We start from the raw sequence: 228,546 nt of genomic DNA on the forward strand, positions 1-228,546 counted from the left end.
ACGAGAAGTCCTCGAACCTACCCACACCGAAGGTGTCATTATCCGGATCCGCGGTCTCCATCTCGATCGGCTTACCACCCGACATCATCGGCTTGGCCGCACCCAGCGCCACACCGCCGTCGGCCTCACGCTTGAAATAGATATTGAAGAACGCGGCGAACCGGTGCCACGCCACACCCCAGTCGATATTGCGGCTGACCACCACGACCCACACCAGCGCCGTCATCAGCTTGCAGAACGCGAAGACCGAGACCGCCGCGGCGCTCGCGGGCAGCAGCTTGGCGATATTCATGCTGACGAAGTCGCTGACGGCATGGTGCTCACCGGTGTAGGCCTGCACCAAGGCCTTCACACCGACCATGCTGATGCCCTCGGCGAGCACGATGAGCTCGACGAAGTAGGCCGCCAGGAAGTTGGAGCCGGAGAAGCGCGAGAGCCGCGCGGGTCGCCGCGGGTGGTTGGCCTGCCGAATGATGATGAGCGCCAACGCACCGACGATGGTGCCCAGGCCCAACAGCTCGTCGAGCAGGTGATAGACGAGGGTGTCACCGATCCACGGCCACGTGAAGGTGGGGCTGAAGATCTGCCCCTGCGCCTGGAAGACGGTGACGAACCCGAGCAGGAAGCCGACCATGACCAGCCAGTGCGCCCAGCCGACGGTCCGGAACTTCACCATGCGGGTGTGCGCCGCGAATTCCTTGACCAGGGTGGCGATTCGGGGCAGGAACGGCCCGAACCGGTCCGGTGCCGGCTGCCCCAGCCGGATGGTGCGCACGATATTGCGCACCGCCAAGACGAACCCGGCCCACGCGGGCACACCGACCAGTATGGAGATGATGCCCAGCGTTATTTGCAGGGGGCTCATGCAGTGGCCTTTCATTCACGAAGCGACGCTGTGTCGCTCGGCGCTCGTCGCATCATAACTTGCACTAAGTTACCCATAGGTAACTTAGTGCAATCCATGTTACCCGCGGGTAGGGTATCAGCATTCTCGGCGAATCGAGGCGCTCCACACGCACCGGATGTGGTGTGCCGCAAATTCATTCGATATGACCGCGCTGATCTCAGCGGAGGCGGCTCGTTGGCACGATGGGCCGCAGCGGATTCCGGGAGCGCCGGGCGTAGGCGCCCGGGTCGATGCCGCGCAGTCGGCAGATCTCGGCGAGCCCGCCGGTCAGCAGCACGTCGGCATCCGCCAGCGCGCGCACGGTTTCCGCGCCGAGCACCACCATGAGCTGCCGGATCTGCGTGATCCACGCGGTGATCGCCGCGATCAGCGCATCGACGCCCTCGGATTCGAGGATCGTCAGGAAGTACCCGGATACCCCCACCGCGCGGGCGCCGAGCGCCAGGGCGCGAACGACATCGAGCGGAGTGCGTACCCCGCCGGAGGCGAGCAGCGCGACCCCGTTCGTCAGGGCCGCCTCGGCTCCATCGACCAGGCAGGCCGGGGTGGACAGGCCCCAGTCGGCGAGCAGGCCGAAGTCGGCTCCTCGCCGCCGGGCATTCTCGATCAGCGCGAAATTCGTTCCGCCATTGCCGGATACGTCGACGATCCGCACGCCGAGCTCGGCCAGCCGCGTGACCGTGTCGGCGCTGATCCCGAACCCGACCTCCTTCACGATCACCGGTATGCCCAGCGTCTCGGTGAGGCGAGCGATATGGCGCGGCCAGCCCGAGAAGTCCCGATCGCCCTCCGGCATCACGATCTCCTGGATCGCATTGACGTGCACCTGCAGTGCGTCGGCATCCAACAGCTCCACCGCGCGCATCGCCATCTCCGGTGTGGCATTGGCGTTGACGTTGGCGATGACGTAGCCGTCCGGATTCTCGCCGCGCAGCACGCGGTAGGTCTCGGCCACCGAACCGTCTGCCAGGTACGCGCTCATCGAACCCGACGCGATCGCCAAGCCGGTCTCCCGGGCGGCGATGGCCAGTCCACGATTCACCTCGCCGGTGCGGGCGCTGCCGCCGGTCATCGCGTTGATGTACAGCGGCACCGGCCACGTCGTGCCGCCCACCTCGGTGGCGAGCGAGACGGCGTGCTCCGCGGTACCCCGCAGGGCGTGGTGGACGAAAGCGACCTCGTCGAACGGAGACGGGCGTTGCCCGGCCATCGATTCGCGATGCTGCGCGACGGCCAGGCGGACATGATCGTCCTTGCGGCTGGCATAGCTCATCTGATGCTCTCTTTCCTCTCGGATACCCGGAGATTCAGCGGTTCGATGCCGGCGGCTCGCCAGCGCTGCCGCAGGGCCGGCGCGCGGGCGGGATCGATCAGGGCGATTCCGCAGTCGCCGCCGCCCGCGCCGGAGCTCTTCGCCGCGGCTCCGAGTTCCTCTGCCAGAGAGCGCAATCGAGACAGTTCGGGGCTCTCGATGGCGGCACCGGACACCGCGGCCAGCTCACGGAGCAAGCGACCGGCGGTGCTCAGCGCGAGCTCGGCCGCTCGATCGTCGCCGGAACGGCACGCCGCCGCGAACTGCTCGACGCACTGACCGCTGGCGGTGACGAACTGCCGATAGGCCGAACCATGGTGTCGGACGGCCTGTTTCATGGCCGCTACCAGTACGCTCGAATCCGCCGGTCGCCCGACCCATCCCACTTCCAGGGACAGCTCGCGAGGGGGCGGCAGCGACCGTACCGTCAGGTGTTTCCACGGCTGCCGGATCAGCGCCCCGAGTTCGGTGCCCGGCCGCGCCAGCGCCGCGGTCAGGGCCGCGCGATCCGGGGTCCGGTAGTACACCCAACCGCCGTGCGCCGAGGCCGCGACATCACCTCCGGAGCAGTGCGGATCCACCGAGAACACCGACAGCAGAGCCAGTTTCGTCTCGGTGTCCGGATCCAGCGGCAACCCGTAGACCCGGGCGACAGCCCGCACCACCGCGACGGTCACCGCTCCGGAAGATCCCAGCCCGTATTTGCGTCCAGTGGCGGAATCATCCAGTTGGGAGTCGATTTCGAGGGTGAAGCCCACCGGCTGCCGACCTGATCCGGCCGCGTAACGGTCGACGATGGCCAGGGCCGCCAGCACGTGGGACAGCCCGGCCGCGTCGGCCGAGTTCGCCGGGACTCGGTCGAAACCCGTTTCCCGGCAGACGAATTCGGCGCGGCGCCCGGGGGTGCGGCTGGTCGTGATCGTTCGGAGACCAGGACCGACCGAGCTCACCGGGGTAACGCGGACGCGTACGTAGCGATCGATGCCGACCAGCACCGCCGCGCTGCCCGGCTCCAGGACCGCGTATTCGCCGACGATGTACAGCTTGCCCGGAACGGCAACGGTGATCATCGTTCTCCGCTGTCGGAGACGGCGGCACCGGGCCCGGCGGTGGTGACCACGATCCGATCCACTCCCCCGGTCACCTCGGCGACGGCCGCCGCGACGACGGCGCGGTCGCGGGAATCGCACAGCACCTTCACATTCGGACCGGCGTCCATCGTGGCCCAGGCGCCGATGCCCGCGGCACGCAACTCCAGCACCAGGTCCAGCACGCGCAGGGTGCCGGGTGCGAAATACCGTACGGCCGGTCGAGCGCCGAGCATGGTGGCATGCATCCCGAGGGCGTTGGCCTCGGCGATCTCCCCGACGGTCGTCAGATCGCCCTCGCGCAGCGCCGCCCGCATGCGGTCCAGGTCCCGGGCGGACTCCGCCACCCACGGCGGATAGAACGGCGACGTGGCCATGGTCCGCCGCATGGCTTCCCTACTGGGAACCGCCTTTTCGCGGGTATCGACCAGGGCCACCACCAGCGCCGGGTCCAGCAGCGGCGCGTCGATCGGCTCGGCGAAGCTGCTCAGGTCGCCGGCCGCGCCGGCACCCACGCCACGCCACCACACCGCGAAGCCTCCGAAGACCGAGCGTGCCGCACTGCCGGACCCGCGGCGCGCCAGCCGGGACAGCGCGGCTCGATCCAGGTCCAGTCCGTAGGCGGTCGCGGCGGCCAGCGCCAGTGCGGCGAAACCCGCTGCCGAGGAGGCCAGTCCGGCTCCGGTCGGCACCGTGTTCACGGTGTCCACCACCGCGTACCGCCGATCGCCGGACCGCTCGCGCACCAGCTCGAGAAACCGCGAGACCGGCGCGGCGAATGCCTCGGGCGCCGGGGCTCCGGCGAAGGTTACCCGGTCGGCGGTCGGGTCCGGCCCCACCGTGACCCTGGTCGTGGTCGGGAATTCCCGCAGGGTCAGCGACAGGCTGGTGGTCATGGGCAGGTGCAGGACCTCGTCCCGCTTGCCCCAGTACTTGATCAGGGCGATATTCGGATGCGCGATCGCCGCAACGGAATTCATACGTCCACCGGATTCAAAGGAACCTCGAGACAGCGCTGGGCGCCCGCCGCGAGCAGTGCCGTGCGGACGGCGGGGGCGTCGGTGGTCAGTGCGATGACGCAGCCGCCGAGTCCGCCGCCGGAGAGTTTGGCGCCCAGCGCTCCCCCGGCCAGCGCGGCGGCCACCAGCTCGTCGACGGCCGGGCAGCTGACGCCCAATCGCACCAGAATCCGCTGTGCGCCGGTCATGGCATCGCCCAGCTCGGCGAACCGCCCGAGCCGCAGATCCACGGCGGCACCGTGGGCGAGCTGCCCGGCCCGCTCGAGCAGATCCTCACCTGCCGCGCCGAGGGCGTGCAATCGCCGGCGCACGATCGCCACCGCCTCGCGGGTGCTGCCCGCCACACCGGTGTCGCCCACCACCAGGACCGCTCGATCCGCGCTGTCCGCCACCGGAAGTGGCCGGGCCGCCCCGTCCTGGAACCAGAGCGGCCCGGCCGAGCCGACCACCGTCCGCGCGTCGACGCCGCTCGCGTTCCCGTGCGCCAGCGCCTCCGATTCCTGAATCAGCGTGAAAAGTGTTTCGCCGGAAAGCTTTCGATCCCACAGATCGGCGACCGCCCTGATGACGGCCGCCGCGATCGCCGCGCTCGAACCCAGACCACGCTCGCTCGGGATGTCGCTGTCGATGGTGATGGCCAGGCCCTCGTCGGGAACCCGGAGATGGTGGCAGACCGCCGCTACCGCCAGCCGCGACACCGCAGTATCGCCCGGCCCCGCAGCCGGTCCCCGGCCTGCCGCGTTCGTCGACGCCACAGTGACCGGGCCCCTGGATCGGCGCGCGGTGGCGGTCACCCCCACGAGCGGCACCGGCAGCGAGATCGCCGGGCGACCGTAGAGCACCACATGCTCACCGAGCAGGATCAGTTTGGCGACGGCGCGGCCATGACCGAGGGTGGGGTCCGCCGACCGTTCAGCACCCACCCTCATGCCTGAATCAGGTGACGTGCCTCGTACATTCGCGAATGCTCGGCGACGGCCCGCAAGCGGAACGGTCCGGCCCCGTCGACCGCCAATGTCTTCGACGAACCGTCCTCGGGTAACTCGAAATCCCTTATCTCACGATATCTTTCGTAGGAGATCCGCTCCCGTCGCGCGATGGCGGACTGGTTGGCCGAGGTCCGCAGTCGCCGCCGATATCCCGGCACCATCGACAATCCGAAAAACTCCGCGACACAACCCGATCCGTAGCTCAGCATTCCGACGGAGCGCCCGCTGAGGTCCTCGGCATGGTCGAGCAACGACATGAGACCCACGTACAGCGAGGCTGTATAGCTGTTGCCGACAAGGCGATTGTAGATAGTGGTATGTGCGAGGTCCGCGTCCAGCCGAGCGTTATCGGTGTCGATGCCGTGGATTTCCAGCAACCGCGCGTGCGCCTTGTAGGCCATTCTGGTGAACGGCTGGTGATAGCAGAACGCCGCGAAATCCTGGATGGCCCGGCCGCCGCGGGCTTCGTAGTCCTTCCAAACCTGTTCCACCGCTTCGAGATACAACGAGACCGACAGCTTGCCGTCCACCATCGGTGTCGAGCGGTAGTTGGGTCGCCAGAAGTCCTGCACATTGGCGGTGTACAGACCCGACACGGGCTCGAGGACCGCGACAGCCGGGTCCGCCGACACCAGCATGGCGACGGCGGCCGCGCCCTGCGTGGCCTCACCGGCGGAACCGAGATCGTATTTCGCGATATCGCTGGCGAGCACCAATACCTTGTGGTCGGGGTCGCGGTGCACGAGTCCGGCCGCGAAGTGCAGCGCCGACGTGCCCCCGTAACACGCTTGCTTCAATTCCACCGCCCGCGTCGAGGACGGTAATCCCAGCAGGTCCTGCACATAGATCGCGGCCGCTTTGGACTGGTCGATCCCGGTCTCGGTGGCGAGCAGGACGGTGCGGATATCCCCGGCATCGTGCTCGGCCAGGATCTGCTTCGCCGCGGCGGCGGCCATGGTGACGATGTCCTCGTCCGTCGCCGGAACGGTCTGCGTGCTCTGCCCCAGGCCGATGGCGTACTTGCCGGGGTCGACGCCGTGCCGCTCCGCCAACTCCTCGAGGTCCAGCGCGTAATGCCCGGTCGCCAACGCGATATCGTGAATTCCAATAGGAAACACCACGTCAATTCTCTCTATCCGATGGTGGGCGTTCGAAATTCAGATGCGTCCGCATCAGTTCGCCGGCGTTCGTCTGGGACGCCAGCAGCGACAGCTCCCCGCACAGCACCGCCGCCGCTGTCACCACGGCGAGCCGGCGGGCATTCTCCCCCGTCGCCCGGTCCGCACCGCAGCCCAGCCTGGCGAGATTCGCCGCGGCGAAATCCAATCCCTTTCCGTTTCCGACCGTTCCGACAATGATGTTCGGCAGCGTGCACGAGAAATAAAGATCACCATCGCGGTCCTCGGCATGCGTGATGCCCTGCGAGCCTTCGACGATATTGGCCGCATCCTGGCCGGTGGCCAGGTAGACCGCCAGCAACATGTTCGCGTAATGCGCGTTCGCGGAACGGATTCCGCCCGCCAGACTCGTTCCGATCAGGTTCTTGCGGACATTGAGAGCCGCTACCCGCCGTGCGGTCGTGTGCAGATCGTTCACCACCACGGCACGCGGGATCAGCAGTTCGGTCACCACATTCTTGCCGCGGCCGAGAATGCCGTTCACCGCGGACGCCTTCTTGTCCGTGCAGAAGTTCCCCGACACGGATTCGTAACGCAGACCGGGGAATACGCGCACCAGGTACGCGAGGAGGGCATCGGCGGCCAGGGTCGCCATATTGTGGCCGGAGGCATCGCCGGTAGCGAATTCGAATCGCACGAACAGCAGATTTCCGGCGATCTGGTGCCGGACATCCAGGAGTTCGGCATAGCGGCTGCAGTCGGCGACGATCCGGCGCATCTCCCCCATGACATCCCCGAGCCGGCGAACCGCCGCCAGTGCCGCACCGGCGTCGTCGGCCTCGAGCAGGACCGACCGGGTCATCCGTTCGTCGACGAGCGTGCACACGACGCCGCGGTCGCAACGCCTGGTGATCTTGGCGCCGCGCGCCACCGACGGCCACAGCGGTGACTCGTAGGTGGCCAGCGGCACCTCGATCGGTTCGTCCACCACATTGCCAGTGATCTTGATCGGGCCCACCCAGCGCAACGGGACGACCGCCGCGTCCTTTTCCCGCTCGGTACCGGTCATGGACATCGAATCTCCCCGAGCACATTTGTGTTATTGCGATTTACATATACGGAAACCGAAGTCGGCCACGGTATTACCGCACATGTCGATCTTCGGGACAAGGGCCGAGCGCACGTCGCCGATCCCACCGAGTGATGTATCCGACTGTGAGCGGGCACAGTGCACCCAACCACACCCCGTCGGCCGTCTGTCCTGCGGCGATGGCTCGAATCATGCTGTGCAACTGCGGCTTTCACACGGTTGCACACCCCGTGAGCGGCGCACGACCTGTGGATCGACACACTCTCACGGCACATCCGACGGTGGGCGATCACAACGACCATGCCGACCGGTCGAGTCCTCTTGCCGGAAGGATGAGCCTGCGGTAATTTTCGAATTCTGACCCTGTAAGACCAAGGGGCACTACATATTTGGAGCACTCCTCGAAATTGAACCGCGTCAGAACAACCTTAGAGATTGCATCGCTGGTTACTATCGGCTCCCCGAGATCCGAGGGTGAGGATCATTCGCACATCGAAAGGTTGGTCGAGGCCGAGTGGCCTTTGCCGCCCATCCTCGTTCATCGGCCCACAATGCGGGTCATCGATGGATTTCACCGCACATTCGCCGCGCGACTGAAGGGATTCACACATATTGATGCATATCTGGTGGACGGTTCCGAGGAACTCGCATTCATCGTCGGGGTACGCGAAAACACGACCCACGGCCTGCCGCTGTCCCTGAGCGATCGGCGCGCTGCCGCGGAACGCATCATGCGGACGCATCCACACTGGTCGGATCGTTCGATAGCGACCACCGCGGGCCTGTCCGCGAAGACCGTGGCAGCGATCCGCGGCCGGATCGACGACGATTCGCGATCGAGCCATCGCCTGGGAAGCGATGGCCGCCTACGACCCGTCGACACCAAATCGGCCCGGCGCACCGCCGCCGAGCTGATCCTGGCCCGCCCGGACGCGTCCCTGCGCAGCATCGCTCAAGAAGTCGGCTTGTCCCCGTCCACCGTCCGCGATGTCCGCGCCCGGCTCGAACGCGGGGAGGATCCGCTCGTTCATTCGAACGAAAACAGAACTCCCCGTACCTCACCGGAGTCGGAGAGCAAACTCCCGGACGCCCCCGATCGGCCGACACCCCCTTCGCCGCCCGAGAAGCCGGCGGATCTCGGCGCCCTACTGGCCCTGCTGGCCCGGGACCCGGCGCTGCGCATGAGTGCCAGCGGCCGCGACCTCCTGCGCTGGATGCATCAGCACGCGGTGAAGACCACCGATATCGAGAAAATAACCGACGCCATGCTCCCGCATACCCGGGACCACATCATCGAATTCGCGTATCAATGCGCGGTCAATTGGTCGAATATCGCCCAGGATCTGCAAAATCGCTCGGGCGCGGCGCAGAACAACTAATTACTGGAGTAGTCGACATGTCAAAGATTGCAGTCCTCACGAGCGGCTTGCAGTACGATATCGTCGGAAAGAATCCGGAACGTCGGGCGGCGATCGCCGCGGCGACCGCACATGTGGCGGGATTCTTGTCCGATCTGCGGAAACGCGGCTATCCCGTCTTTCACCTGCAGCTCATCAACGAACCCGACGATCCCCTCGCCGAGCGGTACGACGGCCGCGTCCCCGCGCTGCGCGGCACGGCGGGCGCCGAGGTGATCCGGGACTTCCTCGAGCCGGAGGATATCGTTCAGGAGCGGAGCAAGGACAGCGGATTCTACGAGACCGATCTGCACGAGCGGCTCCAGGCAATCGGGGTCGAGACCCTGATTCTCATCGGTCTGCAAACCCAGATCTGCATTCAGACGACGGCGGCCGACGCATTCTTCCGCGGATACATTGTCGGCGTGCCGAGCGACTGCGTATTCTCCGCCGTCGAAGCCGACCGGCAGCGCGCACTCGAATGGCTCGAGGGCTACTGCGCCACGGTCGCCGATTCCGCGGAGATGCTGCGGACGATCGATGAGAACGGCGGTCTCCCCCGGAAGGAGACCAAGACACCGTGACTCTCGCAACCCAGCAGATCCAACTCGACCACGGCACCGGCGCGACACTGTCGGGCGAACTCGTGGCATTCATCGCGGAGACCTTGGGCGACGTCTATGTGGGCGAGATGGAGGACAGTGCCGTCCTCGCGGTGGAGGGCAGCCGGATCGCGATGACCACGGACAGCTTCGTGGTCGACCCGCCGTTCTTCGGCAATGGCGACATCGGAAAGATCGCGGTGTGCGGGACCGTCAACGATCTCGCGGTGTCGGGAGCGGCTCCGCGGTATCTCACGCTCGGAATGATCCTCGAGACGGGACTGCCGTTCGACCGCCTGTCCCGTGTGCTGACCTCGATCAGGGACACTGCTCACGAAGCCGGCGTGCAGATCGTGTGCGGCGACACCAAGGTCGTGCGCGCCGGGGAAGCGGATCAGTTGTACCTCAACACAAGTGGGGTCGGTTTCTTCGCCCGGGAGCCGCTGCGGATGGACGCCGTGCGCCCCGGGGATGCGGTCATCCTGTCCGGTCCCCTCGGTAATCACACCGTGCATCTGCTGTCGATCCGCGAGGGTCTCGGCTTCGAAAGCCGGGTCCTCAGCGATTGCGCACCCCTCAACACCATGATCGACGGCGTGTTCGCCGCGGTGCCGACCGGATCGATTCGCTCGATGCGCGATGTCACCCGCGGCGGACTCGCGGCGGTGCTGCACGAGTACGCGGGCAAGCTGGACAAGACAATCCGGATCGAGGCTCCGGCATTGCCCATCCAGCACGAGACCGCGATGGCGGCGGACATGCTGGGGATCAATCCACTGCACTGTGCCAACGAGGGCTGCGTGGCGATCTTCATCGATCCGGAGGCGACCGATCGGGTGCTCGCCGCGCTCCACGCGCACGAGTACGGCCGGCACGCCGTGGCGATCGGCGAGGTGACCGCCCTCGATGGCGCGGCGGTCGTTCTCCGGGATTCCGACGGCCGCGAATCCACGCTGCAACCTCTCCGCGGCGCCGAGCTGCCCCGGCTGTGTTGAACCGATGTCATGACCGAGTATGCGACCTGGAAAATCAGGGTTACCGGCGTTGTTCAGGGCGTGGGCTATCGCCCGTTCGTCTACAAGCTCGCCCGTGAGCTGGACTTGGCCGGATGGGTTCGCAACGATCCCGAGGGCGTGCTCATCGAAGCGAGCGGCCACGAGTCCGTGCTGCGGCGCTTCAGCGAGGAATTGGCGAGCAAGGCTCCGGAGTTGGCCCGCGTCGATGGGGTGGTAGCTCTCAGCCGATCGTCGGGGCGGTCGGCGGCCACCGATTTCGAGATCGTGCACAGTGTGCACAGCGGAGCGAAAGTCGCTCTGGTGCCCGCGGATACGCATGTGTGTGCCGACTGTCTGGCCGAGTTGCGCGATCCGGCCGATCGCCGTTACCGGTACCCGTTCATCAACTGCACGAACTGCGGTCCACGGTATTCGATCATTCGCGCACTTCCGTACGACCGGTCGCAGACCACGATGCGCTCGTTCACCATGTGCGAGAGGTGCGACCGGGAGTATCGGGATCCGATGAGCCGGCGCTTTCACGCACAGCCCAATGCCTGTGCCGACTGCGGACCTCGTCTGTTCCTCGCCGACCGGCAGGGAGCGGTTCTCGAAGGCGAGGACGCATTGCGCCGGTGCGCACGGGAATTGACAGCGGGGCGGGTCGCGGCCGTCAAGAGTGTCGGGGGCTTCCATCTTGCCGTGGATGCGCGCCGCGCCGAGTCGGTGGCCTTGCTCCGCGAGCGCAAACGCCGGGATTCGAAACCCTTCGCCGTCATGGTTCGGGATCTGGCCGCCGCCCATCGGATCGTGGAACTGTCCGCGGCGGAGGAAGCACTGCTGCGGTCGCCCGCGCGGCCGATCCTCTTGGCGCGCAAGCGTTCCGGTGCGCTCCCGGAGAACGTCGCCCCGAGGAATCCGAATCTGGGCCTGATGCTGCCCTCGGCACCGCATCATCACCTGCTACTGGACGAATCCGGCCTGGACACGGTGATCATGACGAGTGGAAACATCTCCGGCTATCCGATAGTCCATCGCAACGAGGATGCGCTCCAGCAGCTTTTCGAGATCGCCGACGTGATCCTCTACCACGACCGCGAAATCGAGATCAGGGTCGACGATTCCGTGGTCCGGTTGTCCGCCCACCCCGAGTTGGACGGGCCCCTGATGACGTTCCTGCGCAGAGCGCGCGGGTATGCGCCGTACCCGGTGGACGTCGGCCGTCCGCTGGCTCCGCTCGTCGCCTATGGCGCCGAACTCAAGACGACGGTGGCCCTCTCCGCCGGATCCCGGGTCTTCCTCAGCCAGCACGTCGGCGACCTGAAGAACGACGAAACCTTTGCCGCTCATCGCAAGACGGCGGCACACCTGGCGTCGCTCTATGATCTGGAGCCCGCTGCGGGTGTCTACGATATGCACCCGCAGTTCCGCTCCAGCAGTGTGCACGAGGGCATCGGCGAACCGGGCGATCCCGTGTTCGTCCAGCATCATCACGCTCATATGGCCGCGTGCCTGGCGGAGAATCGGCTCAGCGGACCAGCCATCGGTGTGGTGTTCGACGGAGCCGGCTACGGCACCGACGGCACCATCTGGGGCGGGGAATTCCTGGTGGGTGACTTCGAAAGATTCGAGCGGGCAACGCATTTGCGGCGCTTGGCACTGATCGGCGGTGACCGAGCGGTGCACGAACCGATTCGAACCGGGGTATCGGTCGCCCTGGACGCATTCGGCGATATCGACACGGCCGTCAAGGCGTTCCCGGCGATCGGCCGGCTCGAGCCGGATCGCCGGCACGTGTATTCGACGATGCGAGCGCAAGGAATCAATTCGCCCGAGGTATCGAGCATGGGCCGGCTCTTCGACGGAGTCGCCGCCCTCCTGGGTATCTGCTGCTACGCCGAGTACGAGGCGCAGGGACCGATCGAGCTGGAGGGCCTGCTCGAGCGCGACCTCGCCATGGTTGACGGATACGAGTTCGACTACACCACAACCGAAGTCGACTTCGGACCGGTGATCCGCTCGATCGCCGGGGACCTCGCCGCCGGCCTACCGCTCCCGCAGATCAGCCGGCGGTTCCATTCCGGCGTGGTCACCATGGTCCGACGGCAATGCCGCGAGATCTCCCGTGCCACCGGCATCCGGCAGGTCGTCCTCTCCGGCGGCGTATTCCTCAACGAATTCCTCCTGGTCAACTCCCTCACGATCCTCGAGCGCGACGGATTCGACGTCTACAGCCACCGCCACGTCCCCCCGAACGACGGAGGCATAGCCCTCGGCCAGCTGCTTGTCGCGGACCACCGGCGCACCCTGGGGAACGGACGGGTCGGGTGAGGCTCGGGAACGGACGGGTCGGGTGAGGGCCGATGCGTCGGTGGCGGACTCGCGCCCGCGCTGATCGCCGCCCTGCACCGACCGCGCTGCCCTACGCTGACCCGCATGGAAGCAGCCGACGTCCTCGACCTGCACCGGGCCTGCGCCCGGGCCGGCATCACCATCTGGATCGACGGCGGCTGGTGCGTGGACGCGCTACTGGGCGAGCAGACCCGCCCGCACAGCGACCTGGATATCGCGGTGCGCCGCTGCCAGGCCGATCGGGTGCGCGAAATCCTCACGGGGATGGGCTATCTCGCCGACCCCGGGCCGGACCACACGGCGTGGAACTACGTCATGGCCAAGGGCCCGCACACCCCGGTCGACATTCACGTGTTCGACCACGACGCCGATGGTCGTGTCACCTACGGCATCGATTATCCCGCCGATTCCCTGACCGGCACCGGCACCATCGACGGTGAAAAGGTCGACTGCATCGCCGCCCCATGGATGTTCACCTTCAAAACCGCCTACCCGCCCGCCCCCAAGGACCGCGCCGATGTCCAGGCCCTCGCCGCCAAATTCGGCTTCGCCATCCCCGACTCGCACCGATAGCCGGAACTACCAGCGAACCATGGGCATGGGGCGCGTCGGATGGGTCAGCGCATAGCGAGCGGCTTGCCGGGCCAGGAATGCGTGGAAGCCGACATAGGGTAACTGTGCGACAACAGCTTTCACTTCGGCCCGAGCCACTGGTCGATGAAGCAGCCCGTGCGTCACATCGATCCGATCAGCGACGCGGAAGGTCTCGGCCAACCGATCGTCGACGCCGCGAAGCCGATGATGCTCGAGCACCATCCGACGTGCAGCCTCGACATCGTCGATCCCGAATTCAGCAGCGTGACAGCCCACCAGATCCGCCGACGCATCCACATAGTCCCAGCTTCCCGCCGTCCAGATCCCCAGATCGTGCACCGCCCACGCCAGCGCCGCGACATCCGGCACCGCCTCCCCCAGCAGCAACCGCTGATAGTTCAAACAGCGCAACACATGATTCCGATACACCGGCAACGAATCACCGATCTCCCGCCGATGCCGATCGAGCACGGCATCCACAACCGGATGAGAACCCAGGATCTGCATCCGATCATCATGTCGCATCGACCCACGATGCCGTCGGCATGCTCGTCATCACAGCGGTCGGCCAGGCGATGTCGTCGACGGCGAGCCAAGAGGTTACGGCGACGGCGGTGGGGGTGATGCCGGAGAAGGCGACTATGTCGCGGTGGAGGTGGGATTGGTCGGCGTAGCCGGATTCTGCGGCGACGCGGGCCGGGTCGGTGCCGGCGGCGAGGCGGTGGACGGCGTGGTCGAAGCGGATCAGGGTGGCGGCTCGTTTGGGGGGCAGGCCGAGTTGGGTCTGGAATCGGGACCACAGGCGTTTGCGGGTCCAGCCGAGTTCGTCGGCGAGAGCGTCGACCCGGACCAGGCCGTGACCGGAGCGGATCCGGCGCCAGGCCCAGACCACCTCCGGGTCGGCCGATGGCGCGTCCGCGTAGCGGCGGGCGAGCAGGGCCTCGATCAGTGCGAAACGTTGGTCCCACGACGGGGTTTCGGCCAGTTGTTCGCGGATCAGCGCGGACTCGCGACCCCACAGGGCGTCCAAAGGCACCAGGGCGTCGGACAATTCGGCGAGGGAGACGCCCAGCAGCGGACCCGCGATCAGGGGTGATAGGCGCACCTGCACGCATTCGATCTGGGCGCCGCGCACGCGCCGGGTGGCGGTCCCGAGCCCGCCGACCAGGCTGCCCCCGCAGCGGCCCGCGGCGTCCTCGACGGTGACCGCGCCGGGGCCGAACTCCAGCAGCAGGGTGATGTCGGGATGCGGCAGCGCCAGCTGATCAACAGGATTCACCCCGTGATCGCGGAAGCCGGCCATGCGGATACCGGGGAGCCGGCCGGGCCGCGAGGGGCAGACGACATCCCAGACAGGTTCGGCTGCGGTGACGCGCACGCCTTCATGGTGGAGGCCGCGGAACATTTGTTCAAGCCGGAGGGGTACGGCGACGGCGACAGTTGGTGCGTGAATTCCTCAGCCTCATGCCCCGACCATTCGCAAGAAACTCCGACCCGACTCCCCGGCCACGAGCAAAGAAAGCAGCCCCGCCACCGGCGGGAACAACGTGGCCGCAGGTACGGCCCGCGACGCCCGGTGGCCGCGGCCGTCGTCAGCGTGCTTCTGGTGCTGGGCTGCGCCGCGGTGACGACACCGCAGAGCGCCGCTGCCACAGGCGATTCGACGCTGACCGTCGACGGCCAGGACATCCACATCAGCCAGGACGGCCCGGCCGATGATCCCGCTCTGGTGCTGATCCACGGCCTCGGCGCGTCCGCGCACTGGTGGGACCAGGTGGTGCCGCTGCTGCCCGGCTATCACGTCATTCGCGTCGACCTGCTCGGCCACGGCGGATCCGCGAAACCCGCCGGTGACGAGTATTCGATTCCGCAGCAAGGACATCGGGTCGCCGGCGTGCTGGACCAGCTCGGCATCCGGCACGCGCTCGTCGTCGGCCACTCCACCGGCGGCGCGGTCGCCACCTCGGTCGCCGAACAACGCCCCGACCTGGTGACCGGCCTGGCCCTGATCGACGCCGGCCCCGCCATGAGCGACGACACCTCCGAAGGCCCGGCCTCCCAGCTGCTCACCACCCCCGGCGTCGGCGACCTGCTCTGGCAGGTTCGCACCGACGACCTCCTGCGTCAGGCCCTGCACAGCGCCTTCGCCACCGACACCTACCCGATACCCCAGCAGTTCATCGACGACCTGCGCGGCATGACCTACCACGCTCTCATCGCGACCGACGCCGCCAGCACCGACTACATCACCCGGCGCACCCTCCCGGACCGCCTCACCGACCTCGGCAAACCCCTCTTGGTGATCTTCGGTGACCAGGACCGCCGCTGGCGCCCCGACACCGCCACGGACGAATACCGCAGCGTCCCCGGTGCGACAGTGTCGACCATCCCCGACGCAGGACACTCCCCCTTCGTCGAAAACCCCTCATGCACCGCCGAAATCCTGTTGCCCTTCACCAGGATTCACACCTCGTGACCGGCCCCGAACCCGGCACGGGAGGAGCACGCGACGCCGGGATCGAGCGCGGTCCTATGGTGGTCACAGGGGAACGCAGGTAGCTGAGCCGACGGAGGCGGTCGTGGCAACCGAGGACAGGAAACGAGCAGCACACCGCGCACTGGTGGACCGGGTGCTGAGCGGGACGGGCACGGCGCCGGAAGACCTCCGCGCCCGCGCCTTTCACAACGCCGATCTTCCGCCCCCGTTACGCGAGCTCATCGACAAGGTCGCCACCAGGCCGACACAGACCGCCGACGCGGACTTCGCCGCCGCCGAGGCCGCGGGCTACAGCCAGGATCAGCTCTTCGAGCTGGTTGTCTGCGCGGCGGTCGGCCAGTCGGCCCGGCTGTACGAGGCCGGTCTCGCCGCCCTGGCAGCCGCAGCGGAGGACGCCTGATGCGCCCGGATGTTCTCAACGGCGGCTACCGCCCGGCGACCAAGCTCCTGTTCGGCCTCATCAGACTGTTCTCCCGCCAACCCGTGCCGGATGCCGCCAAGCTGGTCTTCTACCGCCCCGACTTCTATGGCGCGCAGGCGAAAACCTTCACGCACGAGGCCATGCGTGGCCCCTCGGCCTGGTCGATCGCCGACCGGGAACTGATGGCCGCGTATGTCTCCAAGGTCAATGAATGCGACTTCTGCATCGGCGCGCACACCGCCACCGCCGCCCAGGCCTACGCGGATGACGAGCGTGTCCGATCGGTGCTGACCGATGTGGATTCGGCGCCCATCGAGGACGGTCTGCGGGCAACCCTCCGGATGCTCGGCACACTCACTCGCAAGGGCACGGTGACCAGCGCGGACATGCGCAACGTGCTGTCGGCCGGCGTCACACCGCAACAGATCGAGGACGCCCTGGCGGTCTGCGTGGCATTCAATACGACCAACCGTCTCGCCGATGCCTTCGACTTCGCACTCCTCACCCCGGCTGCATTCCAAGCGGGTGCCGAGTACCTGCTCAAACGTGGATACCGCTAGGCGATCACCGGTCCCGGGAACGATCGCGGTGTTTTTCGGTGCGCTTGTAGCGGCGGCCGCTCGGGATCGGTTGGGACGCATTGGATCTGCGGAGTTCGTGGCGCTGACGCCACGCGGTGAGGTCGGGGCGTTCCGCCGGTGCCGAGCCGGCATGATCGGCAGGTGCGGGCTTCATGGGGTCCCCCTGGGTGATTCGGATCCGTGGACGCGAACACGGTAGGGGGTACAACGCCCGGGCTCCAGCGAATATTGCCGGAGCCGGGTCAGCGGGTAGCGCCGGAATCCGGCAGCGAACCGGGAGCGTCGAAGGGCACCACGGGTTCTCGCACGCCCATGGCCTGTTGCGCGTTGCCGGGGTACGGACCGTAGCTGATGGCGGAACCGTACTGGGGCCCGGCGAGCACGGCCGGATCGGGGCGGCTGCCGCCGAACGGGAGGAATTGGCCGCTACCGAGATCGTCGGAGGTGCTGAGGGCGGTCAGCAGGAGCGCCACCACGGCCGCGGCCAGCGGCTGGGCGATCAGCGCGGCCCAACCCTCCACGGCGGGAGCGAAATCCACGATGGAGTGGAGGGCAGGATGCTGGGGGCGGGTGTGCAACTGCTCGGCGACGACCTCCCCCACCACCTTCATCAGGAAGGCGCCGCCCAGCGAGCCGAGCAGAATGCCCGACAGCAGCACGGGGCCCCGCGCCCGGCGCCAGCGCCAGGCCGCGGCCGTGCCGAGGACACCGAGCACGATGCCGATCAGCACGAAAATGGCGAGGGCGTCGAAACGATGCATGCTCTCGCCGGTGAGGGCGGTGCCGCGGTCGGGTTCGACCACCAGCAGCTGCTCGGCAGGAGCGAGCAACGCCCACACCACCCCGGCCAGGGCGCTCACCGCGACGAGGACGGTGCACACCACCGCCGCCGCGCGCACTTCCCGCATCAGTACGTCGACGCGAAGTCCGCCCGGCCCGGCGGTGAGTGTGGTTGCCACTAGCGGTGTTCCAGGCTCGTGGAGTCGAGAACACCGTGGCGGGAGCATTTCGCCCACCAGCCGTCGGGGCTGACCTGCACGATCATGCGGCGGCCGCACTGTTCGCAGAAGCGCGGGGGCTCGAGGCCCAGAGCGGCGGCCGCGGGAACCGGATCATCCAGACCCGGCACGATCCGCTTACCCGTGAAAGGGTTGTAGCGCTCCTCGATGTCCACGATCACCTCGATGGATCCTTCGTGTCTCAATAGCAGTGCACGGTAAAGCGGGCCGGAGAGACCGTACCGCCACGGTACCGGTTTTCCATAGCCCGCTTCCGTCTCAGAGGGTTTCGTTGAGCGCCTTGATCGGCATCTTGAGCTCACCGAGCAGATCGATGTCGGCCTCGGCGGGACGGCCCAGGGTGGTCAGGTAGTTGCCGACGATGACGGCGTTGATGCCACCGAGGATGCCCTGCTTGGCGCCCAGGTCGCCGAGGGTGATCTCACGGCCGCCCGCGAAACGCAGGATGGTGCGCGGGAGGGCCAGGCGGAAGGCGGCGACGGCGCGCAGGGCGTCGGCGGCGGGCAGCACCTCGAGGTCACCGAAGGGAGTGCCCGGGCGCGGGTTGAGGAAGTTCAGCGGCACCTCGTCGGGCTCCAATTCGGCCAGCTGCGCGGCGAATTCGGCGCGCTGCTCCAGAGATTCACCCATGCCGAGGATGCCGCCGGAGCAGACCTCCATGCCCGCCTCGCGCACCATGCGCAGGGTGTCCCAGCGCTCGTCGTAGGTGTGGGTGGTGACCACGTTCGGGAAGTGCGAGCGCGCGGTCTCGAGGTTGTGGTTGTAGCGGTGCACGCCCATGGCGGCCAGCTGATCCACCTGCTCCTGGTTGAGCATGCCGAGCGAGCAGGCGACCTGGATGTCGACCTCGTTGCGAATGGCCTCGACGCCCGCGGCGACCTGCGCCATCAGCCGCTCGTCCGGACCGCGCACCGCGGCCACGATGCAGAACTCGGTGGCGCCGGTCTTGGCGGTCTGCTTGGCCGCCTCCACCAGCGACGGGATGTCCAGCCACGCCGCGCGCACCGGGGACTGGAAAAGTCCTGACTGCGAACAGAAGTGGCAGTCCTCCGGGCAGCCGCCGGTCTTGAGCGAGATGATGCCCTCGACCTCGACCTCGGGCCCGCACCACTTCATGCGCACGTCGTGCGCCAGGCCGAGCAGCTCCTCGAGCCGGTCGTCGCCGAGGCGCAGCACCTCGAGGGTCTGGTCCTGGGTCAGGCCGACGCCGCGCTCGAGCACCTGCTCGCGGGCGATGGCGAGAATGTCATCGCCTGCTGTGGTCACAGCATCGGTGGTGACGGCTGCCTGAGTCATGTCCGCGCGAATCCCTTCGTCCGACCGGTGTGGCCGAGCAACTTGAACGGTGTTCAGGGTAGGCTAGCAGTCCGGTACGTGAGCCGGAACACGAGAGGGTCGGGTTTTTCAGTGCAACTCCATCGCACGGACGTGGTCGACGGGGCCATCGCCATTCTCGACCAGTACGGTCTGGCGGATCTGACCATGCGCCGGCTGGCAAGCTCGCTGCACGTCCAGCCCGGTGCGCTGTACTGGCACTTCCCCAACAAGCAGGCGCTGCTCGGTGCGATCGCCGACCGGATTCTCGCGCCCATGGACGAACCGGTCCGCGCCGACGAATGGTCCAAGCAGATGACCGAATTGGCGCACCGGCTGCGCGAATGCCTGCTGGCCTATCGCGACGGCGCCGAATTGGTCTCGGCCACATACGCTTCCCGCCTCACCACCAGCAAGGGCCGGGAACGCCTGGCCAGCGCCGCGATTCGCGCGGGGATGACGCGCGAGGAAGCCGAGCTCGCCGCCTACACGCTGCTGTACTACGTGCTCGGCCAGACGGTGGACGAGCAGTCGCGCATCCAGATGGATTCCGCGGGCGCGCTGACCGAGGAGAACTCGCCGCTCTACGACATGCCCGACGCCACCGCCCGTTTCGACTTCGGGCTGCAGCTGTTCGTCAGCGGCGTCCGCCACCTGCTGGGCAGCCGCATCCGCTGATCCGCCCGGCCGCTGACGACGCGGTGCGCTGACTCGCCGATCGGATCAGCGCCCGAGCGAGACCACCGCCGCCTCGTCGGCCTGCACCTGCCGCACGAACGGCACCACCTGCTGCTCGATGACCATGTTGTACTCCTGCGGCCGCTCGATCGGGTTGGCGTGCCCGGTGGTTCGCGTGGTCACCACCAGCAGCGTCCCGTTCACGCCGCCGACCTGGTCGATCAGCACCTTGTGCGAGTACTCCACATCCACGATCGGATCGTCGTACGGGTTGTGCGGCCGGATGAACACGATGGCCGGACGGGGTTTGCCCGCAACGGGTTTGGACAGCGCCCGCAGATCGTCGACCGCGCCGCCGGCCACGATGGCCTTGAACTGGGCCTCGATCAGGCCGTTGCTGGCGGCATCGGTGTTCAGGATCTTGTCGCGCAGCACGTTCCGCACCGCTTCGCGGAACTCGTCGCCACGGATCACATAGCGTCCGCCGACGAAACTCTCATGGCGCGCATACGTTTCCACGATCAGCCGCAGCAGCCGGCTTTCCCGCGCGCCGGGCACCCAGCCCATCCAGCGCAGCATTTCCTCGCCCTGGTCGCGGCTCTCGGGGCGGACCGCGTTCAGATCCACCGGAGTGCAGTCCAGGATCACCGCCCGCACCCGCTTCCTGCTGTCCTGGTGCAGGTGCTTGGCGATCTCCAGCGCGATGACCCCGCCCATGCTGTGCCCGGTCAGCACCACATTCGGCACCTTGGCCGCGTCGGTGACCTTCACGATCAGATCCGAGATGACCTTGGTGTCGATACCGGCATTGTCGTAGCGCACCGCCCACACCGATCCCAGCCGCCGCAGCGACGGCAACGCCCGGGCGGTGTCACTGGCGTCGAGGACACCCAGCCCGACCAGATCGAAGACGGCGGTGTCGCCGGCCTGCGCATCCGACGGGCCCGCGATGGGCAGCACCGCGGGTTCGGTGCGCGCCAGCCGCGCCTGCTCCGGCAGCACGTCCAGACCCATGTATTCGGCGAAGGCGCCCAGCGCCACCAGCGGCACCAGGCTCAGCCGCAGGACCAGCAGCCGGGTCCGCCGCCAGCGGACCCAGCCGACGCCCGAACGGGTCGCGCGCAGGCGCGCGCGACGCCGCCGGTCGTCGTAGTCGGCGACGCCGGACGGATTCGGAAAACCCGGCAGCGCCATACCAATCAACTGTACGAATTTCCGGCTGGTCATCCAGGCTTGTTCTGCCGGTCATCTCCTGGTAGCGCACAGGTCATCTCGGTGGGCAGCGGTCGTCGCCGCGCAATGCCGAGGGATCGACGGCGATCTCGCGGGCGGTGCCAGTGGATTTCGCGGGCGATGTCAGTCCTCGGCGGCCTGCTCGGCGTGCTCGGCGAGTTTGGCCAGGGCAGCGCGGAAGCCGATCTCGTTCTCGTCGGGCGAGAGTCCAGGCGGCAGGTTCTCGTGGCACGCGGTCACGCGGGTCCCGCCCGGGACGTCGTCGAGGGTGTAGGTCACCGTCATCTCGCCACGCAGATCCGGGTCGTCCGTTTCGAATTCGAGGGTCTGCACCACCTCGCGATCGGGCACGACCCGGGCGAACACACCGTGGAAGGTGTCGGTGTGCGGGGCCGTCTTCCCCGCCCGGGTGTGCAGGTCATAGGTCAGCGAGATTCGGATCCGCCCGCCGACGCGGGGATCGAACTCATGGATGCGACTGGTCATGCCGTCGGGAACCATCCACGTGCGCACCGAATGCGCATCCAGGAGCGCCCGGAAGACATTCGGACGCGGGGCACCGACGAACTTCTCGACTCGAGTGGAAGGCACCGCGCCACCCTACGCCCGATGTGATGAAGATCACGACAACTCCGCCGAGCTGCCCGGCACATCCTCGGGCGCGACCGGCAGCGCGAGCGTGGCGAGGGTGCCGCCGCCCGACGCGGGAGCGAGGGTCACCGAACCGGAATGGACGGTCGCCACCCATCGCACCAGTGACAGGCCGATGCCGTGGTGTCCGCGCGCTCCGACCGCGCCATGCCGGAAGGGATCGGTGAGCGCGGGATCCAGGCCGGGCCCGTGATCGCGCACCAGCACCTGCCCCGCCGCCACCCGCACCTCCACGGGCGTGCCGCCGTGCACCAGGGCATTGTCGATGAGATTGCGGACCGCCAGCGCCAGCAGATCCGGATCCGCCCGCACCGCAGTGGGTTCCGCGGTCAGGGTGACGTCGCCGCCGCATTCCGCGACCACGCCCTCCACCAGCTGGTCCAGGTGCAGGCGCTGCCGATCCAGTTCGCCCACACCGGTTTCGGCGCGGGTACGGGCCAGCAGCCCGGCCACCATGCGGCCCATGCGGTCGGTGAGCGCGCGGGCGTCGGTGACCGCGCGCCGGGTGTCGGCCGGATCACGCAGCGCGGCATCCAGATAGAGCCGCAAAGTGGCCAGGGGCGTGCGTAATTCGTGCGAGGCCTCGGACAGGAAGCGCTCCTGCTGGTCGAGCATGCGCACCGCCGGGCGCATGCTCACCCCGGACAGCAGGTGCCCGGCCAGGGCGGCCAGCGCCACCAGGGTCAGCCCGCCGCCCCACAGGGCCACGACCAGGCTGCGGTGGTCGCCCTCCCCCGGCGCCGGGTCGCCGCCCGCGAAAACGACGGCGCCGACGGTGGAGTCGTTGTCCCAGGCCGGGGCCGCCGCCAGCCGTACCGGATTGCCGTCGCGGTCGGTGCGGCTGTGCCACTGGGTGTCCTCGGCATCGGCGGCCTGCTGCGCGAGCCCGGTCAGGTCCGCGGGCAGCCCGGATCGCCTGTGCACGAACAGTTCCTGCCAGTGGCCGTTCTGGTCGCGGACCAGAATCGCGACGGCGCTGGGGCCGCTCGCCAGATCGTCGTCACCGCGCACGGTCTCCAGGTCGATGCCGCCGTCCTCGTTCCAGTACACCTCGCGCGCCAGCCCGGTCACCACCCGGTCGACGCCCGCGTCCAGGGCCTTCTCCCGCGAATGCGCATCGATGGAGGCCGCGAGGGACGCGAGCACGATCAGGCAGACGGCGGTCAGCGCGGTGAACAGCCCGGTCAGCAGCCACCGCGTGCGCCGCAGCCGGCCCGGAGTGGTGGGTTGCGACGTAGGCCTGCTTCGCCGCCAGCGCGCGAGCCGGCCGCGCGAATCATGGTCGGCCGCACCAGGATCGGCGTTCGCCGGTCGCGCGCCCGCATCACCGGGGCGACCGTGGGATGTCGTGCGCCGCCGGAACTTCACGGCGTGATGGTGAAACCGGCGCCGCGGACGGTTTCGATGAGGGGCGGGGCGCCGAGCTTGCGGCGCAGCTGGGCTACTACAACGTCGACCACGTTCGACGCGGGTTCGGCCATTTCGTCCCAGCAGCATTCGATGAGTTCGGCGCGGGTCACGACGGTTCCGGCGCGGACCGCGAGGAGCTCCAGGACACCGAACTCCTTGGGGGTCAAGGTGAGCAGCGTGCCCGCGCGGTGGACGCGGCGACGCGGCCGGTCCACCACGAGGGTGCCGACGACCGTGCGGGTGGGTGCGGGCAGCTCCCGGCGGCGGCACAGCGCGCCCACACGGGCGGCGAGCTCGTCCATCGCGAACGGTTTCACGAGGTAGTCGTCGGCGCCGTGGGCGAAGCCGTCGAGCCGGTCGGCGAGGGCGTCGCGGGCGGTGAGCATGACGACCGGGGTGCGCTGCCCGGAGTCCCGATGGGCGCGCACCAGGTCGAGGCCGTCGCCGTCGGGCAGGCCGCGGTCGACGACCAGGCAGTCGTAGGTGTTGACGGTGATCTTCAGGTCGGCGTCGGCGCAGTCGCGGGCCAGGTCCACCGCGAAACCGGCCGCGCGCAGCCCGGCCGCGACCTCGTCGCCCAGATTCCTGTCGTCCTCACACACGAGTACCCGCACCTGCGCAATTACAGCATCCGTACCGGTCACGCGGCCACGACCCCGGGCAGCGGGCGCGGGGAGCCGGGCAGGACGTCCCCGGCCGGGACGCCGAACCAGCTCTCGGCGAGGGTGGCGTAGAACTCGGTCATATCGACCGTCGCGCGCAGATTGCCGTCCGCGTCGAGGTCGCGCAGTGACGGCGTTTCCCCGAAGACGCCGGGATTCGTCGGCCCGAGCAGCAGGGCCGTCCCGGCCGCGCCGTGGTCGAGACCGTCCGAGTCGTTCACCGGGACGCGGCGGCCGAATTCGCTGTACGCGGCCACGAGCACGCGATCGGCGATGCCGCGGGCGGCCAGGTCCCGGCGGAAGGCGGCCAGCGCCGTGTCGAGCTCCCGCATCAGGGTCTCGTAGCGGCGCGGGTGCTTCGCATGGGTGTCGAAGTCCGCGCCCATGGGGACGTGCACGATGCGCAAGCCATGGTTGTCGTCGGCGAGCAGCCGTGCGGCCAAACGCAATTGGACACCCAGGTCACTGCCCGGATAGCCGTCCGCGGCCGCCGGGAGGGTGGCCGCCACATCCGAGAATCGCAGTGCGGCCGCGCTGCCCGCCCGGGCGGTGGCGAAGAGCGGTGCGTCGGAGCGGTCGGGGTGCGCCATGGCCCGCTGGGCTGCCAGCCAGGCGGCGCGGACGTTCTCGTCCTCGAAAACCGGGAACAGGCCGTCGTCTCCGGCATCCACGGACAGTGTGGTGACCCGTTCGCAGGCGAGCGCGAGTGTGGCGCCGACGCCCAGCGACACGCCCACCGCGGGTGCGGCCGGGTCGCCGAGGTGGTCGCAGAGCCGCCCGAGGAATCCGGTGTCCGGGCGGGCAGTGCCCTCGGGATCGCCGGTCTGCCAGCGGTGCAGCATCTCGAAGTGCGACAGATCGGGCTTGGCGGTGCCCACGCCCGGAATCACCGAGACGCCTGTGGCTGCCAGTTCTCTCAGCTGCGGATGCAAGCCGAGCGCGCCGTCGATGGCGTGCACGTGCTCGGCGGCGATGGCGGCGCCGCGCCGCAGGTCGCGGTAGCGGGAGTCGGCGTAGGGTACGGCCATCGACAATCCGTCACTGCCCCCGGCCATTTCGATCACCACCAGCCGCCGCTGGCCGAGCGCCGCCGCCCGTACCGGCGCGGGCGGATGCCAGACCTCCGGCGCACCCGACGAGCCGAGCAGCCGATGGCTCGCCACCCCGCCGACCGCGGCCACCGCCCCGGCGCCGATACCCGCTCGCAGCACGGTGCGCCGATTCAACGAGACCATGGGAAGTCCTTCCGGTTCATGCCAGCGTGAATTCCGGCGAGGTGATGACCAGGGCCAGCAGAGCCGTCGCGGCCTGTTCCGGGTACCGGCGCAGTTCGAACGCCAGATCGCGGGCGGCGGTGCGGGTTCCGGGGCTCGGGTCGAAGATCGAGGCGCGGGTGAACGCCGCCGCGACCTGGTCGCCGGCCCCCGCGATCTCGGTCAGTGCGGGCGCGTTCACCGCCAGCGCCGCTCGCGCGACGGCCGTACCCGGCGCGACCCACCGATTCCCCGGCGGCCAGCCCGCCACATTCGGCGGATAGAACGGCGATTGACCGAGCGCGGTCATCGTCTCGAAAGCGGTTGCCGCATTGTCGATCCCGCACACGGCGAGGGCGGCGGTGACCCATTCGACCGGATAGCGCGGGCGCGTGTACCTCGCCTCCGCGAACGACGGATCGTGCAGGATCGCCGCCACCAGGGGCCGAATCTCCAAGCGCGCCTGCGTGAATACCGCGGCCAGCTCGGCCACCCGCTGCTCCGAGGCGACCCGGCCGACCAGGAATTGGTGCAGTTTCGCGGCGATGAACCGCGCGCTCTCGGGCCGATCGCACAGCACGTCGACGGCATCGCGGACGGTGGTCACCTGGCGTCCCAGCAGCTCCACGGCCCGCTGATTCCCGGATTCCGGATCGAATGCCACCGACCCGTGGTCGTCGACACTCCAGCCGGACAACGCGACCGCCGCCGCCTCCACATCACGCTGCGCGTAATTCCCCCGCCCGAGGGTGAACAACTCCATGAGCTCTCGCCCATGATTCTCATTGGGCGCCTGCGCCACCGACCCGGCACCGTCCAGCCACTGCAGCATGGCCCCGTCCACCGTCACCGCCTGCGCCAGCTCCCGGAAGTTCCCCAGCGCGAATTTCCGGAACAACAGGTGCTGCCGCCACATCAGATCCCAGGTGTCGACCTTGTCATGACTCGACGTGAAATGCCCGTGCCAGAACCACACCATCTTCTCGTGCACCCCGGCCGCCGGATCCGCCATGGCCCGCAGCCACGAACCAACCGGCCCATTCGAAGCGGCATCGGCCTCCTCGTCGAACACCGGCGTCGCCGGCACCACCGGAGCTGCGGCCAGCACACTGTCGATGACACCCCCGGCACCACCGCGGTCCACGAGGGCCGCCACCTGCCCCGGAAACGGCCCGAAGGTGGTGCGCCGCAACACATGCGCGACCGCCGCCAACTCATCCATGCCCCCAGCATGGGGAACCACCCGTTAGAAATTCATGAGGCAACTCACCCGCCAGTCGTCATCAGCAACGGGCCTGCGGTACTTCGAGTCGCCGGCGCGGCTAGCAGACGGCGAGGATTGCCGCTCTGCGAGGCACCGGCCCACCCCACCGATCGCTAGGCACGGGTGAGGAGGTGGCCCGCGGTCCAGGTCGGGTCGAACCAGGTGGGGGCGGCGGTGGTGAAATCAGGGGCGGGCCAGGAGCCGGCGCCGGAGGGGATGGAGCCGATGAGGTCGACGCCGGTTACGGCGGGGAGGTCGGTGCGGTTGCACTCGGAGGCGAGATCGGGGGTGGCGGGCCAGGATCCGATGACGAGTCCTGCGCAGGGGACGCCGGCGGCGGTCAGGGCTCTGGTGGTCAGTTCGCTGTGGTTGAGGGTGCCGAGGCCGGGGGCCGCTACCAGTAGCACCGGGGCGCCGAGTTTTTGGGCCAGGTCGAGGAGGGTGAAGTCGCCGATGCGGACGAGCAGGCCGCCGGCGCCCTCGACCAGGACGAGATCCGCGTCCGCGCAGGACTCGATGCCGGCGATGGTCTCGGACAGGGTCAGCAACGGTTGGCCGCAGCGCCGGGCCGCGGTGTCGGGAGCCAGGGGCTCCGGGTAGCGGGCCAGTTCCACGATGCGGGTGACCCCGCTCAACCGGGTGATTTCGGCGAGGTCGCCGGGTTCGCCTGGGGCTACGCCGGTTTGGGCGGGTTTGCAGACGGCGACGTCCAGACCCGCGGCGCGGGCGGTCGCCGCCAGGGCCGCGGTGACGATGGTCTTGCCGACATCGGTGGAGGTGCCGGTGATGAACAGGAGGCGGCTCATGCCGGGACCACCTGCCGCCCACGGGCTTCGGCGAGGACCTCGCCGAGAACGGTTGCGATGGTGGCCAACTCGGCCTCGGTGAGGTCGGCGCGGGCGGTCAGGCGCAGGCGGGAGGTGCCCTCGGGGACCGACGGCGGGCGGAAGCAGCCCACGCTGAGACCGCGGGCGCGGCAGGCCTGGGCGGCGTCGTAGGCGACCTGGGCATCGCCGAGGATGACCGGGACGACGGCCGAATCCGGTTGGCCGACACCGGCGATGCGGGCCAGATCGGCGGCGCGGTCGAGCACCCGCTGGGCCATCTCGGGATCGCGGCGCAGCAACCGCAGGGCCGCGCGGGCCGCGCCGACGGCGGCGGGCGCCAGGCCGGTGTCGAAGATGAAGGTGCGGGCAGCGTCGATGAGGTGGGCGCGCACCCGTTCGCTGGCCAGCACCGCGCCGCCCTGGGCGGCAAAGGCTTTCGAGAGAGTGGCGGTGATCACCAGGTCGGGCTCGCCGGCCAGCCCGCACTCCTGCACCAGGCCGCGGCCGCCGTCGCCGCGCACCCCCAGGCCGTGCGCCTCGTCCACGATGAGCACCGCGCCATTGGCCCGGGTCACCCGGTGCAGTTCGGTCAGCGGCGCGAGATCCCCGTCGGCGCTGAACACCGAGTCCGTCAAGACCAGTGCACGTTCCTCGGTGCGCTCGGACAGCAGACGGTCCACGGCCGCCGGGTCGCAGTGCGGTGCGATCTCCACCCGCGCCCGCGACAGCCGGCAGGCGTCGACCAGCGAGGCGTGGCTGCCGGCGTCCGAAACCACCAGTGCGCCACGGCCGGCCAGCGCGGTGACCGCGCCCAGGTTCGCGGCGTAGCCGGAGGCGAACACCAATCCGGCCTCCGCGCCGACGAATTCGGCGAGTTCGGTCTCGAGCTGTTCGTGCTCGGCGGTGGTCCCGGTGACCAGGCGCGAGCCGGTCGCGCCGGCGCCCCAGTACCGCACCGAGGCGACGGCGCCCTCGATCACCTCGGGGTGGCGGACCAGCCCGAGGTAGTCGTTGGAGGCCAGGTCGATGCTCACCGTGTCGGAGGTGCGGGGGCGCAGTTCACGGCGCAGCCCGGCGTCCACGCGCTCGGCGGCGCGCGTGTCGAGCCAGCTCAGGGGATCGGCAGTCACAGCTCGGAAGCATACTTGAACACCGTTCAGGGGGCCATGGGTGTCGGTACACGGCGCTATGCTGGGAAGTCGTAAGGAGGCTGCGCGATGCCACGATGGGCAATAGTGGTCGAGCAGACGACCGGCTTCGGCGACAGCAAAACCTGGAGTCCGAAGATCCTCACAGAGGTGGTGGGAACCCGCGAACAAGCCCTCGCGAAAGTCCCGGACCTCGTCTCGAAATTCCAACCCGATCATCCGAAGTTGATCAGCCGCCGCACCATCCTGCGCGACGGCGACACCTTCATGTTGATCGCCCGTGGCTGGTCCGACGACTATCACTGCGTATTCAAGGTCTGGGAAGTCCTGTCAGACAGTGACAATTCAGACAAGGTGCGCGAAAGACGGGCCAACCGTTGACGGCTCGCACCGCGCGAGCCGGCACGGCACCACACCGGTAGCCGAGACCGCGTCGGCCTACCGGACCAACCGGCCCAGCAGGGCCGAGGCGGTGGCGACGCCGAGGGTGGCGGCCCCGGCCAGTACACCGAAGTCCAGCCAGAGGTCGGCCTGTGTGCCGATCAGCAGGCCGCGCAGTGCGTCCACCTCGTAACTGAGCGGGTTGACGTGGCTGACGACCCGCAGCCACGTCGGCATGAGGTCCACGGGGTAGAGCGCGTTGGAGGCGAAGAACAGCGGCATGGTGATGGCCTGGCCGATGCCCATCAGCCGATCCCGGGCGCGCACCAGCCCGGCGATGGTCATGGACAGGCAGGCGAAGAAGGCCGTGCCGAGGAAGACCACGGGAACGGTGGCGAGCACGCGCAGCGGGTTGCCGGTGAGGGCCACACCCATGAGCAGCGCCACGATCACGATCACCAGAATCTGGGCGATGGCGCGAACGCCTGCGGCGAAGCACTTTCCGGCGATCAGCGCGGCCCGCGGGGTCGGGGTGACGAGCAATTTGGTGAGAATGCCCGCATCCCGGTCCCAGATGATCTGGATGCCATAGAAAATCGCGATGAACAGCGCCGACTGGGCGATCACGCCGGGGGCGAGGAAGTCCAGGTACGGCACCGAACCGGTGGGCAGGGCGTGCAGGCGGGAGAAGGTGGTCCCGAAGATCACCATCCACAGCACGGGCTGGATTGCGCGGGTGAGGACTTCGCTCTGGTCGTGGCGCAGCTTCTGGATCTCCACCAGCGCGAAGGTGCCCATGCGGGAGGCCAGCCGGGGCAGGCGCGCCCAGCCGCGCGGGGCCAGGACCGGCGTGAACGCCGTATCAGCCCGCGCGCCGGGCGGTCCGGCGAGTGCTTCGGACATTGCGCATGTTCCCTTCGGTCACATCGTCGAGGCCCTCCCCCGCGTGATGCCGGAAGACATCCTCGAGGGTCGCCCCGGGGCCGATCCCGGCCTTCAGGTCGGCGGGCGAACCGGTCGCGCGCAGCACGCCCTTGTGCAGCAGTGCGATTCGATCGCAGAGCGCGTCGGCCTCGGCCATGTAGTGGGTGGTGAGCAGCACGGTGGTGCCGTAGCCGGCGCGCATCTCGGCGACCCGCTCCCAGACGCTGTCGCGCGCAATGGGATCCAGCCCCACCGTCGGCTCGTCCAGCACCAGCAGAGCGGGGCGGTTCACCAGGGCCTGGGCCAGTTCGAGGCGGCGGATCATGCCGCCCGAGTAGCCGCCGGCCAGCCGGTCGGCCACGTCCAGCAGGTTCATGGCGTCGAGCACCTCGTCCACCCGCTCGGCCCGCTTGGCACGCGGCACGTCGAACAGCCGGGCGAACCAGGCCACATTCTGCCGCCCGGTCAGCCCGGCCTCGATCGAGAGTTGTTGCGGCACATAGCCGAGGTTGTAGCGGACATCGGCGGCGCGGGTCGTGACATCGAGCCCGAACACCCGGACTGTGCCGGACTGGATGGGCATGAGCGTGGTGAGCAGCTGAATTGTGGTGGACTTGCCCGCGCCATTGGGGCCGAGCAGGCCGAACACCTCACCGCGCTCGATGGTGAGGGCGAGATCGTCGACCACGGTGCTGGTTCCGTAGCGGTGGGTCAGGCCGACGCATTCGACGGCGGGCATGCTGGTCATCGGTCGCCTCCGCGGGAGTGCTCGCGTTCGTGCAGCAGATCGGTGAGGCGCGTCATGGCCGCCAGACCGTTGCGCAGTTGCGCGCGTTCGGTTTCGGTGAGCTGGTCGAGCGCCTCGGCAACCACGGCGTGCCGCTGCCGCCGTGTCTCGTCGGCGATCCGCTGCGCGTCCGGGGTCAGCGACAGTCGCATCGTCCGCCGGTCCCGCGGATCCGGCTCACGCACCACGAGCCCCGCCTTGACCAACTCGGTCACCAGCGTCGACACACTGTTCGCCGCCGAACCCAGTTCTCCGGCAGCCTCTTTCACCGAGATCCCCGGCCGCCGCCCCACCAGCCGTAGAAACTCCGACTGCGCCCCGGACAGCCCCGGCTCATCGAACGACCGCCCGGCCAGCCGACCGACCTGCCGCCGCAGCCGACCCATAGAGCCGAACAGCAGCGTCATCAGCTCGGCATAGCCGTCGCTGTCGGTGTTCTCCCGGGGAGTCTCGGACACGCTCCCACAATAGCTCTGTTTCAGAGGTATTTCGACCGGAGCGCGAATCCGGTGGTCAGACGGCTGCGGCGGCGCACATGGCGGCGGCTATGCGTCGGACGTCGCCGGGGGTGCTGATGAAGGGCGGCATGCAGTAGATGAGGTTGCGGAAGGGGCGTAGCCAGACGCCGGATTCGACTGCGGCGTGGGTGGTTTTGCGCATGTCCACTGGGCGGTTCAGTTCGATGACGCCGATCGCGCCGAGGGTGCGGACATCGGTGACGGCGGGGAGGTCACGGGCGGGGGCCAGGCCCTCGGCGAGGCCGGCGTGGATGTCGCGGACCTCGCGCTGCCAGTCGCGCGAGAGCAGCAGTTCGATCGAGGCCACCGCGACCGCGCAGGCGAGGGGGTTGCCCATGAAGGTCGGGCCGTGCATGAGGCCGCCGTGCGAGCGGCTGATGGTTTCGGCGATCTCGGTGGTGCACAGCGCGGCGGCCAGGCTCATGTAGCCGCCGGTGATGGCCTTGCCCACACACATGACGTCGGGCCGGACACCCGCATGCTCGGCGGCGAAAAGTGTTCCGGTGCGGCCGAATCCGGTGGCGATCTCGTCGAACACCAGCAGGACGTCGTGCTCGTCGCACAGCCGGCGCAGATCGGCCAGGTAGCGCGGATCGTGGAAGCGCATGCCGCCCGCGCCCTGCACCACGGGTTCCACGATGACCGCGGCCAATTCGTGCGCGTGCGCGGCGAGGGTCCACTCCAGGTCCGAGACATATTGCGGCTCATAGGCTTCCGGCGGCGGGCCCGCGAAGATCTGCGGGACCAGGACATCGGTCCACAGCGAGTGCATGCCGCCCTCGGGATCGCAGACGCTCATGGGGGTGAAGGTGTCGCCGTGGTAGCCGCCGCGCCAGGTCATCAGCCGGTGCTTCTCCGGCCGCCCCAGCGCCCGCTGGTACTGCAGGCACATCTTCACCGCGACCTCCACCGACACCGAGCCGGAGTCGCAGAGGAAGACCTTGTCCAGGCCCTCGGGCGTGAGCTCGACCAGCAGCTGCGACAGCCGCACCGCCGGCTCGTGGGTCAGCCCGCCGAACATGACGTGGCTCATCTTCCGCGACTGGGCGAGCAGGGCGGCGTCCAGCACCGGGTGCTGATACCCGTGCACGGCGGCCCACCAGGAGCTCATGCCGTCCACCAGTTCCCGGCCGTCGGCCAGGGTGAGCCGGGTGCCGGACGCGGAGGCGACCACCAGCGGCGCGGTGGTGGCCGGGAAACCACCGTAGGGATGCCACACGTGGGCGGCGTCGATCGCGGCGATCTCGCCGGAGGGCTGCGCCCCGACAGGCTCGGTCGGTGCCGCAACAGTTTCGGCGAGTGCCGCAACAGGCTCGGTCGATGCCACGAGAAGTCCTTCGAGGAGCGGGCTTGAACGGCGTTCAAGTTACCACGAACCCGGACACCCACCGGCACCCCCGGCGTATTCTTTGACTCGGTCAAAGGATTGGAGCCGGCATGGCCGTCGAGACGACCGATCGCCCGGTCGAGGCACAGCACATCGCCGCCGTCCGCGCCTTCAACCGGCGCTACACCCGCATCATCGGAGTCCTGCAGGGCGAGATGCTCGGCACCGAGTACTCGCTCACCGAGGGCAGAATCCTGTTCGAGCTGGCCCATTTCGGGGCCACCGAGGTGGTGGACCTGCGGCTGGCCCTGGATCTGGACCCGGGATACCTGAGCCGCATCCTGGCCCGGTTCGAAGAACGCGGCCTGGTCGCCCGCCGCCGATCCGACGCCGACGGCCGGCGGCAGGTGGTGGAGCTGACCGAGGCGGGCCGGGCGGCCTTCACGGTGCTGGACCAGCGCACCCAGGACCAGATCGGGGATCTGCTGGTCCCGCACTCCCCGGTGGTGCGCACCCGGTTGGTCGGGGCCATGCGGACCATCGAGCAGATCCTCGACACCGACTCCGAGCCGGACCCCGCCGGCGTGATCCTGCGCGAACCCCGGCCCGGCGACCACGGCTGGGTGATCGCCCGCAATGCCGTGCTCTACGCCGAGGAGTACGGCTGGAACGCCGAATACGAGGCGCTGGCCGCCTCCATCGTCGCGAACTGGCTGAGTTCCCATGACCCGCAACGGGAGCGGGCCTGGATCGCCGAATACGAGGGCAGTCCGGTCGGCTGCGTCTACTGCATGCGCGAGGACGACACCACCGCCCGGCTGCGACTGCTGCTGGTGGAACCGTCCGCCCGCGGGCTCGGCGTGGGCAGCGCACTGGTCGGCGAATGCCTGCGCTTCGCCACCGCGGCGGGATACACCGAGATGGTGCTCTGGACCAACAGCGTGCTGGACTCCGCGCGCCACATCTACCAGCGCGCCGGATTCGAACTGGTGGAATCGAATCCGCACCACAGCTTCGGCGTCGATCTGGTCGGGCAGACCTGGCGACGGGGACTCGGCGGGGAGGACGATCCGGCCCGCTAGGGTCTGGATCATGCCTCCCGCGACTCCCGGCACCACCGCGCTCGGTGTCTGGCCGGGGACCGCCTATCCGCTGGGCGCGACCTACGACGGCGCCGGAACGAACTTCTCGGTGTTCTCCGAGGTGGCCCGGCGGGTGGAACTGTGCCTGATCGACGCGGACCACCGCGAGACCCGGGTGCCGCTCGACGAGGTGGACGGCTATGTCTGGCATGCCTATCTGCCCGGCGTCGGGCCCGGGCAGCGATACGGTTTCCGGGTGCACGGCGGCTTCGATCCGGAGCGGGGGCTGCGCTGCGATCCCAGCAAGCTGCTGCTGGACCCGTACGGCAAGGCGTTCGAGGGCGATTTCGGGACCGCCACCGCGCCCTACAACTTCGGGCAGAACTCGCTCGGGCACACCATGACCGGGGTGGTCATCAACCCGTACTTCGACTGGGCCCACGATCGCGCGCCGAGACGGCCGTACCACGAGACCGTCATCTACGAGGCGCACGTGAAGGGCATGACCGTCACGCATCCGGACGTGCCGCCGGAACTGCGCGGCACCTTCGCGGGCATGGCGCATCCGGCGATTCTCGAACACCTGCGGGGGCTGGGCGTGACGGCCGTGGAACTCATGCCGGTACACCAGTACCTCGACGACCGCATTCTGCTGGACCGGGGACTGCGGAATTACTGGGGCTACAACAGCTTCGGCTATTTCGCGCCGCATCGCGGCTATGCCGCGGGCTCCTCCCCCGCCGCCGCGGTCACCGAATTCAAGACCATGGTGCGCGCCTTCCACGCCGCCGGTATCGAGGTGATCCTCGACGTGGTCTACAACCACACCGCCGAGGGCAATGAATTCGGGCCGACCATCAGCTTCCGCGGCATCGACAATGCCGCGTATTACCGCCTGGTGGACGATGATCCGCAGCATTACATGGATTACACGGGCACCGGCAACAGCTTCAACATGCGCCACCCGCACGCCCTGCAACTGATCATGGATTCGCTGCGCTACTGGATCCTCGACATGCGCGTGGACGGATTCCGCTTCGACCTGGCGGCCACCCTGGCCCGCGAATTGCACGATGTGGACCGGCTTTCCACCTTCTTCGACCTGGTGCACCAGGATCCGGTGGTGAGCCAGGTGAAGCTCATCGCCGAACCCTGGGATGTCGGCGAGGGCGGCTATCAGGTCGGCAATTTCCCGGTGGCCTGGACCGAATGGAACGGCAAATACCGTGACACCGTGCGGGATTACTGGCGCGGGCAGCCGGCGACACTGGGCGAGTTCGCCTCCCGGCTCACCGGGTCCTCGGATCTGTACGAGGCAACCGGCCGCCGGCCCAGCGCCAGCATCAATTTCGTGACCGCGCACGACGGATTCACGCTGGCGGATCTGGTGTCCTACAACGAGAAACACAACGACGCCAATGGCGAGGGCAATCACGACGGCGAGAACTACAACCGCTCCTGGAACTGCGGCGTCGAGGGCCCGACCGAGGATCCGGAGATCCTGGCCCTGCGCGCGCGGCAATCCCGTAATCTGCTCGCCACCCTGATGCTCTCCCAGGGCACCCCGATGCTGTTGCACGGCGACGAATTCGGCCGCACCCAGCGCGGCAACAACAATGTCTACTGTCAGGATTCACCGCTGTCGTGGATGGACTGGACGTTCATGGACACCAATGCCGATCTGCTCGAATTCACCAGGCGCGTGGTCGCGCTGCGCGCCGCGCACCCGGTGTTCCGGCGGCGCCGCTTCTTCGATCCGGCGCCCGATCCCGATGATCTCGGCGATATCGCCTGGTTCACCCCCGGCGGCGCGGCCATGACCGACACCGACTGGGAGACCGGCTTCGCCCGCTCGCTGGCGGTGTTCCTCAATGGCGACGGCATCAACGAGCCGGGCCCGCGCGGGCAACGCATCGCCGACGACTCGTTCCTGCTGTGCTTCAACGCGCACGACCAAGCCCTGGATTTCGCCCTCCCCGACGCCCGGCACGGTAATGCCTGGTCGGTCGCCCTGGACTGCGCCACGCCCACCGGCCGCCCCGCCGCCGACACCGTCCTCCCCGCTGCGGCAACGGTGCAAGTGCCCGCACGCTGTCTACTCGTGCTGCGCCGTACGGCATGATCGATACCGCCATGACCAGCTCGCCCGAACACCTCACCGGACCCATCGCCCGGCAGACGCCCGTGCGCAGCACCTACCGCCTGCAGCTGCGGCCCGACGCGCTCACCTTCACCGACGCGCGCGCCATCGCCGAATACCTGCAGCAACTGGGCATTTCACATCTGTACCTGTCGCCCGTCATGACCGCGACCCGCGGCTCCACCCACGGCTACGATGTCACCGACCCGACCACGGTGTCGGCCGCGCTGGGCGGGCCGACCGGGCTCAAGGCCCTGGCCGACGAGGTGCGCAGCCGCGGCATGGGACTCATCGTCGATCTGGTGCCCAACCATGTGGCGGTGGCCGATCCGCGGCAGAACCAGTGGTGGTGGGATGTGCTGCGGCAGGGCAAGAAGTCCAAGTACGCCACCTGGTTTGATATCGACTGGACGCCGGGCAATGGCGCGGGCGGGCGCATCGCGCTGCCGGTGCTGGCCGGGGAGAACGATCCGGCGGCGCTGACCGTCGACCGCTCCGGGCCCGAACCGATGCTGGCACTGCACGATCTGCGCTTCCCCATCGCGCCCGGCACCGACGGCGAGAACGCGCTGCGCATTCACGACAAGCAGCACTACCGCCTGGTCAACTGGAAGTCGGGGCTGTGCGGATACCGCCGCTACTTCACCGTGGGCGGGCTGGCCGCCATCCGGCAGGAGGAGCCGGCGGTCTTCGAGGCCACCCATCGGGAGCTGGCCGCCTGGTGCGAGCACGACCTCATCGACGGTGTGCGCGTGGATCATCCCGACGGACTGGCCCAGCCCGCCGAGTACCTGCGGCGGCTGCGCCAGCTCATCGGTCCGCAGCGGCTGCTGCTGGTGGAGAAGGTGCTCTCCAATCGTGAACCGCTCGACGCCACCCTGCCCATCGACGGCACCACCGGCTACGACTCCCTCGCCGACATCGGCGGCGTGCTCATCGACCCGGACGGCGAGAAACAGCTCACCGACCTGTCGCGGCAGTTCACCGGGCACGGCAGCGACCGGGCCTGGTTCACCGAGCAGGAACACCGGATTCGCCGCGCCGTCGCCGAGACCATGCTGGTGCCCGAGGTGCGGCGGCTGGTGGCCGCGGTCAAGCGGGACGCCCGCGCCGACGCCTTCGACACCATGGCGCTCACCAATGCCGCCATCGAGGTGCTGTCGTTCATGCCGGTCTACCGCACCGACTACGCGCCGCTGGCGGGCATGGTCGGGGCCGTCGTCGCCGAGGTGGCACGGCGCAACGCCGAGCTGACCGCGCCGCTGCAGGTGCTGGTGACCGCGCTGGCCACCGGCGGCGAGGCCGCCACCCGCTTCCACCAGGTGGGCGGGGCGATGAGCGCGAAAGCCGTGGAGGACACCATGTTCTACCGCGCCGCGCGGCTGGTGTCGCTGCAGGAGATGGGCGCGGACCCGGCCCGCTTCGGCTGCTCGCCCATCGAGTTCCACCTCGCCAATGCCGAACGCGCGCAACGCTGGCCGGCCGGCATGACCGCGCTGTCCACCCACGACACCAAGCGCGGCGAGGACGTGCGCGCCCGCATCGGCATGCTCTCGCAAGTGCCCGACATCTGGGCGCGCTCGGTCAGCACCTGGGAGGAGATCGCACCCGGACCCGACGGCGCGACCACACTGTTCCTGCTGCAGAACATGTTCGGGGTGTGGCCCGCCGACGGCCGCCCCGCCGCGACCGTGCCCGGGCTGCGCGAGCGGCTACATCAGTTCGCGGAGAAGGCGGTTCGCGAGGCCGGCACCCAATCCTCCTGGGAGGAACCGGATGTCGAGTTCGAGACGGCGGTGCACCGCTGGATCGACACCGTCATCGACGGACCGGTCGGCGCCGAACTGGGTGAGTTCGTGGCCGATCTGGCCGGCCACGCCTGGACCGACGCGCTGGCGCAGAAGCTGCTGCAACTGTGCGGCCCCGGCATCCCGGACATCTACCAGGGCTGCGAGCTGTGGGAGGACTCGCTCGTCGATCCCGACAACCGCCGCCCGGTGGACTTCACCCACCGTTCCCTGCTGCTGCAATCCCTCACCGGCACACCGGATCTCGACCCGACCGGTGCGGTCAAGATGTGGATCGTGGCGTACGCGCTGTGGCTGCGCCGCGAACGCCCCGACTGCTTCGTCGGCGGCGCCTACATCCCGCTGTTCGCGGCGGGCGACCGCGCCCAGCACCTGCTCTCCTACGCCCGCGGCCGCACCGGGGAGACCCCCGAGGTGATCGTGGCCGTCACCCGGCACAGCATCCGGCTGGACGAGGCGGGCGGCTGGGCCGACACGGTGCTGGATCTGCCGCAGGGACACTGGACCGACCGGCTCACCGGCCACACCTTCTCCGGGCGCGCGCGGCTGGAGAAGCTGTTCGCCCGGCTGCCGGTGGCCCTGCTGGTGCGCTGAGCGGCCGGCCGATCAGGCGGCGGATGCTTCCGGACCGCCGCCCGCGCCGTCACCGGCGGCGCGCGGCACCTGGTCGACGGGCTCGATGAGATCCGGCGGCACCGGACCGCCCCGATGCTCGCACCAGCGGTGAATATTGGCCGGGCGGTAGCCCTTCCGGTCCGGGACGCTGGCGGCCAGGAAACTGTCCTGGTCCTCGGGCTGCAGCAGCTTGCGCCAGGAATCCCAGTAGAAGCGCGGGCTGCGCCAGCCGGTCGCCAGGCGGGCGTAGTTCAGCACCCGAAAACCCAGGCTCAGCGAATCGTGCAGATGCGTGGCGTCGAACGGGCAGCTGCTGAGCAGGGTGTCGAGGCGGTCGTGATCGAAGGCCAGTCCCTCGGCCTCGGCCTCGGCGATCATCCAGCGCAGGGTGATGTCGGACAGCCCGCAGTCGGCGTAGCCGCCGCCGATGTCGCTGTGCACGCCCTCGAACCAAACCTGCTTCACCCGGTCGGGACGGTTGTAGAGCTCGCGCTGATCGGCGGGAATCTCCCACAGGCAGGGCGCGAAGGCGCGCCGCCGCTCGTCGATGGCCAGGGCCTGACGCGCGCACAGCACGATGCGCGAGAGCCGCACATCGTGGAAGCTGTGCAGCCACGAGGTGATACCCGGGACGCCCATCGCGCCCACGGTGTCGAAGACGCCGAGGAAGTTGATGACCGGCCTCTCGGGGTGGCAGTTCGCGGCGCGGAAGGCCGCCCACTCCGGCGGATCCGGATCGTCGGGGTTCTTCTTGCGGGTCTTGTAGATCTCCAGCGCCTTCGGGTACTTACCCCCGATGATGGCCTCGTAGGTCAGGATTCCGAGCCGGTTGATCATCCCCGCGAGGCTGCGGGCGGTGTACGCGCCGCGGCTGAAGCCGAAGATGTAGATCTCGTCCCCGGGCTCCCAGTTCAGGGCCAGCTGCCAGTAGGCGGCCGACAGATTGGCCTCCAGGCCCAGACCGAACGCGCCGCCCAGCACCTTGTCGGACATGAAGCCGCGCGAGCCCGGACCCGAGACATAGTTGATGCGCTGACCGACGGACTTCCCCTCCTTGTCCGTCCCGGTCAGCTTGACCGCTTCCGCGATCTTCACGATGTTCGACACCGTCGAGCTCGACTCGGCCTTCCAGGTGCCGTCACAACACACGACCAGCCTTTTCATGAACGTCAGCCTCCCTCCCCGACCGTTCGGTTTCACGCGTAGTGAACTACCCGATCATCGCGCCCGGGCCACGCGGTCGTTAACCCCGGCGCGTGCCCCACAAGTACCCCGCCCCGCGGCGTTAACGTCCCGCGCTCGCCCGGCGATCGCTCACGATTCGTTCACGATCCCTGTGGCACGGTGGCGGCATGTCCGACGATGGAGTGAGCGCCCGCAGCGTATGTGTCCTGGTGTGCGAGGACGACGAGCGGCTGGGCGAGCGGGTCGCGGACGGACTGCGGGCGGCCGGATTCATCGTCGATCTGACCCGCAATCTCACCGACGCCGCCGAGCAGTGCGGGGTGCGGATCTACGACTGCCTCATCGTGGACCGCGGGCTACCCGACGGCGACGGACTGGAACTGGTACGGCGGCAACGGGAATCGGGTGATCGCACCCCCGCATTGCTGATCACCGCGCGCGACAGCCCGGCCGATCGCCGCGAGGGCTACGCGGGCGGCGCGGACGACTATCTGGCCAAACCGTTCTCGCTGGGCGAGCTCGCAGCGCGGGTGCGGGCGCTGTGCTCGCCCCGGCGCTCGCCGCACTCGCCCGTGCTCACCATCGGGGATCTGGTGGTGGACCGAATACGCCGGCGGGTGCGCCGCAGCGGAATCCTGCTGACCATGACCACCCGCGAATTCTGCGCGCTGGAACTGCTGGCCGCGCGCGCCGGAACCCTCGTCACCCCGGCCGAGATCGCCGCCTTCTGCAGCGATTCCACCTCGACCGCGGGCGTGGACGAGGTGATCACCCGGCTGGACCGCAAGCTCGGCCGGCCGCGGATCATTCACAGCTCGGCGGCGGGATACCTCCTGCACGCCTGAAAGCCCCACCGGGGCAACCGGACCCGTGTGACCCGAGCGAGGGGTCGGATCACACGGGTCACCGGTCAGGTCAGGTACCGGTAGGCGGGCGAGTTCGGATCCAGCCGCTCACACTGGATCGGCGACTTGTCCATCCGCTCGAGCAACGGTTCCAGGCCCGCCGGGGTGCCCAGTTCGATACCGACCAGGGCGGCGCCGGTTTCGCGGTTGTTGCGCTTGACGTACTCGAACACGGTGATGTCGTCATCGGGGCCCAGGACTTCGTCCAGGAAGCGGCGCAGCGCGCCGGGCTCCTGCGGGAAGTCCACCAGGAAATAGTGCTTCAGGCCCTGATGCACCAGCGAACGCTCGATGACCTCGCCGTACCGGGAGACATCGTTGTTGCCGCCCGAGAGCAGCACCACCACCGTCGCACCCGGCTCGATCTCGACCTCGCGCAGCACCGCCGTCGCGAGCGCGCCCGCCGGCTCGGCGACGATGCCCTCGTTCTGGTACAGCTCCAGCATGGCGGTGCAGATGGCACCCTCGTCCACGTGCATCATGCGGAAAGATCCTGCGCCCGAACCGGTTTCGGTGCTCGTCAGCAGGGGCAGCGAGGCATGCGAGCGGACCTGGCCGCCGAAGCGCACCACCGCCTGGTAGCCGACCCCGCCGACCCGGCGCACGGCGGCGCCGTCCACGAACGGGTCGATCTCGGGCAGCGTCACCGGGCCGCCGGCCACCAGCGCGGCCGTCATGGACGCCGCGCCCGTCGGCTCCACCGCGAGAATCGCGGAGTGCGGCGACCGCTCCCGCAGATAGGTGGCGATACCCGCCAGGCAGCCACCGCCACCCACCGGAACCACCACCAGATCGGGCTCGCGGCCGAGCTGTTCGAGGAATTCGGCGGCGATGGTGCCCTGACCGGCCGCGGTGCGCGGATCGTCGAAGGGCGGGACCATGGTCGCCCCGGTGCGCTTCACATCGTCGGCGGCGGCCGCGGCGGCCGCGTCGAAGGTGTCGCCGACCGCGATGAGTTCCACGAATTCGCCGCCGTGGACGCGGATTCGGTCGCGCTTCTGCTTCGGGGTGGTGGTGGGCACGTAGATGCGGCCCGTGACGCCCATGGCCTTACACGCGAAAGCCACGCCCTGCGCGTGGTTCCCGGCGCTGGCGGTGACCACGCCGGCGGCCTTCTCGGCGTCGGTCAGCTGCACCATGAGGTTGTAGGCGCCGCGCAGCTTGTAGGAGCGAACGGCGGTGAGGTCCTCCCGCTTGAGGTAGACCTCGGCCCCGGTCAGCGCCGACAGCCGCGGAATCCGTTGCAGCGGCGTCGGCTCGATAATGTCCGAAATTCGCTTCGCGGCCGCATCGATCTCGTCCGCTGTCAACTCGGGCAGCGAACCGGACACTCTCTCGGCGATAACAAGCGGATCAGACACCCGAACATGCTAGCTGGGAGCATGCGGCGGGCCTGCGGCAGCGCCACGAAAAGGTCCCGGTCACCTCGGACCGGGACCTTCTCTCACCGACCGCCGCGCTTCCCGGTGATACGGCGGGCGGCGCTCAGGGGCGCGGGGTGAGGACGAACAGCGGGATCTGACGGTCGGTCTTCTTCTGGTATTCGGCGTAGTCGGGCCACACCTCGACGGCCCGCTTCCACCAGAGGGCCTTCTCGTCGCCGGTGACCTCGCGGGCGTCGTAGTCCTTGACCGCGTCCCGGTCGCGCAGTTCCACATGCGGATCGGCCTTGACGTTCCAGTACCAGACCGGATGCTTGGGCGCGCCGCCCAGAGAGGCGACCACCGCGTACTCGCCATCGTGCTCGACCCGCATGAGCGGGGTCTTGCGGAGCTTGCCGGACTTGTTGCCGCGGGTGGTCAGCAGGATGATCGGCACACCTTGCAGGAGGTTGGCCTCCGCGCCCCCGGAGTTCTCGTACTGCTCGGCCTGTTCTCGCGACCAGTCGGACGGGCTGGGTTCGTACTCTCCGATAAGTGGCATGAACTGGGTAACCATCCACAATCATGTGTTGTTCCCGACAGAGGTTTCGGTTGCCCGAACTTTGGATCACCGTCTACCCTTACCGTATGGCAGTGGTTCACCCTACGGACACCGAGCAGCCCGGCTCGCACGCTTCCGTGGACATCGCCGGGACGGCATGGCCGGTCTACAAGCTGGAAGCCTTGTTCGCCGGTGTGGTGGTCTGCCTGACACTCGCCCTGATCACCGGATCGGTGCAGGCCGCGGTGCTCGGCGCGACAGTGATCGCCGCGTTGCGCTGGATCATCGGCGGGGCGCGCAGCCTCCGCTGATCCGGACCTTCCGGTTCCCGGACCCAGCAGTCCACGTTCGGCAGCTTCACCCTCGGTAATCGCGACGAGTCCGTCAGTCGCATCGTCAGCGATCCCACCCGGCTGTGACAACACGTGTGCCCCCTCGGTGAGACGAGGGGGCACACGGTGCGACGGGGGTACCGGGATCAGGCCGCGCCCAGGCAGCCCGGGCCGAGCAGGGCCTTCAGGTCGCCCATGAGGGCCGAGGAAGGTGAGACCCGCAGGTTGTCGGCCACCTTCAGCATGGTGGTGCGATCCCGGGAGCCGACGTGCTTGATGTGCACGTTCGCGGTGCCCGGATGCCGGGACAGCACCCGCTTGAGCTCACCGATCTTGTCGGGGGTGCACAGGCGGGTGGGGATGACCACCGACAGCGGCTTGTCCACGCCGATGGACGAAAGGTCCGGCACCACAAGGTCGTTGGCGATCAGGGAGACGCGATCGTCGCGGGCGCTGACACGGGCCTTGACCAGGACGATGGCGTCCTCGGTGACGTCCATGCCGTAGACGGAGTAGGACTGCGGGAAGAACAGCACCTCGATGCCACCGGTGAGGTCCTCGAGCTGGGCCGAGGCCCAGGGCAGGCCGTTCTTGTTCACGCGGCGGGTGACATTGGCGAAGATGCCGCCGATGGTGACCTGCGCGCCGTCCTTGATATCGCCCTCGAGAATGGCGGGGATCTGGGTGTCGGACTGGGCCGCGAGGACGTGCTCGACGCCGTTGAGCGGGTGCCCGGACACGTAGAGGCCCAGCATCTCCCGCTCCAGGGCGAGCTTGTGCTTGGTCTCCCACTCCTCGTCGGGGACCTTCACATTGAAGACGCTGGCAATGGACTCGTCGGCGTCGTCGAGGCCGCCGAAGAGGTCGAACTGGCCGATGGCCTCGGCCTTCTTGGTCGACATGACCGCGTCGATGGCATCGGAGTGCACCAGCAGCAGGCCCTTGCGCGGATGCCCGAGCGAGTCGAAAGCGCCTGCCTTGATGAGGGATTCGGTGACCTTCTTGGTACAGGCGATGGCGTCGATCTTGTTCAGGTAGTCGGAGAAGTCGGTGAACTTCGACTTCTCCTTGCGCGCGGCGATGATCGAGGCCACCACGTTCGCGCCGACATTGCGCACCGCGCCCATGCCGAAGCGAATGTCGTTGCCCACGGAGGCGAATTCGAGCTCGGACTCGTTGACGTCGGGCGGCAGCACCTGGATGCCCAGGCGGCGGCAGTCGGCCAGATAGACGGCGGCCTTGTCCTTGTCGTCACCGACGGAGGTGAGCAGACCGGCCATGTACTCGGCGGGATAGTTGGCCTTCAGGTACGCGGTCCAGAACGACACCAGGCCGTAGCCGGCGGCGTGCGACTTGTTGAACGCGTAACCGGCGAACGGGAGAATCGTGTCCCACAGCGCCTTGATGGCCGGCTTGGTGAAACCGTTCTCCAGCATGCCCTTTTCGAAACCCTCGAATTCGGCCTCGAGGACTTCGGCCTTCTTCTTACCCATGGCGCGGCGCAGAATGTCGGCTCGGCCGAGGGAGTACCCGGCCACCTTCTGCGCGATCTGCATGATCTGCTCCTGATACACGATCAGGCCGTAGGTATCGCGCAGGATCTCCTTCAGGGGCTCTTCGAGCTCCGGATGGATGGGCTTGACTTCTTGCCGCCCGTTCTTGCGGTCGGCGTAGTCGTTGTGCGCGTTCATGCCCATGGGGCCGGGGCGGTACAGCGCGAGCACGGCGACGATGTCCTCGAAGCCGGTGGGGATCATGCGGCGCAGCAGATCTCGCATGGCGCCACCGTCGAGCTGGAACACGCCGAGGGTGTCGCCGCGCGCGAGCAGTTCGTAGGTGGCCGGGTCTTCCAGGGGCAGGGTGTCGAGGTCGAGTTCGATGCCGCGGTTGGCCTTGATATTGACCAGCGCGTCACCGATGACGGTGAGGTTGCGCAGACCCAGGAAGTCCATCTTCAGCAGGCCGATGGCCTCACACGACGGGTAGTCCCAGCCGGTGATGATGGCGCCGTCCTGCGCGCGCTTCCACACCGGGATCGCGTCGGTCAGCGGTTCACTGGACATGATCACGGCGCAGGCGTGCACGCCGGCGTTGCGGATCAGGCCCTCGAGACCACGTGCGGTCTCGTAGATCTTGTTGACGTCCGGGTTGGTGTTGATGAGCTCGCGGACCTCGGCGGCCTCTTTGTACCGCTCGTGCTCGGGATCCATGATGCCCGAGAGCGGAATGTCCTTGGCCATGATCGGCGGCGGCAGCGCCTTGGAGATCTGGTCGGCGATGGCGAAGCCCGGCTGGCCGAACTGCACGCGGGCCGAGTCCTTCAGCGCCGCTTTGGTTTTAATCGTACCGAAGGTGATCACCTGGGCGACCCGGTCGCTGCCCCACTTGTCGGTGGCGTAGCGGACCATTTCACCGCGGCGGCGATCGTCGAAGTCGATATCGATATCGGGCATCGAGACGCGCTCGGGGTTGAGGAAGCGCTCGAACAGCAGACCGTGCGGAATCGGGTCGATGTTCGTGATGCCCATGGCGTAGGCGACCAGCGAGCCGGCCGCCGAACCACGGCCCGGGCCGACATTGATGCCGACCGAGCGGGCGTAGGTGATGAGGTCACCGACGACGAGGAAGTAAGCGGGGAAGCCCATTTCGTTGATGACGCCGAGCTCGTACTTGGCGCGCGAGATGTACTCCTCCGGCGGCCCGCTCGGGAAGCGCCGGTCCAGGCCGACCATGACCTCGTGCTCGAGCCAGGTGGCCTGGGTGTGGCCCTCGGGCACCGGGAAGATCGGCATCCGGTCGCGGTGGGCCCAGACGTCGTCGTAGGACTGGACGCGCTCGCCGATCAGCACCGTGTTGTCGCACGCGCCGGGGACTTCCGCGTCCCAGATGGCGCGCATCTCCGCGGCGGACTTCAGGTAGTAGCCGGAACCATCGAACTTGAAGCGGGTCGGGTCCGAGAGCGTCTTGCCGGTCTGAATACACAGCAGCGCTTCGTGATTGGACGCGTCGTGCTCGTGCACGTAATGGCAGTCGTTGGTGGCCAGCGGCGGAATGCCCAGCTTCTTACCGACCTCGAGCAGGCCCTCGCGCACCCGGCGTTCGATGGACAACCCGTGGTCCATGATCTCCAGGAAGAAGTTCTCCGGCCCGAAGATCTCCTGCCACTTGGCGGCGGCTTCGAGGGCCTCGCGTTCGTGGCCCAGGCGCAACCGGGTCTGCACCTCGCCCGAGGGGCAGCCGGTGGTGGCGATGATGCCCTCGGCGTGCTCGGCGATGATGTCGGCGTCCATGCGCGCCCACTTGCCGAGCTGACCTTCGATGGAGGCCAGACTCGACAGCTTGAACAGGTTGCGCAGACCCGTCGCGTTCTCGGCGACCATGGTCATGTGGGTGTAGGAACCCGAACCCGAGACGTCATCGCTCTTCTGCGACGGGTCGCCCCACAGCACACGCTTGGTGTTGAACCGGGACTCCGGCGCGATGTACGCCTCGATGCCGATGATCGGCTTGATGCCCTGCTTCTTGGCGGAGTTGTAGAACTCCGACGCGCCGTACATATTGCCGTGGTCGGACATGCCGACGGCGGTCATCCCGAGCCGTGTCGCCTCTTTGAACAAGGGCGTGATCTTCGCCGCGCCGTCGAGCATCGAGTACTCGGTGTGGTTGTGGAGATGGACGAATGATCCCGACGAGGCTGACACCCGGACATCCTATGCGGCCCCACCGACGAGTTCCGAAGGCACGCGGTGGCGCTCACTCGAATCGGCGTGGCGGACTCCGCGTGTCGTGTGCGACGTCACGCGGCGCGGCCCGCGGCTATGCGACCGAAGCGGCAGCGGGCAGGGCGGGGGTTGTGGTGCGGTGCGCCGCATTGGCGCCCCGCACCACCAGCGGCAGCACCCATGCCGACGCGATTTGGTCCAGGCTCATCGACCCGATGCCGAGCCGATTGTGGACGAAGCCGACCGACAGTCCCAGGCGGGGTTCGGCCCAGCCGAACGATCCGCCCAGACCGATGTGCCCGAAGCCCGCGTGGGCTCCCGGAACGGGCAGCGAGTGATAGCCCATGTGCCACATCATCGGGATGTAGAACAGCGCACGGTCGAGCCGGTAGCTCTGCACCTGCCGCATGGCCCTGATGGTTTCGGGCGAGAGGAAGCGGCGACCCTGGTGCATGCCCTTGTTGGCGAGCGGGTCGTACACGGTGGCCAGGCCGGTCGCCGTGCAGACGCCGTTGCCCGCACCCAGTTCGGTGCGCAGGATGGGCGGATCGTCGCCTTCCAGCAGCTGGTCCAGGCCGGGCAGGAACAGCGCGCGGGCGACCGCGCCGAGTGGACCGGGCAGCGAGTAGGCCCGGCCCAGCACCAGCGAGGCATAGTTGGTGCCGACCGCCGACAGCTTGTTGCCGTGCAGCAGGGCGGCGCTGGTGCGCGACCCGGCCGGCGGGTTGCCCAGGTGGATGCCCTCGGTGCCCAGCGGTTCGGCGACCTCGGTACGGAACAGCTCGGCCATGCCGCGGCCGGTGACCGCGCGGGCCAGGCCCGCCAGCAGCCAGCCGAAGGTGAGGGCGTGATAGGTCGGGATGCCCAGCAGATGATCGGGTTTGGCGGCGGCCAGATGGTCTTCCATCATGCGGTGGTCGAGCACGTCGTCCAGGCCGCGGGCGATCTCGGGCAGCCCGTACAGCCCGGCCCGGTGGGACAGCACCTGCCGTACCGTGATCCGCCCCTTGCCGTTGGCGGCGAATTCCGGCCAGTAGTGGGCGACCGGGGCGTCGTAGTCGATGAGGCCGCGATCGGCGAGCCGGTGGATGACCGTGGCCGCAATGCCTTTGGTGGCGGAGAAGACGATGGCGCCGGTGTCGGCATCCCAGGGCCGGCGCGGCCCGGCCTCCCCGATCCAGATCTCGACCAGCGGTTCCCCGCGCAGGTGCACCGTGAGCGCGCCCCCGGCGCCCGGGCGACCGCCGACCATCCGCGCGAAAGTGCGCACCAACGGACCGAATTCAGCGGCCGCGTAGCCGCCAACCGTGGCCGGCAGGTCCATGAGACCCTGCGGGGAAGCGTCATTGCTCACGAATTCCACGGTACGAGCGCCGGGTGACACCGGCAATGAAGAAACGGAGAGAGTTACTCCCGTTGGCCCAGTGGTTATTCCGGGTGCCCGGGTAGTGACACCGGCGTTATCGGAGCGAGCCTTTCCGAGATCAGGGCGAGTTCCCGGGAGTGCCGGCGAGGGCTGCGTAGGCTGTCGCCATGCGAAGGGCGTGGTCGTTGGTTCCTGCGGTACTGCTCGTGATCGTCCTGGCGCTGACCGGGTGTTCGTCGTCCAAGCAGGAGGCCGCGCCCGCCGGCCTGACCGGGGACTGGCACGGGAGCATCGAGATTCCCGGCCATCCGCTGGCCGTCGGGGTCAGCTTCACCGGCGGGGACCAGGCCACCATCGACATTCCCGCCCAGGGTGTCGTTGCCGCGCCGCTGAGCGGGGTGAAGAACGATGCCGACGGCGTGGCCTGGACCATCACCAAGATTCCGGGTAATCCGTCGTACCAGGGCAAGTACGACAAGGGCTCCGACAGCATCCAGGGGCAGTTCAGCCAATCCGGCCAGACGTTTCCGCTGAACCTGACGCGCGGCAAGGTCGAGGGCCCGCCGCGCCCGCAGGAGCCGAAGCCGCCGTTCCCGTACAAGTCCGAGGATGTCAGCTTCCCCAGCGGGGACATCACCATCGCCGGGACGCTGACCGAGCCGAGCACCGGCGGGCCGTTCCCGACGGTCGTGCTGATCAATGGCAGCGGCGCCAACGATCGCAATGAGGAGCTGCTGGGTCACAAGCCGTTCCTGCTGCTGGCCGACACCCTGACCCGCGCGGGTTACGCGGTCCTGCGCACCGACAAGCGCGGCGTCGGCAAGACCGGCGGGCACCTGGACACCTCGAGCTATCAGGATCTGACCGACGACATCGGCGCCGGAATGGCCTTCCTGCACGGGCGGCCGGAGATCGACGCCAAGCGGATCGGCCTGCTCGGGCACAGCGAGGGCGGGTATCTCGCGCCGCTGTACACCATGCGGCCGGACAGCGGAGTGGCGTTCGTGATCATGATGGCGGGGCCGGCGGTGCCGGGCTCGGATGTGCTGGTGGAACAGAATCGGCTGATCCTCACCGCGCAGGGGGCCACCGCGGAGCAGATCGATCAGCAGGTGGCGTTCAACTCCACCCTGTCGACCCTGCTGCGCTCCGGGGATCTGGAGGCCGCCAAAACCTATGTGCGACAGCACAATGACAGCCTGCCCGCCGACAAGAAGCTGTCCGACGCGCAGATCGGCGAACTGGTGACGCCGTACATGGCGGCGCTGGTCGGCTACGACCCGGCCCCGGCGCTGTCGGCGCTGCGGGTGCCGGTGCTGGCCTTCTACGGCAGCAAGGATCTCCAGGTGCCCGCGGCCCAGAACGCGGGCCCGGCGCGCACGCTGCTGGCCGCCGATCCGGATGCGACCGTACACGTCTTCGACGGGCTCGATCACCTGATGCAGCCCGCCGACAAGGGCACACCCGACGAGTACGCCAAGATCGAGACGACCATCGATCCGCAGGTGCTGACCTTCGTCACGGATTGGCTGACGCAGCGATTCCCCACTGCGCACTGACCGACTCGCGCACATTGCCGGAAGTAGTGGCGTGCATGCGATCCGGTTGCCAGAGTGGTGTCGTGGGAATCTACGAAGACCGGGTACTGCCCAGGCTGGTCGACATGTGCTGTGGCTCGAAGCAGATGAACTCCGAGCGGCAGCGGGTCTGCGCCGGGCTGCACGGGCGCGTGGTCGAGATCGGGTTCGGGTCCGGGCGCAATGTGCCGTTCTATCCCGATTCGGTGCAGTCGGTGAGCGCGGTCGAACCCGCCGACCTCGGATGGCGAATGGCCGCCGGGCGGCTGGCCGCGGCGACGGTTCCGGTGGAACGGGCCGGCCTGGACGGGCAGGCCCTGCCGTTCGAGGACGACAGCTTCGATTCCGCGCTGTCGACGTGGACGCTGTGCACCATCCCGGATGTCGAGGCCGCGCTCGCCGAGGTGCGCCGGGTGCTGGCCCCCGGCGGCACTTTTCATTTCGTCGAGCACGGTCTCGCACCGGATGCCGGTGTCCAGAAGTGGCAGCACCGGTTCAACCCGGTGCAGAAGGCATTGGCCGGTGGCTGCCACCTCGACCGCGATATTCGCGGGTTGATCGAGGCCGCGGGATTCGAGATCCGCGATATCGATCGGTATTACCAGCAGGGGCCGAAGCCCTGGGTTGCCTTCTCGTTGGGCACCGCGGTAGCCGTGTGAGGAGTTACCGCGGTGACCCGCGTGAGAACTATTGCGGCCAGCCGCCGTACGGGACGGTGATCAACTCCATGTAGTGACCGACGGGATCGAGGAAATAGATCCCCCGGCCGCCGTCATTGTGGTTGATCTCGTTGACGCCCTGCTGACGCGGATCGGCCCAGTAGGTCATGCCATACCGCTTGATCTTGTCGTAGGCGGCGTCGAATTCTTCTTCGGAGACCAGGAAGGCGTAATGCTGCGGTTGCGGCTCGCCCTCGAAACCCGGCGGCAGATTGGCGAAGTCGAAGGTGACGCCATTACCGACGGTAATCGGAATGAACGGACCGTACGGCTTGCCCACCTCCACCCCGAGGATGTCCGCCCAGAATTCGGCGGAGACCCGATTGTCCGTGCACGCGACAATGGTGTGGTTGAACTGGATAGTGATAGGAATTCTCCTGTGTTCGTGACGATCCCGACCCTGGACCGGTACAAGTCGGCCGACAGGAGCATCGCCACGCCCACGACGGTAACCACCCGCCGCCGATTCCGCCAAGCGCCCTGTGCGAACCGTCACAGCCCGCAGCGGCCCTGGAAAATGGGGGCGGCTCAGGGCCGGCGGGGGGCGGAGTACTCCTGCTCCGGGCGGCCGGTGCTGCCGTAGCGGAGTTGCATGCGCAGGTCGCCGACGCCGACCAGGCTCGCGAGGTAGCGCTGGGCGGTGGCACGGGAGATGCCGATGGCGGCCGAGACCTGGGCTGCCGACATCGGAGCGTCCGCATTGCGGACCGCTTGCAGGACAAGGTCTTTCGTAGGTGAGGCGACGGCCGGCGCGCCGACCGCGACACCGGCCGGGACGGCGACCGGGCGCAGCGCCGCCAGGGCGGCGTCCACGTCGCCCGCGGTGACCTCCGGGGCGGCGAGCAGCCGCCGATATCGCGCGTACCCCGCCAGCCGGGCCGCGAGCACGGCGTGGTCGAACGGCTTCACCAGGTAGCCGAGCGCCCCGGCCGACAGCGCGGCGCGCACGGTCTCCGATTCCGTTGCAGCGGTGAGCATCATGGCGTCGGACGGCATCTCGCGGACCAGGTCGATGCCGGAACCGTCGGGCAGGTAGACGTCCACCAGGGCCAGATCGACGGGAGTCTCGGCCATGGCGGTGCGTGCGGCGGCGAGCGTGTTCACGGTAGCCGCCACCGTGAATCCCGGTAGCGCCGAGACGATTCCGGCATGCAGATTGGCCACCCGGAAGTCGTCGTCGACCACCAGCACGGTCAGTTCTCCTCGGCCCACGCCGGCTCCTCGTCCGTCAGCACGCCCGGCATCCGGGCAATGAACTCCGCTCCGCCCAACGGACTCCCACCGGCGTCCGAACGGCCCCCGGTTACACCCACGCCGCCCGGGTCGGCCAATCGCACCTCCCCGCCCTGAGCCCGTGCCACCTGTCGCGACAGCGCCAAGCCCAGCCCCCGCCCACCCGGGCCACCGCCCGATTTCGTCGAAACCCCCTCGGCAAAGAGCGAATCCATCAATCCGGGCGCGATGCCCGCACCATTGTCGGCGACCGCGATATGCAGTGTCCCGCCCTCCTGCACCAACTCCACCTCGACCACCGGCCCCTCCCCCTCGCCGACCACGCTGTCTCGAAACTCCACAGCATCATCCGGATTCACGTCACCATCGACCCGAGCGCCGGCGGCGTTGATCGAGCCGGAATTCGCCGCACGACGAAGGCCGCCGCCCACGCTGCCACCACCGGAATCCAGGTAAGCAGCCGAGGCCACGGCCCCAGCAGAATCCGCCGACATGCCGCCGGCAGGGCGATCGGTACGCCATCCGTCCGGATTCCGCTCGGACACAGCCGAACCCGTACCACCGGCTGCGGCGTCGATGGCGTTGTCGACAAGATTTCCGAGGACGGTGGTGACATCGACGGGGGCGGCGAGGTTCGCGTCGACCCAGGTGTTGGGGCCGAGGCGGAGGTGGACGCCCTGTTCGCGGGCGTGAGCGGCCTTGGCGGAGAGGAAGGCCTGCAGGTAGGGGTCGCGGATGGTGTCGATGCCGGGGAGGGCCGCGCCGAGGGGGCCGGAGCCGAGGAGTTCTTCGATGTAGTGGGTGGCCTCGTCGGGGCGGCCGGTGTGGAGCAGGCCGCTGAGCAGGTGGAGGCGGTTGGCGAATTCGTGGCGTTGGGCGCGCAGGACGGTACTCATGGTGGAGACGGCATCCAGTTGGCGGGTCAGGGATTCCACGTCGGTGCGGTCGCGGACGGAGAGGACCGCGCCGAGGGGGCGGGAGTCGCGGGTGACGGCGCGGGCGGTGACGACCACGATGCGGTCGCCGACCGCGGCCTGGACGGGTTGGCCGTCGGCGGCGCGGAAGGCTTGCAGGACACGGGGTGTCAGGCCGATGGCGCCGATATCGCTGCCCGGTTCGGGGTCGATGCCGAGCAGGCGGCGGGCCTCGTCGTTGACGACGGTGATCCGCCAGCCGGCGTCGGCGGCGACCACGCCCTCGCCGATGCCGTGCAGGACCGCGTCCTGCTCACGCACCAGCTCCGCCAGATCAGAAGGTTCCAGCCCCAGAGTCAGACCGTGCCAGCGACGGGCCAGCAACACCGACCCCGCAATGCCCGCCAGCAGCGCGCCGCCGATCAGCAGCCCGGCTCGGCGCAAGTCCCGGAGCAGCTGATCGTGGACTGCGGCCGTGGAGATCCCGACGCTGACCTCCCCCACCACCCGGCCGCCTGCCGGGCTCGATGGTGGTGCGGTATCCGGCTGCAGGACGGGAACTTTCGCGCGCACGGATTCACCGAGCGTTCCGTGTTCGCGGATCACGACCTCCCCGCCGGCCAGCGCGCGCGAGGGGTCGGTGCTGACCATTTCGCCGAGCCGGTCGTGGTCGGGGTGGGCCAGGCGGATGCCCGCGTCATCGGTGATCACCACGAAGAGCGCGCCGGTGCGCAGGCGGGCGTTGTCGGAGATCTGCTCGAGCTCGCCACCCGCGAGCTCCGATCTCAGGGCGGGACCGGCCTGCAGCGGGCTGTCGGCGTACCGCGCTACGGCGGCACGGACCTGCGGGTCGGAGGCAACGGTGCGGGCGATGGCCAGGGCGCGCTGGCCGTACTCGCCGGAGAGGCGGTCGCCGCTGACGTAGGCGAAGACGCCGAAGGCCAGCCCGACGGTCAGGCCCACCACGGCGATCTGCAACAGCAGGATCTGGGTCCGGAGCCGGACGGAACGGGGGCCGAGCGAGAGCACGGGCGACAGTGTAGACAACCCCTCGCAACCGTCTGAGCAGAATGCACAAAACGACCGAATCGCCGCTTGTGTGACTTGCGCGCACAACCGGGTGGAGTGTGACCCGGCCCACGTAGCTTCTGTCCAATGCCGCAGCGGCGGCATCGGAAACAGGAGCACTGATGAGCACAACGACCACTGAGCCCGGGCCGGGACCCGCGCCTTTGATCGAATTGCGGGGCGCGACCAAGCGGTTCCCCGGCAACAACGGCGGCATCCACACCGCGGTGCGCGACCTGAACTTCACCGTCGCGGCCGGCGAATTCGTCGCCGTCGTCGGCCCCACCGGCTGCGGCAAGTCCACCACGCTGTCGCTGGTGTCCGGCCTGGAACCGGCCTCGGCGGGCCGGACCCTGGTGCGCGGCAAGGATGTTCGCGGCATCCCGGACGGCGTCGGCTACATGTTCCAGCAGGACGCCGTGCTGCCGTGGAAGTCGGTCATCGACAATGTGGCGCTGGGCCCGAAGCTCCGGGGCGTGTCCAAGGCCGAAGCCCGTGAGCGCGCCGCCCGCTGGGTGCGCACGGTCGGACTGGCCGGGTTCGAGAACTACTACCCGCATCAGCTCTCCGGCGGCATGCGCAAGCGGGTGGCGCTGGCGCAGACGCTGGTCAACGATCCCGAGATCATCCTCATGGACGAGCCCTTCAGCGCGCTCGACGTGCAGACCCGCCAGCTCATGCAGGACGAACTACTGCGCGTATGGTCCGGCACCGACTCGGATGGCCGGGAAAAGGGCCGGGCGGCGGTCATCTTCGTGACCCACGATCTGGAAGAGGCCATCGCCCTGGCGGATCGGGTCGTCGTCATGACCGCGAGCCCCGCCACCGTGTGCGGCGACTTCAAGGTCACTCTGGACCGGCCGCGCAATGTCGAGGAGGTGCGCCTCACCGAGGAATTCCGCGACCTCTACAAGGAAATCTGGGAAACGCTGCGCGATCAGGTCGAGGCGGCCCGCACGAAGGGAGCGGCCCGTGTCGCTTGATGTCATGCCGCAGACGGCTGTCACCCCAACGGAATTCGAGGTGGAGACCGAGGAGCAGATCCTGGCGCGGGTGCGGTCGCAGGCGCGCCGGAACAAGATCCGGACGTGGGGGCTGCGCGCGCTCATCGTGGCCCTGTGGCTGGGCGCGTGGGAGCTCACCGCCACCTATTGGATCGACCCGTTCTTCTACTCCAAGCCCTCGCTGATCTGGGACCGGCTGGTCGAATGGTTCACCGAGGGCACGCAATTCGGCTCCATCTGGCTGCAGCTGTACACGACGGTGCAGGAGGCGGTGCTGGGCTTCGCCATCGGCACCATCGCGGGCATCGTGCTGGGTGTGCTGCTGGGCCGCTCCCGCTACTGGGCGGACGTGCTGGCCCCGTTCATCAAAGCGCTCAACGCGGTGCCGCGCATCGTGCTGGCATCGCTGTTCATCATCTGGTTCGGCCTGGGCCTGCAGTCCAAGGTGGCGACGGTCGTGGTGCTGGTGTTCTTCGCGGTGTTCTTCAACGCCTTCACCGGTGCGCGTGAGGTGGACGGCAATGTCATCAACAATGCCCGCATCCTGGGCGCGAGCCGCCGTCAGGTGCTGAGCTCCATCGTGCTGCCCAGCGCGACCACCTGGATCCTGTCCTCGCTGCACACCGCCTTCGGTTTCGCGCTGATCGGCGCGGTGGTCGGTGAGTACGCCGGCGCCAGCAAGGGTCTGGGCCTGCTGATCAGCAATGCGCAGGGCACCTTCGACGCGGCGGGCATCTACGCGGGCATGATCATCATCACCGTCGTCGCGCTGGTCGCGGAGTGGCTGATCGGGCTGGCGGAGAACCGGCTGCTGAAATGGCGTCCCTCGCAGGCCGCCTCGGGCTACGGGATCTGAGCCATGAAGTACCGCAAGCACATTGCCGTGGTCCTGGTGGCGATCAGTGCGCTGCTGCTGGTGACCGGCTGCCGCGATTCGCGCCGCATTCCGACCGAGAACGGGCGGCCGCAGATCACCATCATGGTGGGCGGGCTGGAGAAGGTCATCTACCTGCCGGCCATGCTCACCGAGAAGCTGGGCTTCTTCGAGGCCAATGACATCGACGTGCACCTGCTGGGCGAGCAGTCCGGCGCGACCGCCGAGACCGCGCTGCTCACCGGCGACGTCCAGGCCGTGGTCGGTTTCTACGACCACACCATCGATCTGCAGGCCAAGGACCAGTGCCTGAAGACGGTCGTGCAGTTCGCCGACGTACCCGGCGAGGTCGAGCTGGTATCGAAGCAGGACGCCGAGGCCATCAAGTCCCCGGCGGACTTCAAGGGCCGCAATCTGGGCGTGACGTCGCTGGGCTCGTCCACCGACTTCCTCACCCAGGCGCTGGCCGGGCAGGCCGGTCTGCGGACCTCCGACTACACCCGGGTGAAAGTCGGTGCGGGACAGACCTTCATCGCGGGAATGAACCACAACGGCATCGACGCGGGCATGACCACCGACCCGACCGTCGCCAAGATGGTCACCTCCGGTGACGCCAGGGTGCTGATCGACATGCGCAACGAGCAGGGCACCCGCGCGGCGCTCGGCGGCCTCTACCCCGCCGCCTCGCTCTACATGCGCTGCGAGACCGTGGCCGGCCACCCGGACATCGTGCAGAAGCTGGCGAACTCGTTCGTCCAGACCCTGCAGTGGATCAAGACCCACTCCCCCGAGGAGATCGCCGCCAAGATGCCCGGCCAGTACGCGGGCGGCGATCCGAAACTCTACGTCAAGTCCATCGCCGATTCGATCAGTATGTTCAACGGCGACGGCCTGATGAAACCCGAAGGCGCGCAGAACGTCCTGCGCATTCTCGGCCAGTACTCGCGCAATGTCGCACCGGTGCAGGAGCGTATCGACCTCGACGCGACCTACACCAACGAGTTCGTGGCGAAGGCCCAGGGCGCTCGCAAACCCTGACCGGCCCACGTGGAACCGCACATCGAATGAGGGGTGTGCGGTTTCGCGCTATTCCGGGACGGCGACCACGGGGCGGCGGGAGCGGCGCAGGGCGTCGACGGTGAAGATGGCCAGCGCCAGCCAGATCAGCGCGAACCCCGCCCAGCGGGACGCGGGCATGGGCTCGTGCCCCACCGCCACACCCCAGGCCAGCTGCAGTCCGGGCGTGAGGTACTGCAGAATTCCCATGGTGGACAACGGCACTCGCGGGGCCGCCAGCGCGAACAACACCAGTGGCACGAGGGTGACCGGGCCGGTCAGCATGAGCAATCCCGTATGCGGAAGTGAGGAACCGAAGGTCGCGTTGCCGGTCGCCGCGATCACGATCACCGCGATCAGCGCGAACGGCGCGGCCGCCAATCCCTCTGCCGCCAAGCCGGGTAGCGCGTCGAGCCGAATCACCTTCTTGACCAGCCCATAGGTGGCGAAGGAACAGGCCAGGATCAACGCGATCCACGGCGGCCGGCCGTAATCGATGGTCAGCACGATCACCGCCGTGGCCCCCAGCCCCAGCGCGACCCACTGCGGAGCCCGCAGCCGCTCCCGGAAGATGATGACCCCGAATGCCACCGTCACCAGCGGATTGATGAAGTACCCCAGCGCACACTCCACCACGTGATGCGAGATCACGCCGTAGACGTACACGCCCCAGTTCATCGAGATCGCCGCCGACGCCACGGCCGCCAACCGCCAGGTCCGCGCGTCGATCCGCCGCAGCTCCCCCAGCCGCCCGGCGAGCGTCATCACCAGCAGTGAGACCACCAGCGTCCAGAGAATCCGCTCGACCAGGACCTCCCCCGCGCTCGCGAAGGACAGCAGTCCGAAGAAGGCCGGGAACAGTCCCCAGATGAAATACGCCCCGACGCCGAAGGTGATACCCGCGTCCCGGGTGCCCTCGTGTCCCGTCGGCTGATTCCGCCGCGTCGTATCGACCGCTGCGTCCGAGTTCCCAGGTCCTTCCGCCACCCAAATACGTTAGCCCGTGCAACGAACGTCACGACAGCGAATACATAGGATGATCCTCACACGCCTGTCCCGCGCGTGACGGGCAGCTACGGGCCAGTTTCTTTGGTCGCCCTTTACTGTGGAGGGCATGTCGATTACTGCGCAGGCAGCTAGTCCACCCAGCCCACCCACGCTGGGGCTCACCTCCGCCGAGGTGGAGCAGCGGCGGCGGGACGGGCTGACCAACGACGTGCCGGAGCGGGCCAGCCGGTCCGGCAAGGACATCGTCAAGGCGAACGTGTTCACCCGGATCAATGCGATCCTCGGTGTGCTGTTCATCCTGGTGCTGGCCACCGGTTCACTCATCGACGGCATGTTCGGCCTGCTGATCATCGCCAACAGCGCGGTCGGCATCATCCAGGAGCTCCGGGCCAAGAACACCCTCGACAAGCTGGCCATCGTCGGGCAGGCCAAGCCCGTGGTGCGCCGCGAGGGCATCGCCGGCGCCGTCGTGCCGCAGGAGATCGTGCTCGACGACATCATCGAGCTCGGGCCCGGCGACCAGATCGTCGTCGACGGCGAGGTGATCGAGACCGAACTGCTCGAGGTCGACGAGTCACTGCTCACCGGTGAGGCCGACCCCATCGACAAAACCCTTGGCGCGCAGATCATGTCGGGCAGCTTCGTGGTATCGGGCAGCGGCGCCTACCGGGCCACCAAGGTCGGCAAGGACGCCTACGCCGCCAAGCTCGCCGACGAGGCCAGCAAGTTCACGCTGGTCAAGTCGGAGCTGCGCAGCGGCATCGACACCATCCTGAAAGTCATTACCTACCTGCTGATTCCGGCGGGCCTGCTGTCCATCTACAACCAGCTGTTCTCCTCCAAGGAATCCTGGCGGCCCGCCGTCAACGGCATGGTGGCCGCGCTGGTGCCCATGGTGCCCGAGGGCCTGGTGCTGATGACCTCCATCGCCTTCGCGGTCGGCGTGGTCCGGCTCGGTGCGCGCAAGTGCCTGGTGCAGGAGCTGCCCGCCATCGAGGGGCTGGCCCGGGTGGATGTGGTGTGCGCGGACAAGACCGGCACCCTCACCGAGAACGGCATGCGGCTCGCGGAAGTCCGTCCGGTGAACGACATTCCGGAGGCGACACTGCGCGAGGTACTCGCCGCGCTGGCCGCCGACGACCCGCGGCCCAATGCCAGCGTGCTGGCCATCAAGGAGGCACTGCCGGGCGCGCCCGGCTGGGACTCCACCGGGGTCGCGCCGTTCTCCTCCGCCAAGAAGTGGAGCGGCATGTCCTACGGCGAGCACGGCAACTGGCTGATGGGTGCGCCGGACGTGCTGCTGGACCCGGCTTCCGAGATCGCCGACACCGCACAGGACATCGGGGCCAAGGGGCTGCGCGTCCTGCTGCTGGCCCGCAGCGACCGGCCGGTGGACGCGCCCGACGCGCCCGGCCGGGTCACCCCGGCGGCGCTGGTGGTGCTCGAGCAGAAGGTGCGCCCCGACGCCAAGGGGACGCTGGAATACTTCGCCTCCCAGCATGTTTCGACCAAGGTCATCTCCGGCGACAATGCGGTGTCGGTCGGCGCGGTGGCGTCCTCGCTGGGGTTGCCCGGAGGCAACGACCCGGTCGATGCCCGCAAACTGCCGACCGATCAGAACGAGCTGGCGGACGTGCTGGAGCACAAGACCGTGTTCGGCCGCGTCCGACCGGATCAGAAGCGCGCCATGGTCGGTGCGCTGCAGTCGCGCGGCCACACCGTCGCCATGACCGGCGACGGCGTCAACGACGTCCTCGCCCTGAAGGACGCCGATATCGGCGTCGCCATGGGCTCGGGCAGCCCGGCCACCCGCGCGGTGGCGCAGATCGTGCTGCTGGACAACAAGTTCGCGACCCTGCCCTATGTCGTGGGCGAGGGCCGCCGGGTGATCGGCAATATCGAGCGGGTCTCCAACCTGTTTCTCACCAAGACCGTCTACTCGGTGGTGCTGGCGTTCCTGGTCGGCATCGCGGGCATCGGGTCGCAGATCTTCAGCTACAAGGCCATCGGCTACCCGTTCCTGCCCCGCCACGTGACGATCGCCGCCTGGTTCACCATTGGCATCCCCGCCTTCATCCTCTCGCTGGCCCCCAACAACGAGCGCGCCCGCGCCGGATTCGTCGGCCGCGTCATGCGATTGGCGATCCCGTCGGGTGTCGTGATCGGCGTGATGACCTTCATCTCGTACCTGATCGCCTACAAGGGGCCCGACGTCAGCGAGACCGCGAAGATCCAGGCCGGCACCACCGCCCTGATCACGCTGCTGATCATCGCGGTGTGGGTGCTGGCCATCGTCGCCCGCCCGTGGAACTGGTGGAAGATCCTGCTGGTGGCGGGTTCCATCGCCGGATACCTGATCCTGTTCGCGGTGCCCTTCACCCGCCACTTCTTCAAACTGGACCCGTCCAACATCGCGCTGACGACATTGGCCATCGTGTGCGGCGGAATCGGCATCGTCCTGGTCGAGGTTGCCTGGTGGCTCAGCGCCAAGTACCTCGGCGAATCGCCCCACACGCCGGCACCGGCGGACGAAGACGCCTGATCCAGAAGCCGTTTCGAGCCGGGGCCGTGCCGCGACCCCGGCTCGAAACATGTTCAGTGCGAGAGCATGTGGAGCGTCTCAGTGGCCTGGACCTGCGGTGACGGTCGAATTGGTCGCATGGTTTGGCTCGCCGGGGGTGGTGCCGTCCTGGGCAGTAATTGAATTCGCAGGTATTTTGAGCGCCATGGAGGTCTTGCTGCATCAGCTCGACGCATTCGCCGACGCGCCGTTCTCGGGCAATCCCGCCGCGGTCATGCCGCTGCTGTCCTGGCTGCCGGACGAACTGCTGCAGCGGCTGGCCGAGGAGAACAATCTCGCCGAGACGGCCTTCTACACCTCGGCGCTGCCGGCGGAAGCGGGTGCGCCGCCGGACAACTCGCCCGCCTTCCATCTGCGGTGGTTCACGCCGACGGTGGAGGTGGACCTGTGCGGGCACGCCACCATGGCCGCGGCCGCGCAGATCCTGGACGACATGCATCCGGGGGCGGATCGGGTCCACTTCTATACGCGCAGCGGGTGGTTGCGGGTGGATCGGGACCGGGACGACCTGGTGCTCGACCTGCCGTCGGTGTCATCGGTGGAAATCGATGTGCACGACGGACTTCCGCATCAGCTGGCGCAGGCGCTGGGGGTGCGGCCGCTGCGCGCGTTCGAGGGGACCGATGTGGTGCTGGTCGTCACCGCCGAACACGAAGTGCGCGAATCCCGTCCGAACTTCTCGGCCTTTCCCGAATTGAACCGCGCCGCCATTCTCACCGCGACCGGCGACGAGGTCGACTTCGTGTCCCGGGTCTTCGCACCCGGCCAGGGCATTCCCGAGGACCCGGTCACCGGGTCGGCGCACGCCCAGCTCACCCCGCTGTGGAGTCGCGAACTCGGGCGCACCAGCCTCACCGCCCGCCAGCTGTCCCGGCGCGGCGGGGCCCTGCGCTGCGCCCTCACCGGCGACCGGGTGCGGCTCACCGGCCGCTGCCGCCGCTACCTCGACGGCGTAGTCCGCCTGCCGGACTGAGCAATTCAGCGCTCGGTGACCTGCCGGGTGAGGGCGTTCAGATCCGTGGTGCCGTAGCCCGGGTAGCCGTGCAGCAGCTCCAGCCATTCGGCGGGGACGGCCGAGGCGCCCCAGCGAGCGCCGAGCAGGCCGCCCGCGATGGCCGCCGTGGTGTCGGTGTCGCCGCCCGCGCGCACCGCGAGTTCCAGTGCGGCGGGCAGGGTTTCGGCGTGGGTGATGGCCCACCAGGCCGTCTGCAGGGCGTGCACCACCCAGCCGTTCTTGGGGAAGTCGACGGGGCTGCCGGTTTCGGCCTTGTCCAGCAACGGTTCCCAGAAGCCGGTGTCCACCTGGGACAGCGCCTCACGCAGGCCGTCATAGGTGCCGAACAGGATGGCGTGGCGGATGGCCAGGGTCCAGAGCTTGCACGCCTGCATGGCCTGCATGTCGTAGTGGGTCAGTGAACTGATGAGTTTGGCTGCCTTGCCGCACTTCTCGGCATCGTCGAGATAGGCGAGCGCGACCGGGGCGGTGCGCATGAGCGAACCATTGCCCGCCGTCAGGCCGGTCAGACCGTGGGCGCGCATCTGCATGGCACGCCCGGTCTGGTCACGCCACTGCAGCACCTCACGGGTCTGGTTGCCGATGTCCTTGGGTCCGGAATCCCACCACGCCACGAATTCGGCCGCGACCGCGTCCAGCCCCTCCGGGCTGCAGAGGTCCCCCGCCCGCGCGGCCGCCCGCGCCACCGCGACCGCCATGGCCGTGTCGTCGGTCCACTCACCCGGCTCCCACCCGAACGCGCCACCGCCCAGCATTCGGATCTCGGCGTCCGGACCGGGCACGGTGAACTCGTAGTTCGCCCCCAGCGCGTCTCCGGCCGCGGTCCCCAGCAGTACCCCGGCGGCCCGGTCGGCCTGCTCCGGCGTCAATTCCATATGCGCTCGCCTCTTCCGCTCCGATGCGTCCACATCGATCTATCACGACGTTACCCACCGTGCGGGCACGCCGAACCCCGCAGCCGCCGTCTTTACGGGTTCTGCACTACCCTCGAAGACACTCCCGTGCAGCGTCGCCACCGCAGTTGTTCCGTGCACTCCCGCTCCGTCACTCGGATGGAAGATCCGGAGGTTCTGCCGATGAACCAGGTCGCCGATCCCACCCTGACCGCGGCACACCCGTCGGCCACGCCACTCACCCCCGTTCCCGACTCCGGCCACATCTTCGACGTCACCCGCCGCCTGGGCACCGTCGACATGGACGAGAACCAGTACTTGCGCATCGACGGCACCGCCCGCCACCTGCAGGACGCCGGTGTCGACCACCTCGCGCACATCGGCGCCCTCGAATCGCATCCGCACTGGATCGTGCGCCGCACCGTCATCGACGTACTGCGCCCCATCACCTGGCCCACCCAGCTGCGCATCCGCCGCTGGTGCTCGGGCATCTCCCCACGCTGGTGTTCCATGCGGGTCCGCATCGACTCCGACATCGGCGGCCTGATCGAGACCGAGGGCTTCTGGATCCACATGAACAAGGAGACGATGAGCCCGTCCCGGGTGGCCGACGAATTCTTCGAGCTCATGAGCACCACCACCGGCGAGCACCGGCTGCGCTGGCGGCAATGGCTCGACGAACCCCAGCCATCCACGCCCGCCACCCGTTTCCCCCTGCGCCGCACCGACACCGATCACTTCCAGCACATCACCAACACGGCCTACTGGCACGCGGTCCACGAATTCACTGCCGACGCAACGGATCTCGTCCAGGGACCGCACCGTTTCATCCTCGAGTACAACAAGCCCATCCGCTACGGCGAAACCTTGGACATCCATACCGCCCGCACGCCGGACGCCCTCACCCTCTGGTTCTCCGTCGACCACGGCACCCGGGCCATCGCCCAACTCCGCCCCGTCGCAACCTGATCGCCCCGGGCCGATGATTGCGACGGTCTCGGCCCGTCTCGACTCGTATCAGCCCACCGAGGAGGAACGATGCTCGCAGATCCGGTATCGGCAGAGGACCTGAACATCTACGGCAAGGCCGAACTGCCCTGGGGCCGCGTCCAGAAGGCGATCGACGCATGGATCGGGCTGCCCGAGACCCCCCAATTCCTCGGCACCGTCAGCCCATCCGGCAAGCCGAGCTCAGCAGGGATCGGCGGCATCGAAGCCGACGGCCACATCTACTTCACCAGCGGGCCCGCCAGCAAGAAGTCACGCAACCTGTCCACCAACCCGTTCTGCACACTGTCCATCCGATTCCCGGACGTCGACCTCGTACTGTCCGGGGCAGCGCACCGGATCATCGACCCCGCCGAACTCGATCGCGTCACCGCCGTCTACCGCGCCGGCGGTTGGCCCGCAGAACGATCCGGCGACGCGATCACCGCACCCTACAGCGCCCAGAGCGCCGGACCCGCCCCCTGGCACCTCTACCGCCTCACCATCCACACCGCAGTAGGCGTGGCCCTGACCGACCCCCACGGCGCCACCCGCTGGCACTTCGCCCACTGACCTCCATCAACAATTGCGTCCGGCTCCTCCGGACGTGACCGCACACGCAAACCCGAAAGATAAAGAGCCAAAAGATGCCTGGAGAAGGGAGGGGCCGGGCTTGGGGACGCGCCTTCGCCTTTCAGCCCCCTCACCTTTGAAGCCGCCTGTGGGGTTGCTGCAGGAGGTATTCCTTCAGATCACGGGGGTTGGGGTCAGATCACCGGGGTTGGGGTCGCCACGTGATGGCTTGCGCCCGTTGGGGATACTGCGGATCAGTAGTGAAGCCGGGGATCGACCTTCCGGCGGGCGGCCGTGTGGTGAGGACAGGGAACCGGCGGGCTGGATTGGTGCTCGAAACTCCGGCCCTGATATCCGATCGTCCGGATAGGCCAGAGCTACCGGTACCACGCGCACCGGTACCTGCGCGGTCATGCGCCGCGCCACCAGGCCGGCGCGTTCGAGGGTGCGCAGGGATGTGCTGCCCGGGATAGGGCACCAGCCTGATGGGCTCGACCGTCGGCGACGGGCGCCGACCAGTTGTCAGGGCTCCGAGCTCTTGGGCGGTGAAGATGTGGTTGGTCGATGCACGCCAACAGCATTGAGCGCGCATCCACCTGGCCCTGCATGAGCGCGATGAGTGTTGAGATGCCCACGCCCACGCCCGGGCGCACGAGCGCCGGAATCTGATGGCACAGCGATTTGCCGCCACCGGTGGGCAAGAGCACCAGGGCGTCGCCGCCGCCGATCACCTGGTCTTCGGTCGCGATCCCGGGCGGCGGTCGCCTGAAAAGCGGTGGAGGTGGCGGCGACTGTTGCAGTGGTGGCCGTCGCCGGTGCCGATCAGCCCGCCACATCCCCTGCACCGAGGCCGAGATCCACGACCACCTGGTCCATCGCCTGCGGGGCGGGCACACCGGAGCGAGAGCGCCGAACCTCGGTCCCGATCCGTCGTTCACCCGCACCCCCGTGCCCTGCGGACGCCAGCCTGACACGAGCAGCCGGGAATCACGCCACCCGTGAACCCCACCTCAAGCAACTGGAATCGATCACAGCAGCGACCCACTGCCCCACGTGATATCGATCGTTCACCCGAGGAATGCCGCTCGGGTCAAGACGTTTCGGGGCAATCCATCCGGTGCGCCCCCGATACGGGGAATCCTTGCCCATGACAACGGTTTTCCAGCCGTCGGGACCGTCGTTGACCAGCGCGTGGCAGTGATCGCACACCAATGTCAGGTTGTTGAGATCGGTGGGGCCGCCCTTGGCCCAGTCGGTGATGTGGTGCACCGCGCACATCGACGCGGGTGCGTCGCATCCCGGTCGGGTGCAGCCCTTGTCGCGGGCGATCAACGCCAAACGCTGAGCCGGGGTGGCCAGTCGCTGGCAGCGACCCAGGTACAGCGGCAGCCCGTCCGCGTCGAGGACCACCAGCACCGGCTTGGTCCCCTCGGCCAGCTTCAACGCCTCATTGATCGACACGTGGCCACCGGAGGCGGTGGTCGCGACCCCGGCCCCACGCTCCAGATCGTTGAGCGACATAGTGACGATGGCCTGCACCGGCAGACCCCGGTGGGAGCCCAGCTTGGCAGGGTCGACGCCGGGCTGCAGCAACGCGAACAGGGCATCGTGGGTGCGCTGACCGGCATCACGACGGTCCCGACGCGCAGCAGCCTCGAGCACTTTCGAATCGACGACCTTGATTGTGGCGGTAACGCTGTCGGCGTCGTCGATGTTGCACATACCCGGGCGCGCCAGCTTGGCGAACACCGCATCGAGCAGGGCCCGCAGTTCGGGGGTGATCCAGCCTTCGATCCAACTCATCCCGTCCACCCCGGGGCGGCCGAGGATGAGGCCGCGGCGGCGACGGCGGTCGGCGTCGGAGACGACCTTGCCGTCGGGGTCGATACGGGCGAGGATGTCGCGACCGATCTTGGGCAGGTCATCGGGCCACCCGACCCGGGAATGGCCGACCAGGATGTCCTCTGCTTCCGTGCGAGTCTCGGCGGGGATGTCGGTGGGCAGGTGGTTCATCACGTCGATGATGTTGCGGACATGATCGCGCGAGATGTCGCCTGCCTCGAAGGCTTCGGCAGTCGCAGCCAAGGTGGCCGGACGCAGGTGACCGGTGGGTTCGAAGAATTCCCCGCACTGGTGGGTGATCTTCACCCGCACCGACGCGTCGTACCTCGACAACCCCAAGGTCTGGCGCAGGAACGGCACTACGCCCTTCGCCCCACTGCCTTCGGGCAGCGAACGATTGCACGCCTCGATGATCAGGCGTGAATCCAGCGCCGACAGTTGGCGTTTGCAGGTTTCGAGCCGCTGCATCAACTCCACGACATCACCGTCGGAGAACGGGTTCAGGTTGCCGTGGAGGACGGAATTCGACAGGGTTTCGACGGCGGCTGCCAGGTCGGCGATGCCGCACGTGTCGAGCGTTACCCCCTTCGATTCCATGCGCTAATTCTACCTCTCATACGATCGCGATGTGAGCTTAATTCCAGTGTGATACAACAGTTTTCAGATATTGAATCATTTCAAATTCGATCCCGGCAGGGTACGGGACATGGAGGAATTCGATGTCGCCCTTGCCGTTCGAGCTGCGGAAGCCGCGACCGGAGTAATCCGGGATCAGTTCCGTGGCCCTGTCATCCGCTATGGCAAAGAGGATGACTTCGTACCCGGGCTGATTTCGCCGCCGAGCGGACCATTCTCGATTCTTCGGGCCGCCCGTCCCGGCGACCGTTTCCTCGCCGGGGAGTCAGGGACCACCGGGGATCCCTCGGACCGCACCTGGTTGATCATCCGCTGTGCGGCACAAGGAATTTCGCTAAGGGAGCACCGCTTGCCGGGGTGAATATCGCGCTCCGCGCTGCTCCCCAATCCGCGAGCCGCATGGCCGAAATCGACGCCGACAACCTGTCGCCCTACACGGCCCGGTTCTCACTGACCGGCTCATGGCCGACGAAACCTTCACGGCCGCCTGCTATCCCCGCGTTCCGTCCACCGCATCGGCCCTGGTCCGGGTGGCAGCGGAAGCGGATCAACGACCGCGGCCCGGTCACCCTGGCCGAGCCGCCCGGCGGAGTTCAGGTCTGGTCGGTCACCAGCCAGGAGGTAGTACGCATACTGCCGCTCGATCCATGCGCATCCAAGGAAGCCCGCCACCACTGGCCTGCTTTCATCAAGGCGGGCGATGTTCGGCAAAGGGAGTGTCGATTCGTGCTGATACATCACAACTTTGCCGAAAACGGTTGATACCCAACGGTATTGAAAGCTACGTTTGTCAGGGCATCAGAGGTCGAGGGGGGCTCGGCACAAGCCCCCGTCTGCCGGTCTACGGTCAGAATGGAGTTCGCCATGGACAACCACACCGACCCCATCGTCATCGATCCCGAAGGTCCCGATATTCAGGGTGAGATCGCCCGCATCCGCGAGCGAGGACCAGTCACGAAAGTCGTGCTCCCGGGCGGAGTGCCCGCATGGTCGGTCACCGACACGGCCATGCTCAAGGAGATCCTCTCCAGCCCCAAGGTTTCCAAGGACCCACGCCAGCACTGGCCGGCGTTCCGGAACGGCGAGATCGGCAACGACTTCCCGCTCCTCAACTGGGTAAACACGCGTTCGATGTTCACCGCCTACGGACCAGAACACCGTCGGCTCCGCAACCCACTGGCATCGGCGTTCACCGACAGGCGCACCTCAATGCTGGAGCCCCGCATCCAGGCGATCGCCGATGAACTGGTGACGGGCCTGGATGCCGCGCCGCAGAGCGACCCTGTCGACATCCGCGAGCATTTCGCTTACCCGCTGCCTCTGCGTGTGATCAACGAGCTGGTGGGAGTTCCCGAGCGCTTGATCGGGCCACTGCGGAAATGCGTGGACGGCATCTTCGACATCGCTTTGAGCGAAGAGGAAGCCGTAGCCAACTACATGGCAATGATCGGGCTCCTGCAGGAACTCGTCGCGTATCGTCGCGAGAACCCCGCTGAGGACATGACCAGCACCCTCATCGCCCATGCGGACGATCCCGCAAAGGATTTCAGCGTCGAGGAACTCGTCGGGACGCTCTATCTGACGATCAACGCCGGGCACGAGACGACGGTGGACCTGATCGACCAGTCGATATACCTGTTGCTCACCAACCCGGATCACCTGGCTGCTGCGCTCGCCGGCAGTCTGCCCTGGGCGGATGTGATCGAGGAAGCGCTGCGGTTCGAGCCATCGATCGCGCACGCCCCGCTGCGCTACGCGGTGTCTGATTTCGTCCTCGGCGGCGTGACGATCACCGCAGGCGATCCGATACTCTCGTGCCCCGCCGGCGCCAACCGGGACCCCAAGATCTACGGCGACAGCGCGAGCAAATTCGACCCGCACCGGACGAACAAGGACCACATGGCGTTCGGATACGGCGCCCACCGCTGCCCGGGCGCACCGCTGGCACGGCTCGAGGCACAGGTGGCCCTTCCCGCGCTCTTCCAGCGGTTCCCGCACATGAAACTCGCCGTCTCCCCCGACGAACTCGGCACGGTACCCGGTTTCATCGCCAACGGGCACAACCACTTGCCGGTATTCCTGAAATAGGCAACGGTATTCGGGGAGGAATCAAGCTGGCACAGGCCGCGGCGTGGGGCGGGTGCAGACGCTCCGGGTAACTCTCGAGGTCTCCGGTCGCAGTACCGGCCCTCGCCGCGACGAACTGCTGCCGATCGACGGCGGATAACCCTGGACGCATCGCCTGGACTCGAGTTTCTCTCGCAGAGGCGCCTCGCGAAACCTTGTGGGCCGCGCGCCGGCCGCGTTCCACAACCAATCAGTAGCCCTCGACCGCGCTCCTCTGCAAGTCGGCCCCGGCTCCGCTGGTTTCGGGCAAGGAGCGATTCGCAGTATCGACGATCAGGCGTGAATCCCGCTCCGACAGTTGGTGTTTGCAAGTTTCCAGGCGCTACATCAACTCGACGACATCAGCGTCGGAGAACGGGGTGAGGTTGCCGTGGAGGACAGAATTCGACAGGGTCTCGACGGCGGTCGCCAGGTGGGCGATGCCGCTCGTGTCGAGTGTTCCCCTTTCGAATCCATGTGCTGATTCCACCGCTACCGAGACCGCAATAGAGATCGAATTGGGTTGTGATACATCAGTTTTCAAACACTGAACCATTTCCAACTCAGCCCCAGTAGGGTGCCAGTTATGGAGGAATCCGATGTCGCCCTTGCCATTCGAACTGCGGAAGCCGCGTCCGGTGTAATCCGGGATCAGTTCCGTGGCCCTGTCACCCGCTATGACAAGGAGGATGACGACTTCGCTACCCAGGCTGATCTTGCCGCCGAGCGGACCATTCTCGATATCCTCCGGGCCGCCTGTCCCGGCGATCGTTTCCTTGCCGAGGAGTCCGGTACCACCGGGGACCGATCGGACCGCACCTGGTTGATCGATCCGCTGTGCGGCACAAGGAATTTCGCTGCGGGGACACCGCTTGTCGCGGTGAATATCGCGCTGCGCGCCGGGGAGGCCGTTACGGCGGCCGCGGTGGCGGATCCCTTCTCCGGGGAGATCTTCTGGACCGACGGGACCACTGCCGCCGTTCGCCGCGACGGCAACGACCACCCGCTGCTCCCCCAATCCGCGAGCCGGCTGGTCGAAATCGACGCCGACAACCCGTCGCCCTACACGGACTGGTTCTCCGCTGGCCGGCTCATGGCCGACGAGGCCTTCACGGCCGCCTTCTATCCCCGCGTTCTGTCCACCTCACTGGCTCTGGTCTGGGTGGCAGCGGGCCGTCGCGCCGGCTACCTCGTGGACCGCGATCTCCGCGACGACGTCCATTTCACCGCCGGCATCGCTGTGTGCCGGGCAGCCGGTTGCACGGTCACCGGCCTTACCGGGCAACCCCTCCACACTCCACCGCACGGCCTGCTGGCCGCCGCCGACCCCGTCACCCACGGCCGGTTGCTCGACATCATCGCCGGGACCCGCTAGAGCGAGGCATGGTGCACGAGAGCGTCGGCGACCAGCGCCGCACCGGCCAGGAGCAGCAGAATGCGAACCGACAGGGGGCCGAAGCGCTTCAGCCCGCGGACCAATCCACGATAGAAGCGCCGGGCCCGCCTCGATTCGAGAGTCGAGGTGACCAGAACCAGCAGCGGCGGCAGGAGCGCGATCAGGCAGTATCCGATGATGATCAGCGGCCACATCGGCGGATGCGGATCCCGCGCCGAGATCATGGCCAGTGCCGCCAGGTACGGAACCGCCGTGGGCGCCTGCCCCAGTCCGATGGCGACGCCCACGAAACCCAGCAGCAAGGGCCTGCGCCGCGCCTCCAACGCCCACGCGGGCACTGCCGCCCCACCCTGCTCGGACATGCGCAGGCTGCCGAGTACCAGCAGCACCAGGCCGACACCCAACTCGGCCCAGTAGCGAACCGTCGGGGTGATGTCGAAACTGACCAGGTCGGTGAGGAATCGAAGGCCGAGCACGAAGGTGATGCCGAAAGCAGTTGTGACGGCGAACACTCCGGCGAGGAAGCTCAGCGCACCGGGCAGCGGCGAGCGACGGCTCAACCGGCTGTCATAGACCACCGCGGTCGTGACGCCGACCAGCAGGACATCGAGCGAGTCCAGGAAGGCGAAGCCCGCGAGCGCCAGCAGAAAGATCACCATGACCCCACCGAACATACGGGACTCATTCCCTGGCACCCCGTGACGAGCGGCGGGATGTCACCGCCCTTCGCCACAATTCGCCGCGCGCCGATCATGGCGGCGGATGGCCCCGCGGCCGCCACAGGAAGATCCAAGCGGAGCTCGTCGGCCTGGCGTCGGTCGTCGAGAACCGGACGCTGACGTAGGTCAGTTGTCGGGGACCGGCCCATCGTCCAGAGGCGGACTGGCGGATTCGAGTTGTTCGGGCAGGAGCGGGGATACCGCGAAGACGGCGGCGGATGCGTCGGCGGGGAGTGCCTCGACGGCGCGAACTCCCGGGTGCGCGGCCAGCGTGCGGAGTTGCGCCAGCGTGCCGTGCAGAACGATGGCGACGACGCACGGGCAGTCGGCACCCAAGCGGCTCGCCACGAGGTTCTTCACCCGGGTGGAGCGGTCGTCGTAGGTGGGCGTCGACTCCATCTGGGCGGCAGCGGATTTCACCGACGCCACGGCCACGGCATCGCCCGCGGGGACACCGATGGAGATGATCGGCGTCGCCACCCGGTCGACGGCCACGTGATATTCGATCTCCGAGATCCGCAGGCCGCCACTGAATTCCGGGATGCGGCCGGAGGTGATGCCCTCGGTGAACGACAGCAGCGCCCAGTGCCCGTCGGAGTCGCTGCCCTGCAACGACTTCTGGGCCCGCTCCAGGTAGTGCGTCACCGGCTCACCGCTCTCCGGCCCCAGCCGGTCGGTGGAGATGATCGCCGACCGGGGCGGGATCGCCCAGCCCAGCACCACGATCAGGATCGCGAAAAGCACTGCGACCACACCGATCCCGGCGCGGCGCGGCGTCAGCGCATCCACTCGAGACCCCGGATCAGTGCGCGCGCAGGACGTCGAGGGCGTGTTCCAGATCGGCGGGGTACTCGCTGGTGATCTCGATCCAGCGGCCGTCGGCGGGATGGTTGAAGCCCAGCTGGCGGGCGTGCAGCCACTGCCGCTCCAGCCCCAGCCGCTCGGCCAGACGCGGGTCCGCGCCGTAGGTGAGGTCGCCGCAGCAGGGATGCCGCACCGCCGAGAAGTGCACGCGAATCTGGTGGGTGCGACCGGTTTCCAGGTGGATGTCGAGCAGGCTCGCCGACTGGAAGGCCTCGACGGTGTCGTAATGGGTGATCGACGGGCGGCCGTCCGCGGTGACCGCGAACTTCCAGTCGTTGCCACGCGCGCGTCCGATGGGCGCGTCGATGGTGCCGCTGCTCGGATCCGGATGACCCTGCACCAGCGCGTGATACCGCTTCTCCACGGTCCGGTACTTGAACGCCCGCTTGAGCTGGGTATAGGCGTGCTCGGACTGTGCGACCACCATCACACCCGAGGTGCCGACATCCAGCCGGTGCACGATGCCCTGCCGCTCATGGGCTCCCGAGGTCGAGATGCGGTAGCCCATGGCCGCCAGGCCGCCCACCACGGTCGGGCCGGTCCAGCCGACACCCGTGTGCGCCGCCACCCCAACGGGCTTGTCGACGGCCACGATGTCGTCATCGGCGTAGAGGATCTTCATCCCCTCCACCGGGGTCGCCTCCACCGTGAGTTCCCGCTTGGGCTCCGGGAATTCGACCTCCAGCCAGGCCCCGGCGGTCAGCCGGTCCGACTTGCCGGCCGCGATGCCGTCCAGCTGGACGGCGCCGTCCTCGGCCATCGAGGCCACGGCGGTGCGCGACAGCCCGAGCAGGCGCGACAGCCCGGCATCGACTCTCATCCCGTCCAGCCCGTCGGGCACCGGCATGCTGCGGGTCTCCCTCATGCTGCCTTCCCCTCCGCGCTCGACGAAGCCTGCTGCCGATGCATGCGGGTGCCGTCGGGTTCGAACCCGAACACCGTCAGCGCCACCAGCAGAATGGCCCCGCACACGATCGACGAATCGGCCACATTGAACACCGGCCACCAGCCGACCGCCACGAAATCCACCACATGACCCTGCAGCGGGCCGGGCGCGCGGAACAGACGGTCGATGAGATTGCCGAGCGCGCCGCCCAGCACCATGCCCAGGCCGATGGCCCACGGCAGCGAGCGCAGGGTCCGGCCGATGCGTATGACACCGATCACCACGGCCGCGGCGACCAGGGTCAGCAGCCAGGTCATGCCGGTGGCCATGGAGAACGCGGCGCCCGGATTGCGGACCAGGGTCAGGCGCACGCTGTCGCCGATGAGATAGATCGGCTTACCGGGCGTCATGGTCGCGACCACGATGGTCTTGGTCAGCAGATCCAGGCCCAGCAGCACCACCGCGATGAGCAGGAGCACCGGCAGACGCAACGGCTGCGCGGGGGAAGTCCCGGCATCGGCCGCGGGGCTGATCTCCCCTGGCGATGTGTCTGGTTCCTCTGCGCCGGATTCGCGCGGCCGATCGGTACTCACCCTGACATCATTCCTTATTCATGTCGGGCGCCTCTGAACACCCCGAAACCACGGCCCCACAGGATCCCAGCTGTTTTTCAGGAACGCGCCGTAACCTGTTCGACGTGACGGTGTTGTCTTCCTCCCCCAGCTCGGCGAAAGCCACCGCACCCTGTTCCGGCACCCCGCGCCCGCCGCGGCGAGGCGCGGGCACGCGCACCGCGCGCTCGGGGGTCCTGCTCCTGGTGCTCGCGGTGACCCTGACCGCCTTCGGCGTCGGCTGCAGCGATCGGACGGAGACCACGGCCGAGGCCGACGGCACCGAACCGGTCGGCATCAACAAAGAGGTCACCATGCCCATCGAGGCCGTGACCGCCACCGTCGTCGAGCCGGGCGCCGAGCCCCGCTCGCCGCTGCGCCGCATCCTCGAGGCGGGCGCCACCCAGCAGGTCACGCTGAGTACCGAACATCACATCGAGCAGCAGATCAATCAGCAGGCGCTGCGCGACATCTCCCCGCCCGCGATGACCATTCCGCTCACCGCGGAGTCCGGCGCCGATGGGGTGGAACTGACCGTCGGCAATGCCACCTCCCCGGACCCGACCCTGGCCAAGGCGCTGCTGCCCGCGGACGGTTCCCACGTCGGCTTCGACGTCAGTGAACTGGGAGCGATCACCGCGCTCAAACTGGCGCCCAAGCCCGCCACCTCCGACTCCGCGCGGGCCGCGCTGGAGCAGGCGTTCTATCAGGCCGTGTACCAGTCCATCGCGTTCCCGCCCGACGCCGTCGGCGTGGGCGCGGTGTGGACGGTGCGGCAACAGGTTTCCGGCAGCGTGCCGCTGGAGCAGGTGACCACCTGCACCCTCACCTCCCGGAACGGCAACCAGCTCACCATCGAACTGAATGTGGTGCAGACGCCGAAATCCACTGTGTGGCATCTGCCCAACGAGGCGGGCCAGCTGGAGATCGTCGACTACCTCATGCACGGCACCGGCACCATCGCGGTGGATCTCGGTCTGCCGCTACCGGTTTCCGGTTCGGTCGAGGTGGGCGGCAACCAGACCTACCGCGACCCGCGCAGTTCGGTGACGCTGCGGCAGACCCTGCGCACGGAGGTGCAGTGGGGCGCCTGACGCGGCTCGCGCTGCTGGCGGGGGTCCTGGCGCTGGCCGCCACCGCCTGCGGCAGCCACAAGGATTCCGCGCCCGCGCTGCCGAGTCTGGGGCCGGCCGTACAACCGTCCGGAACGCCCGGGGGCGCACCGGTTCTCGATCAGTTCACGCTGCGTTCGGAGCTGCTGGATGTGTCGGTGATGCCCGCGGGGTTCACCGCGCTCGACGATCCGCCGCCCGGGAGTTCCGGCGGGGCGGGTGCCAAGACCGATCCGGCGCCGTGCGCGAATGTGCTGGCGGCCATGGCCGTTCAGGCTCCGGGGTCGGCGGCGCAGGCCGCGGCCCAGTTCGGCGGGCCGAATTTCGCCAGTGTGGATATCGATGCGGCGTCGTATGCGAATGGCGGCGCGGCGCAGGCTTTCTCCACCGTCCAGTCCATTCTGCCGGGCTGCACCAAGTATTCCGGCAAGGATGCCGACAATACGAAAGTGGAATTCCGGCTGGGCGGTTTGAATCAGCCGCAGGCCGGTGACGGCTCGACCGCATTCCAGGTGCGCACCACCAGCGACGGGCTCACGCTGTACACCGATGTGAGCATCACGCTGGTCGGTTCGACGGTGGTGCAGATCGCCTACTCGGATGCGAAGGAACCCGATCCACAGCAGCTCAGCGCCATGACCGCAGCGCAGGTGCGCAAGCTGCAGGGGGCTGCGGGTCCGTAGTCACGGAACTTTTCCCGCATATGCGGCAATTCGGGTGATCATTCGGAAATTCGAGTAATTCTTGTCGGCACCGGGGCATAAGCTCGACGCGTCCGGCAACAACCTCGAACGGAGGTTTTCGATGTCCGATGTCAAACCCATTCCCGAGGGCTACCCGACCGTCTGCCCCTCGCTCGCCTGCAATGGCGCCGCGCAGGCGATCGACTTCTACAAACGTGTTTTCGGCGCCGACGAACGTTTCCGCATGCCCGGGCCCGACGGCACGGTCGCACACTGTGAAATGCAGTTCGGCTCTTCGGTGATCATGCTCAGCGACCCGGCGCCGTCCATGGGGTTCCTGGATCCCAAGGCGGTCGGCGGCACACCGGTCAATCTGTACGTCTATGTCGACGATGTCGACGCCGCCCACGCCGCGGCCCTGTCGGGCGGGGCACAGGAGCTACAGCCGCCCGCCGACCAGTTCTACGGTGACCGCACCTCGGGCATCGAGGATCCGTGGGGTCACCGCTGGACCCTCGCCCTGCACGTCGAGGATGTCGAGCCGGAGGAGATGGCCAAGCGTATGGCCGAGATGCAGGGCTGAAGCCCGGTACCACGGTCTGAAAACGCCTCCGCACCCGTTTCGACGAGGAAACGGGTGCGGATCGCGGTCGCGACCCGGGCGGCTATCGCCGCCCGGTCACGGTGACTACTGCCAGCCGGTCACGTTGATCGGGCCGGGATTCCAGAGACCGCTGTGCGGGTCCGTGGTCACCACGGGCTTGGCGGTCTGTGCGGAACCATCGATCCGCTCGAGCCGTTGCAGCTCACCCCAATCCATGCGCGGGTCGTGGTCGAGATAGGTCGCCAGGGTGACCGGGCGCAGCAGCATCGAACTCCAGCCCAGGGCGCCGCCGCCGTCATGGCTCTGCCACAGCGTGGTCATGGCCGCGCCGCCGCGGTCGGGCATGATGCGGTAGTCGGGCACCTCGGCGATCCCGTCGAGGTGATCGAACGGCCGCTGGCACGGGAACTGCAGGCCCACTTCCCAATCCAGCAGCACCGGCTTGTCCCGGCCGACGTAGTCCTCCAGCGTCACCGTCTGCGGGATGCGCGGCGGGGTGAGCGCCACCCACTGCTTGGGATCGCTGTCACGGTCCTCGGCCACCACGCGAATCGCGGTGGCCTGCGCCGGAATATCGCTCAGCGGCACCCGCAGATTGCGCCAGGTCGGCGCGGGGCCGATGTCGATGGGCATGATCCGGCCCTGGGGATCGACCGCACCGTCGGAACCCGGCACCCCGTACTCGATCTCGACCTGCTGGCCGGGGGTGACGACACCGTCCTTGTCGACCGAACGGATACGCCCGGCCGCGGTGAGGGCGATGATGCCGGACCGGTCCTGCTGACCGGGCAGCGCGTACCAGCCCGTCGTCAGGGTCGAGACCGCATCGGTGCTGCCGTAGCTGCCCAGCACCGGGGTGTTCGCGTCCAGGCCGAAAGGCAGTGGCGCGGTGGTCGTTCCGTCGACCGTGCCGTCGCTGCGGTTGCTGACCGCGCTGGCGACGCTACCGCCGGTATCGACATCGTCGTCGGGGCGCAGGTCGGTGGACACGCCCTTGGGCGAGAAGCCGACCGCATCCGCGGTGAAGGTGCCGAGCGCATCACCGTTGAGCGGCTTCAGCATGCCCTGGTTCGGGTTCGTCTCGACCAGCACGTCGCGGGCCATGCCGCACGGCTTGCCCAGCACCGCATCCACATTCGAGCGCGCCAGCGAGTAGGCGGGGTACTGCGCGACCGCGCCCTTGGCGAGCGAGCCCACCTCGAACAGCACCATGAAAGCGGCCGCCACGGTCAGCGGCGGAATCGCCACGAAGCGCCAGCCCAGCTTCGAGATCCGGTGCGGGCCGGGCTGTTCCGGCGCGCGCACATGGAACCAGCCGGCCAGGGCGAGCAGCGCCACCGTGAGCGCCAGGAAGATCTTGTCGACCTCGATCCCGGCCAGCACCACCGGCTTGTCGTGCCAGGGCACATTCCAGTTCGAGACGTACCACCAGCCATTGATGCTGGAGAACGCGACCGCGAGCGCGAACGCGATCACCGCAGCGAACAACGCACGGTTACGCGGGGAGCGCATCACCCGCGGGCCGACCGCCACCGCGGTCAAAACCGCGATGACTCCGGCCAATCCGGCGTAGATGCCGTTGTGGTGGGTCCACTTGGTGGGGGTGAACATCATCAGCGCGATGACACCCACACCGGTGCCGAGCACCCGGCGCACCGGGCCGGGCGCGGTGAACGGGATCCGGCCGCCCTTGCGCAGCAACACGAATGCGCACACCAGCAGGCCGATCCAGAACGCGAACATGCCGAAGCGCCGCGCCAGCGAACCATCGATGGTGGGCATGAAAAGGTATTGGTAGCGAATGTATTCGCCGTCCCAGTGCACATCCGGGCCGACCGCGGTGTGCACCCGGCTCATCTCGAACATCGACGACAGCGGCTGATCGCAGAACATGATCGCCAGCACCACCGCACCGGCCGCCGCCAGCGGGGCGGCGAGGGTCAGGTAGGCGCCGAAGCGGGCCTTCAGGATGGTGAAGGCGCTCGCGCCGGGGGCGGTCGGCTTGCCGAGCACGGTCGCATGCTTGTTGAGGATCCGCCAGGCCGGCCGGATACCGGCCAGCAGCGGCGCGAAACAGATGATGCCGGACGGGCCGACGGTGCAGGTGAACGCGCCGATCATGATGGCCACGCCGTAGGGCAGCAGCCGGCCCGTCGCGATCGCCCGCTCCACCGAGACCCAGGTGAGCAGGACACCCAGCGCCACCAGCGGTTCCGGGCGCAGGCCGTTGTTGTACGGCAGCCAGACGGCGAGGAAACCCAGCGCACCGGTCCACACCGCGACGCGGTCGCGGCGGATCCGCGCGCCCAGGCGGGGAATCACCTCGCGGCTGAGCACCAGCCAGATCACGATGCCGGCCAGCAGGGCGGGCAGGCGCATCCACACGCTGGCCGGGCTGACCTGCGCCATGTGGCCGATGAGGTCGTAATACGGAGTGCCGACCGGGGTTTCGGGGACACCGAAGTAGCCGAAGTAGTTGGCCATGTACCCGGCGTGGATCGAGGCCCGGCCCATGCCGTACTGGTAGCCGTCGTCGGAGGTGGTCGCGCCGATGAAATGCCAGAGGATCAGGGTGCCCAGCACCACGGCGTCGACGGGTTTGAAGGTCCACCAGTGCTGCGGCAGGAAACGGCGCGCGCGGCGGCCGTCGAGGCGGTCCAGGCGGAACAGCGCGAACAGGGCGACGAGGGTGCCGAGGATGGCGGTCCAGATGGCGATCCGCTTGATCGTGCTCGGCGTCGAGGTGAAGCGGCTGTCCACCTGCGCGCTGACCTTGGCGCCGTCGGAGACGGTCAGGTCGCTGAAGATGCCGACCAGCTGCGGCCGGTAGTCACCGTTCAGGGTGACCGCGGCGGCCGTGGATCCGCTCAGGGTCGCGGTGGAGGAGGTGAAGTCCGAGTGCACGGTGAGCGCGCAACCCGCGCCGAGCTGGTCGACGGGCACGCTCACCAGCGTCTTGTGATGCAGGATCGCTTCCAGTTTGCCCGGCGTGGTCACACCATCGGTGGTGGATGCCGCTGTGACCCGGGCCACGAAGCCGTACTTCTCGAGGTCCGGCGCACCATTGGGCGCGGTGGCGGCGAGCGTGCCGCCCTTCGAACCCAGCTGCGTCACAGCCGAACAGGGAATGGTGGCGTCGAAGTTCAACGGCGCGTAGGTCACCAGCGGAGCCTCGATGCTCTGCGCCGAATTCCCCTGCGGCCAAGTCAAAGTCGTGTGGTCCACCCGGACCGGCAGGAACGGCACCGCCAGCGCCGCCAGCACCGCGATCACACCGGCGATCAGAGCGGTCGGCCGCGCCCAGCCCCCTCGAATCCTTCTCTCGGGTTCAGCACCAGCACTCCCGGCGGCATCCTGCCCCGCCTTCTCCAACACGTCGGTCACGACCGCCGATCCTAAGCGGAACTCATCTTCCCCCGCTCCCCCCTCTCCACGATCGACCCCCCAAACCCCCGGGACACCACCCCACCCGGTCGAATATCCATGCTCCCGCACCACTTACTGTGTGCCACCTCACATTTCCGAGCCCGATCCAGACCGGGCTACCGCTCCGCCCACAGTCCCGGCACGACCACCTACCCAGGATCCACACCGAGCCGCTGCCGTCCACCAGAACAGAGCTGGGGCCCCGTCCGGGCCGGAGCCGAGGCATAGCCCGTATCCGAGGCACAGTCCGGCCCCCGGAGCCGAGACACAGTCCGGTGCCCGGGGCCCAAGTCGAGGCCCGAGGGCGGGATCGTGACCTTGCGCTCGGCTCCCGGGCCTATTGACCATGACCACAACCGGCCCATGACTCCCCCCTGGCCCCGCCGTGGCTTACGACTGTGTCCTGGGCCACCACCGTGACCGGGCCCTTGCCTTGGCGAGATCGTGTCCGTGTCCTTGCCCACGCCCGGGGTTGTGTCCATGCCCGCTGCTCTCGGCCTATGGGCATCCAGGTCCGTGGCGATGCCCTTACCCCTGCTCATGGCTGTCTCCCTGTCTCGGCCTACGTAGCGGGTGCGGCGGGGCCGGGGTTGGCGGGTGGGGATGCACTGGCTTCGGATCGGGCCCGAGGTGCGGCGACGGGGCCGGCTTCGGCGGCTGCTCGGGTTCCCACACGCTCTCGGGCGGAGGTGCGGGCGCTGTGTACTCCGGAATCGGCGGGATCGAGAAGTACCGAGGCGTATAAGGAATCAGCGACGTCGTATCCGGCACATCGTCGTCGAGAGGCGGCCGCTGCAGCTCAACCGTCGGATCCTCACTTCCCGGCGGCACCCGCCACGTCAACCGCGGATCCTGCCCCGGGGCATGAGCACCCGACTCCGGCGTCGAACTCTCTCCTTCCTCAGGCAACCTCCATGCCAGTCTCGGATCCTGACCCCGCACAGGACCGCCCGATTCAGGAGCCGAACCCTCACCCTCCACCGGCAAACGCCAAGTCAACCTGGGGTCCTCAACCCCCCTTTGCCGCTGCGGCTCCGGCGTCGAACCCTCACCTTCCTCAGGCAACCTCCATGCCAGTCTCGGATCCTGACCCCGCACAGGACCGCCCGATTCGGGAGCCGAACCCTCACCCTCCACCGGCAAACGCCAAGTCAACCTGGGGTCCTCAACCGCCCTTTGCCGCTGCGGCTCCGGCGTCGAACCCTCACCTTCCTCAGGCAACCTCCATGCCAGTCTCGGATCCTGACCCCGCACAAGACTGCCGGACTCCGGAGCCGGGCCCGCATCTTCGGCCGGTAAGCGCCATGCCAAGCGCGGGTCCCGGGCTTCGCCAGGTCGCGGGGATTCGGAGTTTCCGTCTTCGGCGGGCTGTTTCGCAGGGGCGGATTCCCCGCCGTGCGGGGGTTGGGCCGGGCCCGGCTCGGTGTCGCCGGACGGCTTCGACTCGGGTGCCGCATGCGTTGGGCCGTCGCCGACCTCACCTCCGAATTTCTCGGCGAACTGGCCGAAGTCGTCGATGAGCCGCCCGTAATCGCCATCCAACTCCGACAGCCGGCGCACAACGGCCTCCAGCCCGGCCCGCCGCAGCTGCTCCGGGCTCAACCCGCGGGGGTCCACGCCGAGCGAACGCACCTGCTCCTGAAGCGATTCCAGCGCCGGCTCGGATGTGGTCTTCGGCTCAGGCCCGGCCGACCCGTCGGACTCGGGCTTCACGCCAGATTCGGGTTCCGGCTTCATGCCAGACCTCGGCTCGGGTTGCTGTCCCGACTCGGCTTCGGGCGTGGGCTTGGTCCCTGTCTCGGGCGTGGGCCCGGCCTCCGGTGCGCGAGTCTGCCGAGCCTCGGTGGCCGAGCGGGAATCCGGAGCGGGACGGGCTGGGGTGGCAGGGTTTTCGGCCTGGCCGGCTCGACGGTAGTCGTCGAGGTCGGCGCGTAGTTGCCTGCGGATGTCTCCCAGATCGCGCATGCGCTGCTGGATGCCTTCGCGCTCCTCGAAGTACTTGTCCGGGCGCAGGTTCGCCTCGTCGAGGCGGGCCTGCGCATCCGACAGCTCGGCCGTGCGGCGCATGACCGCGTCCATACCGGCCCGGCCCATGTGCTCCGGGCTCATTCCTTCCGGATCGATGCCCAGCGAACGCAGCAGTGCGCGAGCCGAATCCAGCGCTTCGGCGGCCGTGCGCGGCCGCCCGGGCTGCGGCTCCGGGCCTGCGTTCTCCCCAGACTCCGGCGTCGATTCCGGTCCACGACTGGATTGCGGCTGCGGCTTGGGCTCGCCGCCCGAGACCGGATCCCGTTCGTGCGGGCGCGGTTCCGGCCCACCCGTGCCGCCGGACCCGGGCCGGGTTTCCGTTGCGAACCCGCCCTTCGGCTCGGTCCCGGACTCGTGCACGGCCACCGGTTCGGACCGAGTCGCGACCGGTGCGGAGCCATCGCCACGGGCCGGCGCGCCCGTGCGCAACTCGGCGGCAGGCCCGCCGGTTGCCGGGCGCGACGGGTTGGCGGGATCGGTACCCGCCCGGGTTCCGGGTTCGGTCGCCGAGGGAGAGCCCGCGCGCGAACCAGGTTCGCTGGTAGCGGGATTCGCGCCACGCCCGGTCGTATCGCCGCCCGAAGGGCTTCCGGCACGCGGGTTCGGCTCCGAGGCGGCCGAATTCCCGGCACGCGGGTTGGGCTCCGACGCGGCCGGATTCCCGGCACGCGAGTTGGGCTCGGGCGCAGTCGAACCGCCAGGACGCGGATTGGGCTCGGCCGCGGGTGAAGTGCTAGTGCGCGGGCCGGACTCGCCGGTGGGGGTTGTCCCGCGAGTGCTGGCCTCCGAGGCGGGCGAGGTGCCGCCGCGCGAACCCGGCTCGGCGGCACGCGAACTGGTTCCGTGCGTACCCGAGTCCGGAGCGGACGAGGGTTCGGTGCGGGTGCCGGGGCCGCCGAACAGGTTGGTGAGGGGTCGGGGCGATTCCGTGGTGGAACTGGTTGCGGACGTGTGGGTTTGCGCGCCGGGGTCGCCGGTGAACAGGCCCGTGGCCGTGGATTGGGGGTGCGGGGTCCCCGCGGGCGCGCCCGACGGATCCGGCGTGGCCGTCGGGTGGGAGGTCGTCGCCGGTTCCGGGTGGGCTGCCGGGGCGCTGCCGTCGCCCCCGGTAGGCATGTTCATGCGCGCGCCGGCGGGTGCCTCGAAGGAACCCGGGTGGACGCCGCCACCGGTGGGCAGGCGGAAGCCCTTGGTGCCGCCGGTCAGGACGCCGTAGGAGGTGGCGCTGGTGAGCAGCCGGGGGTCCCAGGTCCAGCCGTCCGTGGTGCCCTCGGTGATGAGGGTGGGGAGGCCGCCCACGCCCCACGAGGCGAAGGCTCCGGCGATGCCCGCGCCGGTGCCGACGAGAGCGCCACGAACCGCATCGCCGAAGGGATTGCCCGCGAACGGGAGCCGAGTGGCGGCCTTGCCGAAGATCTCACCGGCGGGTCCGCCGGCCGCGCCCGCGGCGGCCGCCGTGAGGGCGGTCATGCCGACCCGTTCCCAGTCCATCCCCTTGCGGTGGCCCTCGGCGATCTGGAGACCCTGGATGGCGACGTCCTGACCAGCGCCCAGAGCGGTGCTGATGACGACATGTTTCGCGAGGAAGCGGGCCAGTGCGGCGACGCCCAGTTTCTCCGCGTAGCGGGCGATGGCGGAGACCGCGCGCTCGCCCAGCAGCCGCACGGCGGTGCGCGTGATCAGGGTGGCCGCGGCCTCCTCCGCGGGCGCGGTGGGCGGGAAGCACCACGCCAGTGCGATCTCCACGGCGAGCATGCCGAGAGAGGAGAGGATCATGATCTTCGTGTACTCGATCTCGGTGCCGAGGCCGTGGGCCGCCTCGGACACCTGATCGAGGATGTCGGCCAGCGCCTGGAAGGACTGCGGGCCCGAATCGAGGTTGTTCAGAGCCGTGACCATGGCCTCGACACCGTCGCCCCACGGGTAGGCCGCGATGGTGGCCTTCTTGGCGGCCTCCAGTTCGGGTATCAGGTCACGCAATTGGCGCGCGGCGGTACTCCAGTCGGAGGCGATGTCCCACATCGCGTCTTCGTCGCCCTGCGGCCAGGCCGAACCGGCGACCCAGCCCAGCCACTGCAGTTCGCCCGGAATATCGATGGACAATGGCGGCCGGTCTACCGGTAGCGGACAGCATTGCCGTGGTCCATCCGCTCGAGAGTGTCCGCGGCCTCGTTCTGCCCGGACGCGTACGACCCCAGGGTCGTTGCCATATCGCGGAGTCCGTCCCGCAGATTGGCGTGGGCCGCGGCGTACCCCTGTCCGCCGTCGGCGAAGGTGCTGCCGTAGCTGTCGTCGCCCCACGCCGCGCCCTTGGCGGACAGCGCCTGTTCCAGGGTGGCGAGAATGCCGTTGACGCGGCTTTCGAGATCCTGCATCTGCCCTGCGGCACCACGCAACTGACCAGGAGTAACGCCGACTTTCGTTGCCACTGTTGCCCTTTCGCCGATGGACGGAAGATCAACGATGGCAACGGGTGCGGGTCGCGCAACAGGCCGGCGACCCCGAATTAACGCCGCCCTGACAGGTTTCGCGGTCTTCTTGACGAAACTCCGTGCGGGACAGGCAAAACCCGGTCCGGCATCCGCCGTCCGATGCCGGACCGGTCACACGGGACTAGCTGCAGGCCGGAGAGGTCTGGTTGGCCAGCGAGAGTGCGTTGCAGATCCATTCCTTCTGGACCTTCCACTTACCGTCCTCGGCCACGAAGGGCACGACGGCCTGCTGCGGCGCGCCGCCGTTGATCGCGACCTGGGCGTCGGCGGTGATGGTGCCGTTGCCGAGATCGGTCACATTGGTGACGGTGATGGTGGCGTTGTTCTGCTTGTAGGCCTCCGCCAGCCGGGTGGGCAGGCTCGGGTCGGCCGAGACGCCCTGCAACATGTCGAGCTTCTCCGAGTCGGGGATGCTCGGGTCCAGTGCCTTCTGCAGTTCGGTGTTCAGGTCCGCCGCGGTCGGGGCCGGCGGGTAGTTCGTCTGTGCCGCGGTGGTCTTGGAGGTGGTGACCTTGGCGGGCTTGCTCTCCTTCTTGTCACCGCTCCCACACGCCGACAGCCCGAGTACGGTCACGACAGCCAGTGCGGCGACCGCGATGCGTCCAGTCTTCTGAAGCTTCAACTGCTCGTCCTTTGCGTTCGAGTAGGTCCGTTCGACAACGTGCCAGCTACACCCGACCGGCGGCGCTGCACGACACGCGACACTACCAACGCGGCGTCTCAGAAGCCGCCTTCGCGCCGGACGGCGCGGCATTTTCAGGCTGAATCCTCATAATTCACGCATTCGGGCCTTAGCGGTGGGACAAGCCCCGAAAGGTAAGGAAGACGGGCCGGCTCCCGTACCCCGGATGGCGCCGGAACCGGCTCAGCGCAGGCTGCCCAGTGGGTCGGCACGGGTGAGGTCGGGGTCCTCGGCGGGGAACGTGCGGGCAGGACCCGGCCCCGTGGACCGGGTTTCGAACCGGATGGTCACGACCCCGTGGCCCGCGCCCTGTACCCAGCCGTGCCCGAATTCGGGGTGTTCGACATCGAGTCCCGGGTACCAGGTTCCGACGGCGAAGGAGCGAGTCGCGGGCGGCACCACCGGATCCGGGCCCTCGGGCACCGCGAAGGTGGGTTCCTCGGAGACCGCGCCATCGGTGTCGACCGTCTGATCCAACTCGGGGAACAGCGATTCCTGCCGGATCTCCGAGAGTCCGGCGAAACCCACTCCCACCAGGCGAATCGGCCCGATCTCGGCCGGGTCCAGGGCGGACCGCTGTGCGGCGGCGGTGAGGGTGGCGAGATCCTCGGTGGCGTAGGGCAGCGTGGAGGAGCGGGTCACGATGCTCATGTCGGTCTTCTTGAGCTTGAGCACCACGGTGCGCGCCGCGCGGCCGTCGGTGGTGAGTCGCCGATGGGCGGAGGCGGCCATGGCGTCGATGGCCGGGCGCAGCTGGGCGAGGGTGAGAATATCGGTCTCATAGGTGGTTTCGGCGCTGATCTGCTTGGCCTCCGCGCGCTCGGCCACCGGCCGGTCGTCGATACCGCGGGCCAGCCGGTGCAGCGCCACCCCGATGCTGCCGCCGAGAATCGAGGACGCCTCCGATTCCGGCAGCGCCGCCAGCGCCCCCACGGTCTCGATTCCCAGTGAGCGCAACCGGCTTTCGGCCACCGGCCCGATCCCCCACAGTTTGCGCACCGGCAGCGCGGACAGGAACCCGTCCTGCTCGGCCGCCGGAATCACCCGCACCCCATCGGGTTTGGCCAGCCCGGAGGCGATCTTGGCGAGCTGCTTGCCGCTGCCCGCCCCGACCGAGGCCACCAGCCCGGTGCGTTCCCGCACCGCCGACCGCAGCTCCTCGCAGAATTCGAGCACCCGCGCCGGAGTGGCTCCGGACAGTTCCGCGGGTTCCCCGAACGCCTCGTCGAACGACAGCGTCTCCAGCACCGGGATCCGGGTCCGCAGGGTGTCGAAGACCTGCCCGCTGAGTTCGCCGTACACCGCCCCGCGCGGCGGGATCACCACCGCGGCCCCGCCGACCAGCCGCCGCGCCTGATGCATGGGCATGGCCGAGCGCGCTCCGAACACCCGCGCCTCGTAGCTGGCGCCCGCCACCACGCCGCGCCCGCCCATGCCGCCCACGAGCACCGGCCGCCCGCGCAGGGTCGGGCGGGTCAGTTGCTCGACCGAGGCGAAGAACGCGTCCATATCTATATGGAGCACCCACCGCCGCTGTCCCGCACCTCGGGACCCGCTGTCGATTTGCTGTGTGTCCGCGCCCGGCCCGGCGGGCCCGCCGCCCCTGCCCTCCGGCCCTGCGCAACCGACTTCACCAGGCATGATGTCCCGGTTCGCGGGGTCGGCAGACGTGTTCACACCGGGAAATCTACAAGCGACTACCGACAGGTACGACCCGCCGGATGTGTGATGATTCGTCCATGACGATTCGCAAGGCCGTGATTCCCGCAGCGGGTATCGGCTCGCGCCTGCTGCCGCTGACCAAGGCGATCCCGAAGGAAATGCTCGCGGTGGGTGACAAGCCCGTCATCGAACACACCGTCCGCGAGCTCGTGGCCTCCGGCATCACCGACATCACCATCGTGGTCAGCGGCGGAAAGTCGTTGATCCAGGATCACTTCCGCCCCAACCCCGCCCTGGTCGCCCAGCTGCGCGCCGACGGCAAGACCGCCTTCGCCGACGCGGTCGAGGAGGTCGGTGAGCTGAGCCGGCAGGGCCACATCACCTACCTGGACCAGCACGGCCCCTACGGCAACGGCACCCCGGTGCTGAACGCGGCCCGCCACCTGGGCAACGAGCCCATGCTGGTGCTGTGGCCCGACGACGTCTTCGTCGCCGAGGTGCCGCGCGCCCAGCAGCTCATCGACGCCTACGAGAAGACCAACGCGCCGGTGCTGGCGCTCATGCCGATGGATCCGTCCGAGTCGCAGCGCTACGGCGTCCCGGTGGTCGAGGAGACGGTCGGCGAGGGTCTGATGCGGATCAGCGGCCTGAAGGAGAAGCCCAAGCCGGAAGACGCCCCGTCCTCCTTCGCCGCCATCGGCGGCTACGTGGTCACCCCGGGCATCATCGACGAACTGCGCAAGCAGGTCGACAACTGGTACACCCACCGCACCGGCGAGGTGTATCTGACCGATGCCATCAATATCTTCGCCGCCGAGAATCCGGTGTACGGCCAGGTGATCCGCGGGCGCTGGTACGACACCGGCAACCCGGCCGACTATCTGACCGCGCAATTCGCTTCGGCGCTGGCGCATCCGGAGTACGGTCCGCTGTTGCGGCAGCTCGTCGGCGAGTAGTCCGCCGCCGCCCCACAGGCCGCCAGGTTCGGCGCACAGGTGCCGTGCGCCCGACCACGCCAGACCGAATTTGTCGAAACCCGAAACATGGGGGCATGTTTCGACGATCATGCCGATGGGTCGGGATACCCCTCTGGATCGAAGGTCGGTTTTGCTAGGCGGATTGGGCACCCGGGCGGCACTGCTCGCGGCGGCAAGTTGTTCTCTTGTCACTACGTTCACCATGGTCGTACCCGCTGGTCCGGCCTTCGGCGCCCCACCCGACCCGATAACCAGCACGGCGAGCCTGGCGGGCACCGCGGTGTCCGACGACGGCTCCGCCATCACCTCCTTCGAGGTGCACGACTCCCGCAACCTGACGCTGCACGTGCACTCGGCGGCCATGAACTCCGATATCACGGTCGAGGTACAGCGTCCCGCCGACACCTCCGAGCCGCGCCCGGTGCTGTATCTGCTCAATGGTGCGGGCGGCGGCCAGGACACGGCGACCTGGAAGCGCAATACCGATTCCACCCAGTTCTTCATGGACAAGAACGTGAACGTGGTGATGCCGATCGGCGGCGCGTTCACCTACTACACCGATTGGCGCAGCCCCGATCCCCGGCTGGGCCAGCCCATGTGGAAGACCTTCCTCACCGAGGAGCTACCCCCGCTGGTCGACGCGGCCCTGGCCACCAATGGGATTCACGCCATCGCGGGCATGTCCATGTCGGGCACCTCGGTACTGCAGCTTCCGATCGCCGCGCCCGGCCTGTACCGGGCCGTCGCCGCCTACAGCGGGTGCGCCCAGATCAGTGATCCGGTCGGCCAGAAGTTCACCGACCTGGTGGTCTCCATCGGCGGCGGCAATCCGGTGAACATGTACGGGCCGATGGACGATCCGGAGTGGGCCGCCAACGACCCCTACGTGCACGCCGAGGCGCTGCGCGGTCTGGGGATCTATGTCTCCAACGGCTCCGGCCTGCCCGGCCGCCACGACAATGTGGCCGATGTGCGCAGCCTCGGTCCGGCGGATGGCGGTCTGCCGCAACAGATCCTGGTCGGCGGCATCCTGGAGGCGGCCAGCGACTGGTGCGCCCGCAATCTCAAAACCCGCCTGCACCAGTTGAACATTCCCGCGACCTTCGATATCGCCAAGCCGGGCACGCACTCGTGGGGCTACTGGCAGGATGCGCTGCGCGCCTCGTGGCCGGTGCTGGCCGAGGGCCTGGAGCTGCCCGAAACGGATTGAGCCGCGGCCGGTTCCGGCCCTCGGTGTCTGTCCGGCGAAGCCGCTAGCCCTCGTCGGCGGCGTTGTAGCGCACGAGATAGGCCGCGAGCCGTTCGACATCCGCGTCGTCCCAGTCGGCGAAGCGTTCGGTGAACGCGGCGCTGCGGTTGCGCGCCGCGGCGCGGGCCACCCGTCTGCCCTCGGCGGTGGCGTGCAGCACCAGGTTGCGGCGGTTGGCCGGGTCGACCTCGCGGGCCAGGTAGCCGTCGCGTTCCAGCGCGGCCACCTGGCGGCTGACCGTGGACTTGTCGAGGTGGAAGTGCCCGGCCAGATCCGAGGCCAGGCACCCGTTCCGCTCGATCACCAGGTCGAGAATGCTGGAGGCCACCAGCGACAGCTCCGGATGCAGTTCGGCGGCGCGCCCGCGGGCGCGCCGGGCGAAGGCGGTGAGCTCGCGCTGTATGACCTCGATCGCAGCGGATCGGCCGGGGAATGCGTCAGCACTCTTCATAGTTGTAGACTACAACCTCGATTGGTTGTATTTACCAACTATTGGAGATGAACCCATGGCCCCGCATCAGATCCGGCATGTCGCCGTGCACCTGCTCACCCCGCTGCTCATGTGCCTCGGCATGGGGCTCGCGTACCTGGGCGCGTTCCATCAGCCCGAGCCCAACCACCTGGCGGTGGCCATCGTCGGCGACAGCCCGCAGGTCAAGGTGCTCGCGCAGACCCTGAAGGACAAGGGCGGCAATGCCCTCGACGTGATCACCGTGCCCACCCGCGACGACGCGGTGAGCCATCTGCGCCACCGCGACCTGGCCGGCGCGTACGTCCCCGACACCGAGAAGCCCGAACTACTGGTCGCCAAGGCCGGATCCGACACCACCGCCATGGCCGCCGAGGCCGTCTTCGGACAGGTCGCCGGACTGCAGAACGCGCCGCTGACCGTCACCGACGTCACCACCCCCAGCTCCGGCGACCCCACCGCGCAGGGCATCTTCTTCCTGCTGGTCGCCCTGAGCATCGGCTCCTACGGCAGCGTCGCCGCCATCGGCGCGGCGGGCGCGGGCCTGCCCATGTGGCTGCGCGGCGCGATCGGCCTGGTCACCTCGCTGCTGGTGAGCCTGATCGGCCTGGCCCTCGCCGGCCCGGTCTTCCACGTGGTCGACCACGACCTGGGCGCGATCTGGGGCATGTCGTGGCTGTACTCCGCGGGCATCCTGACCATCGGCATCGGCCTGCACACCTTCCTGAAGCGCTGGACCACACTGGCCCTGATGGTGCTGTTCGTCATGCTGAACTTCACCAGCTCCGGCGGCGTCTACAGCCCGTGGCTGCAGAACGACTTCTTCGGCACGCTGCACCACTTCTGGAACGGCGCTGGCTTCGTCGAGGGCGCACGCAGCCTGCTCTACTTCGACAGCACCGGACTGGGTGGCCGGATGGCGAGCCTGGCGCTCTGGTTCGTGGCGGGCATGCTGCTCATGCTCGTGGCGGGCCTGACCGAAAAGCGGCAGGCCGCAGCGCAATCCGCGCCGCGCCACGCCGCCCCCGAGCCCGTCGGGCAGGCCCCGTCCGCCGAGACCGCGGTGGCGGCCGAGGAGGAGATGGAGGAGGCGGTCGGCGTCTGAGGCCGGCCTACCGAATACCCAACTGCGACAAGGCGGTCCGGATGCCCACCCGGACCGTCTCGTTGTCTCCCATGCCCCCGCTGACGGCCACGCCGTCGCGGGTCAGCAGCAGCGCCCGGGCGGCATCGTCGATGTCGGTGCGCCCCGCAGCGCGCAACCGGTCGGCCATCAGATCCCGGAACCAGCCGCGATAGTCGTCGACGACCTTGCGCACGGCATGCTCCGGATTCGGGAACTCCACGGCCGCATTGAGAAACGGGCAGCCCCGGAAGCCCGGTCCGCAGCTGAGCTCGCCCAGCCGCTCGAAGATGCCGACGATGGAGTCGGCGCCGGCGCCGGGGATGGCCTCCAATACCTCGCGCTGACGGCCGTATTCGCGCACCAGGTAGGCGACGACCAGGTCTTCCTTGGTCTTGAAGTGCCGGTAGAAGGTGGCTTTCGCGATGCCCGCCTCGGCGATGATGCGGTCGATGCCGACGGTGTGGATGCCCTCGGCGTAGAACAGCCGGGTCGCGGTGTCCAGCAGGCGATCACGGGCTTCGCTCATGGCTGACCTGCACTCCTTCCCCTCATCGGGCTTCGGTATTGACGATAGCAGACAGGTCTGTCTACTCTGGGTCGGGTCTGAACAGACAAGTCTGTCTAGGGAGATTCGAAATGGCTAAGCTCTTCACCTCGTCCGCTACCTCCGTCGGCCGCGAGGGCCGCTCGGTCAGCTCCGACGGTTACCTCGACCTGAAGCTGGCCCAGCCCAAGGAGGTCGGCGGCAGCGGTGACGGCACCAACCCGGAGCAGCTGTTCGCGGTGGGTTACTCGGCCTGCTTCGCCGGCGCGCTGCAGGCGGTCGCCCGCAACCAGGGCATCGCGCTGGGCGACACCTCGGTGACCGCCGACGTCAGCCTGAACAAGGACGAGGAGACCGGTTTCGGTATCTCCGTCGTGCTGCACGTCGAGCTGCCGGAGGAGCTGCAGAACGACAAGGGCCGCGAGCTGGTCGAGGCCGCCCACCAGGTGTGCCCCTACTCCAAGGCCACCCGCGGCAACATCCCCGTGGAACTGGTTGTCGAGTAAGACGATTCAGTAGAAGCGGCGAATGGTGTAGATGTCGAACTGGCTCAGCGGAGTCAGGCCGACGGGCACACCCCAGTCGTACGCGTTCAGCACATTGCCGCCTCCCGCGTAGATGCCTACGTGGGAGGCGTCGTCGTTGAGGACGACGACGTCACCGACCTCAATAGCGCCGACGGGCACCTCGAGTCCGGCGTCGGCCTGCTGCCAGGTGGTACGCGGCATATCGATGCCGACGCTGCGAAAGGCCCACTGCACCAGGCCCGAGCAGTCCCAGGCGTCCGGGCCGGTGCCGCCCCAGCGATAGGGCTTGCCGGTCTGGGTGGTCGCGAGCGCGAGCGCGAGCATGGCCCGTGGACTGGCCACCGGCAGCTGCGCGGAACCGCTCGCGCTGCCCGAGGCCGACCCGCTGGCGCTGCCCGAGGCGGACCCCGACGCCGAGCCGGTATCCGCGTGCGCCAGGCCCGCCCAGAGCGCGGCGCTCAGCACCAGCGCCGAGGCCGTGGTGACGAATGATGCGAAACGGTGAACCTGCCTTCGAGCCATATGCGTGCTCCTTCATCGGCGATACCGCAGCAACATCTCGAGCAAGAAAAATTAACTAACTGATAGCTGTTCTAGCGCACGCGCAACATACGTCACAAGAGAACCCGGCTCGGCGTGTCTCGAACCTCCGTCGCTAACCTCGAAAAATGCCTGTTCAAGCGATTGGACCCCGAAAAGCCGAGAGCGCCCGCCCGAACTTCGGGAAGGCGCTCAAAGTTTGCCGAAGGCCGATGATGCGGCGTTCGCCAGCGGTCAGCGGTGCAGCCGCTGGGTCAGGTGGTGGTTGGCCTTCAGCAGCATCGGGATCAGGGCGTAGGCCGAAGTGGGCACCACGATCGCGGTCAGGACAAGGGTCCGCACGAACACCGGCAGGCTCGCCATCTCGGGGCCGAGCAGGGCCAGAGCGATGGTGATGGTCGGATACACGGCCAGCCAGGTGATGAGGGCGCGCCGATGCACCGACGGAACCACCATGGGCGCAGCGGCATTCGCGGCAGCGACAGTGGCGGGGGTGGTGGTGAGGGTGGTCATTATGCGCTCCTAGCGACCGTGTTCCCGATTATCGGCGAGACGGTCCGTCTCGTCTCATGGGTAAGTTAGCCCCCGCCGCGACACCTGTCAAGACGAGACGTTCCGTCTCGTTCGGCGGTATGATGGAGCCATGCCCCAGCCGCCCAATCCCGAACTGCGCAGCGCCAAGTCCCACCAGGCGATCCTCGACGCGACCTTCGAACTCGCCGTGCGCAATGGCTACGGCAAACTCACCATCGAGGCCATTGCCGCCGAAGCCGGCGTCGGCAAGCAGACCATCTACCGCTGGTGGCCCTCCAAGGGCGCGATCGCCCTCGAGGCCATCAATGACCAGATCGGTTCGGCCACCGACTTTCCCGACACCGGTGACATCGCCGCCGATCTGAAGGCGCAGATCGGCGGCCTCGCCCGAATGCTGGCCGGCGATGTCGGCTGCGTCTACCGCGGCGTCATCGCCGAGGCCCAGAACGACCCGAAGCTCATGCAGATGGTCCGTGAGACCTTCGTCGAACCCCGGGCCCGGAAGGGTGGGCTCCGGCTCGAATCCGCCATCCGCGCCGGGCAGATCCGTGACGATCTGTCAGTGCTCGCCATGACCAATATGCTCTACGGCCCGGTCTACCTGCGGTTCCTGCTCGGCGTCGGCGACGTCCTCGACGCCCCGGAACTGGTGGACCCCATCCTCGACGGACTCCGTCCCCGCTCCTGACGCAAAAGGGAAGGGGCGGAACCGGGTTCGGTTCCGCCCCTTGTCTCTTCGCCTACGCCTTGACGATCGAGACCTTCACGCCGCCGACGACCTCGGGGGCATCGGCACCCACCTCACCGAGAGACAGTGTGGTGGCGAGGATTTCGCCCGCGATCAGCTCGCGGTGGGTCTCCGCCCAGCCCAGGCGCTCGGCCGGGACGTCGAGCACGACCGTGATGCGGTCGGAGACGTCCAGGCCCAGGGACTTGCGGGTCTCCTGCAGGTCACGGATGAGGTCGCGGGCCCAGCCCTCGGCCTCCAGCTCCTCGGTGACCGCCGAATTCAGCACCACCAGACCGATATTGCCGGGCAGGGCGGCGGTGGATTCGGGTTCGGCGGCGACCAGGCGCTGGGTGTACTCCTCGGGCAGCAGGGCGATGCCGGCGGCGGACACGGTGCCGTCGGCGGCCTCGCTCCACTCCCCCGCCTTGACGGCCTTGATGACCGTCTGGACCGCCTTGCCCAGGCGCGGTCCGGCGGCGCGGGCGTTCACCACGAGCTCGAAACGGCCGTGCGCGGCCACATCGGTGGTGAGGTCGACCTTCTTGACGTTCACCTCGTCGGCGATCAGATCCACGAAGGGCCGCAGGCGTTCCGCGTCGGCGGCGGCCACGGTGACCTCCGAGAGCGGCAGGCGCACGCGCAGGTTCTGGGCCTTGCGCAGGCTCAGCACCGTGGAGCAGACCGTGCGGACCTCGTCCATGGCCGAGACCAGTTCGGCATCGTGCGGCAGGTCGGTGTCGCTCGGCCAGTCGGCCAGGTGCACCGAGCGCTCGCCGGTGAGGCCGCGCCAGATCACCTCGGTCAGCAGCGGCAGCAGCGGGGCCGCCAGCCGGGCGGTCACCTCGAGCACCGTGTGCAGGGTGTCGATGGCGTCGCGGTCCTCTTCCCAGAAGCGCGAACGCGACCGGCGCACATACCAGTTGGTGAGCGCGTCGGCGAAGGTGCGCAGCTCGTCGCAGGCCGTCGCGATGTCGTAGATCTCGAGGGCGTCGGTCATGACGTCGCGGGTCTGCGCCAGCTTGGCCAGGATGTAGCGGTCCAGGACGTTCGGCGAGTCCGTGCGCCAGGTCCCCGGCTTGGAGGCGTAGAGCTGCAGGAAGGTCCACGCGTTCCAGAGCGGGCGCAGAGCCTGGCCGACACCCTCGCGGATGCCGCGCTCGGTGACGATGAGGTTGCCGCCGCGCAGCACCGGGGACGCCATGAGGAACCAGCGCATGGCATCGGAGCCGTCGCGGTCGAAGACCTCGTTGACGTCCGGGTAGTTGCCCTTGGACTTGGACATCTTGAGGCCGTCGTCGCCGAGCACGATGCCGTGCGCCACCACCGATTTGAAGGCCGGGCGATCGAACAGCGCGGTCGAGAGGATGTGCAGGTTGTAGAACCACCCACGGGTCTGGCCGTTGTACTCGACGATGAAGTCGCCCGGGCTGTGCGCGGCAGCGTCGGGGGTGCCCTCGAACCATTCCTTGTTCTCGAACGGGTAGTGCACCTGCGCGTACGGCATGGAGCCGGACTCGAACCAGCAGTCCAGCACCTCGGGCGTGCGCCGCATCATCGACTTCCCGGTCGGGTCATCGGGATTCGGGCGCACCAGCTCATCGATGCCGGGCCGGTGCAGATCGCTCGGCCGCACGCCGAAGTCCTGCTCCAGCTGATCCAGCGAGCCGTAGACGTCCACGCGCGGGTAGGCCGGGTCGTCGGAGATCCACACCGGGATGGGCGCACCCCAGTAGCGGTTGCGGCTGATGTTCCAGTCGTGCGCGTTCTGCAGCCACTTGCCGAACTGGCCGTCGCGGATGTGCTCGGGAACCCAGGTGATCTCCTTGTTGAGCTCCACCATGCGGTCGCGGAAGGTGGTGACCGCCACGAACCAGGACGGCACCGCCATGTAGATCAGCGGCTGACCCGAGCGCCAGCTGTGCGGGTAGGAATGCTCGATGGTCTCGTGCCGCAACAGCTTTCCGGCGGCCTTGAGGTCCTTGATGATGACCGGGTTGGCGTCGAAGACCATGAGGCCCTCGTAGGGCGGCACCATGGAGGTGAACTTGCCGCCCGGGTCGAGGGGCTGTACGACCTCGATTCCATTGGCGGAGGCCACATCCATGTCCTCCTCACCGAACGCGGGCGCCAGATGCACCACGCCGGTACCGGAGTCGGTGGTCACGTAGTCGGCGTTGAGCACCCGGTGCGCGTTGGGGTGGCCGAGGAAGAAGTCGAAGGGCGGCAGGTAGTGCAGGCCCTCCAGCGCCGCGCCCGAATACTCGGACAGCACAGTCGGTTCCTCGCCCAGCTCGCGCGCGTAGTGCGAGACCCGCTCGGCGGCAAGCACATACCGCTTGCCGTCCTTGCCCTGGACGTGGGCGTAGGTGATGTCGGGGTGCACCGCGATCGCCAGGTTGGACGGCAGCGTCCACGGCGTGGTGGTCCAGATGAGGGCGTTGGCGCCGTCCAGCGCGTGCAGCGGGTGCTCGGCGGGGACCCGCAGCACCATGTCGACGGTGACCGCCGGATCCTGGCGCATCCGGTAGGAGTCGTCGAGCCGCGCCTCCTGATTGGACAGCGGGGTCTGCTCGTACCAGCTGTAGGGCAGCACCCGGAAGCCCTGATAGATCAGGCCCTTGTCGTACAGCGACTTGAACGCCCACATGACCGATTCCATGAAGTCGAGGTCGAGGGTTTTGTAGTCGTTGTCGAAGTCGACCCACCGGGCCTGGCGTGTCACATAGTTACGCCACTCGTTCGTGTAGCGAAGTACCGAGGATTTGCACGCGGCATTGAATTCCGCGAGACCCATGGCATCGATCTGTGATTTGTCCGTGATACCGAGCTGCTTCTCCGCTTCGATTTCCGCGGGGAGGCCGTGAGTATCCCAACCGAATCGTCGTTCGACCTTCTTCCCGCGCATGGTTTGGAATCGCGGGATCAAATCCTTGACGTATCCGGTGAGCAGATGGCCGTAGTGCGGCAACCCATTGGCGAAGGGCGGGCCGTCGTAGAAGACGAATTCCTCTGCATCGGAACGGTTCTCGATGCTGGCACGGAAGGTGTCGTCGGCGGCCCAGTAGTCCAGGACCCGCTGCTCCAGCTCGGGGAACGACACCTGACCGGACGTCCGGCTCAGGTCAACGCGCGGATATGCGCTTCGGGTGGTGGTCTCGTCCGCCATCGCGGCCTCTCAGCTCCTCGTGCCAGCACTGTGGGCACGGGGACGATGCCGGCGCTCGGTGCGCCGTAACCGCGGTACCACCCCGCTTGCCCGGTCCAGGATCACGAAAACCCTTGCAGGACCGAGCCTCTCGTTGTGAGCTGTGACGGGCTCACCCGTTCGGTTCTAGTGAGCGAGGCCCCTGTCGTTCACTGCTGAACGCAGACGCCCGCCGTTCTTCCGAAAGCTCCCCGGTGATGGCCGGATCAACGCCGTATAGCTCTCTACAGTCTAGCGGGGCCGGTCCAACGGATATTCCGCGGACCCGCCCCACTAATGCTTCGCATGTCTTCCGCCCGGCCGTGACGAGGTGTCCTCGTCATCGGTCCGCAGCGACAACGCACTGACGAGCAGCAGCACCGCGCCTATCACGCACACGATGATGCAGCCCCATGCCCAGATCACCGAGCCGGTGGTCAGTGCGGTCACCAGCAGGCCGAAACCCACGGCTGCGAGCGCGAGCGTCACCACGAGCAAGTGCACCACCCCCTCGTTGGGCTTCGATAGCGATGGCTATCGGAGGACTCGAAAGGTTGGCGGCGATACCGCGCCACCCGGGAGTTCGTCCCGCGCGACCTGGCATCGCTGGCCGTATCTACGACTTTACTTGCTGCCCTTGAGAAGTGCGCCGTTGCCGGACGCATCCTGACCGAACTCGCCGCCGTCGACCGGGACCGCCGAACCACGGTTCTCCAGCTCCTCCAGCTGCGATTCCAGGTAGGACTTCAGGCGCACACGGTATTCGCGCTCGAAGGTCTTGAGCTGCTCGATCCGGCTCTCCAGCACGCTGCGCTGCTGGGTGATGGTGGCCATGATCTCGGTGTGCTTGCGCTCGGCGTCGGCCTGCAGGGCGTCGGCCTTCTCCTTCGCCTGGCGCAGCTGGGAATCCGAGCGGGTCTGCGCGTCGGACAGCATGGCCTCGGCCTTCTGACGGGCATCGGCGATCATCGCCTCGGAACGCGTACGCGCGTCGCTGACCAGGCGCTCCGAGTTGGCCCGGGCGTTGGCCAGCAGCTGCTCGGCCTCGGTCTTGGCATCGGAGGTGAGGCGGTCGGCCATCTCCTGAGCCAGCGAAAGCACCTTGGCGGCCTGCAGATTCGCGTCCGCGGAGGGCGCCTCCTGCTTGACGGCGGCCACCGGGACCGGAGCCGGCATGGGGGCCGGGGGCGGCGGCGGAGCGGCCTTGATGGGCTCCGGCGCGACGGGCGCCTTCACCGGCTGAACCGCGGGGCCCCGATTCTTCTTGGCGTCAGCCAGTTCCGCATCCAACTCGGCAACTCGCTGGCGAAGATCAGCGTTCTCCTCGATGAGGCGTGAGAGCTCCTGCTCGACCAGGTCGAGGAAGGCATCGACTTCATCCTCGTTGTAGCCGCGCTTCCCGATCGGCGGTTTGCTGAACGCGACGTTATGAACATCGGCGGGGGTCAGCGGCATGGAACGATCCCTTCACGCTTCGTATGGAGATCTAGCGGTAGATCTGGGCAAGCTTTCTTTCCGGCCATTCTGTCACACCTGAGCTATCGACTGCCCTGCCTGGCCCGTGATCGTCATCAAGATGAACACGATGAAAAGCAGGACCATAATGGACAGATCGAGCCGAATTCCCCCAAGATTCACTGGGGGTATCAAACGCCTCAGAAGTTTCACCGGAGGGTCGGTGACCGTGAAGATCACCTCCAGGATGATCACCACGAAGCCCGTCGGCCGCCAGTCTCGCGCGAAGCTGCGGATGAACTCGACGATGACTCGGCTGATCAGCAGCAGCCAGAAGAGGAACAGCAGTAGGTTCAACACCTGGAACAGGGCCACCGCACCACTGTGCCCTAGATTCCATGATCGGCAAAATAGAAACACTGGGCCCGATTGCCCTCCGCCTCGCTCCGGGCGGGTTCGCGACCCTGTTACCTCGGCCTTCCCTCTGTGTCCGATTGCCCTCCGCCTCGCTCCGGGCGGGTTCGCGGCCCTGTTACCTCGGCCTTCCCTCCTACGCTCCCCCGCTTCGCTCCTCCGCTCCAAGCGCGGCGAGGCGGAGCGCAGTCCAGGCCGAGGCGGGCCGCGAACTTCGAGTGGGACCGCGACAAGGGACACATGCAGAGCCCGAGTCCAGGCATGTGATTCATGACATGCCCATCTGAATGAGCGTGCGATACCCGACAACTCGGGCGCAAGACTCCCCCACGAATCCCCCGCGACTATTTCGCAACCCCCGTTGACGAACGCAATTCGTTGCCGCCGTTCAGTTTTGGCGCAACGGTCGAACCCCGGCTGCCGCCTCCGCGTACTCGCGGCCGCGGCAGCTCGTCACTTCTGGTTGTAGAAGCCGTTTTCCGCGATCCGGCGGCGCTCCTCGGCGGAGACGTCCACGTCCGCCGGTGAGAGCAGGAACACCTTGGTGGCGACCTTGTCGAATGAACCACGCAGCGCGAAGGCCAGGCCCGCGGCGAAGTCCACCAGGCGGCGGGCGTCGGAGTTGCTCATCTCGACCAGGTCCATGATCACCGGGGTGCCGTCGCGGAAGCGCTCACCGATGATGGCGGCCTCCGCGTAGGTGCGCGGGCGCAGCGTGGTGATCTTGGACAAGGTGCCTCCGTCCTCGAAGATCTGGGGACGGCGGGCCGCCTCGATCCGGCGCTCCTGCTCCCGCAGCTCCTCGATGCGCCGCTCCGCGTCGGTATCCATCGCGAGCGCGCCGCGGGTGCTGCCGCGCACCGAGGGCGCGCTGCCGCCCATGGCACGGGTGCGGCTGGACGGGGCGGTGTCGATGCGGGTGGGACGACGGGGCGCGTCGTAACGGTCGTCGGCGTCGTAGCGGTCGCGGTGGTCACGCTCGCGGTGATCGTCGGCGTAGTCGTCCCGGCGGGACGCGCTGTACCCGGGCTTGTAGGGCGCCTTGTAGGACGGCTCGTAGGCGGGCTCGTCGTCGTAGCGGTCCTCGCCGTATCGGTCGTAGTCACGCTCGCGTTCGGCGTAGGGCCGGGGACGACGCTGGCCACGCTCATCGGCGCTCCGGGCGGCTCCGCGGTCGTCGACGTAATCGTCTTCGTAATCCTCGAGCGGAACCATCCCGAAGTACGCCTTGAACTTGTGCAGCGTGCTCATCTGGTCGACCTTCCTTCGGCCCCGGTTGGCCTGGGGTGTTGTCCTGCTCAGTCCTCGTCTGTCACCAAGCATATGTTTCGAATGTGACTGGTGAGGTTTCTTTGCTACGCCGAGGTTATCGGTCGCGTGCCCATCAGGGCTGTACCGACACGCACGCAGGTGGATCCATGGCGGATGGCCGACTCCAAGTCGCCGGACATGCCCGCCGACAGTTCTTTCGCATCGGGGTGGACAGTTGTTAATGCGGCGTGGATGCGGGCCAGTTGCTCGAAAGCGGCATCCGGTTCCACGTCCAGTGGCGGGATGGCCATCAGGCCCGCGAGCTGCAGGGATCGCGACGCGGCGACCTGATCGGCGAGCGCGTGCAGGGCCGCATCGCGGGCGCCGCCGCGGGACGGGTCCGCGTCCAGGGACACCTGGAGCAGCACGCGCAAGGGGGTGGTGCGGGATCCGTCGTCCAGTGCGGCCTCCGCGGCGGCGTCGAGAGCGCTCGCGAGCCGGTCGCTGTCCACCGAGTAGACCGTATCGGCCCAGCGTGCAACGGATTTCGCCTTGTTCCGCTGCAGCCGTCCGATGAAGTCCCAGCGTATCTGGGACAGGTGTCGCAGCTGCGCCACCTTGCCCGCCGCCTCCTGCTCGCGGGACTCGCCGAACTCGCGGCAGCCCAATCCATAGAGGATCTCGATATCCGAGGCGGGGAAGAACTTGGTGACCGGCAGCAGGCGCACCGAACCCGGCGCCCGGCCCGCGGCCGCGCACGCTGCGTCGATTCGCTCGATGAGTGCCGACAGGGCGGTGGCGAGCTCGCCGGCGCGACCACCGCCCGACGTGACCTGCGCCGCATCGGATCCCTCTGCGGCGGTGAAGCTTTCGGTCATTCTGAAACTCCCTCGGATGACATCCAAATCACACCGGCGAGTCGCCCGGTCGGCGCGTCGCGGCGGTGCGAGAACAGCGTCCGGTCCTCGATGGTGCACCGCGGATCCACCGCAACCGCGCCCACGCCGGCCGCCTCCAGTTGCCGGCGGATGCCCGCGCGCAGATCCAGGCCGGGCGTGCCCTTGGCCGTGGTGGTCGCGCTGCCGGGCAGATGCGCCTCGACGTCGGCGCGCATGGCGGCGGGCACCTCGTACTGGCGACCGCTGGCCGCCGGGCCGAGGAACGCGCCGATGCGCTCGGGCTGCGCGCCCAGCGACATCATGGCCGCCAGCACTCTAGGCACGATCCCGATCCGGGCCCCGATCCGCCCCGCATGGACGGCGGCGATGACGCCGGCCTCGTCGTCGGACAGCAGGATCGGCACGCAGTCGGCGGTCAGCACCACCAGCGCGAGATCGCGCCGGGTGGTCACCAGCGCATCGGTGGCGGGCACCGGCTCGGTTCGCGGCCCGTCCACGATCTCCACGTTCCGCCCGTGGATCTGCTCCATCCACACCAGGTGGTCCGGCGCGAGCCCGAGGTTCTCCGCGAGCCGAACCCGATTGCGCCGCACCGCCTCCGGATCATCACCCACGTGATCGCCCAGGTTGAACGAGTCGTACGGCGCGGCCGAGAACCCGCCCGCCCGCGTCGTCACAACCCGTCTGGTCCGAAATACCCGTGCCGCTGCTGTCATGCCTTCGAGGGTAGTAGTCACCGACGGGCAACCCCGAACTCACCACCACGCTCCGAACGACAACACCGCCCGGGAACGACATCGCGCCCGCTCCGGAGCCGGAGCGGGCGCGATGGATGAATCCGTCAGGGGCGCAACGTCAGCGGCGCATGAAGGAGGGGACGTCGACGTCGTCGTCATCGGCGTCCGGGGGCTGGATGTGGCCGCGGGTGTTGCTCGCGACCGTCGGGTCGACGGCCGGCCGGGGCGCGCTGTAGGACGGGGCCGGGCCGCGCTCGGCGACCGGCTGCGGCGGCGGGGCCGGCGCGGGCTCGGGGCGCGGGGCGGGAGCGGGCTCGGAGGTGCGGGCCGAGGTGTATTCGTGTGAGCGACCCACGCTTCCGGCGCTGGCGCTCGCGGTGCCGCTGGTATTGGTGAACCGGCTGACCGCGGGCTCGATACGCCGCGAGGGGCCGCTGCCGTCGAAGCCGGCGGCGATCACGGTGACGCGGACCTCATCGCCGAGGGAATCGTCGATGACCGTACCGAAGATGATGTTGGCCTCGATGTGCGCGGCCTCCTGCACCAGCGAGGCGGCCTCGTTGATCTCGAACAGGCCGAGGTCGGAGCCGCCCGCGATGGACAGCAGCACGCCGTGCGCGCCGTCCATGGAGGCCTCCAGCAGCGGCGAATTGATCGCTGCCTCAGCGGCCTTCACCGACCGGCCCTCGCCGCGGGCCGAGCCGATGCCCATGAGGGCCGAGCCCGCACCGGACATGACCGACTTGACGTCGGCGAAGTCGACATTGATCAGACCCGGGGTGGTGATCAGGTCGGTGATGCCCTGAACACCGTTGAGCAGCACCTCGTCCGCGGAGCGGAAGGCGTCCATCAGACTCACGGCCGCGTCGCCGAGCTGCAGCAGCCGGTCGTTCGGAATGACGATGAGGGTGTCGCAGGACTCGCGCAGCGCCTGGATGCCGGCCTCGGCCTGGTTGCTGCGGCGCTTGCCCTCGAACGAGAACGGCCGCGTCACAACACCGATGGTGAGCGCGCCGAGCTTGCGCGCGATGGAGGCCACGACCGGCGCGCCGCCGGTGCCGGTGCCGCCACCCTCGCCGGCGGTCACGAAGACCATGTCGGCGCCCTTGAGGACTTCCTCGATCTCGTCCTTGTGATCCTCGGCGGCCTTGCGGCCCACTTCCGGATCGGCGCCGGCGCCCAGACCGCGGGTGAGTTCGCGGCCGACATCGAGCTTCACGTCCGCATCCGACATCAACAACGCCTGCGCGTCGGTGTTGACGGCGATGAACTCGACTCCCTTGAGTCCCTGTTCGATCATCCGGTTGACGGCGTTCACGCCGCCGCCGCCGATACCGACGACCTTGATCACAGCAAGGTAGTTGTGCGGGGGCGTCATGGGCTCTCGCCTTCCTTCGATCTGAAACAGCTTGTCGTCTTCGGCTACTCGCAAAATACCGGCACTATGGTCTCGGTCCGATAAACCCTCAACCATAGGTTCAGCGTTATGTCAAGTATCCGACTGGTGCCGAACGGTATTCGCAGCCACCGCGTTACGGGCGCAGGCGCGCCGAACCGAGCATCAGAATCTTGTGTGATTCGACTCGTCCGACCCACCCGAGCATCGTATCGTGGACGGTTGCCCTCCGGTCCTGGATCAGAACCGACGGTGCCCTTCCGGCAAACCACCGAAAATTTCGGCAGCCCAATGGGTATCGCTCACTTTACCGTGACCAGATTCGGACTCGAAACATCGAATACCTTGCCCGGCTGGGAAAGCAGGGGTCCGACCACCGCGGCCTTGCGCGCGGAGTCCGCGATTCCGCCCCAGAGCACGGTGCGGCCGTCACGCAACTCCAGGGCAATATCCGAAACCGAGCGGGCCACAACCGCTCCCACGCCGACCTCGTCGCGCAGCGGAACAGGAATCGCGGCCATGACGGCCACCGCGGCCTTGGTCACCGGGTCCGATCCGCCCGGATGATCGGTCACCAGTTTGGGTATCCCCGGTCCCGGCGGCTCGATCGCGAATTCCACGCTGTCGCAATCGAGCAGATGGGCGCCGTCGGGACTGTCGAAGTACAGCACCGGGGTGCGCTCCACGACCGTCACCCGGACGGTGGACGGGAACACCCGCTGCACGCGCACGGAATGGACCTTGGGCAGCTGCGATACCCGTTCGGCCATGGCATTGGTGTCCAGCCGCATCATGGACAGACCGTCCGGTACTTCCAGCGCGTCCTGAACCTGTTGTTCCGGAACGGCACTCAGCCCTTCCACCTGCACCGTACGCACCGACAGCAGCGGCGTGAACCAGGCGACCAGTCCGAACGCGATCAGCACCACGACGCCGGCCGGGGCGCCCCACCGCACCCAGCGCGACTGCCACGCCGTCACGATCCGCGATTCGCGGCGAACCCGCCCACGGCGCAGCCGGGCCCGCCGGGCCGCCGCGCTCTCGCCCGCGGATTCGGCGCTGTTGTCCGCTGCCGCAGCGGATTCGGTGTCGTAATCGTCCGCGTCGTAGCTATCGCCGGCGGCCGGAACCGGCCGATCCGCCGCTCCCCCACCCGAGCCCACGGTGGCTCACCGTCCGTGTGCGGGTCGTGCGCGCAGCCCATCCAGAATCTGGCTGCCCAGCATGGTCACATCGCCCGCGCCCATGGTGATCACCACGTCGCCGGGCCGCGCCAGCGCGCCCACCTGCTTGCCGACCCGGGACATATCCGGCTGGTAGTGCACGGGTTTGGTGACCGCGTTGGCCACCAGCGCGCCGTTCACACCCGGCAGCGGTTCTTCACGCGCGCCGTACACATCGAGCACCACCACCTCGTCGGCCAGCGACAGCGCCGCGCCGAACTCGGTCGCGAAAGTGGCGGTGCGGCTGTACAAGTGGGGCTGGAACACCACGATCACCCGGCCCGGTCGCGAGCGCGCGCCGTCACGCGCCTCCTGTGCGACCAGTTCGGCGGCGGCGGAGAGCACCGCGCGCACCTCGGTCGGGTGGTGGGCGTAATCGTCGAAGACGCGCACGCCGTTCTCGCGTCCGGTGAGCTGGAAGCGGCGGTGCACGCCGCCGAAACCCTCCAGGCCCTGGATGATCTCGCCCATATCGGCGCCGGTCGCGCGGGCAGCCAGCAGCGCGCCCAGCGCATTGAGGGCCATGTGCCGGCCGGGCACCGACAGGCGCAGGGTGCGCGGGGCATGCTCGTCGGCGAGCTGGAAGACGACCACGCCGCCGACATCGCGCGGCTCCCAGGACAGCAGCTGGGCGCCGACCGGGACACCGGACGTGGCGAAATCGCCGGAGCCGTAACCGATCACCTGGATGCCGCGCGGATCCTCGGCCAGCCGGGCCACCGACCGCTGCGCCAGGCCCAGCGAGCCCGGATCGTCCACGCACACCACCAGGCGGCCGCCCGGTTCGAGCCGGTCCACGAAGTCGTCGAAGACCTGGACGTAGGCCTCGTCCGTACCGAAGTAGTCCAAGTGGTCGGACTCGATATTGGTGACCACCGCGACGTCGGGCGCGTACTGCAGCAGCGACCCGTCGCTCTCGTCGGCCTCGGCCACGAAGATGCCGCCGGTGCCGTGGTGGGCATTGGTGCCGGCCTCGTTGAGTTCGCCGCCGACGGCGAAGGACGGGTCGTACCCGCAGTGCTGCAGGGCCACCACCAGCATGGAGGTGGTCGAGGTCTTGCCGTGCGTGCCCGACACCAGCAGCGTCTTGTGACCCTGCATGAGCGAGGCCAGCACGGCCGGGCGCAGCAGCACCGGCACGCCGCGCCGATGCGCCTCCACCAGCTCGGGATTGGTCTTGGGAATGGCGGCGTAGGTGGTCACCACGGCGGTGGGCCCGCCGGGCAGCAGGTCCAGGGCGCCGGCGTCGTGGCCGATGCGCACCTGCGCGCCGCGCGCCCGCAGGGCCAGCACACCGCGGCTCTCCTTGGCGTCGGAGCCGGAGACCATGCCGCCACGCGACAGGAGAATTCGGGCGATCCCGGACATACCGGCACCACCGATGCCGATCATGTGCACGCGTTGCAGATGGTCGGGTAGGTCGGTGTGAGCCTCGGCGGTTCCCACATCGCTGTCCGGCCGCTCCACTGTCACCTCGAATTACCCCGTTCCCTGGCGTGTTTCATCGGATAGTTGGGCTCCCAGGCCCGAGTGCTGCGCCACGACTCCGTGGAGCGGCTGGTGCGCCGGGCCGAATCCGAATCTATCGACCGCCGCGCCGACGACTCCGAGCCGCCCCGGCTCCGACCCGAGGGTAGCGCGCTCCGCTGCGGGGCGGACTTCACCTTGGCCTTCACCTTGGCTTTCGCCTTGGCCTTGGTGCGGGCCCGGGAGGCCCGCGCCCGCGCGGGCGAGTACAGCTCGGGTTTCGGCAGGCGCAGCAGCCGGCTGAAGCGGCCGTCCTGGCCCGCGTGCAGGGCCGCCACCGCCTCGGGCTCGTGCCGGGCGGCATTGGCGATGATGCCGAACATGAGCAGCGTGATGGCCAGCGAGGAACCACCGGCCGACACCAGCGGCAGCTGCAGGCCGGTCACCGGCAGCAAACCGACGACATAGCCGACATTGATCAGCGCCTGACAGGTGATCCAGGTGGTCGCCGAGGCGGTGAGCAGCCGGATGAACGGATCCACCGAGCGGGTCGCGATCCGCAATCCGGCGTAGACGAAGAGTGCGAAAAGCCCGAGCACCAGCGCACATCCGAGGAACCCGAGCTCCTCGCCGATGATGGCGAAGATGAAGTCGTTGTGCGCGTTGGGCAGATAACTCCACTTGGCCCGGGACTGGCCCAGGCCGCGACCCCAGATGCCGCCGTCGGCCAGCGAGTACATGGCCTGCCGGGCCTGGTAGCCGATGCCCTGCGGGTCGTCGCCCGGGCTGAAGAAGGCGCGCATGCGGTCGGACCGGTAGCCGGCCGAGAGCGCCAGGATCGCCGCCGCGACACCGCCCGAGACCGCGATGGTCACGAACATGCGCAGCGGCAGCCCGCCGAACCACAGCAGCGCGGTCAGCACGATGCCCAGCGCGATGGTGGTCGACAGGTTGGGTTCCAGCACGACCAGGAAGCACACCAGCAGGCCCGCGGGCACCAGCGGCATGAGAATGTCCTTGTACCCGGCCTTTTCGGTCTGCCGGGAGGCCAGCAGGTGCGAACCCCACACCACCAGCGTGACTTTCACGATCTCCGAGGGCTGCACCGACACCACGCCGAGGTCGAACCAGCGCCGCGAACCCTGCACCTCGCTGCCGATGCCGGGGATGAGCACCAGCACCAGCAGCACCACCGACAGCGCGAAGACCGGGAACGACAGCCGGCGCATCACCCGCATCGGAATCCGCAGCGCGATATAGAACAGCACCGCGCCGAAGACGGCCAGCACCGCCTGCTGGATGAACAGCCGGTAGGCCGAGCCGCCGTCGGCGTAGGACTCCACGCTGGACGCCGAGAGCACCATGACCAGACCCAGCACGGTGAGCAGCACCGCGATCGCCACCACGAGATGGAACGACGCCAGCGGGCGGGCCAGCCAGGCCCCGAACCATCCGATTCTCGGTCGCTGGGTCTGGTTCCCGGCCCGCCGCGGCGTCGCCGTCGTCATTCGGTTCTCCCGATGTCCTTCTCGTCCAGGGCCTGCACGGCGGCCGCGAAGCTGCGGCCGCGGTGCGTGTAGTCGGCGAACATGTCCAGGGACGCCGCGGCCGGGGCCAGCAGCACGGTATCGCCGCGGTGGGCGAAGCCGGCCGCCACGCGCACCGCGCGCGCCATCACCGCTTCGGGCTCGATCTCGGTGAAGGGGTCACCCATCCGAGCATCGTCCCCCGAATTCAGCTCCACGACCGGCACATCGGGCGCGTGTCGCGCGAGTGCGGCCGCGATCGCCGCCGCGTCCTGGCCGAACAGCACGGCCGCGACGAGATGGTCGCGGCATTCCTCGATGAGGTCCTCGACGCTCGCGCCCTTGAGCTGACCGCCGGCCACCCAGATCACGCTGGGGTGGGCCAGGATCGAGGAGCGCGCGGCGTGCGGGTTGGTGGCCTTGGAGTCGTCGACGAATTCCACGCCGGACAGCTCCCGCACGAAGGCCGCCCGGTGCGGGCCGACCTTGTGCTCCTGCAGGCCCTCCTTCACGAACTGCGGTGCCACGTCGATGGATCGGGTCAGGGCGGCGGCGGCCAGGGCATCGGCCACACCGGCCGGGCCCTGCGGGCTGATGTCGCCGACCTCGGCCAGGATGGCGGCCTTGGTGAAGGCGCGATCGAGCAGCTTGCCGTCCACCACGCCCAGCTCGCCGTCGGCGGGAACGCCGATGCGGAAGCCGACGGTGCGGCGCGCCTTGGACTTTCGCGCCAGCGCCGCGGCGACGGCGTCGTCCAGGCCGACCACGCCGACCCGTCCGGTCAGCGCGCGCGCCTTGGCGGCGGCGTAGGCGTCCAGGCCGCCGTGCCAATCCAGGTGATCCTCGGCCACGTTCAGCACCACCCCGGCCTCCGGGCGCACCGACGGCGCCCAGTGCAGCTGGAACGAGGACAGTTCCACCGCCAGGATCTGCGGGCCCGGGGTGCGGCGCAGCGCGTCCAGGATGGGCAGGCCGATATTGCCGCAGGCCACCGAGGGAATCCCGGCGGCGCGCAGGATCGAGTGCGTCATCTGGGTGGTGGTGGTCTTGCCGTTGGTGCCGGTCACCACCAGCCACTTGCGGACCGGGCCGTAGATCCGGGCCTGATCGACCCACCAGGCGAACTCGACATCGCCCCACACCGGAATGCCCTCGGTGACGGCCGAGACCAGCACCGGGGAGTCCGGCCGCCAGCCCGGGCTGGTGATCACCAGCGCGAAGCGTTGCAGCGCATCGGGTTTGAGCAGGTCGGCACTGGTGGCGGTGCCCAGGCCCAGTTCGGCGGCCTCGGTGAGCGCCCTCTCGCCGCTGTCGGTGACCACCGGGCGCGCGCCGATGTCCTGCAGCGGCTCGATCAGCGAGCGTCCGGAGACGCCCCAACCGGCCACCAGCACATCACGGCCACGCAGGAATTCGAGCATGGGCCCCGGCGACCGCAGGACCCTCGGAGAATGTTCGGACATTGCTCACTCACCCTGCCGCAGAGAGGTATTCGCTGTAGAACAGGCCCAGTCCGATCGCCGAGGCCATACCGGCCAGCAACCAGAACCGGATGATGACCGAGGTCTCGGCCCACCCGCTCAGCTCGAAGTGGTGATGGAACGGTGCCATCTTGAACAGGCGATTGCGCGTGGCGCGGAAGACCGCCACCTGCAGCACCACCGACGCGGCCTCGGCCACGAACAGCGCACCGATGACGACCATCAGCAGCTCGGTGCGGGTGGTGATGGACAGGCCCGCGAGCAGACCGCCCAGCATCAGCGAGCCGGTGTCGCCCATGAAGATCTTGGCGGGCGCGGCATTCCACCATAGGAAGCCGATACAGGCCGCGCCGCCCGCGGCGCAGACCAGGGCCAGATCGAGCGGATCCCGAACCTGGTAGCAGCCCGCGACCGCGTGCGCGGAGCAGGAGTTACGCCACTGCCAGAAGGTGATGATCATGTACGCGCCCAGCACCAGACTCATCGAGCCGGCGGCCAGGCCGTCCAGGCCGTCGGTCAGGTTCACCGCGTTGGACCAGGCCACCACCAGCAGGCAGACGAATGCCAGGAAGACCACCACGCTCATCGACAGCGTATTGATGTCGCGCGTGTAGGACAGGCGCTTGTCGCCGGGGGTCAGGCCGTGAATGTTCTTGAACTGCAGGGCCAGGACGCCGAAGACGACGGCCGAGGTGAGCTGGCCGATGTACTTGCCGGCCGCGGTCAGGCCCAGGTTGCGCTGCTTGCGCAGCTTGATCAGGTCGTCGGTGAAGCCGACGAAGCCCAGCGCAGTGGCCAGGCCCATGACCAGCAGGCCCGAGGCCGAGGGGCCCGGCTCGCCGTAGGTCATGGAGATCAGGTGCGAGCCGAGGTAGCCGGCCCACATGCCGATCATGATGGCGACGCCGCCCATGGTGGGGGTGCCGCGCTTGGCCTTGTGGCTCTCCGGGCCGTCGACCCGGATCTCCTGTCCGAAGCCCTGTTTGGCGAAGTAGCGGATCACCACGGGGGTCAGCAGGATGGAGACGGTCAACGCGATGGCCGCCGACAGCAGAATCTGGGTCATCGCGCGGCCTCCTGCTCCGCACCGATCAGGTGTTCGGCGACCGTCCACAGGCCGACCGACTTCGAGGCCTTCACCAGCACCACCGCACCCGGCTCCAATTCCTCGTCGAGCAGGGCGATGGCGGACTCGATATCGGGCACGTGGATGGCCTCCTCACCCCAGGAGCCCTCCTGCACCGCGCCCTGGAACAGGGCGCGCACCGGACGGCCCTGGCCGACCACGATCAGGCGGTCCACGTCCAGCCGCACCACCAGGCGGCCGATCCGGTCGTGTTCGAGGACGGATTCCTCGCCCAGTTCACCCATTTCGCCGAGCACCGCCCAGCTGGGGCGCGGCTCGGTCCCGGCCTTGGACATGGTGACCAGCGCCTTGAGGGCGGCGCGCACCGAATCCGGGTTGGCGTTGTAGGAATCGTTGACGACGGTGACGCCGTCGGCGCGAGTGCGCACGTCCATGCGGCGGGCCGAGACGGGGGTCGCGCCGGACAGCGCCCGCGCGACGGTCGCGAGGTCCGCGCCCTGGTCCAGGGCGACGGCCGCCGCGGACAGCGCATTGCCGACCTGGTGCTCACCGTGCACGGCCAGCTGGACCTCGATCGATTCGCCGTTGGCGTGCAAGGTGAATCGAGCGCGGGCCCGATCGTCGAGCACCACGTCGGAGGCGCGGACATCGGCCTGCGCGGCGTGGCCGACGGTCACCACGCGGGCGGCGGTCCGTTCGGCCATCTTGGCGACCAGGTGGTCGTCGGCGTTCAGGACGGCCAGGCCGGAGGCCGGAAGCGCCTCGACGAGTTCGCCTTTGGTCTGCGCGATGACCTCGCGGCTGCCGAACTCGCCCAGATGCGCCGTGCCCACATTGAGCACCACACCCACGCTCGGCGGGGCGATCTCGGTGAGGGCCTTGATGTGCCCGGGTCCGCGGGCGGACAGCTCGAGCACCAGGAAGCGGGTGCCGGCGTCGGCGCGCAGCGCGGTCCACGGGTGGCCGAGCTCGTTGTTGAACGAACCGGGCGGGGCCACAACGGGTCCCAGCGGGGCGAGCACCGCCGCCAGCAGATCCTTGGTGGAGGTCTTGCCCGAGGAACCGGTCACCCCGACCACCGTCAGGTTCCCGGCCCGGACCAGCCGGTCCACACTGACGCGGGCCAGGGCGGCCAGCGCGTCGAGAACCGCCGCGCCGGAGCCGTCGGTGTCGTGGGCCAGCGCGATGGCGCGCGTGTTCCCGGGACGGGGCGTCACCACGATGGCGGGCACCCCGACGGGCCGGGCGGCCAGCACCGCGACCGCGCCCTGCGCGACGGCCTGCGTCGCGAAGTCGTGGCCGTCGGCGCGCTCACCGGGCAGCGCCAGGAACAGGTCACCGGAACCGATACGGCGCGAATCGAATTCGGCCGAGCCGGTGACCTTCGCCTCGGGATCGGGGGCGTCGTGCAGCGTGCCGCCGACGACCTCCGCGATCTCCCGCAAAGTCATCTCGATCATGAAAGCGTCAGGTCCCTCGTCTTTTCCGACAGGGCGGCCGCGAGTACCTCGCGGTCGTCGAACGGATGCTTCACGCCTGAAATCTCCTGCCCTGTCTCATGTCCCTTGCCCGCGACCAGCACCACGTCGCCGGGCTGCGCCCAGTCGACGGCGGTCTTGATCGCAGCCGCCCGGTCCCCAACCTCCCGGACCTCACCGCGTTCCGCGACCGGTACCTGTCTGGCACCGGCGAGCACCGCGGCGCGGATGGCGGCCGGGTCCTCGCTGCGCGGATTGTCGTCGGTAATGATGGCCAGGTCGCTGCCGCGCGCCGCCGCCGCACCCATCAGGGGCCGCTTGCCGGCATCGCGATCACCGCCCGCGCCCACCACTACGGCCAGACGGCCCTCCCCCTTTTCGGCCAACCACGTGCGCAGGGTCGCCACGACCGATTCGATCGCGGCGGGCTTGTGCGCGTAATCGACCACGGCCAGAAACTCCTGACCCTTATCCACCCGCTGCATGCGGCCCGGCACATCGACCGTGCCGAGCGCCGCAGCGGCAGTCTCCGCCTCGACCCCGGCTGCCGCGCACACCGCGACGGCCAGGACTCCATTGGCGATGTTGTACGCGCCCGGAAGCCGCAGCCGCACATCCACATTGACACCCGGCCCCGAAGCGGTGAACTCCTGGGTGCCGCCGAGCCCGGCGGTGGCCGTGCCGGCGGTCCAGTCCGCGGGCACGCCCGGCCGGGTCGCCACGGTGCGGAGGCGGCCGGTGGTATCACCGGATCCCGCTGCGAGACAGTCGGATACGTCGTCTGCCAGCCGCCGGCCCCACATGTCGTCGACGCAGATCACGGCCGTGCGCGCGGCCACCGACGGGCGCGCTGCGGCGGCCGAGTCCGGCCCGTCCGGAATGAACAGGCGGCGCTTGGCGGCGAAATAGTCCTCGAAATCGGAGTGGAAGTCGAGGTGGTCCTGGGACAGGTTGGTGAACGCGCCGACCACGAAACTCACCCCGTCCACCCGGCCCAGCGCCAGGGCATGACTGGAGACCTCCATGACCACCGCGTCCACACCCCGCTCGACCATGAGCGCGAACATGGCGTGCAGCTGCGGAGCCTCGGGCGTGGTGAGCGCCGAGGGCACCCGGACGCCGCCGATGCGGGTCTCGATGGTGCCGATGAGAGCGGTGCCCAGCCCGGCCGCGGCGAGCCCGGCCTCCACCAGATACGACGTGGTCGTCTTGCCGGACGTACCGGTGATACCGACGATGCGGAGTTTGCGAGACGGATCACCGTAAAGGGCCGACGACAACTCGCCGAGCACCGCGCGCGGCGCATCGTGCACGAGCACCGGGACGGCGATCTCGCCGATCAGTTCCGCGCCCGCCGGATCGGTGAACACCGCGACCGCGCCACGCTCGACCGCATCGTGGGCGAAGCGCGCGCCGTGCGCGTGGGCTCCGGCCAGACCCGCGAACAGGTCACCCGGCAGCACCGCATTCGAGCGCTGCTCGATGCCGGTGACCTGGATGTCCTCGAGAGCCGCTGCGAATTCGGCGGGCCGCGCACCCGTCAGCTCCGCCACCGCGCGCAGGGTGGTCGCCGGCGGCGCGGCGGGCCGAAGCACCTGCGGCTCCGCCGTTCTTCCGCTCGGCGGCTCTGCTCGATCACCGCTGTACGGAACCGACTGCGCGGGCACGAAGCTCCTCTCCAAGGGGCGGTCATATGCATGAATCGGTCCGGATGACCGGATCGACGTGTCAGGTTACCTGTGTTCGATCGCCGCGCGATCGGCACGGCGGGGTTCGGTCACCCGCCGGCGCACGCACCGGCGGCGATGGGCGTCACAACCATCCGCTCCCTGCTCTAACTCGCCTGCAGAATCAGCTGTTTGGCAGGCGGCGACGGCGGGATGCGGTCGCGCTGCAACAGCCACGAGGCGATGCTGTGGAACAGGGGTGCGGCCGAACCGCCGCCACTGCCGTCGGAGCTGCGCACCGGCGCATCCAGCATCATGCCGATCACATAGCGGGGATTGTCGGCGGGGGCCATGCCCGCGAAGGTGATCCAGTAGCGGTCGCTGGAATAGCAGCGGCACTTCGGGTCGATCTGCTGGGCCGTGCCGGTCTTGCCCGCGATCTGATAGCCCTCCACGGCGGCCGGGCTGCCGGTGCCGGTCTGGATACCGCGCGGATCCTTCTGCACGATGGCCTGGAACATCTGGCGCAGCGTCTGCGCGGTCTGCGGGGTGACCACCCTGACGCCCTCCGGCGGCTCCTCCTCGGTGCGGGTGCCGTCCGGGGCGATCTTGGCCTTCACGATGCGCGGCGGCATCCGCACGCCGTCATTGGCGATGGCCTGGTACATGGCGGTCATCTGCAGGGTCGTCATCGAAAGACCCTGGCCGATGGGCAGGTTGGCGAAGGTGGAGCCGGACCACTGGTCCCGGGCGGGCACCACGCCCGCGCTCTCACCCGGCAGGCCGACGCCGGTGCGCTGGCCCAGGCCGAACTTCTTGAGCATGTCGAAATAGCGGTCCTCGCCGACGCGCTGCGCCAGCATGAGGGTGCCCACGTTCGAGGACTTACCGAAGATGCCGGTGGTCGTGTAGGGGGCGACACCGTGCTCCCAGGCGTCGTGCACGGTGACACCGCCCATGAAGATGCTGCCCGGAACCTGATGCACCTCATCGGGAGTGGTGAGGCCGTACTCGATGGCCGCGGCCGCGGTGACGATCTTGTTCACCGAGCCCGGCTCGAACACCTCCTGCACCGACGGATTGCCCAGATCGGTGGTGGACCAATACTGCGGTCCCATGGCGGGATTGAAGGTGTTGTCATTGGCCATCGCCAGCACCTGGCCGGTGTGCACGTCCAGCACCACCGCCGAGGCCGCGCTCGCACCCGAGAGGTCCTTGGCCTGCTGCACCTGCTGCTGCACGTAGTACTGCAGATCCGAATCCAGGGTGAGCTCGAGGCCGTAGCCGTTCACCGCGGGCTGGCGATCACGCCACGAACCCGGGATCACCGCGCCGTCGGAGCCGCGGTCGTAGGTCTCCGATCCGTCGGAGCCGGCCAGCAGCGCGTCCATCGAGGACTCCAGGCCGATCTGGCCGTGCCCGTCCCAGCCGGTCGCGCCGATCACATTGGCGGCCAGGGATCCACCCGGGTACTCGCGCATATCCTGCCGATCCATCCCGACCTCGGGGAACTGCAGAGTGATGTCCGAGGCGACCCGGGGATCCACATTCCGCACGAGGTACACGAACGGCTCGTCGCTCTTCAGCTTGGCCAGGATGTCCTTCTCGGGCGCGTCATTACCCAGCTTCTCGTGAATGTATTTGGCGATGGCCGCCAGCCGATCATCCGGATCCGGCGCGGTCTTGGGCGTCTTGTCGTGCGCGTCCGCCAAATCCTTGCGCACCCGCACCGGCTGAAAGCTCAGCTCCTTCGCCGCGATGGTGAATGCCAGCGACTTCCCGTACCGATCCGTGATCGGTCCCCGGTTGGCCGGATCGGCCACCTTCACGGTGCGCTGGCTGGCCGCCTCCGCCGACAGCTTCGGCGCGGAAACACTCTGCACCCACAGCAATTGGATGGCCGCCACCGCGAGCGCCACCAGCATGACCAGCCGGCCCACCCCGAACCGGAGGCGCGCGCTGGAGTCCAATCCCGGAGCGGGCCGTGGTCTGGACTGCCGGCCCGGCCCCGAACCGGCACGGCCGGAACCCGACCGGCTCCGGCCGGCGGCGGCGACCCGCCCTCGACCGGAATCGGACCGGCCCCGGCCGGAATCGCGCCCGCGCCCCGCGCGGGTAGGGCTCATCGACCAGCCCCGTTCGCCGGCGCCGCGGTGCGGCTCATCGGGGCGCTCCGTTCGCCTGCACCTGCGGGTTCTGCGGAATCGTGACCGGCGCCGCCGGAACGGGATTCGCGGCGGCGGTGGTCGGCGGGGCGGGCGTCGTGGTCACCGGGACCACCCGCTCACCCTGAGCCTGCTGCAGCTTCGACGGCGGCGGGGCGGGCGGCGGCGTCGTGTTGAGCGGCGGTGCGGGCGCGCCCTCAGCGGGCTGCGGATTGCCGACCACCGTGACCTGACCGTCCGGGCCGATCACCAGCCGGGCCGGATCCTTGGCCGGGATCATGCCCAGTTCGGCTGCGCGCTTGGCCAATTCGGGGGCCGAATCGGCGGAGGCCACCTCGCGCTGCAGCGCGTCCCGCTCATCGGACAACTTCTGGTTGGCACGGCGCTGATCGCCGAGCTGATAGCTGTCCTCGGTGGCGCGGGTGGTGAGCAGCAGCGTCAGCGCCAGGCCGCAGCCCAGCAGCGCGATGATGGTGGCCACGAAGGACATGCGGCCGCGCGGCATCGGATCGCTGCGCCGACCGCGGCGCATACCCGGCAGGTCGGCCCCGCCCTCCCGATTGCGCCGGCGCGCGTAGGCCCGTTGCGCCGCACCCGATTTCACCCGTTCGGCGGCCTGCACCCGGCGGGCCCCCCGGCCCGTCGCCTGCGTCCTGATCGTCATAGTGCGGCTCCGATCCAGCGGATGCCCGCTCGACGCGCCGTTCCACCCCGGAACCTCACGATTGCTCCTCCCCGACGATCCGTTCGGCCGCCCGCATGCGCACCGGAGCGGCCCGCGGGTTGTCCTCGATCTCCTGCTCGGTGGCCTTCTCCGCGCCGCGGGTCAGAATCCTGAATTCCGGTCCCATACCCGGCAATTCGACTGGCAGGTCCAGGGGGGTGCGCGACACCGACCGCTTGGCCAGCGCCGCCTTCACCACCCGGTCCTCCAGGGACTGGTAGCTCATGACCACGATGCGGCCGCCCGGGGCCAGCGCGTCCAGCGCGGCGGGCAGCGCGGCCTCCAGGGACTCCAGTTCGCGGTTGACCTCCACCCGCAATGCCTGGAAGGTGCGCTTGGCCGGATGCCCGCCCGTGCGCCGGGCCGCGGCCGGGATAGCGTCGTAGAGCAGCTCCACCAGCTGCGCGCTGGTGGTGAACGGGGTGCGCTGACGACGCCGCACGATCTCGGCGGCGATCTTGCCCGCGAACCGTTCCTCGCCATAGGTTTTCAGCACCCGGGCCAACTCGCCGTGGCTGTAGGTGTTGAGCACGTCGGCGGCCGTGGGGCCGGTGCTGGAGTCCATCCGCATGTCCAGCGGCGCGTCGATGGAGTAGGCGAAGCCGCGATCGGCCTCGTCCAGCTGCATGGAGGACACACCCAGGTCCATCAGAATCGCGCTGACCGAACCCTTGTCGGGTAGCCCGGCCTGCTCCAGCGCGGGCGCGATGCCGTCATACCTGGTGTGCACCAGGGTGATCCGGTCCCGGAACGGGGATAGTCGCTCGCCCGCCAGCTTCAGCGCGGCGGTATCGCGATCCAGCCCGACCAGGCGGATGTTCGGATACGTCCGCAGGAAGTACTCGGCATGACCGCCGAGCCCCAGCGTGCAGTCCAGGTAGACCGCGCCCTCGGAATGCAGTGCGGGACCAAGGATTTCGTCGGCCCGATGGAGAAGAACCGGAACATGGCGGGGGCCGTCACTGCCTCGGTGCACCTCGACCTCCCGGAATTCCTGCCTCACGTTTCATTCGCACGGCCACCTGGGGTCGCTAGCGAAAAGGACCTTCGAATTGGGCGAATGCCCCGTGGTCTCTGACCGAAGCACCGCACCTGGCGTTGGGGAAGTACGTCAGGGTCGGTGTCGGGCAGAGGCCGCAGGGCACTCGCCTCGTTGCGGGCTAGAAGATCTCGCCCAGCGACTCGTCTCTGGCCTGCGAGTAATCCTCCTCGTGCTCGGCGAGGTAGGAATCCCAGGCCGTCTTGTCCCATATTTCGAGGAAGTCGACCGAACCGATCACCACGCAATCCTTGGACAGATTGGCGTAGCGGCGATGCTCGGCCGACAGCATGATCCGGCCCTGTGCGTCCGGACGCTGCTCATCGCTGGAAGCCGCCAAGGCCCGGACGAATGCGCGGGCCTGCGGATTGGACCGGGATGCCGCCGCGGCTCTCCGCGCCAGCGCGGTGAACTCGTCCTTGGGATACACGGCAAGGCTGTGGTCCTGTCCCTTCGTGACCATCAACCCTCCCGCCAGCTCGTCCCGGAACTTCGCAGGCAACGTCAGTCGCCCTTTGTCGTCCAACCGAGGGGTATAGGTCCCGAGAAACAAGCCTCGACACCTCCTGCCGGATCACCCTCTCGACTGTTCGGCCTCCTGTAGTGCGGGCTCCACATTACCCCACTTTCCCCCACTTTCAATCGAAAGCGTCGGTGATCTCGGTCCCCGCTTGGCGAACTTCGCAGGTCACACCAGCTATCACCGAGGTGGGGAAGATTTCGTGCAGTTCCCCCGACACGCGCGACGCGCGCCGGCGAGCATCCGACAACCGCCAGCAAACCCGCAGATAGCGTGCATTTCCGGCATTCGCGGGGCGCCGGTGGGGAAGCTCCGTGGGGAGGTGTGGGGAATCCCGGACCGCTCCCGACACGCCGAATCGACACCAACGAGAAACGCCGTGGCGCCACACCCCAAATCGGTGTGGCGCCACGGCGTGTCGCTGAATCTTCAGTTAGCCGATCATCCGCTGCCGCGCGACGCCGAAAGCCTTCGACGGCACGGCAGCCCGGTCAACTGTCCTGTTCGAACCTCTTGCGGAACCGGTCCTCCATCCGCGCGGAGAACCCGCCCTGCTTCCGGGGCTTCCCGCGGCCGGCGCCGGGAGCGCCACCCGCGCTGGGATGCGCATCGGCGCCGCGGCTGCTCGGCGCGCCCATCCGAGGGCCACCGATCAACAACAGCACACCCGCGCTGAACATGACGATGAATCCGACCAGACTGATGATCGGGAAGCCGCCCGGCTTGAATGGTGCGGCAATACCGGCCACCAATAGGAACAGACCGAGGACGAACAGGGCGGCCGCCTGAAGTCTGCGTCGACCAGTGGCAGAACGTAACCGTCCACCCCGAACAGTCGAGGCGAACTTCGGATCCTCAGCATAGAGCGCGCTCTCGATCTGTTCGAGCATGCGCTGCTCGTGCTCGGAGAGTGGCACGGTACCTCCCCCGGCACTAGGTGGTGGCTGTCGCCTCCGGGTAGACGACGGATAGCCGACCTTGGCGGCTGTCTGTCACCAATAATACGAGTTCGATCAGACCGCGACCACCTACTCGCCGATACTCACGCCAGCATTCCGGTTACCCACCCTGAACTGGGGCGCAGGCGGGCGGCGGCGGCCAGCAGGTCCGCCACGTCGTGCAGGAATGCGGTTACCCTCGAAGCGAACTCGTCCGCGCGGCGATCATCGATGGGCCGCGGCAACCCGGCCTCCAGGGCCGCTCTGGTCTCGGATTGACCGGTGAAATAGTCGGCCCACATCACGAATTCCGGTGCCGCGCGCTGCATCAGGACCCAGGCGTTGCGAGAACGCGCGCGGGGCGCGCGGTCTGCCCCCGTGAGGGCCAGCACGGCGCCCGCGCCGCGAAGAGCGGCGAGGTAGGCCGTACGGAAGCGCTCCGCCGGGTCGGTTTCCCCCTGGGCTGCCAGCAATAGACCGTCCGCCTTGCGCAGCAGATCGCCGGCGCGGCCGGGATGGCCCGGTCGTTCAGTTTTCCCGCTCATTTCGGGTACCTCCCCACTCGTACACCTGATTCACCTTCCAGGAGGACATCCGGTCCCGATCAGGCATTTCGCCCGCTGGAAAGATCGAACAGATATTCGAAGGTTTCTCGTGCGTTTGAATATAGAGAGACCCACCGACAAGTTGACGCCCCCGCGTGGCGCTACTGTCGACCCCATCCGTCCGCGCCAACGAGAGTTGCGTCCAGCCGATGACCGCAGTCACCCCCAAACCGACGCCCGCGCCCGTGGTGGTCGACCTGTCGGCCGCTACCCTGCGGCACCGGCTGCACGACGCCCTCTCGGTCTACGTGGCGGCGATGGACTACCCGCGCGGCACCGAACACCAGCGCGCGCCCATGTGGACCGAGCACACCACCCGGCCCGGCTGGCAGGCGGTGGCGGCGGTACTGCCCGACGACGACGGACGGCTCGACCTGCGTACCGCGCCCATCGTGGCCATCGCCTACGGGTATCACGGCGCGCCGCACCAGTGGTGGCACCAGCAGGTGTACAGCGGCATGCGGCGCACCGGATGGCCCGAACACGCCGCGCGAGAACTGCTTTCGGACTACTTCGAACTCACCGAGCTGCACGTGCACCCGGCGGCGCAGGGCCGCGGGCTCGGCGAAATCCTGCTCACCCGGCTGCTGCAGAACCGGCCCGAGCCGACCGTGCTGCTGTCCACACCCGAGGTGGATCGGGAATCCAACCGGGCCTGGCGGCTGTATCGGCGGCAGGGGTTCGGAGATGTGGTGCGGCACTTCATCTTCTCCGGCGACACCCGGCGATTCGCGGTGCTCGGCCGGCGGCTCCCCCTGTGAGCCGCGGCGACCTCGGTGCCCGCCGCGTCGTCATCGTCGGTTCCGGGCACAATGCGCTGGTCGCGGCCTGCTACCTGGCGCGGGCCGGGCATCGGGTCGACGTCCTCGAGCGCGACACCGTGCTGGGCGGGGCGGTGTCCACGGTGGAGCGGTTCCCGGGTCACCTGGTCGATCGGGGCTCGTCGGCGCACATCATGATCCGGCACACCGGGATCATCGAGGAACTGGAGCTGGCCCGGTTCGGGCTGCGGTACATCGACTGCGACCCATGGGCTTTCGCGCCCGCACCGCCCGGGAGCGGGCTGCCGCCGATCGTGTTCCATCGCGATGTGGACCGGACCTGCGCGTCCATCGCGGCGGCGTGCGGGGAACGGGATGCCGAGGCGTATCGGCGGTTCGTGACCGTGTGGGGACCGCGCAGCGCCCGGGTGATGCGGGCGTTCTCGGCGACGCCGACGGGCGGGAACCTGCTGAAGGCGTTCTGGGGCATGGACCCTCGCGAGGCCGCCGGGGCGACCGGCCGCACCAGTGCCGGGGCCCTGTCGCGGGAGATGATGCAGACCGGAGACGCGCTGCTGGACAGCCTCTTCGACAGCGAACGGCTCAAGGCCGCGCTGGCCTGGTTCGGCGCACAGTCCGGGCCGCCCATGTCCGAACCCGGGTCCGCGCCCATGGTGGGATTCGCGGCGCTCATGCACACGCTGCCGCCGGGCCGCGCGGTCGGCGGCAGCGGGGCGCTGACCGCGGCCCTGGTGGCGCGGCTGGAGTCCGACGGCGGCATCGTGAGCGCCGGGGACGCGGTCACCGCCATCGCCCGGGCCGGGGACACCTGGGAGGTGCGCACCGCGGACGGGCGAAACGTGCAGGCGGACATCGTGATCGCGGGCACCCACATCCTCACCACGCTGAACCTGCTGGAGCAGGGCGGATTCGACGCCGGGGTGCTCGCCGGCTGGCGGCGGCGCATTCGGGTGGGGCCGGGCATCGGCATGGTGGTGCGGGCCGCGCTCAGCGACCTGCCCCGGTATCCGGGCGCGGAGACCGCCGAATCCGCCCACGGCCTGCAGCTTCTCGTCACCGATCGCCGCGAGCTGCGCCGCGCGCACGGCGCCGCGCTGGCCGGGGATCTGCCGCCGCGACCGGTCGTGCTGGCCATGAGTTTCAGCGCCCTGGATCCGAGCATCGCGCCCGCGGGCGAGCATCAGGTCACGCTGTGGTCGCAGTGGCATCCCTATGACCTGGCCGACGGCACCGCCTGGTCCGCGCACGCCGACCGCGAGGCCGACCGCATCATCGCCGAAGTCGACGCGCACGCACCGGGATTCGCCGGGACGGTGACGCAGCGCTTCGTCCAGACGCCTGCCGACCTGGAACGCGAGATGGGCCTGCTGGGCGGCAATGTCATGCACATCGAGATGTCCATCGACCAGATGTTCATGTGGCGGCCGCTGCCCGAACTCTCGGGGCAGCGGGTTCCGGGGGCGCCTGGGCTGTACCTCACGGGCGCGTCCACGCATCCCGGCGGCGGCGTCTCCGGCGCGAGCGGACGCAGCGCGGCCCGCCTGGTGGAGCGCGACCTGCGCCCGCGCCGACTCCTCGTGGCGCGTCGATGACGGACCCCGGACCATCCCGCTCCGCCGCGAATCCGGTTGCGGCTGAGCCGGAGCCGACGGCACCCGGCGGCGGTACCGCATGGCGGACCGGCGCGCGACCCGCCTTCGGCACGGTGCAGGCGGCGACGTGGCCCGCGCCGCATCCTCGATGGCCGGTTCGCAGATGCTGTCCCGTTTCGACCATCCGGCCGCCGAGCGGGCGCGGGTCCGATGCGGCGACCGGCCCGGACATCGGCTGATCGGGACATGGCGGGCAGCCGGATGCATACGTTGACCGCGGCGGCCGAGCAGGCCATGAGGATCATTGCGATCCCGGCGGTGTTGCTGGTGCTGGTCCAGATCACGTATCCGCTGGCGCACGGGGTCGGGCGGGATCGGGTGACCGTCGTGGTCGTACTGCTCTCGCTGGGGACCGCTCTGGTGCATGCCGGCGTGACACGCGGGGTGCGGTGGGCTGTGGGTTTGCTGGCGATCGTGTCCGGGATCGGGTTCGGTGCGGAGCTGCTGGGGATCGCGACGGGGTTCCCGTTCGGTAGCTATGATTATGCGAGCGGGCGGCTGGGGCCCGAGCTGCTCGGGGTGCCGCTGATCGTGCCGCTGGCCTGGACCGGTGGGCTGTATCCGGTGTGGGTGGTGGCCGGGATGCTGGTTCATGGTGCGGCCGGACGGATTTCGCTGACGGCGTTCGGGGCCGTCGGGTGGGATCTGTTCCTGGATCCGCAGATGGTCGCGGATGGGCAGTGGACGTGGCGCTCGACCGTAGCCGGACTGCCGGGGCTGGGCCAGATTCCGGTCACCAACTATGTCGGCTGGTTCGCGGTGGCGCTGGTGATGGCGGGATTGCTGGAGTGGTGGGATCGGACCGCTCCGGATACCGGCGCGGCGCGGATGGTTCCGGTCGCGGTGTTCCTGTGGACCTGGCTGGGCTCGACGCTGGCGCACGCGGTGTTCCTGGGGCTGCCGATCTCGGCCGGCTACGGGTTCTGTGGGCTCGGTCTGCTGGGGATTCCGCTGGTTCGGACGCTGAGCGCCCGTCGAATCACCCTGGGGCCCGGGGCGCATGGCACGATGTGACCCGTGCAGCCGAGTCCCAACATATCGACAGCAGAGGAAACGCCCGAATCCATGACACCGTCGGATCCCAGCGCATCGGGAGCGCGGCGACCGCGCCGGTGGGTGCGGATGCTGGCCGTGGTCCTGTTCGCGGGGCTCGCCGTCATGCTGACCGGATGCCTGCGGGTGCAGGTGTCGATGGGTGTGTCCTCCAATGACCGGGTGTCGGGCCGCATCGTCGCGGCGGCCGTGCCCCAGAACGACAAGGACAAGGGGCCGCAGCTGAAGGCGCCCGACGGGTTGCAGGGCAAGGTGCGGGTCGATTCCTACGCGCAGGACGGATACGTCGGCAGCCAGGTGTATTTCGACGACCTCACCTTCGGCGAGGTGCAGCAGCTGGGCGGCATGTCCGACCAGACCTCCGGCATGTTCAACCTGGTCTTCAGCCGTACCGGTGACCTGGTCACCCTGACCGGCCGGGTGGACCTGAAGAGCCTGCCGGCCCAGGGTTCCGACGTGCAGCTGACCGTGGCCTTCCCGGCCCGCGTCGCCACCACCAACGGCACCCGCGAGGGCGACTCCGTGGTGTCCTGGAAGCTCCCTGCCGGCGATGTCAGCACGCTGCGCGCGGAAGTCGGCTACGCGGACCCGAATACGCGCTCCTTCGCCGGCTGGGCGGGCATCGTCGGCGGCATCACCCTCGCGGTGGCGGCCGTGGTCGCGGTCCTCGCCTTCATGACCCGCAACCCCGACCCGCCGGCCTACGTCCGCGCGGCCCGCTGGCTGCGCCCCGATCGCACCAAGACTCGATGACCCTCGCCGCCAGGGCGGTGACGGCCGGTAGCGCCGTCGCCGCCCTCGGCGCCGCCACCGCCCTGGCGAACCGCCTCGGCGCCCGCCGCCTCCGGCCGGCCGAACGACCCGTCACCGAACCGGTCACCGTCTGCGTCCCCGCCCGCAACGAGGCCGTCCGTCTCCCCGCCCTCATCGCCGATCTGCGCGCCCAGCAGGGCATTCCGCGGCTCCGGATCCTCATTCTCGACGACGGCTCAACCGACGGCACCACTGCCGCCGCCCGCACCGCCATCGGCGACGACAATCGATTCCTGCTCTCCCGCAACGACATCGACCCCGCACCCGGCTGGACCGGCAAGACCGCCGCCTGCGCCCGCCTGGCCGATCTCGCCCTCGAACCGCCCGCATCCGGATCCCCCACCGGTGCGCTGATCTTCCTCGACGCCGACATCCGGCTCGCGCCCGCCGCGCTGGCGGCAGCCGTGCGCGAATTGCGCTCGGCCCCAGCCGACCTGGTGTGCCCGTGGCCCCGGCAGCGCGCCGAATCGCCCGTGGAGCGCCTGGTCCAGCCACTCCTGTGCTGGTCCTGGGCCTCGACCTTGCCCATCGCTCTGGCCAACCCCACCCTGCGCCCCTCGATGGCCGTAGCCTGCGGCCAGTTCCTGGTCTTCGACGCCGCGGCCTACGCGGCCCTCGGCGGTCACACGGCCGTGGCCGGCAGCATGACCGAAGACCTGGCGATCGCCCGCCGCCTCCGCCGCAGCGGCCGGCACACCGCCCTGGTCACGGCCGGTCCCCTCGCCGAAACCCGGATGTACCGCAACACCACCGAACTCACCGAGGGATACACCCGCTGGCTGTGGTCCGCCTACGGCGGCCCGGCCGGCAGCCTCGCGGTCGGTTCGATTGCGGCCCTGGCGTTCTGGGCGCCGCCACTGGCAGCGATCTGCGGGCGGGGACGACTGCGCCGGATGGGACTGCTGGGTTACGGCGCGGCGGTCACCGCCCGGCTGCTGGCCCGCTCGACCGAGAGCGGGGGCACCCCGGGCGGCGCGGATCTCGTTGCCGCGCTGGCACACCCGCTGTCGGTCGCGGCCTACCTGGCGCTGTCGCTTCGCTCCCATCGCACGTACCGGGCGGGCGGGCGGCGCTGGAAGGACCGCCCGCTCGGAACCCGCTGACCGGGCCCGTCAGGGGACGGGCGTCATGCCGATGGTCGGGAGGAAGAAGCAGGTGGAGGTGCCGTTGCGGACGGTGCCGAAGACGGCGGCGAGGACGGTGCCGGAGCCGGTGGTGACGGGGACCGCGCGGACGCCGCCGACGGGGAGGGCGGCGGTGAAGTAGTCGTGGACGGCCTGTTCCACCATGGGGCGGAGTTCGGCGGGGATCTGGGGCGGGATCATGGCGTTGAGGACCTGGCTCAGGGGGCCCATGGGGACGAGGCCGCCGCGGCCGCTGGACAGGTTGAACCAGGCGACCTGCATGCCGGAGGTGTCGGCGCCGTCGGGGCTGATGCCGTAGGGGACGAAGGCGAACATGGTCTGGCCCGCTTTGACGGCCGAAAGATCAAGGCCGGGAATGGAAACCGTGTACTTGGGCCACGGGCCGGGGATGGCGCCCGCCACGCCGGGGGCGATGCCGAGGGTGGTGCCGCCGAGGCAGAAGGGAGCGGCGGTCGGGTAGAGGAAGGGCTGGATGCCCAGGGCCTTCAAGCCGTCGACGGCTTGATCGTAGGCCGAGAGCCAGTCGGATGGGCCGGCGGTATTGGATCTGGCCGTTGGATCGGCCCCGGCGGTCTTGCCCGCGGCGGTGATGGCTGCCAGGGCGGCGGCCGCCTCCTGGGTCACGGCCGCCGCGGGCGAATCGGCGGGGGCAGCGGCGGCCGGGCCGGCCAGGGTTGCCGGACCGGCGGCAGTCAGCACGGCGCAGGCGACGACAGCGCCTGCGACACGGACGAGACTGTGGAACACGGACATGGATAGCTCCCCTCGAGGTCACGAATCGAGGGCGACGCTACTCCGCTGACCAGCGCATACCGCGGATTTGATCCGGCATGCCGGGTGGGTTGGCTCAGGCGTTCGCCGGAGTCGCCGACATGGTGTAGCCAAGGTTTGCTAGAACTTCGCTGGTGGTCTTGGCGAAATTCAGGGTGATGAAATGCAGGCAGGGCGCGCCCTCGGCGATGAGGCGCTGAGCCATCTCCGTGGCGATCTCGATGCCGACCTCGCGGACCGCGGCGCGATCCTCCTCCGGCCCGTCGCCCGCGGCCTTCCGCAGCCGCTCCATCACCGCGGCCGGCAGCGGACGGCCCGACAGCTCCTCCGCGCGCTGCACGGTGCGCAGCGAGGTGACCGGCATGAGCTCGGGGATGATCGGCTTGGCGCCCTCGACCGGATCGCAGGCGATGGCCCGATCCCGCAGGCGCAGATAGTGCTCCACGTCGAAGAACATCTGGGTGATCGAATACTCCGCGCCCGCACGGAGTTTCGACACCAGGAAGTGGGTGTCCTGGTCGAGGTCGGTGGAGCGCGGGTGGCCCTGCGGGAACGAGGCCACACCCACGTGGAAGTCGCCCAGGTCGCGGACGATGCGCACGAGTTCGTCGGCGTACTCGACGCCCTCGGGGTGCTTGATCCACTCCCCCAGCACGTCGCCGGGCGGGTCGCCGCGCAACACCAGCAGATTCCGGATGCCGGCGTCGGCGTACGCGCCGACGATCGACCGCAGCTCGGCGACCGAGTGATCCACCGCGGTCAGGTGCGCGACCGTGAGCAGCGTGGTCTCGCGCGCCAGCTGGCCGGTGACCCGGATGGTGCGGTCGCGGGTGGAGCCGCCCGCCCCGTACGTCATGGACACGAAGGCCGGGTGCAGCCGCTCGAACTCACGTGCGGCCCGCCACAGCCGCGCCTCACCGGCGGCGTCGCGCGGCGGATTGAACTCGACCGAGAACGGGATCGACCCATCCGGGCGCGGGCCCAGCTGCTGGACTATGGAGCGAGTTCCGGACGCCCGAGGCGTGCGGGAAACTCGGCCTGGGGTCGAATATCCCCGTACGTTGTCGAAACTCACGCGGACATTTTACGAGCCCGTACCGGGTGCTGGACCGCGACCTGCGGTTATCCCAGCAGGTGAGACCGATTCGGACCCGACCGATTCCCGTCGGCGACCCGGTGGTCGGTAGAGTCGGACACAACCCCGCTGGCTGCGCATACGCCGCGCCGCGGCTCTCACCAAGGAGGCCCCCCTGTCCGCCGGACCCGGTACCCCGACCCGCCACCCGGTCGGCGCGGGATCACTCGTCGCCGCCGTGGAGGACCGTCTCGCCGCCTTCTTCCGCACCCGGGAACCGATCGTCGCGCCGCTCGGACCGGTGTTCGTGGACGCGGCGGCGGCCCTGGAGGACTTCGTCATTCGCGGCGGCAAGCGGACCCGGCCCTCCTTCGCGTGGACCGGCTGGCTGGGCGCGGGCCGCAGCGCCGACGACCCCGACGCCGACGCCGTGCTCACCGCGTGCTCCGCGCTGGAACTGGTGCAGGCGTGCGCGCTCATCCACGACGACATCATCGACTCCTCGCGCACCCGGCGCGGCTTCCCGACCGTGCACGTGGATTACGAACAGCGGCACCGGGATCAGCGCTGGGCGGGTGACAGCGACCACTACGGCGTGAGCGTCGCCATCCTCATCGGCGATCTGGCCCTGGCCTGGGCCGACGACATGACCCGCGACGCCGGTCTGCCCGCCGACGCCGCCGCGCGTTTCGCCCCGGTGTGGGCGGCCATGCGCACCGAGGTGCTGGGCGGGCAGCTGCTCGACATCCACGGCGAGTCCGCCGGCGACGAGACCGTGCAGGCCGCGCTGCGGATCAACCGGTACAAGACCGCGGCGTACACCATCGAGCGCCCGCTGCACATGGGCGCGGCGCTGGCCGGGGCCTCCCCCGAACTGGTCGCCGCCTACCGCGAATTCGGCACCGATATCGGCATCGCCTTCCAGCTGCGCGACGACCTGCTCGGCGTCTTCGGCGATCCGGCCGTCACCGGCAAACCCTCCGGCGACGACCTGCGCGAGGGCAAGCGCACCGTCCTCATCGCCGAGGCCCTGCAGCGCGCCGACGCCACAGCCCCGGCCGCCGCGGACCTCATCCGCTCCAGCCTCGGCACCGACGTCACCCCCGAGCAGGTCGCCGAATTGCGTACGGTCCTCACCGAACTCGGCGCGGTCGACGCCGTGGAGCAGCGGATCGGCTCGCTCACCGACCAGGCGCTCACCGCCCTGGACGCCAGCACGGCCACCCCGGACGCCAAACGGCAGCTGCGCGCCATGGCCCTGGCCGCCACCGCGCGCTCCTACTGACCGGCCGGGCGCGAGGGTGCGGGGCATGAGAACTGTTGGGGGACCGGCCGATCGGGTCGTGGTGATCGGTGCCGGACTGTCCGGGCTGGCCGCCGCGCTGCACCTGGTGGCGGCCGGACGGCAGGTGACCATCCTGGAACGCGATGATCGCCCGGGCGGGCGGGTCGGCGCGTATCGCGGACCGGACTACGAGATCGACTCCGGGGCAACGATTCTCACTCTGCCCGAGCTCATCGACGAGACGCTCGCGGTGGTCGGGCAGACGCGCGAGTCGGTCGGCCTGCGGATCCTCGATCTGGCCCCGGCGTATCGGGCCCGGTTCGCGGACGGCTCCGAGATCGGCGTCTACTCCGACGAGGAGCAGATGGCGGCCGAGGTCGCGCAGGTGCGCGGGCCGGGCACGGCGCGCCGCTATCGGCGGCTGCGCGGCTGGCTGAAAGACGTGTACGAGGCCGAGTTCCGGCAGTTCATGGACACCAACTTCGATTCCCCGCTGGACATGGTGCGGATTCCGGAGAAACGGGTGGCGCTGGCGAAACTGGTGCGGCTCGGCGCGTTCGGGCGGCTCGGGCCCAAGGTCCGGCGCCTGGTACGGGACCCGGAGGTGGCGCGGCTGTTCAGCTTCCAGGCCCTGTTCGCGGGGATGGCGCCGAACCGGGCGCTCGGGGTGTACGGCGCAATCCCCTACATGGACACCTGCCTGGGCGTCACCTACCCCGAGGGCGGGATGCGGGCCATCGCCGAGGCGCTCGGCCGCGCCTTCACCACCGCGGGCGGGACACTCGAACTGAACGCCGAGGTGGTGGGCATCGACTACGCGGGCCGGCGGGCCACCGCCGTGCGCACCGCCGACGGACGTGTCTTCGACTGCGACGCCGTCGTGGTGACCGCCGACCTCGGATCGCTGCCGCGCTTCGGGCTGCGGCGCCGGATCGGACTGCGGGCCTCGCCGTCGGCGGTGGTGGCGCACGGCACGATTCCCGCTGGCGTCGCCCAGAGTTGGCCCGTGCAGGCACATCACACCATCGACTTCGGCCAGGAGTGGGACCGGACCTTCCGCGAGATCGCCGCCCGGCGCGGCCACGGGCGGCTGATGAGCGATCCCTCGCTGCTGCTCACCCGGCCCGCGCTCACCGATCCGACCCTCTACATCGAGCGCGCCGAACAGCACATCGACCCGGACGGGCACCTGCGCGACACCGTGCGCTACGAGCCGCTCTCGCTGCTGGCCCCGTGCCCGAATCTCGACGCCGCGCCCCTGGCCTGGGAACAGCTCGGCCCCCACTACCTGCGCGAACTGCTCGCCACCCTGGAAGAGCGCGGCTACCAAGGCATTTCGCGATACTTCCGGATCGACCACCTCGACACCCCGCGCACCTGGCGGGACAAGGGCATGATCGCCGGCACCCCGTTCTCGGCCGCGCACCTGTTCCGGCAGACCGGACCGTTCCGCACCCGGAACCTGGTGCGGGGCCGCGCGAATGTGGTTCTCGCAGGCTCGGGCACCGTGCCCGGTGTCGGCGTGCCGACCGTGCTGTTGTCCGGGAAACTGGCAGCGGCGCGCCTGACGGGTGATCCACGACATGCCGGTATCGGATCCGCCGACTCCGGGGCTGTGGCCCCCGCGCCCACACACTAGACTGACCGCGTCCTGAACCAACGCGGCTGCCGCCGCCTACCTTTCCGGGGGGAACGACCGCCAATGCCGACCCCCTCTATGGACGCCGCCACCCCGGAGGCCGCGGGCGCCACGCGCCTCGCGCCGGCCGAACCGGCCGTCCCGGGCGCCCCCGCCACCGACGGCACCGCCACGCAGCGCTGGCTGCGCCACGCCTCCGACTTCACCCGCAGCCCCGAGGGACACGCGGCGACGCTCGGATTCTTCGGCGCCCTGCTGATCACCTTCGGCGGGTTCGGCGCGGGCAGTGTGCGGCGCAGCGACCCGCTGCTGGAGGTCATGCACCTGTCGTGGCTGCGGTTCGGGCACGGGCTGGTGCTGTCGTCGGTGTTCGTGTGGCTCGGCGTCATCGCCATGATCACCGCGTGGGTCCGGCTGGGACGCATCGTGATCGGCAAGCAGCCGGGCGCCACCGTGTCGCTCAACGAGCTGCGCGCGATCGTCGGCATCTGGATCTTCCCGCTGCTGTTCTCGGTCCCCCTGTTCAGCCGCGACGCCTACTCGTATCTGGCCCAGGGCGCGATGCTCCGCGACCACATCAACCCGTACGTGTTCGGTCCGTCGGAGTTGAAGGCGAATGCCGCTGCGGTACTGGACAATGTGAGCCCCGTCTGGCTCAACACGACCGCGCCGTACGGTCCGGTCTTCCTGCTGATCGGGCGGGCCATCACCACCATCACCGGTGACAATGTGGTGGCGGGCACCATCGCGCTGCGGCTGGTGATGCTGCCGGGCCTGGTGCTGATGGTGTGGGCGATCCCGCATCTGACCAAGCACCTGGGCGGCAAGCCGACCATCGCGCTGTGGCTGGCGGTGCTGAATCCGCTGGTGCTGATCCACCTGATCGGCGGCGTGCACAACGAGATGCTGATGGTGGGCCTGATGGCCGCGGGCATCGCGCTGGTGCTCGAGCATCATCACGTGGCCGGCATCGTTGTGGTCGCGATCGGGGTGGCGGTGAAGGCGACCGCCGGTGTGGCACTGCCGTTCCTGGTGTGGATCTGGATGATTCACGAACGCGAGCGACGCGCGGCGCAGGACGAGGGCGATCTGCCGCATCCGATCCGGACCTTCGCCAAGATCACCGCGCTGGGCGTGGCCATCTTCGCGGCCGTGTTCGCGCTGGCCACCTGGGCCACCGGCCTGCGGGACCACCAGATCGGGTGGCTCACCGCGCTGTCCGGGTCCAAGAAGATCATCAACTGGCTGTCGCTGCCGACCATCATGGCGCACGTGGTCAGCTGGGTGACCCCGCTGCCGTTGGAGTCGGTGCTGCCGTGGACCCGCACCCTGTGCGCGGTGGTGATGGTGGCCGGCCTGGTGTGGGCGTGGTGGCGGTTCAGGAACAGTGAGCGGGAGGCCGTGCTCGGCATTCTCGTCGCGTTCGTGGCCATCGTGATCCTCTCGCCCGCGGCACTGCCCTGGTACTACTCGTGGCCGCTGGCGCTGGCCGCCGGATTCGCGCTGTCCACCCGGACCCTGCAGGTGCTGGTGGGGTTGTGCACCTGGCTCATGCTGGTGTTCCAGCCGGACGGTTCGCCCGTGACCAATTCCGTGCACGGCACGCTGGCCATCCTCGCGGCCGTGGTGGCGGCGCTGTCGCTGTGCACGATGGATCCGCTGAAGCTGCGGGCCGCCCGCCCGCAGACCGATCAGCTCGGCGTCGCGCCCGCGCCCGGCCCGGCGTGAACCAGCCCGCCGTGCCCGACCAGACCGTACTGCCGGATCAGTCCGGACGACTCGACCGCGCCTACCGCGACTGCCGCCGGATCGCGGCGGCCCACGGCCGCACCTACTTCCTGGCCACCCGGCTGCTGGAACCGGAGCGAAGACCGGCCGTGCACGCGCTGTACGCCTTCGCCCGGATGGTCGACGACATCGTCGACGCGAGCGACGCGCCCAGTCGCGCGGCGGAATCCGCGGCGCGGCTGGATCGGATCGAACACGAGCTGCGGGCCCGCCTGGTGGACGCGCCCATCGACACGGGCGACGGGCCCGAGGACCCGGCGCTGCTCGCGGTGTCCGACACCATCCGCCGGTATTCGATTGCCGCCGAACATTTCTGGGTGTTCCTGGACTCCATGCGCATGGACATCCCCGGCGGGCCGCAGTATCGCGACCGCTACCCCACCATGGCCGACCTGCGCGACTACATGCGCGGCTCGGCGGCCGCCATCGGACTGCAACTGCTGCCGGTGCTGGGCACGGTCGTCCCGGTGGCCGATGCCGAACCCGCGGCGGCGGCGCTGGGAGAAGCCTTCCAGCTCACCAACTTCCTGCGCGATGTCGGCGAGGACCTCGACCGCGGGCGGGTGTATCTGCCCGCCGACGAACTGGCGGCCTTCGGCGTGGACGCCGACCTGCTGCACCACTGCCGGGAATCCGGCCGCACGGACCCGCGGGTACGACGCGCGCTGGCCCACCTGATCGCCGTCAACCGCGGCGTCTACCGCCGCGCCACCCCCGGCATCGAACTGCTCAGCCCCCGCGTGCGCCCGGCCATCCGCACCGCGGCCACGCTGTACGGCGGTATCCTCGACGAGATCGAACGCGCCGACTACGCCGTCTTCAGCCGCCGAGCAGTGGTACCGCAGCATCGCCGGTTGCGCGTCGCGGCGCGGGAACTTGCCGCTACCCGGCGCATCAACCAGAACTGACCGCAGGCCGATCGAAACACGACACGACCCGCAGGTGTCCCGATCGCTGGGCGCCCACTGATTTGGCACCGTGCGGGTAACTCGTCGGGTACGCCCAGAAGCCAACCCGCTCCCTACCGTCGGCCCGGCAACCTCCGTGAGGGGGCTCGCCACGACCGGCAAAAGGCGCGGAGAGGCGGATGAGCCGCGGAGAGGCGGATGAGCCGCGGGAGGCGGGCGAGCTCAGAAGGGGTCGGCCGCGGCGCGGCGCAGGACCTCACGGGCCAGCGGGCCGTGGATGGCGTCGATGGGTCGGCCGGGGAGGGTGTCGTCCTCGGTGTAGATCCACTCGAGGATTTCCTCGTCGGTGTACTTGCCGTCGCGCATCACCGTGATCAGACCGGTCAGATGCTTGGCGACGGCGCCCGTGGAGTCGAAGAACTCCTTCGGGATGCCGGCCACGCCGTCCCGGCGGACGGCGAGGATCTGGTGGTCGCGCAGCATCTGGTGAACCCGCGTGACCACCATGCCCAACTGGTCGGCCACGTCGGGCAGCGGGATCAGGGTCACCGAATCCGGCAGGACGTCTTCGCTGCATGGAAAGGCACTCACGCCGACCACGGTAGTCTCTCGCGTCGCGACCGTCGCATCACACCCCGACGCGACTACCATCGGGTGAGCCGCACCGGGCGGACTCGGGAAAATCGGAAGGGTTGCAGTTTGATCGGCCAGATGCTGGAAGGGCGCTACCGCATCGACGCGCCGATCGCGCGTGGTGGCATGTCCATGGTGTTCCGGGGGGTGGACACCAGATTGGATCGACCGGTCGCCATCAAGGTGATGGACCCGAAGTTCGCCAGCGACCCGCAATTCCTCACCCGCTTCGAGCTCGAGGCGCGGGCCGTGGCCAAACTCAAGCACCCGTCGCTGGTCGCGGTCTACGACCAGGGCGTGGACGGCGAACATCCGTTCCTCATCATGGAACTGGTCGAGGGCGGCACGCTGCGCGAACTGCTGCGCGAACGCGGGCCCATGCCCCCGCACGCGGTGCGGGCCGTTGCCGAGCCCGTGCTCTACGCCATCGGCGTGGCCCATGCGGCCGGGCTGGTGCACCGCGACATCAAACCGGAGAACGTGCTCATCTCCGACTCCGGCGAGGTGAAGATCGCCGACTTCGGACTGGTGCGCGCGGTCGCCGAAGCCAAGATCACCTCCGACAGCGTGATCCTCGGCACCGCCGCCTACCTCTCGCCCGAGCAGGTCACCAGCGGCACCGCCGATGCCCGCAGCGACGTCTACTCCGCGGGCATCCTGATCTTCGAAATGCTCACCGGCCGAACACCGTTCACCGGCGACAACTCGCTGTCGATCGCGCTGCAGCGGGTCGAGAAGGACGTGCCCAGCCCGGGCCGCCTGATCAACGGCGTGCCACCGGAAATCGACGAGCTGGTCGCGCACGCCACCGCGCGCGAACCCATGCACCGCTACACCGACGCCACCGAGATGGCGAACGACCTGCGCCGCATCGCCCGCGACCTGCAGCTACCCGAGTACCGGGTGCCCGCGCCCACCGAATCGGCCGAGCACCTCAGCGCCAAGTACCGGGTCGGGCCCACCCCCGCACCACGCGGACCGGTCTCGCCGCCGTCCCGGCCCCTGCCGGGCGCGGCCGATCTCACCACCCGGCTACCCGCGGACCCGCCGACCGTGCACATGCAGCCGCAGGCGCAGCAGACCCGGGTGATGACCGCGGCGCGGGAACTCCCGCCGGAGTACCAGCCGCAGCCCGAGTACGCGCCGCCGCCCGGAGCGCCGGGCGGCCACGGCTACGGCTCGGACCTGATCGAGGACCGCGGCAAGTCGCGGCGCAAGGTCGTCATCTGGTTGAGCATCGTGGTCGCGCTGGCGGTGCTGTTGGGCCTCGGCGGCTGGTGGCTCGGCGTCGGCAGATACTCGGCGGTGCCGTCGATCGCCGGCATGGACACCCAGAAGGCCGTTTCCACACTGCAGGGCGCGGGCTTCAAGACCGAGACCCGGCAGAAGGCCTCGGACATGATTCCGGTGGGCAATGTGGTCGGCACCGATCCGCCTGCGGGAACCCGGGTCACCAAGGGCTCATTGGTCGCCGTGCTGGTCTCCAGCGGCAAGCCGAAGGTCCCCGACATCCAGCCCGGACAGGACGTCACCTCGGTCGACAAGGCCATCAGAGACGCCGGACTGACGCCGGTGGACGCCGGTGAGATGGGCAGCACCGCGCCGAAAGGCACGGTCGCCAAGGTGGATCCGGGGCCCGGCACCGTACTCCCGGCCAATGCCCAGGTGAAGGTCTACCGCAGCAAGGGTTCCCAGCCGGTCAAGGTGCCGGACGTGCGGGGCAAGACCGAGGACGAGGCCCGGACGGCCCTGCAGAAGGCCGGACTCACCGTCAGCTCCACCCGCGACCAGTACGACGCGAAGATCAAATCCGGGCAGGTGATCGGCACCGATCCCGCCACCGGCACCAGCACCGAATCCGGCAGTGGCGTGGTCCTCATCGTCAACAGCGCGATCGACATGCCGAACCTGCTGGGCGCCAACGTCTCCACCGCCCGCAGCAAACTGCAAGCCCTCGGCCTCTCGGTCACCGTCCGGCAGCTCGCCAACAACGACAGCTCGATCGTCATCTCGCAGAGCACCGCACCCGGCGACGCCGTCCAGCCCGGCTCCACCATCACCCTGGTAGCGATACCGTAGCCGCCTCCCCGGGACTTCAGCGGGCGGCGGGGAGCCGTCGATGGCAATGCATCCGTGCCGGCGGCTGGTTGCCGAGCCGCTTCTGGGCGTACCCGACGAGTTACCCCCACCGGTACGAAATCAGCTGCCGCCTTGAGCGACGAGATACGTAAAGCAAGAGCCCGGACCGCCTATCGCGGTCCGGGCTCTGAGCGTTCTTCACTTCGTTGCGAAGGGCGACAACTGATTTCGTGCCGGTGGGGGTAACTCACCGGGCACGGCCAAAATCGGCTCGGCAACCAGCCACCGGCACGGGTGCGCAACCGGCAGCGGCTCCCGGCCGCCCGCTCTAGTCCCGGAGAGGCGGAGGAGCCCGCTCGAGTCCCGGAGAGGCGGAGGAGCCCGCTCGGTCCCGGGGAGGCGGAGGAGCCCGCTCGAGTCCCGGAGAGGCGGGGGAGCTACCGCAGCATCTCCGCGACCAGGAAGGCCAGCTCCAGCGACTGCTGGGTGTTCAGGCGCGGGTCGCAGGCGGTCTCGTAGCGCTCCTCCAGGTTGAGGTCCGAGATGTCCTGCGCGCCGCCGAGGCACTCGGTGACGTTCTCGCCGGTGAGCTCGATGTGCAGACCGCCCGGGTGGGTGCCCAGCGCGTGGTGCACCTCGAAGAAGCCCTGCACCTCGTCGACGATGCGGTCGAAGTGCCGGGTCTTGTAGCCGGTGGAGGACTCGTGGGTGTTGCCGTGCATGGGGTCGCACTGCCAGATCACCTGGTGGCCGGTGGCCTGCACCTTCTCGATGATCGGGGGCAGTACGTCGCGGACCTTCTGGTTGCCCATCCGCGCGACCAGGGTCAGGCGGCCGGGCTCGTTGTTGGGGTCCAGGCGCTCGACGTACTCCACGGCCTGATCGGGCGTGGTGGTCGGGCCGATCTTGAGGCCGATCGGGTTGGCCACCAGTTCCGCGAAGGCGACGTGCGCGCCGTCGAGCTGACGGGTGCGCTCACCGATCCACAGGAAGTGCGCCGACAGGTCGTAGAGCACCGGCTCACCCGAGACCGGGTGCTCGCTCAGACGCAGCATGGCCCGCTCGTAGTCGAGCACCAGCGCCTCGTGGCTGGCGTAGAGCCGGGCGCTGGACAGGTTGGGATCGTTGACGCGACACGCCTTCATGAAGGCCAGCGCGCGATCGATCTCGGTGGCCATCTGCTCGTAGCGGGCGCCGGCCGGGGACTGGCTCACGAACTCGCGGTTCCAGTCGTGCACCTTGTGCAGGTCGGCCATGCCGGCGGAGGTGAGCGCCCGCACCAGGTTCATGGCCGCCGAGGCGTTGGCGTAGGCGCGGACCAGTCGCGACGGATCGTGTTCGCGCAGCGCCGCATCCGCGACCAGCGAGTTCACCATGTCACCGCGGTAGGACCGCAGGCCCAGCGAATCGATGTCGGCGGAACGGGGTTTGGCGTACTGACCCGCGATACGGGCCACCTTCACCACCGGCAGGCTGGCGCCGTAGGTGAGCACCACGGCCATCTGCAGCAGGGTGCGGATATTGCCGCGAATGTGCGGCTCGGTGTTGTCGGCGAAGGTCTCCGCGCAGTCACCGCCCTGCATGAGGAACGCCTCGCCGCGGGCCACCTCGGCCAGGCGCAGGCGCAGCTCCTCGACCTCGGCGGGCACGCAGATGGGCGGCACGCTCTCCAGGACGGTGCGCATCTTGGCGGCCTGCTCTGGATCCCAGGACGGCTGCTGCAGCGCCGGGCGGGCCAGCGCGTCGTCGAGACGCCGACGGAGCTCGGCGGGCAGCGGCGGAAGTTCCGGCAAGCGATCGATCGGTACATCGACGGTCCAGTTCACCAGTTCAGAATACGGATTGCTCTCCGTGAACCGGACCACCCCCAGGGCTCGAGTTCCCCACACCGGTTCGCCGCCTACGCTGGGACCCGATGATCTGCCCATCCGACCCGGACCTGAGCTGAGGAGAGACCCATCTCACTGCGGTACTTTTACGATTCGGAATTCATCGAGGACGGGACCGTCATCGACCTCGTGTCCATCGCGGTGGTGTGCGAGGACGGACGCGAGTTCTACGCGGTCTCCACCGAATTCGATCCCGAGAAGGCCGGGCCGTTCGTCCGCCGCAATGTCCTGCCCAAGCTACCGCCGCCGTCCTCGCCGCTGTGGCGTTCGCGCGAGCGCATCCGCGACGATCTCTACAAGTTCCTGGTCCCCCGCCCCGGCGTGGAACCCGAACTGTGGGCCTGGGTCGGCGCCTATGACCACGTGGCGCTGTGCCAGCTGTGGGGCTCCATGGTCGATCTCCCCAACGCGCTGCCCCGCTACACCAATGAGCTGCGCCAGCATTGGGAGCAGCACGGCCGCCCGCCTCTGCCGCCGGTACCGAAGGACGCGCACGACGCGCTCGCCGACGCCCGCCACAACCTCGCCAAATTCGAGGCCATCGAAGCGGCCCGGCGCCTGCGCGCGGTCTGAGATCAGCATGCGAAAGGCCCCGGGAGACTTGGTCTCCCGGGGCCTTCTCGATGGTCCGGCAGGCTAGCCCGCCATGGTCTCCGGAATGCGGTCCGCGTCGGGGCGGCTGCCCGACGGCACGCCCTTCTTCAGGCTCGCGGCGTACACGTCGACGTATTCCTGATCGCCCATCCGCATGAGCTCGTACATGATCTCGTCGGTGACGGCGCGCTCGACGAAGCGGTTGCCGCCCATACCCTCGTAGCGCGAGAAGTCGATCGGCTCACCGAATTTCACGGTGACCTTGCGCGGCCGCCAGCGGAACGGACCGGGCGGGCACACCTCGTCGGTGCCGATCAGGGCAACCGGGATCACCGGTACTCCGGTCTCCAGGGCGAGGCGTGCCACACCGGTCTTGCCTTTGTAGAGGCGGCCGTCCGGGGACCGGGTGCCTTCGGGGTACAGGCCCACCAGGCGACCCTCGTCCAGCAGCTTGCGCGCGGTATTGAGGGCGCTCTCCGCGGCGTCCGCGCCGGAGCGGTCGATCGGGTACTGACCGGCACCGGAGAAGAACCATTTCTGCAACCGGCCCTTGAGACCGGGCGTGGTGAAGTATTCGGCCTTGGCCAGATAGGTGATGCGGCGCGGGCTCATCAGCGGGGTGAAGAGCCAGTCGGTGAACGACAAGTGATTGCCGGCCAGAATCGCTGCGCCCTTGGCGGGAATGTTCTCGACGCCCTCAACGTGGGGCCGGTTGACGAGATGCATCCATGGACCCGGGAACACATACTTCAGCAGCCAGTAGAACATTGCGTCCTTTCCCCTGTTTTCGATACCCGGGACCGGCCTCGTTGCGGGCACCACCACTCGCTTGCATACCCTACTCCACCGCCTCCCCGAACCTTCAGCGGACAGCCGAGAGCCGTTGCCCGTCGTGCACCCGTGCCGGCGGTTAAGTGCCGAACCGATTTTGGGGGTACCCGACGAGTTACCCCAACCGGCACCAAATCAGTTGTCACTTCTAGTGACGAGACACCAAATCAGTTGCTACTTCGAGCAACGGGACGACCGAGCGGAATCGGTCGGGCGGTGATCAGCGGTGGGCCGACACCGGGTCCTGCTGGGCAAGCACCGCTGCGCGGGCCAGTTCGGCAGCGCCGATCATGCCGGCGGCCTCACACAGTTGGGCGGTGCGGATGCGGGCCAGCCGGCGGTGCCGGGCGCCGGTGATGGAGGCCGCGTAATGCTCACGGGCATCGTCGAGGAACAGTGGGGCCGAACTGCTCACGCCGCCCGCTACCACGATCAGGTCCGGGTCGAAGATGTCGCTCACGAAGGCCAGGCCCAGGCCGAGCCAGCGCGCGAAATCGGCCATCACGTCGAGGGCGACCGGGTCGCCGTCCTGCGCCGCGCCCGCCACCCGGCGACCGGTCAGCGAGCCGGGATCGCGCCCGGACTCCCGGGCCAGCACCGTGGAGCGCTGCGGATCGGTGGCCAGCAGCTCGATCGCGGTGTCCACCAGAGCCGTTCCGCTGCAATACCTTTCCCAGCAGCCGCGCTTGCCGCAGGCGCAGGCGCGCCCGTTGGGCACCACCTGCAGATGCCCGAGTTCCGGTGCGACACCGAAGCTTCCGCGATACAGCTGGCCGTTGCTGAGCAGCGCCGCGCCGATACCGGTGCCGATGGCCACCAGCACCACATTGCGACCGCCCGCCGCCGCACCGAATCGATACTCCGCCCACAGTGCGGCATTCGCATCGTGCTCGAGGATCACCGGCAGGCCGAGGCGGTCGGTGAGCCGCTGCGCGACCGGGGCGTCCTCCCACGGCAGGTGCGGGGCGAAACGCACGGTGGCGCGGTCCTCGTCGACGAAACCCGCCACCGCGAGACCGACCGCGCCGATGGCGTGGCGGGAACACAGGTCATGCACCGCCCGGGCCAGACCGTCCTCGAGGGCGCGGGCGGAATGCGGGGTCGGCGCGGTCACGGTGTCGAGCACCTCGCCCGCACCGTCCACCACCGACGCCCGAATATTCGTGCCGCCCACATCGATACCCACGGTCAACGGCACGTCCTCACCGCCCGTCATGCCTTGATCGTCACGTCGATGGGCACGTACTTGGCGCGCTTGGACCGCCTGCCGGCACCGGGCTGCGCACCGCCGCGACCGTCGGCCGGGCCCGAATCGCGGGCGGGTGCGGGCTGTCCCGCGGATCCGGCGGGACCGGGCTCGGCGTCGGGGTGCGCGACCGGCGGGCCGAAAGGACGGTCGGGGGCGGGCTGATCACCTGCCACCCGTCCGCCGGCGGAGTCCGTACGGAAATCGTTGTGCGGCACCGCCTCCGAGTCACCCGGGTGACTGCCTCCGGGGCGGCGAGCCGCGCCCGGGCCGGGACCGAAGGGGTCGTCCGACGCCTCGGCGGCCGGGTGGGCGTGGGACCGATTCTGAGCCGCCGCACGGCCCTGCGCACCGGCGAGGAAACGCGCGAACACCGCAGCGAGGCCCGCCGCACCGTGCAGGTCGCCGGATTGCCCTCCACCACGGAGGAATTCGCTCTCATCATCCGAGCCGGCATCGCCGCGCACGTCGGCGAACGGCAGATCACCTGCACCGGAGCCGGTTTCGGCGACATGCGAAAAGTGATGCCAGGCTTGATATTCCGGCGATTCAGGATCCAGGTCCGGCGGGATCACCGGATCCACCGGCACACCGGCGAGCGCCTCGCGCAGCACGGTCACGATGGCGGTGCCGTGTTCGGCGATGGCCGCCACCACATCGTGGTGCTCGCCGCGCACGATGGCCGCGGCCGCGCACACGGGACACCAGCTGCAGCTGGACCATTCGGTGCGGCCGTCGGCGGCGGTGCGGCGCAGCACCGGTTCGACGCGCTCGAGGACGGCCTCGGCCAACAGCCGTAGCTCCTCGGCGAATTCGCCGAGATTCTCGTCGGGGTGGCCGGGACGCGGGTGGTGCGTGGTGGTCATTTCGGCCAGACCTGAGGATCGGGCCGGAAACGGATCACCAGGTGGTCGCCGTCGAGCTCGGCGGCCTCGACCGTGCACCGCCGCAATACCGGGGCCAGCCGCAACCGCCGCCGGACCCCGTCCGCTCCCACGATCAAATCGTCCTCCACTCGTCCCAGCCGCAGGGTCGACGAATCGACCACCGGCAGATGCATGCGCATCGCGAACACCGAGTGCACGCCCGCCCCGGACTCGAGCCGCACCACCGGCTCGGCGGCGGTACTTGTCTCGGGGCCGGGCAGCACACCGTCCGCATCTGTGCCAAGCATAGGGACCGGACGCCCTCCCACCCAGTTACCACTCGCGTCCACCGCGTAGGACAGCGCGGCCAGCGAGCCGATCCCCACCGGTTCGGCTCCCGCATGCGCCACGACCTGCACCGGAACCCCGTGCAACCGCTTGCGCAGCTCCCCCACGACATCGAGTTGCTCGCCGCGCCGGTTGAAGTACCACTGCACCGCCGGATGCGGCGGCTCGACCGGGGGCGGGGCGGGCATCTCGGGGAGCACCCTGTTCACCAGCACCTCGTCCAGGCGGAGACCCAGCAGCGCCGCCGCCGAGCGCACCCGCGCCGACTCGGCCACCGCGACCAGTTCCGCGGCGGTCACCAAGCGGGCGCCGGTGCGGGCCTGATCCGCCAGCAGGTCACGGGCTTCCGTCACCGCCTGCACGATCTGCTCGACGGTCACCGCGAGCACCGCCTTGCGGAAGTCCGCGCCGATCGCCTCCATCGTCCTGGCGTGCGCGGGCCACACCCGCTCCAGGTAACCGAGCACGGTGTCCGGCGCGGTGACGATGCGCAGCATGTCCGCCGACGGCGGGCAGTCCACCACGATCACATCCCACCGCGCGTCGTTGGCGAACCGCGTGATCTCCAGCATGGCCAGTAGTTCCTGCACCCCCGGCAGCCCGGTCAGCTCCGCGGGATCCAGTGCCCCCAGGTCGAATCCGTGCTCGTGCCCGGCCCCGGACGCCATGACCAGCACCTGCCGGAACCGATCCTCCAGCAGCGCAAGCGAATCCACCTCGATGACATCCAGCGCCGGCTCGGCGTCGGGGTCGCGGACGTCCGCGAAAGCTGGTGCCGGGCTGTGGAACATGGGCAGGGGCAGGGTGGCGACCGCGGGGGTCGCACCGTGGCGCAGGCGGTAGCCCAGGGCATCGCCGAGGGAGTGGGCCTGGTCCAGCGAGGCCAGCAGGACGCGGCGGCCGTTGCGGGCGTAGGCGAGTGCGGTGGCGCAGGCCAGGGTTGTTTTTCCGACGCCGCCCTTGCCGATGAACAGCTCGACGCGGGTGGCGGGGTGCGGCGAGCGTTCGGTACCGCCGGCGGTCAGCCTTCGACCCGTTTCTTGAGTTCCTTGAGGGCGGTGTCGGTGATGACCTTCTCCGCTTTGCGTTTGAACATGCCGATCATCGGGATGTTCAGATCCACGGTCAGTTCGTAGACCACCTGGGTGGTGCCGTCGGGCAGCGCGATCAACTCGTAGGTGCCGTCCTGCGCCTTCTGCAGGTCACCCGAGATCAGGCTCCAGCTCACTGCCCGCCCGTCGGGCCGCCAGGTGTAGGACAGGGTGTAGGTGTCCTTCACGACGCCGGCGTCCAGCACGAAGCGGGCGGTGCGGGCGCGGCCGTCCGGCAATTTGTCCAGCACCTCGACCGAGCGGGCCGCGGAGACCCATTCCGGATACGACTCCAGGTCGGCGATGACCGCCATCACTCGATCCGAGGGGGCGTCGATCACGATCGACCTCTGAGTTCGATCGGCCATGGGCGGCAACGCTTCCTTTCTAGTGAGCGGCCGCGGGAGCGACCCCGGCCTTGCGCCCCGCCTCGAGGCGGGCCTTGATCTCGAAGGACATGGCCTTGCCCGCGACGCGGCGAGTCCGGTTCAGGGCCAGCAGCTCACGTCCGGACATACCGCCGATGCCGCCACGGGGTTCAGCGTGCATGAAGTAGTGCATGATGACGCCGTCCAGCATGGGCTCCAGCCAGACCTCCATGGTGCCGTCCGCACCACCGCTGACGGTCCAGCGAATTCCCTTGTCGCCCCGGTCTTCCCGGACCTCCAACTGCAGGTCGGGCCACCAGCGGCGCCAGCGGGCACGATCGGCCAGCACCTCGGCCACCGCCGTGCCCGGCGCGGCGACGAATGTCTGGTCGGCAACCTGGATACTGCTCACGGGGCTGAGCCTAGCGCAGGTTGGGAATCGTCTCAGACCCGCGCCGACCGGGGAGCCGTGGGATCCAGCAGTTGCTGTAGTCGCGCGCCCATCAGGTCCCAGCGCCACTGCTGCTGCACCCAGGCGCGCCCGGCCGCGCCCATGCGAGCGGCGGCGTCCCGGTCGGAGAGGATGTCGACGATGGCGTCGGTGAGCTCTTCGGCGGAGCGGCCGTTCACCACCCGTCCGGTCTCACCCTCGCGCACGGTTTCGGGCGCGCCGCCGGAATTGCCCGCCACCACCGGCACTCCCGTGGCGGAGGCTTCCAGGAACACGATGCCCAGGCCCTCGACGTCCAGGCCGAAACCACGGGTGCGGCAGGGCATGGCGAACACGTCGGCGATGGTGTGGTGGGCGGCGAGCTCGCCCGACGGCACGCGTCCGGCGAAGACCACGTCATTGCCGAGGCCCATAACCTCGGCGAACTGCCGTAGCTTCTGCTCGTACGGCCCGCCGCCGGCGATGACCAGCACCGCCCCGTCGACCCGCCTGCGAATCTCGAGCATGGCCGTGATCAGCATGTCCTGGCCCTTGCGCGGCACCAGCCGCGACAGGCACAGAATGGTCGGCCGGTCCCCCAGCCCGTAGCGGGCCCGCAGTTCGGCGCGGGCGGCCGGATCCGGCTTGAACACCTCCGAATCCACGGCGGGGGGCAGGTATTCGAGCGCGGCCTGCGCCCCGAACGCGGACGAGAACCGCCGCCGCGTGTATTTGCTGACATAGGTGACGACATCGGTGTGATCGCCGATGACCCGCAGCGCCTGCCGCGCCGCCGGCAGCATCGACCAGCCCACCTCGTGCCCGTGCGTGGACGCCACGATCCGCTCCGCGCCCGCCTGGCGCAGCACCGGCGACAGCAGCGCCAGCGGCGCCGCCGCCCCGAACCAGACCCGGTCGCACTTCTCGTCGCGCATGAGCTTCTTGGCGCGCCGCGCCACCAGCGGCGTCGGCAGCATCAGCGTCGTCGGATGCCGCACCACCTGAAAGGGCTGCTGCGCATCGAACTTCCAGTGACTGTCGCCCCGCCACCGCGGCGCGTACACCACCAACTCGTCAGCGGGCAGCTGCCGGGCGAGCGCATGCAGATACGACTGAATCCCACCCGGTCGCGGCGGGAAATCATTGGTAACCAGCAGAGTTCGCCCCATGCCCTCAAACCTACTGCACCCGGGGCCCGCACTCCTCCCACCCCGAAACCTCGCACCCCCCGGCCTCCGAGTGCTACGCGCCTTCGGCGGTGCGGGTGGCGAGCCAGGCGCGCCAATCGGTGACGAGGTCCTGGTAGCCGGTGCCGAGGGTGGCGCGCAGGGCGGTGTCGACGGCGGCGCGGTCCTTGGGGCCCGACGCCAGTTGGCGGTAGAGGGCGACGAGTTTCGGGTCGCCGTAGCGGTCGGCGATGAAAGCGCAGGCGGACCAGCCCTGTTCGTAGGCCAACGAGGCTTGGCCGCTGGTGGGCTCGAACATGGCGTCGGGCGGGAGGTCGGCGGGGAGGTCGCCGGCGCGGGCGCGGGTGGTGAGGGTGGGGGCGATCTCGGTGATGGGCCGGCGCAGGTTGCGATGGGCGGAATATTCGGCGAAGCCCTCGAGCGTCCACATCGGGGAGCCGTCGACGGTGACCGCGCGCGAGGCCATATGGGTGAGTTCGTGCCGCAACACCGAGCGCAGGCCGTCGGGTCCCAGGCGGCGTCCGGCGTCGGGGCCGAAAACCACGCGCTGGCCCGTCAGTTGGGCGCCGGGGCGGAAGGGGTCGGCGACGGTCGAGGCCGCGACCTCGGCGGGCACGTCACCGGCGGCGTGGGTGAGGGCGGCGAATTCGGAGACGCTGGACGCCACCACCACGACGGGGGCCTGATTCCAGTCCGCACCCCACAGCGCGGTGACCGCGGCGGTGCTTGCCGCGAGTTCGCCTGCCAGCACATCGATATCGGCGCGCTGCCCGGAATGACCGAGCACGACACCGATCCGCCCCGACCCGGTCGCCGTGGTCTCGGCGACCACCCTGCCGTAGCCCTCCATGGTCCGTTTCACCAGCGGCACCTGCGGATCGGAGGCCGTGGCCTGACCCGAGTCCTGCCCCGGCACCACCGCGCGCAGCTTGGGCAGCACCGAGTTCGGCAGCATGAGCAGCGCCCCGCAGGCCGCGGTCAGCGTGCTGACCATGACCAGGGTGGCGACGAACTGGAACCGCCGCCGCGCCGCCAGCCAGCCGCGCAGCTGCCGCAGAGCGCTCATCGCCACCTCGTCGTGATCATGCGCTGCATATAGGGCACGAGTGGGGACCCTACGTGGTTACGCAAGCTGCCTCCTCCGGGTCCTGACCAGTCATGCCGGGTCCGCGAGAGCTCAGAACCGGCGCGCCGAATGGAACGGTGTGGAGCTCATCGGCGCGACCTGAACCGGTACGCCGAAAGTGGAAGCGTGCAGCATCAATCCGTTGCCGGCGTAGATACCCACATGCGAGATGTCAGAGTAGAAGAAGACGACGTCGCCGGGCTGGAGATCCTTCTCGTCGACCGGCGTGCCGTAGCTGGACTGCTGCTGGCTGGTGCGCGGCACGCTCTTGCCGACCTGATGGAAGGCCCACTGCACCAGGCCGGAGCAGTCGAACTGGTCGGGACCGGTGGCGCCCCAGACATACGGATCGCCGACGCGGGTGAGTCCCGCGGCCAGCGCGCTGGTGCCGGAACCGGGCACCAGGCCCCGGAGCAGGCTGTCGCGATCGAAGCCGGGCGGGAACATGGAGCCCGCGAGCGCGGACTTGTCACCAGCGGAGAGCTGCCCCCAGGCGGCGATCACCTGCGCCATGGATCCTTGCAGCGCAGCGCGTTTGGATTCCAAGTCCTGGCGGACCGCATCGGCGGCGGCGCTGGCGGCGCGCGCGGTGTCGGCGGCGGCGCGGGCCGCGGCCTCGGCGACCGAGGCCGCGTCGGTGGCCTTCTCGTACTGGCCCAGTTGATCATTCGTGCGCGCGCCCACGAAGTCCACGATGGACATCTGGTCGAGCAGCTGCTGCGGCGAATTGCTGACCAGTAGCGAAGTGAGCCGGTTGGTGCGGCTGCCGAGCAGCGCGGAGGTCGCGGCCCGATCGATGACCGGTTGGTAGCGACGGATTTCCGCCTTGGCCGCATCCAGGGTGGCGGCCGCGTCGGCGGCCCGCTGGTCGGCGACACCGGCGGCGGCGGCCTTGGTGTCCAGATCGGACTGGGCGTCGAGCGCCTGCTGATTGAGCTGTTCGGATTGCCGCGACAGGTCGATGAGCCGCTGCACTGCTTCCCCAGCAGATGCCGGTGCGGAGACCGGATCGGCTGTCGCGGATCCGAGGCCCAGGGTGCCGTAGGTGCCGACCATGAGTGCGCCTACCGTGAGGGCTTCACCCACCAGTCGCCTGGTTCGCTGACTGTGTGTCCGATGATGTCGCTGCTGCGCTGCCACCGTTGGTGTCGTCCCGTTCTCTTACCCCGAGCCGGTTCAGAAGGTCTCGATAAGATTACGAAACGGCGACCGCTTGTGTCCAGCAGGCCACGGAATCATCACGGTCACCGCCTCTTCCACAGGTCGGCCGCCTGCGGTCGGCTACGGGGAAGACGCCCCGGTCGAGCAGCGGATCAGATGCGGCGCGCGCCCGTGAACGGCATCGAGGAGATCGGGGCGACCTTCACCGGCTGACCGGAGGTCGACGCGTGCACCACATTGCCGTCGCCGACGTAGATGCCGGAGTGGCTGCCGCCGTAGAACGACACCACGTCGCCGGGCTGCAGATCGTCGAACGACACCGGGCTGCCGGCATTGAGCTGCTCATAGCTGGTGCGCGGCAGGCTGACTCCGGCCTGCGCGTAGGACCACTGCACCAGACCGGAGCAGTCGAAGGCGTCCGGGCCGGCGGCGCCGTAGACGTAGGGGTCGCCGACGCGGCTCAGGGCGGCGTTGACCGCGGCCTGGCGCGGGCCGCTCCGCGGTCCGGGGATGGCCGGGCCCCACGGGGTGATGATGCCGGGGATGGCGGGGATGTTCACCGGGAGGGATTCCGGGAGCCCCGGGATGCCGGCGGGGAGCTGGATCAGGTCGGGCACGTCGATGGTGCCGACCGGTGTGTTCACCGGCTGGGCCGACGCGGGGGTCGCTGGCAGCAGCAGCGCGCTCACCGCGGCGGCGCCGACGGCACCGGCCGCAGCGGCACGACGCGCAGTGCGCTGCATGCCCCGGACCTGTCGCTTGACGGTGGTGGTCGCCATGATGAGGTACTTCCAATCTCCCCCGCGACGCCGCACCGGGTGGTGCGTCGGACTCCGCGAGGTCTCAGGAAGATTACGAGTCCATAACGGTGCTTTGTAAAGCCGAGACGGCCGGCCCGTCACTCGAAATTGTTACGCGCCCCCATTTCGGTGCGATAAACGTCACACCAATCACGAAACGATAACAGCGGTCATTTTCCGGAGAGCGCACCACTAGCTACCGGTGAGTAGCCAGCGCTCGCCCGAGGCCCTTCCGACCTCGACAAATTACGCATAACACAAGGTCAGAGCCATGACCGCCGACCTGGGCGATTTCGACACGCCCACGCGACACGCCCGACCGCAGGACAGCGGGGCGGCACACGCCGGAGGCCGGTGCGAATCAACCACCCTCACACCCGAGATTAATACGCTTTCCGAATAATAGTGACCCTGGTCACAATCGCGCATATTTCCGCAATTCGAGGATTTCATCTCGAGAATCTCCACCACATATTCAGACTTTCCCCAGGTCGCGCGAAGCAACTCCCCGGACTCCGCCAAAGTTCCCGGTCCGACCTGCGGAAAGTGCCGGATCACGCGTTCTCGGAGACGGTCACGACCCCCGGAGCTGCGGTGAACGCCTTGGCGGGAAAGGTTGTCGGACCCTGCGCCTAGGCTTCCCGTCCGTGTCCGGACAGCTGGCCTTCGACGAGCTCGAAACCCCGCTCTATGACACGACGTTCGTGGTGGTGGACCTGGAGACGACCGGCACCAGCCCCGAGGGCGACTCGATCACCGAGATCGGCGCGGTGAAGGTGCGCGGCGGCGAGGTACTCGGCGAGTTCGCGACCCTGGTGAATCCCGGCTGTGCGATTCCCCCGCAGATCGTGCAGATCACCGGGATCACGACCGCCATGGTGGTGGACGCGCCCCGCATCGAGCAGGTGCTGCCCGGGTTTCTGGAGTTCGCGCGCGGTGCGGTGCTGGTCGCCCACAATGCCCGCTTCGATACCGGATTCCTGAAGGCCGCCGCGGCCCGGTGCGAATTGCCCTGGCCCGCTTTCCAAACGCTGTGCACGGTCCAGCTGGCGCGGCGGGTGCTCGGCAAGGACGAAGCGCCCTCGGCCAAACTCTGGTACCTGGCTCAGCTGCTGGGCGCCGAGACCCGGCCCACGCACCGCGCCCTCGACGATGCCCGCGCCACGGTGGACGTGCTGCACGCGCTCATCGCCCGAGTCGGCAATCAGGGGGTGCAGAGTCTCACCGAGCTGCTCGACTATCTGCCCGAGGTGACACGCCGCCAACGCGCGAAACGTGTGATGGCGGCGGATCTTCCGGCCACGCCGGGGGTGTATCTGTTCCGCGGGCCCTCGGACGAAGTCCTCTATATCGGGACGGCGGTGAATCTGCGTCGGCGTGTCCGCACCTACTTCACCGGTTCCGACACCCGCCCGCGCATGCGCGAGATGGTGCAGCTGGCCACCCGGGTCGACCATGTCGAGTGCTCACACGGCCTGGAGGCAGGGGTGCGGGAGCTGCGGCTGCTGCTCGCCCACACCCCGCCCTACAACCGGCGATCGAAGTTCCCGCAACGCGCCTGGTGGCTGACGCTGACCGACGAGCCGTTCCCGCGGTTCGCGGTCTCGCGCACCCCGGCCCGGGACGCGCTGGGCCCGTTCACCTCTCGCGCCGACGCGCTGGAGATCGCCGCCACCATCGCCGAGCAGGCGAGCCTGCGCACCTGCACCACCCGCATCCCGCGCACCGGCCGCCATGATTGCCCGCCGGCGGTGGTCGGCGGTTGCCCCGCGAGCGCCCACAGCAGCAGCCCCCTCTATATAGAGGAGTACGAGCAAGCTCCGGCCATGGTCCGCGCCCTGTTCGCGGGCGCCGACGACGCCCTGCTGCACGCGATCGCCGAGCGGCTCGAAAGCCTGTCCACCGCAGAACATTTCGAGGCCGCAGCCCGGCTGCGGGATCGCACCGTGACGGTGATCCGCGCCCTGCGCCGGACCCAGCGCCTGGTCGCGCTGGCCGCCATCCCGGAACTGATAGCTGCCCGCCCCGACGGCGCAGGTGGCTGGGAGTTCGCGATCATCCGCCACGCCCGCCTCGCCGCCGCGGGCACCGCCGTGCGAGGCATCTCCCCCATGGCGGTGGTGGATCGCCTGGCGGCCGCCGCCGAAACCGTCATCCCGCCCCGCCTCCCCGGCCCGGACGACGCGCCCGCCTATCCCCCACTGCGCGGGGCACTTCCGGAGGAGGCGGGCCTGCTGGTCCGCTGGCTCGAACAGCCCGGCACCCGCATCGTCCGCACCACCGACGGCTACGGCGAACCCCGCCGCGGCGCGGGCGCCTGGCTCGACTGGGTCGCCCGCGCCGAAGCCGCCGCCCAGATCACCACCCCGGATCAGTCCCGGCCGGGCTGATGACCAGCGCGGTGAAAATGCGCGGCTTCGAGGCCATTCCGGGGCAGGTGCGGAGGTGAGTACCGGAACGTGCGGGCGGCGGGAGCGGCGCGCTGCCAGAATGGCGGGATGTATGTGCCAGATGCGGAGCGCTGGAATCACAACATCGAGTACCACCCACTGCTGGCGGCGGCGGTCGCCGGGGCGCGGGACGTGCTGGACGTCGGGTGCGGGGAAGGCATGCTGGCCAGGCGGATCCGGCAGGGCGGGGCCGCAGTGACCGGGATCGATCCCGATGCGCGGAGTATCGAGCTGGCCCGGGACCAGTCCGGGGCGGGCGACATCACCTATCTCCAGGCGGATTTCCTCGAGTACCCCTTCGAGCCAGAGTCGTTCGACGGGATCGTGTCCATCGCGGCCCTGCACCACATGGACACCGTCAAGGCGCTCACCCTGATGCGGGAGCTGTTGCGGCCGGGCGGGACCCTGGCCGTGGTGGGCATGGCGCGCAACGACTTTCCGGCGGATCTACCGTGGGAGGCCGCCGCCCTGCTCACCAGTTTCAAGGATCGGCTGTTCCGGGCGCAGTGGGCGCACCCCTCGCCGGTGGTGTGGCCGCCACCGCAAACCTATGCCGAGACGCGGCGGACGGCCGCCGAGATCTTGCCCGGCGTGCGCTACCGACGGCACGTACTGTGGCGGTTCTCGCTGGTATGGACCAGGCCGAATCCGGCTGCACCGCAGGGTTAGCCGCCGAAGTGGGAGGTCGGCGCCGACCGCGAGTGCGGCACGTCGGCAGGACGCAACCACGCACTGTCGGCGCCATCGCTAGCGCGGGATGTCGTGGGTGCGGCCGGGTTGGGCGCCCGGGCGCCCTCGGTAACCGGGGCCGAAAACCGGCTGGGCAGATGCGCCGACCATGCGGGCGACGGTCTCGCCGGTGAGCCCGAGCTCCAGGAGTTCGGCGGCGAGCTGCTGCCGGATCTGATCGACCAGGCCGCGAAAGCTGATGTGCTGGTCGGCGAGTCGGCGGTGCAGGCCGCGTTCGGACAGTGTGAGTTCCCGGGCGACCTCGGCGAGTGACGGCGCGGTCGCGGGCGTCCGCAGCAGCACTCGGCGCACCTGTGCTGCCGGACCGGTGTATCGATGCCGGCGGTCCAGTGCCAGCTCGCACTGCTGGATGCACAGCGCGTCCGGTGGCCGGGCGGGCTGATCGAGCACCTCGGGCGGCACGGTGAACCTGCCTCGGCCGGGCTCGAATTCGAGGTCGAGCAGCACATCGGTGCCCGAGGCCAGCGCCGAGACCAGCGTGCAGGCGGCCGTCAGATCGCGGGCCAGCAGGAACGCCCGCACGTCGCCGCGCACCTCCCCGTCCCCGGCTGTGACCGCCAGCCCCGCCCGGGTCTCGGTGAACGACGGCCCGAATCGGACGGAGGTCACCGCGAAGTACCCGGGCAGCAGCCGGATCGCCTCCCGCACGGTCGGACTCGTCATCATGGCGTAGCCCACGATCCCCGCGCCGGGGAGCGCGTATCGCCGCCCGGTCGCGGCCCCCAGTTCGGCCGGGTCTCCCCCGTGCGCGATCAGATTCCGGATGACCCGCAGTTCCTGGCCCGACCGCACCTGTGCGCCAGGTTCTTCCAGGTCACTGCCGCGCAGCCCCGTCCCGGCCAGGCAGGCCGAGGCCGGAATCCCCTGTGCCCGACCGGTCTCCACCGCATAGCGGGTCGCCACCGCGGGCCGGGCGACCGCCCGTCGATCCGGCTGGACAGCCATAGTCCGGAAGCTAACAGGTCCCGGTCACCTTGTCATCCGATCGGCCGAGTCCCGGGAACGGGGAAGGCCCCGAGTCGAATTCGACTCGGGGCCTTCCCGTGTGACGGCGAGGATCAGTGCTCGTGCTTGCCGGCGGCGGCGTTCTGCGCGTCCTCCAGCACCTCGAGCATCTTGTGCTCTTCCTCGTGGGCGACGGCGACCAGGTCCGCCTGCTCCGACGCGGGGTCGGCGCGCAGGAAGGAGCCGGTGCCGGGCTTGCCTGCGGAACCCAGCTTGGCCATCTTCTTGGGCACCGGGGCGCCCTGGTACTCCAGCGGGATCGGGTGGCCGTGCGAGTCGACCGGGCCCAGCGGCTGGTGCACCTCGATGTACTCACCGTGCGGAAGCCGCTTGATCACACCGGTTTCGATGCCGTGCTCGAGCACCGCACGGTCACTGCGCTGCAGGCCGATGCAGAACCGGTAGGCCACGAAGTACGCGAGCGGCGGGGCCAGCAGCAGCGCGATGCGGAAGAACCAGGTCGTCGCGTTCAGCGAGATGTCGAACTTCAGCGACAGGATGTCGTTCACACACGCCAGGGTCAGCACCAGGTAGAACGCGATGGCCATGGCACCGATGGCGGTGCGGACCGGCACGTCGCGCGGACGCTGCAGCAGGTTGTGGCGGGCGGTGTCGCCGGTGAGACGCTTCTCGATCCACGGGTAGGCGATCAGCACACCGAACACCGCACCCATGATCAGCGCGACCCAGAACGGCGCCGGGACCGTGTAGCGGCCCAGGTACAGCTCCCACGGCGGCATGAGACGCGCCATGCCGTCGGTCCACATCATGTAGAAGTCCGGCTGCGAACCCGCCGAGACCTGGGACGGGTTGTAGGGACCCAGGTTCCAGATCGGGTTGATCTGGAACACGCCACCCATGATGGCGACGACACCCAGGGTGAAGGCGAAGAACGCGCCCTGGTCGGCGGCGAACACCGGGATGATGCGGGCGCCGACGACGTTCTTCTCGGTGCGGCCCGGTCCGGGGAACTGGGTGTGCTTCTGGTACCACACCAGCGCGACGTGCGCGGCGATGAGCGCCAGGATGATGCCCGGCAGCAGCAGCACGTGCGCGATGTACAGACGCGGAATGATGATGGTGCCCGGGAAGTCACCGCCGAAGATCAGCCAGTGCATCCAGGTGCCGATGACCGGGATGCCCATGGTGATACCACCGAAGGCGGCGCGCAGACCGGTGCCGGAGAGCAGGTCGTCCGGGATCGAGTAGCCGAAGAAGCCCTCGAACATGGCCAGGATGAGCAGCAGCGAGCCGATCACCCAGTTCGCCTCACGCGGCTTGCGGAAAGCGCCGGTGAAGAAGATGCGGAACAGGTGGATGATGATCGACGACGCGAACAGCAGCGCCGCCCAGTGGTGCACCTGGCGCACGAACAGACCGCCGCGCACCTCGAAGGAGATGTTCAGCGCGGTCTCGTAGGCCCGCGACATGGTGACACCGCGCAGGGGCTGGTAGGCGCCCTGGTAGACGGTCTCCGACATGGACGGGTCGAAGTACAGCGTCAGGTAGATACCCGACAGCAGCAGGATGATGAACGCGTACAACGCGATCTCACCGAGCAGGAACGACCAGTGGGTCGGGAAGACCTTGTTGATCGATCGTTTGGCGAACGCCGCGAGGCGGTAACGCTCGTCCATCTCGTTGGCCTGGACGGCCACTTTGCTAGGGCTCATGAACGACGCTCCCAGTAGGCCGGGCCGAGGGGCTCGATGAAGTCGTGCTGGGCGACCAGGTAGCCATCGGCGTTGACGGTGATCGGCAGCTGCGGCAGCGCACGCGCGGCGGGACCGAAGACCGGCTTACCCCACTCGGTCGCGGAGAACTGCGACTGGTGGCAGGGGCACAGGATTCGGTTGGTCTGCTGCTCGAACAGCGAGGTGGGGCAGCCGAGGTGGGTGCAGATCTTCGAGTAGGCGAAGTAGTCGCCGAAGTTGAAGCTCTCCTGGCCCTTGCGCTTGATGGCGTGCTCGGCATCGTGGGTGCGCAAGCGAATCAGCATGACCGCGTTGCGAATACCGCGCAGCGATTCCAGCGTCTTGTGCTCGTCACCGCGCCAGGATTCCTTCCAGGGGAAGACGGTCTCCATGGCACCGGCGTCCAGATCCTCCGGCTTGACCAGGACGATGTCCTCGGGGCGGCCGGTGTCGCGACGCAGATAGATGGTCTCACCCGGGTAGTCCGGGGTCCAGCCCGAGACCCACAGCGGCGACTTGTCGCGCTTGGCCCACGGGTTCTTGATCATGCCGCCGACGAAGACGAGCAGCGCGCCGACGCCCATGACGCCCACGCCCAGGCCCGCGGTGCGGGTGATGAGCTTGCGGCGGCCCAGGGTCGAGGTCTCGGCGGCGTCCTGCAGCTGCGCGACCAGGGTGCGCCGGTCGACCTCCTTGGACGCGCCGTCGTGGCGGTCCTGGATGGAGATCTCGGCAGGGATGAAGTGCTTGCGGATCAGCACCACCGCGACGCCGACGGCCAGCACGGCGATGCCGAGGGTGAGGCCGTAGAGCGGGGTGGTCAGCGTGTACATGCCGTTGCCGTCCTGGTGACGGCCCTTGTACTCCCAGGGCCAGAACAGGAAGACACCGATCAGCGCGGCACCCGCGAGCGCGGAGATGCCGAACCAGAGCGCCACCCGGCGCTCGGCGCGCTTCTCGGCCCGGGTACCCGGGACCGGCCAGCGCGGGGCACGGTAGGCGACGTCGACGCCGTCCAGCTCGGTGCCGAGCTTGACCAGCTCGTCCCGCGACATGGCGTCGAGCTGCTCATCGGTGGGTTCGGTGGGGTTGTCCCCCATGCTGTTTCGCTCCTGTTCACTCATGACCGGGAACCGATCCACATCGCAGAGCCGACCAGGACCACGATGCCGACGACCCAGATGGCCAGGCCCTCGGTCGCGGGACCGAAGCCGCCGAGGCCGTAGCCGCCCTCGGACGGGGTCTCCATGCGGTCCTTGATGTAGGCGACGATGTCCTTCTTCTCGTCCGGCGTCAGCTGCCGGTCGGAGAACCGGGGCATGTTCTGCGGGCCGGTCAGCATGGCCAGGTAGAGCTGCTGCTCAGTGGCCTCTTCCAGCGGCGGCGCGAACTTGCCGGACGACAGCGCGCCACCCTTGCCGGTGAAGTTGTGGCAGGAGGCGCAGTTCATGCGGAACAGCTCGCCACCGCGGCCGAGGTCACGGTCCTCGACGATGGACTCCTGCGCGATCTCGCCGTTGCTGTCGCGCAGCACGGTCGGACCGCCGCCCTGGGACTGGACGTACGCGCCGAGCGCGTCGGTCTGGTGCGCGTCGAACTTCGGGGGCTTGCGCTGGATCTGCGCCTCGTTGCGGGCGGCGGGCATACGACCGGTGGAAACCTGGAAGTAGACCGCGGCCTCACCGACGCCGATCAGGCTGGGGCCGCGATCCTGGACACCCTGCAGGTTGGCACCGTGGCAGGTGACGCAGGAGGTGTCGTAGATCTGCTTGCCCTCGCGGATCAGCGCGGACTGGTCCTCTTTCGCGGTGGCGACCTGAGCCTGCGGGGTCAGGGCCGACGCCGCGAAGCCGGCTCCGACGAGGCCCATCAGGAGGACCAGACCGCCGGCCAGCTTCCGGCGCATCCGGCGCTGCTTGCGGATCTTGGTGGCCTGGCCGATCCCCTCGGGATCTGGCGCTGACGGGGGAGATGAACTCATCTGTGTCCCTTTGGAGTAGACGGAACCGACTTGTACAAGTTTCTGGGTTGCCGACGCGGGCTGGGCCTCGGCACGTCCGGTGTTAGCGGACGAAGTAGATCGTGGCGAAGAGGCCGATCCAGACGATGTCGACGAAGTGCCAGTAGTAGGAGACGACGATCGCCGCCGTGGCCTGCGCCGGGGTGAACTTGCTGAGCTTGGTGCGGATCAGCAGGAACACGAACGCGATGAGACCGCCGATGACGTGCAGACCGTGGAAGCCCGTGGTGATGAAGAACACCGAGCCGTACACGCTGCTGGAGATCGAGGTGCCCTCCGAGTACAGGGCGTGGTACTCGGTGGCCTGGCCACCGACGAAGAACGCACCCATGAGGAAGGTCAGCAGGTACCAGCGGCGCAGGCCGAAGACGTCACCCTTCTCCGCCGCGAACACGCCCATCTGGCATGTGAAGGAGGAGGCGATCAGCACCGCGGTCACCGGCACGGCGAGCTTCATGTTCAGCTCGGTCGGCTCCGGCGGCCAGTTTCCGTGCGCCTGCGCGCGAGCAACGAAGTACATGGCGAACAAGCCGGCGAAGAACATCAGCTCGCTCGACAGCCAGATGATGGTACCGACGCTGACCATGTTGGGCCGGTTCAGCGAATGCACACGCTGGGTAATGGCCGATCCTGGGGTCCCTACTGCGGTCGTCACGCCGGTAAGTATGACTTGTCGTAGTACGACAGGCGTAGGCGGGTACGAAACTTTGTCGTACGTGTCGGAAAGCCCAGCGCGAGCGCTCGTCTGGCAGGGCTCTCGGCGTGTCCCGGAGAGCCTAGATTGCGCAGGTAAGAGGAAGCTGAGCCCTGTGGAGAGGGATATATGAGCGTGAAATCGTGGTGGCGGCGGATAGCCGGACGCGGCGGGACAACCGAACTGGATCCGAGGCGGCCGGATCTGGTGGTGGTGGCATCGAGTTTCGATGATGCCGAAGCCTGTTCGGCGGCCCTGGGCAAGGCTCTGCAGTGGACATCGGACGATCCAGTAGTCCTTCGGCACCACCTCCGGGTTCCCGCCGACCGCGTCGGTGAGGTGCAAGTCATCGCCGCGCAGATCGGCTATGACACCGCCTCGGTGGACGCGGCCGACCCGGCGAACCTGGTGTTGCAGCGCGTGCAGGTGCTCGACGCCCTGCACTGCTCCCAGGAGCGTTCCCGCATGACGGGAATCGCCCATCGCTACGACGGCCATGTCCTCGGCTGGGATGCCCTGCAGCCCGCCGCCGGTCCTGGCGGAAAGAACTAGCCCCGCACACTAGGCTTGCCCCAACAACACTGGTGTCCGGCGTGGACCGGCAACGGGAAGAGAAGCAATGAGCGCGCGCAGCTGGAGAGAAATTCTCGGCATCCTCACCGACGGCAACGATCTGTCCTCGGATGAGGCCGCGTGGGCGATGAACGAGATCTTCTCCGACAACGCCACCTCCGCGCAGATCGCGGCCTTCGGCGTGGCCCTGAAGATGAAGGGCCCGACCCCGACCGAGCTGAGCGGCCTGGCCACCGGCATGCTCTCGCACGCGAAGCGGGTGCCGTTCGAGGGCGCGGCGGTGGATATCGTCGGCACCGGCGGGGACCGCTCGGGCAGCGTGAACATCTCCACCATGTCCTCGATCGTGGTGGCGGCCAGCGGGATTCCGGTGATCAAGCACGGCAATCGGGCGGCCTCGTCCAAGAGCGGCGGCGCGGACGTGCTGGAGGCGCTGGGCGTGAAGATCGCGCTCGGGCCGGAATCGGTGGCCGAGTGCGTGCGGCAGACCGGCATCGGGTTCTGCTTCGCGCCGGTGTTCCATCCCTCGCTGCGGTTCGCGAGTCAGGCGCGCGGTGAGATCGGGATTCCGACGGTCTTCAATATTCTGGGGCCGCTGACCAATCCGGCCCAGCCCAGCACGGGCCTGATCGGCTGCGCTTTCCCGGATCTGGTGGCGGTGATCGCGGGTGTGTTCGCCGAACGCGGCGCCTCGGCGCTCGTGGTCCGCGGCAACGACGGCCTCGACGAGATCACCACCGCCGACACCACCGATGTGTGGGTGGTCGCGGGCGGCCGGTTGCACGAAACCACCATCGACCCAACCAAACTCGGCATCGAGCGAGTGGATCCGTCGGCGCTGCGCGGCGGCGACGCGGTGATGAACGCGGAGATCGCGCGTGCCGTGTTCGCCGGCGACCCGGGCCCGGTGCGGGACGCGGTGCTGCTGAATTCGGCGGCGGCGCTGGTGGCGTTCGAACTGACCGCCGCGGGGGTGGACGACGATCTGCACACCAAGCTGGCCGCGGCATTGAAGCGGGTGGCCGAGACCGTGGATTCGGGTGCGGCCTCGGCGCTGCTGGATCGCTGGGTCACCGTCTCCAACGGGCTCGGCGCGAACTGACCCCGGGGGGCTTCAGGCCCCCGGTTCGGCCGCGGAGTCCACGGCCTGTTTGAAACGGCTCATGGCGTCGAAACTCTTTATGCCAGGGGCGGTTTCGACCGAACTGGAGACGTCGACGCCGAACGGCCGATGGGTCGTGATCACCTCGGCGACATTGCCGGGGCTGAGGCCGCCGGCCAGCACCACCTGTCCGGGCACCTGCTCCAGCCAGTCCGGGAATTCGGCGAAGACGCCCGATCCGGTGCTGGCGTCGTAGAAGAAGTATTCGCAGACCTGTTCCGGGGTGGGTGCGGCGGCCGAGCAGTAGGCCAGATTCGGCAGGTCGGTCCAGTTGTAGAGCTGGATGACGTCGAAGTCGCCGATCACCTCGGCGACCTCGGTCCGGTCGAACGCCACCACGAACGAGCGGATCCGGCCGCGCGCGTACGCCGCCAGCTCACGCGCCCGGGCGGGCTCGACATACCGCTTGCTCTTGGCCGTGCCGACCACGCCGATGGCCGAGTAGCCGAGCTCGACGGCCCAGTCGATCTGTTCCTCGGTGGTGAGCCCGCACACCTTCACGAACATGGTTCCTGCCCTCTCATGGAAGAGTTCCTCCGAGTGTCCTGAGAGTTCGGGTCACCCAGCTGTGTGTTTGCTGTTCGGGTCAGCGAGGCGGCGTTACAGTTTCGACATGCGATACGGAGTGGTGCTACCCGGCCTGGTGGCCGTGTTCCTGGGCATCGGCATTCCGGTGAGCGCCGCTCACTGGGCTCACGACGAGACCGCCGATCCCGGCACCCTCAGTGTGGACGGCCGCAGCTACGGCATTCCGGGCGACTGCGTGACCATCCGCGGTGTGCCGCGCCGGCTCAGTGTCGACAATGAAACCGCCCTGCGCGCCCAGGTGTACCTGCTCCCCGGGTGCAAGGGCGGCGTCACCCACACCATCGAGCCCGGTCACACCGGCACCGCGCTGGGCGCGTCCGTTCTGACCCGCTGACCCGGGCGGCTATTCGCCGATCGAGAAGCCGGCCTCCACGTCCGCGCGCGAGTAGGACTTGAACGCGATGTGGGTGGCCGTGCGCAGCACGCCCGGCGTCTTGTTGATCCGGCCGGTGACCACGTCGGCGATCTCCTCGTGGTCGCGCACCCGGACCACGGCGATCAGGTCCACATCCCCCGCGCACGAATAGACCTCGGCCACCCCCTTGATGTCGGCCAGTTCCTGCGCGGTCTCCGGAATCCGATCCGGTTCGGCGGAGATCAACACGATCGCGGTAATCATGAGCCCAACTCTAGGTGATGGCCGGGGCGGCAGCGCCGGTCCGGGATCGAACGGCGCGGGTCCGGGTCAGTCCGGGATCGAGTCGGTGTGGTCGAGCGGTTCGCCGAGGAGGTCGGCGGCGGCGCGGTGGATTTTTTCCAGCGCCGACATCAGGTGGCGGCGTTCGGCGTCGGTGAGGTCGGCGGTCACCTTGTCGGACAGGGTCTTCCGATCGGCTTCGACCGGGTCGCGGAGGTCGCGGCCGCGGTCGGTGAGCCAGAGCCGGACCAGGCGGTTGTCCTTGTCGTCGCGGCGGCGGGTGAGCAGGCCGGCGGCGGCCATGCGGGTGGCCATCTTGACGACGGTCGGCGTGGTGACGTTCAGCGCGGCCGCCATCTCCCCCGGCGTGCGGCCGTCCTGTTCCCACAGCACGGCCAGCACGTGATTCTGGCCGAGGTGCAGGCCGAGGCGGCGCATATCGCGATCGGCCAAGGCGCGCAAGGCTTTCGAGGTGCGGCCGTGCAGGTCCAGGAAGTCGGCTGAGCCTGGGGAAGACATGGGGCCTCCGGTCGGGTGCGGGTATTGACCGTCGATCGTTAGCCGTCTAACGTTTTTCGGTAGACGGCTAACGATCTGGAGATGCCATGCTACTGCTGACCGGAGCGACCGGGAACATCGGCCGCGAACTCACCCGCATCCTCGATGCCAACGACCTCGATTTCCGTGCCCTGGTGCGTGATCCGGCACGGGCGGCGACCCTGCCCGCGCGTGCCGAAACCTGCCTGGGCGACCTCGACGATCCGGCGAGCCTGGACCGGGCCATGACCGGAGTCACCGGCCTGTTCCTGCTGGTCCCGGGCATCGGGCTGGACCACACCCGCAACCTGCTGCACGCCGCCGCCGGGGCGGGAGTGAAGCGGATCGTCATGATCTCCTCCGCCCACGTGCTGGTCGAACCGCTGCCCGCCATGGGCAGCTGGCACCACGAGCGCGAGAATCTGGTGCGCGACAGCGGAATTCCGTGCACGATCCTGCGTCCGGGCGGGTACATGTCCAATGCCCTGGAGTGGATTCCGGCGTTGCGGGCGGGCGACCCGATCCTCGACCCCACCGGCCCGGGCCGGTTCGCCCCGATCGATCCCGCCGATATCGCCGAGGTGGCGGCCCGCTGCCTCACCGAGCCCGGCCACGCCGGGGCGGCCTATCACCTCACCGGGCCGGAGAGCCTGACCGTCGGCGACCAGGTCGCTATCCTCGCCCGAATCCTGGACCGCGACATCAAGATTCGTGAGGCCGCGACGCCGGAGGAGGCGGTGGCGGCCCGCTTCCCGAACGGCGCTCCCCCGCCGCTGGCCGCGGCGATCGTGGCGGGCTTCGCCCTCATGCGCGCCGACACCGTGGGCGCGCGCACCGGCACCGTGACCGAACTGCTCGGCCGCCCGCCGCACACCTTCGCCGAATGGTGTGCGGCCCACCGCGCCGCCTTCGAGAACTGACCGAGCCTTCGAGGACCGACCGGCCGCACCCGGCTGACATCACCTGCACCAGTGGCGGGATTCGAACCCGCGGTTTCTTCCTTGACGGGGAAGCGAGGACTCCCGACTCCTCCACACCGGCTGGACCACCCCACGACCTGCGCGCCAGGGCGTCGGTGGCGACGATGACAGTAATGACACGTCGCGGAAAGCGGTACCGATTTTCCACGGCGGGGTCAGCCGAGGTCGGAGAGGAGGGCGCGGGCGTCGTCGGCCTCGGGGACCTCGAGTTCCTCGAAAAGGGCCAGTGCCCTGGCGGAATGGTCGCGAGCGGCGGGAGTCTGCCCGAGCGCACGGTGGGACTGGGCCAGGCCGAGCAGGGCGCGGGCTTCCTCGGCGCGGTCGCCGAGATCGCGGCAGACCGTGACCGCGGCGGTGAAGTCGGCGACCGCGGCGGCGGGATCGTCCAGCGCGAGGGCGATCTCGCCGAGACCGTTGAGAGCCTCGGCCTCCTCGCTGCGGAAGCGGAGTTCCCGGCACAGGTCGAGGGCGCGGCGGTGCCGGCGGCGCGCCTCGTCGGGGTGATCCTCGCCGAGATGCACCGGGCCGAGGTTGTTGAGCACGACGATTTCCCCTGTTCGGGAGCCTAATTCGCGGTAGAGGCGCAGGGCTTCGCCGAGCCGCTCACGAGCTTCGGGGTAGCGCTCCAGGCGCTCGCTGACGGTGCCGAGGCTGGTGAGGCAGGCCGCCTCACCAGCACGGTCGCCGAATTCGCGGAACAGGGCCAGCCCCTGCCGATAGTGCTCCCCGGCCCGCTCGATGTCGCGCTGCCAGAAGACATACCCGAATACGTAATGGGCCCGGGCCTCCGCCCGCCCATCCCCGACTGCGCGGGCCGCGTCGAGGGCCTGCTCACCGTAGTCGTGCGCCTCGTCCAGCCGCCCGAATCGCCAGGCGATCCAAGCCAGGTCGCTGCACGCCCGGGACTGCGCGGCCAGGTCCCCATCGCGGCGGCTGCTCCGCAACGCCTGCGTGTGCATGGTGCGCGCGGCACCGTAGTGCCCGTTCCCATCCAGGTAGGCGTGCAGACTGCGTGCCAGCTGCGCCGTGTAACCGGGCCGTGCGGCCTCCTCCGGCGCAATGCAGATGGCCACCAGGTTGATGCGCTCCGCATCGAGCCACTCGATGGCCTCCGCCGACTCCTCGAAGGTCAGCGACGATCTATCGAACGACTGCGCCCCAGCCGAATCGAGCGCTCCGACGGACTCCCGCGCTGTTGCGAATTCGGATGCTCCGGTGAAGTCCGCTGCTCTGGTGAACTCCGAAGCTCCGGTCGATTGCGATGCTGCAGTGGATTCCGAAGCTCTGGTGAACTCCGGTGCGGCGCGGGAGCCGTCGGGGAAGAGCAGCCGGACGGCTCGAGCGGCGGTGTCCTGGTAGTAGCGGTAGAGGGATTCGACTGCGGCGGAGCGGGTTTCGGCGGATTCCTCGTTTGCCGCGGTGGTGCGTGCGTGCTGACGGACCAGGTCGTGCATGGTGTAGCGGCCGGGGCGGAACTGGGTCAGGACGTGGGCGTCGAGCAGGCGCTCGAGGTGGTGCTCGGCCGCGGCGACGGGGAGGCCGGTGAGGGCCGCGGCGGCGTGCGGTTCGATATCGCGCGCTGGGTTGAGCCCGAGCAGCCGGAACATGCGCTGCTCAGCGGATTCCAGCTGCTGATAGGACAGCGCGAAGGCCGAGGCCACCCCGCGTTCCGGTGTGGCCAGCTCGGTGAGCCGCCGCCGTTGATCCCGCAGCCGCCCGGCCAGGTATTCGACGGTCCACTGGGGCCGGTGCGCGAGCCGCGCCGCCGCGATGCGAATGGCCAGCGGCAGGAATCCGCACAGCTGTAGCACATCCAGCGCCGCCAGCGGTTCCGCGTCCGCCCGCTCCCCCACGATGGCCCGGAACAGCTCGACGGCATCGGCCGCCGCCAGCAGCTCCATTGACAGCGATTGCGCGCCATCCAGATCCAGCAGCCGTCGTCGGCTGGTCACGATCACCCGGTGCGCCCCGCCTCCGGCCAGCAGCGGCCGCACCTGAGCGGTGTCGACCGCATTGTCGAGCACCACGATCACCCGCCGGTCCCGTACCCTGGCCCGCCACAGCGCCGCCCGTTCCGCCTCCCCCGACGGAATGGCGTCGTCGGACACGCCCAGCTGACGCAGCAAGGCCCCCAGCGCGATTCCGATATCCAGCGGCTCCCGCCCCGGCGTATGACCCTGCAGGTCGATGAACAATTGCCCGTCCGGAAACCGCCCCGCCACCGCGTGCGCCAAATGCACTGCGAGCGCGGTCTTCCCGACCCCCGCCATGCCGTCGATGACCGCCACCCCGGCGGCCTCCCCGGTCAGCCAGCCCCGCAGCCGCTCGATATCCTCGGCCCGTCCCGTGAAATCGGGGACGTCGTACGGCAGGAAGTTGACCACCTGCCCCGCGGCGGGCGGCGCGCTCTCTACGGGATCGGCTGGATCGATCCTGTCCACTATTGGGCGCGACGACGCTTCGAATCGGGCCGAGTCCACGCCGATGCGGCCCGTACCGAGCTCCAGAGCCTGCGAATGCGGATGCACGGCAGCATCATTCGCACGATGGCCGGCGACGGCCGGGTGCGCACCGAACGACCTCGGCTGGTCCGGGCGATAGTCGAGGGCGGGGTCGCGACGGAGGATGGCCTGTTCCAGGTCGGCGAAGGCGGGGCTGGGGTCGAGGCCCTGATCGTCGGCGAGGCGGCTGCGGAAGGCGCGGGCGGTGGCGAGGGCATCGGGCTGACGACCGGCGCGATGCAGGGCAAGCGTGAGGTGGGCGGTCAGCTTCTCGCGCAAGGGGTTCGCGGCGAGGTGGTCAGGGAGTTCGTCGATGAGATCGTCGTGGCGGCCCAGGGCGAGGTCGAGTTCGGCGAGCTGTTCGACGGCACGCAGGCGGCGGTCTTCGAGGCGGGCGCGAGCATCGGGAGCGAAGTCGGCCTTGACGTCGGCGAGGGGCTGACCGCGCCAGAGCCGCAGGGCGGCGCGCAGGCGGGTGGCGGCCGCGGCCGGATCGGTGGCGGATTCGCGGGTGGCCGTGGCGGTTTCGGCGGCGAAGACGTCGAGGTCGAGCTGGCCGGGCGCGGGCTGGACGAGGTAGCCGTTGGCGCGGGTGTGCAGGAGGTCGGCAATGCCCGCGGTGCGCAGCACCTTGCGGACGGCGGTAATGGCGTGGTGGATCTGGGAACGCGCGGTGTCGGGCGGGGTGGGTCCCCACAGTGCGTCGGTGAGCTGGTCGACGGTGACCACGGTGCGGGCGTTCAGCAACAGGTGCGCCAGCACCGCGCGGTGGCGGGGCGCGAGACCGGGCACGGCCCGCTCGTCCACCGTCACACCGACCGGCCCGAGCACCGTCAGTCCTACTGTCACCCGCACATCCACCATGAGCCGCTGTTCGTTCGGCACATCGCCGATGTACAGCGAATCTATCAACGCGGCGACCGATTCTCGAACGATGTCAGGATTGCCGCTACTGGAGCCGGAGGATGCGCCCGCCGCCACCGCCGCCCTCTTCACCGAGGCGCAGCAAGCCTTCGGCATCACCGCGAACCTGACCAAGGCCATGGCCAACAGCCCGTCGGCCCTGCGCGGCTATCTGGATCTGTCGGATGCCCTGCGGCACGGCCGGATTCCGCCCGCCACTCGCGAGCGCCTCGCACTGCTGGTGGCCCAGCACAATCGCAGTGACTACGAGCTGTCGGCCCACACCTATCGCGGCGCCAAGGTCACCGGCCTGCCCGAGGAGGAGACGATCCGCGCCCGGCAGGCCGCGTCCGCGGACCCGGAAGCCGAAGCGGCCCTGGCCTTCGCGCACGCCCTGCTGGTCCACAACGGCACCGTCACCGACGCCGATCTGCGCACCGCCCAGGACGCCGGCCTGGCCCCGGACCTCCTGGTGGAGATCATCGCCCACGTCGCGCTGAACGTCTTCACCACCTACGTGACGACCGCCGGCCGAGTCGCGATCGACTGGCCACTGGTCCGCCACAACGACTAGCCGCCCGGTCTCGACGCTCGAGGGCCGGGACCGGAATCCACCGGACCGTCGCATTTCCGGGCCGACACTCCATCGGGGAACGCGGACCGGAATGAGAGCGGGCGTTGCACCCTATCGAGAACTCGAGCCGGGCAAGCTCGATCGGCCGGACGGACAGGCGGGTTGGCCGCCCGTCCTGGAAGCTCGAGCCCGGCAGCCGAATCGCGGGGTCGGTTGCGGCCCGAATGCCGAGTGGCACACCGCCGTGGGGATTCGACCGATTCCCCTCGGTGGTGTGCCACTCGAGAAATGCCTATCCTTGTGCCCCAACGTGGTTGGGGCGCGGGCAGGTGGTCACCACTGGCCGGGGACGTACTGGCCGCCCAGCTGGCCGGAGATGACGTTCAGGCGGTTCCAGGCATTGATGGTGGCAATCAGGGAGATCAGCGCGCCGATCTGGTCGTCGTCGTAGTTCTTGCGGACCAGGGCCCAGGTGTCCTCGGAGATGTCGCCGCCGTCGGCGAGGCGGGTGCCCTCGTCGGTGAGGGCGAGGGCCGCGCGCTCGGGCTCGGTGAAGACGGTGGATTCCTTCCAGGCGGCGACCATGGCCAGGCGGACCGCGGTCTCGCCGGCGTGGGCGGCGTCCTTGGTGTGCATGTCCAGGCACATGCCGCAGCCGTTGATCTGCGAGGCGCGGATCTTGACCAGTTCCTGGGTGGCCTTGGGCAGGCTGGACTCGTCGACGACGCGGGCGGCGGTGACGAGGCGCTTGTTGAACTTGGCGGCGACTTCGTTCTCGTACAGGGCGAAGCGGGTCATTGTTCTCTCTTTTCTCTGTGTCGTTCGTTGCCTTCGTCAGGTTGACGACGCGGCCCACGCGGGTGTGACATCGGGTGTGACGTGATGCCGGTCACACCATCTGGAGCGGTCCGAGCGGTCGCGCCGACCTCACGACAATGCCGGTCCGGCTTGATATTTCCGCTGTTCGGACGCTGTCCCGCGACGATGTGAATCTTGATTTCGCGAAATCGCCTCCATAGAAGTGGATCCGGCGCGATCATGATTCGGACGATTGTGAACCGACCGGTAGTCACATCCCGGCTACCTAGGGGGTTGCGATGCTCGACGCAGGCAGACATCGGAGAATCTCACCCAGTGGTCAGTGGCAAGGAGTCCGCCCCCAGCTGGGGCGCGTCCGGCCCGGCCGCCATCACCGCAGGACATCGAATCAGTTCCGCACCAAGGCCATCCAGGCCCTGCTGCCCGGCGCGACCGTCATCGCACTGGCGGCGGCCGCCGCGCCGGCCCACGCCGACGCGCCGCCGCAGCCGGTACAGATCGATTCCATCGCCGGGCTGTCCCAGAACATGCTGGCGACCATCAACGCGTTGCAGACCTTCAATATCCCCGGCATGGACCTGCCGGGCCTGAACCTGCCCGCGCTGTTCACCCCGGACACCGCGATCGTGGTGCTCGGTTACGGTCTGCAGCCCGACGGCTCGATGCGCCCGGAGCTCATGGCCCGGCTCTACGCCGGCTACGTCTCGGCCCTGCTCTCGCCGCAGGCCCCGGTCATCGTGACCGGCGGCAATCCGCAGAACGGGGTGACCGAGGCGGACGCCATGGCGGACTGGCTGGTCGAGCGCGGTATCGACCGCACCCGCATTCATGCCGAGACCAAGGCGAATTCGACGGTCCAGAACGCGGCGTTCTCGGCGCAGCTGATGGACGCCATCGGCGCGCACGCGGCGATCCTGATCACCTCGGCGAACCATATCGCCCGGGCGCTGATGAATTTCCAGGCGGCGGGGATCTCGGTGGTGGCGACCATGACGCCGGACGCCGCCCCGCTGTCGGCGGTGCCGTTCGGACCACGCGGGTAGCCCGCGGAACACCGCCGGTCCGCGAAAAGCCAGGGCCCGCCGATCGATTCGATCGGCGGGCCCTGGTCTGCGCGCCTCAGGCGAGGTAGCGGGCGATGCTCTCCGCGACGCAGGCGGGCTTGTCCTGTCCCTCGATCTCGACGGTGACCGTCCGCACGGCCTGCACGCCACCCGGGATGTCGGTGACGGCGTCGAGGGTGAAGCGCCCGCGGATGCGGCTGTCCACCGGCACCGGGTTGATGAACCGAACCTTGTTGAGCCCGTAGTTGATCGCCATGTTCGCGGCGCTGACGGTCATGACCTGCGCGGTCATCGGCACCACCAGTGACAGGGTGAGGAACCCGTGGGCGATGGTGCGCCCGTAGGGTCCGGCGGCCGCGCGGGCGGCGTCGACGTGGATCCACTGGTGGTCGTCGGTGGCGTCGGCGAAGGTGTCGATGCGCTGCTGGTCGACGGTGATCCAGTCGCTGACACCGATTTCGGTGCCGGCGGCGGCACGCAGGTGGTCGAAGTCGCTGAAGTCGATCATGCGGTGTTCCTCCGGCTAGGCGTAGCGCTGCTTCAGTTCGCGCTTGAGGATCTTGTGGGTGGGCCCCATGGGCAGTTCGGTGACGAACTCGACGCGGCGCGGGTACTTGTACCGCGCCACATGCTCTTTCGCGTAGTCGATGACGTCCTCGGCGGTGAGCGGTCCGGACGGCACGACGACCGCGAGGATCTCCTCGCCGTAGTTCTCGTCCGGCACACCGATGATCGCCACCTGCGCGATGTTCGGGTGCCGCAGCAGCGCGGCCTCCACCTCGGTCGGGTACACGTTGAACCCGCCGCGGATGATCATCTCCTTGATCCGGTCCACGATGCGCAGGTAGCCCTGCTCGTCCTTGATGCCCAGGTCGCCGGTGCGGAACCAGCCGTCCACCATGACCTCCGCGGTGGCCTCGGGCTTGCCGGTGTAACCGCTGAACACATTGTGGCCGCGCACCACGACCTCACCGATGGTGCCGGTCGGCAGGAGTTCGATGCGGTCGCGCACGTCAGTGGCGGCGATCTCGACGTCGACGCCCCACACCGGGTGTCCGACGGTGCCGATCTGCGGGCCGAGCAGCGGCTGGTTCACCGTTGCGGTGGGCGAGGTTTCGGACAGGCCGTAGCCCTCGAGGATGTGCGCGCCGAAGACCTGCTCGAACTCCTCGATGATGACCGGCGGCATGGCCGCGCCGCCGCTGATGCACAGCCGCAGCTTCGGCAGTTCCGCCGCGCCCTCGGCCGCTTCGAGCAGCCCGTGGTACATGGTCGGCACACCGTGGAAGGTGTTGATGTTCTCCTTCACCATGAGCTCGAGCGCCTGTGCCGCATCGAATCTCGGCATGAGCACCAGGGTCGCGCCGAGCCGCCAGTGCGAGTTCATGGAGACGGTCTGCCCGAACACGTGGAACAGCGGCAGTGCGCCCAGCGCGATGTCCTCGCGCTTGACCTCGTTGGCGTCGAAGGCGTTCACCGTCGCGCACATGACCATATTGAGGTGGCTGAGCTCCGCGCCCTTGGGGCGGCCGGTGGTGCCGCTGGTGTAGAACACCACCGCGGTGTCGAGCGGGCTGCGCGCCACATACGCCGGAATCGCCTCGCCGGAGAGCTCTTTCGGGCTCAGGCAGTCGATGCCGACCCGGCCGGCCGCCTCCTTGCCGACGGCCTCCACCATCGGATGGCAGATCATGACGGTGGCCCCGCTGTCGCGCAGCACGTATTCCGCCTCGTCCGCGGTGAGCAGCAGGTGCACCGGCACCACGGTCGCGCCTGCCGCCAGGATGGCGAAGTACGCACGCGGGAAATCAGCGGTATTGGGTCCCATGAGCGCGACCCGGTCACCCGGCCGCACCCCGAGTTCGATGAGGGCCCCGGCCTGTTCGCGGGCCTGCCGCCACAGGTCGCGGAAGGTGATGCGCTGGTCGCCCTCGATCAGGGCGATGTGGTCGGGTCGCCGCCACGCCGGTTCGGCGAGGATGCCGGCCAGGGAGAGAGTCGCGTTCATCGATACCTCGGTTCGATCGGTTGGTCAGAGACCCATGTCCTTGGCGATGATCATCTTCATGACTTCGCTGGTACCGCCGTAGATCCGGTTCACGCGGTTGTCGGCGTAGAGGCGGGCAATGGGGTACTCGTTGATGAAGCCGTATCCGCCGTGCAGCTGCAGGCAGCGGTCGATGACTCGGTGCGCGACCTCGGTGCAGAAGAGCTTGGCGGAGGCGGCATCCGCCGAGGTCAGGGTGCCCTCGTCGAGGGCCTCGAGGCCGCGATCCACCACGGCCTCGGCGGCGTCCACCTCGGCCTGACAAGCGGCGAGTTCGAACTTGGTGTTCTGGAAGCCGGAGACCGGCTGGCCGAAGACGTTGCGCTGCCGGGTGTATTCCTTGGCGAAGCGGATCGCGGCCTTGGCCTGTGCGTACGCGCCGACGGCAATGGACAGCCGCTCCTGCGGGAGGTTCTGGCCCAGGTAGGAGAAGCCCTTGTGCTCCTCGCCGAGCAGGTCCTCAACCGGCACCTCGACGTCGGTGAAGTTGAGTTCGGCGGTGTCGGAGACCTTGAGGCCCAGCTTGTCCAGCTTGCGGCCGACGCTGTAGCCCGGGGACTTGGTGTCCACCACGAACAGCGAGATGCCGTGGCGGCGATCGGTGTCGCCGGGGGCGGCGGTGCGGGCGCAGACGATGACGCGGTCGGCGAGCACGCCGCCGGTGATGAAGGTCTTGGACCCGTTCAGCACGTAGTGGGTGCCGTCCGCGGAAAGCTTTGCGGTGGTGCGCATTCCGGCCAGGTCGGAGCCGGTGCCGGGCTCGGTCATGGCGATGGCGAACATGATCTCGCCGGTGACGAAGCCGGGCAGCCAGCGCTGCTTCTGCTCCTCGCTCGCGAGATTCTTGAGGTAGGGCAGGCACAGCCCCACGTGCACGCCCGAGCCGCCGAGATGCACTGCGGCACGGGCGACTTCCTCCATGAGGATGGCCTGGAACTTGAACGACTCGATGCCCGCGCCGCCGTACTCCTCGGGCACCTCGATGCCGAAGACACCGAGCTCGGCCAGCTTGTAATAGAACTCGCGCGGCGCGATACCGGCCGAGTACCACTCCTCGTAGACGGGCACGACCTCGGACTCGATGAAGGCCCGCACGGTCTCGCGGAAGGCGTTGTGGTCCTTGTCGAAAACTGTTCTCTGCATGGTGACGATCTCTCTGAGCCGGTGACAGCCCGCGCCGGGAGCGAATCACCCAGCGCGGACCGAGTTTCGTGATTAAAGGCGGCGTCCGCCGTCGACGTAGATGGTCTGGCCGGTGACGAACGACGCGTCGTCGGAGACCAGGAAGGAGACGACGTTCGCGATGTCGGCGGGCTCGCCGACCCGGCGCAGCGGGGTGATCTTGGCGGCCTCGGCGCGGAACTCCTCCGGCGAGACGCCCACGCGGGCGGCGGTGGCATCGGTCATCTCGGTGACGATGAAGCCCGGCGCGACGGCATTGACGTTGATGCCGAACGGCCCCAATTCCATGGCGAGCGTGCGGGTCAGGCCCTGGATGCCCATCTTGGCGGCCGAGTAGTTGGCCTGGCCGCGGCTGCCCAGCGCGGACACGCTGGAGGTGTTCACGATCTTGCCGGACTTCTGCTTCACCATGTACTTCTGCGCCTCCCGCGAGCACAGGAACGTGCCCTTCAGGTGCACGGACATGACGATGTCCCAATCGTCCACCGACATCTTGAACAGCAGGTTGTCGCGCAGCACGCCGGCATTGTTGACCAGCACGTCGACCGAACCCAGTTCCGCGGCAATGCGTTCGAACGCGGCGGCGACCTGCGCCTCGTCGGTGACATTGCAGCCCACCGCGATGGCCGTGCCGCCCTGGGCGGCAATGGCGTCCACGGCGTCCTTGCAGGCGGCCTCGTCGAGATCGACGATGGCGACGGCGAAACCGTCGGCGGCCAGGCGGGCCGCGGTGCCCGCGCCGATTCCGCGGGCCGCGCCGGTCACGACTGCGACTTTCGACATGACTGAATCTCCCTGTCTGTGAATGACGTTCAGAGGAAGGCGTTCACGCCGGTGAGGGCGCGCCCGATGAGCAGTTTCTGGATCTGGCTGGTGCCCTCGTAGAGGGTGAGCACGCGGGCGTCGCGCAGGTACTTCGACACCGGGTACTCGTCGATGTAGCCGTATCCGCCGAACACCTGGATGGCATTGTTGGCGGCCTTCACCGCGGCCTCACTGGCGAACAGCTTGGCGACCGAGGCCTCGGTGCCGAACGGCTTGCCCTTCCCGACCAGGTCGGCGACCCGCCAGGTGAGCAGCCGCGCCGCCTCGACATCGACGGCGATATCGGAGATGAGTTCCTGGACCAGCTGATAGGAGGCGATCGGCTTGCCGAACTGCTCGCGCTCCCGAGCGTATTTCACGGCGGCCTCCAGGCAGCCGCGCGCGACGCCGACACACCCGGCGGCCACACCCATGCGGCCCTTGTCCAGGGCGGCCATGGCGATCTTGAAGCCCTGGCCGAGCTCGCCGAGCCGGTTGGCGTCGGGCACCCGGACCTGGTCGAGGACGAGTTCGGCGGTGGCCTGGCCGCGCAGGCCGAGCTTGCCCTTGATCTCGGTGCGCGCGAAGCCGGGGGCGTCGGTGGGCACCAGGAAGGCGGTCACGCCCTTGGGGCCGGGGCCGCCGGTGCGGGCGAAGATGATGGCGACGTCGGCCCAGGTGCCGTTGGTGATGAACATCTTGGTGCCCGACAGCAGCCAATCATCGCCGTCGGCAACGGCTCTGGTGGTGAGGCTGCCCGCGTCGGAGCCGGTGCCGGGTTCGGTGAGGCCGAAGCAGCCCAGTGACTGCCCGGAGCACAGGCGCGGCAGCCACTCCCGCTTCTGGGTCTCGGTGCCGTAGGTCTTGATCGACTTGGCCACCAGGCCGAGCGAGACGGATACGATGCCGCGCACCGAGCTGTCGCCGCGACCGAGTTCCTCGAGCAGGACGCAGTAGTCCAGGGCCGTGCCGCCGGAGCCGCCGTACTCCTCCGGGATCTCGATACCGAGGAAGCCCATCGCACCGAGCTTGCCGACGATCGCGGTATCGACCGCCTCGGCCCGATCCCAGGCGGCCGCGTGCGGAACGACCTCTTTGTCCACCCAGGCCCGGGCCAGCTCGCGCAGTTCGCGCTGCGACTCGCCGAGTTCGAAGTCCATGGTTGTGATAGCTCCTAACCAAACGTTGTTAGGTTTATGACTCGAAATTATCCTAACAGTGTTCGGTTAATCAAGGACCGGGTGATAAATTCGACGTCCGCCGGGGGATCGCCGAGGTCTTCCATCGAAGGAGGTGAGCCGGATGGCCAGGCCGAAGGTGCCGCTGCTGAGTCGCGAACGGATTCGCGACGCGGCCCTGACCCTGATCGATCGCGACGGGCTCGCCGAGCTGTCCATGCGCAAGCTCGCCGCCGAACTGGGTGTGCAGGCCGCCTCCCTCTACACCCACTACCCCACCAAGGACGCCGTCCTCGACGACATCGCGGGCGGTCTCATGGCGCGGGTCGATGTGTCGGCCTTCGACCAGGGCTGGCGCGCCGGCCTCATCTCGTGGGCCCACTCCTACCGCGACGCCCTGGTCCGGCACCCCAACTTCGTCGCCTACCTGGCCGCCGGGCCCGGCACCCGCGACGAGAACCTGCGCGCCGCCGACGCCGTCCACGGCGGCCTGGTCTCCGCGGGCTGGCCCCCGCGCGACGCCACCATGATCGGCGCGGCCACCCGCTACCTGGTCATGGGCGCCACCATGGGCTCGTTCTCCCGCGGTTTCGTCGACGACGTCCAGGTCTACCGCGACCGCTACCCGCATTTGGAGCAGGCGCATCTGCTGCGCGCCAAGGCCGACGAGATCGATTCGGAGAGTTTCGAATTGGCGCTGTCGGCCTTCACCGACGGCCTGCAACTCCGCTTCGACGCCATCGAGAAGGAGCGGGCCCGGCGGCGGCAGACCCGCTCGAACCCCCGCTCCGGCTAGGGGATGCGACCCGTCGGCGTTTCACTCAGCGGGACAGTTCTGGTCAATTGTCCGAATTTGCTGCGGAAGTGCCGAACCCCGGCTAGGTTGCCGCGCATGTCTCGTACTCGTGCACTGGTGGCCGCCGCCGCGCTGGCCGCACTCCCGCTGGCCACGGCCGCCCCGGCAACGGCCGCACCCGTGGTGAACAAGGTCGTGGTGATCGGCATCGACGGCACGCTGTGGAGCGAGGTGCAGGCGGCCAATGCCCCGAACCTGGGCCTGCTCGCGGCCCAGGGCACCCTGGCGCGGACCTCCATCGCCCCGCACACCACCATGTCGTGCGTCTCCTGGGCGACGGCCCTGACCGGGGTCTGGGATACCAAGCACGGCATCAAGGACAATGACTCCACCTGCACCCCTGCGCCTTTCGCACAGTATCCGACGGTGTTCACGCAGCTGGAGCGCGCGAAGCCGAGCCTGGCCACCGCGTCGCTGGGTACCTGGGACAAGATCGGCATGATCGCCCGGACCGGAAATCCCGCGGCGGACAGGGTGTCCGTGACGCAGGTCGATCCGACCGGCGCGGGAGTCTGTGAGACGACCGCGGATTCGAATGCCGCGGCGCAGGTGGTGTCCGCCATCACCGACGACGGCACGGATTTCGTGTTCACCCACCTCGATCAGGTCGATATCGTCGGCCACACCCTGCGCGGCATCTGGCCGCAGGCGTACCGGGATGCCATCGGCCGGGTGGACACGCTGGTCGGCAAGATCACCAAGGCGGTCGACGACCGCGCCCGGACGCACGCCGGCGAGCGCTGGACGATCCTGGTGACCACGGACCACGGGCACAAGCCCGAGGGCGGCCACGGCGGTCAGAGCGCCTACGAGACAGCGAGTTTCATGATCGCGCGGGGGCCGGACTTCGCCGCGGGGGCGCAGAACAACGGCTACACCCTGGCCGACATCACCCCGACGGTACTGGACCTGCTGGGTGCACCGGCGGATCCGAACTCCGACGGCCGCTCGGTGCGACTCGGCGGTTCCGGCGATCCCGCTGCTACACCGCCGAACACACCCGCCATCGACTCCGGCATCACCGGTTCGTCCTCGGGCTCGGCGCAAATGCTCATGGTCAACAATCCGCTCTGCCTGGTCGCCAGCGGCTCGGCCGGTGGATCCTTCGGCAAGTAACCGGTCGGAGCGCCACTGCCCGACAAGGAGCGGGCCCGCCGTCGGCGGACCCGCTCCCGCCCTTGACCCCCGCCGCCGTGGCGCCCCGGAATCCGCCTCCTCCTACGGTTGAATTCCAGCCTGTGGAGCCCAAAGCGAAGCGCCTGCTATTCCTCGCCGCCGCGATCATCCTCGCCGCGTCGACCTACACCTACGCCCTCGCCCCCGGCCACTACGGCGCGGCAATAGCCCTGGGCGCAGTCCTGACCATGTTCTTCGTCGGCAAGGCCATGAAGTAGCCCCGGGCCCGGCACCTACTTCGGCGCAATCAACTCCAGTGCGATGTTGTCCGGGTCCCGGAACTCCAGGATGTAGCTGGCGCCGATGTCCTTGATGTCCTCGTGCGCGACCCCGCAGGCATCGAGATGCGCTGCGGCAGCCTCCAATTCGGCCAGTGACCCGACCGGGAAGGCGAGATGGTCGAGACCGACACGGTCCTCGTCGAACCGATCGGTTCCGACCGGCCGCAGACCGATCAGCCCCTGCGCCATCCGGTAGATCACCCCACCGTGCAGGAAGCTCAGCCGCTGTCGGGTGTCGTCGTCCGCGTCGGCCGCGATCTCCAGCGCCACCGGCCACCCGAAGACCGCATCGTAGAAGGCTCTCGACCGCCCGATGTCACCCACGGTGAGCCGGATATGTGCAACAGACTCCACAGAGATCGCCATGCGGCCGATGCTGGCACACCTCTGACCTACTCGCTGGTTCGGGGCCGCGCGGCCGCTCAGGCGAGGTGTGCTCGCGCGTCCTCGTAGCCGGCCTCCTCGGGAGCGTCGGCGGGGCCGTAGATCAGGTGCAGCACACCGGTTTTGAACGGCGTGGCCGACCGCAGCCGCAGCGGGACGGGAGTGCCCTCGTCGAAGAGCCGCAGGCCGTCGCTGCGCAGGGCGATGGGGTGCACGAACAGGTGCAGTTCGTCGATGAGCGCGGCCGCCAGCAGCTGGCGCACGATCGAGGTCGAGCCGCTGAGCGAGATGTCGCCGCCCGGTTCGGCCTTGAGGGCGGCCACGGTCGCCACCAGATCACCTTGGGGCTGTTCGGAATTGCGCCAGGTGAAGTCGAGTTCGCGATGGGAGAACACGATCTTGCGCAGATCGCCGAGCGCCTTCGCGAAGCCCGCGTCCTCGGCTCCGGTGGTCTCGCGTTCGGGCCACGCGCCGGCGAACGAGTCGTAGGTGACGCGGCCGAACAGCAGGGTGTCGGCGGTGGCGACCAGGGCCGAGACCGCCTCGCCCATCTCGTCGTTGTAATAGGGGAAGTGCCAATCCTGCGGGTCGGCGACGATGCCGTCGAGGGAGATGAACAGTCCTGCGGTGATCTTGCGCATCGGTGTGCTCCTTGCGAATGGGTCGAGGTGGGCCGCGCGGTTGTTCATAGGACGGGGCGACAGTCTCGGATTCATCGGTCGCGCACCCGGATTCCCCGGTGACCGCTGCCCCGTTTCCACCCCGACGCGCCCGGTTCGGGCGGTTCGGGCGGGCCGCTGCCTCTGCACTGCCCTTCACCCATTACGCTGTGGCACAACCGAATCCACCGCTCGTACGGTTGGGAACGAGCCTGTGGGGGTCTGCGGTGAAGCGCTTACTTTTCCTGATCATGACGATCGTCGTCGCCGCCTCCACCTATGACTACGGCCGGTCGGCCGGCCACTACGGACTGGTCGTGGTGATGGGCATCGTCCTCACGCTGTTCCTGATCGGGAAGACCATGGAATAGCCGCATCTCGCTCAGGCGGAGGCTGCCGATGAGCCCCGGGCGGGCGAAGGGTGGTCCGGGCGGTCGGCCGCCGGGCGCAGTTCGACGCAGCATTCACCGGGGGCCGGAGCCAGCACGGCTTCGACGGTGTTCGCACCCAGACCGTCGAGGATGCCGGAGAGGTAGGCATGGTTGAGGGTGCAGACGAGTTCGGGGGCGGAGGCGGCGAGGGGGTGGAAGGGGCAGTTGTGCAGGCGGATGCAGGACGGGGCCGGGCGGCCGGGTTCGAAGCCCTGGTCGGACAGTAGGGCCTGGAGGAGGGTGAGGGCGCGTTCGGGGCCGAGCCGGCCGGGTTTGCGGAGGTCGCGTTCGGCGGCGCCGAGGGCGGTGCCGCGCTCGGCGGCGACGCGGACGGCGACGTCCCGGGCGGTCTCGTCCGCGCCCTCGCCGAGCACCGCGCTCATCAGGATTTCGGCCAGCACCTCGTAGCGGCGTTCCGGAATGCTCACGCGCACATCGGTTTCGGCGGGTTCGTAGACCTTGGGGGTACGGCCGACGCGACGGGGGGCGCCGACGGCCTCGTAGCGGGCGCGCAGCAGGCCGGCGTCGACGAGCTTGTCCAGGTGGAAGGCGGCGAGTTTGCGGGAGATGCCGACCTCGGCGGCGGCCTCGTCGCGGGTGACGGGGCGGCGGGCGCGGCGGATGTACCAGTACATGCCGCGCCGCAGGTCGTCATCGAGGACGGCGACGGCACCGATCGCGGAAGCACTGGTCACGCGACCACAATAGCGCCCATCGTCTTGGCCGAAAAGTATTGAGTACCGCTCCAGCGTGTAGTCCTTGACCAGTCCGGGTAATTACGCCAAGAATTATTTCCTGAATTCAAGGCTGGTTGGGAGGTTGTCGTGACGGCTGATCCGCAGCAGGCCGAGCCTGATCCGTACCAGGCCAAGCGCCCGGTGAGCGCGGCGCTGACCGGGCCGTACGGCCATCCGTTCCATCCGATCCTGGTCACCGTGCCCATCGGGACCTGGGTGGCGAGCCTGATCTTCGACCTCGCCTCACACCTGGTCGGTGATCCGGAGTTCCTGGCGCGCGGCGCGCTGTGGCTGATCGCCATCGGCGTGCTCGGCGCACTCGCGGCGGCCACCGTCGGATTCCTGGACTTCCTGGCCATCCCGGCCGGAACCCCGGCCTTCCGCACCGGCCTGGTCCATCTGAGCCTCAACCTCGCGGTGACCGTCGCCTTCGCACTGGATTTCGTCTGGCGGCGAGCCGAGGGCACGCACGGTCCCGTGCCGTGGGGTCCGCTGCTGCTCTCGGTGGCGGCCCTCGCGGCCCTGACCGTATCCGGTTATCTCGGCGGCAAACTCGCCTATCGCTATGGCGTCCGGGTCGCCGACGAGACCACCCAGGCCACGGGTTTCCAGCGCTGAATCCCCGTCCCTCTCTCGACAGGAGTTGATCATGGCCATCGCGGCACTCATCACCTGGCTGCTCACCGCGGCCGGCGGTTTCGTTCTGCTCGGCACCTGGATCGCCAAAGGCGGTGTCCGGCAACCGAGTTCCAGCCATCTGCCCCCGCCCGTCATCTTCGGCCACTTCCTGCTGGCCGTGGCCGGGCTGGTGCTGTGGATCATCTACCTGGTGGTCAGCACCAAGGCCGTCGCCTGGGTCGCCTTCGCGCTGCTGATTCCGGTGGCACTGCTCGGCTTCTTCATGCTGCTGCGCTGGCTACCGGTCTATCGGGGCCGGGCAGCCGGTGTCCCGCAGTCCGAACCGGCCGAACGCCACTTCCCCGTCCTGGTCGTGGGCGGGCACGGGGTCTTCGCCGTCGTCACCGTGGTGCTGGTCCTGCTCACCGCGCTCGGTGTCGGCGCGAGCTGACCCCGGCGACGAGCCCGCCCCGGAAAAGCGAGAGCCCCGAGCCGGAATCGACTCGGGGCCCGGGGCTTTCGCGGGTTACTTCAGGCGGAGGCTGCCGAAGAGGCCGTCCTTCTCGTCGTTGGGGCCCGCGGTGAAGTAGAGGGCGTCGGCGTCGCCGAGGCTCTCACCGTTGCCGAACATGAGGCCCCAGAGGCCCTCGATCTCGGCGGGCTTGCCGTCGGCGTCGCGCAGGTAGTCGACGAACTTGCCGGACTGGTCGTCGAGGGCCAGGATGTGGCCCGCGCCGCCGAAGTTGCCGACCAGCAGCTTGCCCGACAGCGGGCCGAAGCCCTGCGGGGCGATGGTGACGGCCCATGGCGCGTTGAGGCGGCCGTCGGCGTCGAGGGTGCGAACCAGCTTGCCGTTCTTGTCGAATTCGGCGACCTGGCCCTTCTTGGCCTTGTTGCCGGCGTTCTTCTCCTGGTCCTTGTCGAGCTTGTCCTCTTCGCCAGCCTTCAGCTTGTTCGGGTCGCCGCCCTCGGACTGGGTGACGGCGTAGCTGACGAAGACGCGGTCGCCGATGGTGGCGACATTGAAGGGGGCCGGGTCGCCGACCTTCACCTTCTTCCCCTTGGACGCGTCGGCCGGGTCGATGGCGTCACCGGTGGCGAACGGGTTGGCGAAACCGGTGGTGGGCACCAGCTTCCAGTCCTTGTCGAAGGTGCGGACCTGCGGGTCCTTGCCGAAGTCGGCGGCCAGCAGCTTGGCACCGGACGGGTCCAGGGCGATGCCCTTGAACTTCATACCCGCGGCGGTGCCGTCGTATTCGAGCACGGCCGGGCCGTCGTGGCGCACGATGGCGCCGCCCGCGCCCTGCTCGGTCCAGCCGGAGATCTTGCCGGAGTCGGTGGCGAAGATGAATCGCGCGGAGCCGGTGAGCTTCTCGTTCTTGCCGTCGTAGCTGACCGGCTGGTCCTTCACCGCGAAGATGTCGGAGGTGATGGGGGCCGAGTTGAAGACGACGCCGGTGGTCTTGCCTTCACTGTCGTCGCCGTCGTCGTCCGGGATGGAGTCCGCGCCCGGGATGGTGACCAGCTTCAGCGGGTCCTGGAACATCTTCTGGTACTTGGCATCCGGCGACTTGGTGACGTCACCGACGAACTGGAAGGAGTAGCCGCCCGCGCCGACCCAGAAGTGCCCGCCGGCGCCCTTGGGACGGTCCGCGATGCCCCAGGCGTTGATGAACTTCGGGTCGGTGAACTGCGCCTTGTCCGACTCCTTGCTGGAGGCGATATTGACCTGGGCGTAATGGTTTCCGTCGAGCGCCTTCACGTCGTCGTTGTTCGACTTCGTATTGCTGCATGCCGCCGCGACCACCAGCGCTGCGCCCAGTGCCGACACGCGCAGCAGGGTCTTGCGCACCGGCGGCATGCCGCTCGAGCGTCCGTTCATTTCAGGTCCTTCCAGCAAACGCCCAGGTGCGGCGTTAGGTGATGCTAACCATAGCTGGAAGAATCGGCGGCGTCGTTAGGGGACCCTCATTTCCATTCGGAAACGACATCTCCGCTGGTCCAGGGCGCAATGAGCAGTTTTCGGGCGGTCTCGGAGCCATCCAGCGCCCGGGTGATCCGCTGCGCGATCCGCCAGCCCTCGGAAGTGCGGACCAGGCGGAAGTGATTCGCCCCGGCCCGCCACACGAAGAATCCGCCGTCCCGCCGCCGGACCAGCAGCGATTCGCACACCGCGTCCGCGGTGTCCCCGTCCACGGTGACCGACACCGGACCCAGGAAGTGCGCCGATCCGGCGGCGATGAGCGATTGGTGCGCCTGCGATTCGACCATGTCGCGGACCTGCCCGCGATCGCGCATGTGCCAGCCCTCGACGTCGTATTCGCCGTCCTCGGTCCACAATTCGGCGACCGCCTCGGCGGCCCCGGCATCGACCAGCGGGCCGTAGGACGCGATCAGACGGGTGATGGCCAGCTCGTCCTCGACCCGGCGCAACCGGTCCTCGAGCACGGCGAGACGCTCTTCGATCATGGAAATCCTTCTGCTACAGGAGATGACGGTCGACCAGATCGCGCAGCGCGGCGAGCTGATCGCAGTAGTGGACGGCATCGGTGGCCCGGACCGTGCAGGTGAGGTGGGTCGCCCCGGCCGCCCGCAGCGCTGCCAGCCGGCGCACGGAATCCTCGGCGTTCCCTTGCGGATCCAGCGGCACGCCGGGCGTGAGCACCACATCGAAACCGTCGGGCACGGTCACCGTGGCGAGCAGGTCCGCGATCTGGTCGGCGGGCAGGCCGAACGGCACCCAGCCGCTGCCCAGCGACACCGCGCGGCGCAGCGACCGGCGAGTGCGCCCGCCGACCCAGATCGGCACGGTGGTGGCGGTGGCGTGCGGCTCCAGCACGAAGCCTTCGACATCGCGGCGACCCCAGGCCCGGCGCAATCGGGTCAGCGCCGCATCGGCCCGCGCGCCCCGGTCCTCCCAGGCCGCGCCGAGCAGGGCGAATTCCTCGGCGAGAGAGCCCACTCCGACCCCGAGCACCACCCGGCCGCCACTGAGCCGGTCGAGGGTGCCGTAGCTCTTGGCCAGCGCCACCGGATGGTGGTAGCCGAGCACCAGCACCGAGGTGGCGAGCCGGATCCGGGTGGTGTGCGCCGCCAGGTACGCCAGGGTGGCCAGCGGGTCCCAATAGGTCGCGCCGCGCACCGAGGCGGCCGCCGCGGGCACACCGACGTGGTCGGAGCAGGTGAGGTGGTCGAAGCCGAGTTCATCGGCGGCCGTGGCGATCCGGGTCAGATCCTCGGGGCCGGCGGTGGCCTCCCAGGGCGAGGCGACGCCGGGCACCTGCACCACGATCGGCGTGGACAGACCGAGCCGGATACTCATCGCGCCACCCGTTCCGGCAGACCCATGAGCCGCCGCATGCCCTTGTCGGCGCGCAGCACGGCGGCCGCCCGATCCGGGTCATTGCGCTGGGCGGCTCCCGCCTCGTTGCCGGACATGATGTGCACCGGCCCGTGCCCGAGCTGCGAAAGTCCCTCGCGCGCTACGTCATCGGGCTCGGACACCGTCATCCCCGGCACGGTGAAGTCGAGTCCGACGCGTTCCATGGCCGGCGTCCGGGTCACGCCGAGCACCAGTTCGAGCACATCCACCCCGTACTCCCCCAGCTCCAGCCACAGGCTCTCGGCGAAGATCCGCCCGAACGCCTTGACCCCGCCGTACACGGTGTGGTGCTGCGAGCCCAGATACCCGGCCAGCGACCCGACCAGCAGAATCCCGCCTCGTCCACGGGCTTTCATGGCGCGCCCGAAGTGGTGGATCAGCCCGAGCGGCGCGGTGATGTTCAAATCGATGACCTGCCCGAACGCGGTCAGATCCCCATCCACGAAGGGCGCGCTGTGGGTATTGGCCCCGGCGTTGAGAACCAGCAGGCCGACCTCCACGTCGGCGACCGCGGCGACGATCTCGCCCACCGCATCGGCGGCGGTCAGATCGATTGCGAGCGTGCGTACCTCGACCCCCAGCTCCCGACATTCCGCGGCCGTCGCCTCGAGCGGTTCAAGCCGCCGCGCCACCAGCAGCAGCGCGATCCCGGCCCCGGCGAGCTCCAACGCGAACGACCGGCCGACCCCCTCCGATCCCCCGGTGATGACCGCCCACGGCCCATAACGTTGCGGGTCCACACCGTTCATCGCTACTTCCTCACCTGTGAGATCGAACTCGGTCCCTTCCAGTTCTACAAACTTCCGCCCGGAAAAACTAGAGTGAATTCTAGTTATCGGACAGAAGGTGGTTTCATGCCGCGCATTCAGGACTCCCGCGCCCCCGGCCGCGTCTCGACGGCCCGGCAACTGGAGCGGCAGCGCGCGATCCTGCGCGCGGCCGCCCGGCTGGGCGCCGAGCACGGCCTGGAGCGGGTGCAGATGAGCGAGGTCGCGCAGTCCGCAGGGGTCGCGCTGGGCACGCTGTACCGGTACTACCCGTCCAAGAACCACCTGTTCGCGGCGGTCCTCGATGGGGCGGTCCGCGAATTGCCGCACCCCGCAGCGGTTCCCGGCGACCCGGTCACCGGTGCCACCGAGTTCCTGAGCCGTGCGATCGGCGAGCTGCTGCGCCACCCCCTGCTGGCCCGGGCGATGATGGTGTCGATGAACGCGGTGCGTGCCGAAGGCCACGCCCTGCCGCACGATCCGTCGTCCCCCGAGCCGGCTTCCGCCGCGGCAGCTCTGGTCACGGATCAGGTGATGCCCGAACGCATCCTGGCCGCCGCGGGCATCACGAACCCGGCCGACGAGGACCACCGCCTGGCACGTCTGCTGGAGCAGTGCGTCTACGGCATTCTCACCTGGACCATCGCGGGCCGCCTGACCATCGACCAAGCCCTCGCCGACGTCCACCGCGCCTGCGAACTCCTCCTCGCCCCCTGGCGATCGGCACGATAAGCGGCGAACCGGGGGCGACCACCGGTTCACGTTCCGGTCACCGAGACCCCATGGAGGAGTTTTCTCCACTCTTCCAGTCAGTGAAATCGTCTGTGCGGCAGGGGTTTTTCCGCCGCTATAACGGGAAATATGCGGGATCGGCCCCGATGACGGGCCCGTGAGTTGGTGTTCCGCATCCACACCGAGCGAGGACGGTACCTATGACAACGATGCGTGACGAGTTCCGCCGGGTCGAAGCCGAACCGGCACCGGCCCGCTTCGCGCGAGGCTGGCACTGTCTGGGGTTGGTGCGCGATTTCGCCGACGGCAAGCCGCATTCCATCCGGGCGTTCGGGACCAAGCTGGTGGTCTTCGCCGGGGCGGACGGCACCCTGAATGTGCTGGACGCCTACTGCCGGCACATGGGCGGGGATCTGTCCGACGGCGAAGTCAAAGGCGACGAGATCGCGTGCCCGTTTCACGACTGGCGCTGGGGCGGGGACGGCCGCTGCAAGCAGATTCCCTACGGCCGCCGCGTCCCGCCGCTGGCACGTACCCGAGCGTGGAACACACTGCAGCAGGACGGGATGCTGTTCGTGTGGAACGACCCCGAGGGCAATCCGCCGCCACCGGAGGTCGCCATTCCCCGCATCGAGTCGGCCGGCAGCGAAGGGTGGACCGATTGGCACTGGTACACCACCGTCGTCGACACCAACTGCCGTGAAATCGTTGACAATATCGTCGATATGGCGCACTTCTTCTACGTGCACGGCTCGTTGCCCACCTACTTCCGCAACGTGTTCGAAGCGCATGTGGCGACCCAGTACTTCGACAGCGGTGCGCGTGCGGATCTGCCGGGACCGGTCGGCGAGCCGAAACTGCTCGGCACACAGTCGGTTGCGTCGTACTACGGCCCCTCGTTCATGATCGACGACCTGCTCTATCGCTATGAAAACGGCGACCACAGAACAGTTTTGATCAACTGCCACTATCCGATCGACGCGAACTCCTTCGTCCTGCAGTACGGCATCATGGTCGAGATCCCCGCCGGTCTCGACGCCGAGGAAGCCATGGCCGGCGCCCGTGCGATGGGCGACTGGGTCAAGGTCGGCTTCGAGCAGGACGTGGCGATCTGGAAACGCAAGGCGCGCATCGACAATCCGCTGCTCTGCGAGGAAGACGGCCCGGTCTATCAGTTGCGCCGCTGGTATCAGCAGTTCTACGTCGACCAGGCCGATATCGAACCGGCGATGGTCGATCGATTCGAATACGAACTCGACACCACCCGCCCGGCCGAGGCCTGGAATGCCGAGGTCCGAGCCAATCTGGCCCGCGCAGCCGCCGCGCAGATGTCATGAGCGCAGCCGCCGCACCGGTGTCATGAGCGCAGCCGCCGCGCCGGTGTCACGAGCACGAATCGAGCACGCCCGCACCGGAGGCTTTCCCGGTGCGGGCGTTCGGCCGCAACCCCAGCAGGCGTCGCCGGATATCGACCGCGGCGCTTCGCACTGCGGCCGTAGCGTTTTCGATGGATACCGACCGGGTCGGACCCGACAGCGATACCGCGGCCGGTGCGCTCTCGCACAGCCCGCCGATGGCCGCGGCCACGACCGTGACACCCAGTACGCAGCCCTGCGAGTCGACCGCGACACCGCCACGGTCGTGAACCGTGCCCAGTTCCCGCGCCAGCTGTCGCGACGAGCGCACGCTGTAGCAGGTCGGCGCCTGCTGGAACGACAGTTCGGGCCACCGCTGCGGGTCGAGCCCGGCCAGCAGCGCCCGCCCCGGCGCGGTCAGGGCCGCGGCCTGGCGCGCCCCGACCGACCACCCGGCTCCCGGCCCGGGCGGTGGACCCAATCGCTCGAGGTGCAGCACATCCGGCCCGGTCAGAATGCTCAGGTGCGCGGTCAAACCCGTGCGTAGATGTAGTGCGGTCAGCACCGGTGCGGCGGTCTCGCGCAACCGGCGCTGCGGGGCCACCTGCGCACCGAGTTCGAACATTCGCAAGCCGAGCCCGTACTCGAAACCTTCACGCTCCACCCAGCCCAGTTCCACCAGACGCCGCAGAATCCGATGCGTCGACGACCGTGGCAGCCCGGCCCGCTGCGCGATCTCCGCCAATGTCAGCGATCTCGGCCCGTCGAAGGCATCGAGCAGCGACGCCACCCGATCGATCATGGCCGCTGGGCCGTCGTGAGTTCGTGTCGTCGTTGCCACGTTCCACCTACCTTCGAACATCAATGTCAGAATCTGCCATTTGTGGCAGAATATGACACACAGGGCGTGAGCACGACCACATTGCCCGGAAAAGGCACCACTCGACCCGTTTCTCCGGATTCCCGCCCGTCGCCCCGGGGGCTGCCGGTACGGCGTTACGGTAGGCGCCACCAGGAATGAGGAGGACCCGTCGTGAGCAACCCGGCCAAGGCGAAGCTGGCCACCAAGCGGGCCGAAGACCTACGCCTGACCATCGCGCTCGCGGCCCACACCCTGTTCGTCGCCGACGGCGACACCTCCGCGACGGTCGAACGCATCTGCGAGACGGTCGGAATCGCGCCACGCACCTTCCACCGCTACTTCGCGACGAAGGAGGACGTGGTGCTCCCCTTGTTCCGTCGCAGTGAGCAGCTCGTGCGCGAGGTGCTCGCGAAGGCGCCCATCGACGCCGACCCGGCCTACGTCCTGACCCACGCATTCACCACCGAGGTCCATCAACGGCAGTCGTTCGACTTCGATCGGACCTTCATGACGCTGATGATCAACACACCCGAATACCGGCGTCGATGGCTGGAGTGGGGCGAATGGCTCTACGAGCCCATCACCGAATTCCTCTCCGCGCGTATGGATCTCGGCACCGATCCGTTCCTGCGCGAACTGCCTGCCCAACTGGTGGTACAGACCAGCCGCCAGGCCTATACGCACTGGATCGTCAGGGCCGAGTCGACCGATTTCGCCGAGGTCGAGGCGATCATGCAGCGCGGCTTGACCGTACTGTTCGCCGGACTGAGCGCGGTGACCTCCCCGGTCGCGCACCCGACGTGAGGGCCAGAGGTTGATCACGGTCGAATCGACCGCGGCGACAGACCCGCCACAGCGCGGACGGCCGGGTGCGCGGGGTGCGCACCCAGCCGTCCGAGATGGGTTGGTCAGAGCTCGAATTCGGCTCGGACCTGGTCTTCGGTGAGGCCGTAGTCGGCCAGCGAGTACTTGTGGACCGGTTTGCGGTCGCCGGACTTGCTGTCCTCGTCGAGGGTGGTCATGGCGGTGCGGGCCGAATCCGTGTAGTCCAGGCCGAACTTCGAGTAGATCTTCTCGACCGTGGCGAAGGGGTCGGCGCGGAGTTCGTCGAATTCGATGTCGAGGAACTGGTCCGGGTTGTACCGGGCTCGCGCGGTATTGAATTCGCGCAGGCCGCGGGACCACAGTTCGAGCTGTGATTCACCGATCTTCTCGCCGACGAAGGTCGTGGACCAGCCCGCGGTGGCCTGCTCGGACAGGCTGCACGAGGAGCCGACGATGGTGACCGGGTCGCGGTGGGTCTGGATGATCAGCGCGTCCGGGTACACCTTCATGAGCGCGTCGAGGGCGAACAGGTGGCTGGGGTTCTTCAGCACCCAGCGCCGGTTGTCACCCAGGCCGATGAGCTGCAGGTTCGCCTTGTGCCGCGCATAGGCATCCGTCCAGTCCTGCTTGCGCAGCCACTGCGAATAGCTCGGCAGGTAGGCCAGCGACTCGTAGGAGATGGATTTCACCGTCTGGCGCAGCAGCTGCCAGCACTCCTCGACCTCGGCGGCGGTCATGTAGTGCACGCCCATGAATTCCGGGTTCTCGATCCGGTGCTGGGCGAACCCCTTGTCGACCGCCTGGTAGACCGGATTGTCGGCCCAGGTCTCGCGCGGCGGCCGCGGCTGCGGGAAGTCGGCGAGCCACATCTCCAGGGCCTGGTGCTGCGGGTCGGCGGCGAGCAGCCGGTGCAGGGCGGTGGTGCCGGTGCGGGGCAGCCCGGTCACGAAAATCGGCCTGGTGACCTGGGTTTCGGTGTAGGCCGGGTTGGCCTGCCAGGAGGCTTCGCTCAGGGCGCGGGCGACGAGCGCCCCGCGCAGGAAGTAGCGGCTCATCTTGGAGCCGAGCTCGGTGAGCCCGGCGTCACGCTGGTAGGACTCCAGCAGGACGCCGAGCGCCTCCAGGTAGTCGTCGGACCCGAAGTCGGTGAGGCCGCAGACTTTCGACGCCGAGTGGTGCAGATCCTCGACGGTGCCGACGTTGGTACGTCCGCTCATAGTGGTGAAACTCCTTGCTCAGACGTGGTATTCGCCGCAGTTGACGTCGATGGTCTGTCCGGTGATGGCATTGGCCCACGGCGACATGAGGAAGACGATGGTCTGGGCGATCTCATCGGGCAGCGGCAGCCGCTTCAGGTCGGACTTGGACGCGGTCTGCTGGTAGACCTGCTCCTCGGTGATGCCGTACTTCTTGGCGATCTCGCTGAAATACCACTTCAGCTGGTCGGTCCAGATATAGCCGGGCAGCACGCTGTTGACGCGAATCCCCTTCTCGCCCAGCTCGGTCGCCAGGGTCTGCGACATGGCCAGCAGGGCCGCCTTGGCGACCTTGTAGCTGCCGTAGCGGGGTTCGGAGTGCCGCAGCACCATGGAGTTGACCATGACGACCGAGCCCTTGGTCTCGGCCAGCCCGTCGGTGAACGCCTGCGTCATGCGGAGATTGCCGAGCACCGTCAGGTCCACGCTCTCGCGGATCTGCTCGAAGTCGGTGCGCGCCAGCGGCTTCATGGACGGCACCTTGAAGGCGTTGTTCACCAGCGCGTCGACCCGGCCGAAGGTCTCCAGGGTCTGCTTCGCCAGGTTCTGGACCGTGGCCTCATCGGTGATATCGGTGGGCACGCAGAGCGTTTCCGCGCCGCCCTCGGCCGCGATCTCGTCGGCGACCTCCTTCAGCCGCGACTCGGTGCGCGCCGCCAGCACGACCTTGGCCCCGGCCGCCGCGGCCTCCAGCGCGATGGAGCGACCGAGACCGGGCCCAATGCCGCTGACCACCACGACCTTGTCGGCCAGCAGACCCGTCTTCAGGCGGCTCATCCCAGCATCCTTTCCGCGAAGGCGCGCTGGCGAGCGGCGATCCGCTCGCGCCATCCGGCCTCGTCGATCCGATTGTGTTCGAAGTTGGGCAGTCGTTCAGCCACTTTGTCGAAGGGAACGAGCTCGATGGTCGGCCCGTCCTCCGGCGTCATCGGCCGCGAGACCCGCTGCCAGCGGAACTGGAGGATGCCGAGCTTGCGCCCGGTGGTCTCGATCCAGTTGGCCACGCCCGGGTTCCGCGCCGAGACGACCATGCGGATCATCCCGTCCGGATCCACCTGCGCCTGCTGATGATTCAGCGAGGTCTGGTGGTTGACATAGTCCAGGGAGATGTACCAGCGGCTGCCCAGCTGGAAACCCTGATACGGCGCATCGGATTTCGGCACAGTGATGATAAGCGCCTGATCGTCGTCCAGCTCGAAATGCCCGACGGAGGAGTACTGGGTGCTCAGCCCGCCCGGCGTGAGCCGAGGCTCGGTCAGCGTATTGACCGGCAGGTTCAGGTAGAACCACTTCGGGAAGTTGAACCAGGTGTGCACCCGGGTCAGTAGCATCCGCCCCGCGGCCCGGTACCGCTTGCGCAGCTGTTCCACGCCCGCCTCGACCGGCGCGGTGCCGATGGTGTCCACCCGCTCGATGCGAATGCTGCCCTTGCGCTCGGTATTCCAGTCGCCGTACACCTCGCGCACGGCCAGCATGGACGCGCCCTCGGGGAGCACGAAGTAGTTCGGCTCCGGATTCTCTTTGGGCGGCCCGAAACGCAGCTGGTAGCTGCCGTCCGCGTCGATCTGCAGCCGCCGGTCGTCGAACGCGTCGTCACCGTTCGGGACGTCGGAGGCGGTGTAGTCGCCCTTGAGGACCTGGAAGCTCAGGTCGACGGTGCTGCCGCGCACGCCGGTGAGCAGGTATTCCGCGTTCGGCTCGATATTGGCGCTGTAGTACAACGTGTCCGGGTTGTCGAGGCCCATCTTGGTGTAGGGCCCGGTGGCGGTCACCAGGTACGGGTGCGAGGTTCCGTGCGCCCGCGACAGCTGAAGCACCGCGGCGATGCCGGCCTGCAGGTAGTCGTAGCCCTCCGCCAGGTCGTGCGGGTCACGGATGAAGTCGGCGCCGGCGATGAGCTTCTCGGCCTCGGCAACGGCCGCGAGGAACGGCTCGGTGAGAGGCAGCTCGGCCTTTTCTATATCTGTCATCAGCTTTCAGCGATTCCTAGGATCTCTCGAATTCGATGGGCGATCTCGGCCGGCGTCCCGGCCGAGGGGGTGATGGTCAGGTCGGCGAATTCCGGCCGCTCGTAGGGCGAACTGATGCCGGTGAATTCGCGCAGCTCCCCGGCGCGGGCCCGCTTGTACAGGCCCTTCGAGTCGCGCAGCTCGCACTCCTCGAGCGGGGTGTCCACGAAGATCTCCCGGAACGACAGATTCCTGGAGTCGTGCAGCTTGCGCGCCTCGCGCCGTTCGGCCCGGAACGGGCTGATGAGCGAGACGATGGCGACCACGCCGGCATCCGCGAACAGCGCCGCCACCTCGGCCACACGGCGAATGTTCTCGCGGCGGTCCTCGTCGGTGAAGCCGAGATTCTTGTTCAGCCCGTGCCGCAGATTGTCGCCGTCGAGCAGGTAGGCGGGCTGGCCGGATTCGATGAGCTGCCGCTCCAATTCGACGGCGATGGTGGACTTCCCGGAGCCCGACAGTCCGGTCAGCCACACGGTCGCGCCGGTGCTGAGCCGCTGCCCGCGCTCCACGGTGGAGCTGTGCCACACCACATTCGAGGCCTTCTGCCCGACCCGCGGTGCGCCCGTGGAGCGTCCGGTGATCATGCCCGCGGCCACCGTCTGATCGGTGGTCTCGTCGATGAGGATGAAGCTGCCGGTGGCGCGGTTCTCCCGGTACGGGTCGAACAGCAGCGACTGCCGGCTCTTGATCGTGACGCGCCCGATGTCGTTGAGCCCCAGCCGATCCGCGTCCGTCTGCCGGTGCAGGGTGTTCACGTCCAGCCGGTAGTCCAGCTCGCTCACCTCCACCTTGGAGGTCTGGGTAGCGGTGCGGATGGCGTAGGAGTTGCCGGCCCGCAGTTCGGTGTCGTCGGAGAACCAGCACACCATGGCGTCGAGCTCACGATCGGCGTGCGGCTGGTTGCCGGGCCGGGCGAGCATATCGCCACGGCCGATATCGATTTCGTCGTCCAGGGTCAGCGACACCGCCATACCGGTGAAGGCCTCGTCGACCTTCCCGCCGCCCGGCCCCCAGATCTGGTTGACCCGGCTGGTGCGCCCCGACGGCAGCACCACGACCTCGTCGCCCGGTTTGAAGATGCCGCCCGCGACGGTGCCCGCGTAGCTGCGCTGGCTCTGCCCGTGCGGGCGGATGACGTACTGCACCGGCAGCCGGTTGTCGATGAGGTTGCGGTCGGAGGCCACGTGCACCTCTTCCAGGTGCCGCAGCAGCGGCGGGCCCGGGTACCAGTCGGCGGTGCGCGCGGACGGATCCACCACATTGTCGCCGTGCAGCGCCGACACCGGGATGAAGCTCAGATCGCCGACATCCAGCTTGGTGGCGAAATCCGCGAATTCCGACCGGATCTCCTCGAACCGCTGCTCGGACCAGTCGACCAGGTCCATCTTGTTCACGCACAGCACCAGGTGGCCGACCCCCAGCAGCGAGGACAGGAAGGCGTGGCGGCGGGTCTGCTCGGAGACGCCCTTGCGCGCGTCGACCAGGATGAGCGCCAGGTCGGCGGTGGAGGCGCCGGTCACCATGTTCCGGGTGTACTGCACGTGCCCCGGCGTGTCGGCGATGATGAATTTCCTTCGCGGCGTGGCGAAGTAGCGGTACGCGACATCGATGGTGATGCCCTGCTCGCGTTCGGCGCGCAGGCCGTCGGTCACCAGCGACAGGTCCGGCCCGTCGCCGCCGCGCGACAGGCTCGCGCGCTCGATGGCATCCAGCTGATCGCTGAACAGGCTCTTGGAGTCGAACAGCAACCGCCCGATGAGGGTCGATTTACCGTCGTCCACGCTGCCCGCGGTGGCCAGTCGTAACAGGTTGCGACGCATCAGAAATAGCCCTCTCGCTTGCGATCTTCCATGCCGGACTCCGAGATGCGGTCGTCGGCGCGGGTGGCGCCGCGCTCGGTCAGCCGGGTGGCGGCGGTTTCGGCGATCACCTCGGCGGGGTCGGCCGCGGTGGATTCCACGCAACCGGTGCAGTCGGCATCGCCGAGGGTCCGGAAGCGCACGGTGGCCTCGAAGCGCTTCTCCTCCGGGCCGAACTCCAGAAATCGGTTGTCCGCCAGCAGCATTCCGTCGCGCGCCACCACGGTGCGCCGGTGCGCGTAGTACAGCGACGGCAGCTCCACCTCGGCCTGGTCGATGTACTCCCAGATGTCGAGCTCGGTCCAGTTCGACAGCGGGAACACCCGGATGTGCTCACCCTTGCGGTGCCGGCCGTTGTAGAGGTTCCACACCTCGGGGCGCTGAGCCCGCGGTTCCCACGCGCCGTACTCGTCGCGGAAGCTGAACACCCGCTCCTTGGCGCGCGCCTTCTCCTCGTCGCGGCGCGCCCCGCCGAATACCGCGTCGAAGCGGTGCTCGCGAATGGTGCGCAGCAGGGTGGTGGTCTGCAGCCGGTTTCGGGTCTCACCCGGCCGTTCGGTGACCCGGCCCGCGTCGATATCGTCCTGCACGCTGCCGACCAGCAGCTGGGCGCCCAGCCGCGCCACGGTGCGGTCCCGGAAGTCGATGACCTCGTCGAAATTGCGCCCGGTGTCGATGTGCAGCAATGGGAACGGCAACGGCGCGGGCCAGAACGCCCGCCGCGCCAGCTCCAGCATGACCGCCGAGTCCTTACCACCGGAGAACAGCAGCACCGGCCGCTCGAAGGTGGCCGCCACCTCCCGGATGATGTGCACCGATTCCGCCTCCAAGGCGTTCAGGTGCGACAGCTCATATCCCGTGCGCATCTCTCGTCCCATTCGCCGCGTCATCCGATCCGTCCGGTCATTCGACCTTGCGGTGTCGAATATTCGACGCTATTGTTCGATAATGTGACACTGACGATAAGTCGGTACCGGGCGACGGTCAATACCCGCGCCCGAATTGCCGCGCATCGGAGTAGCTCGGGCACACCGGATCCGGGCCACTCCGGTGCGGATGACCGATACCCCGGTCGATACGATCGGGCGCGAACCTCCCGCAGCGCCGGGACCGACACCAGCGGGGATCGAGTTGCCTGAATCCACCACCGCCCCTGTGGCTTCCGAACCGGGAACGGCGGCCGGAGCAGGTTCCGCGCCCGCCTCACCGCCGACCCACCGGGTCGTGCAGGCGATCGAGTTGCTGTCGCGGCATTCCGGCGAGCGCCTCTCCCTGGCCCGCATCGTGCGCGCCACCGGCATGTCCCGGGCCACCGCGCACGCCGTGCTCGCCCAGCTCACCGCCGACGGCTGGACCGTGCGCGACAGCGAGGGGAACTACAGCCTCGGCCTCGGACTACTGGCCGTGGCACGGCGGGCCGACACCGCTTTTCCGCTGCGCCGTCTGGCCGTGGAGCCCATGCACGCGCTGGCCGCCGCGCACGGCGTCCCCATCTTCCTGGCCGAGCGGGAACAGGAGGCCATCGTCATCACCGAGGTGCTCGGCACCCCGTCGGTCCCGTGGATCCGCCCCGCCCGCCGGATGCCGTTCGCACCGCCGGTCTGCCGCGAATTCATCGCCTGGGCACCGGAATCCGAGCGGGAGACCTGGCTGCAGGCCGCCGACCCGCGCCACCACCCCCGCCTCACCGCGGTCCTCGACGTCATCGCCGCCCGCGGCTATTCCGTCGAACGCCTCGCCGACGAGTCCGCCCCCATGCTGGAAGCCCTGGGGGCGCTTCGCCATTCCCCTGTCACCGATCCGCTGCGGCACCGTCTCAGCGCCATGATCGCCGACCTCATCACCATCGACTATCTCCCCGACGAACTCGGCGACCACAATGCGGTCGTCTCGGTGGCCGCCCCGATCTTCGCCTCCGACGGCTCGGTCATCGCGTCGATCGTCTCCTGCCCCGACACCAATCTCCCCGCCGCCCGCCTGCACGAGCTGGCCACCGCCACCATTGCCGCGGCCGATACCGTCACCACGTCCCTGCGCGGCTGAGGCGTTCTCCGCGTCCCGGGGCGGCCACTGATCACCGCGACGGCCACTGATCCCTGCGACGGCCACTGACCGACGCGGCGTCATCGTCGAATCCCACCCGGCAGACGGCCCGCACCCGAGGGTGCGAGCCGCCGAATCATGCTGCGACAGTCAGCGATTGGCCAGTTCCGAGAGCTGGTAGGCCATGTTGCGACGAAACGCCGGGATGCGGGCGGCGGTGCTGATGACGAGGTTGCGGACCAGCCGCGCGGGCAGCGGACGCAGGGTCGCCATGCGGGTCATGCGATCGGTGAAGCTGACCACGCCCAGCGCCACCGGGCGACGGGTCTGCTCGTATTCGTCGAGGGTGGACGCGGGGGCGCCCGCGACCACCGCGGCGAGCAGGCGGCCGAGCAGGGCGGCGTCCTGGATGCCGGTGTTCATGCCCTGGCCGCCCGCCGGGCTGTGCACGTGCGCGGCGTCCCCGGCGAGCAGGATGCGCCCGGCGCGGTAGTGGTCGGCGACCCGGTGGTGCACCCGGAAGCGCGAGCTCCAGACGATCTCCTCGATCTTCGCGTGCGCGCCGGGCCGGCGGGCGTCGACCAGCGCCTGTACATAGGCCAGATCCTGGTGTTCGGGGGCGTCGGCCACGGTGGCGACGATGCGGAAGCGGTCGGGCTGCGGGTCGGGCAGCGGCGCGACGACCGTGACCCCCTCGGGCGACAGGTGCAGGGAGACCTCGTCGCGCGGGTCCGGCCAGGTCATGCGGACATCGGCGAGAACAAAAGACTCGGGGTAGGTGGCGCCGGTGAAGCCGATCCCGGCGGCCTCGCGGACCGGGCTGTGCATGCCGTCCGCACCGATGACCCAGTCCGCGCGAACGGAATTCGCGGCGCCGTCGGCGTCGGTGAAGGAGACGGTGACACCGTCAGCGTCCTGGACGACGCCGGTGACCTCGGTGTGCCGGTGCACCTGCCCGCCCGCCTTCTCGAGGCGTGCCAACAGGATTGCCTCGGTCGATTCCTGACCGATCATCACGGTGTAGGGGTAGGCGGTGGGCAGTCCCTCGAACGAGATGCGGGCCAGCGCGTGGTCGCCGTCGCGCATCACGAAGTGCGGCACCACGATTCCGCGCTCGAGCAGGGTCTCGGTGACGCCGAACTGCTCGAGCACCTCCAGGGTGCGGGCGTGCACGACGACCGCCCGGGAGGTGTTGGCGCCCTCGGCCAGCTTGTCGAGCAGCACCACGTTCACACCCGCGTCGGCGAGCGCGATGCCCGCGGTCAGCCCGGCGGGACCGGCACCCACGATGACGACCGAAGCGGTGGCGGGGACGGTGTTCATGACGACTCCTGAGGCTCTGCCAACGCTTGTTGGCCAACGTCTGTTGATTTAGACGGTACGACTCGGTCGAAGCCATGTCAACACTTGTTGGCCAACGAATGTTGGCAAACCTTCAGCGGTCGGTGGCGGCGGCCAGCGACTGGAAGACGGCGGCGGTCCGGGTGTGCGGCGTCGCGCAGTAGACGATGACCCGCTGATCGGTGTCGGAGATGTGCAGCACCTGGCAGTGGAAGTCCAGCGGCCCCAGCTCCGGATGACGGATGCGCTTGCGGTGGATCCGGCGCACCTCCACATCGTGGGCGGCCCACATGTCGGCGAACCGCTTCGACGTGCCCAGCAGTTCGGTGACCAGCGCGGCCAGCGACGGATGCCCCGGATACCGGGCATAGGCCGCGCGCAGATCGGCAATCAGGGCGCGGGCGAAGTCGCGGGTCTCGGCGTCGGCCCACTGGGGATGGTCGGCGGCCTCCCGGAACATCCAGCGGATCATGTTGCGCTCGTGGCCGGGCACGGTGTCGAGATCGCCGACGAAGGGCGTGGCCGCCCGGTTCCAGGCGAGCACCTCGTAGGTCGCGTCCACCACATACGCCGGCGCCGCCAGATTGTCGAGGATGGACCGCACCGCCTGCGGCACAGTCTTGTGCGGCCCGGCCGTGACCGGCGGCGACTCCCCCGCCATCCGAAACAGGTATTCCCGCTCGTCCACGGTGAGCATGAGCGCCCGGGCCAGCGCCGCCAGCACCTGCCGCGACGGCTTCGCGCCGCGGGCCTGCTCGATGCGGATGTAGTAATCCACCGAGATGCCCGCCAGCTGCGCCACCTCCTGCCGGCGCAATCCCGGGGCGCGGCGGTTGAGCCCATTGGGCAGGCCGACATCGCTGGGTGTCAGCCGATTACGCCGAGCCTTCAGAAAAGCCGCGAGTTCGCTCCTGTCAGCCATGGCTCCAGTGTGGGCCGCCGTCCCGATTTTGGGTGGCACAACTTGGGCCTCCCGCCGCAACCCGCGCGGCGTGATGCTTCTCCCATGACCATCACCGCATTCATCACCGGCGCCAACAAGGGCATCGGCTACGAGACCGCACGGCAGCTGGCCGCGCGCGGCATGACCGTCCTGCTCGGCGCGCGGGACCCCGAACTCGGGCAGGCCGCTGCCGCCAAGCTGCGGGCCGAGGGCGCGGACGCCCACTTCGTCCGGATCGACGTCGCCGACGAGCAGTCCATCGCCGCGGCGGCCGCCCAGATCGAGGCGGACTTCGGCCGGCTCGACATCCTCGTCAACAATGCCGCCATCAGCGGCGGCCTCGACGGTGACGGCAAGCCGTCGTCGGGCACCCTCGACACCCTGCGGCATGTGTACGAGACCAATGTCTTCGGACTGGTCGCCGTCACCAATGCCCTGCTGCCGCTGCTGCGGCGCGCCGAGGCGGCCCGGATCGTCAACGTGTCCAGCGAGGTCGGCTCGCTGGCCGGGCGCACCGATCCGAACAGCCCCATGTCGCAAATGGTTTCGGCCATCCCGTACACCTCGTCCAAGACCGCCGTGAACATGGTGACGGTCCTGTACGCGCTCGAACTGAAGGACACCCCCATCAAGGTGAACGCCGCCAATCCCGGCTACACCGCGACGGATCTCAACGCCAACAGCGGTTTCCGCACCGCCGAACAGGGCGCCGAGCCCAGCGTCCACCTCGCGACACTGCCCGCCGACGGCCCGACGGGTACGTTCTGGGGTCACATCTGGGGACAGGAGGAGTACGGCCGCATCGAATGGTGAGGCCTACCAGCTGCCGTTCGGCTGCGGGCCACCGCGGTGCCACATGTCGGGGCCGTCTCGCCGGCAGCGCTGCTGCCACCACTCGTGCTGCTGGATGCAGTGGTGGACGAACCACCAGTCACCCTGGTCGCGGGGTCCGTTCTGATCGCCGAATCCGCCTTGGCCTCCGCCGAATCCACCCTGGCCACCGCCGGATCCGTCCTGATCGCCGTTCCCGTCCTGATCCTGGTCGCCATCGTGGTGGCGGGCCGCGGTGACGCCCGCCGCGGGCACGGCGTGAGCGGTGGCCAGGCCGGTCGCCAGAGGAGCCGTGAGCAGGGTGACCACTATCAGTGCCGGTCGGAGTTTTCCGCGCATATCGATCACTCTTCGTATCGTTGTGTGCACCAATACGATCCATGATCAATCCCCCCGGCCCTTCGATGCATGGACCGCGACGCCGATTAAACGCCATTCCCGGCACAGCGCAAGGGCGATCGCGGTTCACCTTCAGCGGATCTTCAGGTTTCGAATGTGATAAACCGTCTATCCGACTGAACTTCGATCGAGGACGAGATCATGTGGGAGTACGAACACAGCGCCGAGACCACCGTGCCCCGGGAGGCGCTGTGGCGCAGCTGGTCCGACCCGAGCCGCTGGCCCGAGTGGAATCCCGGCATCGAAACCTTCGAGCTGGACGGGCCTTTCGCGCCCGGCACCACCTTCCGCATGACCTCGCCGGACGGTGACACCGTGGAGCTGCGCTTCGTGGAGATCGTCGACGGCGAACTCTGGAGCGACGTCTTCCTCGGCGAGGGCTTCGAGGTGCTGACCCAGCACCGCCTCGACACTCTGCCCTCCGGCGCCACCCGCGTCGTCTACCGCACCGAGATCACCGGCCCCGCCGCCGCCACCCTCGGCCCCGAGATCGGCCCCCAGATCACCGCCGATTTCCCCGAGGTCGTCGCGGGCCTCATCGAGCACGCCGACCGGAGCTAGCCCAGCCCGCCGCGCCTTTCGTGCAGCAACAGCAGGGAATACGCGGCCACACTCTGGGCATCCACGATCGCGCCCGCCAGGATCATGGCCTCCACCTCGTCCCGGGTGAACCAGGCGGACTCCATGTCCATCTCGGAGGGCTCCCGCTCGTGCGGCCCCGCCGTCAGCTCGGTGGCCAGCACCACGGTCCCGTAGTGCGTGCTGGTGGCCGGCGCAGGCGCCACCTTCCCCAGCGCCGTCAGCCGACCGGCCCGCAACCCGGTCTCCTCCCGTAGCTCCTGCCGAGCCACCGCGATCGGATCGCTCTCCCCCGCCACCGCCCCGCCCGGGAACTCCCAGCACCTGCGCCCCAGCGGGTACCGATACTGCTCGACCAGGTGGAATCGCTCGCCATCCCACGGAATCACGATCGCGAAGTCCGCCTTCCGGATGTAGGCGTACACCGACTCCTCCCCGTCGGCCTGCCGAACCACGTCCTCCCGCAGCGTGATCCACCGATTCGCGTACACCTCACGACTCCGCACCGTGTCCATCCCCCGATCCTCCCCTACCGCGGGGCGGGTCAGGACTGGCGGGCCGGGGCCAGGGCGTCCCGGGCGTCCATGAGGGCGAAGCCCAGCAGGTTCTCGCCGCGCCAGCGCGCCGGGTCGGCGGCGGAGGGGTTGTCGGCGCCCAGGCCGATGCCCCAGATGGTGTCGCGGGGAGCGGCTTCGACGAGCACCTTGCCGGCGGTGGCGAGCAGGAAGTCGCGGAGCTGTTCGTGCTGGCCGAATTTGGCGATGCTGGCGCGCAGCACGATGTCGAAGCGGTGGGCTTCCCAGGTGTCCTGGTCGAAGCCGGAGATGGCGCGCCCCATGCGCTTGGCGTCGGCGGGGGTGTCGCTGGACAGGATGCGGGTGCGCATGTCCTCGTCGCCGAACAGCCGGGCCTTCTCGGCCATCATGAAATGCTCTGCGCTGCCGTAGTTCTGGCCGTCGACGCTGAATTCGACCGGCCACCACTGGCTGAGCACCCACTTGCCGACCTCGTGGCCGGGGGTGCGGGTGTGCCCCCAGAAGAAGAGGAACTCCGGTCTCGCCCCGTCGGCCATGTCCGCTGTCAGCTGCGCCCTGTCCACGCCGCGACCCTAGCCGACAGAGGCGACAGAATCGTGCGGTTATCGCGCCACACCGCCGACGCGCCGCCGCACCCACCTGGTGGCGGGGCACAGAGTTGCTTGCAGGGCACAGAGTCAGCTGGCGAGTGTGCGCAGGCGGGTCATGATCTCGGCGGGCGGATGGTCGCGCACGCGATAGCGCGGCGGGTCGTACTCGGCGGCGAGTTCCAGTGCCACCAGCCCGGACACGTCCTCCCAGGCGACGCGGAAGACATCGCCGTCGCCGGTGACGAAGCAGATGAAATCGGCGGCGGGCAGCAGATTCGTGACCCCGTCGGTCCAGGAGGTCATGGTGTACTCGCTGCCGTCGGGCGCCCGCACGTGCAGCAGTTCCATGATCGCGCCCTCGCGCTCCGCCTCGGCGCGCAATCGCTCGGTCTGCGCGTGATACGCCCCCACCGCGAGCTGCGCGTGCGCGCGGCGGATGAGCCCATGGGCCGGATGGTCCGCGTCCACTTCGAAGGGGACCACGTCGCCGTTGTCGTCGACGGTGTACGGAACCGCGGACAGCGGTCGCAACGCCCCCTCGAGCCGCTCCGCCGCCAGCGCCAGCAATTGCGGCAGCGCTGCGGGCGTCGCGCCCAGCACGACCAGCATGCCCAGGTGCCCGGGTAGGAAAAGCAGTGGGCGCGTTGCGGTTCGGGCCCGCACGCCCTCGAGCCACCCGGCCACCAGCGGCAGCGAACCGACATAGCTCTCGCCGTCGTCGTCGACGAAGTCCATCACCCGCATCCCCTGCGGCGGTTCGAGGGCCTCCAGCGTGTTCATGGCCAGCTCGGTGAGATTGGCATGCGCGACGGCGTAGACCTGCTCCGCGTCCACGCCCCAGCTCGACAGTTCCTGTTTCGTCACGAATTGCACGGTGCTGGGCAGATCGATGACCACCATCTCGGTCAGGAACGGCAGCGCCGGACGCGAGAGCACCAGGTCCCGCCCCTCCAGCTCGCCGACCCGTATCGCCCCGGACCCGTACCCGGCCCGCCGCAGCACCGGTCGCAGCCTGGGCGCCACCTGCTCCCAGCCCTGCGGCGCCTCCGGCGGCAGGATGAGGCTGTCGACGGCCTGGAACAGCCCGGCGCTGATCTTCCCGTCGAACCGGCGGTACAGCGTGCCCAGGTTCATCTTGGCGACGTACCCGTTCTTCAGCCGGTAGCCGATCTCGAACGCCTCGGTGTCGAAGTGCGCGGTCTCCACGGCCTCGTAGCCGAGCACCTGTTCCAAGACCTTCTTGCCGAACCGATTTCGCGGCGAACCGAACATCCCGCCCAGGAAACTCATGGCCCGGACTCTACGCGCGAGGGGCGACAAACGCTGCCCGCAAACCCGCAGGGAACCTGTGTCCCACAACCTAAAACGCGCTGTTCACGGCGTGTCCGCGCAGTGCTCACCAGGACGCCCGTCCAAGGACGAGCACAATGCGCGTGACTGTGGTTAGCTGTAGCGCCATGAGCACGCCCGTCTCCACCCACCCCGACGAATTTCTGCCCCGCGATACCGCGGATGTGGTTCGGACCGTTCGGGATTCACGCCGTTCGACGAAACCGCTGATCATCCGGGGCGGGGAACGGCCGGAGGACGAGCTCGCGCTGCCCGATCAGGGCAGCGTGCTGAGCCTGCGGAAGATGAACCGGGTCCAGGTGGTGGACGCCGACGCCGGGACGGTGCGGGTGCAGGCGGGGGCGCGCCTCTACGACATCGACCGGACGCTGGGCGCGCACGGGCTCGGGCTGCCCGTGGTCGGCGACCATCGGGACATCACGGCGGGCGGATTCGCGGCGGTGGGCGGGCTGTCGGCGGCGTCGCATCGCTTCGGCATGTTCAGCGACAATGTGGTCGAGCTCGAATACGTCGATCAGGACGGGCGTTTCGGCACCTGCGGGCGCACGCATCACGCGGAGCGGTTCCGCCGGATCCTGGGCGGCGGCGGGCGCACCGGGATCATCACCGCGCTGACGCTCGGGGTCACCAGTGTGGACAAGGACCGCACCTGGCTCACCACCGACGCGCACCGGTTCCTGGACTTCGACACCTGGGTGGAGCACTCCTACCGTGAGATCCAGTCGCCGGGTGACGCCATGCTGCAGGTGGGCCGCTGGGTGGACACCGCACCCCTGAAAGTTGCCCGGCCGGTCGGTACCGGCACCGTGCAGCTGGGCACCGTGCGCTTCGGCCAGTGGTCGAGCCTGCACCCCACCACCCCCAACCTCTCGCTGCGCGCCCGGCGCGAGGTCGGCGCGCGCGCCCGAAAGTCGCTGGGCGCCATCGCCGCATCCGCGGGCGGCCGCGCCGGTATGCCGGTCCGCAATGCCGCCGCCGGCGCGCTCATGTTCGCTCCGAAGGTGCTGACCCTGCGCGACGCCGAGTACCTGGCCGACACCGTCATCAGCTCCTCCGAGCGCGGACCGGCTTACCGCGTCTCGGTTTTCGCGCCCCTGTCCTCCTATGCCCGGGTCTTCCACGGCCTGCACGACCTGTTCGCCGGGCACCGCGAACGCACCGGCTGCTTCACCGTCATCTCGGCCATGACCTATGGCGTACGGTCTCTCTACCTGCGCGAACTCGACAACGAGGACCACGGCTTCATTACCTTCACCTGCCGGTTGCGGCCGGCGGCGCTGCCCTCGGAACTGTTGCGGGACATCGTGTCCGCAATCGACGAGATCTGTCTCGCCGAACGCGCCCGGCGTTATGACCCGACCGAATAGAATGTGTTCCGCCGCACTGCCAGCTATCGGTTAGCAGCCGGGCGGGGCGGCGGTATCGGCACTGTCGGCGGGGTGTCGGTGCATGGTTCATGCTCAATCCTCAGATGAAGGTTGCCTGTCCCATGATCGAATTCCGTGCTGCCCGCCGTCCCCGCACCACCGGATCCCTTGCGGGGGAACGCCCCTTCGAGGGCAAACGAATCGTCGTCACCGACGCCTGCTCCGAGATCGGCCGCGAGACCGCGCGACTACTGGGTTTTCACGGTGCCGAGGTAATCCTGGTGGCGCGCAACGGCTCTCAGCTGGTCGAGGAGTGCGCCACCATCATCGAGGCCGGGGGCCGCGCCCACTGGTTCCGCTGCGACATCTCCGCCCTCGGCGATGTGGATCAGCTGGTCGAGTGGCTGCTCACCGAGTTCGACACCGTCGACGTCCTGGTCAACAACACCGGCCGCCCCACCCGCCGCCCGGTGCTGCAATCCCTGGACCGCTTCCGCGACTACCAGCGCATGATGGCCGCCTACTACTTCGGCCCCCTGCGCCTGACCCTCGGCCTGCTGCCGGCCATGCTGGCCGGCGGCTCCGGGCACGTGGTGAATGTCGGCCCCTGGAGCGCCGACACCGGCGCCGCCCCCAATTTCGCCTCCTATGCCAGCGCCCAGGCCGCCTGGACCACCTTCGGTCAATGCGCCGACGCCGAACTCTCCCCCCGCGGCATCCACGTCACCACGGTCCGGTACCCCGCCTTCACACTCGACTCCGGCTCCCCCGCCTACCGCCCCGAGAACCCCTCCCTGGACCCCACCGAGGCCGCCCGCTGGATCGAATCCGCCATCCGCACCCGCCCGCCGCAAATCCAGCCTCGTTTCCCCCGAGCCCTCCTGGGCCTGACCTCCATGTCCCCGCGGACCACCCGTCTCAAGCACGCCCTGGGTATCTGAGCTCGACCGAAGCTCTCCCGGACCCGCACCCCCTGAGCCCGAAACCCGTTCTCCCCCGGTCACATTCCCAACCCACACGCGAACAGCAAAGCGCCCCACCCGGATTCCGGGTGGGGCGCTTCGTGACCTACGTCAGTGCTTTTCCGGGCCGAGGTGGTACTCGAACACCAGGCCGCCGGCGGCGACCAGGATGCAGATCACACCGAGGCCGATCAGCCAGAACTGGAAGAACGCGAAGCCGAGGGCGGCGATGGAGCCCGCACCGGCCAGCAGGATGGGCCAGAACGAGCCGGGCGAGAAGAAGCCCAGGTCGCCGGCGCCGTCGACGATTTCCGCCTCTTCGTAGTCCTCGGGACGCAGGTCCAGACGACGGGCGACGAAACGGAAGTAGGTGGCCACGATCAGGGCCAGGCCCGCCGACAGCACGATGGCGGTGGTACCGGCCCACTCGACGCCGGTGCGCGAGCGGCCGGTGAAGTAGCCGTACACGACGGCCACGATCACGAAGAACACCGTGATCAGTTCGAAGATGCGAGCTTCGACCTTCATGTCAGTTCATCCTCACTTGGCGTCGGCGAGTTCGTTACCGCGCGCCTTGCGGTCGGTGTTGAACGGCTTGGTGGAGGTCGCCACCGGCGACTGACCGATGCTGGCCAGCGCCTCGGCGTTGGTCTTGTGGTCCTTGGTCCGCGCGTCCATGTACTTCTGGAAGTCCGCCGGGGACACGACGCGGATCTCGAAGTTCATCATCGAGTGGAAGGTGCCGCACATCTCGGCGCACCGGCCGACGAACGCGCCTTCCTTCTCGATCTTGGTGATCTGGAAGACGTTGTCCGAGTTGTTCTGCTTCGGGTTCGGCATCACGTCGCGCTTGAACAGGAACTCCGGCACCCAGAACGAGTGGATGACGTCCGCGGCGGCCAGCTGGAACTCGATGTTCTTGCCGGACGGCAGGACCAGCACCGGAACCTCGTTGGAGGTGCCGACGGTCTCGACCTTGTCGTAGTGCAGGTACGAGATGTCGTTCGCGGGCAGGCCGTTGTTCGGGCCCGGCTGCGGGTGGCCATCCTTGGTCGCTTCCTTGTAGCGCTCCTTGATGTCCTGGTTCATGTCCTGGCGCTCGGTGTCGACGCCGTCGTAGACCGGGCTGCCGTCCTTGAGGTCGACCTTCTGGTAACCGAACTTCCAGTTCCACTGGAAGGCGGTCACGTCGACCACGACGTCCGGGTTGCCGACCTTCTCGTGGACGTAGTTCTGCACCACCACGGTGAAGTAGAACAGCACGGCGATGATCACGAACGGGATCGCCGTGTAGCTCAGCTCCAGCGGCACGTTGTAACCGGTCTGCCGCGGGAACTCCGGGGAGTTCGGCTTTTTGCGGTGGAACGCGATGGTCCAGAAGGTCAGGCCCCACACCAGCACGCCCATCGCGAGGGCGGCGAGCACGGACCAGGTCCACAGCTCGCGCATGCGGGTGGCCTGCGGCGTGATGCCCGAAGGCCAGCCGAATCGAAGCCAAACGTTGTCGATCGAGCAGCCGGAGACGAGCATCGCGGTCATCCCCAAGGACACCGCCAGCCCGGCCCGCCGAAGGATGCGGCCCCGCCGACCCTGGGCGGGTCGTGCCCCTATCGCCTCGCTCGCCTTGTGCGCCACGCTCAACGCCTTCCTGGTCGTCATTCCGACACCGCGTCGCCCGGACTCCCTTCCGCCGGGCGACACATTTTCAGCACAGTTCTGGACCTCGGGGAGGATACGCGCGAACGCGCAACCGACCCTGAGAGTTTCCCAAGTACTACGCAGCGTAGACCAAAGAACCGCCCCCGTTGTGACTGGGTCCCTTTCGACACGCTCTGTCCAACTCGCCTCCGCTTCGCTCCGGCTGTACGCAGCCCTGTCACCTCGGTCTTCCCTCCTCCGCTCGTCCGCTTCGCTCCGGCTTCCGCTACCAGCGCGGGGAGGCGGAGCGCAGTCCAGACCGAGGCGGGCTGCGAACTTTTCGGTGTTGGATACGGGCTGAGCATGATCCGCCCCGGTACGGCATACTCGGGCAGTAGGTTTCGCGTGCAGCGTGCCCGTGCGGGTACGCCCCAATCCCTAGACCCCGGAAAGAGGTTCTCGGCGCAGTGTGTGGTCTGCTCGGATTTCTGACAGCTACAACGGCTACTACTCCGGATGGGCGGACGGTCGAAACCACCGCGGCACAGGTGTACGAGGCCCTGCACTGCCAGCGCCATCGTGGCCCCGACGAGCGCGGCACCTGGAACGACGACCGCATGATCTTCGGCTTCAACCGCCTGTCGATCATCGATATCGAGCACTCGCACCAGCCGCTGCGCTGGGGTCCGCCGGAGAACCCCGAGCGGTACGCCATGACCTTCAACGGCGAGATCTACAACTATCTCGAGCTGCGCGCCGAGCTGAAGGAGGCGCACGAGGCGGAGTTCGGCGATGAGCCGATGTTCCGCACCGAGGGCGACGGTGAGGCCATCATGGCGGCCTTCCACTACTGGGGCGCCAAGGCCCCGAGCCGGCTGCGCGGCATGTTCGCCTTCGCCATCTGGGATACCCAGCTGAACAAGCTGTTCCTGGCGCGCGACCCGTTCGGCATCAAGCCGCTGTTCATCGCCACCGGCGCCGGCGGCACCGCCTTCTCCAGCGAGAAGAAGAGCCTGCTGGGCCTGCTTCCGGCGCTGGAGCTTTCCGACGACCTGGACCCGCGTGCGCTCGAGCACTACACGGTGCTGCAGTACGTGCCCGAGTCCGAGACCCTGCACAAGGACGTCCGCCGCCTCGAATCCGGTTGCTACGCCTGGGTCGAGCCGGGCGAGACCCCGCGGGTGACCCGCTACTTCAACCCGCAGTTCCGGGTGCAGAAGTTCGCGGCGGGCTCGGAGGCCAAGCGGTACCGGGAGATCGCGGAGGCGCTCGAGGACTCCGTCGCCAAGCACATGCGCGCGGACGTCACCGTCGGCGCGTTCCTGTCCGGCGGCATCGACTCCACCGCCATTGCGGCGCTGGCCATTCGGCACAACCCGAACCTGCTGACCTTCACCTCGGCGTTCGAGCGGCAGGGCTACTCCGAGGCCGACGTGGCGGCCGAGACCGCCGAGGCCATCGGCGCCAAGCACTACATCCGCATGGTCTCCCCCGAGGAGTACGCGGCCGCCATTCCCGAGATCGTCTGGTACCTGGACGAACCCGTGGCCGACCCGGCGCTGGTGCCGCTGTACTTCGTGGCCAAGGAGGCCCGCAAGCACGTCAAGGTGGTGCTGTCGGGGGAGGGCTCCGACGAGCTGTTCGGCGGCTACACCATCTACCGGGAACCGCTGTCGCTCAAGCCCTTCGAATTCCTGCCCAAGCCGCTGCGCAAGCTGGCGGGCAAGCTGTCGGACCGGATTCCGGAGGGCACCCGCGGCAAGAGCCTGCTGCACCGCGGCTCGCTCACCCTGGAGGAGCGCTACTACGGCAACGCCCGCAGCTTCAACGACGCCCAATTGCGTTCGGTGCTGCGAGAATTCCGCCCCGAGTGGACGCACCAGGACGTGACCGCCCCCATCTACGCCATGCAGGGCTACCACTGGGATCCGGTGGCGCGCATGCAGCACCTGGACCTGTTCACCTGGCTGCGCGGCGACATCCTGGTCAAGGCCGACAAGATGACCATGGCCAACTCCCTGGAACTGCGCGTCCCCTTCCTGGACCCCGAGGTCTTCAAGGTCGCCGAGAAGATCCCGGTCGACCAGAAGATCACCAAGGAAACCACCAAATACGCCCTGCGCCAGGCGCTCACGGACATCGTGCCCCCGCACGTCCTCAACCGCGCCAAGCTCGGCTTCCCGGTCCCCCTGCGCCACTGGCTGCGCGGCCCTGAGCTCTACGACTGGGCCCGCGCCCAGATCACCGAGTCCGGCACCGACCACCTGCTCAACAAGCAGGCCATCCTGGCCATGCTGGAGGCGCACCGCACCGGCCCGGTCGACCACAGCCGTCGCCTCTGGACCCTGATCGTCTTCATGATCTGGCACGGCATCTTCGTCGAAAACCGCATCAAGCCCGAGATCCAGGAACCGACCTACCCGATCAACCTGTAGTCCGGCTTCACGTAATGGCCGCACACCCATCCGGGTGTGCGGCCATTATGTTTCCGGCGCGACGCCTGCCAGGCGGATTCTTCCGCTGTTCACTGCCAGGCACGCAGTAGATCCTCCGGCCCCCAGTGGGCCGCAACCGGCAGGTCGCCGTCTACCCCGGAGCGCGAGACCGCCACCAAAGGAGTGTCGAACTGCGCGCCGGGCACAGCGAGCACACCGCGTGCCAGGGCATCGTAGTCGTGGCGATCGAAGGGTCGATCCTCCAGCCATTTGATCGATCCGATGAAATGCACTGCACCCGCGATGGGTTCGCGATCGGCACCGATCAAATCGAGCTCGGGATTGTTCTGCCGATTCCACCAGCCGCCCACTGCTTCGGTTTCCGGCCATCGGGCATTGGGCAGCAAGCGCAGCAGTGATTCCCGGATCACCGGTTCTACCGCGCGGCCACGCCACGTCGTCCACGAACGCTCGACCCGGTCCAACGCCAGATCGCCCCGGCCACGCTCGATGAGCGGAATTCCCCGCTCCAGAAAAGCCAGCCAGAAACGCAGATAGGAGTCAGCGATTCGATAGCGCTTGTTCTTCGTGTCCGGCTTCGTGGACAGCGGCAGATCCGCGGCCACTATTCGCTTGGCCTGCAAGGTATTCAGCAACGGCGTCAACGTCCCGGCCGGCAGCACACCCGAACTGCCCGCCGCGGAAGCGATGGAACTGAAGGTGCGTTCACCGCTGCCGATCGCCTCCAGCACAGCGCGCGAACGCGACGCCTCGGGAAACTCACCCAGCAGCGACAACTCGCCAGCCACCAGCAGCGGCGACAATGGATTCCTCGCTACCTCACGCAGGAAATCCGTGCGACTCATGCCCGACTGCCAGGACTGAACGATTTCCGGGAATCCGCCGGTGATCAACAACGCATCCAGCGCCTCGGCCGCCGGGAGTTCAGTCATGGCCTGCACATCCGCCAGATGCAGTGGCGCAACAGTCATTTTCGCTGCCCGCCCGAAGAATGGGCGGCCGTGCGTCTGCAGCGCTTCCATCACCGCGATGTCGCTGCCAACCAGTACCAGCAGCACCGGCTTGGCCGAGAGGTGCCGATCCCATACCGTCTGCAGCGCTCCCTCGAACTCGGAGTCCTGCTCCACCAACCAGGGCACTTCGTCGAGCACGACAATGCTCGCAGCGTCATCCGGCAATGCGATGGACAGGGTCCGCAACGCCTGGTTCCAATCGCCTGCCGATATCCCCGCGACCAATTCCGCCCCCGGGAGGGGCGACTGCGCCACGGTAGCCGCGAAGTCGCCTCGTTCGGCAGCTGGGTTTCGCCCCCGCGTTGCCTGGAAGACGAGATATGGCAGACCGGAACGGTCGCAGAACTCCTGCACCAGGCGTGACTTCCCAACCCGACGTCGCCCGGTCACGACCACAGCACGTCCTCGAGTCGCCCCAGTCCGACCGGTCACAAGTTCCAGCTGCCGCCTCAGCAGATCGAGGTCCGCCGCCCGCCCTCTGAACTCCACCCAAGCCTCCAACTCATAGGAGACTTCATCTTACATAGATTCAATCTAAGTTAGATCTAATCTATGTAACTTGCATCACATGAATGTCGGCTCGTCGATGGCGGACGACTCGTGGGCCGATAGGTCAGGAAGCTGTACCCGTTCCGACGCTCGCCCGATGGGTGGGCGGCTTCGTCGAACACGGTTCGTCGGCACTGGAGAATTCCGGTAGACAGCGCCCGGCGGCCTGTCCAGCGCGGTGTCGCCGCACGGGTCACGCCCGGTAGGTGGGGTTACCCGCGAGGTAGGTGGTGTGAACGGCGATGTCGTGCCAGGTGTCCGGGTCGGTCGTGCGCGGGTCGCGGTCCAGGACAACGAGATCGGAGTACTTGCCCGGGGTGATGGATCCGGCGATGTTCTCGGCGAAGAGCTGCCAGGCGGGGTTGATGGTCTGGGCAGCGAGGGCGTCGTCGACGGTGATCCGTTCCTCCGGGGCGAGGACTCGGCCGGTGCGGGATTTGCGGGTCACGGCGGCTGCCATGTTGCGGAGGGGTTCTTCACGGTGCGCAGCACGTCCTCGGCGGTGGGGCAGGTGGTGACCGGGCGGATGTCGACGACCACGTCGGTGAACATCATCTGATCCTGGGTCGGATGGGCGTGGGCCTCAACGAATCCCGGCAGCAGCGCCCGCCCACCCGCCCAGATCGACGATCTCGGCGCCGCCGCCGCGCCGGTCCAGCACCTCGTCCCCGCCGACGGCGATGATCCGGCCGTCGGTCACGGCGAACTGGTGGGATTCGGGTGGTTCGCGTCGACGGTGATGATCGGTCCACCGGTGACGATCAGATCGGCCGAGCTCATTTTGCGCGCTCCTTCGCTGCCGCAGCAGTACGGTAACCACTGGTTAGCCACTATACTTGCAGTGCTACTGCAATAGGGTGTTCGTATCACCGGAAGTCCTCCTCGCCACCACACCTTCTCGGAAAGGACTCGGTATCAATGGATCTCCCGTCCACTGGCGACGCCCCGCGCGTCAACCGCCGTACGGCCCTCGGACTCGGCGCCGCCGCGCTGGCCACCCTCGGCCTGACCGCCTGCGGCACGTCGGGCAGCAGCTCGACCGCGACCAGCACCACCCCGGCCGCCAACGACCCCAGGGCCGTCGCCGCCGATGCCTACATCTTCGGGTTTCCGCTGGTGCTCATGGACGTCACCCGCGAAACCGGCGGCCCGGCCAATCAATTCGTGCACCAGAACCCGCCCACACCGGAGGAGAAGCAGGTGGTCCGGCTCAACCTGGACACCCTCTACTCCCAGGCCTGGCTGGACCTGAGCACCGAGCCGATGGTGGTGCAGGTGCCCGCCATCGAATCCGGCCGATATTGGCTCATGCAGCTCCTGGACGCGTGGACCAACACGGTGCACGATCCGGCCAGCACGAACCCCCGGCTCGACGACGGGGTTCCCAGCCCGCCGTACACCTACCTGGTCACCGGGCCGGGATGGAAGGGCACGGTGCCCGACGGCATGACCCAGCTGGCCATGCCCACCGACACCAGCTGGTTGCTCGGCCGCATCGAGTACAAGGGCGACAACGACATCAAGCACGTGCGGGCTCTGCAGCAGAAGCTGAAGCTGGCCCCGCTCAGCGTCTGGAGCGACGACCCGAGCGCGGTGCACGGCGGCCCCGGCGCCCAGCTCGCGGGCGGCGGCGTCCCGGCCCAGATGGTGATGAAGATGGACGGCCCCACCTTCTTCACCCGCATGTGCGCGGTGATGGCCCGCAACCCGCCCGCGCCCGATGACGCCGACGCCATGAAGCGGTTCGCCGCCATCGGCATCACCGCCGACGCCACCGCGAGCACCGCGCCCCCGGACGTCCTCACCGCGGCCGTCGCCGATGCCCGCAAACAGCTCGCCGCCTACCGAGACCCCAAGGCCCAGCATCAGAACGACTGGACCTTCGATCTCAATATCGGCACGTACGGCACGAACTACATGCTGCGCGCGCAGGTCGCTGCGGTCGGCCTGGGCGCGAATCTGCCCCGGGACGCGGTGTACCCGAGCATCGACACGAAGGCCGAGAGCGGCAACCGATTCCGGGTGACCTTCGCCAAGGATCAGCTGCCGCCGGTCGGCGCGTTCTGGTCGCTCACGGCCTATGACGAGCAGAGCTACCTGATCCAGAATCCGGCGGGCATCTACTCGGTGGGCCACCTGGTGCCGCTCAAACCCGCCGCCGACGGCACGGTCGAGATCGCCGTGCAGAGCGCCGATCCCGGCGCGGACGTGCCCGACGGGCACTGGCTGCCCATTCCGGAGACCGGCCCGTTCTCCCTCACCCTGCGGCTATACGCGCCGAAAGACGAGGTGCTGAACGGGCAGTGGCAGGTCCCGAAGCTGGAGAAGCTGAGCTGACCGAGGTCCCGCCGGGTCGCACGCGTCCTCACCGGCGCAGCACCCGGCGGGCCAGCCAGTTGCCGAGGAACTGAATGCCCTGCACCCCGGCGATAATGATCAGCGTCGCCACCAGCGTGACCTGCCAGTCGAACCGCTGATAGCCGTACACCAGCGCGAAGTCGCCCAGCCCGCCCCCGCCGACCGTCCCGGCCATCGCGGACATATCGACAATGGCGATGACGACGAAGGTGTACCCGAGCACCAAGGGCCCCAACGCTTCCGGAATCAGCAGGGTGAGAATGATCCGCAGCGGCCCCGCCCCCATCGACCGCGCCGCCTCGATCACCCCCGGATCCACGGTCACCAGATTCTGCTCGACGATCCGCGCGATCCCGAACGAAGCCGCCACGATCATCACGAACGCCGCCGCATCCGTACCGATCGTCGTCCCGATCACCTTCAGCGTCACCGGCCCCAGCGCAGCCAGCAAGATGATGAACGGAATCGGCCGCACCACATTCACCAGCACGTTCAACACCAGATTGATCGGCGCATTCGCCAGCAACCCGCCCTTCCGCGTCGTATAGAGCGCGGTCCCCAGCGCCAGCCCAATGGTGCCGCCGACGACAAAGGTGAGCAGCACCAGGTAAATCGTGGTCCCAACAGCCTCACTGAGCACAGGCCGCAGCCGATCCCAATCCGTATGCACGGCAGCCAGACTGCTCACACCGCCGCTCATGCGCTCCTCCGATCACTCTCGGCCTCCACCGCCACCCTGCGAACGGATTCCCCCAACTCGAGGCGTTCGGCCACTTGGCGCACGGCGTCCTCGGGGCCGTCCAGGGCGAGGGTCAGGCTGCCGAAGGTTTTGTCCTGCAAGGTGCTCACGCCGCCGAAGACGATCTCGAAGCTGACGCCCTGGGCTGCGGCGGCGGACAGGGACGGACCGATCCCGTGCTCGTCGTCGACGGCAACGGTCACCAGGCGGCCGGCGCGCCGTTCTCCCAGCCGCTGTAGTTCGTCGGCGGTGGGACGGTTGTGCAGGACCGTCTCGACGAACGATCGGGTGGGTGGGGCGGCGGGTGCCGAGAACACCTCGAACGTGCTGGCCAACTCCACGATTCGGCCCTCGGCCAGCACTGCCACGCGGTCTGCCACTGCGCGGATGACGTCCATCTCGTGGGTGATGACCACGATGGTGACGCCGAGCTCGCGGTTGATCTTCTTGAGCAGTCGCAGCACCTCGCCGGTGGTCTCGGGGTCCAGCGCCGAGGTCGCCTCGTCGGCGAGCAGCAGTGACGGCGAGGTGGCCAGTGCCCGGGCGATGCCGACGCGCTGTTTCTGGCCGCCGGACAACTGGTCCGGGTAGCTGCGCGCTTTGTCCGAAAGCCCCACGAACTCCAGCAGTTCCGACACGCGCGCCTTCCGCCGCGCGCGTGGCCAGCCCGCCACTTTCAACGGGTATTCGATATTGCCGGCGGCGGTGCGCGAGCGGAACAGGTTGAACTGCTGGAACACCATGCCGATATCGCGGCGCAACTGCCGCACCCGCGATTCCGGGACGCCGGTGATGGGGTCTCCGGAGACGAGCACGGTGCCGCCGGTGGGCTGCTCGAGGGCATTGATCAGCCGGACCAGCGTGGACTTGCCCGCGCCGGAATAGCCGATCACACCGAAGATCTCACCCCGTTCGATGCGCAGGTCGATGCCGTCGAGCGCCGTGTGGCGCTGCTTGCCGGTCCGGAAAACCTTGGTGACCGACCGGAATTCGACGGCCGCGACGGAGCTGGTCGCGGCCGAAGTCTCGCCGGTCACGGCACCGCCGTCGCTCACTTGGTGTCGCGGATGGTCTGCTGCACCCGCGCCAGGATCTGCTCCAGCTCGGGCCCGCTCTTCGTCACTTCGAGCGCGGTGCCCTTGGAATCCTCCTGCACCGACTTCTGCACCTCGGGGCTGTGGAAGATGTCCACCAGCTTCAGGTAGGTGGCATTGCCCTTGTCCGCGGCCCGGGTCACGAAGGCGTTGATGTACGGCTCGGCGCCGGGATTGCCCGGATCATCCTTGTACAGCGCGGATTTCGGATCGATGCCGGACTTGAGCAGGTAGGTGTTGTTGACGACGGACCCGTCCACCGATTCCAGCGACAGCGCCGTCTGCGCCGCGTCGACCGCGGTCACCTTCACCTTCGACGCGCCCTTGTCCACATCGGCGGGCGTCGGCTGGCGAACGGACCCGTTGATCTTCAGCAGTCCGGCCGCCTGCAGGACGAACAGCGCCCGCGCCTGATTGGTCGGATCGTTCGGAATGGCGATCTCTCCGCCCTGCGGGATCTCGGCCACCGACTTGTGCTTCTTCGAGTACAGCCCCAGCGGGACGATCTGCGTGGCCCCGATCGGCGTCAGATCCTGATTGTTGGCCACGTTGTACTGCCCCAGGAACTGCAGGTGCTGGAACAGATTCACATCGATCTGCTTCTGTGCCAGCGCCGTATTCGGCTGCGAGTAGTCCGAGTAGTGGACGATATTCAGGTTGATGCCCTGTTCCTTGGCCTTGTCCTTGAAGACGTCCCAGTGCGGATCGGACTCGGTGGTGCCGATGCGCACCGTGGTGCCGCCGGAGTCGCCGCTGCTGCCGCAGGCCGTGAGGGTGAGGCTCGCGACGGCTGCTACCAGGACCGGGATCGCCAGTACCCGATGGAATTTCACTCGTGCTCCCGCATGCTTGTACTGCTTCGTGACTGGTGGAAATCGAACCCGGCCATGCAACCGTGCGGGCAATCGCCGGGCAATGATTGCGATCCCGGGGAGCCAAACGCTTCCGGCCGCGCCGACCGCTCGCCTACGGTGCCTGAAATGCGAAAATTCCGCCGTTTCCTGGTGATTCCGGTCCTGTTCGCGCTGGCCCTGACCGCCGCCTGTGGCACGGAACACCACGGCGACGTGGTCCGCATCGGCGTGAACGATCTCTCACAACCGCACTGGGACGTGTTCAAGAAGAAGGCCGCCGACGCGGGCATCACGGTCGAGTTCACCAATTTCACCGACTACAACCAGCCGAATCCGGCACTGTCCCAGAGCCGCATCGACCTCAACAAGTTCCAGCACATCCGGTATCTGGCCAACTACAACGCCCGCAACAACGACACGCTCGTACCGATCGGGGCCACGGAGATCTATCCGCTGGGCTTGTATTCGAAGAAGCACAGGTCGGTGTCGGAGATCCCTCAGGGCGGGGAGATCACCCTGAGCAACAATCCCGCCAACCAGGTGCGGCCGCTGCTCAACCTGGCCGCGGCCGGGCTGATCGTGCTGAAGAACGGCGGCTCGTGGGATTCGAAGCTCGAGGACGTCGACAAGCCCGCCTCCAAGATCCGGCTCACCACCATCGACCCGACGCTGACCGCCGCGTCACTGGACAGCGTGGATGCCGCCTACGTCGACGACACCTGGGCGCGGCAGGCGGGACTGACCAATGATCAGATCATCTACACCGATGACCCGAACCGCCCGGACCTGAAGCAGTACATCAATATCTTCGCCGCACGGGCCGCCGACAAGGACAACCCGAAGTACCTGCAGCTGACGCAGATCTACCACGACCCGGAGGTGGAGGCGGCGATCAAGGCCGAGGCGGGATTCCAGGGCATTTTCAAGACCAACACCGCAGCCGATCTCCAGGCCACCGCCACCGATCTGGAAGCCAAGTTCCGGCAATGACTTTCGGCTCGTCGACGCCGTCCCGCTAGTCGACCGCTCCACGGTGGGCTCGGGCGAGGCGGGCACGGGCCCCGGCGATGATGGTGATGATCATGACGGTCATGACCTGGAGAGCGGTCAGGGGCAGCCGCTGCTCGGGTGGGATGGGGGCGGCGTATTCGACGGGCGGCGGTGGGGGCGGCAGCGGCGGAACCGGCACCGGGGCAGGGGGAATCGCCGCAGGCGCCGGTACGGGTATCGGTGCGGCCGCGGGCGCAATGGCAGGCGCGGGCGGGATCTGCAGCGGGATACCGGGTCCCGGCGCCATGGGCACCGGCAGCATGAGCATGCAGGTCAGCAGCGCGCTTCCGGTGGCCGCGCTGCCCACCGCCACGCTGCCCGCTCCGGCCGAGCCCGGCCCGACCAGCCCGCTGGATCCGGGCACGAAGCCGGGGCCGATCAACCCCGAGCCCATGCTGCTGCCGGTCAGAAGGCCCAAACCCAGTGCCGCACTGCCCAGCACGGCGCTGCCCGCACAGGCGGTGAGCACGCTGCCCGAGTTAAGGCCGAGCAGGCCGCCGAGGGTGTTCGGGGCGGCGGCCGGACTCTCCGTGGCCGGTCCGGGTATTGCGAGATCCGCTGTGCGCGGCGCGGTTCCGTCCGCTGGTTCGCCGCTGCCGGACGCGCCGGTACCAAGCGGAACTCCTGCCACCGGACTCTGCGCCACTCCCGCCGAGCTGCCGGTGGTGGCCCCGCCCTTGCCCGCGCCGCCCTGGCTACCGGTGTAGCTGCTGCCTGTGCCCAGCCCGAGCGCGCTCCCCGTGGACGCATCGATCGGTGCGGCTCCGGTGTCCGGAGCCGCGCTGCCGCTGATGATCTCACCGATCGGCGGGAGTTCAAGTAGTCCGGGATCGGCGGCCGCAACCTTCGGATGAATGGCGAGCAGCGCCGCGGTCAGTGGTACCGCCGTCGCCGCCGCGAATCCTCGTGCTGTTCTTCGAGTTCCGTTCACGTTGCCTCCGAACGCCAAGTGCGGGTTGCTCGGTCGAGCAGATCAGCGCGGATTGCCGCCGCTCGCCACCGGCGCGCCCGAGGCGATGTGCTGGAAGCGGGCCAGGGCCAGCTCGTAGGCGTCCTTGGAGACGTGGTTGCCGCCCGAGAACGGCTGGTCCAGCTGGTAGATGGCCACGATGACCGCGCCGATCACCACACCGAAGAGTCCGGTCATGAGGATGCTGCGCTTGGTGACCACCACCCCGGAGAAGACCGTGCCGAACAGCAGCATGACGGTCGCGAACCACAGTGCCACATAAAGGAATCCAGGCAGTCGGTATGCCGCATCCAGGCCGCGGTCATAGCGAGCTTCGGCGATCGCGTCCACCGCGGTGAGCGCCTTGTCCTGGGTCGACTTGGCATCGGCGTCGACGGCGGGCGCGGAGGCCACCGCCTGGCGCAGATCGTCCAGCGTCGCCTGCGCGGCCGGACTCAGCCGCCGCTGCTCGTCCATGACCTTCCACTCGTCGCCGATTACCTGCTTGGTGTAGTCGGTCACCAGCGACTGGATCTGCTTACGATCCTGCGCCGGCATGTCATTGGCGGTCTCGTACACGCTGACCAGCGCCTTGCCCTCGCTCACCGTGTGCTGATGGGAGGTGTCGTACTGCTCCCACAGAATCACCACCACGAACGCCACGATGGCCGCGAAGAACATATTGACCATGTCCAGCATCATGTGCCCCGCCCCCGCATCGTCGCTGTGCCGCCACGACTTCGGCCGCACCCGATCTCCGGCCACGAAGACCCCCACCGCCACCACCGCGAATAAAACCAGCACACCCAGCTGCATCAGGATTCCGAGCATTGCACGACTCCATTCCCACCCATGGCAGTTGCGATCATGAGTTATTCGCGGCCACCGGGCGGTCGGATCGCGAAGGGCAACGAACTGTCACACGGATACGGGGATTGCGGCGAATCCACTGCGCGCCTCGACATTTCCCGCGTTCGGGCGTGTCGCGCTACTCATCGACTGGGCCGGGCGGGTGCTGCCCGCCGACACCTTCGTCCCGCACCCCGCGAACCTGGCGCCGGCGTCCGAATTCCGGCCGAGGGCACAGACCTTCAGCCTGAGCAGTTGGCCGGCGGTGAGGTATGCCGCAGCCGCACCTGGGTTCGGTGTCGAAGTGGTTGAGGGGCGGGCTTGGTAATTCAGCACGGTCGCATGGTGTGCGGCGAGCAGTGCTTGCAGTAGAAGCTACGAAATCGTATAGTACGAAATCGTGGAATCTAGGTTGACGTCCTCCGAATGGTCGGCTGTGCTGGCGCTGCAGCGGGCGACCCATGCCACCTTGCAGGTGCTCGCGGCCCAGCTGGTTGACCTGGATTTGACCGCGTCCGAGATCAACGCGTTGGCGAACCTTGCCGACGGCCGCGGGCGTACCGTGTCCGAACTGGGCGCCGCCGTAGGTACGCGACCCACGACGCTCACCAGCGTGCTGGATCGTCTCGAGCGGCGTGGCCACATCATTCGGGGGAGCCGCCCTGGAGACCGCCGGGCGGTACTGATCGAACTCACCCCGTCCGGACGGACTACCGCCGCCGCCATCAGGCAAGCCATCGCCGACCTGGAGCGCCGCGCCCTCGCCGGCCTGCCCGCGGAAGTTGTCGCAGGCCTGCGCGACGGTCTGCAAGCCCTCACGGAGGTGTCCTCATGACCTCACCACAATCCGGGGCCCACACCGACTTCGAGGAGTTGATGGCTGAAGTGATGGCGAGCGCCGAACGGTTCGGTCACCGCGAGCACGTTCACCTGACCTGGCTCGCCGTCCGCCGCTGCGGCGTGGGCGCGGCAATCGACTTGGTCGGCAACGGTATTCAGCGAACCGCACGCTACGCGGGTGCACCGCAGAAATACCACGTGACCGTCAGCCGCGCCTGGGTGGAACTGGTCGGGCACCACGCGACCGAGTCCGGCGAGGACGATTTCACCGCGTTCGCCGATCATCATCGCGTCCTGCTCGACAAGCGCCTGCTGGCCCGCTTCTACCGACCGGGGACGCTGGCCCTCCCACAGGCGAAGAACGACTGGGTCGAGCCGGACCTCATTCCCTTCCCCTGGCGCGAATAGCACCACTCGCCCTTGGGCATTGGCTCCAGCAGGTGTCGCGCTGCCCTACAGGGGGTCGTGGTTACCGGTGCTGACGGCTACAGCGCCACTGCGCTTGTCACAAAGTTCCGGTAGGACTCCGGTTTCTCTTGGTCGCTGAACCACCACCTACCTGAAACCTCACCCATCTGCCAACGTGGACAACAGCTTCCCTCAACTCACTTCGACACAGGACCTATCGGGCGAACGACAGCACTGCGGCAGCGACCGTGACGCTCACTTCCAGTGCAGCACCGAGCACGTCACCGTTGAGGCCGCCGAACCGCCGCACACAGTGCCGCACCAGCAGCATCGCCCCCGCCAGCGCCAGCACCACGGCCAGTGGCCCCTGCCACGGATTCCCGGTGGCGAACACCGCTGCGAGACACGCGATCCCACCCCAGACCCAACCCAGAACGGGATGCTGCGTCCCCGCCACCAACGCCCCGAATCCTGCACCCGGAGCCGCCTCGATCCCCCGCCGGCAGGCCAGCACCACCGCGACCCGCCCGACAGCGACCGCGACCACCACTGCCAGCCACCGCCCGCCCCCGGCCAGCGCCCCCAGCGAAACCGCCTGAATCCCAAGGACAAACACCAACGCCGCAACCCCGAACGGCCCCGTCCCACCACTCTTCATAATCTCCCGGGCCCGCTCCGGCGACCCATAACTCCCGAGCCCGTCCATGGTGTCGGCCAGCCCGTCGACATGCATCCCCCGCGTGATCAACGCCAGCCCGGCCACCGCCACAAACCCGGCCAGCAGCCACGCGGCCCCCAATTCACCCAGCCCCCACAACAATCCGGCAGCGCCACCCCCGAGCAGCACTCCAACCAACGGCGCCCAGGCGATCGCCCGCCCTGCCACGGCCCGATCCACCTCGTCCGGCCCCCGCATCGGCAACACGGTCAACCATGACACAGCCAGCCGAACCCCGTTCACGCGATCACCCGGAACCGTTCCCACGCTGCCCATTCCGCAGCTCCCGCCACCCCAGTGCCGGCTACGGAGCCCCGAGTGCACCACCCTGGCCGCTCCTGCACACGCACAGATCCCGCGCATGGTCCCAGCTGCTCAGCCCCATCCACCAACCCGACACACCGGCTCAATCGCTCTGGCGCACTCATAGAACCGGCACACCAGCTGAGCCGCTCCGGCGCACCCATGGAGCGGACGCGCAAGCTCAGTCGTTCGGGCACACCCGCGGAGCTGCCGTGGGCGCGCTGGTCGCGGGCGGCGGCAATCGGCCGGGACGTTACGACCGCATGGCGTCGTACCGGGTTGTGCGGCACCGCGTCTCGCGAGGCGGGGCTCGGTGCCGCGAGCGGTGGGGAGCTAGGCACCGGCGGCTTCGGCGCCCGTGTCGGCGGTGCTGACTCCGGCGGAGTCGAAGGTCGCCATTTCGCCGAGGGTGGCGACGGCGGCGCGGAGCAGCGGGAGGGCCGCGACCGCGCCGGAGCCTTCGCCCAGGCGCATGCTCATGTCGACCAGGGGCTCGAGGTCGAGGCGCTGGAGGGCGATGGTGTGGGAGGGCTCGCTGGAGCGGTGGCCCGCCACCCACCAGGCGCGCGCGCCCGGGGCCAGTTGGTCGGCGACCACGGCGGCGGCCGTGACCACGACGCCGTCCAGGATGACCGGGGTGCGGCGGGCCGCGGCGCGGGCGAGGAAGCCGGCCATGGCGGCGAAGTCCGCGCCGGATGCGGTGCGCAGCAGGGCAACCGGGTCCTTGACCACCGGGCGGGCCCGCCACATGGCGTCGCGGACAGCGGCGGTCTTTCGGATCCATCCGGCATCGTCGACGCCGGTGCCGCGGCCGACCGCGATCACCGGCTCGGTGTCGGTGACGGCCGCGATCAGCACGGTGGCGGGCGTGGTGTTGCCGATGCCCATGTCACCGGCAATGAGAAGGTCGGCGCCGGAATCGATTTCCTCGTCGGCGATGGTCGCGCCCGCGGTCAGCGCCGCCTGCACCTCGGCCTCGGTCAGCGCGTCCTCACGATCGATGGAGCCGCTGGACCGCCGCACCTTGTGCCGCGAGATCTCCGGCGCGGTATCGGAATCCACCGCGATGTCCTCGACCCGGACGGTGGCATCGGCCAGGCGCGCCAGCACATTCACCGCCGCCCCGCCGTTCAGGAAGTTGGCGACCATCTGCCCGGTCACCTCGCTCGGGTAGGCCGACACCCCGTGCTGCGCCACCCCGTGATCGCCCGCGAAGACCACCACCCGAGCCCGCTCGAACTGCTTGGGCGGGCACACCCCCTGGCATGCCGCGACCCAGTTGGCCAGCTTCTCCAGCCGCCCCAGCGCCCCGGCGGGCTTGGTCAGCTGCAACTGCCGCTCCTCCGCGGCCTTCCGCACCCCGGCATCGGGACCCTGCACCGGCCCGAACGAAATCCGCACAGGCTTGGTCAGAACCGGGGCACCTGAGACGTCCCCGGCCGCACTCGCCGCAGTCGCGGAGCCCGCACCGGCTAGGTCCGCACCGCCGGTCGCGGTATCTACACCGACCGCCGTCGGATTGTCCTGCGCGGTCGAAGTGCTAACTGTCCCAGCGGCACCCAACGCAGCCGTCGCCCCGGCGGCCGTTATTCCCGGTTCCGCACTGCGCGGCGCGCTTCCAGCCGCAGCCGCCGCGTCGCCCGCATCAACCCCCACATCGCTCACCAGAGCCGCCGGGGTCGCGGCGGACACTGCACCGCTGCCGACCGATCCAGCCTCCGCGCTAGCGGCCGAAACCGGCTGCACCGCAGCCCCATCCGCGTCGGCTCCGTAAGCCTGGGCCGAAGTTGCCACGGCGGCGGCAAAATTCGCTGCGGCCGCATCCGCGAGCGCGGCGGCAACATCCGGCTTGATCCGCATCGGCTGCCCGGCCACCACCAGGAAGACCTCGTCGCAAACCTCCGCGAGCCGCTGGTTCAGCGTGCCGATCTCATCGCGGAACAGACGACCGGAGGCGGTCGCCGGAATGACGCCGAGCCCCACCTCGGGGCTGACGAGGATCAGCCGCTGCCCGTATCCGGCCACCGCGCTGACGAGCGCATCGATATCCGGCGCGACGATGCCGCGCGGCGACTCCCAGGCGGCGCGCGCATCGAGCCGCGCGGTCAGCCAGGTGCCAAGGTCGTCGACCAGGGTGACGGGGGTGGCCTCGGCCAGTGCGGCGACGGCGTCGCCCTCCACGATCGTCCAGTTCGCGGGCCGCCGAGCCCGGTGCGCCGCAATACGTTCGGCGAAGTCGGCGTCGGCCGGATCGGCCACCGCGGTGGCTACGTACCGCACCGCCTCCGACGCGACCAACTGTTCCGCGTAAGCCGACTTCCCGGACCGGGCGCCACCGAGCACCAGGGTCCGCAACGGCCGATCGGTTGTCTGAGCAGTGTGCGACACGTCAGCACGGTATCAACTGTGCCTGTGCTCCGGCCGAGTAGGCACGACGATCACTCGCCCGCGGACGGTAGTCTCACCGCCCGCGTCCGGGTGCGGCTCAGGAGCTCTGCTCGTTGTGCACGCACATGACCTTCAGGTCCTTGGCGGTATACGACCAGTCCGTGCCCTGCGGGCAGTCCGATCGATGGTTCACACTCGCGATGATCTTGCCGTCGTGCCGCCCCGAGCAGGGCGCCGGCTTCACATGCGAATCGGGCGAAGTCCCCACCACACAGTCCCCCGCCGCATTCCGCGGATCCTTGCACCCGGCGGTCCCACTGGCCACCAGCACCGCCAAGGGCACGGCCGCGATCATCACTCCCCAACGCACGGTTGCGCATCGTAGCCCGAGGCACCGCTTCGGACCGCGCCTGTTTCAGGCAGCGCCGAGTCAAGAGACGCGGGCGCCGAACCGCCGCCGATACTCGACGGGCGCGATCCCCACCACCCGCTGGAAGTGATGCCGCAGCAGCGCCCCGGACCCGAATCCACAACGGTGAGCGAGGGATTCGAGATCCAGGTCGGTGTCCTCCAGCAACTGCTTGGCCAGCAGCACCCGCTGCCCGGTCAGCCATTTCACCGGCGTCGTCCCGGTCTCGGCGGCGAAGCGGCGCGCGAACGTGCGCGTCGACATGGCGCTCCGCGCGGCCAGCGCTTCGACCGTGTGCGGCAGTTCCAGATGCTCACCCATCCAGTGCAGGGTCTCGCTGAGGCTGTCGGAATCGCAGTCCACCACCGGCCGCTCGATGAACTGCCGCTGCCCGCCATCGCGTTGCGGCGGCACCACCATGCGGCGGGCGATGGCATTGGCGACACTGCTGCCCAGTTCCCGCCGCACCAGATGCAGGCAGGCGTCGATGCCGGCCGCGGTCCCCGCGCTGGTGATGAGATTGCCCTCGTCCACGTACAGGACATCGGGATCGATGGTGGCCTGTGGAAACCGTTCCGCCAGCAGATCGACATACCGCCAGTGCGTGGTGCACTTGCGCCCGTCGAGCAGTCCGGCCGCGCCCGCGAGGAAGGCCCCCGAGCACACCGTGAGCACCGTGGCCCCGGCCTGCGCGGCGTCCCGCACGGCATCCACCACGCGCTGGTCGAAGGGATTGTCCGCGAAGATCGGAAAGGCAGGAATAGCAACCAGATCCGCGTCGCGCAGCTCCTCCAGCCCGTACTCGGGGGTCACGTGAATGCCCGGTGAGCTGGACTTCAGCGGTTTCCCGGGCTCCGCACCGCAGACCCGATAGTCGAAGGCGGGCAGTCCGTCCGCGGTCCGGTCGAGGCCGAAAACCTCACAGACGACGCCGAATTCGAACATGGCGAGGTGGTCGTTGAGTACGACGGCGACCTTCGAGAGCATGGTCCGATCCCCTCTGGCCGGATATTTGCGAACAATGTCAGAACAGCCACTGTTGGCAGGAACTTCCCTAGAGAAAACTTACTGCCATGCAAGCACTGTCCGCAATCGTCGCAGCCGGAACCGCCATGGCAGCGCTCGGCACCCTGACCTTCGGCTTCATGGCCGGAGACACCACCGAACCCCTCGATGAGAGCGAGATCCGCGCATGACCACCATCACGTCCGGCCAGTTCCGCACCGCGACCAACTCCCCCGAGGCAGTCACCGTGTTCCGCCGCATCGTCGCTCTGCTGGCCGCGGCCGGCCGGGCCGTCCCCTTCCACCGCGAAAACGCCTGGGAGATGGCCGGTTCCAGCCAGGTCGTCGACCGCGACCGTGACCGCATGGCGCTCGAGGTCCGCGCCCTGTCGACCTACCGCGAACACAACTGACAGGCGGTGAGACACCGCCCGTCAGGGAATTCATCCAGCGCCGTCAGCGCCGACGGCAGCAGCGGCAATCAGACCGCGTCGCCAGGGCTCACCTGCGGCTTCGGGGCACGCATGCGGCGCACCTGCGAGGCGCGCACGAAGGCGTACCAGCCCAGCGAGAACGAGGAATCCGCGGTGTCCGGGTAGCGCTCCCGGACCCGCTTGTTCACGATCCGGCCGAGGACGACGCCCTCGATGATCATGAACAGCATCATCACCAGCATGGCCAGTGTGACGATCGCCTGCAGCGCCGGCGACAGGATCATGCTGAGGATCAGCACCAGCGCCAGCGGCATGAACAGGCCGAGCAGATTGCGGCGCGCGTCCACGATGTCGCGGACGTACTTCTTGACCGGACCCTTGTCGCGCGGGAGCAGGAACTGCTCCTCGCCGGCGAGCATGCGGGAACGACGATCGTTCGCATCGGCCTTGCGCTCGGCCGAGGACGCCTTGCGGTCCTCGCGGGTCCCGCGCAGCGCCTTGCGGCGGGCGCGGGCCTCCTTGGCGGTCTTGGGCGCGGGCGCCACCGGACCGCGGCGGCGGCCCTCGGCTTCCCGCCGGGACGGCGTCGGCCGCCCTTTACCCAGGGTGACGGTCTTGTCCTCCACCGCGGCGACGGCATCGGTGCTGGAGCTGTCGGAGGTGGGGGTGGACTCGCCACGGCGCAGGAACTTCACGCCGACCAGGCTATTCGATGACATGTCTGCCGGAAAATCCTGGTCTCCCTGATTGTTGTGTCGCACACCTCACCAGCTATCTGTCAGCGACTGCACAACCTGGGCCGTCCGGGGAATACCCGCCGCGTAGGATGGGGAATAGTCGCCTGCCAGCAGGTGTTGGTAGCCATCGAGCCGTGCGCCTTCACGGGTTGAAAACAGGTCCCTTAGGAGAGTTCATGACTGTGCAGAACGAGACCACCACTCACGGTGTGACTCTGACCGACGCCGCCGCCTCGAAGGCGAAGGCGCTGCTGGATCAGGAAGGCCGCGACGATCTCGCCCTTCGCATCGCAGTCCAGCCCGGTGGTTGTGCGGGCCTCCGCTACCAGCTCTTCTTCGACGACCGCAGCCTCGACGGCGACCTGGTCGTGGAGTTCGGCGGCGTGAAGCTCGCGGTCGACCGCATGAGCGCCCCCTACGTGCAGGGTGCCTCGATCGACTTCGTCGACACCATCGAGAAGCAGGGTTTCACCATCGACAACCCGAACGCCACCGGCTCCTGCGCCTGCGGCGACAGCTTCAACTGACATAACGTCCGCCAGCGCGGAACGTCCGACACCGGATGTTCCGCGCTGTTGTGTGCGCTGACTCATACGAGATCTGGAATACCCTGTCTCGGACAGAGTAGTTTCGAACTGCGGCCCTGTCGGCCGCGTCATCCACCGCCGGCCCCCGCGTCTGTCATCTCCGTATCCCGGTGCGCAGCCGCACGTCACCGAAGGATCTACCCCGTGACCATCGCCGTGTCCGCTTCCATCGCGACCGATCACCTCATGCGTTTCCCGGGCAAGTTCTCCGATGTGCTGCTGGCCGACCAGCTGCAGCACGTGTCGCTCAGCTTCCTCGTCGATGATCTGGTCATCCGCAGGGGCGGCGTGGCCGGCAACATCAGCTACGCCATGGGCGTGCTGGGCCGCACCCCGCTGCTGGTCGGCGCCGTCGGCCAGGACTGGGGCGAGTACCGGAAGTGGTTGGAGGACAACGGCGTCGACTGTTCGGCCGTGCGCGTCTCCACCGAGGCCCACACCGCGCGCTTCGTCTGCACCACCGACGAGACCATGGCCCAGATCGCCTCCTTCTACCCGGGCGCCATGACCGAGTCCCGCGAGATCGACATCACCCAGCTGGGCCGCGACCTGGAGCTGGTGCTCGTCGGCGCCGACGACCCGGAAGCCATGCTGCGTCACACCGATCAGTGCCGCGCCGCCGGAATCCGCTTCGCCGCCGACCCCTCCCAGCAGCTGGCGCTGGTGGACGGCGAGACCATCCTGCGCCTCATCGACGGCGCGGACTACCTGTTCACCAATGAGTACGAATGGGGCATCATGCTCCAGAAGACCGGCCTGAGCGAGGCGGAAATCGGTGAGCGCGTGGGCATTCGCGTCACCACCCTGGGCTCCAAGGGCGCCAAGGTTGTCGACCGCGACGGCACCGAACTGCACGTCGACGTGGTCCCCGACATCGCCAAGGTCGACCCGACCGGCGTCGGCGACGGCTTCCGCGCGGGCTTCCTCACCGGCCAGTCCGCGGGCCTGTCCCTGGAGCGCTCGGCCCAGCTCGGCTCGCTGGTGGCGGTCCTGGTCCTGGAAACCGTTGGCCCCCAGGACTGGATCCTCGACCACGACGCCGCCATGAAGCGCCTGCGCGAGGCCTACGGCCCGGAGGCCACCGACGAGATCGAGGCCATTCTGCGCTGACCAACCACGACAATTACCGTATCTGCACGCCGATCATGTAATCGGCGTGCAGATTCGTGTCGCGGCAAGCGTGTCCGGCCTCTTCACCGACCTCGGAGGGCGAAGGTCGACCTCGGAGCCTCGAGTGCGACCGGACGTCAGTCCCCGAACACCTCGTCTGCAAAGCGTGCTGTAGCCGCTCTGTCGAGCCATACGTCGAGCTGCTCGATATCAGTGCACGCCCCGACGCGAGCGACGGTCGACTCATCCACGGTGATCCCCCTGCTCCGCAAGACTGCCAGCAGCGCCTTGGCCTCCCCTTTGGCCTGGCCCTCAGCTTCGCCCCGACTGAAGTAACGCCGGGCGAACTCGCTCTTGTACTCGTATGTTCCGGCGGTCATAAGGCTCTCCAGGAAGTGCCGGGCCGCCCGTGGCAGGACAGCCATTACCAGGTCAATGTACATTTCACCGTTCGGGACGTCGACAACGTTGGCGGCCACCGACCGACAACAAATCCCCTGGTCAAACGGCAATTTCGGACATATCGCCCGGATCCGGATGCCTGGTTCCGGCGGGCGGGCAATACGCTGTCAGGCATGGCCTCCGACCGTTTGTACTTTCGCCAGTTGCTCTCCGGGCGCGACTGGGCCGTGGGCGATCCGATCGCCACGCAGATGCGCAACTTCGCCTACCTGATCGGGGATCGGGACAGCGGTGAATGCGTGGTCGTCGATCCCGCGTACGAGGCGGGGCAGTTGGCCGACATCGCCGAGGCCGACGGCATGCGGCTGACCGGGGTTCTGGCCACCCACCACCACCCCGACCACGTCGGCGGCACCATGATGGGCTTCACCCTGCGCGGGGTGAAGGAGTTGCTGGAGAAGACCGATGTGGCGGTCCACGTCAATGCCGAGGAACTGCCCTGGGTCGCCAATGTCACCGGCATCGCGCCCAGCGAGCTGACCGGTCACGCGCACGGCGACAAGGTCGCGGTCGGCGACTTCGAGATCGAACTCCTGCACACCCCCGGCCACACGCCGGGCAGCCAGTGCTTCCTGTTCGAGGACCGGCTGATCGCGGGCGACACCCTGTTCGTCGACGGCTGCGGCCGCACCGACTTCCCCGGCGGCGACTCCGACGCCATGTTCCGCAGCCTGCGCTACCTGGCCGACCTGAAGTCGAACCCGACGGTCTACCCCGGCCACTGGTACTCGGACGAGCCCAGCGCGTCGCTCACCCACATCAAGGAACACAACTACGTCATGCGCCCCCAGACCCTGGAGCAGTGGCACATGTTCATGCCCAGCTGACCGACACCCACGAGCGGCACCGCTCTCTGGCGGCATTGCATTCAGCGCCGGGCGCTGCGTCCCGCACCCTGAAACAGCAAGCGCCCGCCCCGAATTAGTTGGGGGCGGGCGCTTTTCGCTTCTTGGGCCGGTCAGGCCATGGTGCGCAGCCAGCCGTGGCTGTCGGCGAAGGTGCCGCGCTGGATGCCGGTGAGGCTCTCGCGCAGCGCCATGGTCACCTCGCCGGGTTCGCCGCTGCCGATGGTGAATTCGCCCTCGGCGGACCGAACCGAGCCGACCGGAATGACCACGGCGGCGGTGCCGCAACCGAAAACCTCGGTGATCTCACCGGATTCGACGCCGCTCTTCCATTCCGCGACGGAGATCTTCCGCTCCTCGACCTTGTAGCCGGAGTCGGCGGCCAGGGTGATGAGCGAGTCGCGGGTGATGCCGGGGAGCAGGGAGCCGGACAGCTCCGGGGTCACCAGGCGGGCGTCGGAGCCGCTGCCGAAGACGAAGAAGAGGTTGTTGGTGCCCATCTCCTCGACGTAGCTGTGCTCGCAGGCGTCCAGCCACACCACCTGGTCGCAGCCCTTCTCGGCGGCCTGCTGCTGGGCCAGCAGCGAGGCGGCGTAGTTGCCCGCCACCTTGGCCTCACCGGTGCCGCCGGGAGCCGCGCGCACGTACTCGGTGGACAGCCACACCTTGACCGGCTTCAGGCCGCGCGGGAAGTACGCGCCGGCGGGACCGCCGAGCAGCAGGTACTTGTAGGAGGAGGCGGGCTTCACGCCCAGCCCGACCTCGGTGGAGAACATGAACGGCCGCAGGTAGAGCGACTCCTCGCCGCCGGCGGCGGGCACCCAGTCCGCGTCCACCTCGAGCAGCTGGCGGATCGATTCGATGAACAGCTCCTCGGGCAGCTGCGCCATCGCCATGCGCGCGGCGGAGCGGCGGAAACGCGCGGCATTGGCATCCACCCGGAAGGTGGCGATGCTGCCGTCGGCCTGACGGTAGGCCTTCAGACCCTCGAAGATGGCCTGGCCGTAGTGGAACACCATGGTGGCCGGGTCCATGGCCAGCGAGCCGTAGGGCTCGACGCGGCCATTGGTCCACTGCCCGTCCACGTAATCCATCGACACCATGTGATCGGTGAAGTAGCGCCCGAACCCCGGCTCCGCGAGAATCTCCTGCCGCCGCTCCGCCGGTAGTGGCGCGGGATGCGGTACACGGGTGAACTGTGCGGCAAGAGTCATGACCGGGAGTCTAATTCGCCGCCCTCGACCGGCTGGTGCGGGCTACCCCCTGCCGACCGGCCGGACGGTTCGGTCACCGGCCGTCATCCCTGCCCCTGGATAAGGTGGGCGGCGTGTATCCGGAGCATCCGCTGTCGAAGCCGCCCAGTTCGCATCGGCCCCTGGTGATCGCGCTGATCGCAGTGAGCGTGCTGGGCCTGGTCGCCATCCTCGTCGTAGCAGCGCTGACGCCCGCACACACCGTGACCGGAACCGCGCTGCCCGCAGACCAATACGGGCCGCAGGACACCGCGACCCGCACCAAACCGCTGCCCACCACGACGGCGAGCGCACCACGATCCACCATCGCCTCACTCACGCCGGGATGGCAGACGTCCTACTCCATCTCGCGCAATGCCGTCTACGACGTGCCGCAGGGCTGGACGGTCCCGACACCGACCACGGTCGTCGGCTTCGAGGGCGGCGGCGGGCGCGTGGTGATGAGCGGTGCGGCGGAACTCTCCCCGAAGGCCTGCGACGGCCACCACTCGAAAGCCATCGCGGGCGTGACAGGCTCCAAACTGGGCGACGTGTCCGCCGCGGCCAAGGACGTGGCCGGCAGCTGGGCCACCGTGGCCGGAGCCAACGACGACCGCCCCAACTCCACCTACACGCTGAGCAATGTCGAAACCCTCACGGTGCAGGGCAAACCCGCCGCACACGTGACAGCGACCCTCGCCAACCCGGGCCCCAACGACTGCTCGCACCCGGCCGCCTCGATCGTCCACGCCGTCGCGGTGCCCGGCAACAACGGACAGTCCGTGGTCATGGTCCTCTACGCCGACCAGGGCACGGACGGCACGGCCACCGACGACACCATCCGGACGATGTTCAACTCCCTCCGCCCCGCCGGACTCGACGCCGCAGCCTGCAAACAGGACAACGACGTCGTCGGCACCTGGTGCGGCTGAGACTCAGAGCGGCATGAGCCCCGGTGCAACAGCCCGGACTCCGATGCAGTCGCGACTCTGGGGGCGGGCCGTGGGCTCTGAAAGGGTGAGGTCTCGTGCGGCCGGCGAATTGGTGTGGCCGAGACCAAGTACGGCTGGGCATCTGGGTTCAGCTGAGGCGATGGCGCCGCCGGACGCTTGTTCGGCGACCAGGCTGGTCGCGGCGAAGTGATCCAGGAAAAGCCTGGGAACCGCCGCCACGACCGACCGGCCCCCACCAGTCGTCCACAACGCGCGCGATGGCGTCGTAGTCGCCAGAGGCGGCTGGTCGGATCCGTGGCTCAGGAAACCTGCTCAGGCAGTGCGGGTTTCGACGAACGGGGGGCGGATGACCTCGCAGCGCAGGCGGCGGCCGCGGACGTCGACCTCGACCTCGTCGCCGGGCTCGAGACCCGCGGCGGTGTCGAGCAGGGCCAGGGCGATGCCGACCTTGAGGGAGGGCGAGAAGGTGCCGGAGGTGGTTTCGCCGACCTGGGCGTCACCGCGCATCACGGTCTGGCCCTGCCGGAGCACGCCCCGGTCGATCGCCTTGAGCCCCATCAGGATTCGACGGGGACCGGCCGCCTTCTCGGCCTCCAGCGCCGACTTGCCCCAGAACTCCGGCTTCTTCCAGCCGACGGCCCAGCCGGTGCGGGCCTGGAGCGGCGAAATGTCCAGCGACAGTTCGTGTCCGTGGAGCGGGTAGCCCATCTCGGTGCGCAGGGTGTCGCGCGCGCCGAGTCCGGCGGGCTGGCCGCCGGCGGCCTGCACCTCGCTCACCAGCGCGCGGAAGACGGCCTCGGCGTCGGCCCAGCGGGGCAGCAGCTCGTAGCCGTGCTCACCGGTGTAGCCGGTGCGGCACACCCGGATCGGGCGGCCGTCCCACTCGGCGTCGGCGTAGGCCATGTACTCCATGTCGGTCGGCAGGCCGAGCTTGGCGAGGACCTCCGCCGACCGCGGACCCTGCACGGCGAAGACCGCATATCCGCGATGCTCGTCGGCGACGGTGATGCCCTCCGGCGCGACCTTCTGCAGCTCCGCCACCACGGTCGCGGTATTGGCCGCATTGGGCACCAGGAAGATCTCGTCATCGCTCACGTAGTAGGCGATGAGGTCGTCGATGACCCCGCCCTCCGGCGTGCAGCACAGCGTGTACTGCGCCTTTCCCGGGCGAATCCGATTCAGGTCGTTGGTGAGTGCCGAGTTCACGAACGCCGCGGCACCCGCACCCTTGACCGTCGCCTTGCCGAGATGGCTGACGTCGAATAGCCCGACAGTGGTGCGCACCGCCGTGTGCTCCCCCACGGTGCCCGCGTACGAAACCGGCATCTCCCACCCCCCGAACGGAGCGAAGGTAGCGCCCAGCTCGACATGGACGGCGTGGATGGGTCCCTGCAGCAGCTTCTCGTCGGTCACCCGGAGCAGCTTATCGGCCCGCCCGCACCGGAGTCACAGCGGAACCGAACGGGTGGTCGTCCGGCGTGGTGCCTCGATTCACAGGTCCAGGCTGCGAGTCACACGCCGAGACTGCGGGCGATTCCGGGCCAGGCGTTGTGAAAGTCGGCCTGCCACGAGGTCCAGTTGTGGCCGCCGCCGGGGAGGTAATCGAACGTGGCGGGGAGGTTCAGGTCTTCGATGCTGGATTGCAGGGCGCGGGTGCAGGTTTCGACGGTGGATTCGAGTGCCGTGCTGGACGCGCCGACTTGGCCGCCGCCTGCCGCAGCCGGGTTCGCACCGGTTCCAGCGGCCACATAGAGGTCGGTGCCACGGAGTTTCTCGAGGTTGGCGGGGGTGGACGGGTCATTCGCGGTCCAGGCCGGGGAGCCGTCGACACCCCAGATGTTCCAAGGGTTGCCGCCGCCGGAGAGAACCGTGGCCTGCAGGTAGCGGCGGCCGGGGTCGGTGCCGGTCTGGGCGCAGCCGCTGAAGGACCCGACGCTCTGATAGAGGCCGGGGGCGGATTCGGCGAGAGCGAGGGCGGAGGTGGCCGACATCGATACTCCCGCAAGGGCATTGCGGCCGGACGCGCCGAGGGCCGAGTCCATGACGGGCGGGAGTTCCTGGGTGAGGAAGGTGGTCCACTTGTTGCGGCCGAGCATCGGGTCGTCGGACTGCCAGTCCGTGTAGTAGGTGTAGCGGCCGTCGAGGACGTTCACCATATTGACGTTCTGGTCGGCCAGGAAGTCGACGACATCGGTGCGGGTCTCCCAGGAGACCTCGTTGCCGTTCCCATCGATGCCATCCTCTGCGCCATTGAGCAGATACACCGTAGGACGCGGCGTGGAATTGTCGGCGGCGCGAATGACCGAGAGTTCGATGACGCGGTTCATAGCGGCCGAATACACGAATACGGTGGATTTGCGATCGTCCCGCTGCACGAGATGGTCGATATGCGAGCCGTCGGCCGCGAGTGCCGCACCGGAATTCAGCGGTTCCGCGGCGGACGCGAGCCCCGGCATCACAGCAAAGCCCGCCGCCACCAGGGCGATTCCCGCCGACACCCACCGACGCCGACCACCTGCACTCGTCATTTCCGCCTCTAACTCATTCGACCGATTCCCCTCACCTTCTTTACCGAGCCCGTCAAAACCACGCAACAACGCACTTCTCACACCCCGCCCCGACCTCCGGACAACCCGGTCCCAGCACCCACACAGCCCACGAACGCGGCCTCGTCCATGATCTCGATCCGCTGCCCCCGCGTCCGCAACTCGGCGACCCGGCGCGCCTTCGTCGTGGTGAACGCATCGGGATCGACACCACGAAAGCCGTCACCAATGACCAGCCGGGTCGTGCGCCGAGTGACGTTCCGCGCGGGAGTCGCGCCACATGCCGCGATGGCATCCCACGCTTCCTGGCGGGTCATGGCCGCGAGATCACCTGTGAATACGACGATTTCGCCGTACAGCGGGTGCGATGGATCGGTGCCGGTGACCGCCGGCAGCACCAATTCCTCACGGCCGAACCAGGATCGACGCGGTGGGCGTTCGGCCGCGGTCGGCACAGCCCACCCCGTAGGCCCCGACGCCCGTCCCGCAGACCCCGGCGTCGCCATCATCCGGCCCGCTGTCATTGGCGTCTCCATCGTCCAGCCCTCGGACACCGAGGTTTGTCTCGCTCGCTGCCCGGCCACCGGTATCAGCGTGTTGGCCGCAGACTTTCGCGATGTCCGATCTGTTCGCAAGGGACGGTCGACCACCATGCGCTCGAGCGCAGACAGCGAATCGACTCCGGCCCGGGCAGCCAGGGCGATCACGATGTCGGCTGCGGCGGCGGCATCGGCGGCCGCGTCGTGGTGGTTGGTGAAGTCGATGCCCAGAGCGGCCGCGACGTGCGGCAGGCGGTAGCTGTCCAGGCTCAGATGGCGGCGGGCCAGGGCGAGGCTGCAGCTGTAGGACCAGGCCGGTATCCGAATTCCGCTGCGGCCGCAGGCTTCCCGTATCGCACTGCTGTCGAATCCGACATTGTGGGCGATGACGGGAAGCTCGCCGACCAGGCTCTCCACCTCCGCCCAGCGCTGCGCGAACTCCGGCTTGTCGGCGACCATGGCCGCCGAGATCCCGTGCACGCGAATGTTGTGCCAGTTGAAGAAGTCCAGCCCCGCAGGCGGACGGCACAGCCACGACGAGGTCTCCTCGTGCCGCCCATCCCGCACGACGGTGACGCCGACCGCGCAGATACTGCCCCGCGCGGAATTAGCGGTCTCGACATCGATGGCGGCGAACGACAGTCCCGCCATACTCACCGCACCGCGAGCGGCAACGGCCGTGCGGCCGCGCCACCGAGGTCCTCCAGAAAAGGCCGGGCAAGCCGTAGCGACTCGAACGCCGCCCACGCATCCGCCAGATCCGCGAGCCCCCGCGCCAGCGTGAGCACCGGCCGAATGTGATCAGCTGCCACATCCACCCGAAACTGCGGCAGCGCAACCTCATCCGGCGCCACGATCACCGGCCACTGCGGCCTGGTGAGCTTCCCACCGCTCGCGTCCTGATGCTCGACGAACCGCTGGTCAGCCGATTCGATCGCGGCACGGACAGTTTCGACAGTCGCATCGACATCGACAATCCTGGCAGCCTCGATGTTCGGACCGTCCGCGACCGCCGCAGCGGCCCCAACGCACACCACGTCCGCCAACTGGTCGCCGTCGCCCGCCGTCCCTGCATGCTGAGCGCGAATACCCACCGTGCCGGCCGTCTGGGCGTCGTTACCCACTGCTTCGGGAGCAGGAGCGTCATTGCCTGCCTCAACGATCGGATATCCGGCTGTGAGGCTCTCGATCTCCGCCGCGCGCGACCGTTCCAGCACCCAAGCGCCCGATAGCCGCGACTCCCCCAGCGCCGCACCCACATTCACATGCCAGATGACCAGCCGCTCCCCGGCCGCACCGAGCACCGCAAGGGTATGAAGGTCGAACGAGGCAGCCATAACGCTCCACGGTCGTGACGGACAGATACCGCGCTACGTTAGAGCATCCCTCCGACAAACATCCGCGAACCCCACGCGAATCCTCAACGGACCCAAACAGTTCCGACCGACCTGGTTTCCGCCACGCACTCGACCCGCAGTACCGAAGCCCACAGCTCGACCCGCGCCGAGCCCTCGTCGACCCTGGCCACTGCCGGCTGCACCACCTGGTCCTGCAAAAAACCCTGCCCCGCACCAAGAAAACGCCCCGAGCCCAATGCATGGACGGCATGCGATCCAGCCCAGAGACGGCGGCGGCGCAATAGCTACCTCTCAGTGGTCATGGGAGAGTGCGGGAATCGAGGAAGTTCCAGAGCTGATCGCGTAGATCCTGGCCGATGGCCCCGGTAGGCCACTGGTGTGTCGTGTTGTATTCGACTCGCCACGAGACGTTCGTTCCGGCGGCGCAGGGCTGATAGTTCGTATGGGTGCCGTAACGGTCGGAGGTGGGGTCTGCTGTCGCTGGGCAGCGGTCACGGCGGATCCAGTCACGGACGTTTGCAAGGCCGACCGCGAGGTTGGAGATGGGGTCGAACGCCCCTTGGAATATTCCGACCGCAATAGGGCGGCTCGGTGTGCACGGGGTGCCGACGGCACTGGGTTCGAGCGGGT

General features: G+C 68.6%; 216 protein-coding genes, 1 tRNA gene and 1 pseudogene (1 of these 218 only partly in view). 79 read left to right on the plus strand and 139 right to left on the minus strand.

The window, feature by feature from the left end:
- The 7 genes and pseudogenes from ACWEQQ_RS14390 to ACWEQQ_RS14420 all read right to left on the minus strand — a co-directional run.
- Positions 1-865, minus strand: a pseudogene (locus ACWEQQ_RS14390) (Fe-S oxidoreductase); the annotation flags it as partial.
- Positions 866-1,064: 199 nt separating this feature from the next.
- Positions 1,065-2,180 (minus strand): type 2 isopentenyl-diphosphate Delta-isomerase, encoded by a 1,116-nt coding sequence (gene fni, locus ACWEQQ_RS14395; protein ID WP_452341127.1) that lies wholly within the window; start codon positions 2,178-2,180, stop codon positions 1,065-1,067.
- Positions 2,177-3,289 (minus strand): phosphomevalonate kinase, encoded by a 1,113-nt coding sequence (locus tag ACWEQQ_RS14400; RefSeq protein ID WP_452348547.1) that lies wholly within the window; start codon positions 3,287-3,289, stop codon positions 2,177-2,179. The genes fni and ACWEQQ_RS14400 overlap by 4 nt, the downstream gene beginning before the upstream one ends.
- On the minus strand, positions 3,286-4,287 hold the full coding sequence (gene mvaD, locus ACWEQQ_RS14405; protein ID WP_452348548.1) for a diphosphomevalonate decarboxylase: 1,002 nt from the start codon (positions 4,285-4,287) through the stop codon (positions 3,286-3,288). Before mvaD ends, ACWEQQ_RS14400 begins: the two co-directional genes overlap by 4 nt.
- The gene (gene mvk / locus ACWEQQ_RS14410; protein ID WP_452348549.1) at positions 4,284-5,255 is read right to left on the minus strand and encodes a mevalonate kinase; all 972 of its coding nucleotides are present in this window, start codon (positions 5,253-5,255) and stop codon (positions 4,284-4,286) included. Before mvk ends, mvaD begins: the two co-directional genes overlap by 4 nt.
- A complete protein-coding gene (locus ACWEQQ_RS14415; protein ID WP_452348550.1) occupies positions 5,252-6,436 on the minus strand; it encodes a hydroxymethylglutaryl-CoA synthase in 1,185 nt (394 codons plus the stop codon). Before ACWEQQ_RS14415 ends, mvk begins: the two co-directional genes overlap by 4 nt.
- Position 6,437: 1 nt before the next feature.
- Entirely contained in the window at positions 6,438-7,508 is a 1,071-nt protein-coding gene (locus tag ACWEQQ_RS14420) for a hydroxymethylglutaryl-CoA reductase (RefSeq protein ID WP_452348551.1), read from the minus strand.
- Between the two features lie 404 nt (positions 7,509-7,912).
- On the opposite strand from ACWEQQ_RS14420, the gene ACWEQQ_RS14425 reads away from it, so the two are divergent.
- The 5 genes from ACWEQQ_RS14425 to ACWEQQ_RS14445 all read left to right on the plus strand — a co-directional run bounded on the left by ACWEQQ_RS14425 (position 7,913) and on the right by ACWEQQ_RS14445 (position 13,442).
- On the plus strand, positions 7,913-8,902 hold the full coding sequence (locus tag ACWEQQ_RS14425) for a hypothetical protein (RefSeq protein WP_452348552.1): 990 nt from the start codon (positions 7,913-7,915) through the stop codon (positions 8,900-8,902).
- Entirely contained in the window at positions 8,845-9,504 is a 660-nt protein-coding gene (locus tag ACWEQQ_RS14430) for a cysteine hydrolase (protein ID WP_452348553.1), read from the plus strand. Before ACWEQQ_RS14425 ends, ACWEQQ_RS14430 begins: the two co-directional genes overlap by 58 nt.
- Positions 9,501-10,517, plus strand: coding sequence for a hydrogenase expression/formation protein HypE (gene hypE / locus ACWEQQ_RS14435; RefSeq protein ID WP_452348554.1), 1,017 nt, complete (start codon positions 9,501-9,503; stop codon positions 10,515-10,517). Before ACWEQQ_RS14430 ends, hypE begins: the two co-directional genes overlap by 4 nt.
- A gap of 9 nt (positions 10,518-10,526) precedes the next feature.
- Positions 10,527-12,848, plus strand: a complete 2,322-nt coding sequence (gene hypF, locus ACWEQQ_RS14440) for a carbamoyltransferase HypF (protein ID WP_452348555.1) — start codon at positions 10,527-10,529, stop codon at positions 12,846-12,848.
- Between the two features lie 105 nt (positions 12,849-12,953).
- On the plus strand, positions 12,954-13,442 hold the full coding sequence (locus ACWEQQ_RS14445) for a nucleotidyltransferase domain-containing protein (protein ID WP_452348556.1): 489 nt from the start codon (positions 12,954-12,956) through the stop codon (positions 13,440-13,442).
- A 6-nt stretch (positions 13,443-13,448) separates the two neighbouring features.
- Here the strand turns inward: ACWEQQ_RS14445 and ACWEQQ_RS14450 are convergent, their stop codons facing one another.
- Positions 13,449-13,970, minus strand: coding sequence for a hypothetical protein (locus ACWEQQ_RS14450; RefSeq protein WP_452348557.1), 522 nt, complete (start codon positions 13,968-13,970; stop codon positions 13,449-13,451).
- Between the two features lie 7 nt (positions 13,971-13,977).
- Entirely contained in the window at positions 13,978-14,841 is an 864-nt protein-coding gene (locus ACWEQQ_RS14455; RefSeq protein WP_452348558.1) for a helix-turn-helix domain-containing protein, read from the minus strand.
- 198 nt (positions 14,842-15,039) lie between these two features.
- Here ACWEQQ_RS14455 and ACWEQQ_RS14460 point away from each other — a divergent pair, with 198 nt between their 5' ends.
- The 3 genes from ACWEQQ_RS14460 to ACWEQQ_RS14470 all read left to right on the plus strand — a co-directional run bounded on the left by ACWEQQ_RS14460 (position 15,040) and on the right by ACWEQQ_RS14470 (position 16,941).
- Positions 15,040-15,939, plus strand: a complete 900-nt coding sequence (locus ACWEQQ_RS14460) for an alpha/beta fold hydrolase (RefSeq protein ID WP_452348559.1) — start codon at positions 15,040-15,042, stop codon at positions 15,937-15,939.
- Positions 15,940-16,042: 103 nt separating this feature from the next.
- Positions 16,043-16,360: a hypothetical protein gene (locus ACWEQQ_RS14465; protein WP_452341112.1), complete on the plus strand. Its 318-nt coding sequence runs from the start codon at positions 16,043-16,045 to the stop codon at positions 16,358-16,360.
- Positions 16,360-16,941, plus strand: a complete 582-nt coding sequence (locus tag ACWEQQ_RS14470) for a carboxymuconolactone decarboxylase family protein (RefSeq protein ID WP_452341111.1) — start codon at positions 16,360-16,362, stop codon at positions 16,939-16,941. Before ACWEQQ_RS14465 ends, ACWEQQ_RS14470 begins: the two co-directional genes overlap by 1 nt.
- A gap of 263 nt (positions 16,942-17,204) precedes the next feature.
- Here ACWEQQ_RS14470 and ACWEQQ_RS14475 read toward each other — a convergent pair whose 3' ends face one another.
- The 3 genes from ACWEQQ_RS14475 to bioB all read right to left on the minus strand — a co-directional run bounded on the left by ACWEQQ_RS14475 (position 17,205) and on the right by bioB (position 19,277).
- A complete protein-coding gene (locus ACWEQQ_RS14475) occupies positions 17,205-17,921 on the minus strand; it encodes a DUF2567 domain-containing protein (protein ID WP_452348560.1) in 717 nt (238 codons plus the stop codon).
- Positions 17,921-18,136, minus strand: coding sequence for a biotin synthase auxiliary protein BsaP (gene bsaP / locus ACWEQQ_RS14480; RefSeq protein ID WP_354843205.1), 216 nt, complete (start codon positions 18,134-18,136; stop codon positions 17,921-17,923). The genes ACWEQQ_RS14475 and bsaP overlap by 1 nt, the downstream gene beginning before the upstream one ends.
- 103 nt (positions 18,137-18,239) lie before the next feature.
- Positions 18,240-19,277, minus strand: coding sequence for a biotin synthase BioB (gene bioB / locus ACWEQQ_RS14485; RefSeq protein WP_354842846.1), 1,038 nt, complete (start codon positions 19,275-19,277; stop codon positions 18,240-18,242).
- A 111-nt stretch (positions 19,278-19,388) separates the two neighbouring features.
- Here bioB and ACWEQQ_RS14490 point away from each other — a divergent pair, with 111 nt between their 5' ends.
- Complete coding sequence (locus ACWEQQ_RS14490) at positions 19,389-19,973, plus strand: TetR/AcrR family transcriptional regulator C-terminal domain-containing protein (RefSeq protein ID WP_354842849.1); 585 nt, start codon at positions 19,389-19,391, stop codon at positions 19,971-19,973.
- A gap of 45 nt (positions 19,974-20,018) precedes the next feature.
- Here ACWEQQ_RS14490 and ACWEQQ_RS14495 read toward each other — a convergent pair whose 3' ends face one another.
- The 8 genes from ACWEQQ_RS14495 to ACWEQQ_RS14530 form a co-directional block, all read right to left on the minus strand.
- Positions 20,019-21,167, minus strand: a complete 1,149-nt coding sequence (locus tag ACWEQQ_RS14495; RefSeq protein ID WP_452348561.1) for an alpha/beta fold hydrolase — start codon at positions 21,165-21,167, stop codon at positions 20,019-20,021.
- A 162-nt stretch (positions 21,168-21,329) separates the two neighbouring features.
- Positions 21,330-21,797 (minus strand): SRPBCC domain-containing protein, encoded by a 468-nt coding sequence (locus ACWEQQ_RS14500; protein ID WP_452341108.1) that lies wholly within the window; start codon positions 21,795-21,797, stop codon positions 21,330-21,332.
- A gap of 30 nt (positions 21,798-21,827) precedes the next feature.
- Positions 21,828-23,225, minus strand: coding sequence for a sensor histidine kinase (locus ACWEQQ_RS14505; protein WP_452348562.1), 1,398 nt, complete (start codon positions 23,223-23,225; stop codon positions 21,828-21,830).
- Positions 23,222-23,881 (minus strand): response regulator transcription factor, encoded by a 660-nt coding sequence (locus ACWEQQ_RS14510; RefSeq protein WP_452341106.1) that lies wholly within the window; start codon positions 23,879-23,881, stop codon positions 23,222-23,224. Before ACWEQQ_RS14510 ends, ACWEQQ_RS14505 begins: the two co-directional genes overlap by 4 nt.
- Before the next feature lie 26 nt (positions 23,882-23,907).
- On the minus strand, positions 23,908-25,164 hold the full coding sequence (locus ACWEQQ_RS14515) for a DUF1501 domain-containing protein (protein ID WP_452348563.1): 1,257 nt from the start codon (positions 25,162-25,164) through the stop codon (positions 23,908-23,910).
- Between the two features lie 16 nt (positions 25,165-25,180).
- On the minus strand, positions 25,181-26,404 hold the full coding sequence (locus ACWEQQ_RS14520; RefSeq protein WP_452348564.1) for a DUF1800 domain-containing protein: 1,224 nt from the start codon (positions 26,402-26,404) through the stop codon (positions 25,181-25,183).
- Between the two features lie 155 nt (positions 26,405-26,559).
- Entirely contained in the window at positions 26,560-27,252 is a 693-nt protein-coding gene (gene bioD / locus ACWEQQ_RS14525) for a dethiobiotin synthase (protein ID WP_452348565.1), read from the minus strand.
- Positions 27,249-28,403, minus strand: a complete 1,155-nt coding sequence (locus tag ACWEQQ_RS14530) for an 8-amino-7-oxononanoate synthase (protein WP_452341102.1) — start codon at positions 28,401-28,403, stop codon at positions 27,249-27,251. The genes bioD and ACWEQQ_RS14530 overlap by 4 nt, the downstream gene beginning before the upstream one ends.
- Positions 28,404-28,508: 105 nt before the next feature.
- On the opposite strand from ACWEQQ_RS14530, the gene ACWEQQ_RS14535 reads away from it, so the two are divergent.
- Positions 28,509-28,802, plus strand: coding sequence for a hypothetical protein (locus tag ACWEQQ_RS14535; protein ID WP_354842875.1), 294 nt, complete (start codon positions 28,509-28,511; stop codon positions 28,800-28,802).
- A 57-nt stretch (positions 28,803-28,859) separates the two neighbouring features.
- On the opposite strand, the gene ACWEQQ_RS14540 is transcribed toward ACWEQQ_RS14535, so the two are convergent.
- The 4 genes from ACWEQQ_RS14540 to ACWEQQ_RS14555 form a co-directional block, all read right to left on the minus strand.
- Entirely contained in the window at positions 28,860-29,600 is a 741-nt protein-coding gene (locus ACWEQQ_RS14540; protein ID WP_379388946.1) for an ABC transporter permease, read from the minus strand.
- Between the two features lie 64 nt (positions 29,601-29,664).
- Positions 29,665-30,465, minus strand: a complete 801-nt coding sequence (locus ACWEQQ_RS14545) for an ABC transporter ATP-binding protein (protein WP_452348705.1) — start codon at positions 30,463-30,465, stop codon at positions 29,665-29,667.
- Between the two features lie 5 nt (positions 30,466-30,470).
- Complete coding sequence (locus tag ACWEQQ_RS14550; RefSeq protein WP_452341099.1) at positions 30,471-30,971, minus strand: MarR family winged helix-turn-helix transcriptional regulator; 501 nt, start codon at positions 30,969-30,971, stop codon at positions 30,471-30,473.
- Between the two features lie 55 nt (positions 30,972-31,026).
- Complete coding sequence (locus ACWEQQ_RS14555) at positions 31,027-32,274, minus strand: adenosylmethionine--8-amino-7-oxononanoate transaminase (RefSeq protein ID WP_452348706.1); 1,248 nt, start codon at positions 32,272-32,274, stop codon at positions 31,027-31,029.
- Positions 32,275-32,468: 194 nt separating this feature from the next.
- On the opposite strand from ACWEQQ_RS14555, the gene ACWEQQ_RS14560 reads away from it, so the two are divergent.
- Genes ACWEQQ_RS14560 through treY form a run of 3 tightly spaced genes read left to right on the plus strand, consistent with a single transcriptional unit; the run spans position 32,469 to position 37,982 of the window.
- Positions 32,469-33,440, plus strand: a complete 972-nt coding sequence (locus tag ACWEQQ_RS14560; protein ID WP_452348566.1) for a bifunctional helix-turn-helix transcriptional regulator/GNAT family N-acetyltransferase — start codon at positions 32,469-32,471, stop codon at positions 33,438-33,440.
- Between the two features lie 10 nt (positions 33,441-33,450).
- Positions 33,451-35,562, plus strand: coding sequence for a glycogen debranching protein GlgX (gene glgX / locus ACWEQQ_RS14565; RefSeq protein WP_452348567.1), 2,112 nt, complete (start codon positions 33,451-33,453; stop codon positions 35,560-35,562).
- 11 nt (positions 35,563-35,573) lie between these two features.
- Positions 35,574-37,982, plus strand: a complete 2,409-nt coding sequence (treY, locus tag ACWEQQ_RS14570) for a malto-oligosyltrehalose synthase (RefSeq protein WP_452348568.1) — start codon at positions 35,574-35,576, stop codon at positions 37,980-37,982.
- 12 nt (positions 37,983-37,994) lie between these two features.
- Here the strand turns inward: treY and ACWEQQ_RS14575 are convergent, their stop codons facing one another.
- Entirely contained in the window at positions 37,995-39,167 is a 1,173-nt protein-coding gene (locus tag ACWEQQ_RS14575) for a DUF2235 domain-containing protein (RefSeq protein WP_452341095.1), read from the minus strand.
- A 188-nt stretch (positions 39,168-39,355) separates the two neighbouring features.
- On the opposite strand from ACWEQQ_RS14575, the gene ACWEQQ_RS14580 reads away from it, so the two are divergent.
- Complete coding sequence (locus ACWEQQ_RS14580; RefSeq protein ID WP_364616058.1) at positions 39,356-40,033, plus strand: response regulator transcription factor; 678 nt, start codon at positions 39,356-39,358, stop codon at positions 40,031-40,033.
- Between the two features lie 65 nt (positions 40,034-40,098).
- On the opposite strand, the gene ilvA is transcribed toward ACWEQQ_RS14580, so the two are convergent.
- Together ilvA and ACWEQQ_RS14590 are read right to left on the minus strand one after the other, a co-directional pair.
- Positions 40,099-41,436 (minus strand): threonine ammonia-lyase IlvA, encoded by a 1,338-nt coding sequence (gene ilvA / locus ACWEQQ_RS14585; RefSeq protein ID WP_452341218.1) that lies wholly within the window; start codon positions 41,434-41,436, stop codon positions 40,099-40,101.
- A gap of 142 nt (positions 41,437-41,578) precedes the next feature.
- Positions 41,579-42,016, minus strand: coding sequence for a nitroreductase family deazaflavin-dependent oxidoreductase (locus tag ACWEQQ_RS14590; RefSeq protein WP_452341093.1), 438 nt, complete (start codon positions 42,014-42,016; stop codon positions 41,579-41,581).
- An 86-nt stretch (positions 42,017-42,102) separates the two neighbouring features.
- Between ACWEQQ_RS14590 and ACWEQQ_RS14595 the strand changes: the two genes are divergently transcribed.
- Complete coding sequence (locus tag ACWEQQ_RS14595; RefSeq protein ID WP_452348569.1) at positions 42,103-42,327, plus strand: hypothetical protein; 225 nt, start codon at positions 42,103-42,105, stop codon at positions 42,325-42,327.
- Positions 42,328-42,494: 167 nt separating this feature from the next.
- Here the strand turns inward: ACWEQQ_RS14595 and dnaE are convergent, their stop codons facing one another.
- Together dnaE and ACWEQQ_RS14605 are read right to left on the minus strand one after the other, a co-directional pair.
- Positions 42,495-46,049 (minus strand): DNA polymerase III subunit alpha, encoded by a 3,555-nt coding sequence (gene dnaE / locus ACWEQQ_RS14600; RefSeq protein WP_452341091.1) that lies wholly within the window; start codon positions 46,047-46,049, stop codon positions 42,495-42,497.
- A 115-nt stretch (positions 46,050-46,164) separates the two neighbouring features.
- The gene (locus ACWEQQ_RS14605) at positions 46,165-47,424 is read right to left on the minus strand and encodes a serine hydrolase domain-containing protein (RefSeq protein ID WP_452348570.1); all 1,260 of its coding nucleotides are present in this window, start codon (positions 47,422-47,424) and stop codon (positions 46,165-46,167) included.
- A 179-nt stretch (positions 47,425-47,603) separates the two neighbouring features.
- On the opposite strand from ACWEQQ_RS14605, the gene ACWEQQ_RS14610 reads away from it, so the two are divergent.
- Together ACWEQQ_RS14610 and ACWEQQ_RS14615 are read left to right on the plus strand one after the other, a co-directional pair.
- On the plus strand, positions 47,604-48,995 hold the full coding sequence (locus tag ACWEQQ_RS14610; RefSeq protein ID WP_452348571.1) for an alpha/beta hydrolase family protein: 1,392 nt from the start codon (positions 47,604-47,606) through the stop codon (positions 48,993-48,995).
- A 62-nt stretch (positions 48,996-49,057) separates the two neighbouring features.
- Complete coding sequence (locus tag ACWEQQ_RS14615) at positions 49,058-49,672, plus strand: class I SAM-dependent methyltransferase (protein ID WP_452348572.1); 615 nt, start codon at positions 49,058-49,060, stop codon at positions 49,670-49,672.
- Between the two features lie 28 nt (positions 49,673-49,700).
- Here the strand turns inward: ACWEQQ_RS14615 and ACWEQQ_RS14620 are convergent, their stop codons facing one another.
- The 3 genes from ACWEQQ_RS14620 to ACWEQQ_RS14630 form a co-directional block, all read right to left on the minus strand.
- On the minus strand, positions 49,701-50,099 hold the full coding sequence (locus ACWEQQ_RS14620; RefSeq protein ID WP_364616541.1) for a VOC family protein: 399 nt from the start codon (positions 50,097-50,099) through the stop codon (positions 49,701-49,703).
- 161 nt (positions 50,100-50,260) lie between these two features.
- Positions 50,261-50,944, minus strand: a complete 684-nt coding sequence (locus tag ACWEQQ_RS14625) for a response regulator (RefSeq protein ID WP_452348573.1) — start codon at positions 50,942-50,944, stop codon at positions 50,261-50,263.
- Positions 50,926-52,908 carry an ATP-binding protein gene (locus tag ACWEQQ_RS14630; RefSeq protein ID WP_452348574.1) on the minus strand — a complete coding sequence of 661 codons (1,983 nt, stop codon included), beginning with the start codon at positions 52,906-52,908 and terminating at the stop codon, positions 50,926-50,928. Before ACWEQQ_RS14630 ends, ACWEQQ_RS14625 begins: the two co-directional genes overlap by 19 nt.
- A 161-nt stretch (positions 52,909-53,069) precedes the next feature.
- Here ACWEQQ_RS14630 and ACWEQQ_RS14635 point away from each other — a divergent pair, with 161 nt between their 5' ends.
- The 3 genes from ACWEQQ_RS14635 to ACWEQQ_RS14645 are packed head-to-tail and all read left to right on the plus strand — an operon-like array spanning position 53,070 to position 55,863.
- On the plus strand, positions 53,070-53,930 hold the full coding sequence (locus tag ACWEQQ_RS14635; protein ID WP_452348575.1) for an ABC transporter ATP-binding protein: 861 nt from the start codon (positions 53,070-53,072) through the stop codon (positions 53,928-53,930).
- Entirely contained in the window at positions 53,920-54,807 is an 888-nt protein-coding gene (locus tag ACWEQQ_RS14640) for an ABC transporter permease (RefSeq protein ID WP_452348576.1), read from the plus strand. Before ACWEQQ_RS14635 ends, ACWEQQ_RS14640 begins: the two co-directional genes overlap by 11 nt.
- 3 nt (positions 54,808-54,810) lie before the next feature.
- Positions 54,811-55,863, plus strand: coding sequence for an ABC transporter substrate-binding protein (locus tag ACWEQQ_RS14645; RefSeq protein ID WP_452348577.1), 1,053 nt, complete (start codon positions 54,811-54,813; stop codon positions 55,861-55,863).
- A gap of 48 nt (positions 55,864-55,911) precedes the next feature.
- Here ACWEQQ_RS14645 and rarD read toward each other — a convergent pair whose 3' ends face one another.
- On the minus strand, positions 55,912-56,778 hold the full coding sequence (gene rarD, locus ACWEQQ_RS14650) for an EamA family transporter RarD (RefSeq protein ID WP_452348707.1): 867 nt from the start codon (positions 56,776-56,778) through the stop codon (positions 55,912-55,914).
- 217 nt (positions 56,779-56,995) lie between these two features.
- Here rarD and ACWEQQ_RS14655 point away from each other — a divergent pair, with 217 nt between their 5' ends.
- Positions 56,996-59,431 carry an HAD-IC family P-type ATPase gene (locus tag ACWEQQ_RS14655; RefSeq protein WP_452348578.1) on the plus strand — a complete coding sequence of 812 codons (2,436 nt, stop codon included), beginning with the start codon at positions 56,996-56,998 and terminating at the stop codon, positions 59,429-59,431.
- Positions 59,432-59,615: 184 nt separating this feature from the next.
- On the plus strand, positions 59,616-60,443 hold the full coding sequence (locus ACWEQQ_RS14660; RefSeq protein WP_379401677.1) for a PhzF family phenazine biosynthesis protein: 828 nt from the start codon (positions 59,616-59,618) through the stop codon (positions 60,441-60,443).
- A gap of 5 nt (positions 60,444-60,448) precedes the next feature.
- Here the strand turns inward: ACWEQQ_RS14660 and ACWEQQ_RS14665 are convergent, their stop codons facing one another.
- The gene (locus tag ACWEQQ_RS14665; RefSeq protein ID WP_452341080.1) at positions 60,449-61,360 is read right to left on the minus strand and encodes an ADP-ribosylglycohydrolase family protein; all 912 of its coding nucleotides are present in this window, start codon (positions 61,358-61,360) and stop codon (positions 60,449-60,451) included.
- Positions 61,361-61,561: 201 nt separating this feature from the next.
- On the opposite strand from ACWEQQ_RS14665, the gene ACWEQQ_RS14670 reads away from it, so the two are divergent.
- Together ACWEQQ_RS14670 and ACWEQQ_RS14675 are read left to right on the plus strand one after the other, a co-directional pair.
- Positions 61,562-62,347, plus strand: a complete 786-nt coding sequence (locus tag ACWEQQ_RS14670; RefSeq protein WP_452348579.1) for an acyl-[acyl-carrier-protein] thioesterase — start codon at positions 61,562-61,564, stop codon at positions 62,345-62,347.
- 69 nt (positions 62,348-62,416) lie between these two features.
- Positions 62,417-62,938, plus strand: a complete 522-nt coding sequence (locus ACWEQQ_RS14675) for a pyridoxamine 5'-phosphate oxidase family protein (RefSeq protein ID WP_452341078.1) — start codon at positions 62,417-62,419, stop codon at positions 62,936-62,938.
- A gap of 987 nt (positions 62,939-63,925) precedes the next feature.
- On the opposite strand, the gene ACWEQQ_RS14680 is transcribed toward ACWEQQ_RS14675, so the two are convergent.
- Complete coding sequence (locus ACWEQQ_RS14680; RefSeq protein WP_452348580.1) at positions 63,926-65,377, minus strand: DUF222 domain-containing protein; 1,452 nt, start codon at positions 65,375-65,377, stop codon at positions 63,926-63,928.
- A gap of 109 nt (positions 65,378-65,486) precedes the next feature.
- On the opposite strand from ACWEQQ_RS14680, the gene ACWEQQ_RS14685 reads away from it, so the two are divergent.
- The 4 genes from ACWEQQ_RS14685 to ACWEQQ_RS14700 all read left to right on the plus strand — a co-directional run bounded on the left by ACWEQQ_RS14685 (position 65,487) and on the right by ACWEQQ_RS14700 (position 68,897).
- Entirely contained in the window at positions 65,487-65,777 is a 291-nt protein-coding gene (locus tag ACWEQQ_RS14685; protein ID WP_452348581.1) for a hypothetical protein, read from the plus strand.
- 38 nt (positions 65,778-65,815) lie between these two features.
- Positions 65,816-66,178, plus strand: coding sequence for a hypothetical protein (locus tag ACWEQQ_RS14690; protein ID WP_452348582.1), 363 nt, complete (start codon positions 65,816-65,818; stop codon positions 66,176-66,178).
- A gap of 102 nt (positions 66,179-66,280) precedes the next feature.
- The gene (locus ACWEQQ_RS14695) at positions 66,281-67,504 is read left to right on the plus strand and encodes a cytochrome P450 family protein (protein ID WP_452348583.1); all 1,224 of its coding nucleotides are present in this window, start codon (positions 66,281-66,283) and stop codon (positions 67,502-67,504) included.
- Positions 67,505-68,108: 604 nt separating this feature from the next.
- Complete coding sequence (locus ACWEQQ_RS14700; RefSeq protein WP_452348584.1) at positions 68,109-68,897, plus strand: inositol monophosphatase family protein; 789 nt, start codon at positions 68,109-68,111, stop codon at positions 68,895-68,897.
- On the opposite strand, the gene ACWEQQ_RS14705 is transcribed toward ACWEQQ_RS14700, so the two are convergent.
- From ACWEQQ_RS14705 to lspA, 4 genes are all read right to left on the minus strand, one after another.
- On the minus strand, positions 68,894-69,577 hold the full coding sequence (locus ACWEQQ_RS14705; RefSeq protein WP_452348708.1) for a GAP family protein: 684 nt from the start codon (positions 69,575-69,577) through the stop codon (positions 68,894-68,896). The two genes, ACWEQQ_RS14700 and ACWEQQ_RS14705, sit on opposite strands and share 4 nt — an antisense overlap.
- 186 nt (positions 69,578-69,763) lie before the next feature.
- Complete coding sequence (locus ACWEQQ_RS14710) at positions 69,764-70,426, minus strand: hypothetical protein (protein ID WP_452348585.1); 663 nt, start codon at positions 70,424-70,426, stop codon at positions 69,764-69,766.
- Between the two features lie 13 nt (positions 70,427-70,439).
- Entirely contained in the window at positions 70,440-71,366 is a 927-nt protein-coding gene (locus tag ACWEQQ_RS14715; protein ID WP_452348586.1) for an RluA family pseudouridine synthase, read from the minus strand.
- Positions 71,363-71,980: a signal peptidase II gene (gene lspA, locus ACWEQQ_RS14720; RefSeq protein WP_452343057.1), complete on the minus strand. Its 618-nt coding sequence runs from the start codon at positions 71,978-71,980 to the stop codon at positions 71,363-71,365. Before lspA ends, ACWEQQ_RS14715 begins: the two co-directional genes overlap by 4 nt.
- A gap of 104 nt (positions 71,981-72,084) precedes the next feature.
- Here lspA and ACWEQQ_RS14725 point away from each other — a divergent pair, with 104 nt between their 5' ends.
- The 3 genes from ACWEQQ_RS14725 to ACWEQQ_RS14735 all read left to right on the plus strand — a co-directional run bounded on the left by ACWEQQ_RS14725 (position 72,085) and on the right by ACWEQQ_RS14735 (position 74,376).
- On the plus strand, positions 72,085-73,092 hold the full coding sequence (locus tag ACWEQQ_RS14725; protein WP_452343056.1) for a hypothetical protein: 1,008 nt from the start codon (positions 72,085-72,087) through the stop codon (positions 73,090-73,092).
- A complete protein-coding gene (locus ACWEQQ_RS14730) occupies positions 73,080-73,793 on the plus strand; it encodes a hypothetical protein (protein ID WP_379429094.1) in 714 nt (237 codons plus the stop codon). Before ACWEQQ_RS14725 ends, ACWEQQ_RS14730 begins: the two co-directional genes overlap by 13 nt.
- A gap of 121 nt (positions 73,794-73,914) precedes the next feature.
- Entirely contained in the window at positions 73,915-74,376 is a 462-nt protein-coding gene (locus ACWEQQ_RS14735; protein ID WP_452348587.1) for a VOC family protein, read from the plus strand.
- Positions 74,377-74,481: 105 nt separating this feature from the next.
- Here ACWEQQ_RS14735 and ACWEQQ_RS14740 read toward each other — a convergent pair whose 3' ends face one another.
- The 5 genes from ACWEQQ_RS14740 to ACWEQQ_RS14760 form a co-directional block, all read right to left on the minus strand.
- Positions 74,482-77,781: an arabinosyltransferase domain-containing protein gene (locus tag ACWEQQ_RS14740; protein WP_452348588.1), complete on the minus strand. Its 3,300-nt coding sequence runs from the start codon at positions 77,779-77,781 to the stop codon at positions 74,482-74,484.
- Between the two features lie 570 nt (positions 77,782-78,351).
- Complete coding sequence (locus ACWEQQ_RS14745) at positions 78,352-81,954, minus strand: WXG100-like domain-containing protein (protein WP_452348589.1); 3,603 nt, start codon at positions 81,952-81,954, stop codon at positions 78,352-78,354.
- A gap of 11 nt (positions 81,955-81,965) precedes the next feature.
- Positions 81,966-82,280 carry a WXG100 family type VII secretion target gene (locus ACWEQQ_RS14750; protein ID WP_452348590.1) on the minus strand — a complete coding sequence of 105 codons (315 nt, stop codon included), beginning with the start codon at positions 82,278-82,280 and terminating at the stop codon, positions 81,966-81,968.
- Positions 82,281-82,464: 184 nt separating this feature from the next.
- On the minus strand, positions 82,465-82,965 hold the full coding sequence (locus ACWEQQ_RS14755) for a hypothetical protein (protein ID WP_379388871.1): 501 nt from the start codon (positions 82,963-82,965) through the stop codon (positions 82,465-82,467).
- Positions 82,966-83,208: 243 nt separating this feature from the next.
- Positions 83,209-84,534, minus strand: a complete 1,326-nt coding sequence (locus tag ACWEQQ_RS14760) for a DNA polymerase IV (protein WP_452348591.1) — start codon at positions 84,532-84,534, stop codon at positions 83,209-83,211.
- A 230-nt stretch (positions 84,535-84,764) separates the two neighbouring features.
- On the opposite strand from ACWEQQ_RS14760, the gene ACWEQQ_RS14765 reads away from it, so the two are divergent.
- Together ACWEQQ_RS14765 and ACWEQQ_RS14770 are read left to right on the plus strand one after the other, a co-directional pair.
- A complete protein-coding gene (locus ACWEQQ_RS14765) occupies positions 84,765-85,643 on the plus strand; it encodes a UTP--glucose-1-phosphate uridylyltransferase (protein ID WP_452343049.1) in 879 nt (292 codons plus the stop codon).
- A gap of 115 nt (positions 85,644-85,758) precedes the next feature.
- Positions 85,759-86,874, plus strand: a complete 1,116-nt coding sequence (locus ACWEQQ_RS14770) for an alpha/beta hydrolase (protein ID WP_452343048.1) — start codon at positions 85,759-85,761, stop codon at positions 86,872-86,874.
- 43 nt (positions 86,875-86,917) lie between these two features.
- On the opposite strand, the gene ACWEQQ_RS14775 is transcribed toward ACWEQQ_RS14770, so the two are convergent.
- Positions 86,918-87,364: a MarR family winged helix-turn-helix transcriptional regulator gene (locus ACWEQQ_RS14775; protein ID WP_452343047.1), complete on the minus strand. Its 447-nt coding sequence runs from the start codon at positions 87,362-87,364 to the stop codon at positions 86,918-86,920.
- A 55-nt stretch (positions 87,365-87,419) separates the two neighbouring features.
- Between ACWEQQ_RS14775 and ACWEQQ_RS14780 the strand changes: the two genes are divergently transcribed.
- Positions 87,420-88,487: a hypothetical protein gene (locus ACWEQQ_RS14780; RefSeq protein ID WP_452348592.1), complete on the plus strand. Its 1,068-nt coding sequence runs from the start codon at positions 87,420-87,422 to the stop codon at positions 88,485-88,487.
- A gap of 7 nt (positions 88,488-88,494) precedes the next feature.
- Here the strand turns inward: ACWEQQ_RS14780 and ACWEQQ_RS14785 are convergent, their stop codons facing one another.
- The gene (locus ACWEQQ_RS14785; protein ID WP_379401661.1) at positions 88,495-89,034 is read right to left on the minus strand and encodes a TetR/AcrR family transcriptional regulator; all 540 of its coding nucleotides are present in this window, start codon (positions 89,032-89,034) and stop codon (positions 88,495-88,497) included.
- 110 nt (positions 89,035-89,144) lie between these two features.
- Between ACWEQQ_RS14785 and ACWEQQ_RS14790 the strand changes: the two genes are divergently transcribed.
- On the plus strand, positions 89,145-89,558 hold the full coding sequence (locus tag ACWEQQ_RS14790; RefSeq protein WP_452343045.1) for an organic hydroperoxide resistance protein: 414 nt from the start codon (positions 89,145-89,147) through the stop codon (positions 89,556-89,558).
- A 6-nt stretch (positions 89,559-89,564) separates the two neighbouring features.
- Here ACWEQQ_RS14790 and ACWEQQ_RS14795 read toward each other — a convergent pair whose 3' ends face one another.
- Positions 89,565-90,101 (minus strand): NlpC/P60 family protein, encoded by a 537-nt coding sequence (locus tag ACWEQQ_RS14795; RefSeq protein ID WP_452343044.1) that lies wholly within the window; start codon positions 90,099-90,101, stop codon positions 89,565-89,567.
- Positions 90,102-90,353: 252 nt separating this feature from the next.
- A complete protein-coding gene (locus ACWEQQ_RS14800) occupies positions 90,354-90,632 on the minus strand; it encodes a hypothetical protein (protein WP_452348593.1) in 279 nt (92 codons plus the stop codon).
- 130 nt (positions 90,633-90,762) lie between these two features.
- Here ACWEQQ_RS14800 and ACWEQQ_RS14805 point away from each other — a divergent pair, with 130 nt between their 5' ends.
- On the plus strand, positions 90,763-91,341 hold the full coding sequence (locus ACWEQQ_RS14805; protein ID WP_452343042.1) for a TetR/AcrR family transcriptional regulator: 579 nt from the start codon (positions 90,763-90,765) through the stop codon (positions 91,339-91,341).
- A gap of 52 nt (positions 91,342-91,393) precedes the next feature.
- Here the strand turns inward: ACWEQQ_RS14805 and ileS are convergent, their stop codons facing one another.
- The 21 genes from ileS to ACWEQQ_RS14910 form a co-directional block, all read right to left on the minus strand.
- Positions 91,394-94,549 (minus strand): isoleucine--tRNA ligase, encoded by a 3,156-nt coding sequence (ileS, locus tag ACWEQQ_RS14810; protein WP_452348594.1) that lies wholly within the window; start codon positions 94,547-94,549, stop codon positions 91,394-91,396.
- A gap of 312 nt (positions 94,550-94,861) precedes the next feature.
- Complete coding sequence (locus ACWEQQ_RS14815) at positions 94,862-95,065, minus strand: hypothetical protein (protein ID WP_354843223.1); 204 nt, start codon at positions 95,063-95,065, stop codon at positions 94,862-94,864.
- Positions 95,066-95,191: 126 nt separating this feature from the next.
- The gene (gene wag31, locus ACWEQQ_RS14820) at positions 95,192-96,022 is read right to left on the minus strand and encodes a DivIVA-like cell division protein Wag31 (protein WP_354843003.1); all 831 of its coding nucleotides are present in this window, start codon (positions 96,020-96,022) and stop codon (positions 95,192-95,194) included.
- Between the two features lie 72 nt (positions 96,023-96,094).
- A complete protein-coding gene (locus tag ACWEQQ_RS14825; RefSeq protein WP_040856625.1) occupies positions 96,095-96,397 on the minus strand; it encodes a YggT family protein in 303 nt (100 codons plus the stop codon).
- Positions 96,398-96,889: 492 nt separating this feature from the next.
- Positions 96,890-97,687 carry a cell division protein SepF gene (gene sepF / locus ACWEQQ_RS14830; protein WP_452343040.1) on the minus strand — a complete coding sequence of 266 codons (798 nt, stop codon included), beginning with the start codon at positions 97,685-97,687 and terminating at the stop codon, positions 96,890-96,892.
- A gap of 104 nt (positions 97,688-97,791) precedes the next feature.
- Complete coding sequence (locus tag ACWEQQ_RS14835; protein WP_452343039.1) at positions 97,792-98,565, minus strand: YggS family pyridoxal phosphate-dependent enzyme; 774 nt, start codon at positions 98,563-98,565, stop codon at positions 97,792-97,794.
- Positions 98,562-99,302 carry a peptidoglycan editing factor PgeF gene (pgeF, locus tag ACWEQQ_RS14840; RefSeq protein ID WP_452343038.1) on the minus strand — a complete coding sequence of 247 codons (741 nt, stop codon included), beginning with the start codon at positions 99,300-99,302 and terminating at the stop codon, positions 98,562-98,564. The genes ACWEQQ_RS14835 and pgeF overlap by 4 nt, the downstream gene beginning before the upstream one ends.
- A gap of 139 nt (positions 99,303-99,441) precedes the next feature.
- Positions 99,442-100,701 (minus strand): cell division protein FtsZ, encoded by a 1,260-nt coding sequence (ftsZ, locus tag ACWEQQ_RS14845; protein ID WP_354843015.1) that lies wholly within the window; start codon positions 100,699-100,701, stop codon positions 99,442-99,444.
- Between the two features lie 320 nt (positions 100,702-101,021).
- Positions 101,022-101,882, minus strand: coding sequence for a cell division protein FtsQ/DivIB (locus ACWEQQ_RS14850; protein WP_452348595.1), 861 nt, complete (start codon positions 101,880-101,882; stop codon positions 101,022-101,024).
- 6 nt (positions 101,883-101,888) lie between these two features.
- Entirely contained in the window at positions 101,889-103,334 is a 1,446-nt protein-coding gene (gene murC / locus ACWEQQ_RS14855; RefSeq protein ID WP_452348709.1) for a UDP-N-acetylmuramate--L-alanine ligase, read from the minus strand.
- A gap of 77 nt (positions 103,335-103,411) precedes the next feature.
- Positions 103,412-104,917: a putative lipid II flippase FtsW gene (ftsW, locus tag ACWEQQ_RS14860; protein ID WP_452343036.1), complete on the minus strand. Its 1,506-nt coding sequence runs from the start codon at positions 104,915-104,917 to the stop codon at positions 103,412-103,414.
- Complete coding sequence (gene murD, locus ACWEQQ_RS14865; RefSeq protein ID WP_452343068.1) at positions 104,914-106,356, minus strand: UDP-N-acetylmuramoyl-L-alanine--D-glutamate ligase; 1,443 nt, start codon at positions 106,354-106,356, stop codon at positions 104,914-104,916. The genes ftsW and murD overlap by 4 nt, the downstream gene beginning before the upstream one ends.
- Positions 106,357-106,405: 49 nt before the next feature.
- Positions 106,406-107,482, minus strand: coding sequence for a phospho-N-acetylmuramoyl-pentapeptide-transferase (mraY, locus tag ACWEQQ_RS14870; RefSeq protein ID WP_452343035.1), 1,077 nt, complete (start codon positions 107,480-107,482; stop codon positions 106,406-106,408).
- Positions 107,479-108,963, minus strand: a complete 1,485-nt coding sequence (locus ACWEQQ_RS14875; RefSeq protein WP_452348596.1) for a UDP-N-acetylmuramoyl-tripeptide--D-alanyl-D-alanine ligase — start codon at positions 108,961-108,963, stop codon at positions 107,479-107,481. The genes mraY and ACWEQQ_RS14875 overlap by 4 nt, the downstream gene beginning before the upstream one ends.
- The gene (locus ACWEQQ_RS14880; RefSeq protein WP_452348597.1) at positions 108,960-110,576 is read right to left on the minus strand and encodes a UDP-N-acetylmuramoyl-L-alanyl-D-glutamate--2,6-diaminopimelate ligase; all 1,617 of its coding nucleotides are present in this window, start codon (positions 110,574-110,576) and stop codon (positions 108,960-108,962) included. The genes ACWEQQ_RS14875 and ACWEQQ_RS14880 overlap by 4 nt, the downstream gene beginning before the upstream one ends.
- Before the next feature lie 239 nt (positions 110,577-110,815).
- Positions 110,816-112,774: a peptidoglycan D,D-transpeptidase FtsI family protein gene (locus ACWEQQ_RS14885; RefSeq protein WP_452348598.1), complete on the minus strand. Its 1,959-nt coding sequence runs from the start codon at positions 112,772-112,774 to the stop codon at positions 110,816-110,818.
- A gap of 34 nt (positions 112,775-112,808) precedes the next feature.
- Positions 112,809-113,477: a hypothetical protein gene (locus tag ACWEQQ_RS14890; protein ID WP_452348599.1), complete on the minus strand. Its 669-nt coding sequence runs from the start codon at positions 113,475-113,477 to the stop codon at positions 112,809-112,811.
- Positions 113,478-113,532: 55 nt separating this feature from the next.
- Positions 113,533-114,513, minus strand: coding sequence for a 16S rRNA (cytosine(1402)-N(4))-methyltransferase RsmH (gene rsmH, locus ACWEQQ_RS14895; protein ID WP_452343067.1), 981 nt, complete (start codon positions 114,511-114,513; stop codon positions 113,533-113,535).
- A 184-nt stretch (positions 114,514-114,697) separates the two neighbouring features.
- Positions 114,698-115,129, minus strand: a complete 432-nt coding sequence (mraZ, locus tag ACWEQQ_RS14900) for a division/cell wall cluster transcriptional repressor MraZ (RefSeq protein WP_213560465.1) — start codon at positions 115,127-115,129, stop codon at positions 114,698-114,700.
- A gap of 458 nt (positions 115,130-115,587) precedes the next feature.
- A complete protein-coding gene (locus tag ACWEQQ_RS14905) occupies positions 115,588-116,013 on the minus strand; it encodes a DUF3040 domain-containing protein (RefSeq protein WP_379401646.1) in 426 nt (141 codons plus the stop codon).
- Positions 116,014-116,138: 125 nt separating this feature from the next.
- Positions 116,139-116,579 carry an SAV_6107 family HEPN domain-containing protein gene (locus ACWEQQ_RS14910; protein ID WP_452343029.1) on the minus strand — a complete coding sequence of 147 codons (441 nt, stop codon included), beginning with the start codon at positions 116,577-116,579 and terminating at the stop codon, positions 116,139-116,141.
- 209 nt (positions 116,580-116,788) lie between these two features.
- On the opposite strand from ACWEQQ_RS14910, the gene ACWEQQ_RS14915 reads away from it, so the two are divergent.
- From ACWEQQ_RS14915 to ACWEQQ_RS14935, 5 genes are all read left to right on the plus strand, one after another.
- A complete protein-coding gene (locus ACWEQQ_RS14915; protein ID WP_354843045.1) occupies positions 116,789-117,400 on the plus strand; it encodes a GNAT family N-acetyltransferase in 612 nt (203 codons plus the stop codon).
- Positions 117,397-119,013 carry a phytoene desaturase family protein gene (locus tag ACWEQQ_RS14920; RefSeq protein ID WP_452348600.1) on the plus strand — a complete coding sequence of 539 codons (1,617 nt, stop codon included), beginning with the start codon at positions 117,397-117,399 and terminating at the stop codon, positions 119,011-119,013. Before ACWEQQ_RS14915 ends, ACWEQQ_RS14920 begins: the two co-directional genes overlap by 4 nt.
- 261 nt (positions 119,014-119,274) lie before the next feature.
- On the plus strand, positions 119,275-120,087 hold the full coding sequence (locus tag ACWEQQ_RS14925) for a carotenoid biosynthesis protein (protein WP_452348601.1): 813 nt from the start codon (positions 119,275-119,277) through the stop codon (positions 120,085-120,087).
- A 51-nt stretch (positions 120,088-120,138) separates the two neighbouring features.
- Positions 120,139-120,879, plus strand: a complete 741-nt coding sequence (locus tag ACWEQQ_RS14930) for an LppM family (lipo)protein (RefSeq protein ID WP_452348602.1) — start codon at positions 120,139-120,141, stop codon at positions 120,877-120,879.
- Positions 120,876-122,042, plus strand: a complete 1,167-nt coding sequence (locus ACWEQQ_RS14935; protein WP_452348603.1) for a glycosyltransferase — start codon at positions 120,876-120,878, stop codon at positions 122,040-122,042. The genes ACWEQQ_RS14930 and ACWEQQ_RS14935 overlap by 4 nt, the downstream gene beginning before the upstream one ends.
- Before the next feature lie 9 nt (positions 122,043-122,051).
- Here the strand turns inward: ACWEQQ_RS14935 and ACWEQQ_RS14940 are convergent, their stop codons facing one another.
- Both ACWEQQ_RS14940 and ACWEQQ_RS14945 read right to left on the minus strand, forming a co-directional pair.
- The gene (locus ACWEQQ_RS14940; protein ID WP_452348604.1) at positions 122,052-122,837 is read right to left on the minus strand and encodes a hypothetical protein; all 786 of its coding nucleotides are present in this window, start codon (positions 122,835-122,837) and stop codon (positions 122,052-122,054) included.
- 94 nt (positions 122,838-122,931) lie between these two features.
- Positions 122,932-123,930: a methylenetetrahydrofolate reductase gene (locus ACWEQQ_RS14945; protein ID WP_452343024.1), complete on the minus strand. Its 999-nt coding sequence runs from the start codon at positions 123,928-123,930 to the stop codon at positions 122,932-122,934.
- A 139-nt stretch (positions 123,931-124,069) separates the two neighbouring features.
- Between ACWEQQ_RS14945 and ACWEQQ_RS14950 the strand changes: the two genes are divergently transcribed.
- The 4 genes from ACWEQQ_RS14950 to ACWEQQ_RS14965 all read left to right on the plus strand — a co-directional run bounded on the left by ACWEQQ_RS14950 (position 124,070) and on the right by ACWEQQ_RS14965 (position 129,550).
- Positions 124,070-125,215, plus strand: coding sequence for a polyprenyl synthetase family protein (locus ACWEQQ_RS14950; protein WP_452348710.1), 1,146 nt, complete (start codon positions 124,070-124,072; stop codon positions 125,213-125,215).
- 25 nt (positions 125,216-125,240) lie between these two features.
- Positions 125,241-126,854, plus strand: a complete 1,614-nt coding sequence (gene crtI / locus ACWEQQ_RS14955) for a phytoene desaturase family protein (protein WP_452343023.1) — start codon at positions 125,241-125,243, stop codon at positions 126,852-126,854.
- A gap of 63 nt (positions 126,855-126,917) precedes the next feature.
- Positions 126,918-128,582, plus strand: a complete 1,665-nt coding sequence (locus ACWEQQ_RS14960) for an alpha-(1->6)-mannopyranosyltransferase A (RefSeq protein ID WP_452348605.1) — start codon at positions 126,918-126,920, stop codon at positions 128,580-128,582.
- 11 nt (positions 128,583-128,593) lie between these two features.
- Positions 128,594-129,550, plus strand: a complete 957-nt coding sequence (locus ACWEQQ_RS14965; protein ID WP_452348606.1) for a phytoene/squalene synthase family protein — start codon at positions 128,594-128,596, stop codon at positions 129,548-129,550.
- A 222-nt stretch (positions 129,551-129,772) separates the two neighbouring features.
- Here ACWEQQ_RS14965 and ACWEQQ_RS14970 read toward each other — a convergent pair whose 3' ends face one another.
- The gene (locus tag ACWEQQ_RS14970) at positions 129,773-130,141 is read right to left on the minus strand and encodes an Rv2175c family DNA-binding protein (protein ID WP_452348607.1); all 369 of its coding nucleotides are present in this window, start codon (positions 130,139-130,141) and stop codon (positions 129,773-129,775) included.
- Positions 130,142-130,261: 120 nt separating this feature from the next.
- Here ACWEQQ_RS14970 and ACWEQQ_RS14975 point away from each other — a divergent pair, with 120 nt between their 5' ends.
- Positions 130,262-132,262 (plus strand): protein kinase domain-containing protein, encoded by a 2,001-nt coding sequence (locus tag ACWEQQ_RS14975; RefSeq protein WP_452348608.1) that lies wholly within the window; start codon positions 130,262-130,264, stop codon positions 132,260-132,262.
- 437 nt (positions 132,263-132,699) lie between these two features.
- Here the strand turns inward: ACWEQQ_RS14975 and ACWEQQ_RS14980 are convergent, their stop codons facing one another.
- Positions 132,700-134,088 (minus strand): class II 3-deoxy-7-phosphoheptulonate synthase, encoded by a 1,389-nt coding sequence (locus ACWEQQ_RS14980; RefSeq protein WP_354843080.1) that lies wholly within the window; start codon positions 134,086-134,088, stop codon positions 132,700-132,702.
- Positions 134,089-134,226: 138 nt separating this feature from the next.
- On the opposite strand from ACWEQQ_RS14980, the gene ACWEQQ_RS14985 reads away from it, so the two are divergent.
- The gene (locus tag ACWEQQ_RS14985) at positions 134,227-134,724 is read left to right on the plus strand and encodes a polyadenylate-specific 3'-exoribonuclease AS (protein WP_354843238.1); all 498 of its coding nucleotides are present in this window, start codon (positions 134,227-134,229) and stop codon (positions 134,722-134,724) included.
- A gap of 63 nt (positions 134,725-134,787) precedes the next feature.
- On the opposite strand, the gene ACWEQQ_RS14990 is transcribed toward ACWEQQ_RS14985, so the two are convergent.
- From ACWEQQ_RS14990 to ACWEQQ_RS15035, 10 genes are all read right to left on the minus strand, one after another.
- Complete coding sequence (locus ACWEQQ_RS14990) at positions 134,788-135,513, minus strand: lysophospholipid acyltransferase family protein (RefSeq protein WP_452343019.1); 726 nt, start codon at positions 135,511-135,513, stop codon at positions 134,788-134,790.
- A 283-nt stretch (positions 135,514-135,796) separates the two neighbouring features.
- The gene (locus ACWEQQ_RS14995; protein WP_452343018.1) at positions 135,797-136,792 is read right to left on the minus strand and encodes an ROK family glucokinase; all 996 of its coding nucleotides are present in this window, start codon (positions 136,790-136,792) and stop codon (positions 135,797-135,799) included.
- Positions 136,789-137,688 (minus strand): hypothetical protein, encoded by a 900-nt coding sequence (locus tag ACWEQQ_RS15000; protein ID WP_452348609.1) that lies wholly within the window; start codon positions 137,686-137,688, stop codon positions 136,789-136,791. Before ACWEQQ_RS15000 ends, ACWEQQ_RS14995 begins: the two co-directional genes overlap by 4 nt.
- On the minus strand, positions 137,685-139,010 hold the full coding sequence (locus tag ACWEQQ_RS15005; RefSeq protein ID WP_452343064.1) for an ArsA family ATPase: 1,326 nt from the start codon (positions 139,008-139,010) through the stop codon (positions 137,685-137,687). The genes ACWEQQ_RS15000 and ACWEQQ_RS15005 overlap by 4 nt, the downstream gene beginning before the upstream one ends.
- Positions 139,011-139,057: 47 nt before the next feature.
- On the minus strand, positions 139,058-139,495 hold the full coding sequence (locus ACWEQQ_RS15010; protein ID WP_452343016.1) for an SRPBCC family protein: 438 nt from the start codon (positions 139,493-139,495) through the stop codon (positions 139,058-139,060).
- Positions 139,496-139,514: 19 nt separating this feature from the next.
- A complete protein-coding gene (locus ACWEQQ_RS15015) occupies positions 139,515-139,907 on the minus strand; it encodes an SRPBCC family protein (protein ID WP_364616259.1) in 393 nt (130 codons plus the stop codon).
- Between the two features lie 32 nt (positions 139,908-139,939).
- A complete protein-coding gene (locus ACWEQQ_RS15020) occupies positions 139,940-141,094 on the minus strand; it encodes a glycosyltransferase family 4 protein (protein ID WP_452348610.1) in 1,155 nt (384 codons plus the stop codon).
- 73 nt (positions 141,095-141,167) lie between these two features.
- The gene (locus tag ACWEQQ_RS15025; RefSeq protein WP_452343014.1) at positions 141,168-142,178 is read right to left on the minus strand and encodes a peptidase MA family metallohydrolase; all 1,011 of its coding nucleotides are present in this window, start codon (positions 142,176-142,178) and stop codon (positions 141,168-141,170) included.
- Between the two features lie 111 nt (positions 142,179-142,289).
- A complete protein-coding gene (locus ACWEQQ_RS15030; protein WP_452343013.1) occupies positions 142,290-143,324 on the minus strand; it encodes an NlpC/P60 family protein in 1,035 nt (344 codons plus the stop codon).
- 227 nt (positions 143,325-143,551) lie between these two features.
- Positions 143,552-144,178, minus strand: coding sequence for a C40 family peptidase (locus ACWEQQ_RS15035; protein ID WP_452343012.1), 627 nt, complete (start codon positions 144,176-144,178; stop codon positions 143,552-143,554).
- 668 nt (positions 144,179-144,846) lie between these two features.
- Here ACWEQQ_RS15035 and ACWEQQ_RS15040 point away from each other — a divergent pair.
- Positions 144,847-146,589, plus strand: a complete 1,743-nt coding sequence (locus ACWEQQ_RS15040) for a DEDD exonuclease domain-containing protein (protein ID WP_452348611.1) — start codon at positions 144,847-144,849, stop codon at positions 146,587-146,589.
- A gap of 108 nt (positions 146,590-146,697) precedes the next feature.
- Positions 146,698-147,318, plus strand: a complete 621-nt coding sequence (locus ACWEQQ_RS15045; RefSeq protein ID WP_452348612.1) for a class I SAM-dependent methyltransferase — start codon at positions 146,698-146,700, stop codon at positions 147,316-147,318.
- A 78-nt stretch (positions 147,319-147,396) separates the two neighbouring features.
- Here ACWEQQ_RS15045 and ACWEQQ_RS15050 read toward each other — a convergent pair whose 3' ends face one another.
- The 5 genes from ACWEQQ_RS15050 to ctaE form a co-directional block, all read right to left on the minus strand.
- Entirely contained in the window at positions 147,397-148,344 is a 948-nt protein-coding gene (locus ACWEQQ_RS15050; protein WP_452348613.1) for an AraC family transcriptional regulator ligand-binding domain-containing protein, read from the minus strand.
- 113 nt (positions 148,345-148,457) lie between these two features.
- Positions 148,458-150,077 (minus strand): cytochrome bc1 complex cytochrome b subunit, encoded by a 1,620-nt coding sequence (gene qcrB, locus ACWEQQ_RS15055; RefSeq protein WP_452343008.1) that lies wholly within the window; start codon positions 150,075-150,077, stop codon positions 148,458-148,460.
- The gene (gene qcrA, locus ACWEQQ_RS15060) at positions 150,074-151,222 is read right to left on the minus strand and encodes a cytochrome bc1 complex Rieske iron-sulfur subunit (RefSeq protein WP_364616283.1); all 1,149 of its coding nucleotides are present in this window, start codon (positions 151,220-151,222) and stop codon (positions 150,074-150,076) included. The genes qcrB and qcrA overlap by 4 nt, the downstream gene beginning before the upstream one ends.
- On the minus strand, positions 151,219-152,079 hold the full coding sequence (qcrC, locus tag ACWEQQ_RS15065) for a cytochrome bc1 complex diheme cytochrome c subunit (RefSeq protein WP_379437023.1): 861 nt from the start codon (positions 152,077-152,079) through the stop codon (positions 151,219-151,221). Before qcrC ends, qcrA begins: the two co-directional genes overlap by 4 nt.
- 82 nt (positions 152,080-152,161) lie before the next feature.
- A complete protein-coding gene (ctaE, locus tag ACWEQQ_RS15070; protein WP_083868641.1) occupies positions 152,162-152,773 on the minus strand; it encodes an aa3-type cytochrome oxidase subunit III in 612 nt (203 codons plus the stop codon).
- Between the two features lie 168 nt (positions 152,774-152,941).
- On the opposite strand from ctaE, the gene ACWEQQ_RS15075 reads away from it, so the two are divergent.
- Together ACWEQQ_RS15075 and trpD are read left to right on the plus strand one after the other, a co-directional pair.
- Positions 152,942-153,364: a hypothetical protein gene (locus ACWEQQ_RS15075; RefSeq protein ID WP_452343007.1), complete on the plus strand. Its 423-nt coding sequence runs from the start codon at positions 152,942-152,944 to the stop codon at positions 153,362-153,364.
- A 67-nt stretch (positions 153,365-153,431) separates the two neighbouring features.
- Positions 153,432-154,487, plus strand: coding sequence for an anthranilate phosphoribosyltransferase (gene trpD, locus ACWEQQ_RS15080; protein WP_452348614.1), 1,056 nt, complete (start codon positions 153,432-153,434; stop codon positions 154,485-154,487).
- A gap of 12 nt (positions 154,488-154,499) precedes the next feature.
- Here the strand turns inward: trpD and ACWEQQ_RS15085 are convergent, their stop codons facing one another.
- Positions 154,500-155,054, minus strand: a complete 555-nt coding sequence (locus ACWEQQ_RS15085; protein WP_452343005.1) for a phosphoribosylanthranilate isomerase — start codon at positions 155,052-155,054, stop codon at positions 154,500-154,502.
- Positions 155,055-155,160: 106 nt separating this feature from the next.
- Here ACWEQQ_RS15085 and ACWEQQ_RS15090 point away from each other — a divergent pair, with 106 nt between their 5' ends.
- Positions 155,161-155,469 (plus strand): hypothetical protein, encoded by a 309-nt coding sequence (locus tag ACWEQQ_RS15090; protein WP_452348615.1) that lies wholly within the window; start codon positions 155,161-155,163, stop codon positions 155,467-155,469.
- Positions 155,470-155,478: 9 nt separating this feature from the next.
- On the opposite strand, the gene ACWEQQ_RS15095 is transcribed toward ACWEQQ_RS15090, so the two are convergent.
- Together ACWEQQ_RS15095 and ACWEQQ_RS15100 are read right to left on the minus strand one after the other, a co-directional pair.
- Complete coding sequence (locus tag ACWEQQ_RS15095) at positions 155,479-155,754, minus strand: Lrp/AsnC family transcriptional regulator (RefSeq protein WP_040856541.1); 276 nt, start codon at positions 155,752-155,754, stop codon at positions 155,479-155,481.
- A gap of 66 nt (positions 155,755-155,820) precedes the next feature.
- Complete coding sequence (locus tag ACWEQQ_RS15100; RefSeq protein ID WP_364616301.1) at positions 155,821-156,291, minus strand: MarR family winged helix-turn-helix transcriptional regulator; 471 nt, start codon at positions 156,289-156,291, stop codon at positions 155,821-155,823.
- Between the two features lie 86 nt (positions 156,292-156,377).
- Here ACWEQQ_RS15100 and ACWEQQ_RS15105 point away from each other — a divergent pair, with 86 nt between their 5' ends.
- On the plus strand, positions 156,378-157,229 hold the full coding sequence (locus tag ACWEQQ_RS15105; RefSeq protein ID WP_452348616.1) for an NAD(P)H-binding protein: 852 nt from the start codon (positions 156,378-156,380) through the stop codon (positions 157,227-157,229).
- Between the two features lie 46 nt (positions 157,230-157,275).
- Here ACWEQQ_RS15105 and ACWEQQ_RS15110 read toward each other — a convergent pair.
- Together ACWEQQ_RS15110 and ACWEQQ_RS15115 are read right to left on the minus strand one after the other, a co-directional pair.
- Positions 157,276-157,350: transfer RNA gene (locus ACWEQQ_RS15110), tRNA-Asp, on the minus strand.
- A gap of 94 nt (positions 157,351-157,444) precedes the next feature.
- Entirely contained in the window at positions 157,445-160,675 is a 3,231-nt protein-coding gene (locus tag ACWEQQ_RS15115; protein ID WP_452348617.1) for a BTAD domain-containing putative transcriptional regulator, read from the minus strand.
- Positions 160,676-160,724: 49 nt separating this feature from the next.
- On the opposite strand from ACWEQQ_RS15115, the gene ACWEQQ_RS15120 reads away from it, so the two are divergent.
- On the plus strand, positions 160,725-161,267 hold the full coding sequence (locus ACWEQQ_RS15120) for a carboxymuconolactone decarboxylase family protein (RefSeq protein WP_452348618.1): 543 nt from the start codon (positions 160,725-160,727) through the stop codon (positions 161,265-161,267).
- Between the two features lie 333 nt (positions 161,268-161,600).
- Here ACWEQQ_RS15120 and ACWEQQ_RS15125 read toward each other — a convergent pair whose 3' ends face one another.
- Positions 161,601-162,065 carry a carboxymuconolactone decarboxylase family protein gene (locus tag ACWEQQ_RS15125; RefSeq protein WP_452343001.1) on the minus strand — a complete coding sequence of 155 codons (465 nt, stop codon included), beginning with the start codon at positions 162,063-162,065 and terminating at the stop codon, positions 161,601-161,603.
- Positions 162,066-162,364: 299 nt separating this feature from the next.
- On the opposite strand from ACWEQQ_RS15125, the gene ACWEQQ_RS15130 reads away from it, so the two are divergent.
- Positions 162,365-163,129 (plus strand): YdcF family protein, encoded by a 765-nt coding sequence (locus tag ACWEQQ_RS15130; RefSeq protein WP_452348619.1) that lies wholly within the window; start codon positions 162,365-162,367, stop codon positions 163,127-163,129.
- 76 nt (positions 163,130-163,205) lie between these two features.
- On the opposite strand, the gene ACWEQQ_RS15135 is transcribed toward ACWEQQ_RS15130, so the two are convergent.
- The 5 genes from ACWEQQ_RS15135 to ACWEQQ_RS15155 form a co-directional block, all read right to left on the minus strand.
- A complete protein-coding gene (locus tag ACWEQQ_RS15135; RefSeq protein ID WP_364616316.1) occupies positions 163,206-163,658 on the minus strand; it encodes a MaoC family dehydratase in 453 nt (150 codons plus the stop codon).
- 15 nt (positions 163,659-163,673) lie between these two features.
- Entirely contained in the window at positions 163,674-165,158 is a 1,485-nt protein-coding gene (locus tag ACWEQQ_RS15140; protein ID WP_452348620.1) for a long-chain-fatty-acid--CoA ligase, read from the minus strand.
- 24 nt (positions 165,159-165,182) lie between these two features.
- Positions 165,183-166,340 carry an acyl-CoA dehydrogenase family protein gene (locus tag ACWEQQ_RS15145; RefSeq protein ID WP_452348621.1) on the minus strand — a complete coding sequence of 386 codons (1,158 nt, stop codon included), beginning with the start codon at positions 166,338-166,340 and terminating at the stop codon, positions 165,183-165,185.
- 72 nt (positions 166,341-166,412) lie between these two features.
- Positions 166,413-167,162, minus strand: a complete 750-nt coding sequence (gene fabG / locus ACWEQQ_RS15150) for a 3-oxoacyl-ACP reductase FabG (protein WP_364616325.1) — start codon at positions 167,160-167,162, stop codon at positions 166,413-166,415.
- Positions 167,163-167,191: 29 nt separating this feature from the next.
- The gene (locus ACWEQQ_RS15155) at positions 167,192-168,343 is read right to left on the minus strand and encodes an acyl-CoA dehydrogenase family protein (RefSeq protein WP_452348622.1); all 1,152 of its coding nucleotides are present in this window, start codon (positions 168,341-168,343) and stop codon (positions 167,192-167,194) included.
- Positions 168,344-168,485: 142 nt separating this feature from the next.
- Between ACWEQQ_RS15155 and ACWEQQ_RS15160 the strand changes: the two genes are divergently transcribed.
- The 3 genes from ACWEQQ_RS15160 (at position 168,486) to ACWEQQ_RS15170 (ending at position 170,611) form a co-directional block, all read left to right on the plus strand.
- On the plus strand, positions 168,486-169,157 hold the full coding sequence (locus ACWEQQ_RS15160) for a TetR/AcrR family transcriptional regulator (RefSeq protein ID WP_452348623.1): 672 nt from the start codon (positions 168,486-168,488) through the stop codon (positions 169,155-169,157).
- A 96-nt stretch (positions 169,158-169,253) separates the two neighbouring features.
- The gene (locus ACWEQQ_RS15165; RefSeq protein ID WP_452342994.1) at positions 169,254-170,333 is read left to right on the plus strand and encodes an alkaline phosphatase family protein; all 1,080 of its coding nucleotides are present in this window, start codon (positions 169,254-169,256) and stop codon (positions 170,331-170,333) included.
- 122 nt (positions 170,334-170,455) lie between these two features.
- Positions 170,456-170,611 (plus strand): hypothetical protein, encoded by a 156-nt coding sequence (locus ACWEQQ_RS15170; protein ID WP_452342993.1) that lies wholly within the window; start codon positions 170,456-170,458, stop codon positions 170,609-170,611.
- Positions 170,612-170,626: 15 nt separating this feature from the next.
- On the opposite strand, the gene ACWEQQ_RS15175 is transcribed toward ACWEQQ_RS15170, so the two are convergent.
- The 3 genes from ACWEQQ_RS15175 to ACWEQQ_RS15185 all read right to left on the minus strand — a co-directional run bounded on the left by ACWEQQ_RS15175 (position 170,627) and on the right by ACWEQQ_RS15185 (position 172,843).
- On the minus strand, positions 170,627-171,040 hold the full coding sequence (locus ACWEQQ_RS15175; RefSeq protein ID WP_452348624.1) for a VOC family protein: 414 nt from the start codon (positions 171,038-171,040) through the stop codon (positions 170,627-170,629).
- Between the two features lie 56 nt (positions 171,041-171,096).
- Positions 171,097-171,699 (minus strand): dihydrofolate reductase family protein, encoded by a 603-nt coding sequence (locus ACWEQQ_RS15180; protein ID WP_452348625.1) that lies wholly within the window; start codon positions 171,697-171,699, stop codon positions 171,097-171,099.
- Between the two features lie 400 nt (positions 171,700-172,099).
- The gene (locus tag ACWEQQ_RS15185) at positions 172,100-172,843 is read right to left on the minus strand and encodes a helix-turn-helix transcriptional regulator (RefSeq protein WP_452348626.1); all 744 of its coding nucleotides are present in this window, start codon (positions 172,841-172,843) and stop codon (positions 172,100-172,102) included.
- Between the two features lie 129 nt (positions 172,844-172,972).
- On the opposite strand from ACWEQQ_RS15185, the gene ACWEQQ_RS15190 reads away from it, so the two are divergent.
- Both ACWEQQ_RS15190 and ACWEQQ_RS15195 read left to right on the plus strand, forming a co-directional pair.
- A complete protein-coding gene (locus ACWEQQ_RS15190; RefSeq protein WP_452348627.1) occupies positions 172,973-173,503 on the plus strand; it encodes a DUF2231 domain-containing protein in 531 nt (176 codons plus the stop codon).
- Positions 173,504-173,534: 31 nt separating this feature from the next.
- Positions 173,535-173,954, plus strand: a complete 420-nt coding sequence (locus ACWEQQ_RS15195) for a hypothetical protein (protein ID WP_452342988.1) — start codon at positions 173,535-173,537, stop codon at positions 173,952-173,954.
- Between the two features lie 75 nt (positions 173,955-174,029).
- Here ACWEQQ_RS15195 and ACWEQQ_RS15200 read toward each other — a convergent pair whose 3' ends face one another.
- The 4 genes from ACWEQQ_RS15200 to ACWEQQ_RS15215 all read right to left on the minus strand — a co-directional run bounded on the left by ACWEQQ_RS15200 (position 174,030) and on the right by ACWEQQ_RS15215 (position 177,634).
- On the minus strand, positions 174,030-175,385 hold the full coding sequence (locus tag ACWEQQ_RS15200) for a TIGR03118 family protein (protein WP_452348628.1): 1,356 nt from the start codon (positions 175,383-175,385) through the stop codon (positions 174,030-174,032).
- Between the two features lie 86 nt (positions 175,386-175,471).
- Positions 175,472-175,972: a nuclear transport factor 2 family protein gene (locus ACWEQQ_RS15205; RefSeq protein WP_452342986.1), complete on the minus strand. Its 501-nt coding sequence runs from the start codon at positions 175,970-175,972 to the stop codon at positions 175,472-175,474.
- Between the two features lie 13 nt (positions 175,973-175,985).
- Positions 175,986-176,819 carry a TIGR03619 family F420-dependent LLM class oxidoreductase gene (locus ACWEQQ_RS15210; RefSeq protein WP_452343063.1) on the minus strand — a complete coding sequence of 278 codons (834 nt, stop codon included), beginning with the start codon at positions 176,817-176,819 and terminating at the stop codon, positions 175,986-175,988.
- 2 nt (positions 176,820-176,821) lie between these two features.
- On the minus strand, positions 176,822-177,634 hold the full coding sequence (locus tag ACWEQQ_RS15215; protein ID WP_452348629.1) for an SDR family NAD(P)-dependent oxidoreductase: 813 nt from the start codon (positions 177,632-177,634) through the stop codon (positions 176,822-176,824).
- A gap of 105 nt (positions 177,635-177,739) precedes the next feature.
- On the opposite strand from ACWEQQ_RS15215, the gene ACWEQQ_RS15220 reads away from it, so the two are divergent.
- A complete protein-coding gene (locus tag ACWEQQ_RS15220) occupies positions 177,740-178,384 on the plus strand; it encodes a TetR family transcriptional regulator (RefSeq protein WP_452342984.1) in 645 nt (214 codons plus the stop codon).
- Between the two features lie 200 nt (positions 178,385-178,584).
- Positions 178,585-179,721, plus strand: a complete 1,137-nt coding sequence (locus ACWEQQ_RS15225) for a Rieske 2Fe-2S domain-containing protein (protein WP_452348630.1) — start codon at positions 178,585-178,587, stop codon at positions 179,719-179,721.
- Positions 179,722-179,767: 46 nt separating this feature from the next.
- Here the strand turns inward: ACWEQQ_RS15225 and ACWEQQ_RS15230 are convergent, their stop codons facing one another.
- Positions 179,768-180,580 (minus strand): IclR family transcriptional regulator, encoded by an 813-nt coding sequence (locus ACWEQQ_RS15230; RefSeq protein WP_452348631.1) that lies wholly within the window; start codon positions 180,578-180,580, stop codon positions 179,768-179,770.
- A gap of 192 nt (positions 180,581-180,772) precedes the next feature.
- On the opposite strand from ACWEQQ_RS15230, the gene ACWEQQ_RS15235 reads away from it, so the two are divergent.
- Positions 180,773-181,405: a TetR family transcriptional regulator gene (locus tag ACWEQQ_RS15235; RefSeq protein ID WP_452348632.1), complete on the plus strand. Its 633-nt coding sequence runs from the start codon at positions 180,773-180,775 to the stop codon at positions 181,403-181,405.
- A 104-nt stretch (positions 181,406-181,509) separates the two neighbouring features.
- On the opposite strand, the gene ACWEQQ_RS15240 is transcribed toward ACWEQQ_RS15235, so the two are convergent.
- Genes ACWEQQ_RS15240 through cysD form a run of 5 tightly spaced genes read right to left on the minus strand, consistent with a single transcriptional unit; the run spans position 181,510 to position 187,419 of the window.
- A complete protein-coding gene (locus ACWEQQ_RS15240; protein ID WP_452348633.1) occupies positions 181,510-182,643 on the minus strand; it encodes a sulfotransferase family protein in 1,134 nt (377 codons plus the stop codon).
- A gap of 18 nt (positions 182,644-182,661) precedes the next feature.
- Positions 182,662-183,459, minus strand: coding sequence for an SDR family oxidoreductase (locus ACWEQQ_RS15245; protein WP_452342979.1), 798 nt, complete (start codon positions 183,457-183,459; stop codon positions 182,662-182,664).
- The gene (locus ACWEQQ_RS15250; protein WP_452348634.1) at positions 183,456-184,652 is read right to left on the minus strand and encodes a hypothetical protein; all 1,197 of its coding nucleotides are present in this window, start codon (positions 184,650-184,652) and stop codon (positions 183,456-183,458) included. Before ACWEQQ_RS15250 ends, ACWEQQ_RS15245 begins: the two co-directional genes overlap by 4 nt.
- Complete coding sequence (gene cysC / locus ACWEQQ_RS15255) at positions 184,652-186,514, minus strand: adenylyl-sulfate kinase (RefSeq protein WP_452348635.1); 1,863 nt, start codon at positions 186,512-186,514, stop codon at positions 184,652-184,654. Before cysC ends, ACWEQQ_RS15250 begins: the two co-directional genes overlap by 1 nt.
- Entirely contained in the window at positions 186,514-187,419 is a 906-nt protein-coding gene (cysD, locus tag ACWEQQ_RS15260; protein WP_354851579.1) for a sulfate adenylyltransferase subunit CysD, read from the minus strand. Before cysD ends, cysC begins: the two co-directional genes overlap by 1 nt.
- A 289-nt stretch (positions 187,420-187,708) precedes the next feature.
- Here cysD and ACWEQQ_RS15265 point away from each other — a divergent pair, with 289 nt between their 5' ends.
- A complete protein-coding gene (locus ACWEQQ_RS15265) occupies positions 187,709-188,596 on the plus strand; it encodes a helix-turn-helix domain-containing protein (protein ID WP_452348636.1) in 888 nt (295 codons plus the stop codon).
- A 150-nt stretch (positions 188,597-188,746) separates the two neighbouring features.
- Here ACWEQQ_RS15265 and ACWEQQ_RS15270 read toward each other — a convergent pair whose 3' ends face one another.
- Both ACWEQQ_RS15270 and ACWEQQ_RS15275 read right to left on the minus strand, forming a co-directional pair.
- The gene (locus ACWEQQ_RS15270) at positions 188,747-189,919 is read right to left on the minus strand and encodes an FAD-dependent monooxygenase (protein ID WP_452344606.1); all 1,173 of its coding nucleotides are present in this window, start codon (positions 189,917-189,919) and stop codon (positions 188,747-188,749) included.
- Positions 189,920-190,031: 112 nt separating this feature from the next.
- A complete protein-coding gene (locus ACWEQQ_RS15275; protein ID WP_452344605.1) occupies positions 190,032-190,859 on the minus strand; it encodes a helix-turn-helix transcriptional regulator in 828 nt (275 codons plus the stop codon).
- Between the two features lie 84 nt (positions 190,860-190,943).
- Between ACWEQQ_RS15275 and ACWEQQ_RS15280 the strand changes: the two genes are divergently transcribed.
- Entirely contained in the window at positions 190,944-191,693 is a 750-nt protein-coding gene (locus ACWEQQ_RS15280; protein WP_452344604.1) for an SDR family oxidoreductase, read from the plus strand.
- A 3-nt stretch (positions 191,694-191,696) separates the two neighbouring features.
- Here the strand turns inward: ACWEQQ_RS15280 and ACWEQQ_RS15285 are convergent, their stop codons facing one another.
- A complete protein-coding gene (locus ACWEQQ_RS15285) occupies positions 191,697-192,050 on the minus strand; it encodes a hypothetical protein (RefSeq protein WP_452348637.1) in 354 nt (117 codons plus the stop codon).
- A 201-nt stretch (positions 192,051-192,251) separates the two neighbouring features.
- Here ACWEQQ_RS15285 and ACWEQQ_RS15290 point away from each other — a divergent pair, with 201 nt between their 5' ends.
- Positions 192,252-192,671, plus strand: a complete 420-nt coding sequence (locus tag ACWEQQ_RS15290; RefSeq protein WP_452348638.1) for an SRPBCC family protein — start codon at positions 192,252-192,254, stop codon at positions 192,669-192,671.
- Here ACWEQQ_RS15290 and ACWEQQ_RS15295 read toward each other — a convergent pair.
- The 3 genes from ACWEQQ_RS15295 to ACWEQQ_RS15305 form a co-directional block, all read right to left on the minus strand.
- On the minus strand, positions 192,668-193,204 hold the full coding sequence (locus ACWEQQ_RS15295) for an NUDIX domain-containing protein (RefSeq protein ID WP_452344601.1): 537 nt from the start codon (positions 193,202-193,204) through the stop codon (positions 192,668-192,670). The two genes, ACWEQQ_RS15290 and ACWEQQ_RS15295, sit on opposite strands and share 4 nt — an antisense overlap.
- Before the next feature lie 29 nt (positions 193,205-193,233).
- On the minus strand, positions 193,234-193,788 hold the full coding sequence (locus tag ACWEQQ_RS15300; RefSeq protein WP_452344600.1) for an NADAR family protein: 555 nt from the start codon (positions 193,786-193,788) through the stop codon (positions 193,234-193,236).
- Positions 193,789-193,902: 114 nt separating this feature from the next.
- On the minus strand, positions 193,903-195,105 hold the full coding sequence (locus tag ACWEQQ_RS15305) for a hypothetical protein (protein ID WP_452344599.1): 1,203 nt from the start codon (positions 195,103-195,105) through the stop codon (positions 193,903-193,905).
- Between the two features lie 167 nt (positions 195,106-195,272).
- Between ACWEQQ_RS15305 and ACWEQQ_RS15310 the strand changes: the two genes are divergently transcribed.
- Entirely contained in the window at positions 195,273-196,532 is a 1,260-nt protein-coding gene (locus ACWEQQ_RS15310; protein WP_452348639.1) for an FAD-binding oxidoreductase, read from the plus strand.
- Between the two features lie 122 nt (positions 196,533-196,654).
- Positions 196,655-197,473: an SDR family NAD(P)-dependent oxidoreductase gene (locus ACWEQQ_RS15315; RefSeq protein WP_452348640.1), complete on the plus strand. Its 819-nt coding sequence runs from the start codon at positions 196,655-196,657 to the stop codon at positions 197,471-197,473.
- Between the two features lie 132 nt (positions 197,474-197,605).
- Here the strand turns inward: ACWEQQ_RS15315 and ACWEQQ_RS15320 are convergent, their stop codons facing one another.
- Both ACWEQQ_RS15320 and ctaC read right to left on the minus strand, forming a co-directional pair.
- Complete coding sequence (locus ACWEQQ_RS15320) at positions 197,606-198,022, minus strand: cytochrome c oxidase subunit 4 (protein ID WP_354847810.1); 417 nt, start codon at positions 198,020-198,022, stop codon at positions 197,606-197,608.
- Positions 198,023-198,034: 12 nt separating this feature from the next.
- Positions 198,035-199,153 carry an aa3-type cytochrome oxidase subunit II gene (gene ctaC / locus ACWEQQ_RS15325; protein ID WP_452344596.1) on the minus strand — a complete coding sequence of 373 codons (1,119 nt, stop codon included), beginning with the start codon at positions 199,151-199,153 and terminating at the stop codon, positions 198,035-198,037.
- Positions 199,154-199,599: 446 nt separating this feature from the next.
- Here ctaC and asnB point away from each other — a divergent pair, with 446 nt between their 5' ends.
- Entirely contained in the window at positions 199,600-201,567 is a 1,968-nt protein-coding gene (gene asnB / locus ACWEQQ_RS15330; RefSeq protein WP_452348641.1) for an asparagine synthase (glutamine-hydrolyzing), read from the plus strand.
- A gap of 89 nt (positions 201,568-201,656) precedes the next feature.
- Here the strand turns inward: asnB and ACWEQQ_RS15335 are convergent, their stop codons facing one another.
- Together ACWEQQ_RS15335 and ACWEQQ_RS15340 are read right to left on the minus strand one after the other, a co-directional pair.
- Positions 201,657-202,787, minus strand: coding sequence for an ATP-binding protein (locus ACWEQQ_RS15335; RefSeq protein ID WP_452348642.1), 1,131 nt, complete (start codon positions 202,785-202,787; stop codon positions 201,657-201,659).
- Positions 202,788-203,343: 556 nt separating this feature from the next.
- Positions 203,344-203,610 (minus strand): amidohydrolase family protein, encoded by a 267-nt coding sequence (locus tag ACWEQQ_RS15340; RefSeq protein WP_452348643.1) that lies wholly within the window; start codon positions 203,608-203,610, stop codon positions 203,344-203,346.
- 458 nt (positions 203,611-204,068) lie between these two features.
- Between ACWEQQ_RS15340 and ACWEQQ_RS15345 the strand changes: the two genes are divergently transcribed.
- Positions 204,069-205,487, plus strand: a complete 1,419-nt coding sequence (locus tag ACWEQQ_RS15345; RefSeq protein ID WP_452348644.1) for a DUF1254 domain-containing protein — start codon at positions 204,069-204,071, stop codon at positions 205,485-205,487.
- A gap of 28 nt (positions 205,488-205,515) precedes the next feature.
- Here the strand turns inward: ACWEQQ_RS15345 and ACWEQQ_RS15350 are convergent, their stop codons facing one another.
- From ACWEQQ_RS15350 to ACWEQQ_RS15360, 3 genes are read right to left on the minus strand one after another with little or no spacing between them, the layout of a single operon-like run.
- Positions 205,516-206,178, minus strand: coding sequence for a methionine ABC transporter permease (locus ACWEQQ_RS15350; RefSeq protein ID WP_364616575.1), 663 nt, complete (start codon positions 206,176-206,178; stop codon positions 205,516-205,518).
- A 26-nt stretch (positions 206,179-206,204) separates the two neighbouring features.
- Positions 206,205-207,302, minus strand: coding sequence for a methionine ABC transporter ATP-binding protein (locus ACWEQQ_RS15355; protein ID WP_452348645.1), 1,098 nt, complete (start codon positions 207,300-207,302; stop codon positions 206,205-206,207).
- Positions 207,299-208,174, minus strand: a complete 876-nt coding sequence (locus tag ACWEQQ_RS15360; RefSeq protein ID WP_452344589.1) for a MetQ/NlpA family ABC transporter substrate-binding protein — start codon at positions 208,172-208,174, stop codon at positions 207,299-207,301. The genes ACWEQQ_RS15355 and ACWEQQ_RS15360 overlap by 4 nt, the downstream gene beginning before the upstream one ends.
- 147 nt (positions 208,175-208,321) lie before the next feature.
- Between ACWEQQ_RS15360 and ACWEQQ_RS15365 the strand changes: the two genes are divergently transcribed.
- On the plus strand, positions 208,322-209,185 hold the full coding sequence (locus tag ACWEQQ_RS15365) for a MetQ/NlpA family ABC transporter substrate-binding protein (RefSeq protein WP_452348646.1): 864 nt from the start codon (positions 208,322-208,324) through the stop codon (positions 209,183-209,185).
- 25 nt (positions 209,186-209,210) lie between these two features.
- Here ACWEQQ_RS15365 and ACWEQQ_RS15370 read toward each other — a convergent pair whose 3' ends face one another.
- Together ACWEQQ_RS15370 and ACWEQQ_RS15375 are read right to left on the minus strand one after the other, a co-directional pair.
- Complete coding sequence (locus ACWEQQ_RS15370) at positions 209,211-210,176, minus strand: hypothetical protein (RefSeq protein WP_452348647.1); 966 nt, start codon at positions 210,174-210,176, stop codon at positions 209,211-209,213.
- Positions 210,177-210,218: 42 nt separating this feature from the next.
- Positions 210,219-211,025, minus strand: a complete 807-nt coding sequence (locus ACWEQQ_RS15375) for a bestrophin-like domain (protein ID WP_452348648.1) — start codon at positions 211,023-211,025, stop codon at positions 210,219-210,221.
- A gap of 418 nt (positions 211,026-211,443) precedes the next feature.
- Here ACWEQQ_RS15375 and ACWEQQ_RS15380 point away from each other — a divergent pair, with 418 nt between their 5' ends.
- Together ACWEQQ_RS15380 and ACWEQQ_RS15385 are read left to right on the plus strand one after the other, a co-directional pair.
- Complete coding sequence (locus tag ACWEQQ_RS15380) at positions 211,444-211,878, plus strand: MarR family winged helix-turn-helix transcriptional regulator (RefSeq protein ID WP_452348649.1); 435 nt, start codon at positions 211,444-211,446, stop codon at positions 211,876-211,878.
- On the plus strand, positions 211,875-212,291 hold the full coding sequence (locus ACWEQQ_RS15385) for a hypothetical protein (RefSeq protein WP_452348650.1): 417 nt from the start codon (positions 211,875-211,877) through the stop codon (positions 212,289-212,291). Before ACWEQQ_RS15380 ends, ACWEQQ_RS15385 begins: the two co-directional genes overlap by 4 nt.
- Before the next feature lie 214 nt (positions 212,292-212,505).
- Here the strand turns inward: ACWEQQ_RS15385 and ACWEQQ_RS15390 are convergent, their stop codons facing one another.
- The 4 genes from ACWEQQ_RS15390 to ACWEQQ_RS15405 form a co-directional block, all read right to left on the minus strand.
- Entirely contained in the window at positions 212,506-213,252 is a 747-nt protein-coding gene (locus ACWEQQ_RS15390; RefSeq protein ID WP_452348711.1) for an adenosylcobinamide-GDP ribazoletransferase, read from the minus strand.
- Positions 213,253-213,645: 393 nt separating this feature from the next.
- The gene (gene cobT, locus ACWEQQ_RS15395; RefSeq protein WP_452348651.1) at positions 213,646-215,700 is read right to left on the minus strand and encodes a nicotinate-nucleotide--dimethylbenzimidazole phosphoribosyltransferase; all 2,055 of its coding nucleotides are present in this window, start codon (positions 215,698-215,700) and stop codon (positions 213,646-213,648) included.
- 97 nt (positions 215,701-215,797) lie between these two features.
- Positions 215,798-216,070 (minus strand): hypothetical protein, encoded by a 273-nt coding sequence (locus tag ACWEQQ_RS15400; protein WP_452344582.1) that lies wholly within the window; start codon positions 216,068-216,070, stop codon positions 215,798-215,800.
- A 60-nt stretch (positions 216,071-216,130) separates the two neighbouring features.
- Positions 216,131-217,096: a helix-turn-helix domain-containing protein gene (locus ACWEQQ_RS15405; RefSeq protein ID WP_452344581.1), complete on the minus strand. Its 966-nt coding sequence runs from the start codon at positions 217,094-217,096 to the stop codon at positions 216,131-216,133.
- Positions 217,097-217,182: 86 nt separating this feature from the next.
- Between ACWEQQ_RS15405 and ACWEQQ_RS15410 the strand changes: the two genes are divergently transcribed.
- Complete coding sequence (locus ACWEQQ_RS15410; protein WP_364616437.1) at positions 217,183-217,305, plus strand: hypothetical protein; 123 nt, start codon at positions 217,183-217,185, stop codon at positions 217,303-217,305.
- The gene (locus tag ACWEQQ_RS15415; protein WP_452348652.1) at positions 217,302-217,526 is read left to right on the plus strand and encodes a hypothetical protein; all 225 of its coding nucleotides are present in this window, start codon (positions 217,302-217,304) and stop codon (positions 217,524-217,526) included. Before ACWEQQ_RS15410 ends, ACWEQQ_RS15415 begins: the two co-directional genes overlap by 4 nt.
- A gap of 68 nt (positions 217,527-217,594) precedes the next feature.
- Here the strand turns inward: ACWEQQ_RS15415 and ACWEQQ_RS15420 are convergent, their stop codons facing one another.
- Positions 217,595-218,266, minus strand: coding sequence for a DUF3043 domain-containing protein (locus tag ACWEQQ_RS15420; protein ID WP_379443590.1), 672 nt, complete (start codon positions 218,264-218,266; stop codon positions 217,595-217,597).
- A 194-nt stretch (positions 218,267-218,460) separates the two neighbouring features.
- Between ACWEQQ_RS15420 and ACWEQQ_RS15425 the strand changes: the two genes are divergently transcribed.
- Both ACWEQQ_RS15425 and ACWEQQ_RS15430 read left to right on the plus strand, forming a co-directional pair.
- A complete protein-coding gene (locus tag ACWEQQ_RS15425) occupies positions 218,461-218,811 on the plus strand; it encodes a HesB/IscA family protein (RefSeq protein WP_033089671.1) in 351 nt (116 codons plus the stop codon).
- Positions 218,812-219,015: 204 nt separating this feature from the next.
- Positions 219,016-219,981: a carbohydrate kinase family protein gene (locus ACWEQQ_RS15430; protein ID WP_452344579.1), complete on the plus strand. Its 966-nt coding sequence runs from the start codon at positions 219,016-219,018 to the stop codon at positions 219,979-219,981.
- 137 nt (positions 219,982-220,118) lie between these two features.
- Here the strand turns inward: ACWEQQ_RS15430 and ACWEQQ_RS15435 are convergent, their stop codons facing one another.
- Entirely contained in the window at positions 220,119-220,460 is a 342-nt protein-coding gene (locus ACWEQQ_RS15435) for a hypothetical protein (protein WP_452348653.1), read from the minus strand.
- A 96-nt stretch (positions 220,461-220,556) separates the two neighbouring features.
- Between ACWEQQ_RS15435 and ACWEQQ_RS15440 the strand changes: the two genes are divergently transcribed.
- The gene (locus tag ACWEQQ_RS15440; protein ID WP_354847762.1) at positions 220,557-221,270 is read left to right on the plus strand and encodes an MBL fold metallo-hydrolase; all 714 of its coding nucleotides are present in this window, start codon (positions 220,557-220,559) and stop codon (positions 221,268-221,270) included.
- 131 nt (positions 221,271-221,401) lie between these two features.
- On the opposite strand, the gene ACWEQQ_RS15445 is transcribed toward ACWEQQ_RS15440, so the two are convergent.
- On the minus strand, positions 221,402-222,502 hold the full coding sequence (locus ACWEQQ_RS15445; RefSeq protein ID WP_452344577.1) for a branched-chain amino acid aminotransferase: 1,101 nt from the start codon (positions 222,500-222,502) through the stop codon (positions 221,402-221,404).
- A 113-nt stretch (positions 222,503-222,615) separates the two neighbouring features.
- Here ACWEQQ_RS15445 and ACWEQQ_RS15450 point away from each other — a divergent pair, with 113 nt between their 5' ends.
- Complete coding sequence (locus ACWEQQ_RS15450; RefSeq protein ID WP_452348654.1) at positions 222,616-223,452, plus strand: hypothetical protein; 837 nt, start codon at positions 222,616-222,618, stop codon at positions 223,450-223,452.
- Between the two features lie 333 nt (positions 223,453-223,785).
- On the opposite strand, the gene gcvT is transcribed toward ACWEQQ_RS15450, so the two are convergent.
- The 5 genes from gcvT to ACWEQQ_RS15475 all read right to left on the minus strand — a co-directional run.
- A complete protein-coding gene (gcvT, locus tag ACWEQQ_RS15455; RefSeq protein WP_452348655.1) occupies positions 223,786-224,886 on the minus strand; it encodes a glycine cleavage system aminomethyltransferase GcvT in 1,101 nt (366 codons plus the stop codon).
- 98 nt (positions 224,887-224,984) lie between these two features.
- A complete protein-coding gene (locus ACWEQQ_RS15460) occupies positions 224,985-226,001 on the minus strand; it encodes an alpha/beta hydrolase (RefSeq protein WP_452348656.1) in 1,017 nt (338 codons plus the stop codon).
- 77 nt (positions 226,002-226,078) lie between these two features.
- Positions 226,079-227,209 carry an exonuclease domain-containing protein gene (locus tag ACWEQQ_RS15465; protein ID WP_452348657.1) on the minus strand — a complete coding sequence of 377 codons (1,131 nt, stop codon included), beginning with the start codon at positions 227,207-227,209 and terminating at the stop codon, positions 226,079-226,081.
- Positions 227,210-227,211: 2 nt separating this feature from the next.
- Entirely contained in the window at positions 227,212-227,895 is a 684-nt protein-coding gene (locus ACWEQQ_RS15470; RefSeq protein ID WP_452348658.1) for a hypothetical protein, read from the minus strand.
- A gap of 319 nt (positions 227,896-228,214) precedes the next feature.
- A protein-coding gene (locus ACWEQQ_RS15475) for an alpha/beta hydrolase family esterase (RefSeq protein WP_452348659.1) crosses the window boundary here: on the minus strand, positions 228,215-228,546 show its 3' end. Its footprint extends 664 nt past the window's final position; 332 of the gene's 996 nt are visible here — the last part of the coding sequence; its start codon lies off the right edge, out of view; its stop codon occupies positions 228,215-228,217.

This window comes from Nocardia sp. NPDC004123, from assembly GCF_053603795.1.

Coding starts and splice junctions, on each gene's coding strand:
- fni (WP_452341127.1), bottom strand. CDS start 2,180: ATGAGCTATGCCAGCCGCAAGGACGATCATGTCCGCCTGGCCGTCGCG.
- ACWEQQ_RS14400 (WP_452348547.1), bottom strand. CDS start 3,289: ATGATCACCGTTGCCGTTCCGGGCAAGCTGTACATCGTCGGCGAATAC.
- mvaD (WP_452348548.1), bottom strand. CDS start 4,287: ATGAATTCCGTTGCGGCGATCGCGCATCCGAATATCGCCCTGATCAAG.
- mvk (WP_452348549.1), bottom strand. CDS start 5,255: ATGAGGGTGGGTGCTGAACGGTCGGCGGACCCCACCCTCGGTCATGGC.
- ACWEQQ_RS14420 (WP_452348551.1), bottom strand. CDS start 7,508: ATGTCCATGACCGGTACCGAGCGGGAAAAGGACGCGGCGGTCGTCCCG.
- hypF (WP_452348555.1), top strand. CDS start 10,527: ATGACCGAGTATGCGACCTGGAAAATCAGGGTTACCGGCGTTGTTCAG.
- ACWEQQ_RS14445 (WP_452348556.1), top strand. CDS start 12,954: ATGGAAGCAGCCGACGTCCTCGACCTGCACCGGGCCTGCGCCCGGGCC.
- ACWEQQ_RS14450 (WP_452348557.1), bottom strand. CDS start 13,970: ATGCAGATCCTGGGTTCTCATCCGGTTGTGGATGCCGTGCTCGATCGG.
- ACWEQQ_RS14470 (WP_452341111.1), top strand. CDS start 16,360: ATGCGCCCGGATGTTCTCAACGGCGGCTACCGCCCGGCGACCAAGCTC.
- bioB (WP_354842846.1), bottom strand. CDS start 19,277: ATGACTCAGGCAGCCGTCACCACCGATGCTGTGACCACAGCAGGCGAT.
- ACWEQQ_RS14495 (WP_452348561.1), bottom strand. CDS start 21,167: ATGGCGCTGCCGGGTTTTCCGAATCCGTCCGGCGTCGCCGACTACGAC.
- ACWEQQ_RS14515 (WP_452348563.1), bottom strand. CDS start 25,164: ATGGTCTCGTTGAATCGGCGCACCGTGCTGCGAGCGGGTATCGGCGCC.
- ACWEQQ_RS14520 (WP_452348564.1), bottom strand. CDS start 26,404: ATGGATGAGTTGGCGGCGGTCGCGCATGTGTTGCGGCGCACCACCTTC.
- bioD (WP_452348565.1), bottom strand. CDS start 27,252: ATGAGCCGCCTCCTGTTCATCACCGGCACCTCCACCGATGTCGGCAAG.
- ACWEQQ_RS14540 (WP_379388946.1), bottom strand. CDS start 29,600: ATGGGCACCTTCGCGCTGGTGGAGATCCAGAAGCTGCGCCACGACCAG.
- ACWEQQ_RS14545 (WP_452348705.1), bottom strand. CDS start 30,465: ATGCCCGCCGTCGAATGCGTCGGCCTGACCCACCGCTACGGAACCAGC.
- ACWEQQ_RS14560 (WP_452348566.1), top strand. CDS start 32,469: ATGGCCGTCGAGACGACCGATCGCCCGGTCGAGGCACAGCACATCGCC.
- glgX (WP_452348567.1), top strand. CDS start 33,451: ATGCCTCCCGCGACTCCCGGCACCACCGCGCTCGGTGTCTGGCCGGGG.
- treY (WP_452348568.1), top strand. CDS start 35,574: ATGACCAGCTCGCCCGAACACCTCACCGGACCCATCGCCCGGCAGACG.
- ACWEQQ_RS14575 (WP_452341095.1), bottom strand. CDS start 39,167: ATGAAAAGGCTGGTCGTGTGTTGTGACGGCACCTGGAAGGCCGAGTCG.
- ACWEQQ_RS14580 (WP_364616058.1), top strand. CDS start 39,356: ATGTCCGACGATGGAGTGAGCGCCCGCAGCGTATGTGTCCTGGTGTGC.
- ACWEQQ_RS14590 (WP_452341093.1), bottom strand. CDS start 42,016: ATGCCACTTATCGGAGAGTACGAACCCAGCCCGTCCGACTGGTCGCGA.
- ACWEQQ_RS14595 (WP_452348569.1), top strand. CDS start 42,103: ATGGCAGTGGTTCACCCTACGGACACCGAGCAGCCCGGCTCGCACGCT.
- ACWEQQ_RS14610 (WP_452348571.1), top strand. CDS start 47,604: ATGCGAAGGGCGTGGTCGTTGGTTCCTGCGGTACTGCTCGTGATCGTC.
- ACWEQQ_RS14635 (WP_452348575.1), top strand. CDS start 53,070: ATGAGCACAACGACCACTGAGCCCGGGCCGGGACCCGCGCCTTTGATC.
- ACWEQQ_RS14645 (WP_452348577.1), top strand. CDS start 54,811: ATGAAGTACCGCAAGCACATTGCCGTGGTCCTGGTGGCGATCAGTGCG.
- ACWEQQ_RS14655 (WP_452348578.1), top strand. CDS start 56,996: ATGTCGATTACTGCGCAGGCAGCTAGTCCACCCAGCCCACCCACGCTG.
- ACWEQQ_RS14660 (WP_379401677.1), top strand. CDS start 59,616: ATGGAGGTCTTGCTGCATCAGCTCGACGCATTCGCCGACGCGCCGTTC.
- ACWEQQ_RS14665 (WP_452341080.1), bottom strand. CDS start 61,360: ATGGAATTGACGCCGGAGCAGGCCGACCGGGCCGCCGGGGTACTGCTG.
- ACWEQQ_RS14670 (WP_452348579.1), top strand. CDS start 61,562: ATGAACCAGGTCGCCGATCCCACCCTGACCGCGGCACACCCGTCGGCC.
- ACWEQQ_RS14675 (WP_452341078.1), top strand. CDS start 62,417: ATGCTCGCAGATCCGGTATCGGCAGAGGACCTGAACATCTACGGCAAG.
- ACWEQQ_RS14680 (WP_452348580.1), bottom strand. CDS start 65,377: ATGGAATCGAAGGGGGTAACGCTCGACACGTGCGGCATCGCCGACCTG.
- ACWEQQ_RS14685 (WP_452348581.1), top strand. CDS start 65,487: ATGGAGGAATTCGATGTCGCCCTTGCCGTTCGAGCTGCGGAAGCCGCG.
- ACWEQQ_RS14690 (WP_452348582.1), top strand. CDS start 65,816: ATGGCCGAAATCGACGCCGACAACCTGTCGCCCTACACGGCCCGGTTC.
- ACWEQQ_RS14695 (WP_452348583.1), top strand. CDS start 66,281: ATGGACAACCACACCGACCCCATCGTCATCGATCCCGAAGGTCCCGAT.
- ACWEQQ_RS14700 (WP_452348584.1), top strand. CDS start 68,109: ATGGAGGAATCCGATGTCGCCCTTGCCATTCGAACTGCGGAAGCCGCG.
- ACWEQQ_RS14705 (WP_452348708.1), bottom strand. CDS start 69,577: ATGGTGATCTTTCTGCTGGCGCTCGCGGGCTTCGCCTTCCTGGACTCG.
- ACWEQQ_RS14715 (WP_452348586.1), bottom strand. CDS start 71,366: ATGAGGGAGACCCGCAGCATGCCGGTGCCCGACGGGCTGGACGGGATG.
- ACWEQQ_RS14735 (WP_452348587.1), top strand. CDS start 73,915: ATGTCCGATGTCAAACCCATTCCCGAGGGCTACCCGACCGTCTGCCCC.
- ACWEQQ_RS14760 (WP_452348591.1), bottom strand. CDS start 84,534: ATGGACGCGTTCTTCGCCTCGGTCGAGCAACTGACCCGCCCGACCCTG.
- ACWEQQ_RS14765 (WP_452343049.1), top strand. CDS start 84,765: ATGACGATTCGCAAGGCCGTGATTCCCGCAGCGGGTATCGGCTCGCGC.
- ACWEQQ_RS14770 (WP_452343048.1), top strand. CDS start 85,759: ATGGGTCGGGATACCCCTCTGGATCGAAGGTCGGTTTTGCTAGGCGGA.
- ACWEQQ_RS14775 (WP_452343047.1), bottom strand. CDS start 87,364: ATGAAGAGTGCTGACGCATTCCCCGGCCGATCCGCTGCGATCGAGGTC.
- ACWEQQ_RS14780 (WP_452348592.1), top strand. CDS start 87,420: ATGGCCCCGCATCAGATCCGGCATGTCGCCGTGCACCTGCTCACCCCG.
- ACWEQQ_RS14785 (WP_379401661.1), bottom strand. CDS start 89,034: ATGAGCGAAGCCCGTGATCGCCTGCTGGACACCGCGACCCGGCTGTTC.
- ACWEQQ_RS14790 (WP_452343045.1), top strand. CDS start 89,145: ATGGCTAAGCTCTTCACCTCGTCCGCTACCTCCGTCGGCCGCGAGGGC.
- ACWEQQ_RS14795 (WP_452343044.1), bottom strand. CDS start 90,101: ATGGCTCGAAGGCAGGTTCACCGTTTCGCATCATTCGTCACCACGGCC.
- ACWEQQ_RS14800 (WP_452348593.1), bottom strand. CDS start 90,632: ATGACCACCCTCACCACCACCCCCGCCACTGTCGCTGCCGCGAATGCC.
- ACWEQQ_RS14805 (WP_452343042.1), top strand. CDS start 90,763: ATGCCCCAGCCGCCCAATCCCGAACTGCGCAGCGCCAAGTCCCACCAG.
- ileS (WP_452348594.1), bottom strand. CDS start 94,549: ATGGCGGACGAGACCACCACCCGAAGCGCATATCCGCGCGTTGACCTG.
- wag31 (WP_354843003.1), bottom strand. CDS start 96,022: ATGCCGCTGACCCCCGCCGATGTTCATAACGTCGCGTTCAGCAAACCG.
- sepF (WP_452343040.1), bottom strand. CDS start 97,687: ATGAGCACGCTGCACAAGTTCAAGGCGTACTTCGGGATGGTTCCGCTC.
- ACWEQQ_RS14835 (WP_452343039.1), bottom strand. CDS start 98,565: ATGACCGAAAGCTTCACCGCCGCAGAGGGATCCGATGCGGCGCAGGTC.
- pgeF (WP_452343038.1), bottom strand. CDS start 99,302: ATGACAGCAGCGGCACGGGTATTTCGGACCAGACGGGTTGTGACGACG.
- ftsZ (WP_354843015.1), bottom strand. CDS start 100,701: ATGACGCCCCCGCACAACTACCTTGCTGTGATCAAGGTCGTCGGTATC.
- murC (WP_452348709.1), bottom strand. CDS start 103,334: ATGATCGGCATCGGTGGTGCCGGTATGTCCGGGATCGCCCGAATTCTC.
- ftsW (WP_452343036.1), bottom strand. CDS start 104,917: ATGACGACGGCGACGCCGCGGCGGGCCGGGAACCAGACCCAGCGACCG.
- murD (WP_452343068.1), bottom strand. CDS start 106,356: ATGCTCGAATTCCTGCGTGGCCGTGATGTGCTGGTGGCCGGTTGGGGC.
- mraY (WP_452343035.1), bottom strand. CDS start 107,482: ATGACCCAGATTCTGCTGTCGGCGGCCATCGCGTTGACCGTCTCCATC.
- ACWEQQ_RS14875 (WP_452348596.1), bottom strand. CDS start 108,963: ATGATCGAGATGACTTTGCGGGAGATCGCGGAGGTCGTCGGCGGCACG.
- ACWEQQ_RS14885 (WP_452348598.1), bottom strand. CDS start 112,774: ATGAGCCCTACCCGCGCGGGGCGCGGGCGCGATTCCGGCCGGGGCCGG.
- ACWEQQ_RS14890 (WP_452348599.1), bottom strand. CDS start 113,477: ATGACGATCAGGACGCAGGCGACGGGCCGGGGGGCCCGCCGGGTGCAG.
- ACWEQQ_RS14910 (WP_452343029.1), bottom strand. CDS start 116,579: ATGAGCGGGAAAACTGAACGACCGGGCCATCCCGGCCGCGCCGGCGAT.
- ACWEQQ_RS14915 (WP_354843045.1), top strand. CDS start 116,789: ATGACCGCAGTCACCCCCAAACCGACGCCCGCGCCCGTGGTGGTCGAC.
- ACWEQQ_RS14925 (WP_452348601.1), top strand. CDS start 119,275: ATGCATACGTTGACCGCGGCGGCCGAGCAGGCCATGAGGATCATTGCG.
- ACWEQQ_RS14930 (WP_452348602.1), top strand. CDS start 120,139: ATGACACCGTCGGATCCCAGCGCATCGGGAGCGCGGCGACCGCGCCGG.
- ACWEQQ_RS14935 (WP_452348603.1), top strand. CDS start 120,876: ATGACCCTCGCCGCCAGGGCGGTGACGGCCGGTAGCGCCGTCGCCGCC.
- ACWEQQ_RS14940 (WP_452348604.1), bottom strand. CDS start 122,837: ATGTCCGTGTTCCACAGTCTCGTCCGTGTCGCAGGCGCTGTCGTCGCC.
- crtI (WP_452343023.1), top strand. CDS start 125,241: ATGAGAACTGTTGGGGGACCGGCCGATCGGGTCGTGGTGATCGGTGCC.
- ACWEQQ_RS14960 (WP_452348605.1), top strand. CDS start 126,918: ATGCCGACCCCCTCTATGGACGCCGCCACCCCGGAGGCCGCGGGCGCC.
- ACWEQQ_RS14975 (WP_452348608.1), top strand. CDS start 130,262: ATGCTGGAAGGGCGCTACCGCATCGACGCGCCGATCGCGCGTGGTGGC.
- ACWEQQ_RS14990 (WP_452343019.1), bottom strand. CDS start 135,513: ATGTTCTACTGGCTGCTGAAGTATGTGTTCCCGGGTCCATGGATGCAT.
- ACWEQQ_RS14995 (WP_452343018.1), bottom strand. CDS start 136,792: ATGACGGGCGGTGAGGACGTGCCGTTGACCGTGGGTATCGATGTGGGC.
- ACWEQQ_RS15000 (WP_452348609.1), bottom strand. CDS start 137,688: ATGACCACCACGCACCACCCGCGTCCCGGCCACCCCGACGAGAATCTC.
- ACWEQQ_RS15010 (WP_452343016.1), bottom strand. CDS start 139,495: ATGGCCGATCGAACTCAGAGGTCGATCGTGATCGACGCCCCCTCGGAT.
- ACWEQQ_RS15020 (WP_452348610.1), bottom strand. CDS start 141,094: ATGGGGCGAACTCTGCTGGTTACCAATGATTTCCCGCCGCGACCGGGT.
- ACWEQQ_RS15025 (WP_452343014.1), bottom strand. CDS start 142,178: ATGAGCGCTCTGCGGCAGCTGCGCGGCTGGCTGGCGGCGCGGCGGCGG.
- ACWEQQ_RS15035 (WP_452343012.1), bottom strand. CDS start 144,178: ATGGCGACCACCACCGTCAAGCGACAGGTCCGGGGCATGCAGCGCACT.
- ACWEQQ_RS15045 (WP_452348612.1), top strand. CDS start 146,698: ATGTATGTGCCAGATGCGGAGCGCTGGAATCACAACATCGAGTACCAC.
- ACWEQQ_RS15050 (WP_452348613.1), bottom strand. CDS start 148,344: ATGGCTGTCCAGCCGGATCGACGGGCGGTCGCCCGGCCCGCGGTGGCG.
- qcrB (WP_452343008.1), bottom strand. CDS start 150,077: ATGAGCCCTAGCAAAGTGGCCGTCCAGGCCAACGAGATGGACGAGCGT.
- qcrA (WP_364616283.1), bottom strand. CDS start 151,222: ATGAGTGAACAGGAGCGAAACAGCATGGGGGACAACCCCACCGAACCC.
- qcrC (WP_379437023.1), bottom strand. CDS start 152,079: ATGAGTTCATCTCCCCCGTCAGCGCCAGATCCCGAGGGGATCGGCCAG.
- ACWEQQ_RS15075 (WP_452343007.1), top strand. CDS start 152,942: ATGAGCGTGAAATCGTGGTGGCGGCGGATAGCCGGACGCGGCGGGACA.
- trpD (WP_452348614.1), top strand. CDS start 153,432: ATGAGCGCGCGCAGCTGGAGAGAAATTCTCGGCATCCTCACCGACGGC.
- ACWEQQ_RS15085 (WP_452343005.1), bottom strand. CDS start 155,054: ATGTTCGTGAAGGTGTGCGGGCTCACCACCGAGGAACAGATCGACTGG.
- ACWEQQ_RS15090 (WP_452348615.1), top strand. CDS start 155,161: ATGCGATACGGAGTGGTGCTACCCGGCCTGGTGGCCGTGTTCCTGGGC.
- ACWEQQ_RS15095 (WP_040856541.1), bottom strand. CDS start 155,754: ATGATTACCGCGATCGTGTTGATCTCCGCCGAACCGGATCGGATTCCG.
- ACWEQQ_RS15100 (WP_364616301.1), bottom strand. CDS start 156,291: ATGTCTTCCCCAGGCTCAGCCGACTTCCTGGACCTGCACGGCCGCACC.
- ACWEQQ_RS15105 (WP_452348616.1), top strand. CDS start 156,378: ATGCTACTGCTGACCGGAGCGACCGGGAACATCGGCCGCGAACTCACC.
- ACWEQQ_RS15120 (WP_452348618.1), top strand. CDS start 160,725: ATGTCAGGATTGCCGCTACTGGAGCCGGAGGATGCGCCCGCCGCCACC.
- ACWEQQ_RS15125 (WP_452343001.1), bottom strand. CDS start 162,065: ATGACCCGCTTCGCCCTGTACGAGAACGAAGTCGCCGCCAAGTTCAAC.
- ACWEQQ_RS15130 (WP_452348619.1), top strand. CDS start 162,365: ATGCTCGACGCAGGCAGACATCGGAGAATCTCACCCAGTGGTCAGTGG.
- ACWEQQ_RS15135 (WP_364616316.1), bottom strand. CDS start 163,658: ATGATCGACTTCAGCGACTTCGACCACCTGCGTGCCGCCGCCGGCACC.
- ACWEQQ_RS15140 (WP_452348620.1), bottom strand. CDS start 165,158: ATGAACGCGACTCTCTCCCTGGCCGGCATCCTCGCCGAACCGGCGTGG.
- ACWEQQ_RS15145 (WP_452348621.1), bottom strand. CDS start 166,340: ATGCAGAGAACAGTTTTCGACAAGGACCACAACGCCTTCCGCGAGACC.
- fabG (WP_364616325.1), bottom strand. CDS start 167,162: ATGTCGAAAGTCGCAGTCGTGACCGGCGCGGCCCGCGGAATCGGCGCG.
- ACWEQQ_RS15155 (WP_452348622.1), bottom strand. CDS start 168,343: ATGGACTTCGAACTCGGCGAGTCGCAGCGCGAACTGCGCGAGCTGGCC.
- ACWEQQ_RS15160 (WP_452348623.1), top strand. CDS start 168,486: ATGGCCAGGCCGAAGGTGCCGCTGCTGAGTCGCGAACGGATTCGCGAC.
- ACWEQQ_RS15165 (WP_452342994.1), top strand. CDS start 169,254: ATGTCTCGTACTCGTGCACTGGTGGCCGCCGCCGCGCTGGCCGCACTC.
- ACWEQQ_RS15175 (WP_452348624.1), bottom strand. CDS start 171,040: ATGGCGATCTCTGTGGAGTCTGTTGCACATATCCGGCTCACCGTGGGT.
- ACWEQQ_RS15180 (WP_452348625.1), bottom strand. CDS start 171,699: ATGCGCAAGATCACCGCAGGACTGTTCATCTCCCTCGACGGCATCGTC.
- ACWEQQ_RS15195 (WP_452342988.1), top strand. CDS start 173,535: ATGGCCATCGCGGCACTCATCACCTGGCTGCTCACCGCGGCCGGCGGT.
- ACWEQQ_RS15200 (WP_452348628.1), bottom strand. CDS start 175,385: ATGAACGGACGCTCGAGCGGCATGCCGCCGGTGCGCAAGACCCTGCTG.
- ACWEQQ_RS15205 (WP_452342986.1), bottom strand. CDS start 175,972: ATGATCGAAGAGCGTCTCGCCGTGCTCGAGGACCGGTTGCGCCGGGTC.
- ACWEQQ_RS15215 (WP_452348629.1), bottom strand. CDS start 177,634: ATGAACGGTGTGGACCCGCAACGTTATGGGCCGTGGGCGGTCATCACC.
- ACWEQQ_RS15220 (WP_452342984.1), top strand. CDS start 177,740: ATGCCGCGCATTCAGGACTCCCGCGCCCCCGGCCGCGTCTCGACGGCC.
- ACWEQQ_RS15225 (WP_452348630.1), top strand. CDS start 178,585: ATGACAACGATGCGTGACGAGTTCCGCCGGGTCGAAGCCGAACCGGCA.
- ACWEQQ_RS15240 (WP_452348633.1), bottom strand. CDS start 182,643: ATGAGCGGACGTACCAACGTCGGCACCGTCGAGGATCTGCACCACTCG.
- ACWEQQ_RS15245 (WP_452342979.1), bottom strand. CDS start 183,459: ATGAGCCGCCTGAAGACGGGTCTGCTGGCCGACAAGGTCGTGGTGGTC.
- ACWEQQ_RS15250 (WP_452348634.1), bottom strand. CDS start 184,652: ATGACAGATATAGAAAAGGCCGAGCTGCCTCTCACCGAGCCGTTCCTC.
- cysC (WP_452348635.1), bottom strand. CDS start 186,514: ATGCGTCGCAACCTGTTACGACTGGCCACCGCGGGCAGCGTGGACGAC.
- cysD (WP_354851579.1), bottom strand. CDS start 187,419: ATGCGCACGGGATATGAGCTGTCGCACCTGAACGCCTTGGAGGCGGAA.
- ACWEQQ_RS15270 (WP_452344606.1), bottom strand. CDS start 189,919: ATGAACACCGTCCCCGCCACCGCTTCGGTCGTCATCGTGGGTGCCGGT.
- ACWEQQ_RS15275 (WP_452344605.1), bottom strand. CDS start 190,859: ATGGCTGACAGGAGCGAACTCGCGGCTTTTCTGAAGGCTCGGCGTAAT.
- ACWEQQ_RS15280 (WP_452344604.1), top strand. CDS start 190,944: ATGACCATCACCGCATTCATCACCGGCGCCAACAAGGGCATCGGCTAC.
- ACWEQQ_RS15285 (WP_452348637.1), bottom strand. CDS start 192,050: ATGCGCGGAAAACTCCGACCGGCACTGATAGTGGTCACCCTGCTCACG.
- ACWEQQ_RS15290 (WP_452348638.1), top strand. CDS start 192,252: ATGTGGGAGTACGAACACAGCGCCGAGACCACCGTGCCCCGGGAGGCG.
- ACWEQQ_RS15295 (WP_452344601.1), bottom strand. CDS start 193,204: ATGGACACGGTGCGGAGTCGTGAGGTGTACGCGAATCGGTGGATCACG.
- ACWEQQ_RS15305 (WP_452344599.1), bottom strand. CDS start 195,105: ATGAGTTTCCTGGGCGGGATGTTCGGTTCGCCGCGAAATCGGTTCGGC.
- ACWEQQ_RS15310 (WP_452348639.1), top strand. CDS start 195,273: ATGAGCACGCCCGTCTCCACCCACCCCGACGAATTTCTGCCCCGCGAT.
- ACWEQQ_RS15315 (WP_452348640.1), top strand. CDS start 196,655: ATGATCGAATTCCGTGCTGCCCGCCGTCCCCGCACCACCGGATCCCTT.
- ACWEQQ_RS15320 (WP_354847810.1), bottom strand. CDS start 198,022: ATGAAGGTCGAAGCTCGCATCTTCGAACTGATCACGGTGTTCTTCGTG.
- ctaC (WP_452344596.1), bottom strand. CDS start 199,153: ATGACGACCAGGAAGGCGTTGAGCGTGGCGCACAAGGCGAGCGAGGCG.
- ACWEQQ_RS15340 (WP_452348643.1), bottom strand. CDS start 203,610: ATGGCAGCCGCCGTGACCCGCAAATCCCGCACCGGCCGAGTCCTCGCC.
- ACWEQQ_RS15345 (WP_452348644.1), top strand. CDS start 204,069: ATGGATCTCCCGTCCACTGGCGACGCCCCGCGCGTCAACCGCCGTACG.
- ACWEQQ_RS15365 (WP_452348646.1), top strand. CDS start 208,322: ATGCGAAAATTCCGCCGTTTCCTGGTGATTCCGGTCCTGTTCGCGCTG.
- ACWEQQ_RS15375 (WP_452348648.1), bottom strand. CDS start 211,025: ATGCTCGGAATCCTGATGCAGCTGGGTGTGCTGGTTTTATTCGCGGTG.
- ACWEQQ_RS15385 (WP_452348650.1), top strand. CDS start 211,875: ATGACCTCACCACAATCCGGGGCCCACACCGACTTCGAGGAGTTGATG.
- ACWEQQ_RS15405 (WP_452344581.1), bottom strand. CDS start 217,096: ATGCTCTCGAAGGTCGCCGTCGTACTCAACGACCACCTCGCCATGTTC.
- ACWEQQ_RS15410 (WP_364616437.1), top strand. CDS start 217,183: ATGCAAGCACTGTCCGCAATCGTCGCAGCCGGAACCGCCATGGCAGCG.
- ACWEQQ_RS15415 (WP_452348652.1), top strand. CDS start 217,302: ATGACCACCATCACGTCCGGCCAGTTCCGCACCGCGACCAACTCCCCC.
- ACWEQQ_RS15420 (WP_379443590.1), bottom strand. CDS start 218,266: ATGTCATCGAATAGCCTGGTCGGCGTGAAGTTCCTGCGCCGTGGCGAG.
- ACWEQQ_RS15425 (WP_033089671.1), top strand. CDS start 218,461: ATGACTGTGCAGAACGAGACCACCACTCACGGTGTGACTCTGACCGAC.
- ACWEQQ_RS15440 (WP_354847762.1), top strand. CDS start 220,557: ATGGCCTCCGACCGTTTGTACTTTCGCCAGTTGCTCTCCGGGCGCGAC.
- ACWEQQ_RS15445 (WP_452344577.1), bottom strand. CDS start 222,502: ATGACTCTTGCCGCACAGTTCACCCGTGTACCGCATCCCGCGCCACTA.
- ACWEQQ_RS15460 (WP_452348656.1), bottom strand. CDS start 226,001: ATGACGAGTGCAGGTGGTCGGCGTCGGTGGGTGTCGGCGGGAATCGCC.
- ACWEQQ_RS15465 (WP_452348657.1), bottom strand. CDS start 227,209: ATGGCGGGACTGTCGTTCGCCGCCATCGATGTCGAGACCGCTAATTCC.
- ACWEQQ_RS15470 (WP_452348658.1), bottom strand. CDS start 227,895: ATGGCTGCCTCGTTCGACCTTCATACCCTTGCGGTGCTCGGTGCGGCC.